Source organism: Brucella tritici, from assembly GCF_902825325.1.
Taxonomy (GTDB): Bacteria; Pseudomonadota; Alphaproteobacteria; order Rhizobiales; family Rhizobiaceae; genus Brucella.
In genome coordinates this window covers 113,706-343,100 of record NZ_CADEAR010000003.1, presented here as the reverse complement: position 1 = coordinate 343,100, position 229,395 = coordinate 113,706, and the positions used below count along the sequence as shown (strand labels likewise).

Sequence of the window (229,395 nt, the reverse complement as noted above, 5' to 3'; positions counted from 1 at the left end):
GGTTTCAAACAGCCTGACGGTTCGCGTGCGCGATCTGGCCAAGGTGGGCAACGTGCTTGATGAATCCGTCACGCTCGGCGTCAATCAGGGGGGCGATCTGAGCTTCGTCAACGACAATCCGGCAGCCACGATCAATGAAGCGCGCAAGCGCGCCGTTGCCGACGCTATCGCCAAGGCGAAGACGCTTGCCGATGCTGCCGGTGTAGGTATCGGTCGCGTTGTCGAGATCAACGAGCAGAGCCGCCCACCCATGCCAATGCCGATCGCTCGCGCGCAGTTCAAGACCATGGCTGCCGCAGCACCGGAAGATGCCGTGCCCGTTGCAGCAGGCGAAAACAGCTACAACGTTTCGGTCAATGTCGTTTTCGAAATCAAGGAATAACGGCAGCTCAATTGGCAAGAGCAAGGGGCGCACCAGCGCCCCTTTTTTTGCCTGCCATAAAAGAAAAGCCCCGGCCTGATTGCTCAGGCCGGGGCTTTTGAAACTCTACTATGCTGTTAGCGAATGATCGGGCAGCCGCGTACATTGGCGAATACAACACCGGCAGGACGGCCGTGACGGAAGCCGCGAACCTGGACCGACTTGCCACGATAGACGACACGCGCATTGCGGATGCCCATGCGATTGGCCTTCATCTTGGCACCTTCCACAGAGCAGGCAGGGCCGCGATAGGCTGGACGGCCATGGCGATAGCCTCTGTAATCAACATTCACGATGGCAGAGCTTGCCGACGTGCCGATGGCTGGAGCAACGACCGGCGATGCGGAGCTGGCCGAAGCTGCCGTCGTGAAGATGGCGGCAACACCAAGAGCGGCGGTTACGACGAACGACTTGAGCGAAATAGCAGACATCTTTGAACCTCTTTCAATTTGTTTTCAGGTCTTGCCTGAGACACCCGAGAAGTAGCGCCCGATAGATGAACAGAATGAAAAACTCACGTTCATGTGCCGTTCAGCTTCGTTTGAAGTAAAAGGAACAGCAACATACAGGCTTTATTAATTCAATAAATTCAATGTGTTATGGGAGAACAAAATCCGTGCTACAATATTCGAAGCACAGATTAAATTTACGCAATGTTTGAAAACCGCAAGCGCGCCATCAGCCTTGGCCCGGCATCACCATATGATCCAGATAATCATCGTCATCTTCCAGATCGTGATCGAAAGCCGTCACCTTGCCGCGAACGGAAACACCTGCCTCGTGCACCGTTTCGGGTGAACCCGAAACAAGCGGATGCCACCAATAGAGATCCGAACCTTCTGCAACCAGACGGTAGGCACAGGTGACAGGGAGCCAATCCACCTCGTCAACGATTTCCGGTGTCAGAAAAACGCAGTCCGGCACCGTCTTCTTCCGGTTCGGATAATCGCGGCACTGGCAGCTGTCGGGGTTGAGCAACGTGCAGGCAACGCTGGTCCAGTAAATCTCGTTGGTGTCGTCATCCTGCAATTTATGCAGGCAGCATTGGCCGCAACCGTCACACAGGCTCTCCCACTCGCTGCGGGTGAGTTGATTCAAGGTCTTGGTGCGCCAGAATGGTTTGTCGTTCATGATGCAGCGTATAATGGAATTGTGTCGGGAATGGCGTGGACAAATCGCCGCCATTTCAGAACACTTGATATCCGATCCTTATCGGGTTATTAGATCCACGTCATCATCATGACCGTAAGCGTCTTACGTTAGGCAACGCATCAATCTCGCCGGGAACGGCAATTCGCATTGATGTTTCGTTGCGCCTTCCCCGCATAATATTCAGGAATACACATGTCTCAGTTTGAATGCGGCCGCCGCAGAAAGCTGCCAGCACGCTATGCATCTATTGTGATGCCTTTCATCCTATCGATCATGATGACATTCATCGTCTCATTGATTGCGACCGCCAAGAGCCTTGGCGTTACCCATCCCAATCTTGCATCGAGCTGGATGACTGCATGGGCTCTCTCATGGGCGGTCGCCTTTCCGGTCCTCCTCGCCATTCTGCCCGTCGTGCGCAAAATGGTCGCCATGGTGTGCCACCCGCATTAATCTCTAAACAGAAAAAGCCGCGCATATATTATATGCGCGGCTTTTAATTTTTTCTGCAGGTGGTTCAGCGGAAAATAGCTTCGCCCTGTTCATCCACGATCTGCCGGCCCTTATTCAGCGAAATGCTGGCGGCATCTTCGATGCCGGGGCAACGGTCGGCCCGAACGAAGCGATATTCCTTCACTTCGCCATCAATCGTCTTGGAAATGACGCCGCAGACCTGATACTGCCCGCCCTCGCTATAGGGCGTGGCAATGATCAGAAAATCCTTGTGCTCAAGGCGACCAGCCTCTTTCGGCTCTGCCGGTGTCTCGGAGGCAGGGCCCCCACCGAAAAGACGCTTCAAAAAAGACATATCGCCTCCCTTCCCGTATGTTTTTGTTCAGTTCAGCTTAGCTATCCAGGCCCTAGCTATCCAGGAACGAACGCAGCTTACGCGAACGGCTCGGATGCTTCAGCTTGCGCAGCGCCTTGGCCTCGATCTGGCGGATACGTTCCCGGGTAACCGAGAACTGCTGACCGACTTCTTCCAGCGTGTGATCGGTGTTCATGCCGATGCCGAAGCGCATACGCAGAACGCGTTCTTCACGCGGCGTCAGCGAAGCCAGAACACGGGTCGTCGTATCGCGCAGGTTGGCCTGAATGGCTGCATCGATTGGCAGAAGCGCGTTCTTGTCCTCGATGAAATCGCCTAAGTGTGAATCTTCCTCGTCGCCAACCGGCGTTTCGAGCGAAATCGGCTCCTTGGCGATCTTCAGTACCTTGCGCACTTTTTCGAGCGGCATGGCGAGCTTTTCAGCCAGTTCTTCCGGCGTCGGTTCACGGCCGATTTCATGCAGCATCTGGCGCGAAGTGCGAACGATCTTGTTGATCGTTTCGATCATATGCACCGGAATACGAATGGTACGCGCCTGATCGGCAATCGAACGGGTGATCGCCTGACGAATCCACCATGTCGCATAGGTCGAGAACTTGTAACCGCGGCGATACTCGAACTTGTCGACAGCCTTCATCAGGCCGATATTGCCTTCCTGAATGAGATCGAGGAACTGCAGGCCACGGTTCGTGTACTTCTTGGCGATCGAGATGACGAGGCGAAGGTTGGCTTCGACCATTTCCTTCTTGGCGATGGTCGCTTCGCGCTCGCCCTTCTGCACCTGATTGACGATACGGCGGAATTCGCCGATGGAAATCGCGGTTTCGGTCGCCAGCATCTGGATTTCAGAACGCAGACGGTCGATGGCGCGCTCTTCCTTGGCTGCGAATTCCTTCCAGCCTCGGGCTGAAAGCGTGCTGACGCGCTCCACCCACTTCGGGTCCAGCTCGTGGCCCTGATATTCCTTCAGGAATTCCTCACGACGCACGCCGAAGGATTCTGCCAGACGCAGCAGCTTGCCTTCGTTCTGCACCAGACGCTTGTTGATGTCGTAAAGCTGTTCGACGAGCTGTTCGATACGGTTCTGATTCAGCGACAGTGACTTCACTGCCTTGATGAGCTGATCCTTCAGTTCCTTGTAGCGACGCTCCTGGCTCGACGACAGTTCGCCCGTCGCGGCCAGACGGCCCTCGACCTGCTGGTCCTGCAGCTTGCGCAGTTTCTTGTAGGTGTCGGCGATGAGGTCGAGCGTTTCCATGACCTGCGGACGCAGTTCGGCTTCCATGGCCGCCAGCGACAGGTTGGCTTCGTCTTCGTCCTCTTCCTCTTCTTCCGTAGGCATGTCGCCGCCGACATTGGTAATGTCGTCGTCATCACGCGAGCGGCGCTGAGGCTTGTCATCGCGCGGCTTTTCCTCTTCCACGCGCTCGATCACCGGAGCCTGCTTGGCTTCCGGACCGGCATAGGTGGTTTCGAGATCGATGATTTCGCGCAGCAGAATGTTGGAATCGTTCAACTGGTCGCGCCAGATGATGATCGCCTGGAAGGTCAGCGGGCTTTCGCAAAGCCCGGCGATCATCGTTTCACGACCGGCCTCGATGCGCTTTGCAATCGCAATTTCGCCTTCACGCGACAGAAGCTCGACGGAACCCATTTCGCGCAGATACATGCGCACCGGATCGTCGGTACGGTCGGTCGGCTCTTTCTTGGTCGTGGTGGTGGCGACAGCCGTACCGCCGGACTCAACCAGATCGCCGCCCTCTTCCGAGTCGTCGTCGTTGTTCTCTTCGCGGTCGTTGTCCTGCTCGTCATCTTCAACGACGTTGATGCCCATATCGGAAAGCATCGACATCGTGTCTTCGATCTGCTCGGATGTCACTTCCTCGGAAGGCAGCACGGCATTCAGCTCGTCCATGGTGACGTAGCCGCGCTTCTTCGCGAGTTTGATCATCTTCTTGACAGCATCGTCAGAAAGGTCGAGAAGCGGACCGTCGGCGGCACCTTCGCGCTCGACTTCGGCTTCTTCGTTTTCCTTAACCTTCGTTGCCATATGTTCTTCTCCAGGCGACCCCGGTCGCTTCTAAGATATATAGAGTTCTCGGACAGTTTTGCGAGGCCGCAATCCGTCAGTTGATTCTGCGAGTAGCCGATTTCCTGTTAATGGCGGATTAACCTTGCCATCGGTATCGGGCTTCTTCATCTCCGATTTCTTGTGGGCAGATCAGGCGGTCGACCAGACATTGCCTTTTACCAGGCCTTTTTCCCGGCCATTTTTCGGCCCGACCCCAGCTTGCCGCCCTGCAGCCTCGGATATCACCGGTTTCTGTTCTTTTCCTTGTTCGAACTGTCGTGATTCCGTCATTTACGCCATACGTCAAGAGCGACTCACCTGATTCGCGCTTAAAAAGCGAATCATTTTGTTGTCGCAGCCTCTTCGCTGGCCAGATAGAGCACGTTTTTCGGATCGCAACCCCGCATTTCCGGCTTTTCTCGCATCACTGATTCGGAAATCCGAATCAGAAACCGCCGGGCGGACGCCCTGAAGACAGGCCAAAACCGTCAATCAGAGCTTCAGTCGCATCAGCTTTCAAAATCTGATTTTGTATATCTCTGAGACGCGCAAACAATTCACCCGTCTCGTCTGTTTCAAGCGCAGCCTCAACAGCTCGCAGCTCCTTATGTAGTGTGCGCGCACGCTGATGCAAGTGAAGCGCTTGCCGAAGGGCTTCACGCGCGTCGTCTTCTGCGGCCAGAGCCGTCGCAGTCCAGAGTTTCGCGCCCTTTACCACGAGTTCGAGCATTTCAATCTGCTCGCCATGACCGGCATTAACGAGTGCGTGCCGCATGGCGTGGCCATCTTCCATGTGACCGGCAGCCAGCACATCCAGCATGGCCAGATGCAGCGACTTGAGGACTTCGTGTCCCAGATCGAGTGCAGCCAGCGTCTCGAAATCCTCTTCGATCAGACGCGGATGATTGAGAAGCGTCAGCACGATAGCCGTTTCACGCAACGGGGCATGTGATCCCGCGCCCGGCCTGCCGCCCTTTACCAGCGTCGAGCGGACAAGACTGTCGGAAAATGCAAGACGGCCATTGCCGCCAGCCGGCCCGCCGCGCCCACGTCCGCCATCATTTCTGCTATTGAAAGACGAATTGCGCTGACCACCGCCTTGATACCCCTGACGCCCCTGATGACGTCCTTGCCCAAAAAAGGCTTGTGCCCGGTCGCGCATATCCTGACTGTAGTGGCGCCGAATATCCTCATTCGCGATGCGGCTCGTTATTTCACGCAGGCGCGCTTCAAGTTCGGCCCGGCGTTCCGGCGTATCGAACACACCGCCCGTCGTCTCCCGCGTCCACACCATATCGACCAGCGGTCTGGCGTCATGCAGGACCGCGTGAAAAGCGGCAGGGCCTTCCGCCTTGACCAGATCGTCCGGATCCTGCCCTTCCGGTAATAGCGCAAAGCGCAGCGATTTGCCCGGCTGCAAGGCAGGCAATCCGAGATCGACGGCGCGATGAGCGGCACGAAGCCCCGCCCCGTCGCCATCGAAGCACAGAACGGGTTCAGGGCTGATGCGCCAGAGAAGTTCGAGCTGTTCTTCCGTCAGTGCCGTGCCAAGCGGAGCCACCACCTGATGGATGCCTGCCTGCGCCAGCGCAATCACATCCATATAGCCTTCGACGGCAATGATGGATTTGGCGGGTTCCCCCCCTTGCGGCTGACAGGCCTTGCGTGCCCGCAATCCGTTATAGAGGACCCGTCCCTTGTGAAAGAGTTCGGTTTCCGGCGAATTCAGATATTTGGCCGGAGCATCGGCAGAAAGCGCACGCCCGCCGAAAGCAATTATGCGCCCGCGCAAATCCTCGATCGGGAACATGACGCGATCGCGAAAACGGTCGTAGGAAACGGCAATGCCTTCGCCATGCACGACAAGGCCGCACGCCTCGATCTGCTCGCGCGACACGCCTTTGCCGGCCAGAAATTCCTTCAACGCATTGCGCGATTCCGGCGCATAGCCAATACGGAACGACTGCTGCGTTGCGCTCGAAAGTCCGCGGTCGCGCAGATAGGCGCGCGCCTTGGCCCCGACGGCGCTTTGCAACTGGTTTTCGAAGAACTGCGCAGCCAGCTCCATGACATCGTAAAGCGTGGCGCGCTGTGCCTCGCGCTTTTCCATCTCCGGATCGCGCGCAGGCATCGGAACGCCCGCCATATCGGCGACGCGCTCCACTGCTTCGGGGAAGCTCAAACCCTCAAGGTCAGTCAGAAACTTGAAGTGATCGCCAGTCACACCGCAGCCGAAACAATGATACCGTCCCTTGCGATCTTCACAGTGAAAGCTCGGCGTCTTCTCGCCATGGAACGGACAGCAGGCCCAGAAATCCCCCTTCGGAGGATTGCTTTTCTTGCGGTCGAACGAAGCGCGCGTTCCTATCAGCGTCGAGATCGGGACGCGGTCTCTGATCTCATCGAGAAAGGAGGGCGGAAAACGCATTACAGATTTCACTTTCAGTTCGGTCGGGCAGGTCATTCAGACAGCGGGTTTGTATTCCATAGAGTATATAGGCGCGCCCGTTCCGACAGTCCATCGTGCAGGCATGTCCCTCCCCGCTAATCACATGTCGCTGGCAAACAAGCGCTCTGTCACAAAACTGTCATATATTCGTCATGACACTGCAGGATTGGATTGCTTTTAGTTGCGAATAAGCCCATATCTCTTGAAGAATTGATTAGCCGGAACATATTTTTTCTTCATTTGTTGCGTTAGCTTAATCACAAATGTCCACCTCCAACCCGAAGGGATTTTGCCGTGAATGGTTCTTTGGTCCTTTTGCATCTGGCCGGTGCAGTTGCGCTTTTGCTTTGGGCGACACGCATGGTCCGGACCGGGGTGGAGCGTGCCTATGGCGACCGGTTGCGCAGACGCCTGCGCAACCAGATGCAGAACCCGCTGCTTTCCGTCGCCTTCGGCCTTGCCCTTGCTGTCGCCCTGCAAAGCTCGACAGCGGTTACGCTTCTCGTCGGTTCATTTGTCGGTTCAGGTTTTGTCAGCGGTGTCGCAGGCCTCATGGCCGTGCGCGGCGGTGAGCTGGGCTCCGCCCTCGTCGTCAAGATCTTAAGCTACGACCTCACGCTTCTGGTGCCGCTCTGCCTTGTCATTGGCACTGGCATCTTCATGACGACCGAGCGCCGCGACTGGCGCCAGATCGGCCGCATTCTGGTCGGTATCGGCCTGCTCATCATGTCGCTGGAAATGACGGGACAGGCCACCGAGCCTTTGCGGCAAAGCGAATTGCTGCCGGTCATCGTCGATTATCTGTCAGGCGATCCGATTACGGCCTATCTGCTTGCCGCCCTGATGACATGGCTGTTTCATTCCAGTGTTGCCGCCGTCATCCTGCTCACCACCTTTGCCTCGCGCGGGCTGATCCACCCAGAGCTTGCCGTCGTGATGGTCCTCGGCGTCAATCTGGGTTCGTCGATCATCGCTCCGATCCTGACCCGCCAGGCGCCGCCTGAAACCCGCGTCGTGCCGCTCGGCAACCTCCTGATGCGCGGTGCCGGATCGCTCATCATGCTCGTGCTTTACCAGACGTTCAAACCGTCGGTCGCCTTTCTCGGCACCGATCCGGTTTCGCAGGTGGTCAATGCGCATATCCTGTTTAATGTCATCGTGATGGTTGCTGGTATTCCGCTTTCCGGCCTCGTGCTGCGTGCAACTGAAGCTCTGGTCAATCTCAATGCAGGCAAGGATAGCCCTGTTTCGCAACAGCCGATCGAGATCGAGCAATATAGCGCGCTCGATACTGCCGTACTCGACCGGCCTTCGCAGGCGCTTGCCAATGCAACCCGCGAAGTGGTCGGCGTCTGCGACACGATCGAAGTCATGCTGCGGCGGATCATCGAGCTTTATGAAAAGCCCGATCAGATACGGATCGATGAACTTGAAGCCCTCGATGATCGCGTGGACAAGCGTCATGCCGCGATCAAGCTCTATCTGACCAAGCTCGCAACCCATGAGCTCAGCGATTTCGAGTCGCTGCGCATGCAGGAATTGCTGGGCGCATGCGTGAAGCTTGAGCAGGTCGGCGACATCATCGTGCGCAACATGCTCGCGCATGTTCAAAAGAAGATGGACCACAAACTGGAATTCACGGAGGAAGGCTGGAAGGAACTCAGCCATTTCCACGCCATGGTTCTGGCCAATGCGCATATGGCATTCAATGTGATCGTCTCACGCGATGGCCGCACGGCCCGTCAGCTAGTGCAGGAAAAAGACCAGCTGCGTGAACTGGAAAAGCAGACGAGCATGCGTCATTTCAGCCGCCTGCGCGAAGGTGCCACCCGCAGCATAGAGACCAGCAGCATCCATCTCGACACCATCCGCGATCTCAAGCAGATCAACTCGCTGCTCGCCTCGATGGCCTATCCCGTCCTCGAAGAACAGGGCCTCCTCAGCGATACGCGACTCAAGACCGTCAAGCAGAGCTGAAATCAGACCACGCGGCGGCGGATACACACCCGTTGCCGCATGACGTTGAATATCAAAAGGAAATATCCGCAGCAGGGCGGACCCGAACACGGGCATTTCCAGCCTTGAAGCCATTCAACGTTTCATTGTGATGCGCAACGATATCCGCAAATTGCAGGCTGGCGGTGTCGCCCGTGGTATGCGCGTCCCCGATCAGGGTGACGTCATAGCCGAGAGAAACGGCGCGCCGGACGGTCGTGTCGATGCAATATTGTGTCTGACAACCACCGATGACGAGATGCGAAATATCCAGCCTTTGCAAAAGAGCCTGAAGGTCCGTCTCATGGAAAGAGTCGCAGCTGCGCTTCTCAACGAGGGTATCTCCCGGTCTTAAAGCAAGTTCTTCGCGGATTTCCCAACCGACTATGCCTTTTTCAAGCTCGTCGCCCGGACCGCCATCATGCTGCACCATGATGACCGGAACGCCGGCCTGACGCGCTTTCTCCCGCAGATCGCGCAGTCTGATGACAATCTCATCGAGGGCATGGTCGATAGCAGGCTGCCGTTCCGGCGTGCCAGTCCCCGCCACAATGTCGTTTTGAACGTCTATGACAAGCAAGGCTGTTTTCATCGGTCCACATCCGGTCATCGATTAATCCTTGTCATGCATAGCATAAGAAAAAGCCCCCGCCAGAGCGGAGGCTGAAACATAAAGCAAAAGGCGCTTATGCCTGACGCTTTCACTGCAGAAGCGATTTCACGATGGCGCTGGCCTTGGTGAAATCCATCTTGCCTGCATAGCGCTCTTTAAGAACAGCCATGCACTTGCCCATGTCGCGCAGGCCCTGAGCGCCGATTTCCGCAATCACATCCGCACAGGCCTGCTTGACTTCATCCTCGGTCATCTGCTGTGGCAGAAACTCGGAAATGATCGTGATTTCCTCGCGCTCGGCTTCCGCGAGTTCAAGGCGGCTGCCTTCTTCATAGATACGGGCGGATTCTTCGCGCTGCTTGACCATCTTGCCGAGAATACCCAGCAATTCTTCGTCCCCGACCGGGTCCTTGCCGGCGGTACGGTTGGCGATATCTCGGTCCTTTACCGCAGCCAGGATCAAACGCAGCGTCGACATGCGACGCTTCTCCTGTGCTTTCAGCGCGGTCGTGAGGGCCTGGGAAATCTCCTGGCGAAGCATAACGTCTCTCCTGACGGTGTAAGTTCTGTGTTGTTCGTTTCCTGCATCTATACAACAGGCGAATAGAAACGCCGAGCTGTCCGAACCACCATCCCGAGAAATAATAATACGACGATTATCGTCATTATTTCAGGAAAGCATGGCTTCGGACGATTGACCCGGCCTTCAAGTTTCTCTATTGCTCAAGGCTTAGCAGGACATCGGCACGTGCTCGCGGCGGGAGGTTTCAAATCCCCGCTGCCTTTTGGCGCATATATGACCCTTGACGCTCCATCTTTCAAGCTATCCGCCTGTAACGGCAGTGTAGCTGGCTGAAACATGGATACGTGCCGCCTAAAGCATGCCGCCCAAAAGTGGGAACCGGTTTTGGGACAACGGCATGCACGAAAACAAACAGTTGGGGTGTCGATTTGATTCCATCAGTTCGACGCACTAACTGATAACGAAATAACAGCACACGCTGGCGCGCGGCTAACGAAACAGGAGTGCAGACCATGACAGAAACCACACCGAAAACAGCACCCTGGACTGTTGAAAAGCGAACCGCCGTCCTCGTACTCGCCGATGGAACCGTGATCGAAGGCAAGGGCCTCGGCGCAATCGGCGCGGTCGAAGCCGAAGTCGTGTTCAACACGGCGTTGACCGGTTACGAAGAAATCCTGACCGACCCATCCTACGCCGGTCAGATCGTGACGTTCACCTTCCCGCATATCGGCAATGTCGGTACCAATGCCGAAGACGTTGAAGACTTGACGCCAGCCAATCGCCACGGCGCGGTCGGCGCGATCTTCAAGGCGGACATCACGTCGCCGTCGAATTTCCGCGCAACGGAAGATCTGGACGCCTGGCTGAAGCATCGCGGCATCATTGCGCTTGCTGGTATCGACACGCGTGCGCTAACCGCACTTATCCGCGAGCGCGGCGCACAGAACGCTGTCATCGCGCATGATCCAAGCGGCAAGTTCGACCTCGACGCACTCAAGGCGCGCGCTGCCGCCTGGAGCGGTCTTGAAAATCTCGATCTTGCCAAGGACGTCACGGTTGGCCAGAGCCTCACATGGAAGGAAACGCCATGGACGCTTGCAGACGGCTATGGTGAACAGGACGCCCCGGAATATCACGTGGTGGCGCTCGACTTCGGCGTGAAGCGCAACATTCTGCGCCTCCTCACCGGCCTCGGCGCAAAGGTCACCGTGCTGCCTGCAACGGCTACGGCTGAAGACGTTCTAGCCCACAACCCGGATGGCGTCTTCCTGTCCAACGGCCCCGGCGATCCGGCAGCGACCGGCGAATATGCCGTTCCGACCATCAAGAAGCTTGTCGAAACCGATCTTCCGGTCTTCGGCATCTGCCTCGGCCACCAGATGCTGGCGCTCGCGCTCGGCGGACGCACCGAGAAGATGCATCAGGGCCATCACGGCGCCAACCATCCGGTGAAGGACTACACGACGGGCAAGGTCGAGATCGTATCGATGAACCACGGCTTCGCGGTCGATTCAGACTCGCTGCCAGAAAATGTCGAGGAAACGCATGTATCGCTCTTCGACGGCACTAATTGCGGCCTGCGCGTCGTTGGCAAGCCAGTATTCTCGGTGCAGCACCATCCGGAAGCATCGCCCGGCCCGCAGGATTCGCACTATCTGTTCCGCCGCTTCATCAACCTGATCCGCGAAAATAAGGGCGAAACGCCGCTTCCCGAGCGCGAACAGGCTGCATAAACCCGCCGCATGAGTTATCAAAGTAAAAGGTCGGAGAAAAAACTCCGGCCTTTTCGTTTTCCGTATCGATCAAACCTCTGACAGCTTCGCCGATGGCGTCGGGCGCACCCGCGCCACCACGATGACCAGCGCCAGAAAGACCAGCCCCGCACCAACGGCATAGGGCATGCCCGCAAAGACGAACGGCGCATTCATACCGGTGAACACGGCGAAAAGCTGCGTAAAGATAAGCGGGCCGATGATGGTCGTAATGCTCGACACACTCGTCAGCGCGCCCTGCAACTCGCCTTGCGCCGACGGAGGAACCTTGCCCGCCGCAATACTGCGCAGCGGCGGATCGGCCAGACCTTCCAGCGCCGTCAGAAAGATGACTGCATAAACCATCCAGCCTTCCCATGCGATGGCGTAGCCGATCATGCCCAGACAGGAGAACAGCACACCAGTGATCGCCGTGCGCCGCTCGCCGAGCACTGGCAGAACCCGTGGCAGAACCAGCGCCATCACGAACGCGGCCCCGATACCGAAGAGCCCGAGCGACAGACCGATCTGGGCTTCGCTCCAGTTATAGCGATAAGCACCGACGAAGGACCAGACGGACGGATAGACGGCGTGGGCCAACCAGAACAGGAAGAAGACCAGAACCACCCAGCCGATGCCGGGATAGTTTCGCATCTGCTTGAGCGCGCCAAGCGGATTGGCCCGGGCAATCTGGAACGTGCGTCGGTTTTCGCGCTTCAACGTCTCCGGCAGCAGGAAATAGGCGAGGATGAAGTTGATGAAAGACAGGAACGCCGCTCCATAGAACGGAACGCGCGGACCGAATTCACCCAGCAAGCCGCCCAGAACAGGGCCGAGTGCAAAGCCGACACCGAAGGCAATGCCGATCAGGCCGAAATTGCGCGCACGATTGCTGTCATCGCTGACATCGGCGATATAGGCTGATGCCGTTGCAAAGCTCGCTCCGCTGATACCTGCCAGCACACGGCCGACAAACAGCATCCAGTAGGAGACTGCGAGCGCGCAGATCAGATTGTCGAGCGCGAAGGTGAAGATCGAGGCGAGCAGCACCGGGCGGCGCCCGAAACGGTCGCTCAGATTGCCGATCATCGGGGCGAAGAGGAACTGCATCCCGGCATAGACCAGCAAAAGCCAGCCACCATCGACGGCCGCGGTGCTGATATCCGCGCCGGTCAGCTCTTCGAGAAAAGTCGGCAGAACCGGCATGATGATCGCAATGCCGATAATGTCGAGGAACAGTGTCATAAAGACGAGTAACAAGCCCCGCCGTACAAACTGGGGATCATGCATGGGACACCTGAAATATGCTCCACGACAGACCGAGTGGAACATTCATAAATCGTGTTGATTGGAGAACTCGCGCGCCATCGCCGCTCAAAACTGAGCGTCACGCTTGTAAATCGGAAAAAGGCCGCGCCGGTGCGGAAGCATTTATCTGGAAAATTATTTCGCGACAAGACGAATATTGCAGGCTTTCGACAAAAAGAATGGGTGTTTTTCCTGCATAAAGAAAAAGGCGGTCGAAACCGCCTTTTTCTACAGTAGCAGAACGATTTTAAACGTCGCCGCTAAACGTATCGCATGATTCCAGCTTGCCGCTATCGAAACCGCGCTGGAACCACTTGGCGCGCTGGGCGGAGGTGCCGTGGTTGAAGCTTTCCGGCACGACATAACCCTGACTCCGGCGCTGCAGCGTGTCATCACCAATCTGGTGCGCCGCGTTCAAGGCCTCTTCAAGATCGCCTGCTTCCAGAATACCCTTCTGCTCCGTGTAGTAACCCCACACACCGGCAAAGCAATCGGCCTGAAGTTCGACGCGAACCGACATCTGGTTGGCCTGAGCTTCGCTCATCTGCTGACGCATCTGGTTGAATTTCGGCAGAATGCCCAGAAGATTCTGGACATGGTGTCCGACTTCATGCGCCAGGACATAGGCTTGGGCGAAATCGCCGGAAGCGCCGAAACGGTTTGCCAGTTCCTTATAGAAACTCAGATCGATGTAGAGCTTGCGATCGCCGGGGCAATAAAACGGCCCGGACGCAGCGGAAGCAAAACCGCAGGCCGAACGAACCTGCCCGGAAAACAGCACCATCGTCGGCGGTGTATAGGTCTGGCCACGCGACTTGAAAATGCCGCTCCAGACGTCTTCCGTCTCAGCCAGAACCGTACGGGCGAACTGCGTTGTCTCGTCATTGGCAACAGCGCCACCCTCGGCAGCGGTCCGTCCGGATTGTCCGGCCTGCTGGGTTACGCTCGGCCCCATGCTGCCATCCCCGAACAGGATCGGCAGCGGATCGATACCAACCGCACGCAGCACGAAGAACATCACCACCAGAATGAGAATGCCGGAAATGCCGCCGCCGCGAACGATTCGAAAACCGGGCCCGCCAAGGCCACCACCGCGACCGAAGCCACCGCCTATGCCACCGTCCTGCGCTCCGCGCTGATCTTCCACATTGTCACTTTGCCTACGGCCTTGCCAGCGCATTGACCAACTCCCCTGCACCGTGCCGCCCTCAACGAAGCAGCACCAAACTATACCTGCGATTGTCGCATAAAGAGTTGGCACGGCAACATAAAAAGTAAATGGCAGCGTCAATCACAAACGAAGACTCTTTCGCAATAGTTTGGACACAGGAAAGCCTCTTCTGCTTCGACGGGCAAAAGCTACTGCAACAAGCGCCATCAGAAGACATGCCACGAGAAATGGTGACCTCAAGCCATGGGGAAAGGCGACTTCATTCATGATGCGCCCGGGCATAAAGGCGAAGAAACCTGCCCCGAGAATACCGCCCAGATAGACGCTTTTGATGATTCGACGATGCATCTCGATCTGCCCCCTCCGGGCCGCCGCGACAGCGCGCGCGCACCCCAACAGCACCAGTATCGAAAGGACATGTATGGGACTGAACCCGGCGACGAGATTGATCTGATGAATGAAGAAGCTGGAGATTGCGGTCACGATCATCAGCATCACCCAAAGCCGTCCGAGCACTTTGTGCGATCTGGTGCCTTTGCGACGCATGAAGATGACAAGGCCGATGATTGCAGCCGGCAAGACAGCCGCAACGTGAATTTGAATGGCGAGCGGCGCATGAAGAAGTGGTTCGAAGTTCATCGCAGGGCTCCTGTTGAATTTCCTTTCGCTTTCAACAAGACTGCGCTCGTCTCAATCGAAACGGCGTCAAATGCAGGAAAACTTCGTGAACGGCGGCCTGTTGCAATTCGCGCTTCGTGAATTGTCGACCATTCTTCGTGCGCCACGCCTCTGGGGCACCTTCATCATCGTCGTCCTGATCTTCACTATTACCGGCCCCTTCGGAACGGACCTGTCCATGCCGGTGGCGGTTCGCTTCTTTTACTGGCTCTCGGTCCAGTTTGCCGGATGGGCTACGGCAATTATCTTTTCCGTCCTGGCTGATGCTTTCCTTGAACCTGTCGCAAGACACGCCTTTGCCCGCATGATGACCGGAGCAGTTGTGGCCGCCCTGCCGATCGGGCTTTGGGTTGCATTCATCGACTGGGGATTTTCCGGCAGAGCGCCGACGACTGCAGCCATCCTTGCCAATGCCGTCATTGCGCTGCCACTCAGTGCCCTGTTCTGCATTCTGGCCTATATGACGCTGCGTCATGATCTGGAAGCCGTGCCGAGAAATATTTCTGAGTCGTCACCTCCATTGCTGGCCCGGCTGAAACCGGATAATCGGGGTGCGATCCTGCGTCTCACCGCAGAAGATCACTACACACGGGTGGTCACCAGTCGGGGGCAGGAACTCGTTCTTCTGCGCTTTTCCGATGCTGTGAAAGAGGTTGGCGCGACGAGCGGACTTCAGATACATCGCTCGCACTGGATTGCCGACCGGCATGTCGCGGGATTGCGCAAAGCCAATGGCGGTTTCAGCCTACTGACAAATGACGGCGACCTGCTGCCAGTCAGCCGCGCAAGCCAGAAATCGGCCCGTGAGCGCTTTGGTTCGGTTATAACATCCATAGAGAAAGCATAAGTGCTTTCGGCAACTACCTGTGCCTCACAATCTATACGCTAGCAATTGCGGAAATGCTCGGCATTCGTTACAGCGTGTACCGTCAATGGGGGCATAGGCGATGCAAAACCGAAAGCAGCTTTATTCGATCCAGATTTTGCGCGGTCTTGCGGCAACGGCCGTCCTGATCGCTCATACGATTGAGCATCCGCGCGCAGAAACGAACAATGCCATAACGATGCTGGGCGTTTTCGGCGTTCAACTGTTCTTCGTCATCAGCGGTTTCATCATTGCTTATGTCAATGCCGACGGTCCGTTCAGGCCCGGTGACTTTCTGCTACGCCGCGTTTTCCGCATCGTGCCGCTTTACTGGCTCTGCACGATCACGGTTTTCTTCTGCGCGCTCTATCTGCCTTCACTATTCAAGACGACGGTTCCGGATGTAGCCTATTTCATCAAATCGCTGTTTTTCATACCCGCCGCCACACCGGGCGACCCAAGCGATTGGCGCCCGCTCTTCAAACTCGGCTGGTCGCTGAACTACGAATTGTTTTTCTATCTCGTGTTCGCCTTGTTCTGGTGGTGCAAAAATGCCTTGCAGCGTACGATCTTGCTGACAGGCATATTCGGCGCATGTGTCATCGGAAGCTTCTTCGTCGAACCATCGGCGAGCATCGCAGCGTTCTATCTACACAAGAACCTGCTGACTTTCATGTGCGGCATGTGGCTGGCCGAAGCGGAAAAGCATCGCCTGTGGGAAAGAATGCCCCCGGTCGTACTGGCCGGAATCGGCATCCTCGCCATAGCAGCGCTCTACGGCACCTTTTCCACCCCACTGGTCGCGTTCAACAACTTCTCCACCTATCTGATCATGTGCAGCGCGGCTGTATTGCTGGTTGTCGGTGCATTGGGCATCGAACGTTGGCTCGGCGACCTGCGAGACAATTTCTTTGTCGATCTTGGTGCAACTTCCTATTCGCTCTACCTGACCCATATGTTCGTGGTCGGTTTCGGCTGGGCGGTGATGCGCAAGCTGAACCTCGGTCCCACGCTTGAAATCGCCGGCATGGCTGCCATCGTGATTGGCGCGATCATCGCAGCAAAGATTTCCTACCGACTGATCGAACTACCGTCGAACAGGCTCGGCCATATGCTCACAAAGCGCAAAAAGCCGTCTCTGAAGGTCGCTCAGGCAGAAGCCTGAACGGCCCGCGAAGGCTGCAGTTGGGTTATAACATCCTTAGAGAAAGCGTGAGGCGGGCAAGAATTATCGTGAATGCCCGCACTTTCTTTGAAATAAAACGATTTGTGGGGTTCCGCTTATCGAAATGATTGCCTATAAGGCCCGCTTAGCCCACAGAATTCATACGCTGCCAACCCGCCGGAAAACCGTGCGGGCTTTTCTGGCAGGCTAAGCAGCATGTCTCTCGAAAGTGGGAAGCGGTTTCGAGACCAAGACATGCTTAAAACAAGAGCATGATCCCGAAAAATGGGAACCGGTTTTCGGACAAGATCATGCGCGAGAAGAAGATAGGACGAGCGCCCATGCCGAAACGTACAGATATCAAATCGATCCTGATTATCGGCGCGGGCCCCATTGTCATCGGCCAGGCTTGTGAATTCGACTATTCGGGCACACAAGCCTGCAAGGCGTTGAAAGAGGAAGGCTACCGGATCATCCTCGTCAACTCCAACCCGGCCACGATCATGACCGATCCCGATCTGGCGGATGCGACCTATATCGAACCGATCACGCCTGAAGTGGTCGCCAAGATCATCGCCAAGGAACGCCCGGACGCGCTGCTGCCGACCATGGGCGGCCAGACCGCACTGAACACCGCATTGTCGCTGCGCCGCATGGGCGTGCTGGAGCGCTACAATGTCGAGATGATCGGCGCGAATGCAGAAGCCATCGACAAGGCGGAAGATCGCGCGCTCTTCCGTGAAGCCATGGAAAAGATCGGCCTCGATACGCCGGAATCCAGGCTCGCAAACGCCACCGAAATCAAGGACGAGGACCGCAAGCGTCACGAAGCAAAGCGCGCCGAAGTCAAGGCTCAGTTTTCGGGTGACGAGCTGGACAAGGCTCTCGACAAGCTTGAAACCGAGTGGCAGCTCGGCGAAGTCGAACGCAAGCAGCGTTACATGACGCACGCGCTTGCCAAGGCTGCGCAGGCGCTCGACGTGGTTGGCCTGCCTGCCATTATCCGCCCAAGCTTCACGCTCGGCGGTACGGGCGGCGGCATTGCCTATAACCGCCAGGAATTCTTCGAAATCATCGAGCGCGGTCTGGATGCATCGCCGACGACTGAAGTTCTGATCGAAGAGTCGGTTCTTGGCTGGAAAGAATATGAAATGGAAGTCGTCCGCGACAAGGCGGACAACTGCATCATCATCTGCTCGATTGAAAACCTCGATCCGATGGGCGTGCATACTGGCGACTCGATCACCGTTGCACCGGCGCTGACGCTGACCGACAAAGAATACCAGATCATGCGTAACGCCTCGATTGCGGTGCTGCGCGAGATCGGCGTCGAAACCGGTGGCTCTAACGTGCAGTTCGCGATCAACCCGGCCAATGGCCGTATGATCGTCATCGAAATGAACCCGCGCGTGTCGCGTTCCTCGGCTCTGGCTTCCAAGGCGACCGGGTTCCCGATTGCAAAGGTTGCGGCCAAGCTCGCCGTCGGTTACACGCTCGATGAGCTGGATAACGACATTACCGGCGGCGCGACGCCTGCCTCGTTCGAACCGTCGATCGACTATGTGGTCACCAAGATCCCGCGCTTCGCATTCGAAAAATTCCCTGGCTCCTCACCGATCCTGACCACCGCCATGAAATCGGTCGGTGAAGTGATGGCCATCGGCCGTACCTTCCAGGAAAGCTTGCAGAAGGCGCTTCGCGGGCTTGAAACCGGCCTGACGGGTCTTGACGAAATCGCCATTCCGAACATCGAGGAAGGCGACGAGAAGAATGCAATCCGCGCTGCCATCGGCACGCCGACGCCGGATCGTCTGCGCATGGTCGCGCAGGCAATGCGTCTCGGCCTGACCACCGAGCAGGTGCACGACGCATCGAAGATCGACCCTTGGTTCCTCGAGCAGATCGAAGCCATTGTGAAGACCGAAGAGCGCATCCGCGAACACGGCCTGCCGCAGGACGCTGAAAACCTGCGCATGTTGAAGTCCATGGGCTTCTCCGACGCACGCCTCGCAAGCCTGACGGGCAAGGACGCGGAAGACGTGGCCAAACTGCGTGGCGAGCTCGATGTGCATCCGGTCTACAAGCGCATCGACACCTGCGCTGCCGAATTCGCCTCGCCAACCGCCTATATGTACTCGACTTATGAAACGCCTTTCGTCGGCCAGCCGCGTTCGGAAGCTGAAGTCTCAGATCGCAAGAAGGTCGTCATCCTCGGCGGCGGTCCGAACCGTATCGGTCAGGGCATCGAGTTCGATTATTGCTGCTGCCATGCGGCTTTCGCGCTCAATGATGCCGATTACGAAGCCATCATGATCAACTGCAACCCGGAAACGGTTTCAACCGACTATGATACGTCGGATCGTCTCTATTTCGAACCGCTGACTGCAGAAGACGTGCTGGAAATCCTGCGCGTTGAACAGGAGAAGGGCACACTTCACGGCGTTATCGTGCAGTTTGGCGGCCAGACCCCGCTCAAGCTCGCCAATGCGCTTGAAAAGGCCGGCATCCCGATCCTCGGCACGTCGCCTGACGCCATCGACCTTGCGGAAGATCGCGACCGGTTCCAGAAGCTTCTCATCAAGCTCGATCTCAACCAGCCGAAGAACGGTATCGCCTATTCGGTCGAACAGGCCCGCCTCGTCGCCGCCGATCTGGGCTTCCCGCTTGTCGTGCGCCCGTCCTATGTTCTGGGCGGCCGCGCCATGCAGATCATCCATGATGAACGTTCCTTGCAGAACTATCTGCTCGACACCGTGCCGGAACTGGTCCCGGAAGACATCAAGGCCAAGTATCCGAACGACAAGACCGGCCAGATCAACACGCTGCTCGGCAAGAACCCGCTTCTGTTCGACACCTACCTGACCGAAGCCATCGAAGTGGACGTCGACTGCCTGTGTGACGGCAAGGACAGCTTTGTCGCCGGTATCATGGAACATATCGAGGAAGCCGGTATCCATTCGGGCGACTCGGCCTGCTCGCTGCCGGTGCATACACTTTCGCCTGAAACCGTTGCTGAACTGGAACGCCAGACGGCGGCGCTTGCCAAGGCGCTTCATGTCGGCGGCTTGATGAACGTCCAGTTCGCCATCAAGGACGGCGAAATCTTCATTCTCGAAGTCAACCCGCGTGCATCACGTACGGTTCCGTTCGTCGCCAAGACGGTCGGCACCCCGATCGCCAAGGTTGCAGCCCGCGTCATGGCCGGTGAAAGCCTGGAAGCCGCACTCGGCGCCTATGGCGGCAAGCCGAAGACACCTTCCCGCCCACATATCGCAGTCAAGGAAGCCGTGTTCCCGTTTGCCCGTTTCCCCGGCGTCGATACGCTGCTTGGACCGGAAATGCGCTCGACCGGCGAAGTCATGGGCCTCGATTACGACTATGCGCTGGCTTTTGCGAAGGCACAGCTTGGCGCAGGCGTGGAACTGCCGCGTGAAGGTACGGTCTTCGTTTCTGTTCGCGACGAAGACAAGGAACGCGTGCTCGGCCCGGTCCGCCTGCTGGCAAGCATCGGCTTCAAGGTCATGGCAACCGGCGGAACGCAGAAGTTCCTCGAAGCCAACGGCGTTGAATCGACCAAGATCAACAAGGTCATCGAAGGCCGTCCGCATGTGGAAGATGCGATTCGCAATCGCCAGATCCATCTCGTCTTCAACACCACGGACAGCGCCAGCGCAGTTTCCGATAGCAAGTCGATCCGCCGCGCAACGCTGATGCAGAAGCTGCCTTACTACACGACCATGGCCGGAGCGGAAGCCGCCGCCGAAGCCATCGCCGCCCTTAAGGCCGGATCGCTGGAAGTTCGCCCGCTGCAGGACTACTTCCGCTAATCACGTCGATATCGATGCAAAAAGCCGCCGGGTGACCGGCGGCTTTTTCATGCGGTTTTCAAGGCCGGCAATTCCAGAGGTTTTCCGGAAGGATCGTCTTCCAGATTGACTTGCTGCGTGAAAAGCCCGTCGTGCAGATGCGGCTTGCCGAGATGAATGACGGCAGCGTCTTTCAGTTCACTGTTCAGCATGTCGCGAATCCGGTCGTAGGCTTCGGCATCAAGGCCGTCTAGCGCGCCATCGATGACGATCCACTCGGGCTTCTGCAGGATCAGGCGGGCGAAAGCGATACATTGGCGCTCATCGTCGGTAAGAACACGATCCCAGCGCGCAACGCGATCAAGGCTCGTGGAAAGCCGTTCAAGCCCGGCCCGCCGCAGCACATTTTCCAGATCCTCTTCCGAAAACTTCTTGATATCAAGCGGATAGACAATCACACCCTTGAGGTTGCCGGGTGGAAAATAAGGTGCGCGCGGCATGAAGGCGACACCATCGCCGGCGGGCATACCGATCCGCCCCTCGCCCCACGGCCAAAGCCCGCCCAATGCGCGGAACAAGAGCGTTCTCTGCGTCTCGGTACCACCCGTAACTAGCACCCGCTCGCCGGGCTTTACCGAAAAGGCCTTGCGGGAAAGCTTCAGGCACAGATCGGGAGCGGCGATGGAAACGCCGTCCAGTGTCAGCCTGTCATTATCATTCGTCGCAAGATCAATCTGCCGGTCCAGATGGCCGAGTTCGTCCATACGCAGCACCGCCTGACGGAAGCTCGCGACGCGCAGCAGCGTCGCCCGCCAGTCCGCAATCGCCCCGAAATTATCGACAAACCAGCGCAGCGAATTGTGCACCTGCGTAAACGCGCCGACGGCCATCATCAGGCCACCGAAGGTCAGCCCACCGGAGAAATAGACCGGCGCCGCCACGAGGATCGGCGCAACGATTGTCAGCCAGCCGTAACCGGCGGTCACCCATGTAAGCCGCGTCGTGGCGGAAACGATCTTGCGAATCGCACCCAACACTGCATCGATATCCAGATCAAGGCGGCGTCTTTCATCCCCTTCGCCACGCGACAGGGTGACGGCATCCAGATGTTCGTTGACCCGCATCAGCGATGCGCGGAAATCCGCTTCTCGCGCATAGCGGTTAGCATTGATATTAACCAGACTGCGCCCGACGATCCATGTCAGCCACGAAGCGGAAGCCGCATAGATGATGACCGCCCAGACCATATAGCCCGGAATCGAAAAACTGTAGCCCGCGACATGAAACACAAAGCCACTCGACAGCGACCATAGAACACCGACAAAACTCACCAGAATGACGGTCGACTGAAGAAGATTTATGCCAAGATTGCACGAGGTTTCCGCGAGGTGACGTGCATCTTCATGCAGGCGCTGATCAGGATTAATACCAATTTCACCCGCATTGGCGAGGCGAAATGCCCGGCCCGGTACGAGCCATTGGCCCACCAGATCACGCGCCAATCCCTCACGCATCTTGAGCGCAAACATCTGATTGAGCCAGGTTTGCGATACGTTGAGCACAAGCAGGCTGCCCGCGATCCCGAAAAAAACCATCAGCTGGTGAAAGAAAGCCTGTAGATCCCGACGGGAGAGCGCATCGTAGAAAGGTTCGTTCCAGCGGTTGATGGCGACCTGCCCGACGGCGATCAGCACGACAAGAACGAAAATGCCGGTTCCGAGCGCAATCAGCGTATTGCGCACCGGCGAGATCATAAAAGCCCCGACCATCATCGAGACCTGGGAGAAAAGATCGGTCCCGTCACGCGACGGAGCACCGCCGATCAACTTCGCCGAACTCTTGCGCAAGCGCTCGGTAACGCTGCGCCTGGGCTTTCTGCGACGGCGCTCCTTTTTAGGCGCGCTCTGCTTCGTCTTGTCCTTATCTGGTTCAGACGTCATGTCCTGCCTCGCTGCCCATCCGCCCGCTCAATTTTGCAGATATGTTTGCAACATGCGCATTATGTACGTCATGCGGAAGTCAAAGATAGGAGATCAGCACGCTTTTCCGGCAAACCAGCTATAATGGCCCACAACAATATGCGGGTTTAGGAAAAAACCGTCCGCTGTAATCATGGCCTGCGCTCCAACCCTACCGGAAAATTCCATGGCCATTACAATCCAGCCCATCGACAAAGTGCTCATTTATGCAACCTGGAACGGCCGCCTTCTGGTTTTTGAAGAACCGGATTTTCCTGAAACGCCGCTTCAGGTGCCGGGTGGTACGGTCGATGCAGGAGAAGATATTCCCGCGGCCGCCTATCGCGAATTCGCCGAAGAAACAGGGCTTTTCTACGACGACGGCATGATCCATCTCGAAACTATCGATTATGATTATCCCGAACGGGGACAGACCGAGCTTCACCGCCGCCACTGCTTTCATTTGCAATTGAGACGGGCCACGCCTGAAACCTGGGACCATTATGAAATGACGCCATGCGATGGCAGCGCCCCGATTCTGTTGCGGCTGTTCTGGCTCGACCGTTTGAGTGCGCAAAACCGGCTCGGGCTGGGCATGGCAGAAAGCCTGAGTAAAATCAGTTTCTAGCTAGCATTCTAGCTGTCTTGTATTGGTCAAATTTGTCGCATATAGTTAGCGCATCGATTTTTCGGTCAAGTGACTTTGCGACCCGTGCGGCCCGCCGTGCTTCCTGACGATCTCCTGTCCATAAATTCGATTCACAGGGACGTGTGCGAAGCATACGGACTACTCTACTACTAATGTTACAAAGGAATTTCCCATGGCTACGGGAACAGTTAAGTGGTTCAACACGACCAAGGGCTTCGGCTTCATTCAGCCTGATCAGGGCGGCACGGACGTTTTCGTTCACATCTCCGCCGTTCAGCGCGCTGGTCTGGCCACGCTCGATGAAGGCCAGAAGGTTTCGTACGAAATCGTACAGGACCGTCGTTCGGGCCGTTCGTCTGCCGACAACCTGGTCGCAGCATAAGTTTTGCCGCAAGGCAGAGAGAAGGCGGGTCTTCGGGCCCGCCTTTTTTATTTGCCTGCCTTACTCAGCCTCTCGCCAGCGCGCTTGCACCCAGAATCAAGGCCGCGATCAGCGCCGCGACGGTGCGAACGTGATTCCATACGGTCCAGTCGCGTACATAAGCGAGCCAGACATCCGGCGAAGCGGCGGCATTGGCATCCATCACGGCAAGCTGGTTGTTCAGCGGCACATTCAAAGCCATCGTGACGCCAATAGTGCCGACGAGATAGACGGCAGCGCCGATCATCGCCCATTTCGACAAGCCTCCGAAGCCCATCAATCCCAGTACGATAATCGCCAGACACAACAATGCAGTGCCGAAGAAGACGGCAAAGAACGTGCCATTAATGACGGTGATATTGATCGACTGCATAGCCGTTATGCCCGCATTGGCCGGAATGCGCGCCAGCGCGGCCATCACGAAACTTGAAAACGCATAGAAAATGCCACCGGTAATCGCGCTTCCCCATGCTGTCAGCAGAACAAGCAATTGAAAACTCATTGTCATGATTATCCCTCCCATATGCCTTCAACGGCAGCCTTGCGCGCAAAATCTGCAAACCGGCGCGGCTTTCGTCCAAGGGCTTCCTCCACGCCATGCGCCACATTGGCGTTGCGGCCATCGAAAAGTTCGGTGAAAAGATAGCGCAAAAGCGTGATGACATCTTCCGGCAATGCCTGTTCACGCAATGCGGCTTCGTAATCGGCGAATGAGACCGGATGAAACGACAGCGCCCGACCTGTCGCTCCGGCGATTTCGCTCACAGCCTCGTTGAAGCTGAACAGTTCCGGCCCAGTCAGCTCATAGAGCCGGTTGCGATGCCCCGCCTCGGTCAGCGCGGCAACCGCCACATCCGCAATGTCGTCGGCATCGATGAAAGGTTCCTTCGTCGGTCCGACCGGCAAGGTCAGCGAGCCTGAAAGCAACTCGTCCCGCATGTAGTTTTCGCTGAAATTCTGCATGAACCAGCTGGCACGCAGCACGGTCCAGTCCAGCCCGGAAGCCTGCAGAACCCGTTCCGCAGCTTCCGCCTCCTCCTCGCCCCGTCCAGACAGAAGCACGACATGCTTGACACCTGCCGTCTTTGCCGCCGCGAGAAATGCGCGAATGACATCGACGGCGCCCGGCAAGGCAATATCCGGCTGGTATGTCACATAGGCGCTGTCGATACCGTCAAGCGCCGCAGCCCAGGTGGATTGGCTGTTCCAGTCAAAGGGAATCTCGGTGCTCCGCGATACGGCCCGAACTGAAAGCCCCTTCTGCCGCAGCTTTTCCGCAACGCGCCTGCCGGTTTTGCCGGTAGCACCAATCACCAGATAACGATCATCAAGATACGTATTCATCTTCCTTCTCCCAAAATATGAGTAACCCTCATATTTGCAATATGTGAGCAATCCTCATATTCTGTCAAGAGAGAAAAATTGTGAGTCGGTCATGAAGCAGAATTCCGCCAAGCAAGCAGAGACAACCAGCGCACCGATCCTACGCCGCACGCCCAGCCAGAGCCGCGCACAGGAAAAGATTCGACGCATCGCTGAATGCGCCACGGCGCTGATCGCCGCCAAGGGCAGCGACAGCCTCAAGATGAGTGAAATCGCCCAGCAGGCCGGTATCTCCATCGGCGCGCTCTATCAGTATTTTCCCGATAAAAGCGCCCTGATCCGCTACCTGTTTGAAAGCTGTAACGCGCAATCGCGCCAGTGCATCGCGGAAGGGCTTGCAGCAGCCAGTTCGGCTGACGAGTTGATCGTCGCCTTCAATGCACTGATCGATGAATATCTGACCCTGATGCGGCTGGAACCGGCGATGCGCGACATCTGGTCGGCGACCCAGACAGACAAATCCCTGTCAAAACTGGAAATTGCCGAAAGCAGGCAGAACGGCCAGCTGCTGGCCGATACGATCCGCCGGATCGCCCCCGGCAAGCTGCCGGCGCAACTCGACGAAACCGCCTTCCTGCTGATGCATTTTGGCGAATCCACCATGCGCATCGCGGTCGAGGTTTCGGAAAACGAATGCCATGCGCTGATAGACGCCTACAAGGTCATGGCCATGCGCAGCTTGCGCGACCTGATGGTGGAATAGGACTTCACGGCAGCCAGTCGATCGGCACATGCCCCTTGTCGCTGGCCACGCGCTGCAACCATTCACGCACAGCGGGATAGTGCCGCATATTGAAACCACCCAGATGCGCTTCATGCGTGTAGGCATAGAGCGCGATATCAGCCACCGTATAATTGTTACCCGCGATGAACGGCGTTTTCTTCAGCTGGGTTTCCATCACGGCCAGCGCCTTTTCGCCGCCGGCCAGCGTGGAAGCGAGGCGTTCCGGCGTCGCATCGCGAGACCGCTCTGGATAAACCATCAATGCCCGGCGTACTGCGATATAAGGTTCGTGGCTATATTGTTCAAAGAAAAGCCACTGATAGACCAGTGCGCGTTCATAAGCGTCTTTCGGCAAAAAGGGCGTCCCCTCGGCCAGATGCAGAAGAATGGCATTCGATTCAGCGAGAAAACGGCCGTCTTCCAGTTCCAGCAACGGAACCTTACCGTTCGGGTTCTTGACCAGATATTCAGGCGTGCGCGTCGATCCATCAAGCGAGGAGACCGCGACATGGCGAAAGGGCCTACCGATTTTTGCCAGAAGCAGGCGGGGTTTGTAGCAATTACCGGAATCGGCGTGCTCATAAAGCGTCAGCATGGTCATCTCCTGTTCTGCCGCAATATTTCTGCCCGTCCGCCTCCTGTCCAATCAGTTTCTTTGCGATAATATGTCAGCATTGCTGATGGATTTGTTCGTTTCGGCAACACATTTTCGCGAAATCAAGCAATTACCGATGAAATCACAATCCATCTGTTGCGCTTCCTGCGCCGATGGGACATAGAAAACCCGCAAAACCGGACCTGCCCGGTGCCGGTTAACAGAGCCTGCCATCTATGGAGATCTATCATGGCATTTCTCGCCGACGCCCTTTCTCGTGTAAAGCCATCTGCGACCATCGCGGTCAGCCAGAAAGCACGTGAACTGAAAGCCAAGGGCAAGGACGTGATTGGTCTCGGTGCGGGCGAGCCCGACTTCGACACACCCACGAATATCAAGCAGGCTGCCATCGACGCGATCAACCGCGGCGAAACGAAATACACGCCTGTTGCCGGTATCCCCGAACTGCGTCAGGCCATCGTCGCCAAGTTCAAGCGTGAAAACGGCCTCGATTACAAGCCGGAACAGGTCATCGTCGGCACTGGTGGCAAGCAGATTCTGTTCAACGCCTTCATGGCAACGCTGAACCCCGGCGATGAAGTCATCGTTCCTGCTCCTTACTGGGTCAGCTATCCGGAAATGGTGGCGATCAACGGCGGCAATCCGGTTTTCATCAACACGAAGATCGAAGACAATTTCAAGCTGACGGCCGCCGATCTGGAAAAGGCGATCACGCCGAAGACCAAGTGGCTGATCTTCAACTCGCCGTCGAACCCGACCGGCGCGGCTTACACGGAAGCAGAACTCAAGTCCCTGACCGACGTTCTGGTTCGTCATCCGCATGTCTGGATCCTGACCGACGACATGTATGAGCATCTGGTCTATGGCGACTTCGTCTTCACGACGCCTGCTCAGGTCGAGCCTTCGCTTTATGACCGCACGCTCACCATGAACGGCGTTTCCAAGGCCTATGCCATGACCGGCTGGCGTATCGGCTACGCAGCAGGACCACTGCAACTCATCAAGGCCATGGATATGGTGCAGGGTCAGCAGACCTCGGGCGCTTGCTCCATCGCACAATGGGCCGCAGTCGAAGCCCTCAACGGCACCCAGGATTTCATCCCGGAAAACAAGAAGATCTTCCAGGCCCGTCGCGATCTGGTCGTGTCAATGCTCAATCAGGCCAAGGGCATCAAGTGCCCGACGCCGGAAGGTGCTTTCTACGTCTATCCGTCCTGCGCTGACCTGATCGGCAAGAAGACGGAAGCTGGCAAGGTCATCGAGACAGACGAAGACTTCGTCACCGAACTGCTGGAAGCTGAAGGCGTCGCCGTTGTTCATGGTTCGGCTTTCGGACTTGGACCGAACTTCCGCATTTCCTATGCAACGTCGGATACGCTGCTTGAAGAAGCCTGCACCCGCATCCAGCGCTTCTGTGCAAGCCTGCGCTAAACACTTCAGGTACAGAATGACCAAGGGGCCGAAAGGCCCCTTTTTCATATCCAGACTTCGGGAAAACTTGCGCTCCGGCAAAAAGCCAAAAAAAAAGCCAGACAAATGTCTGGCTTTGAGTTTTGAAGGTGCCTTTGAGGCAAACCTCCAGAGGGGAACACTCAGCCTGCGCAAATGGGAGGAGGAAACGCAGCGCTGAGATGATCTTTATATGCCTGTTGCCCATTGTTTTTGCAATGCAACTTTAGCGCAATGCAGCTATGCGTTTTACGCATGTCTAGATCAGGGCATAAATCAATTCAAAAACAATAGGTTACGGAGATACAAATTACTTCGTAATATTATAATGTGCAGATTGATCGCCTAAAGCATGAGCAGTGGCGAAACAACGATGCCTCCAAATTTGGCAAATCACCCTTTTTGAGTCGCTCCAAGCAGATGTCATGCAACTGTCACTGCAGTGCAGCGGGCTTGTCATACAACGCGCCTAAAAGCCCCGGCAAGATGCCGCGCACAATGCGCTCGGCGGAGTGCAGCACAAGAAAAAGTGCTGCGACAAGAGACAGACCCGAGAAGGAGCGTACCCGTGCGGATCGTTCAGATTACAGACACCCACCTCAGCCCCATCAAGCCGCACTTCAACCGCAACTGGGAACCGCTCGTTGCCTGGATCGATCAGCAGAAACCGGATCTCATCATCCATACCGGCGACCTTACAGTCGACGGCGCCGATGTGGAGGCCGACCTTCTGTTCTGCCGTGCCTGCCTGAATGAGCTTCCGGCGCGTGTTCTCAGCCTTCCGGGTAATCACGATATCGGCCACCTTCCCGAAAGCCACCAGCCGGTCAATCCGCAGCGCCTGATGCGCTGGCGCCGTCATATCGGCCCGGACCGTTGGGCGGAAAACTTCGGCAACTGGCGTATCATCGGCCTCAACAGTCTCATCATCGGTTCCGACGAAGCCGAAGAAGCAGACCAGTTCCAGTGGCTCGAAGACGAATTGAAAAACAGCGATGGCAAGCCCGTCGCCGTCTTCGCGCACAAGCCGCTCTTTGTGGACGATCCAGATGAAGGAGATAGCGGCTACTGGGGTATCCGCCCTGCTCCGCGCCAGCGTCTTTATGATCTTTTCGCCCAGTATAATGTGCAGCTTCATGCCAGCGGTCACCTGCACCGCGCATGGTCGGGCGATGCGTTCGGCACGAATTATGTCTGGGCGCCTGCCGCCGCCTTCATCGTCGGGCCAATGGAACGCGACCTTCCCGGCGAGCGTATCCTCGGCGCTGCCATTCACGATCTCGATGAAGTTGCCACAAGCAGCATTGTCCGCATCAACGAGCTGACACCCTACGTCATTGATGACGTGGTGCATGAAGTTTATCCGCACCACTCCGGCGATGGCGAGAAAGTCACCGAGGAGGCAAGCCAGTGAGCACGCTCATCCTTCGCGACATCGGCAAATCCTACGGGGGCAACCGCATTCTCGATGGCATTTCCATTGAAGCTGCAGAAGGCGAATTCATCGCCCTCGTTGGCCCGTCAGGCTGCGGAAAGAGCACATTGCTGCGTATTCTCGCCGGTCTGGACCATGCGGATGAAGGAAGCGTGGAACTTGCAGGGCGCAACATAACCGGCGCTCACCCTGCCGATCGGAACATCGCCATGGTGTTTCAGTCCTACGCGCTCTACCCCCATCTGACGACGGCACAGAATATCGCGGTGCCGCTGGCAATGCGTGATCTGACCGCCGTGGAACGCCTGCCCATGATCGGCGCTTTCATTCCCGGCCAGCGCAGCAAGCGCGCCGCCATCCAGAAGCAGGTCAAGGCAACCGCAACGAGCCTCAAGATAGACCATCTGCTTGACCGCAAGCCGGGCCAGATGTCCGGGGGCCAGCGCCAGCGCGTCGCCCTTGCCCGCGCGCTCGTCCGCCAGCCCGGCGCATTCCTGATGGATGAGCCGCTATCGAACCTCGATGCCAATCTGCGCGTTCACACCCGTGCGGAAATCGTTGAACTGCATCGCCGCGCCGGTGTCCCCACAATCTACGTTACCCACGACCAGGCCGAAGCACTCAGCATGGCCGACCGTGTAGCGGTGATGATAGGCGGCAAACTGCTCCAGATCGACACGCCGACCGCGATCTATAACGATCCACGCCATATCGAGGTCGCGCAATTCATCGGCACGCCGCGCATCAATATTCTGGAAGCGTTGGTCAGCGATAATGGCATGGTGCATTTTGCAGGCCGTGCCATCCTGCAGGACGTCGCCGCCCATTCCGGCACCGCTATCCGCATTGGCATTCGTCCGGAACATTTCCAGCTCAAGCCGCACGACAAGACAGGCATAGCGGGCACAGTCTCACGGATCGAATTTCTCGGCTCGGAAGTTCTCGTCTATCTCAAAGCTCCCGGCGCTTCGCACGACCTCACTGTGAAGCTTTCCCCCGAGGAAGCCCGCGACATCGTCGTCGGCCTGCCCGTGGGCCTGCATTTCGATGCCAGCAACGCTTACCTCTTCGGAGAAGATGGCCTGCGCCTGCGCCAGCCCGCCGGAAACATTGTCAAGCTTGCAGCACCGGCAAAGGCTGCCGCTCATGTCTGATATGACGCTCTCCAGCTCTGCAGCCATTGGCGCACGCACGGCAGCTGAGGAAGCCCGTCGTCGCGAAGAACGGCTAGCCTGGAAACTGGCAGCTCCGGCCATCATTTTGACGGTGCTGCTGATCCTCCTGCCGACTGCCGCCGTCATTTTCTGGAGCCTGACCAATTTCGAGCTTGGCTATGACGGTTTCGAATTCATCGGACTGGATAACTATGCCGAACTGTTCAGCGACCGGACATTTCTGATCTCGCTGAAGAACACCGCCATCTATACCGCGATCGTAGCGCCTGCTTCCGTCTTTCTGGGTCTCGGCGTGGCCCTCCTTATCGAAGGCGAAGTTCGTGGCAAAGCCTTCTTCCGCACGGTCTATTTTCTGCCGGTCGCTTCGCTCCTCGTCGCCATGGCAACCGTCTGGCAATATCTGCTGCATCCGACACTTGGCCCCGTCAATGCCATGCTGGGCATGATCGGCAATGCTGGCCCCAACTGGCTTGGCTCCAGCGAGACGGTGCTGCTCAGCCTCGCATTGATCGGCATCTGGCAGAGCGTCGGCTTCAACATGGTGCTGTTTCTGGCCGGTCTCACGGCCATCCCGCGAGAACTCTATTCGGCTGCTGAAGTGGACGGCGTGAAAAACAGCTGGGAACGCTTCCGACTGGTCACATGGCCCCTGCTCGGCCCCACCACGCTTTTTGTCACGACGATCAGCATCATCAATGCCGTGAAGGTGTTCGAGACGGTCAAGACGCTGACCGAGGGCGGCCCGAACAAGGCTTCGGAAGTCCTGCTCTGGACGATCTATCAGGAAGGCTTCGTCTATCTGCGCGTCGGCTATGCTTCGGCGATGACGGTGATCTTTCTCGCGGTCCTCGTGATCCTGATGATGTTGCAGTTCCGCGTGCTGGACCGCCGCACCCACTATTGAGGAATCCGGTATGTCTTTCGCCCGTTCACTTCGCCTCGGCATCCTTTCACTGGGGGCCCTGCTTTTCCTCGCACCCTATATCTTCATGCTGTCGACGGCGGCAAAGTCGCAGCAGGATATTTTCTCGTCTTCCCTGTCGCTGATCCCGCACAACTGGGCACTCCTGGATAATCTTGCCAAGGCATTCAGCCGTGTGCCGATGGGGCTTTTGCTGTTCAACGGCGTCGTTGTCTGCGCGCTCATTCTGGTCATTCAGGTCGTGGTCGCCATTCCCTGCGCCTATGCCATGGCAAAGCTCAATTTCCGCGGCCAGCGCACTATGATGATGATGGTCATGCTCGGCCTGCTCGTGCCGATCCATGCCACCGCATTGCCCTTCTACGTAGGTTTCAACCAGCTCGGCGTGCTCAACAGCTATTTTGCTCTCAGCGCACCGTTCTTCATCTCGGTCTTCGGCATATTCCTGTTTCTGCAATTCTTCCGCGCCATGCCGGACGATCTGATCAGCGCCGCGCGTCTCGATGGCATGTCGGAAGCAGGCATCGTCATGCGGGTGATCGTGCCGAATGCCTGGCCTGCCATCACCGCCTTTTCGATCTTTTCGGTTGTCGCGCACTGGAACGATCTGTTCTGGCCGCTGATCGTCGTCAACGGCATGGAACGCGCCACGCCACCGCTCGGCCTCCTCTATTTCCGCGCTGCGGAAGCAGGCGACGATTACGGGGCGCTGATGGCCGCGACTCTCATCATCACCCTGCCGCTGCTGCTGGCATTTCTCGCCGCCCAGCGCCGCTTCATCGAAGGCATCACCCTCACCGGCCTCAAGGGCTGAATTCTTCCCTCCCATCCTCCACAGGAGTCCCAAACATGAAACGCCTCGCAAGCAATCTTGGCGCACTTGCCGCTCTGGCTATGACAACGGCCTTCGGCTCGCCCGCCTTTGCCGACACGACACTGAACGTGCACTATCCGATGCCGGGTTTCTTCAAGGATGTCATGGCCGACATCTCCAAAAAATTCATGGAGGACAATCCGAACATCAAGATCAACTTCGTCAGCCCGTCGGCGACCTACGAGGAAGGCATCCAGACGATCATGCGTCAGGCCGGAACGTCGGAAATGCCGGATATCACCTTCACCGGTTTGAACCGCCTGCGTGTGCTGGCGGAACGCAATATCGGCGTCGACATGAAGCCGCTGGTCGAAAAAGAAGCCGACATGGAAGCGCAGGGCTTCACCGATCACCTGCTGAGCCTCGCCCGCGTCGGTGACCGTCAGGTCGGTCTTGCTTTCGCAACCTCCAACCCGATCATGTATTACAATGCCGATCTTCTGAAGGCGGCAGGCGGCAATCCCGACACTCCGCCCACCACCTGGGATGAAGTGATTGAACTCGGCGGCAAGATCAAGGCCCTCGGCAACGGCAATGAGGGCATCGACTTCCGCTGGCAGGGCGACGACTGGATGTTCTCAGCCCTTCTGTTCGGCGCGGGCGGCACCATGCTGACCGAAGACGAGAAGAAGGTCGCTTTCAACGGACCGGAAGGTCTCGAAGCCTTCAAGCTGGTCGACCGCATGGTGAAGGAAGGCGGCATGCCGGTTCTGACCAAGGCTGCAGGCGAACAGGCTTTCGCAGCAGGCAAGGTCGGCTTCTCGTTCCAGACCACCGGTGCACTGCGCAACACGATCAAGAATGCCGGCGACAAGTTCGATCTTCGCACGGCAAAAATCCCGCTCATCAATGCTGAAAAGGGTCGCCTGCCAACTGGCGGCAACGCAGTTGTCATCCTGACCGAAGATCAGGCCAAGCAGGATGCAGCATGGAAATTCGCCAAGTTCGCTGCCGGTCCATACGGTGCTTCCGTTGTCGTTCCCGGCACCGGCTACGTGCCGAATAACGAACTGGCTGCAAAGTCCGATGAATATCTCGGCAAGTTCTATGAGGAAAATCCGCTCTTCAAGGCCGGTCTCAGCCAGATGTCGCTGATGATCCCGTGGTATGCCTTCCCTGGTTCGAACGGCGTGAAGGTAACGCAGACCATTGTGGACAATCTTTCGCGCGTCGTTGAGCAGTCCGCCACGCCGGAAGATGCCCTTGCCGATGCGTCCAAGGAAGTCCAGCGCCTGCTGCCGCGCAAGTAATCAGCCATCACCAAAAAAACAAAAGGCCGCGCTGATTGCCAGCGCGGCCTTTTTTTAAATCGCAAGCTGCAATCAATATGTCCAGTTGCGGGCCTTTGAGAACAGGAAGTCGCGGAAGGCGTGCAGTTTCGCGGAATTCTTCAAGGCTTCCGGGTAGCAGAAGAACGTATCGAAAGACGGTATTTCTTCCAGTTCCGGCAGAAGCTGTACCAGACCGGATTCCTTGTCGGCCATATAATCGGGCAGAACCGCGATACCGACCCCACGCTGAACAGCGCGACGAATCGACAGCAGATTGTTCACCTGCAACGCCGGAATACGTGTGCTGCCATCGGCACGTCCGGCAATCTCCAGCCAGTTCAGGCCCGTCAGATAGCTTGGCGCCGGTTCACCGAAAGTGACGACGCGATGCTGGTCGATCTCGTCTATCGAATTCAGCTTGCCATATTTCGAAACATACCCGGCGGACGCATAGACATGCATATGCACCGTGAACAGCCGACGCTGGATCAGATCCGGCTGCTGCGGCTGCCGCAACCGGATGGCACAATCCGCATGGCGCATCGTCAGGTCCAGTTCCTCATTGTCGAGGATCAGTTGCAGCTGGATATCGGGATAAAGCTCGACGAACTCCTGAATGCGCTCGACCAGCCAGCCGGAACCAAGACCAACAGTCGTCGTCACGCGGAGACGGCCTGTCGGCTTTTCCTTGCTCTCGGCAAGTTTCGAGCGAACATTTTCGAGCTTCATCAGAACGTCATGTGCCGTACGATAAAGCGTTTCGCCCTGCTCGGTCAGGATGAGACCGCGCGCATGACGATGAAACAGCGGGACGCCGACATCCTGCTCCAGCGCGCTTACCTGACGCGAGATAGCCGATTGCGACAGATGCAATGTCTGGGCTGCGTGGGTAAACGACCCAGCCTCAGCCGCAGCATGAAAAATGCGCAGTTTATCCCAGTCGAGCGGAGCGACCACGATTATCCCCTCTCATTGTTTTCACCGCATTCATCTTACGCAAAACCGCCTCACACTTTTGGCCAGGAAATGCTCTATTCTGCGGCTTCGTGCAGCGGTTCCTGTGCAGCAAGCCAGCGCTCGGCTTCAAGAGCAGCCATGCAACCCAAACCGGCGGCAGTCACAGCCTGACGATAGATATCGTCCGTGACGTCGCCCGCAGCGAAGATGCCCGGAACGTCGGTGGCGGTCGAATCAGGCGCCGTCCACAGATAACCGTTTGGCTTCTGCTTGAGTTTGCCCTCGAACAAAGAAACCGCAGGTGCGTGGCCGATGGCGACAAAAACGCCATGCGTGTCGAGTTCCTGCGTCTCGCCCGTCACCACGTTCTTGAGGCGCACGCCGGTCACGGTCGCGCCCATTGGCGGCTTTGCCTCGGTGCCGAGGATTTCGTCAATCACGCTGTTCCAGACAACCGAGACGTTCTGGCGCGAAAGCAGGCGATCCTGCATGATTTTTTCTGCACGGAAACCGTCGCGGCGATGCACGACCGTCACGCTCTTGGCGATATGCGAAAGATAAAGCGCTTCCTCGACAGCGGTATTGCCGCCGCCGACAACAACCACATCCTTGCCGCGATAGAAGAAACCGTCACAGGTTGCGCAAGCCGAAACGCCGCCGCCCATGAAGGTCTGTTCGCTGTCGAGGCCAAGCCACTTGGCCTGTGCACCCGTGGCGATAATCAGGGCATCGCAGGTATAGATCGTGCCGGAATCACCCTTCAGGCGGAAAGGACGCACCGTGGTTTCGACCTCGGTGATGATGTCATGGACGATTTCTGCGCCGACATTCTGCGCCTGCGTCGCCATCTGGTCCATCATCCATGGCCCCTGCACCGGCTCGGCATAGCCCGGATAGTTTTCCACATCCGTGGTAATCATGAGCTGTCCGCCCTGCTGCAACCCAGCAATGACGATTGGCTTCAGCATGGCGCGCGCGGCATAAATCGCGGCAGTATAACCAGCAGGACCTGAGCCGATGACAATGACTGGCGCATGACGCTGTGACATGAAGTTCTCTCCGGTCCCGGAGCGTTTGGACCTGATCAAGCCAGATCGGCGCTCCATATGTTGGTTTTCACACGTTTGCTTTTACGGCACCTTGTCCAAAAATGTTTCACACTTTCAGGGTGCACTCTAAAATCGATTTAAAGTGGCAGGCTCCAGCTCACCAGAATCGCTTTCGCGTCCCGTCTAGCCAATGCCCCGACCTTATGGCCAAGGTAGGTCTGCCCCTGATTGTTTGCAAGGTTCGACGGGGATTTGCTGTGCTTTAGCCACAGCTTGTGACCTTTAAGCAAACGCTTTGATAGCCACACGTTGCGGGTGGATCGATCTCACGCTAAACAAACATCACATAACGGACAATTCGCCTAACCTCGGAGCCGGCCGCCATCTATAAAACAGTCGCCAATATCTGCGCGCGCTTCGGCCTTGTCATGGCTGCTGCCATGCTCCTGCCTGCCGCAATCGACCTGCGCGACGGTAGCGACGACTGGCTGGTTTTCGTCCGCTCCGCGGCGGCGACTGGTGCATTGTCCGCCCTTTTCCTGCTGGCCACCCAAAACCAGACAATGCGCTTCACGCCGCGCCTCGGCTTTTTGCTGACGGCCTGTCTCTGGCTCACTGCAAGCTTTCTCGGCTCGATTCCGCTCTATTTTTCGCATCTGCCGATCAGCTATGCGACGGCGTTCTTCGAGGCCATGTCGGGCGTGACGTCGACCGGCGCGACCGCGCTGACCGGGCTCGACAACATGCAGCGCGGCATTCTCTTGTGGCGTTCGCTTCTCTGCTGGATCGGGGGCGTCGGCTTTATCGGCCTGGCACTCTTGATGCTCCCCTCGCTGCGGGCGGGCGGGCTTGCGCTCTTTCATATGGAGAATTCCGACAAATCGGAAAAAATCCTCCCGCGCATGAACCAGATAGCGCTGGGCATCGTGCTTGCTTACCTCAGCCTGACGGCTGCTTGCATCATCGCCTATTTTGCCGTTGGCATGAGCGTGTTCGACGCCATCAATCATGGCCTGACAACCGTTGCCACGGCAGGCTTCTCTACACACGACAGTTCAATCGGCTTCTATGAAGGGAACCGCCTGCTCCTGGTCGTGTCCACGATCTTCATGGCCCTGTCAGCGTTGCCCTTCGTGCTTTACATCAAGGCCTTCATGCCACGCCGCATGGAATCGCTCGCCGATCCGCAAGTGAAACTGTTCTTCTCAATCGTGATCGGGTTCAGCTTTGCGCTCGCCGTAGTTCTGCGGCTCGGCTCCGATGTACCTTTCGGTGACGCGCTGATCTCGGCCTCGTTTCATTTTGTGTCGGTCATGACGACGACAGGCTATGCCACCGAGGACTATTCGCTCTGGGGACCGCCGGCGATCGGAATTTTCTTTCTCGCATCGTTTCTGGGCGGCTGCGCCGGATCGACGTCGGGCGGCATCAAGATGAACCGCCTCATCATCCTGTGGAGCCTGACACAGGCCAATCTCGCCCGGCTCATCATGCCGCACGCCGTCATCAAGATCCGTTACGGCAGCTCGGAAATTTCCGGTGAAATCGCGCAGAATGTCCTCCTTTACCTGTTCCTCTACTGCGCTTCGCTCATTACAGGCGCAGTCCTGCTCGCCTCGCTCGGACTCGACTTCGTATCTGCCTTCACCGGCGCCCTGACCGCCCTTTCCAACGTCGGCCCCGGTTTGGGCGATACCATTGGTCCCGTTGGCAACTTCTCAACCATTCGGGACCAGGCCTTATGGGTCCTTTCCTTCCTCATGCTGGCCGGGCGTCTGGAGCTCGTTACCATATATATCCTGTTCACTCGTGCTTTTTGGGTGCGTTGACAGAACGTTAGGCAGTTTACATCCGCCTGCTTCATTTGATATGAGCAGGATTAGATTGCGCCACGATGGCGACGAATGTTCTATAATTACCCCGGAATGAAATTTCCTTGCGCGCGGAGTTACGCATGCCGATCAAGGCCGATCTGGATGAAATCGATTGGAAAATCCTTCGGGAGCTCCAGAACAACGGGCGCATCACCAATGTCGAGCTGGCGGAACGTGTCGGCATTTCAGCTCCGCCCTGTCTTCGCCGTGTGCGCAAGCTGGAAGAAAGCGGCGTCATCCGGGGCTATCGCGCCATTCTCAATGGCAATTCACTCGGGCAGGATCTGGTCGCCTTCTGTTCAGTCGGCCTCCATCGTCAGGCCGATGCGGATCTCAAGGCGTTTGCCGAGAAAACCAAGCAATGGCCGCTGGTACGCCGCGCCTGGATGGTTTCGGGCGAATCCGATTTCCTCCTCCATTGTGTCGCGCGCGATCTGAACACGTTCCAGACCTTCGTGATCGAAGAGCTGACCGCCGCTCCCAATGTGGATTCCGTGCGCACTGCTCTGACCATTCGTCCGGTCAAGGACGAACCACTGATGATCCTTTAAATATTAGAGCATTTCCAGCAAAAGTGCGAAGCGGTTTTGCGTAGGATAATGCGTATAAACAAAGAGATAGAGCGGCCTCACGATTCCGTTTTAACTGGAACCGCTCTAGATTTTGCGCCGGGGTACTTATCACTTCCCGGCGAATACGCGCTCGTAAACGCTGCTGATTGCGGCAGCTTCCTTTTCGAGCGGAAAGGTGGCGCGAACATGCCTGAGAGCATTTTCGCCGTCACGCTCGGCCAGAGCCGGATCGGCCAGATATGGCTCGATAGCCTTGCGCAAGGCTTCCCCGTCGCCAGCCGCAACCGATGTCCCGGTGCCGTCAACGATCATTTCCGCATAGGCGCCCGCATCGCTGGCAACGACCGCTGTTCGCGACGCCATGGCTTCGAGCGGCGTCAGCCCGAAGCCTTCATTGCGCGAAGGCGCAACATAGAGCGTCAGGCGACGATACCAGACGCGGATATCCGGCACTTCCCCCAGAATGAGGATACGGTCCTGCAGACCGGCAGCGGCGATCTTCGCCTTCAGATCGTCCAGGAAAGACTGGTGCTCAGCAGTCGTGCGCCCGGTGATGATGGCGGTCCATTCAGGATATTTCGGCAGTAACGCGATCATCGCATCGACGAAGAGGTCCGTCCCCTTGGAGGAACGCACGCGGCCGAAACAACCGACGGCATATTTTCCGGGCAGGCCCGATCCCGCAAATTTGTCGTCGTCACCAACAGGCGGGTGGAAGCGCTGCAGGTCCACGCCATGCATGATGACCTGATGCGGAACTTCGAGAAAGCTCCCTGACCGGCCACTCGTCGCAATTACCGCATTCATGCGACGGATGAGCCATTTGGTAAAAGGCTTGTGGTGGCGCTGCGCAGCCGAGGTAAACACCAGCCTCAGTTTCATGCGCAGCACATCGCGCATGAAAATACCGGCGAGCATTTCGATATTGCGCCGCGCATGCCAGATGCGGAACGGTTTCGTCCTCGGCTTCGACCAGAAGGACCAAAGCGCGCTCCATCCCAGATGCGGTAGCGTGTCCGGCAGGCCCGGTCCCATCGTTGCAATGTTCAGCCCCGTTGCGCGCTGCAAAGGGATCAACTGAACAATTGTCGATGTGACACCGGAGAGGCGGCGCTTGAAATTCGGCGCCACCACCTCGACATCCTGAACTCGAACCTGTCCGGAATCTGGCTTATGCGCGGACACGGAAATCAGACGAACTTCAAGCCGACGATTTCGTAGGAACGCGAACCGCCCGGAGCGTTGACTTCAATCGTGTCGCCTTCGCCTTTGCCGATCAGCGCACGTGCAATCGGTGATGAAATGGAGATACGGCCTTCCTTCACATCGGCTTCCTGATCGCCGACAATCTGGTAGATTTTCTCTTCTTCCGTATCTTCGTCTATCATGGTGACAGTGGCGCCGAACTTGATGCGGTCGCCTGACAGTTTCGAGACGTCGATAATCTCGGCACGCGCAACCAGATCTTCCAGTTCGTTGATACGACCTTCATTCAGGCTTTGGGCTTCTTTCGCAGCGTGATACTCGGCGTTTTCCGACAGATCGCCATGCGCACGCGCTTCAGCGATTGCCTCAATAATCCGAGGGCGCTCCGATTGCTGACGCCAACGCAGCTCTTCCTTGAGCTTTTCGAAACCGCCAGGGGTCATAGGGAACTTTTCCATACCCAGTCCTTTCCTTCGCCCGGTGCTCGCCTCTCCCCGAGGCCTGCACGCACCGGCATCTTGATTTGCCCGCCTCACCTCGCGCAATGCTTGGATAGTGCGAGGCGCTTTTCGGCGGCTGACCAGCCGCCGACACACAAAAAGAAAACGGTCACCGAAACACCCGTCTCGGAACCGTTCGAATAGCCGTTCATAGAACTATAGCATTTCCATCAATCATTTCACGCGGAAAAATATCGGCCTGTCAACTCTCTCCAAAAACGGCACCTATTTCGCGTTGATCGGCCAGCTCGCAGGCCATTTCTCCGGGCCTCCGGCATAATTGCCATCGCAGTCACCTTTCGACCGCTCCTGTAGCAGAACGAAACGCACCCGCCCCTCGCCGCTATCGGTGGCTTTCCAGACATCATAGATGCCGCAATCTCCAAGCCCTCTCCCCTTGAAGAAGGCTGTCAGCGTCAAGGCTTTCTGTGACCAGTCGATGTTCCACGCAGTGTCGGTCACCGTCGGACCATCGTCCGAAATGGTTGGCAGGGAGATCGGCACGGTCTTGTTTTCATAGCGGCTGTAGAACGAGTAAGGCTGATTATAGGCCCCCGGCGAACCGCAGGGCAGGCCGATAAGATCAAGACCATCGGCAATCTTCGTCTCGAAACCGCCCGCATTGCGGAACGTGCCGGGACTGGCTCCGCCGCAAACCGCCGCTTCGTCGGAAAAATCCTTGCGGATTTCTGCCGGTATCTCTTCGACCGTTTCAATCAGCTTGAGCTGCGGCGAAACCGGTGCCGGCTTGCTGCCCTTGACCTGCAACGCCTCGATAGTTCCGTCGCGCGATTGCTGTTCGTCCACATAAATCAGCCCGCCGACGAGGCCCGAAAGCGAATAGGTCGAGGTCTTTCCGGCAAATTTCAGTTGCAGTTTCTGGCCGTTCTTCATCGCATCAAGTATCTTGGCAAGATCGCCCGTATAATCGAGCTGATCGTCCTCAGCCTTCAAAGTCGAGACATCGACATCAAGCAGGGTTTGACCGTCGATGGCAATCTCCAGCCTGCCAGTTTTCTGTGATGGATCGACATAGGAAAGCCTGAGCACCGGCTTCGAACCGGACTGGCTACTGCGAAAGATGCCAAGCCCCATACCAGAATTCGATGCGCCTTCGCTCGCGACTGGTGAGAGTGTCACGGTGCAGTTTTGCGCAAAATCGCACAGAATCAGCGTGTCGCGAACCTTCTTGAAGGCAGCCTGCGATTCCCCACCCGCCAGAAACAGCATCGTCGTGGCAATCGTTGTCACCGCAACAGATCGACGATTCAAAGAAAGCATAAAACACCTCGTCAGTAAGAAATCGCTCTAAAATAGATCATGCATGAATGTCGCAGAATCGGAAGTTCTCTTGCCGCCTGCCCGTAATATTGCCTATAGCATAGCGACCGGAAAAGGCTGAAAAGCGTCCGGTTTCTCTTTCTATTGTGACATATGCTGAAAAGTTCGAAACGAGGCAATGATGACGCGCGTACAAGCCAACATGCTGCTGCTTCTGGCAGGCGTCATCTGGGGCATGGGTTTCGTCGCCCAATCAACGGCGATGGCCAGTATCGGTCCGTTTCTGTTCATCGGCATCCGCTCGGCAATCGCATCGCTCACGGTCCTGCCATGGGCCGTAGCGGAAGGGCGTCGGACGAAGGTCCGTCTGAGCCGGTCGAACTATATCTTCTTCATCATCATCGGACTAAGCCTGTTCACCGGGCTTGTCCTCCAGCAGATCGGGCTTATCACCACATCCGTCACCAATGCCGGCTTTCTGACCGGGCTTTATGTCGTGATGGTGCCCGTGCTCGGCGTCATTCTGTTTCGCACATGGCCGCATCCGGTCGTATGGCCAAGTGCGGCGGCATGTCTTGCTGGCATATTTCTGCTTTCAGGAGGCGCGCTGACCGCGCTCAAGCAAGGGGATTGGCTGGTCATTTGCGGTGCAATTTTCTGGGCCTTGCAGGTGGTCTTGATCAGCAGGGCAAACCGCGCAGGGCGACCGATAACGCTAAGCTGCATCCAGTTTGCGACCAGCGCCGTTGTCGGGCTTGTCATCGCATCTATGGTCGAAGACTTCAACTGGACTGCCATTACGCTCACCTGGAAGGAAATCCTGTTCACCGGCGTCTTCTCGTCCGGCGTCGCCTTCACCTTGCAGGCCATCGGGCAGCGCTATACGACGTCCGCACAGGCCGCGATCTTCCTGGCATCGGAAGCGCTTTTCGCGGCGCTGTTCGGCGCGCTCTTCCTTGGCGAGCGGGTGACCTTTATCGGCTTCATCGGCTGCGGACTGATCTTCGCCGCCATGATGGCGGTCGAACTCATCCCCATGTTCTGGAAACGCAAGTCTGATCTTGTCCCTGCCGAATGACCCCAATCACCCCTTGAAGATGAGAGCCGCCCCACCCGCTATGAACGCAAAGCCCAGCAGATGGTGCCATGTAAAGGCTTCCTTGAGGTAGAACACCGAGAACAGGCTGAAGATCACCAGCGTGATGACCTCCTGAATGGTCTTGAGCTGTGCCGCCGAATAGACCTCGTGCCCGATGCGATTGGCCGGAACCGCGAGGCAATATTCGATCAGCGCGATACCCCAGCTGATGAAAATGACGGTAACGAGTGGTGTATTGGTGAATTTCAGGTGCCCGTACCAGGCGAATGTCATGAAGATGTTCGAGCCGATGAGAAGCAGGATCGGCAAAACGCTTGGCGAAATCAGTGCTGACATGGAAGTGACTTCAGGGACCGGGAGGATGTTGTCTGCGGCGTGGCCCGAAGCCGCAGCACGGTGATAGAACAAAGGCAGGATTTTGCCAATCCTGCACCCTGCCCCGTTTACGCCACAGCCCTTAACGCGGACGCTGACTCTTCCTTTACGCTTGCGGGCTAATATTCGGGAAACGCCATCGGTCTGGTCTCCTGAAGAAAAGGTATGGACATGAGTTCTGCGTTGTCCGCCACCGCTCCAGTCAGCCGCCAGCGCACCCGGTTGCGGGGTCTGGCCCCGTCTTTATCCATCGCCCTGCTGGCCATCATCGCCGGCTGTTCCGGCGAGAGTGCCCCGCGCCCGCAGGCCAGTGTCGGCAATTCCGATATGATGGTTCCCGACGCGCCGGTCGCAAGTGCTGCCCCGGTTAATGCCCCAGTCGTGGAGGCACCTGCCGTAGAACCACCTGTCATGCAGGCGCCGCAGGAAGAACGCGTCGTCGGGCTTGCCGAAGAGGAAGAAAATCACGTCGCGCGATCCCAACAGCAGAGCCAGCCGCAATATTCCGGCGACTACGGCTTTACGGCGCCCATTCAAAATCCGGTGACAGCCGCTGAAAACATCTACACGATGTCCAATGCGGAAGCGGCCTGCCGCACGCGCCTGAAACGGCTTGGCGTCGTCTTCAAGGAAAAGCCGACAATCTATCGCAGCAGTTCCTGCCATATCGAAAACCCGATTGAAGTATCGGGTTTCAACAGCGGTTCCATCGCCTTCAAACCGGCGGCGACGCTGAACTGTCAGGTGACCGAAGCCTTTGCGCGCTGGATCAAGGGCGACCTGCAACCCGCCTCCCGGATGCGCTATCTGTCCGGCGTAAGCACGATCTATAATGCCGGGGGCTATTCCTGCCGCACCATGAACAACCGCCGCGGCGCGAAAATGTCGGAACATTCACGCGGCAACGCCATCGATGTCACCAAGATCGTGCTGAACAATGGCAAGAACATCATGGTGCGCAAGCCGGGATTCTTCGCCTTCCGCGAAAAGGGCCTGCTCAACAGCGTTCGCTCCGATGCGTGCGGCTATTTCTCGACGGTTCTCGGTCCCGGCTATAACCCGGAACATGCCGATCACTTCCATTTCGACCTGATGCAGCGCCGCAGCGGCTATCGCGCCTGCAAATAAGCCCGGCGCAATACCGGGCTTGACGTTGCTTTATTCTTCCTGCGGCACCGGTGTCGGCTTGCCGTCCGCATCCAGGGAAACCATGATGAATTCGGCATGCGTAACAAGGTCGCGTTTATCGCTGAGATAGCGCTTCGCCCACGCCTCGACCCGCAGTGTGATGGAAGTGCGGCCTACCCGCGTTATATCCGTGTATACGCAGAGCGTGTCACCGATCTTCACTGGCCGGGCGAATGACATTTCGCGTACCGCCGCTGTCACCGTACGCCCCTTGGCGCGCTCGGCGGAACGGATGCCAGCAGCCATATCCATCTGCGCCATCACCCAGCCGCCGAAAATATCATAGGCTGAATTGGCGTCCTTGGGCATGGCGGAAACGCGGATGGTCAGCGTGCCATTCGGCTCATTGTCAGTACTCATCAATGTCAGTCCTTAAGTGCTTGAGAGAGTCGGCCTCTAATATGAGACAAGCCCGGCGCGAAGAAAAGTACCGCGCAAAGCACTTAAACCGTTAGAATGCAGCCCGATTTCAGGATGTCGATATTCATTAATCATGAATTGAAATCGAAGAATCGTGATGCGCGTAAATAATAATCCCCATGCTATAAGTAACCAACAGAAGTATATTAGAGGAATGATATATGAAACTATCGGTAAAATCTTCCATAGTTACATTAGCGCTTCTTATTTCAACAAATGCTTATGCATCATCGGCAATCGTAACATCGACAATTAATCTGCGCGTCGGCCCCGGCACACAGTATGGAACCATCGGGTCAATCCCGAATGGCGTCGGTATTACGGTTGCCGGCTGCACCAGCGGCTATGGCTGGTGTCAGGTGACCTATGACGGCATGACCGGCTGGGCCGCATCGAGCTACATCGCCATTCAGACCGGCAATGGCGGTTATACGACGAACAATAATTTCGGATCGACCGCCGCAGCCGTCGGGATACCGCTCATCGCGGGCATAGCCATTGGTTCGGCCCTGTCCGCCAATAGCGGCCCTTATTGGGGACCCGGCTGGGGTCCTGGCCCTTATCGCGGCTGGAATGGCGGCGGCAATGTCTATAATGGCTGCATCGGACGCAATTGCCAGTCGAACTGGGGTCCGCCACGCCCACATTGGACGGACCGTCCAGGCTGGCGTGACCATCCGGGTTATCATCCCGGTTTTGGCCCCGGCTTTGGTCCGGGTCCCCGCATGCGTCCCGGCGGCAGACTGTAAAGCACTCCGAAAAAACCGCGCCTCCTGACAGCCTTCTGTCAGGAGCATCGCCGGATAGGAAATGGCTACGGAGGATTTCGCCTTCGCGCTCTTTTCATTTGGACGCTGAAATTCCATATTGGAAGCATGTCGCGGAAAAGTGGAAACCGGTTTTCCGCTTAAGACATGCGGTAACAATATAGGGTCATGGCTTCCTCAAAAGACAAACACTCCCAGGATTCGCACGACAAGGCTGGCGGCTTCGGTGAAGCTCCACAGGCCGAATTTTCCGGCGCACCCCTATCCGGTTCCATCGCCGGCCCCATTGCTGATTGGGCGAAGGAGATCGGCGACGAGGCTGCGAAGCCCCGCGCGAAAAACCCAAAACAACCCAAGAAGATTCCCGAGCGCAGCAAGGAAGCGTCGCGTAGCGGGCGCGGCACGTCCATGGGTGGCGCTGCTTCCGCCAAGGAACGTGCGGCGGCTGGCCTCAATCCCGTTGCCGGTCTCGATATCAGCCTGGAGGACGCAGCCGGACTAAATCCGTCCGGCGCAACGGCAACGGTTCAGGCCCTGTCGGACCTGATTGCCTCCGGCAATCCGCTGTTCAAGAATGGTGAGCTCTGGACGCCTCACCGCCCGGCCCGCCCGGAAAAATCCGAAGGCGGCATCGCCATCGAGATGGAAACCAGTTTCGAGCCGTCCGGTGACCAGCCGACAGCTATCCGCGATCTGCTGGAAGGGCTGGACAACGACGACCGCACGCAGGTCCTGCTCGGCGTCACCGGTTCGGGCAAGACCTTCACCATGGCGCAGGTCATCCAGCGGACCCAACGCCCAGCCCTGATCCTCGCGCCCAACAAGACCTTGGCCGCGCAGCTTTACGGCGAGTTCAAGAGCTTCTTCCCGAACAATGCCGTCGAATATTTCGTTTCCTACTACGATTACTACCAGCCGGAAGCCTATGTGCCGCGCTCGGACACTTATATCGAGAAGGAATCGTCCATCAACGAACAGATCGACCGGATGCGCCACTCGGCCACCCGCGCACTGCTTGAGCGCGACGATGTGATTATCGTCGCCTCCGTATCGTGCATCTACGGTATCGGATCGGTGGAAACCTATACGGCCATGACCTTCGAAATGAAGATCGGGGACCGGCTCGACCAGCGCCAGCTGCTCGCCGATCTCGTGGCCCAGCAATATAAGCGTCAGGACATCAATTTCGTGCGCGGCTCGTTCCGCGTGCGCGGCGACACGATCGAATTGTTCCCGGCCCACTTGGAAGATCGCGCCTGGCGCATTTCGCTTTTCGGCGATGAGATCGAGACCATAACCGAATTCGATCCGCTGACCGGCCAGAAGACCGGCGATCTGAAATCGGTGAAGATCTACGCAAACTCACACTATGTGACGCCGCGCCCGACCCTCAATCAGGCGATCAAGTCGATCAAGGAAGAGCTGAAGCATCGTCTTGTCGAACTGAACAATGCCGGTCGCCTTCTGGAAGCGCAGCGCCTCGACCAGCGCACGACCTTCGATCTGGAAATGCTGGAAGCAACCGGTTCCTGCGCGGGTATTGAAAACTATTCGCGCTATCTGACCGGCCGTAATCCCGGCGAGCCACCGCCGACGCTGTTCGAGTATATTCCCGACAATGCGCTGGTCTTCATCGACGAAAGCCACGTCACGGTTCCGCAGATCGGCGGCATGTATCGCGGCGACTTCCGCCGCAAGGCAACGCTTGCCGAATACGGTTTCCGCCTGCCATCCTGCATGGACAACCGCCCGCTCCGTTTCGAGGAATGGGACGCCATGCGCCCGCAGACCATTGCTGTTTCGGCAACACCGGGCGGCTGGGAAATGGAAGAAGCTGGCGGCGTGTTCGCAGAACAGGTCATCCGTCCGACCGGGCTGATCGATCCGCCGGTCGAAATTCGCCCTGCCAAGACGCAGGTTGACGACGTGCTCGGCGAAATTCGCGAAACGGCACAGAAGGGTTACCGTACACTGGTCACGGTGCTGACCAAGCGCATGGCCGAAGACCTGACGGAATATCTGCATGAACAGGGCGTGCGCGTTCGCTACATGCACTCCGACATCGACACGCTGGAGCGTATCGAGATCATTCGCGACCTTCGGCTTGGCGCCTTCGACGTGCTGGTTGGCATCAACCTCCTGCGTGAAGGTCTCGACATTCCGGAATGCGGCTTCGTCGCCATTCTGGATGCCGACAAGGAAGGCTTCCTGCGTTCGGAAACGTCACTGGTCCAGACGATTGGCCGTGCAGCGCGTAACGTCGACGGCAAGGTCATTCTCTACGCCGACAATATTACCGGCTCGATGCAGCGCGCGATGGACGAAACCAGCCGCCGCCGTGAGAAACAGGTTGCCTATAATGAAGAGCACGGCATCACGCCTGCTTCGGTGAAGAAGAATATCTCGGATATTCTCGGCTCGGTCTACGAGCGCGATCATGTCCGCGCGGATATTTCAGGCTTTGCGGAAGAAGGCGCGATGATGGGCAACAATCTTGCCGCCCATCTGGAGCATCTGGAAAAGCAGATGCGCGACGCCGCTGCCGATCTCGACTTCGAAAAGGCCGCGCGCCTGCGCGACGAGATCAAGCGGTTGCGCGAGACGGAGCTGGCTATTGCCGACGATCCGCTGGCACGCGAATTCGAAGCGGGCGATGCGGGTGCAGGCCGCAACAAGGGCAAGCCCACCGGCAATTCGCGTTTCCGCAAGCCGAAGCTGGATGAAATGGGTGCCGACACGACACGTCCGGCTGGCAAGCCGTCTCTGTTCCAGAAGCCGTCGCTCGACGATATGGGACCGGGCACCGACATGGCGAAACCGCTGTTCCGCAAGAACACGCTGGACGAGATGACGGTCAAGCGGACCGAAGTGCCAAGCGGTGGAAACGATGCCGCAATCCGCCGTGAGCGCGCTGGCATCGGGTCTTACGAAGACCCTGCCGAAACGGCGCGCAAGAAGCGCCGCCCCGGCAAGACGGGCCGTCCGGGGCGTTAAAGCGCATCCCGAAAGTGTGAAGCGGTTTTCGGAAAAGAAGCCCGTCGAGACAGATAGTTAGACACCACTGATTATGTGTTGGAGGGCTTACCAGCCTTCCAACACGATCTTGCCCTTCGCCTTGCCGCTTTCCAGCACGCCATGAGCGGCCTTGAGGTTAGCAGCATTGATCGGTGAAAGAACTTCCGTCAGCGTTGTCCTGATCTTGCCCTCATCGACCAGTTTCGCGACTTCATTCAGCAGGCAGCCCTGCTCTCCAATATCTGCGGTCCGATAGATCGGGCGAGTGAACATCAGTTCCCAGTGCACGGAAACTGACTTGCGCTTGAACGGCATGATGTCGAGCTTGTCGGGATCATCGATCAGACCAAACCGGCCCTGAGGTGCGATAAGCGCGACGATTTCGGAAAGATGATCGGGTGTCTGCGTTGTCGAAAAGACGAAGGCCGGTGCGCCAATCCCCAGAGCCTCAACCTGCCCGGCCAGCGGCTTGCTGTGGTCAATGACGTGATGCGCGCCGAGCTGCTTGATCCACTCTTGCGTTTCGGATCGCGAAGCCGTTGCGATGACCGTTAAATCCGTCAGCGCTCGTGCAAGCTGGATTGCAATCGAGCCGACACCACCGGCTCCGCCGATGATAAGAATGGCGTTAGCCGCTCCCGCCACGGGTTTACGCACATCAAGCCTGTCGAAAAGCATTTCCCACGCGGTAATCGACGTCAGCGGCAGGGCGGCGGCTTCGCTATTGGCAAGTGTTTCGGGCTTGTGCCCAACAATGCGTTCATCGACCAGATGAAACTCGCTATTGGCGCCCGGACGGATCAGGGAGCCTGCATACCAGACCTTATCGCCAGTTTTGAAATTCTGCACATACTCGCCGGTCTCGACGACGGTGCCAACCGCATCCCAGCCAAGCACTTTCCACTGGCCAGCCTCGGGCGAAACGCCGTTACGGATTTTGTAATCGACCGGATTTACAGAAACCGCCTCCACCTGAACCAGCAGATCGCGCCCGGCAGCAACCGGCTTGTCCAGTGTCACATCGACAAGCGAATCCGCTCGATCCAGTTTACCGGCGTTCTGATAGGCAACAGCTTTCATTGTCTTTGCTCCATTTGCTATGGACCAAATATTAGACTACTATGAGAATATGAAAATACGCACAAAAACTGCCAATAGTACTGATTTTTGTACTTAGTATAAAAAGGATACCTAAATGGCTAAGGCGAAACACTCCCGTTTTGATTGCAGTCCCGGTTGCGCGGTCGAGGCAGCCATCAGCCTTATTGACGGTAAATGGAAAAGCGTTGTGCTGTTTCATCTTCTGGATGGAACGCTACGTTTCAACGAATTGAGACGACAGATACCAGGCGTCACGCAGCGCATGCTGACAAACCAGCTTCGCGAACTGGAAGAAGACGGCCTGATCAAGCGCAAGATCTATGCACAGGTGCCGCCGAAGGTGGAATATAGTCTTTCCCCACTGGGTCGCAGCATCGAGCCTATTCTGCTTGCCCTCAAAGACTGGGGCGACACGAATATCGACCGCTTCAGCAAACCAAGCAAGACGCAGGCCGCCGCTTAAAAAGGGCGACCGAAGGCCGCCCTCTCTATACCTGGTTCAGTTAACGGCACTGTCCGCCATTCATGATGCGATAGCCTGCACGGTCGGCTTCGCAACGGTTGGAGAATGTGCGCCGTTCGTTACCGCGTTTTGCGCAAACAGGCATATATTCCCGCGTGCAGGCGCCCATGCCCGGCCTGCCTGGCCTGTTACCCTGATGTGGCGGATGCATTCCGCCTGCGCCGCCCCAACCCGGACCCGGTCTTGACGAGCACTGGCCGTTTGCGATGATGCGATAGCCCTGCGCTCTCGCCTGACATGAATTACCGAATGTCTTGCGCGAAGAACCCCGCGTTGCGCAGACGGGCGCATAATTCATCGGGCAGATTTGCGGCTGCGACGGTCCGGGACGCATCGGTGGACGATGATCCATTCCGCCGCCTTCAGCCACGCAACCGGCGAGAAGCAGAGCGCCCGCAAGCGCAGCCAATTGTCTCAATTGATGAAATTGCATTTTCCTCTCCCTTTGTCCCGAAGGTTAAGATGGCGCAACCTGCGATAAGGGCAAGTCTTTTTACAAAAGTGCAAAACCTTGCGGACCATATCGACAACCCGCCCATATAGGTTACCTTGGCCGAAGTTGAGGGGGCGGAACAGGCAGCATGAATCGTTACCGGCACAGCATAGCGATTATCCTGGCTTCGCAGCTTTTCAGCCTGCCTTTCGGCGTCGCTTCACCCTACGCAGCGAGCGAACCGAATCCACCGGTCTATGCGCCGCCCCTGCCACCAGAGAAGAAGACACCGACCGTCGGCCGCATCTGCCAGCTCATCGGTGCCAATGCCGACGCCCATGGCATTCCGCGTGATTTCTTCGCCCGGCTGATCTGGAAGGAAAGCCGTTTCGACCATAACGCAGTCAGTCCTGTCGGCGCCGAGGGCATTGCGCAATTCATGCCTTATACAGCGAAGGAACGCGGCCTCGCCGATCCCTTCGACATTGAGCAGGCCATCCCCGCATCCGCGAGTTTCCTGCGCGACCTGAAAGGTGCATTCGGCAATTGGGGCCTTGCAGCCGCCGCCTATAATGCAGGGGCCGGGCGCGTTTCAAGCTGGATGCGGTCCGGCGGTTTTCTGCCGCTCGAAACTGAAAACTACGTGCTGGATATAACCGGCGCGCCCGCCGACGACTTCGCGGCAGGCAAGGAGATCGTGAACCGTCCGCTCGACCCTAAGCTCGCATTCCATGATGCCTGCAAGCGTCTGCCGATCATTCGCAGTGCCACGATTCCGATGTCGCGCGTGAAGCCCAAGCCGTGGGGCATTCAGGTCGCCGGTAATTTCCGCCGCAGCGCAGCCGTCAATCAATGGGCGCGCCTGCGCAAGCAATTTAGCAGCGTGCTGGCGGGCCATGATCCCGTCATCAGTCGGATACGGACCCCCATGGGACGCCGCGGTATATATGCAGTACGCATAGGCGCTGACAGCCGTGGGGAAGCCGATAGCATTTGCGCAAAGCTTCGCGCTGCCGGTGGCGCATGCATAGTTTCGCGCAATCGATGAGATGGCAAAGACATATCCCGTTATATTCTTGATATATTAGGGATAGCCTGTTCTGTTTTGGAAATGAGCAGTGGATTTTCTTGAAACAATCGTAAAAAATTATGACGATACCGGTTCAAAGATAACCAATCATATGCTCCCCAAAGAATTTGCTTGCCAAATACCGCTTCATAGATCAGTCTCCACCTGTTCGGGCACTTAGCGAACAAATGGAAGACTGAAGAACGGCGTGCCGGGGCCGCTATAAGTTCCGGGTCGAAGGCTCCCCTTCGGCAATGATCGGTTCCTTCCCAATGTCGAGAACTGCCTGCATAACCCTCTGCCGGGTGTGTGGTGCGCTTGGCAGAATTTGTAATACCACTGTCTCCACAAGAGCGGTGGCGCCAAGGAAAAGGAACGGATCCCATGGCACAGACCGGACAGGTCAAATTCTTCAATACCGAAAAAGGCTTCGGTTTTATCAAGCCGGACGACGGTGGCGCTGACATCTTCGTACATATCTCTGCTGTACAGGCTTCTGGCCTCACTGGCCTCGCAGACAATCAGAAGGTTTCCTACGAGACGGAACCGGATCGTCGCGGCAAGGGCCCCAAGGCCGTGAACATCACCGTTACCGGCTGATTGTTCATAAAAGAACCTACCATTTGCCCCGGCTTTCGCCGGGGTTTTTTATTGCCTGTAGGCAACCCTGAACGGATCATCATCCGGGCGCGAAATATTACAGATGCTGCATGTAATTGACCGGAAACGAACAGCTTTTCATCGCCCTTCACCATTGTTCAGCCTCCATTCATGTCGAAAGAGTTAATCAGTTATTCATAAACGATACGTGCGTGCCTGTTCGGCGAGCGTATCGGAAAAATTACAGTCGAGCTTCTGAAGGAGCGAACAATGAACCGATTTGCGAAAACAGCCATCCTGGCAGCGGCATCCCTCGCGGCAGTTGCCGCACCGCTTGCAACAGCATCGGCAGATTCCTGGGGTCGTCATGGTTGGGATCGTGGCGGTTGGGATCGTCCTTACTACCGCGACCGGCATCGCGGCAATGGCGACGCCGTCGCCGCAGGCGTGATCGGCCTCGCGGCAGGCGCCCTCATCGGCAGCGCACTGAGCCAGCCGCAGCCGACCTATGTGCAGCCTGCCCCGGTCTACGCGCCGCCTCCCCCGCCTCCGGCCTATTACCCGGCAGCACCGGCTCGCCAGGTAACCTATTATCGCTCAAGTTATGAGCCATGGAGCCGCGGCTGGTATCAGTATTGCTCCGATCGCTATCGGTCGTTCAATCCGAATACCGGCACCTATCGCGGTTACGACGGGCGCGATCACTTCTGCTCCGCCAACTAAAGCCGGAATTTAATAGGAAAAGCCGCCTTTAAAGGCGGCTTTTTTATTTATGCATATCCGATGTCGTTCAAAAACGGATTGGAACGCCGCTCATCGCCGAACCGGCTGCCGGGACCGTGCCCGCAAATGAAGCCGATATCGTCGCCGAGTGGCAGCAGCTTTTCCTTGATGGAGCGAATCAGCGCCGCGTGATCACCGCCAGGCAGATCCGTACGCCCGACCGAGCCATTGAAAAGCACGTCACCAACAATGGCAAACCGGGCCTCCGGGCTGAAGAAAACGACATGTCCCGGTGCATGGCCCGGCGTATGGAAGACATCGAACTCGTGACCGGCGACGGAAACCTTGTCGCCCTCATCGAGCCAGCGATCCGGCGTGACATTGCGCACGCCTTCAGTGATGCCATATTTCAGGCCGGTCGTTTCCAGATTATCGAGCAGGAATTTATCGTCCTTGTGCGGGCCGATAATGTCCACGTTCAGGGCTTCCTTGAGATCAAGCGCAGCCGCAGCATGATCGATATGGCCATGCGTGATCCAGATGGCCTCGACATCGATCCCTTGAGATTCAATTGCCTCCCGGATGCGATCAAGATCGCCGCCCGGATCGATCACGACTCCCTTCTTGCTCTCGCTGTCAAACAGAATTGTGCAATTCTGCTGAAAAGGCGTGACGGGAACGATAATGGCCTGCAATTGCCCCATGCTCTTTACTCCACTCGATATGCGGTTTCCTGTTCACACATAATGGTCAGCCGTGGCCGCGTGAAGGCTTTGTAAAATAAAAACGGACGGCGAATAGCCGTCCGTTTTTCCCTCTCCGACAGTTCGTCTTGCCGATCGTCCCCACAATCAGGCAATCAGAGCGCTATTCGATCTGATTGAAGCAGATCGGTACGCTAACCTCTTTTTAAAGCATAATCTTATCGATCCTCGTTTCACTCAGATCGTATTATGCTCTAATCGAAGTATATTCCGAAAAGCGAGCCTGCTTTTCGGGCTGAAGGTTTCTCACCTCCGCATGAAGCGCCGCCACAAAAGGGGCCGCGCCCCAAATGCGTCAGGCCTTGGCGGCCATAGAGTTCTTGATCAGGCCGACAATAGCCGTCAGCACGATACCGCCAACACCGCCGCCCGCCAACTGGCCGACAACGCCATTGAGCACGGAATCGAGACCGCCGCCGGACAGCATCGGAAGGAGCTGACCGAGGATGACACCACCGATGCCACCAGCCACCGTGTTGCCCGTTGTGCCTAGACTGATATTTTTCACGGCACCTGCGATGTTGCCACCAACTGCGCCAGCGACAAGCTGGAGAATGATAGGTAGTAGAGATTCCATAATCGTCACCCCATCTGAGTTTTAAACCGGAATAGTGCGAGTCCGGTCGAAAAAATCTTGGACCGAAACTGCCCAATGTCAAACAATAAGCGACGACATAATTAAAAAGCGGTCCGAAGACCGCTCTTTTTCTGTTTACAACTCAGTTATTCCGCTGCCGCACGCTTTGGCTGAACTTCTGCGGAATAGTCATTCATTAGAACATTCGTGATCTCGGAAGGCTTGAACCGGTATTGACCGATCTCGGAAACCGGCGTCACTTCCGCTGCTGTTCCACACAGGAAGCATTCAGAGAAACCGGCAAGTTCTTCCGGCATGATTGCCCGCTCGATAACTTCAATACCGCGGCGCTTGGCAAGATCAATGATCGTGCGGCGTGTAATACCGTCAAGGAAACAGTCAGGCTTCGGCGTGTGCAGCGCTCCGTCCTTCACGAAGAAGACGTTTGCGCCGGTTGCTTCGGCAACCTGTCCGCGCCAGTCGAGCATCAATGCATCGGCATAGCCCTTGGCTTCGGCGGCATGTTTGGAAATCGTGCAGATCATATAAAGACCTGCAGCCTTTGAACGCGAAGGCGCGGTGCGCGGGTCCGGGCGGCAATATTCAGCAATATCGAGCCGGATACCCTTCATTTTTTCTTCAGGCGAGAAATAGCTCGGCCACTGCCAGATGGCGATTGCAAGATGAATGCGGTTGTTCTGCGCCGAAACGCCAAGCGATTCCGAACCGCGCCAGGCAATCGGACGCACATAGGCATCTTCAAAACCCTGCTTCTTGAGAAGTTCACGGCAAGCATCATTGATTTCTGCAACGCTGAAAGGAATCTCGAAACCGAGAATACGCGCAGATTCATGCAGACGTTCGGTGTGTTCATTGAGCTTGAAGATCTCGCCGCCATAGGCGCGCTCGCCTTCAAACACGGCGCTCGCATAATGCAGGCCATGGGTCAGCACATGAATCTTTGCATCTTTCCAGTCGACGAATTCTCCGTCCAGCCAGATAAATCCGTCCCGTTGATCGAATGGAATCGCAGCCATTTTCTTGCTCCTGAATATTTCGCGGCGCTGTCTCGAAACCGATTTCCGGTCGGGCAACCTTCTCCGCAACCTGTCTTCCCCAATTAAATCGATATAACTGGTGAGACGGCCACCTTTTTCTGCGTAATTGCTGGCCTTTTTGTTCGAAATGCTCTGAGGTCACGCAAACATATTGCGCGAATCCCAGGCGGAGCATGCATGGAAAGAAAATAAATCCTCCACCGGGATAGAATATTGCGGCAACCATCCTCATCGCCCATCTTTTGGACGGTGACGGAAAGCCAGTCAGCGCAATTATTCCTCCTCCTTGCATGCGTCAGCGCGAACATTATTCCAAAAAAGCCAGCCTACGCTTATCGAAAATTATCTGGGCGATTGAATTATGTCAATAATGCTGACATATTTAACGCGACAGAACGGAGCACCGATGTGAATTCGACGAACGATATGAATTATATAAGCAATCCGTTGACGGCTGAGGAGGCTGCCGATCTCAACGTCATTGAGCTTCTGTTTTTTTCTTATCGCGATTTCACTGCCGACCCTGATCTTATCCTGGAAAAGATCGGATTCGGGCGGGCGCATCACCGTGTCCTCTACTTCATCAACCGCAAGCCGGGCATGACAGTCGCGGAGCTTCTGGAAGTGTTGCGGATCACCAAGCAGAGCCTGTCGCGCGTGCTTAAACAGCTTATCGATACGGGCCATGTCGTTCAGGCCACCGGCCTGCACGACCGCCGCCACCGCAAGCTTTATCCGACCAAGAGCGGTCGCCAGCTCACGCTTGCGCTCGCCCTTCCACAGTCACGGCGTATCGCGCGCGCACTGGAAGGCTGCGCACCGCAAGACCGCGAAGTGATCGAACGTTTTCTTTATAATATGGTCAATCCCGAGCGGCGCGCCCAGATTGACGAGTTTTCTGCTGATGACAACTCAGCCAGACGCCTCTGAACCGACAATACTGAGTTTGAGTGTTACGTCTGGTTGCACTAAGTGCTTGTACAAGAAAGCTTCCATGCAGGCAGTGAATAGACGCGCCGCATTCCTGTCGGTAATATGCCGGACGGCGCATGTTGCGTCATAGAGCGCCGTGCGTCCATTCGGACGCACAAAGGTCGCTCTAACTTATTGAATCTACGCATCGTGCTTTCCAAAAAATCGATTCCGATTTTTGGGCCGATGCTGTAGTCGAATTGAAACGGAATGGGATCGAAAGACGCCATGGCTGTAGAAGAAGAAAAGACGCTCTCGGACGACGCGCCGCATCTCCTCGTTGTTGACGACGATACGCGTATCCGCAGCCTTCTCTCGCAATATCTGACCAACAGCGGATTCCGTGTCACCATGGCTGGAAGCGCTGCCGAAGCGCGCCGCAAGCTGGAAGGCATCGATTTCGATCTGCTGATCCTCGACGTGATGATGCCGGGCGAAACCGGCGTTTCGCTGACGAGATCGCTGCGCGAGCAGAAGAACGTTCCCATCCTGATGCTGACGGCATTGTCGGAAACCGACAGCCGCATCGATGGTCTGGCTGCCGGTGCAGACGACTATCTGCCCAAACCGTTCGATCCCCGCGAGCTGACGCTGCGCATCAACAATATCCTGCGGCGCGGCGCACCACCCGCACAGCCGAAGATCGAGCAGATCGTGTTCGGCCCCTATACTTTCTTCATCCCGCGTCGCGAGCTGAAGAAGGGTACGGAAACAATCAAGCTGACTGATCGCGAGCAGGACATCATGGCGATCTTCGCCGAGCGCGCCGGTGAAACGATCCCCCGCCATGAGCTGACCGGTCAGGACGGCGATGTCGGCGAGCGCACAATCGACGTCCAGATCAATCGTCTTCGCCGCAAGATCGAGCAGGACCCGGCCAATCCGGTCTGGCTCCAGACCGTGCGCGGCATCGGCTACAAGCTCAGCATCGAATAGCAACCATCGGCAATCGGGAATATCGCGATCAGAAAATGGTGTTTTCTCAAAACGCAGGGCGACGTGTACAAACGGTACAGCCGCAATGTTGTTCATGGAAAACGTCATTTGCAGACAGCGATATTTCCGGAAGCGCATTTTCGAGCCAAAGGTGCGACGCAGCTTTGCGACAAAATAAGTATTTTGGGCGCAACCACGGAGTACTGAGGGACGTTTTAACACGATGAAATCGCCCTTGAGAAAATTCTCCCGCTGGTTGGCGCGCATCATGCCGAAGGGGCTTTATGCGCGGTCGCTCATCATCATCATTGCCCCGATGGTTCTGCTGCAGTCCGTGATCGCCTATGTGTTCATGGAGCGTCACTGGCAGATGGTGACCGAACGACTGTCGACCGCTGTTGTGCGCGATATTGCGGGCATCATCGATATTCTCGAAACCTATCCGCAGGAACCGGGCTACGACAATCTCATCCGCATCGCGCAGCAGCGGCTGGCGCTGAACATTTCGATCCTGCCGCCCGATCCGCTGCCGCCTCCCGGACCGAAGCCTTTTTTCGCCATTCTCGATTACTTCCTCAGCGAAGAGATTACCCGCCAGATCAATCGCCCTTTCTGGGTGGACACGGTTGGCGATTCCGATCTCATCGAAATCCGCATCAAGCTTGAGGACAAGGTGTTGCGCGTCTTTGCGCGACGCAGCCAGGCCTATGCGTCCAATACGGGCATCTTCCTGACATGGATGGTCGGCACCGCACTCGTTCTGCTGATTATCGCCATCGCCTTCCTCCGCAACCAGATCAAGCCGATCCAGCAGCTTGCCGAAGCGGCGGAAAGTTTCGGCAAGGGGCGCCCCATGCCGGAAGGCTTCCATCCACGCGGGGCCGAGGAAGTACGCCGCGCAGGCATTGCCTTCATCCAGATGCGCTCGCGCATCGAGCGCCAGATCGAGCAGCGCACTGCCATGCTTTCTGGCGTCAGCCACGATCTGCGCACCATTCTGACCCGCTTCAAGCTGCAGCTTGCACTGGCTGGCCACTCCATCGACACCGAGCCTCTCAATCAGGATATTGCCGACATGCAGACGATGCTCGAAGGCTATCTCGCCTTTGCGCGCGGCGAAGGTTCAGAGGAAACGGCAAGCTACGACGTCACGAAGCTTTGCGAAAAACTGGAGCACGAAGCGCGCCTGCGCGAACGCGGCTTCAAATATCATATTGAAGGCGACAGCGAGGTCTATGTGCGTCCAAACGCCTTCTCGCGCCTCGTCAGCAATCTCGTATCGAATGCCTTCCGTCACGCGCAGAATGTCGAGCTTTCAATTTCGCATGAGGATGGCTGGCTGAAGGTCGTCGTGGATGATGACGGGCCAGGCATTCCGGAAGACCGTCGCGAGGACGTCTTCAAGCCTTTCGTCCGGCTGGATGAAGCACGTACGCAGGATTCCGGCGGCACCGGCGGGCTGGGGCTTGCCATTGCACGCGATATTGCACGCAGCCACGGTGGCGACATTACGCTGGAAGACGCCCCGACGGGCGGCTTGCGCGCCATCATCCACATTCCGGCGTGAAGCATGTCGTTTGAAAGCGGGAAGCCGTTGCGGACTTATCTGAAAACAAAGGGTTAGACAAAGCCTGGGATATCAGGGCGGTCGGAACGTCGTCTTGTCCGAGATGGTTTGACTTGTCCCGGCCTTCCCGCGGAGCAAACAACGCCTCCCCTCATTCTGAGGAGGTTTCTGAGCTTGCGAAGGAACCGTCTCGAAGGACGAGGGCAAGCGCCTAGTTTTCCCTCGTCCTTCGAGACGCCGTTTTCAACGGCTCCTCAGGATGAGGGAAAAGGATACCGCTGCTTGTTCACCTAAAAACCACGCTCTTAATAAAGCTTGCCGCCGTTCGGCACGGGCTTATCGATTGCTGCGAGAACCACTTCGCCGTCCTCGTCCGGCATACCGAGTGTCAGCACTTCCGACATGAAGGGGCCGATCTGTCGTGGCGGGAAATTCACCACGGCCATGATCTGTTTGCCGATGAGTTGCTCCGGCGTGTAGTGCCGGGTGATCTGGGCTGACGACTTCTTGATGCCGATCTTTTCGCCGAAATCGATCTTCAGCTTGAAGGCAGGCTTGCGGGCTTCGGGAAATGGCACAGCTTCCACGATGGTTCCGCTGCGGATATCGACCTTTTCGAAATCTGCCCAGGTAATGGTGGTTGCTTCGCTCATTCTTTCACTCCCCGGCCCTCATTCCCGGCCTCGCAGAAAACCCGGCGCGAACGCCGGGCCAAAACTCAGTTAATGGATAGTCAGGCGCGACCGACGGTCTCGAACACCACGCATTCCAGCGCTTCACGCGCCGTAACACCCGACCAGACCACAAACTGGAAAGCCTGGAAATAGGCTTCGCAAGCTTCCAGCGCTGCCGACAGCAATACTTCCACCTGACGGCTCGTCGGTTCCGCACCGCCTGCCAGCAGCAGCGACTGGCGGTACATGATCGCGCCTTCCTGCTGCCAGAGATCGAAATGCCCCATCAGAAGCTTTTCATTGATGAGCGACAGCAGGCGCATCACTTCGTTCACACGTGGCTCGGCCACCTTGATGTCGAATGCGCAGGCCAGATGCAGTGCCTCGAAATCCTCCATCCAGGAAAACGAGATGTGATAGTCAGTCCAGTTGCCCGCAACCGAAATTGCGATTTCGTCGTCGCCAGTCCGCTCGAACGTCCAGTCGTTTGAATGCGCGACCTGTTCGATCACATCCACCGGATGCGCCTCACGTGCGAATTCAAGCTCAAGAAGGCTCATGTCCGTTTCCTGTTCTGGGAACCATCTGCCCCCAGATGTTTCCTAATTCCCGGCGCGCAAGTCATTGCTCGCCCGTGCCAGCCACCGCGCAAGAACAAGCGCAGGAAAACAGGCACGAATTGATCGGTTGAGGAACCGGCATGCACGACGGCATGCAAGCGCCTCAATGGCACACGCACATACGCAACTGATACTGGAAAGCAGCCTGAAAGACGCGAAACCTGACACTCAGCCCCTCGCCGCCGCCTACATGACCGCGTTACGAATCATGTAGTGTTTTCAGTCTATTGATGCTGAATCTGAACGCCAGCCCCTTTTGAACAAAGAGCCGTGAAAGCATGTGGAAATATACGAGGGACCGACCGCGACCCTTGCCTTAACCGACTCTAAGACAAGGGTTTTTGCCACTTGCGGCCTGTTAATAAATATTCAGGGATTATTTTTGGATTTTGCCGAAGATGAAGCCGATTTTGCCGGTTTGGCATCAGAATCAACTTCGAATTTCGCAAGACGTGCTTCGAGAGCTTCGATTCTTGCCAACAACGCGCTGTTTTCCGCACGCGCCTTGATTGCCAATTCGCGAACGGCTTCGAAGTCTTCGCGCTGTACGACATCGAGCGTGTTGAGCACGCGCTCGCTCTGGGAACGCAACGCCGTTTCCACTTCACGGCGCACGCCCTGCGCAGCGCCTGCCGCATCCGTCACAAGCTTGGCGAGTTCATCAAGAACCCGGTTCTGTCCGCTGGTCATGGCAATCATTCCTTATTTCCAGGTGAGACCTGTTGAAAACATAAATTTGAAATAGGGCCGTCTCAGTTCCGATGCAAGCGCAGCTATAGAAAGTGATCGGCTTCAATGCAGCTGAATCAACAATTGCGGACCTCGCGAGAATAGCCGTCTGCGAGAACCCGAGGCGCCAGTGGAGAATGTACTTAAGGCTGCCTTAAGGGTAAATCAGCACCGGAAGCCCCGAAACCGCAATTTGCAACCGCTATTGCAAACGCGATTTGCAGCCGACGGGAACAGCTTGACCATATCGGGCCGGTCCAGCATGTTCCGTCACAAAACGGAGTGATTTCATGATTGAGACGTTGCTGCCCGCATCGGCGCTCGCCTTCCCCAATATCGATCCGGTGATCTTCCGGGTCGGGCCACTGGCAGTGCACTGGTACGGCCTCGGCTATGTCGTCGGCATCATGTTCGCCTGGTGGTACGGCAAGAAACTCTTGCGAAGCCATCGCCTGTGGGCCAATAACCAGCCGCCCATGGCACCGGAAGCGCTTGATGATTTCGTCATATGGGCAGCGCTCGGCGTCGTGCTTGGTGGCCGTATCGGCTACGTGCTCTTCTATAATTTCTCCTATTATATTTCCAATCCCCTCGCCATTCCGGCGGTGTGGGATGGCGGCATGTCGTTTCACGGCGGCATTCTGGGCACAACGCTTGCCATGTTCCTGTTTGCCCGTTCGCGCGGCATCAAGGTCTGGAGCATGTTCGACACGATTGCCGCCGGCGTTCCGGTCGGACTTGGCGTGGTGCGCGTCGCCAATTTCATCAATTCGGAACTCTGGGGCCGTGTCAGCGATGTGCCATGGGCAGTATACTTCCCCAATGGCGGCCCGCTGCCGCGCCATCCAAGCCAGCTTTATGAAGCGTTCCTTGAGGGTGTGGTCCTCTTCTTCGTGCTGTTCCTCCTCGTCTGGGTCGGACGCAAACTGAAGAAGCCCGGCTTCATTGCAGGCGCTTTCGTCACGGGCTACGGCCTCAGCCGCATCGTGGTCGAATTCTTCCGCGAGCCGGATGCACAGCTCGGCTATCTCTTCGGCGGATGGCTCACCATGGGCATGGTCCTCTCGGTGCCGATGGTACTGATCGGGCTTTGGGCCATGTGGCGCGCAAACCGGGCTGCTGCCAAGGATGCCTGATCTTCCGCTGAAAGACCGGCTGAAACGCCTGATCGCCACTTCGGGGCCGATCAGCGTTGCCGATTACATGGCAGCCTGCCTCGGCGACCGTGAGGCGGGCTATTACACCACGCGCGAACCTTTCGGACGAGACGGCGATTTCATCACCGCGCCGGAAGTGAGCCAGATGTTTGGTGAACTGATCGGCATCTGGTGCGTCAGCGAATGGGACGCGCTGGGACGCCCGGACAATATCGTGCTGTGCGAAATCGGCCCCGGTCGCGGCACGCTGATGAGCGACATGCTGCGCACCATCGGCAGGCTTGCCCCGCAAATGCTGGCCCATGCGCGGGTCGCCATGGTGGAAACCAGCCCGCGCCTTGTCGAAAGGCAAAGGGAAAAGCTGTCCGATACCGGAGCGAAGATCGACTGGTTCGAACGCTTTTCCGATATTTCCGCCGATACTGCCAACAGGCCGCTGATCCTCGTGACCAATGAGCTGTTCGATGCCATCCCGTTCCGGCAGTTCGTCAAGGTCGATGGCCGCTTTGTCGAACGCATGATCGCGCTCGACGAAAAGGATGAGTTCCATTTTGTCAGTGGTCTGGGCGGCATTGATCCGGCGCTTTTACCTGCAAGCCATGTGCAAGCACCCGAAGGCACGATCTTTGAAGCGGCTCCAGCGCGCACGGCCTTGATGCAGGAAATTGCCAGTCATATCGCGGCCACGCGCGGTGCAGCGCTCAATATCGACTACGGCCATCTGAAAGCCGGTTTCGGCGATACGCTGCAAGCCATGTTGAAACACAGCTTTGACGATGTCTTTGCCAATCCGGGCGTTGCGGACCTCACCAGCCATGTCGATTTCGATAGTCTGGAGAAGACCGCACGGGCCAGCGGCTGCAAGACCGGAATGATGACGCAGGGCGAATTTCTGCTTGCAATGGGCCTGCTCGATCGCGCCGGACGGCTTGGCGCCGGCAAGGATGCCGCGTTTCAGGAAAAAATCCGGCAGGACGTCGAAAGACTGGCCGCCTCCGATCAAATGGGAACCTTGTTCAAGGTGCTGGCCATCAGCGATTCCGACACAAAACTCATTCCGTTTGCAGTTCCATGACGGCGAAAGCTTCGATTGACAAGCTGTGCCTCCTCCCCCACCATCCCGCCGTTTACGAAAGCCAGCAAGATGACCGACATGCCGCAACCGCTCCGCTCGCCTCTCCTTGAAAAGCCCGTCGGACAGAACGGGAAGCGGATTGCGCATGGCTTTTTCACCCGCAAGGGCGGCGTTTCCGATGGCATCTATACGGGCCTGAATGTCGGAAGCGGTTCGAACGATGTACCGGAAAAAGTTGCGGAGAATCGCCGTCGCGTCGCCGAAAACCTTGGCGTTGCGCCCGATCATCTCATGACCGTGCATCAGGTTCATTCGCCCGATGTCCTGCACGTCACCGAACCGTTCGGCGCCCCACGCCCGAAGGCTGACGCAATGGTCACAAATGTGCCGGGCATCGCCATCGGTGCGCTTTCCGCCGATTGCGGGCCAGTGCTTTTTGCCGATCACGAAGCGGGAATCATCGGTTCCGCCCATGCCGGATGGCGTGGCGCTTTCGGCGGTGTTCTGGAGAACACCATCGAAGCCATGATCGGTCTTGGTGCAAAACGCGAGAATATCGTTGCCGTCCTCGGGCCGACCATTGGTCCGGAAAACTATGAAGTCGGTCCGGAATTCTACGCCGAATTCATCGGCAAGGATGCTGCCTACGCCACCTATTTCCGGCCTTCCGACAAGCCCGACCACAAGCTGTTCGATCTGTGGACATTCATCACCGACCGCCTGACGAAAGCTGGCGTGCAGGCAGAATCCCTTCGCCAGTGCACCTATGCCGATGAGGAACAGTTCTATTCCTACCGGCGCACCACCCATCGCAACGAACCCGATTACGGGCGTCAGATTGCAGCGATCGCCATCATAGAAGATTAGGAGAACCGCATGGCCCTTCACTTCGAGCCGGAAGAATTCGCCGCACGTCGCGACCGCCTGATCTTGAAGATGGAAGAGGAAAAGCTGGATGCGCTTCTGCTGTTCGCACAGGAGAGCATGTACTGGCTGACCGGCTATGACACATTCGGATTCTGCTTCTTCCAGTGTCTCGTCGTGAAGGCAGACGGGTCAATGGTGCTGATGACGCGCTCCGCCGATCTGCGGCAGGCGCGCCATACGTCGAATATCGAGAACATCGTCGTCTGGACCGACCGCGACAATGCCAATCCCGCCGCTGACCTGCGCAATATCCTGACGGAACTCGACCTTCTCGGCACGCGGATCGGGATCGAATATCAGACGCACGGCCTCACCGGCGCCAATGCCCGCAAGCTGGATGAACAGTTGCAGAGCTTTGCCAAGCTTTACGACGCATCCGGCATGGTGGACCGCCTGCGCCTTTTGAAAAGCCCTGCTGAAATCGCCTATGCCAAGCGCGCTGCCGAACTCAGCGACGATGCACTCGATGCTGCAATAAAGCTGACCAAGGCAAGCGCCAACGAGGCCGATATTCTGGCTGGGATGATGAGCGCCAATTTCGCGGGCGACGGCGATTTTCCCGCCAACGAATATATCATCGGCTCGGGCGACGATGCCCTGCTCTGCCGCTACAAATCCGGTCGGCGCAAGCTGAACAAGAACGACCAGCTCACGCTCGAATGGTCGGGCGTCTTCCGCCACTACCATGCGCCGATGATGCGCACGCTGATCGTCGGGAAGCCGACCACGCATCATCTGGAACTCTATGCCGCCGCACGCGAGGCACTGGAAGCCGTGGAAGCGGCGATGACACCCGCCTCGACATTCGGCGACGTTTTCGACGCCCATGCCCGCACTATGGAAGCTCATGGGCTCACCCGCCATCGCCTCAATGCCTGCGGCTATTCGGTGGGCGCCCGATTTGCGCCCTCATGGATGGACCCACAGATGTTCTATGCTGGAAATCCGGAAAGCATCCAGCCGGATATGACGCTTTTCGCGCATATGATTATCATGGATTCCGATACGCAGACCGCAATGACGCTGGGGCAGACATATCTCACAACAAATGGTGCAGCTCAGCCATTATCCCGCCATTCTCTTGATATGATTGTAAAATGAGGCGCAATCGGCGATAAAACTGCCACAAGCGCACGTCGGAAACTGGAAAGTGGTTTTCGGACAAGATGCACATCGACAAAAATCGATAGATTATTTCAAACTGGAAATGCCCTACCGCAGAAAATCTGCGCCTTCAGGAGCATGAAGCCGAAGATGAACAAGGCACGTCTTTCAACGATGTTGTTGCTGGCCGGAGTGCTTACAAGCCTGCTCGCCGCCTGCAACAGCACCGAATCCGCTCTGAACGTACAGGGCAGCAATCAGAGTTCTGGGCAAACCGTTGCACCTGCGACGACACCGGGCTCCCCGGCGACGGGTGCCGCTCCCGTGCAGCCTGCGGGAACAACCCCGCCTGCAACGACCACGCCAGTGGCACCGCAGCGCAGTGCGGCGCTCAAGCCGGGCAAACTGCATATTGCCCCGATTGTCGGTGCACCGGTCAATGTGGTGACGCCGCTGACCCATCGCATGAATGATGACGCCAAGACGAAGGGCATTGAGCTTGCGGGCAATAATGACCCAAGTGCTGCCTATGTCATGAAGGGTTATTTCTCCGTTCTTTCGGAAGATAACCAGACCACGGTGCTTTACGTCTGGGACGTGCTGGATGCTTCCGGCAATCGTCTTCACCGGATACAGGGGCAGGAGAAAGTTCCAGGTGCGGCCGCAGACTCATGGAGCGTCGTTCCAGCTTCCGCAATGCAGGCAATCGCCGACCGCACCATGCAGGAATATTCGACCTGGCTTGCGGCAAATCGCGCATAGAAACTTGCTTTGGCAGCAAAAGACTGAAATCTTTTGCTGAATCTGTTTTGCCTACTGTGGGAAAGCCGGAAAACCGGGCTTTTTACAGCAATTGTGTTCCGAGGGGCCTTGCAATGACGGTGACTCTTTGCAATAGGCCCCACATCCGAAAGAAAACCTTGCGAGCTGCAGTACTTGATCCCGTCAGAAAGTACGCAGCTTAAAGTTTTTAAGAGATTACGTCCGTTACGGCGGACTGTTGCGACAGAACCAAACTGCAAACCGCGACCGCATCGGCGTCAGAGGCAAAAGAATGAAACTTTTCGCAGGCAACTCCAACCGGGTTCTTGCCGAATCCGTTGCTCAATATCTCAACATTCCACTCGGTAAGGCCAGCGTCCGTCGCTTCGCCGATCAGGAAATCTTCGTAGAGATTCAGGAAAACGTGCGCGGCGAAGACGTATTCGTTCTGCAATCGACCTCCTATCCGGCAAACGATCACCTGATGGAACTGCTCATCATGATCGATGCCTTCCGCCGCTCCTCCGCACGTCGCATCACTGCCGTCCTGCCCTATTTCGGCTATGCCCGTCAGGACCGCAAGCCCGGTCCGCGCACGCCGATCTCGGCAAAGCTCGTAGCCAACCTCATTACCGAAGCCGGCGCCAACCGCGTTCTGACGCTTGACCTTCATGCCGGTCAGATTCAGGGCTTCTTCGATATCCCGACCGACAATCTCTACGCCGTTCCGGTCATCGCGCGCGACGTGAAGGCCAAATACGCAACCGGCAACTGCATGGTCGTTTCGCCTGACGTTGGCGGCGTGGTGCGTGCCCGTTCGCTGGCAAAGCGCATCGATGCGCAGCTCGCCATCGTTGACAAGCGCCGTGAGCGTCCAGGTGAATCGGAAGTCATGAATGTCATCGGCGATGTTTCCGGCAAGGACTGCCTGCTGTTCGACGATATCGTTGATTCCGGCGGCACGCTCTGCAACGCAGCCGAAGCCCTGCTCAACAAGGGTGCAAACAGCGTCACCGCCTATATCACGCATGGCGTTCTGTCCGGCGGCGCAGTTGCCCGTATTGCCGCGTCTAAGCTGAAGGAACTGGTCATCACCGATTCCATCCAGCCGACCACCGCCATCAACGATGCGCCGAATATCCGCGTGCTCTCGATTTCCGACCTGATTGGCGAAGCCATTGCCCGCACGGCAGCGGAAGAGTCCGTTTCGAGCCTGTTCGACTAATCAAAACATTAGGCGAATAGCAATTCCGAAACATGCCGCCAGCAACAGTACGAGCGGCATGTTCATTTTGAAGACGACAAGCAATAATGCCGCCGCGCCTGCGATCAGGACGGCGGCATTGTCTATTGTGCTCCAGACTGGAAGCGGCAATGTGACGGGGCCGACAGCCTTCTCTACCACCTGCGAAAACAGGGCGTGCAGCGAGAACCATAGCGCCAGATTGGCAATCACGCCGACAACCGCAGCCGTAATGCCGCCCAGCATGGCAGACAGCCAGCGTACCTGACGCAGCCGTTCCACGAACGGCGCCCCTGCCAGTATCCATAGAAAGCAGGGCACGAAGGTAAACCACAGCGCGATCAATCCGCCGAAAAAGCCGCCCAGAAGCGGCGGCAGGCCCGACAGGTTTGCGGCTCCCACAAAGCCGACAAAGACCAGCACGAGGATCAGCGGTCCCGGCGTGGTCTCGGCCAGTCCCAGCCCGGTCAGCATTTCGCCCGGCTTCATCCAGCCGAAATGCTCGACCGCCTGCTGCGCCGTATAGGAAAGAGCGGCATAAGCGCCCCCAAATGTCACCGCGGCAAGCTTCGAGAAGAAGGCCGCTTCCTGCACGAAAACATGCGCACCGCCAAAAGCGAAGAAGAGCCCGAGTAAAGGTAAAAGCCACAACCCGCCCCAGATGAGTGTCTGCTGCGTGAATTCACGCAGGGCACCGGGCGTCGCATCCCCCAGAACGGTCGCTGCACTCTTCCCCTGAACGACATGTCGTAGTCCGCCCACAAGAGCTGCCAGCAGGACGACAAGCGGAAACGGCAGTTTCAGAAAGGCTATCGCAATGAATGCCGCAATCGCCACTGTGTAGGAGAAGCTGGAGGCCAAGGTCCGTTTGGCCATGCGGTAGAGCGCTTCGAAAACCACGGCCAGAACCGCAGCCTTGAGGCCGAACAACAGTCCGGCCACGATCTCGACATGCCCGAAGGCAATATAAAGCCCCGACAGTGCAAGCATGACGACAGCGCCGGGCAGCACGAACAACAGCCCCGCCAGCAAACCGCCGCGCCAGCCTTTCACCGCCCAGCCGGAATAGGTCGCAAGCTGCATGGCTTCCGGCCCCGGCAGCAACATGCAGAAATTCAGCGCATGGATCAGCCGCTCCTGATCCATCCATTTTTTCTCATCCACGAGGATACGCTGCAGCATCGCAATCTGCGCCGCCGGTCCGCCGAAGGACAGAAGCCCCACTTTACCGAAGGTCGTGAAAAGTTCTTTGAAACCTGGCTGCTTTACTGGCTCTGTCACGCTGTCATCCCGAATGATCCCTGGCACTGCAGTTGCAAATTCGTCAGGCCGTAGCGAAAAGAGTGATTTTCGAGTACCGGAGCGGAGCGTACTTAAAGGTACGTGAGCACCGGAACGCAGACAAAGCGCTCTTTGCAGCCCGGCATCACGAAGAATGCAACTGTAGTGCAGCTGTCGGCGAGGATCATTACAGGTTCATGACAGTTTTCACAGGCAACAACTTATTCTATTCCGCCGCAGCGCCTTCTTCCGTAAGCTCATCCGGCGCATTCGGGTTGCCCGGAGCGGTCTCACAGGCGAGATCGGGGAAATTGACGATGCGCATTCCCTTGAAATCATTGCGAACAACCAGAAGCCCGCGCTCCTCGAAATAGGTTAGCAAACGCCGCGCGCGGCTGAACGAATGCGTGCCGTAAGCCCGCGCCAAAGCCGCATCGGAGGGGCAAGGCGCACCGGTGACGGCTGCCTGCGCCACGATCAGGAACACGCCCTGCACATCGTCGGTGAGGCTTTCCGACAAGGAAAGCGCCTGCTGCCATGTTTCGCCACTGGCCACATCACTTTCAATGCTGGCCTGCGCCACCGCCAGCCTGCGCCGGAAGGCAGGCAGAGCCAGCGGTTCGCCGGGAACGCGGTGAATGCGGCAGCGCACCAGAAAATCCTGATAGAGAACGGCAACCGAGCGGAACGACGCTTCCGGGTCGTCCACGATCTCGCGCATGACCTTTTCAAGAAGCTCATCGCGTTCGGCTTCCACGATGCCGGGAAACAACGGCTCTTGTGCCGGTTCGGCTTCGGGCTTGGGCTTTGCTACCTGGGCCAGAATTTCCGCCGTCGATGGCGGCGGTGGAGGCGGCGGCGCTCGGCGCACGGCGGTACGGATTTCCTGCGGCGCAGGCGTGAAGATCAGGTCGAGCGCATCTTCCGGCGCTTCGGGCAGCGGCATCAGTTTGGGCGACGACGAACGCGCCGATGTCTCCACCTTGCCGATCTTGATCGGCAATGGACGGCGCGACAATGCGGGACCAAGCGCCACAAAATGTCCGCGCTGCAAATCGCGGAACATTTCAGCCTGCTTGCGCTCCATGCCGAGAAGATCGGCAGCACGCGCCATGTCGATATCGAGGAAGGTGCGCCCCATGAGGAAGTTGGAGGCTTCGGCAGCAACGTTCTTGGCAAGCTTCGCCAGTCGCTGCGTGGCGATGACACCGGCCAGTCCGCGCTTGCGCCCACGACACATGAGATTGGTCATCGCGCCCAGCGACAACTTACGCGCTTCGTCCGACACTTCGCCTGCGGCGGCAGGCGCAAAAAGCTGCGCCTCATCCACCACGACAAGCATCGGGTACCAATAGTCGCGCTCCGCATCGAAGAGGCCACCGAGGAAAGCTGCGGCCGAGCGCATCTGCTGCTCGACGTCCAGCCCTTCCAGATTGAGCACGACCGAAACACGGTGCTGGCGGATGCGTCCGGCAATACGGGTCAGTTCAGCTTCGGTGCGAGCGGCATCGACAACGACATGGCCGTAAAGATCGGCCAGCGTGACGAAATCGCCTTCCGGGTCGACAATGCACTGCTGCACCCATTGCGCGCTCTGTTCCAGAAGGCGGCGCAAAAGATGCGACTTGCCGGAGCCGGAATTGCCCTGCACGAGCAGCCGCGTGGCGAGAAGCTCCTCAAGATCAAGCATGGCCTGCTTGCCACCGCCAAGCGCTGCTGCCGAGGCAGAACCGCTTCCGGCAACAGAACCCATGTCGATACCGACCTGCATCTCGCCTCCTTGTTTCACTATTGCAGGAACAGACGACTCGTCCGGTCAAGCCGCCAGTCGATCAGGCATTCGCTTAACATCTTTGACGCCGCCAATGCCACCGGTTATGAGAAATGCCCACAGATGCCGGGCACGGGAACTGCTCGCAGCCCAAAAAACTTGCGCCGCCGCACGCTATGGTCTATAGCCACCGCCATCCGCGTAGACACCCTTGGAGGCAACGCGGAATGGAGCGGTCCGGTCTTTCACCCTGTGACAGACGATACGGGCTGTTTCATGTCGTTTGTTGAAGCACGATCCCGAAATGTGGAAACCGGTTTTCGGACAAGATCATGCGCAGAAAACAAGCGACACTCCAGTAACTTTGAAAGGAAATGCCATGAGCGAGACTTACGTGCTCAAGGCCGATCTGCGTACCCGGGTTGGTAAGGGGTCCTCCCGCGAACTGCGTCGCAACGGCCAGATTCCTGCAGTCATCTATGGCGACAAGCAGGAACCCCTCGCAATCGCCGTCTCCTACAAGGAGATTTTCTACAAGATTCATGGCGGTGGCTTCAAGACCACTGTTGCCACGATCGAAGTAGACGGCAAGAAGATTCAGGTCCTCCCGAAGGACTACCAGCTGGATCCGGTCCGTGACTTCCCGCAGCATGTCGACTTCCTGCGCGTTTCCGCGAAGTCGGTCGTCCACGTGAATGTTCCGGTTCACTTCAAGAACGAAGAAGCCGCTCCGGGCATCAAGCGCGGCGGCGTTCTCAACATCGTTCGTCACGACGTTGAACTGATCGTTCCGGCCAATGCAATTCCGGAAGCACTCGAGTTCGACCTGACCGGCCTCGAAATCGGCGACTCCGTCCACATTTCGGCAATCAAGCTGCCGAAGGGCGTAACGCCTGCCATCCAGGATCGCGACTTCACCATCGCCACGATTGCTGCTCCTGCCGGCCTGAAGTCGGAAGAAGCTGCCTCGGAAGGCGCTGCAGAAGAAGAAGTCAAGGACGGCGAATAATCGCTGTCCGTATTTTGGGGGCTCTGAACCATGCTGCTCATCGCAGGTCTTGGCAATCCGGGCCCCAAATATGCGCATAACCGGCACAATATCGGTTTCATGGCGGCGGATGAAATATTCCGCCGCCATCGCTTTTCCAACTGGCAGAAGAAGTTTCAGGCCGAGATCGCCGATGGTGTGATCGATGGCGAAAAGGTGCTGCTGGTCAAACCGCAGACGTTCATGAACCTCTCGGGTCAGTCTATCGGCGAGGCCATGCGCTTCTACAAGCTGACACCTGCCGATCTCGTCGTTATTTATGACGAACTCGACCTCGTTCCGGGCAAGCTGCGCATCAAGACCGGCGGCGGCTCCGGCGGCCATAACGGCATCAAATCCATCGACGCACATGTGCAGTCCTTCCCTGGCGGCCAGAATTATCGCCGTATGCGACTTGGCATCGGTCATCCGGGCGCGAAGGAACTCGTGCATAATTATGTCCTCGGCGATTTTGCCAAGGCCGACAATGAATGGCTGGAAACGCTTTTGGGCGCCATCGCCGATAATGTGGCCCTGCTTGCCACCAAGGGCGAAGACAACAGCTTCATGAACCGCATTGCGCTTGCCATGGGCGACGGCAATCAGCGGCCAAGCGGTTTCAAGGCCGATCCCGCGCAATTGGAGAAGGCCCCCCTTGCAGCAAAGCCAAAGGCGCAGAGCCATATTCGCCAGGCGCGGCAAAACCAGAAGAAGCCGGATATTCCTGCAAGCGGCCCGATGGCTGAAATGCTGAAAAAGCTGCTGGGGAAGAAGGATTGATCCCCGGCGACGGCTGCGCCTCTTGACGCTTCACACCTCAATGTCGCATAGCGACGGTAATTCTATTCTAGTCTGACAGGTACGATCATGGGTTTCAAATGCGGCATCGTCGGTCTGCCAAATGTTGGCAAGTCGACGCTTTTCAACGCGCTGACCAAAACGGCCGCCGCACAGGCCGCAAACTATCCGTTCTGCACCATTGAGCCGAACACCGGCGAAGTGGCGGTTCCCGATCCGCGCCAGAACGAGATTGCCAAGATTGCAGGTTCGAAGGAAATCATCCCGACCCGCATCAACTTCGTGGACATTGCAGGTCTCGTGCGCGGCGCATCGAAGGGCGAAGGTCTCGGCAACCAGTTCCTCGCCAATATTCGAGAAGTCGATGCCATCGTACATGTGCTGCGCTGCTTCGAGGACGATGACATCACCCATGTCGAAGGCCGCATCGATCCGGTATCGGATGCCCAGACGGTTGAAACGGAACTGATGCTGTCGGACCTCGAAAGCATCGAACGCCGCATCGTTCAGATCCGCAAGCGCGCCACCGGCAAGGACAAGGAAGCCCTCACCATTCTGCCGGTGATGGAAACGGCACTCGAACTGCTCCAGAACGGCCAGCCGGTCCGCCTGATGCTGAAGGACATTGCTGCAGAAGACCTGCTGACGCTGAAGGGCCTGAACCTTCTGACCTCCAAGCCTGTTCTTTATGTCTGCAACGTCGCAGAAGGCGACGCCGCCAAGGGCAACGAATTTAGCGCTGCCGTCGACAAGATGGCCGACGAACAGGGCGCGCAGACGGTCATCATTTCGGCTGCAATCGAAGCGGAAGTTGCACAGCTTCCCGATGAGGAAGCCAAGGAATATCTGGAAAGCATGGACCTTGAGGAACCGGGTCTCGACCGCCTGATCCGCGCCGGTTACAAGCTTCTCGACCTCATCACCTATTTCACCGCAGGACCGAAGGAAACCCGCGCCTGGACCATCCGGCGCGGCACCAAGGCTCCGGGCGCTGCCGGTGTGATCCACACCGATTTCGAGCGCGGCTTCATCCGCGCCCAGACCATCGCCTATGAAGACTACGTCAAATACAACGGCGAAGTCGGAGCGAAGGAAGCTGGCAAGGCAAGGGACGAAGGCAAGGAATACATCGTCCATGACGGCGATGTGATGCTGTTCCGCTTCAATACCTGATACGTTCAGGCCGCCGAAAACCGGCGGCCTTTTCTTTATGCCTACAGGGAGGAGATCGAGGGTGAGCAAACCTCTGCCGAAATATGCTTATGAGGATATGGAACCGGGAATGGCCCTTCCCTTCGGTCCTCGTACGATCAACAAGGAAGAAATCATCGAATTCGCCAGCGAGTTCGATCCGCAGCCATTCCATCTCGATGAGGAAGCGGGCAAGGCCAGCGTCCTCGGTGGGCTGGCCGCATCAGGCTGGCAGACAGCCTCCCTCATCATGCGCATGGTCTGCGACGCCTATCTCACCAATTCCACCTCGCAAGGCGGTCCCGGCGTCGAGTTCACACGCTGGAAACGCCCCGTGCTTGCGGGCGATACGCTGAATGGCGTGACGACGATCAAGGACAAGCGCATTTCCAAATCACGCCCGGCAATCGGGCTGGTAACGTTCCATCATGAGCTGTTCAATCAGCGCGGCGAAAGCGTGTGCGAAATGCAGCACCCATGCATGATGCTTCGCCGCGATTACGATGCGACGACGGGAGGAGCAGCATGAGCTTTCTGGAAGAAAATCTCGGGCAGAACCTCGTTATCGGCAGCTATACGTTTACGCCTGAGGAAATCATCGATTTCGCCAAAAAATACGATCCGCAGCCGTTCCATCTGGATGCCGAAGCAGCAAAGAAGAGCGTCTTCGGCGGGCTTTGCGCCTCCGGCTGGCACACCACGGCGGTGTTCATGAAGCTCAATGTCGCTTCCATCGTCCAGGCCACCAAGGATGCGCTGAAACGCGGTGAGACGCCGCCGACATTTGGCCCCTCGCCCGGTTTCGAGAACCTGAAATGGCCGAAGCCCGTTTATGCCGGAGATACCATTACCTACAAGCGTGTAGTCCATGCCATCAGGCCGCTCGCTTCCCGACCCGGCTGGTCCATGCTGACCATGACGACAAGCGCCCATAACCAGAATGGTGAAGAGGTGCTGTCCTTCGACAATGCGGCGATGGTGAAGCTGCCGCCCAAGGCCGATGCCTGAAACAACAAAGCCCGGAGCGATCCGGGCTTTTTCTTATTCTCAGTCGCCTTCAAAGGCAACGAGTGTGCGAACCGGCACGCCGAGAGCTTCAAGCTTCTTGCGACCACCCAGATCGGGCAGATCGATAATGAAGCAGGCCGCGACGATATCCGCCCCCATTTGAAGCAGAAGCTTCGCAGCCGCTTCCGCCGTTCCGCCCGTGGCGATCAGATCGTCCACCAGAATAATCCGCTCGCCCTTTTCAATCGCATCGCGGTGCATTTCCATTTCATCAATGCCATATTCGAGGCTATAGGCGATGCGCACTGTATCGCGCGGCAGCTTGCCCTTCTTGCGAATCGGCACGAAACCAGCCGAAAGCTGATGCGCAATTGCGCCGCCAAGAATGAAGCCACGCGCTTCAATACCGGCGACCTTGTCGACCTTGTTGCCTGCATAGGGATAGACCAGTTCATCGACAGAGCGACGAAATGCCTGTGCATCGCCCATAAGCGTGGTCACGTCACGGAACTGGACGCCCGGCTTCGGATAGTCCGGAATGGTGCGGATCGCATCCTTCAGGCTGGCTCTAAATCCGGATTCCATTTTCCATCCTTTCAGGCGGCCTGCAGGCCGGTCAAGTTAATCAAGGCAAAGTTGGGGCCAAGCTCCTTTACACCCTCAAACGGGCAAATTGCAAAAGAAACCGCCCATTTCTGCCAAGAACATTACGGCGACGCGCTGTCTTTTTCATGGCTTATTTGTGGCGCAGCCGACCTTCCAGCTACAGCACAAAAAAATGGGCGCTCACGGCGCCCATTTTTCAACTCAGGTTGATCCATTGTCAGTGCTTGACATCCGACCAGATCGAACGCTTGGCAACATAAACCAGACCAGCAAAAAGGATCAGGAATATGATGACCCGGAAACCGGTCCGCTTGCGATCTTCCAGATGCGGCTCTGCAGCCCACATGAGGAACGCCGAGACGTCGCGTGCGTACTGATCGACCGTCTGCGGCGAACCATCGTCATAGGTGACCTGGTCGTCGCTCAGCGGCTTCGCCATAGCGAGCGCCTTTGCCGAAATGAAGTACGGATTGTAATGCGTACCTTCAGCGATCTGCATACCTGCCGGCGGCTGCTCATCGAAGCCGGTCAACAGAGAATGGATATAATCCGGGCCACCTTCGGCATATTGCGTGAATATATCGAAGATGAACTGCGGAAACCCACGCTCCACTGCACGCGCCTTGGCGATCAGCGAAAAGTCCGGCGGAGCCGCACCATTGTTTGCCGCCGCAGCCGCAGCCGCGTTCGGATATGGCGACGGGAAGTGATCGGTCGGAAGCGCCTTGCGGGTGAACATTTCGCCATCCGCGTTCGGGCCGTCCTGCACTTCATATTCAGCGGCAAGCGCCTTGACCTGTTCCGGCGAGTAACCGAGACCTTCCAGTGTACGGAAGGCCACCAGGTTCATCGAGTGACAAGCCGAGCAGACTTCCTTGTAGACCTTCAGGCCACGCTGAAGCTGGCCCTTGTCATAGGTTCCGAACGGGCCGGAAAAGCTCCACTTTTCCTGCTTGGGATGGTGGATCGGAAAATGTTCCGGCTCCGCAGCATTCCCGCCTTCCTCAGCCGAGGCACCACCCATCGAACTGGCGAAGGCGATACCAAGCGCAACCAGCGGAGCAATACCGAAGGCAGCGAAATTCTTGAGGATGTTTTTCATTGTTACGTCCTTCATCTCTCTCGCTGGTTCAGCCCTTGATTTCCACTGGGGTAATCTCGGCCTTGCCGCTCTTCTCCAGAACCGCCTCGGTGATCGAGTTCGGCAAACGCTTCGGCGTTTCGATCAGGCCGATGACCGGCATGATGATGATGAAGAATGCAAAGTAGTAGAGCGTACCCAGCTGCGCCATGAAGACGTAGGAACCTTCTGCAGGACGCGAACCCAGCCAGCCGAGGAAGATGGCGTTGATCACGAACAGCCAGAAGAACAGCTTGAACCATGGACGATAGACAGCCGAACGAACCTTCGATGTATCGAGCCAAGGCACGACGAAGAGGATCGCGATCGAACCGAACATGGTCAGAACGCCGCCGAGCTTCGAATCGATCGGGCCGATATTGAAGGTGATGGCGCGCAGCATCGCGTAGAACGGCAGGAAGTACCATTCAGGAACGATGTGAGCAGGCGTCTTCAGGGAATCTGCCGGGATATAGTTATCCGGATGACCGAGGAAGTTCGGCAGGTAGAAGACAAAATAGGCGAAGAACACGAAGAAGACGAGCGCACCGAAAGCGTCCTTGATGGTCGCATAAGGCGTGAACGGCAGCGTATCGGTCTTGGACTTGACTTCAATGCCGGTCGGATTGGTCTGACCCGTCACATGCAGCGCCCATACGTGCAGGATAACGACACCCGCAATCATGAACGGCAGCAGATAGTGCAGCGAGAAGAAGCGGTTGAGCGTTGGATTGTCGACCGCAAAACCACCGAGCAGCAATTGCTGGATCGGTTCGCCGATGATCGGGAAAGCCGTGAAGAAACCGGTGATAACCGTTGCACCCCAGAAGGACATCTGGCCCCATGGCAGCACGTAGCCCATGAAGGCGGTTGCCATCATAAGAAGGAAGATCACCACGCCCAGGATCCACAGAAGCTCGCGCGGTGCCTTGTAGGAACCGTAATAGAGACCGCGGGCAATATGGAGATAGACGGCGATGAAGAAGAAGGATGCACCGTTGGAGTGCATGTAGCGCAGCAGCCAACCGGAGTTGACGTCGCGCATGATCTTTTCAACGGAATTGAACGCAATGCCCGTATCCGCAGCATAATGCATGGCCAGCACAACGCCGGTCAGAATTTGCGAAATGAGCATGAAGCTCAGAATGCCACCGAAGGTGTACATGTAGTTCAGGTTACGCGGCGTCGGATAGGCCACGAAAGAATCATAGACGAGACGCGGCAAGGGAAGCCGTTCGTCCACCCATTTTTCGATGCCGGTCTTCGGCGTGTATGTGGAGTGTCCAGCACTCATGTCTTCTCTCCCCAAGACCTGTTAGCCGATCCTGATGACCGTATCGGAAGTGAACGCATATTGCGGGATGTGCATGTTTTCCGGCGCCGGACCGCTGCGGATACGACCGGCAGTGTCATAGGTCGAACCATGGCATGGGCAGAACCAGCCACCGAAAGAACCGGATTCACCGAGCGGCACGCAACCCAGATGGGTACATACGCCGATCATCACCAGCCAGTTTTCCTTGCCTTCGCCTGCCGAGCGGGCGAGATCGGTCGCCTGCGCGTCCGAAGCAAGATTGGCATTACGCGCGATCGGATCCTTGAGATCACCAAGAGCGGTTGTCTTGGCATCCTCGACTTCCTTGGCGGAGCGGTTACGGATGAAAACCGGCTTACCACGCCATTTAACAGTTAATGATGCTCCTTCCGTCAGGGACGAAACATCAACCTCGATGGACGCAGCCGCGAGTGTCGAAGCGTCCGGACGCATCTGGTCGATAAACGGCCAGGCCAGTCCGCCAACTCCGACGACACCGGCCATTCCCGTCGCAATATACAAAAAATCACGCCGTGTCGGCTCAGCCGTGTCGTGTGCGCTCACGTGCCAATTCCTTTTCAACCTGCATGTTCAATTGAACTCTCCCCTCGTCCTCTTTTGCACTTGCGCAAAAGTAGTCCCGCAAGTGCTCACAGGACGAAATTCCCTCCATTTCACTATCCGGTTTATGCGTGTAAAAATCGCTTGTCCAGACACCAAGCCCTTATGACGGCACGATGTCGCAGGCGGATTTGCTTGCTCAATTCAGCGAATGCACAGCAGATCGATAATGGACCACAGACAATGGAAAGCTTTCAACTTTCACCATTCCGCCCTATGAAACCGCCCGACTGACGGGCCCAAAGTCCCGCATAGATGCCGCCACGGGCGATAAGTTCGTCATGCGTCCCCTCCTCCACAATGCGGCCCTGATCCATCACCACGAGACGATCGAGCGCTGCAATGGTGGAAAGGCGATGTGCGATCGCAATCACGGTCTTTCCGTCCATGAGACGTTTCAGATTCTCCTGAATCGAGGCTTCCACTTCCGAATCGAGTGCGGAAGTCGCCTCATCGAGGATCAGGATCGGCGCGTCCTTCAATATGGCGCGTGCGATGGCGATACGCTGGCGCTGCCCGCCGGAAAGCTTGACGCCGCGTTCGCCCACAAAGGCGTCGAAGGAGCGCCGCCCCTGAAAATCCTCGAGATTGGCGATGAACCCGTCAGCCTCGGCCTGACGTGCCGCCTGCAGCAATTCCTCATCGGTCGCATCGTCGCGCGCCAGCATGATATTGTCGCGCAGCGACCTGTGCAGCAGTGCCGTTTCCTGACTGACGACTGCAACGGCCCGGCGCAGCGATGTTTGGGTGACATCGCGAATATCCTGTCCGTCGACAAGGATAGAGCCCTTCTCGACATCATAGAGGCGCAGGATGAGGTTCACGAGAGTGGACTTGCCTGCGCCGGAATGGCCGACGAGACCGACCCTTTCACCACCGCGCACAGTGAGGTTGATATTGTCGAGAACGCCTGCAGCCTTTCCATAATGGAACGTGACATTCTGGACATCGATACGCGCCTTTGTCACCTGCAACGGCTTCGCATTGGGCCGATCCTCAAGACCGAGCGGAGCCGAAACCAGCCGCATGGAGTTTTCGATCAGTCCGAGCTGACGCAGCATTCCGTTGAGCTGCATCATGAGACGGCCAAGCAGCATATTGAGGCGCAGCACGAGGCCAAGCGTGAATGACACTTGCCCGACTGTGATGGCATCGCGGGTCCAAAGATCGATAGCGATCGCCGCAACCGTCACGATCATCAAGCCGGAAAGTGCTGTAAGCGAAACGCGAACGCCGGTGAGCGAGCGCATGAACGGAAGAATAGCGCCAAGATACCGTTCGAAACCGTCGCGCAGATAGCGCTCATCGTCATCGGCAGTATTGAGCTTGATCGTCTGGATGTTGGAATAGCTGTCAACGATACGCCCGTTAATCATCGATCCCGCCTCGGCGGACGCCTCGGCATTCTTGCGGATGCGCGGCAGGTAGCGCCAGGCGATGAAGCCGAAGGCAATGATCCACAGGACCACCGCCGCTGCCAGCCGCCAGTCGAGCCGACCGACCAGAAACAGCGTTGTAATACTGTAGATCGCCATGAACCAGACGACCTGAATAAGGCTTTCGATGAGGTCGCCTGCCGCCTGCCCTGCCTGCCAGACCTTGGTGGCAATGCGCCCGGCAAAATCATTCTGGAAGAAGGCGTAGGACTGGCGGAGAACATAGGAATTCGCCTGCCAGCGGATCATGTTGTAGAAGCCCGGCGACAGGGTCTGGTCCTCGATCAGCGTATTGATCGCTGTCACGACAAGGCGGATCACCAGGACGGTTATACCCATGAACAGAAGTTCGGGCCCTGCCGCCTGCAAAAGCGCCGACCAGCTTCGCTCGACGCCACCTTTTCCCGCCTGATCGAGAATATCGACCAGCCTGCCCGTGAAATAGAATAGGCCCGCCTCGACCAGCGGCAGCAATCCGCCAACCACAAGGGAAGCGGCCAGCGGCCATTTCGCCTGTCTTGCATAATGCCACAGAAAGCCGAGTGTGGTGGAAGGCGGTCTCAGCCGGTCCGGTTCACGAAAGGGATCGACCCAACGTTCGAACAGACTGTAAACCGCTTTCATCAATGGCTTCTGTCCTTATTTTACCAGCGCATCCTCGGTATTTTCATCGAAGCCGAGGAAGCCGCCGGACTGGCGGGCCCATAGACTTGCATAAATGCCGCCGAGCGCCACAAGTTCCTCATGCGTGCCGTCTTCGACGATGCGCCCCTTGTCCATCACGACGAGACGATCAAGTGCCGCGATGGTTGAAAGGCGGTGCGCGATGGCGATCACGGTCTTGCCTTCCATCAAGGTATTGAGGCTGTCCTGAATGGCCGCCTCGACTTCCGAATCGAGCGCCGAGGTGGCCTCGTCCAGAATAAGGATCGGCGCATCTTTCAGCATCACGCGCGCAATGGCAATGCGCTGGCGCTGTCCGCCCGAAAGCTTGACGCCGCGTTCGCCGACATGCGCATCCAGCCCCTGCCGTCCCTTCGGGTCGGTCAACAGCGGAATGAACTGGTCGGCCTGCGCCAGACGGATCGCCTGCTGCAACATTTCTTCTGTCGCATCCGGTCGCCCATACATGATGTTTTCGCGAACCGAACGGTGCAGAAGCGACGTATCCTGTGTCACCATGCCGATATTGGCGCGAAGTGAATCCTGCGTGACTTTGGAAATGTCCTGCCCGTCGATCAGAATGCGGCCCTTCTCCAGATCGTAGAAGCGCAACAGCAGATTGACCAGCGTGGACTTGCCAGCACCAGACCGTCCAACCAAGCCCACTTTCTGGCCCGGCTGGATGGTAAGCGTGAGATTTTCGATAACCCCTTTGCCCTTGCCGTAATGGAAGCCGATCCTGTCGAAGTCGAGCTCGCCTCTGGTCACATGCAATGCCGGTGCATTGGGAATGTCCACGACCTCATGTGAACGCGCAATCGTCGTGATCCCGTCCTCCACCGTGCCTATGTTTTCAAACAGGGCCGACATTTCCCACATGATCCATTGCGACATGCCGTTGAGGCGCAGCACAAGGCCGATGCCGACGGCAACGGCGCCGACGGAAATCGCTTCATTCATCCAGAGCTGTATGCCGATTGCACCCACAGCAAACAGCAGAATACAGTTCGCCATATAGAGCGTGAAATGAAACAATGTGATGAGCCGCATCTGCCGATGCACGGTGCCGAGGAAGCCATCGAGGCTTTCCTTCACATATGATTCTTCCCGGCTTGAATGCGAGAAAAGCTTCACGGTTGCGATATTGGTATAGCTGTCGACGATGCGCCCTGTCATCGACGAACGCGCATCGGCCTGCTGTTCCGAAATCACGCGCAGACGGGGAATGAAGACACGCAGCAATATGATGTAGACGACGAGCCAGACGGCAAACGGGATCATCAGCACCAGATCCGCAGACGCTGCGATGAACAGCGTGCCCGCGAAATAGACGATAACATAGTTGAGCACGTCCAGAAGCTTCATCACCGTTTCGCGAACGGCAAGAGCAGTCTGCATCAGCTTGGTCGAGATACGTCCGGCAAACTCGTCCTGAAAGAACGCCATCGACTGGCGGATCAAGTAACGGTGCATCAGCCAGCGCACGCGCATCGGATAATTGCCGAGCAATGTCTGGTGGATCAGCAGCGAATGGATCAGCACCACACCTGGCAGGCCGATCAGGACGACCCCCGCAATCAGCGCAAGCCGCCAGCCTTCATTGCTCAGGAATGTCTCGCGCGACTGGTGTGACAGCCAATCGACAATATTACCCATGAAGGCAAAGAGCGACACTTCGATCACGGCGATGAGCGTCGTGAAGATCGCCATGCCGATGATCCATGGCCATGCGCCGCGGGTATAATAAAGGCAAAAGGCGACCAGTCCGCGCGGGGGTTCGCGCGGCGGCTCTTCTGGATAGGCTTCGAGTCGTTTTTCAAACCATCTAAACATGGTGCACCTTTTAGGTGGTCCCGGAAGAATTGCCAAGACGGAAGAGGAACAAAACGGGAATATTTCTACAGAGGTGTTCCATAGAAATCACAAGACCGGAGCTGTTGATGCTCTGGCTGTTGCCGCCTTCGGAGCTTGCGACAAACTACATTTCGCGTTACCCGCATCATATGGAACTGCGCGTCGCACTTTACCAGCCCGACATTCCGGGCAATACGGGAACCATCCTGCGTATGGCCGCTTGTCTCGGCTTTGCGGTCGACCTGATCGAACCCGCCGGATTCGACATTTCCGACCGGTCCCTGAAGCGCGCCGGCATGGACTATCTGGAGCAGGCAGCCCTCACCCGTCATCCGGATTGGCGTCACTTCGAAGACTGGCGGCTGCAGGCCGGACGCCGCATCGTATTGCTGTCCACCAAGGCAGCGATTCCCTATACGGATTACCAGTTTCAGGAAAATGACATTCTGCTCTTCGGGCGTGAATCGTCGGGCGTTCCCGACAATGTCCACGATTGTGCCGATACACGACTCCTGATCCCGATGATGCCCGGCGCGAGATCGCTAAATCTTGCGGTTTCGGTTGCGATGACGGCAGGCGAAGCTCTGCGCCAACGAAGGGAAATCGTCGATTCCCTCCGGCAGGAATGACAACATCAGAATCGCGCTTCGCGAAAGGACCGGCTTCGCAAGGCATCCCATCCCCCATCCGGTCTGAAAGGCTCGCTTCGTCCATGAACCTGTCTGTTCGCACACTCGCTCTCGCTGCTTGCACGATTTCTCTGCTGGCAAGCACCTCGGCCTTTGCCAAGGAGGCTTCGCCCATCGCACCGAAGGTGATGGTCATCACCATGTTCGGCGAAGAAGCCAAGCCATGGCTTGAAGGCGAAAAATTCACGCAGAAGCTCAAGCTTCCGGGCCTGAGCCCCGAATATCCGGAGATCGACTGCACCGCCGAAGGGCTTTGCCACATGACGACGGCCATGGGTTTTGCCAATGCCGCAAGCGCAACGGCGGCTATGGCGCTGAGCGACAAGCTCGACCTCAGCCACACCTATTTCCTGATCGCTGGCATTGCCGGTGTCGACCCCAAGCACGGCACGCTCGGATTGGCACATTGGGCAAAATATTCCATTGATGCCAATCTGAACCACCGCATCGACATTCGTGAAGCGCCGGAAGGCTGGCCCACGGATTTCTTCGGCCTCGGCGCTGCAAAGCCCGGCGAGAAGCCGAAATGGGCCGCAGGCACGGAAGTGTTCGAACTGAACGGCAAGCTGGCCGACTACGCACTGGCGACGACCAAGGGCGTCGCACTTCTGGATAGCGACGCAGCGAAGGAATATCGCAAGCACTATGCGCAGGAAGCGGCGACCGGCGCACCCAAGGTCACGATCTGCGATACGGCTTCGGGCGACACCTACTGGCATGGCGCGAAGCTTGGCGAAGCCATGACCGAATGGGTAAAGCTTCTGACCGACGGCAAGGCCGACTATTGCACATCACAGATGGAAGACAATGCTACACTGACCTCGCTGAAACGCGCTGCAGAAGCTGGCAAGCTCGATTTTGACCGCATCGCTTTGCTGCGTACCGCGTCGAACTTCGACCGTCAGGGCAAGGACCAGACGCCAGCTGAATCGCTTGCGGCAAATTCAGGCGGCTTCCCGCTCGCCACGACCAACGCCTATCGCGTCGGCAAGGCTTACGCCGACAGCATCATCCAGAACTGGAATGCGTGGGAAAAGGCACCACAGACTACGGCGCAGTAAGCCTGTAATGGAATAACAATTCAAACAGAGAAGGCGCCCACGAGGCGCCTTTTTGAATCCCTAATCTGAATCATATTTCAAGGCTTTGACCGTTGCGATTAAAGCGCAACTCAATCCGCAGTCGCCAGCCGGCGCATGGTGAATTCGATCACATCGTCCGGTCGCTCGCACCAGCTCTCGATTTCCGTCCAGTAGGCCGCTTTCGGGAATGTCTCGAACCATTCGCGTGCTTTTTCGCGGGCTGCCAGCCTCGGCAGGGTGAATGTCTCGCGAACGAAACCGTCGCGCGGCATCCGGCTCTGCTTCAGGCCTTTCTGGGCGCGACTCTTCTGAAGCTGCTTGCGCAAGCCTTCGAGCGGTGGACGGGGCGGTGCTGCTGTCATGCGTTTGCCTCCAAACCCTAGGTAGAGAAAGATAGGGGAGCAGGTTAACAAAGACGAGTCTTTTCTTGGGGAGAGGGTCTATACTGCCCTGCGATCGCGCGCTTCGCGCTTTGCGCCAGCAGCGGACTTTGATAAGCCAAGAAACAATAGTTCATCCATTTACCCTTGGCCGCCAGATACCGCCGAGCGATCCGGCAAACCGCGCCGGAAGGAAACAGACAATGCAACGCGACGAAATTCCAGCAATCATCCCCGCAGACATCGAAGAGAAGAAGCAGGCGGCACAGCGCTGGTTCGAGGAACTACGCGACCGCATCTGCGCAAGCTACGAACAACTTGAAGATGAATTGCAGGGCCCGCTTTCGGATCGTGAGCCCGGACGCTTCGTCCGCACGCCCTGGCAGAAGGATGAAGGCCGTGGCGGCGGCGGTGTCATGTCCATCATGCATGGCCGTGTCTTCGAAAAGGTCGGCGTGCATGTCTCGACGGTCTATGGCGAGTTCTCGCCGGAATTCCGCAAGCAGATTCCGGGTGCCGAGGAAGACCCGCGCTATTGGGCCAGCGGCATTTCGCTCATCGCCCATCCGCAGAACCCGAATGTACCTGCCGTCCATATGAATACGCGCATGGTCGTAACCACGCGCCAGTGGTTTGGCGGCGGCGCCGATCTGACGCCGGTTCTCGACAGCCGCCGCACCCAGGATGATCCCGATACACTCGCCTTCCACAAGGCTTTTCGTTTCATCTGCGAGAAGCACAAGGATATTGTCGACTACCAGCGCGTGAAGGACTGGTGCGACGAATATTTCTTCCTGCCGCATCGCAACGAGCCGCGCGGTACCGGCGGCATCTTCTATGACTGGCTGCATTCACCGGACGACAAGGGCGGCTGGGACGCGGATTTTGCCTATACGCGCGATGTGGGGCGTGGCTTCTCGGTCGTCTATCCGCATCTCGTTCGCCAGAACTTCAACAAGGATTGGACCGACGCGGATCGCAACGAGCAGCTCATCCGCCGTGGCCGCTATGTCGAGTTCAACCTGCTTTACGACCGGGGCACGATCTTCGGCCTCAAGACCGGTGGCAATGTGAATTCCATCCTGTCTTCCATGCCACCCGTGGTGAAGTGGCCGTAACAGGACTGATTGAAAAGGGCCGGTTTCCCGGCCCTTTTTTATATGTGGAATGCCACGTGATAGGTCACATCGCCTTCCGGTATATCCGACCCGAAGGCCAGACACTGGAAATATTCCGCTGGCACGCCCAGCAATTTCAGTCGCGCATCGGCCTTGAAGCCGAAACGACCGTAATAGCCGGGATCGCCCAGAAGGACACAGCCTTTGGCGCCTTCCTGCCGCAGAATGGCAAGACCCTCGCGGATCAGCATGCCGCCGATCCCCTCGCCTTGCCGGTCTGGACGAACCGAGACAGGACCAAGCCCGTACCACCCCATATCCTCGCCGTCGATCAGGACCGGCGAAAAGGCGACATGGCCAAAAATCTGTCCGTTCTCCTCCGCAACCAGCGACAGGGTGAGTGCGTTTGCAGCACGAAGTGCATCGACGATCTCCCCTTCCTTCTGATTGCTATAGGACACGGGGAGGAAAGCGGTCTCCGTCACCTGGCGGATTTCAGCCGCATCTTCGGGCGTTTCCGTGCGAATATGCATGATGCTCTCCTTCACCGGTTATTGAGCTGAGCGCGAACATTTTCGCGCCCTTTGAACGAGATGCGATAAGGACTGCCCATTCGGGATTCGATCAGCCGCTTGCGGCGTAATTGCTGGAAGACCGCCATCGTGCAATCGGAAAGCAGATAGCCTTCACGGGTAAAGCATTCGATTTCGCAGATACGTCCGTCTTCGCGCAGATGGCGGATGTAACCGCCCTGCGCCAGCACGTGCAAGACGCGCTGTTCCATACGTGAGATATTCATTGTTGTTTTTGCCTGGATGGAAACCATGACAAGCACCAGCGCGCGCGGACGGTGAACCATCCACGGCCAATGCCGTTTCCGCTCCTGAACACTGCCCGTCAGGCGTTTTCAGCGCCCGCCATCTTGCAGCTTGTTCGGAACGATCAAAGGCTTCCTACAATCTCCAGCATCAACAATTCCTCGTTCAGAGGTGGATAGTTAAAAGGGCCACACGGCCCTTTATCCGTATCTAAGAGCGCACGATCTGAAAGTCAAACCAGTGTCAGGCCAGCCTCAGAGCCTGACTCAAAAAGCGGCAGACCGTGGCGAAAATGGTGATTTTCGAGTACCGGAGCGCAGTATACGAACGTACATGAGCACCGGAACGCAGAAAAGCGCCATTTGCAGACCGGGATGGCGACTTTCGGAACAGCTCTCAGTTCTTCGGCTGGTTACGAAGCTTTTCTGCTTCCGCATAGAACTTCTTTTCCCACTCATTGTGGTTATCGAGCCCTTCCTTGATGAAGGGCGTGAAGATCGCAAGATTCATCAGGCACCAGTTGACGAAACGCGCCGGGAACTTGAGCGGCTTCACGAAATCGACGAAAAGGACCACGCGCGTCTTGTCGGTGTGGTTCCACGCCTCATGCTCATAGGCATCGTCGAAAATCAGCACCTTGCCTTCGTGCCAATGGCAGACTTGCTTGTCCACGCGAATGGCAAGCTGGTCGTTGGGTTCCGGCACGATAAGGCCAAGATGCAGGCGCAGCACGCCATTATAAGGCCCGCGATGCGGCGGCAGATGCTTGCCCGGTTCGAAGATGGAGAACATTGCCGTCGTCAGGCCGGGGATCTTGTTGACGATACGCCAGGTTTCCGGGCAGGCATTGATGTTCTGTTCCGACTTCACGCCGAAACCGAGCAGGAAGAATGTCTTCCAGCGATTGTCGGTCGAGATCGTCTTCACATCGGTCGAAATATCCTGAAAGGAAGGCAGCTCACTCTGACGCAGAAGAACCTTTTCGAGCTCCTTGCGGATGGCGGGCCATTCCTTCTCGATTTCGGCTGACCAGGGGAAAGTCGCATTGTCATAGACCGGCGGGTTGCCGAGCTTGGCATATTTCAGATTGAGACCTTCGGCCCAGGATACGATCCCCATGAAGAAACGGGTGATCGGGCTTGGCCGGTCCATGGCGGCGATGCCTTCAGTGCCAAATTTCTGCTTCGGATCGGTCGCTGCCTTGTCTTGTATCGATGTATCGGGATTAGACATCTCATATTCTTTCAAAACGCGCGCTGAAAAGTTTTCATTGCCTATATTGGGCCTGTATTGGGCCTGTTTTGCCCCAAAACCGGTTCCCACTTTTGGGAAACATGCTCCCGCTATAAAGCGATGAAACTACGGCTGAAATTTGCAAGCAAGCCGTCAGTTGTTCATTTTAAAAGCATTTCCAACAAAAGTGAGACACGGTTTTGTGTTCGGAAATGCTTGGGAAAAAACGGTTAGAGCGGAACCGCTCTAACCGCGATCAAGTTTGTCCAGAAGCGTGGCACGGTCAAGACTAAAACCGGAGTCAATCCAGAAAGTTTCAAGCGACCGCAATGCCTCTCCGAGCCCCGGCCCTTTTTCAATGCCCAGAGCCAGAAGATCACTGCCCGTGACGGGGAAAACAGGAGCATCATAATGTTCGGCGGCCTCCAGAAGACGCGCGAAACCGCCCGCGCGGATCATTGCATCGTCGCTGCCTGCAGCGTCGGTCCGCGCTGCCGCATAGGCCAGGCGAATACGATCAAGCACAGCCTGCTTGCTGCCGCGATAGATTGTCTTCTTCAGCGCTTGTTCTGAAAGCTCGGGCTTTACAGCGTCGGCCCGCGCCCAGGCTTCAAGCCGCGCCCTTTCTGCATTGGACATTTTCAGCCGCTTGCCCATCTCTTCCATCCGCACGCTATCGGGCGGAATGATACCCTCAAGCCGCAGCAGCGGATCAGGTTGCCAGCCAAGATCGGCCTCGGTTCGCACCAGCCCATGAATGGCGTCGATACCCCATTTCTCGCTTTCAGGCAGAATAAGATTCAGCACTCCCGCCTGCCGCATCCACAAAAGCGCGCGCGACGGATCGGGAGCGGACAGGAGTTTCTTCAGTTCCGACCAGACCCGTTCGGCAGAAAGCTGTGAAAGACCGTCCTTCAACCGCGCGCTGGCGCGCAAGCCGTCGGCCTCGGGCCGCCCTGAACCATACCAGGCGAAAAAACGGAAAAAACGCAGGATGCGCAGGTAATCCTCGCGAATGCGCTGTTCTGCATCGCCAATGAAGCGCAGCGTCCGGCTCTCGATATCGGCAAGGCCGCCGACCTCATCGATAATTGTGCCATCGGCGGTCACATAAAGCGCATTGATGGTAAAATCACGCCGTTCAGCATCGGCTTTCCAGTCGGTTCCGAAAGCGACTTTCGCGTGGCGACCATTGGTTTCGATATCCTGCCGCAGCGTTGTGACCTCGAATGGATGTCCCTGCACGACGACGGTGATTGTGCCATGCTCGATGCCGGTCGGCACCGGTTTGAAACCGGCTTCCGTCGCAAGCCGCATGGTTTCTTGCGGCAGATGCGTCGTCGCCAGATCGACATCGCTCACCTTGGTGCCAAGCAATGTGTTGCGCACGGCGCCACCCACGACACGCACTTCGCCGCCATCACGATTCAGCGCCTTGAACAGGGCTTGCAACGGCTTTGCCTTCAGCCAGTCCGCCTTGCCGGAAATATTCATATTCTCGCTCAAACGTAGAGCCTTTCGTAAAGTCCGCGAATGATACCTGCGGTTGCCCCCCAGATGAATCGCTCGTGATAGGGCATGGCGTAATAGAAGCGTTCCTTGCCGTTGAATAGCCGGCTTTCACGCCGATGGTTCTCCGGGTTCATCAGGAAGGAAAGCGGTACCTCGAAAATATCGGCGACTTCATCCGGGTTCGGATGCACGTCGAACGGTGTTTTCACCACCGCCAGAATGGGCGTGATCGAAAAACCGCTGCCGGTGAGATAACGCGGCAGATTGCCGATGATCTCGGCACGATCCGCTGCGAGCCCGATTTCCTCATTGGCCTCGCGAAGTGCTGCCCGCTCCGCCGTGCCATCCTCCGGGTCGATCGCGCCGCCCGGAAAGGCAATCTGGCCGGAATGCTTGCGCAATGTATCGGTGCGCTGTGTCAGAAGAAGCGTTGCCTCCGATCCGCGATCCACCACCGGCACCAGCACGGCGGCGTCGCGCATCTTGGCCATCTGCATTAATTGCGTAATATCGGGGTTAAGCGAGTGATCGCCGATCAGATCATCGTGATCGGGGCGCCATTGCCGAACCCGCTCGGCAAAATCACCCGCTGAAAAAGTAGGGAATTCACTCATTGCAGTGCAGCCTCCAGTGCATCGGACGCCATGATCGGAAAGACCGCGCCGCCCGAGCGAACGGCAAATGTCGGCACGCCGTCGATTTCGATTTCCTCGCCCAGCGCCACCAGATCATACATGACAGCTCGGGCAATCAGTGCCTCCAGCCGTCCACGAACCAGCACATAGGGTTTCAGTCCGCCGCTTGTCGGTTCCACCGCAAAACGCAAGGGATGGTCCGCGCCAGCTTCCACCACGTCCCCCACATTGGTGCGGAACGTCAGCGCCTGCGCCTCGCCTTCGCCGGAAACTTCCATTTCCACCGCAACGAAATGTGCGTCCTCGACACGGATGCCGACTTTTTCCACCGGCGTGACGAGATAGGTTTTCCCGTCCGCATCCTTACGCAATACGGTCGAAAACAACCGCACAAGCTGTTTGCGGCCAATCGGCGTGCCCATGTAGAACCAGGTGCCATCCGCCTTGATTTCCATATCGAGATCGCCGCAAAAATCCGGGTTCCAGCGCTCAACCGGCGGAATTCCGCGCTCGTTCGTCGCCGGACCGCTTTGCGCATCGGCATGGGCGCGCGCAATCAGGGCTTCCAGTCCGCTGGTCGTCTCAGTGCTCCGCCCAATATCGCACAGAGATTCTTGCGGCGCGTCTTTGCCTTCAGGGGTGCTTTTTATCATCCGACTCGGTTATTCCTGCGCAAATAGACTCAAAGCCATGAAATAGTCACCCTTTCGCGGCTTGTCAGTATTATATAGCGATTTATGAGGCAGTTCCGCCAGAGCGGTCATATTGCGAGGTTCCCATGAGTGTCGTCATCACGCCCGAAACCGCCAATCCCGAACAGATCGTCGCGGAGGCCGAACGGGCGCTCGCAGACCTTGCCCGCATCAAGGAAAGCGTCGGGACTGTGATCTTTGGTCAGGAAAACGTGATCGAGCGCACGCTCGTCGCCGTTCTGGCTGGCGGACACGCGCTTCTGGTCGGCGTACCGGGTCTCGCCAAGACCAAGCTGGTCGAAACGCTGGGCACCGTGCTTGGTCTCTCAGGCCAGCGCATCCAGTTCACGCCCGACCTGATGCCGTCCGACATCATCGGCTCGGAAGTCATGGAACAGGATGCCGACGGGCGCCGCTCGTTCCGCTATCTCAAGGGCCCGATCTTCGCGCAGCTCCTGATGGCCGACGAAATCAACCGTGCTTCGCCACGCACCCAGTCCGCGCTTTTGCAGGCAATGCAGGAATATCACGTCACGGTCGCGGGCCAGCGCTACGACTTGCCCGCACCGTTTCATGTGCTTGCGACGCAAAACCCGCTGGAACAGGAAGGAACCTATCCGCTGCCGGAAGCTCAGCTCGACCGCTTCCTGATGCAGATCGACATTCTCTATCCGGAACTGGATGCGGAACGCCGCATTCTTCTGGAAACAACCGGCGTTGCCGAAGCAAAGGCCTATGAGATCATCAACGCCGAACGGCTGATCGAAATGCAGACTTTGGTGCGACGTATGCCGGTGTCGGAAAGCGTCGTGGAAGCAATCCTCAAGCTGGTGCGCTCCGCCCGCCCGGATGCCGACAACGACCACGCGAAGAAACATATTGCCTGGGGGCCTGGCCCGCGCGCCAGCCAGGCTTTGATGCTGTGCGCCCGCGCCCGCGCGCTCTTTGAAAGCCGTCTCGCACCTTCGGTGGACGACGTGAAGGCACTGGCCGAGCCGGTTCTGCAACACCGCATGGCGCTCAATTTTGCTGCACGCGCCGATGGCATGCATATTCGTGACGTCATCGCCAATCTGGTAAAGGCTGCCGTCTGATGGTCATTGGCGCAGAAGTTTCCACCGCAGATCGCAAGGAGACACTTGCTCGCGCCCGTGCGCGGGCCGCAAGCCTCCCCGATCTGCTGGTCGAAGCTCAGCGCGTGGTCAACACCGTCATGAATGGCTGGCACGGACGGCGCAAACGCGGTCCCGGCGAAAATTTCTGGCAGTTCCGTCCCTATGTGGACGGCGAATCCCTTTCCCGCATCGACTGGCGGCGTTCCGCGCGCGACGATCATACCTATGTCCGCGACCGCGAATGGGAATCCGCTCATACGGTCTGGCTCTGGTGCGATTTCTCGCCCTCGATGCTCTACCGCTCGCAGCTCGCGCCAGTATCCAAGGAAGCTCGTTCGCTCGTGCTGACGCTCGCTCTTGCCGAACTTCTGTCCCGCTCTGGTGAACGCATTGCCTTTCCGGCGCTGATCCAGCCTTTTTCGGCTCGCAACGGCGCCGAACGTCTGGCGGCAGCGCTGATGCACGAAGCGCCGGTTGCGGCGCTGCCGGACATCGGGCAGATCCGCCGTTTTTCGGAAGTCGTCCTCGTATCGGATTTCCTGCATCCGTTCGATGAACTGACCGATCTTCTCAACCGTCTGGCGCAGCGCGGTGTCCGCGCGCATCTGGTGGAAGTTGCCGATCCGGCGGAAGAAACATTCCCCTATTCGGGCCGCACCGAGTTCCGCGATCCGGAAACCGGCGCCACGCTCGTCGCCGGTCGGGCGGAAACCTATGCGGACGACTATCGCCGCCTCTACATTGCGCGCCGTGAAACCCTGTCGGATTTCTGCAAGCGGCTCGGCTGGAGCTATACGGTTCATCGGACAGACAGGCCGACGGCGGAAGCACTGGCACGGCTTCACGATGCCCTGAGCGCAACAGGGAGCAGCGCCATGGGGGCTAGCACCAAGGGAAGCAGCACATGAATTTTCTGCCGCTCGCCTTCGGTTCGCCGCTCATTCTCGCCGGGCTGATCGCCCTGCCGGTCATCTGGTGGCTTCTGCGCATGACGCCGCCGCGTCCGCAGGAGGAGACTTTTCCGCCGCTCCGCATTCTGGCACAGGTCTTCAAGCGCGAGGAAGTCCCGTCGAAAAGCCCATGGTGGATGACCTTGCTGCGGCTGCTGATTGCCGCGCTCGTCATTCTGGCGCTGGCCTCGCCGATCTGGAATCCACGTCCGGTGGCACTGTCCGGCAATGAGCCGCTTGCCATCGTCATCGACAATGGCTGGGCTTCCGCCGAGGACTGGCAACAGCGGGTCAATGCCGCCGAAAAACTCATCTCCGATACGGGAGGCACCGATGCGCCGATCTACATCTTGGGTTCGGCAGGACCGGCCAATGCCGAAATCGGCCCCTATGACGGCAAGCGCGCTGCCGAGCGTCTTCAGGCACTGGAACCGCGCCCCATCCCGGTTGATCGCAAGTCGGCAATGGAAAGACTGGCTTCCGCCTTGCCCGCCGGTGCCAAGGTCCGCCTTGCCTTCATGAGCGACGGACTGGCATCGCCAGATGATGCGGAAACCTTCGCGGAACTGGACAAGTCAGGGCATCTGGCCTCCGTTCTCTGGTATGGCGCGAGCCTCAGTCGCACTTTCGCGCTGACCGGCATCGACAACAAGGCTGACAGTCTGGAAGCCGTCGCCATCCGCCCGGAAGGCGTATCTGCTCCGCGCACGCTCACTGCTGCTGCCTATGACGACAAGGGACGCCGCATTGCCGAAGCGCCGCTTTCCTTCGCGCTTGGGAGCGCAGAAGGCACGGCACGGTTCAACCTGCCGGTGGAACTTCGCAACGATTTCCGCCTGATCCGCGTTGATGGTATCGAACAGGCAGGCGCGACCCGGCTGATCGATGCGGGATCGGAACGGCGCACGGTCGGCCTTATCGCCAGCGGTGACGGTGATCTGGCACAGCCTTTGCTCTCGCCGCTGCATTATATTTCCAGGGCGCTTTCGCCCTATGTCAATCTGATCGAACCGCGCTCTGCCGATCTTCTGCAATCCGTGCCGGAAGTGCTGGATGCAAAGCCGTCGATTCTCATCATGGCCGATATCGGCACGCTGCCGCAGCCTGTCACCGAACAGCTTTCCAAATGGATACAAGACGGCGGTACACTGGTGCGGTTCGCAGGTCCGCGCCTTGCGGGTGCCAGCGACAATGATCCGCTTCTGCCGGTGAAATTGCGCAAGGGCGAACGCGCACTTGGCGGCACGCTGTCCTGGTCGGAGCCGCAGAAGCTGCGCATTTTCCCTGACAAGGGACCTTTTGCCGGCCTGACTGTCCCAGAGGATGTGACGGTCACCCGGCAGGTTCTTGCTGAACCTTCGTTCGATCTCAACGACAAGGCTTACGCCGTTCTGCAGGACGGAACACCGCTTGTGACCGGCGAACAGCGCGGGCGCGGCAATATCGTATTGTTCCACATCTCTCCCGATGCCAGCTGGTCGAGCCTGCCCATTTCGGGTTCCTTTGTGGAAATGCTGCGCCGCATCGTGTCACTGTCACAGAGAACCGGCGCGCAGGAAAATCAGGCTTCGGTCTCGCTGCCGCCTTACCAGCTGCTTTCGGCTTCCGGTGCGCTGACCCCACCAACATCCGAAGCCAAGCCGCTGATCGTCGAAAAGAACAAGCAGGCCAGCGTCAGCATCAACACACCGCCCGGTTTCTATGGCAATGAGGACGGCTTGAAAGCGCTCAACATCTTTGAAGGTGCAAACATCAAGCTGCAACCGATTGCCCAACCGACGCTATCCGTCGGAATAACGCCCGCCTCCTATACATCGGACCAGTCAATCTCGCTGGCGGGACCGTTCTTTGCGGTCGCTGCAATGCTTCTCGCACTCGATACGCTTTTGATGCTGTGGTTGCGGGGTGCCCTCCGACGCCGCATGAAAGTGCGTGCCAAGGCAGCGGGAATAGCCGTTTTGCTGGCCGGTTCATTGGCCTTCAACCTTCTTCCTTCCGGAATGGGCAAAGCACAAGCTCAGACTCAGGCACAATCCCAGTCTGAGGCTCAAGAGCAGGTGCATGATGACAGCAAGCCGGGAGACGAGGCGATCATCAACTCGGTCTCGCAGACGCATCTTGCCTATGTCATCACCGGCAGCGCCCAGACCGATGACATCAGCAAGGCAGGCATGCGTGGCTTGAGCTTCGCGCTGATGGACAAGACCGCGCTCGAACCGGGCGACCCTGTCGGCGTTGATCCCGCCAAGGATGAACTGGCCTTTTATCCGCTGATCTACTGGCCGATCGACCCGCAAGCGCCGATGCCAAGCCCGGAAGCGATTGCCAAGGTCGATGCCTATATGCAGCAAGGTGGCACAGTGCTTTTCGACACGCGCGACCAGTTGCAGGCCGGCGCAAGCCTTGATCCGTCAGCCTCACCCGCCAACCAGCGCCTGCGCGCCATTCTCGACGGGATGAACGTTCCGCCGCTGGAACCCGTGCCCGACGATCATGTGCTGACCAAATCCTTCTTCATCATGCCGGATTTCCCCGGCCGCTATGAAGGAAGCCCGCTGTGGGTCGAGGCCTCCACACCGAACGCCTCGCCCAGGGAGCGCCCCGTGCGCACCGGCGACGGCGTAACGCCGATCATGATTACAGCCAATGATTTTGCGGGCGCGTGGGCCGTGGATGAGCAAGGCAATCCGCTGCTTCCGACCGTGCCGAACGACCCGATGCAGCGCATCTATGCCATTCGCGGCGGCGTGAACATCGTGATGTATATGCTGACCGGCAACTACAAGTCCGATCAGGTCCACGCCAAGGACCTCATCGAGCGGTTGGGGAATTAGCATGATGTTTTGCAGCCCTATTACCACCCGATCCCGTTTGTCTTTCCCCCTCATCCTGAGGAGCCATCCCGCGCTTACGCGGGGATGGCGTCTCGAAGGGTTGGGGGGAAACGCACGGCGCGCCTGCCCTCACCCTCGATCCTTCGAGGCTTCGCTTCGCTCCGCACCTCAGGATGAGGGTAGAAGCGTAGTAGCTGACGCGGTAGAAACCTACGGCGATAGGAGGTGAGAATGAATATCGAATTCGAACCGTTCCTCTCCACGCCATGGCTTATTGCCATTCTCGTGCCGCTGGCGCTGTTGGTTCTGGCCACGATTGCGCTAAGAATGCGTGGCGGGCTGATCCGCCTTCTGGCTGCGGCGGCACTTGCACTCGCTCTTTTCAATCCCGTCATCATCAATGAAGAACGCGAACCGCTGAAAAGCGTGGTCTCGGTGGTCGTGGATCGCAGCCAGAGTCAGGAACTCGGCAGCCGCCGCGCCGACACGGATGCCGCCTTGAAGGCGGTTCAGGACCAGCTTGCAATCATGCCGCAGTTTGAAACTCGCGTTGTGGAAGCAGGCCAACCCGGTGAAAACGAAGACGGTTATGCAACCCGGCTTTTCGGGCCGCTGGCGCGTTCGCTTCTCGATGTGCCGCCATCGCGCGTGGCGGGCGCGATCATGATTACCGACGGTCAGGTGCATGATATTCCTGCCAACAAGAATGCGCTTGGCTTCGATGCGCCGCTGCACAGTCTTGTGACCGGCAAACCGGACGAATTCGACCGCCGCATCCGCTTCAACAAGGCACCGCGCTATGGCATCAGCGGCAAGCCGCTCGAAATGTCGTTTACGGTGATCGATGAAGGCAAGAATCTCGGTAGCCCTGCGCAAGTCGAAATCCGCGTCAATGGCGAAACCGTCAGCGAGGAAGAAGCGCAGGTCGGGCAGGAAACCCCCGTCACAATCACCCTGCCGCGCGCCGGCGTGAACATCGTCGAAATCGCCACGCCAGCACTTCCCGGTGAAGTAACGGATGCCAACAATCGCGCTGTCGCGACCGTAGATGGCGTTCGCGAGAACCTGCGCGTGCTGCTCGTCTCCGGTGAGCCGCACAATGGCGAACGCACATGGCGCAACCTGCTGAAATCCGACGCCGCCGTCGATCTGGTTCATTTCACCATTTTGCGCCCGCCGGAAAAGCAGGACGGCACGCCGATCAACGAATTGTCGCTGATTGCCTTCCCGACGCGTGAACTCTTCGTCGACAAGGTCAACGAATTCGACCTCATCATTCTCGACCGCTACCAGCACCGAGATGTGCTGCCGCTCCTCTATTACGATTACATCGCACAATATGTGGAGAATGGCGGTGCCTTGCTGGTCGCTGCCGGCCCGGAATATGCAGGCGAAATGTCAATTGCCCGCACCCCGCTTTATAGCGCCCTGCCCGCCATGCCGACTGGCGCGGTGACGGAAAAGGCGTTCTATCCGCGCCTCACGACGATCGGCAAACGCCACCCCGTCACACGCGGTCTCGACGGCAGCGATCAGGAACCGCCGCACTGGAGCCGCTGGTTCCGCACCATCGACATTACCGCGCCGCAGGGCGAAACGGTGATGAGCGGCGCAGACAACAAGCCATTGCTGGTTCTCAACCGCGTCGGAAAAGGCCGTGTCGGCATGTTCCTCTCCGATCAGGGCTGGCTCTGGGCACGCGGCTTTGAAGGCGGCGGCCCCTATGCTTCGCTCTATCGCCGTATCGCCCATTGGCTGATGCAGGAGCCGGAACTGGAGGAAGAGGCACTGACCGCCTCCGGCAATGGCCGCACACTTTCTATCCGTCGCCAGACCATGGGCGACAATCCCGGTGTTGCAACCGTCGCGACCCCATCCGGCAAGGAGTTGCAGGTCAATCTTGCGCAAAGCAAGCCGGGTCTGTTCGAAGGTTCATTGCAGACGGACGAAATCGGCATCTTCCGGGTGAAAAACGGCGATCTTGAAGCACTGGCCCATGTGGGGCCGATCGATGCACCGGAATTCGCCGACAGCATCTCCACGACGGATCGCCTGAAGCCGCTCGCTGACGCGACCGGCGGCTCGGTCCATCGCGTGCATGCAAGCGCCGACAGTTCGGTGCGTGTTCCCACGATTACCGCCGTCAGTCGTAATCGTAGTGCCAGCGGCAATGACTGGATCGGCCTGCGTGAAACTGCGGATACGCAGCTGAAAAGCGTTAACCGCCTGCCGTTGTTCTCCGGCTTCTTGGCGCTCAGCCTGCTGCTCTTCGTCTTCGGCAGCATGTGGTATCGCGAAGGGCGGTAAACCGCCCCTCGCTTTCCCCTCTTTTTAACTATATTGCCCGGTTTGCGTGGCGCACGATCCCGCTGGCATCATTCAGCGCGCCGGGCGCCAGTTCGCAAGCAAGCATCCGGCGCGGATCGACCGATGCTGGCATGACCATCGAACCCGGCTCCACCATCTTGAAGCCGAACGGGCCATAATAGGGTTCATCACCGACGAGAATGACCAGCTTGTGACCGGCTTTCGTCGCCGCTTCCAGCGACATGCGCATCAGCTTGCCGCCAATGCCCCGCTTCTTCCATTCAGGTCTGACCGCAAGCGGTCCAAGCAGAAGTGCGGGCGTCTTGCCGACGATAACCGGCGTCTGCCGCACTGACCCCACGACGATACCACCCATCAGCGCCACGAAGGAAAGTTCGAGATCGTGCGGGCCGCCTTCGCGGATGAAATGCGCGGCCCGGGTAAAGCGGCCCGGTCCGAAGGCTTCAGCATTGATAGCTTCGATTTCAATGTCGTGCGCCGGGCATTCCTGCGCGTAGGTCAGTTCAAGCTGCTGCATGGGCTTAGATCGCAATAGGAGAAGTCGGTGACCGTCAGGTCAATGGAATGCATTCCGCGCTTTGGCACGGTCCAAGTTTCATCGTCGGATGAAAAGCATTTCCATTACATCATTCTCCTTGGCGGTCGGCGTTTGGATGACCGCAATTTGGAAGTTGCATTACACCAAAATGGACAGAGGTAAAACTATTTTTTTCAAAATGGCGGCTTTGACTGACCTTTTTGGCATCGTTACGCACTGTTCACGGCTTGCAATGCTGCAAAATGGCGGTTCTCGGCCTATTCTCTTTCCAAAAGGAGAAATCACATGGGACTTCTGGTCGATGGCAAGTGGCACGATGTCTGGTACGACACCGAGAGCACGAAAGGCCGCTTTGAACGTTCAAAATCGCAATTCCGCAACTGGGTGACCGCAGACGGCAGCGCCGGCCCGAGCGGCGAAGGCGGCTTCAAGGCAGAGCCGGGGCGCTATCATCTCTATGTTTCCTATGCCTGTCCGTGGGCGCATCGCACGTTGATCTTTCGCGCGCTGAAGGGACTGGAAGACGTCATTTCGGTCTCGGTGGTGGACTATCTGATGGCGGAAGAAGGCTGGACCTTCACCGGCACGACCGGCAGCACCGGCGACGCGCTCTACGGTTCGAAGCGGCTGTATGAAATCTACACCCGCGCCGATCCGAACTATTCCGGTCGCGTCACCGTGCCAGTTCTGTGGGACAAAGAGCGCCAGACGATTGTTTCCAACGAATCGTCGGAAATCATTCGCATGCTCAACACTGCCTTCAACGATTTCGGCAATGCCTCGCTCGATTTCTATCCGGAAGCACTGCGCGGCGAGATCGATGCGCTCAACGATTTCATCTATCCCAATATCAACAATGGGGTTTATCGCGCCGGCTTCGCCACCACACAGGAAGCTTACGAAGAAGCGTTCGGGCAATTGTTCGCAGCGCTTGATTCGCTTGAGGATCGCCTTTCGCGGCAGCGCTATCTGACCGGCGACCGCCTGACAGAAGCCGACTGGCGGCTGTTCACGACACTGTTGCGCTTCGATCCGGTCTATGTCGGCCATTTCAAGTGCAATCTGCGCCGTATCGCCGATTACCCGAACCTTTGGAATTACACGCGTGAGCTCTATCAGACGCCGGGCGTGGCTGCGACTGTGAACATGGAGCACATCAAGGGCCATTACTATCGCAGCCACAAGACGATCAACCCGACCGGCGTTGTACCGCTTGGACCGGAAATCGACTTCTCTGCACCACATGACCGGGACCGGTTCCCGAAAGCCTGACCGGACCAACTGCGTTCTTCCTGCAACACTGTTGTTAGAACATCAGCACTCTCTCAAATCTCTTGCGCCCCTTTGATTTCGATCAATGGGGCGTTTCGTTGCGCGGTCCAGATTGCACGCATCACTACCCCCAAGGCGAACAAGACTGACCACGACTTAAGGAGAGAGAAGATGAACCGCTTCACGATGGGATTGCTGACTGCAACCGCGCTGAGCTTTGCCGCACCGGCAGCATTTGCTGCGGACGCCATCGTAGCCCAGCCTGCATCGGAAATTCAGGCCGTACCGGAAGCCCTGTCGCCATGGCAGATCCGTGTGCGCGCACTCGGCGTCATCCCCCAGAATTCCGGCTATGTGAACGGCGTTTCAGGTTCGGATCTCGACTATTCGAAGTCGATCACGCCTGAACTCGACATCACCTATTACTTCACCGACAATTTCGCAGCCGAACTCATTCTCGGCACGACCTATGCCAATATCAATGGCGCCGGTTCAATCGACGGATTGGGCAAGATCGGCAAGGCATGGATTCTGCCTCCGACCCTCACCCTGCAGTATCACTTCACCAATTTCGGCGCCTTCAAGCCTTATGTCGGTGCTGGCGTGAATTACACCATGTTCTACAACCAGGATGCGACCGGCGTTGAATATCTCAAGGTCAAGAACGCATTCGGCGGCGCGCTGCAGATCGGCTTCGACTACATGCTCAACGAGCATTGGGGCGTGAACTTCGACGTCAAGAAGCTGTTCCTGGAACCCAAGTTCGACGCCACTCTGGCTGGCGGCGTGGAAGTCAGCGGCAAGGCCAAGCTTAATCCATGGCTGATCGGTACGGGTATCACCTACCGCTTCTAAACCTCTATGTTCCGGTAAAGGCGCGGCATCCGCGCCTTTACCAAAGCGGAAGCGGTTCCAGATCGTGAAGCGCTTCCTGCAGACGCCGCTTGGTTGACGGCGTTGTCCCTTCCGGCAGATCGTCCAGCGGGAAGAAGCCGCATTCGGCGATTTCCCGATCCGGCAAACGCGGTGCCGTCTGTTCGAATTTCCTGCATATATAAAGCGCTACATGGTCGCGCGGCGATGCATGTGCATTCTTGTAGAGCGCAAAAAGCTGCGGCGGGCCTGTCAGAACGATATTGGCCTCCTCGCGCAACTCCTTTTCCAGCGCCTGCCCGAACGTCTCTCCACGTTCGACGCCACCGCCCGGCAATTGCCATCCGGGCACATAGGTATGCTTTACAAGGAAAACGGAATTTTTGTTTTCATCGAAGACAATAGCCCTGACGCCCAATGTCATCGGGCGTCGCATTAAAAAATAAGTATGAAATATGAAATGACGAAAGCGCATACCGTCTCTCCGCGAGGCACTATACCTACAGCATCAGCCCAAAAATCGGAATCGATTTTTGGAAAACACGATGCGTAGATTCAATAGTTTAGAGCGACCTTTGTGCATCCTTAAGAACACACGGCGCTCTATCCAAAACAGCAATGACATCAACAAAAAGTCGCTAAACAGGTTTCGATTCTAAGAATAATACAGTAAATGGGCCTTATGTTTCGTCTGGCCCATATCTCCGATATACATCTTTCGCCTCTGCCGCGCGTGCGATATCGCGAATTGGCATCGAAGCGTATCACCGGCTATATCAATTGGCTGCGTAATCGTAAAAATGCGATGCACGGAACTGTGCTGGACAGTCTCATCGGCGACATGCAGGCGCAATCGCCTGACCACATCGCAGTGACGGGTGATCTCGTCAATCTGGCGCTCAACCTCGAAATCGATATTGCCTATGACTGGCTGTCCAAATTGGGCAACCCGGATGATGTTTCGGTCGTTCCTGGCAATCATGATGCCTATGTTCCCGGTGCGCTCGACAAGTCCTGCCGGAAATGGGAACCGTGGATGCGCGGCGACGGCATCGACAATCACGGCAATCGCCCGCAATTTCCCTATATGCGCGTGCGTGGACCTGTTGCGCTGATCGGCGTATCGTCAGCGCGTGCGACGGCCCCCTTCATGGCGAGCGGTGATTTCCGGTCTGCGCAAGGCAAGCGTCTGGCCGCAATGCTGGATGAAGCCGGTGCGCGTGGCCTCTTCCGCATCGTGATGATCCATCATCCACCAATCTATGGCGCAACGCCTGCCCATAAACGTCTTTACGGCATTCGCCGTTTCCAGAAGATCATACGCAAGCACGGTGCGGAACTGATCATTCACGGCCATACGCATCTTATCACGCACTATGAAATCGACGGGCCGAACGGCAAGATCCCCGTTATCAGCGTGCCATCTGCAAGCCAGAATTTCGGCGGCCATAAACCCGCTGCTCGCTATAATATATTCAGCATCGATAAACGGCCTGACGGCGGCTGGTCCTGCCTGATGGAAGAGCACGGCGTTTCCGATGCAAGCGAGAAAATAACGAAGCTCAACGAACGCGTTCTTTATTGACTCCATAACAAAAACGGCGCCGAAGCGCCGTTTTCATTTCATTTATGTTCGCTCATTTGTTGATGACGCGGTTGGCCGCCGACACGATGGCTTCCAGTGAAGCACTGACGATATTGTCGTTGATGCCAGCGCCGAACAATTTGCCGCCCGGATGAGCCATTTCGACATAGGAGATGGCCGAAGCGTCCGAACCCTGCTGTAGCGAATGTTCGGAATAGTCGACGACCGACATCTTCACGCCGAGATATTTGGACAGCGCATCGACAAATCCGTCGATTGGGCCGGTGCCTTTGCCCTCGATATTCTTGGTCACGCCATTATCGGTAATCTCGGCGGTCAGGATACGACGGCCCTTCTGCTCGGGATCCGGCATGGTGTGATGATCGACGAACTTGATGCGGGCATCCGGCTGCGTCACATAGAGTTGCTGGAACTCCTCGTGAATGCGCTTCGACGGCAGTTCCTTGCCTTCTTCATCGGTGATGTTCTGGATGATCTCACGGAACTCGACCTGGAGGTTGCGCGGCAGGTTCAAACCGTAATCCGCCTGCAGGATATAGGCGATACCGCCCTTGCCGGACTGCGAATTGATGCGGATGATCGCTTCGTAGGAGCGGCCGACATCCTGCGGATCAATTGGGAGATAGGGCACTTCCCAGATCGGCGAATTGGCCGAACGGCGTGCCTTCATGCCCTTGTTGATCGCGTCCTGATGCGAGCCGGAGAAAGCCGTATAGACCAGTTCGCCAACATAAGGGTGGCGCTCGGCAATCTTCAACTGGTTCGAATATTCATAGACTTCCTTCATCCGGTTGATGTCGGTGCAGTCCAGTTCAGGGTCCACGCCCTGCGTGTACATGTTGAGCGCCAGCGTCACCACATCGACATTGCCGGTGCGTTCGCCATTGCCGAACAGCGTGCCTTCAACGCGGTCAGCGCCCGCCATCAGGCCCAGTTCGGTAGCGGCAATACCTGTACCGCGGTCGTTATGCGGATGCAGCGAGATAATCAGGTTCTCTCGATTGTCGAGATTGCGGCACATCCATTCGATCTGGTCGGCATAGATGTTCGGCGTGTTCATCTCGACCGTCGAGGGCAGATTGACGATCAGCTTGTTATCAGCGGTCGGCTTCACGATCTCGATCACCGCATTGCAGATTTCCAGCGCCACATCCATTTCGGTGCCGGTAAAGCTTTCCGGCGAATACTGAAAGCGATAGCCGCCGCCCGCCTTTGCCGCCATATCCATAATCATCTTGGCGGCGTCGGTTGCGATCTGCTTGATGCCGCCGACATCCTTGGCGAAAACCACGCGGCGCTGCAATTCACTGGTGGAATTGTAGAAATGGATGATCGGCGACTTCGCACCTTCCAGTGCTTCGAAAGTGCGCGTGATCAGTTCGGGGCGGCACTGGACCAAAACCTGCAGGTCCACTTCGTCGGGAACATCGCCCTGCTCGATAGCCCAACGGCAGAAGTCGAAATCCGTCTGAGAAGCGGATGGAAAACCGATCTCGATTTCCGGAAAACCCATATCGACCAGCAGGCGGAACATGCGTTCCTTGCGATCATGCCCCATGGGGTCGATCAGGGCCTGGTTGCCGTCACGCAGATCGACCGAACACCAGATCGGTGCCTTTTCGATACGCTTGGACGGCCAGGTACGGTCATCGAGCCGCGGGACCGGGAAAGGCGAATATTTGCTGCCTGCAATAGGCATGCCTTTGCGCTCGGAGGTGGATTTTGATTGCGGCGTGGCGACGGACTGATTCATTTTCGTTTCCTCCCGGCTTTCGACGGCATTATAGCCCGTCAAGCACGGATACTACTGATCGATTATAAGGGTTTTTTGAAAAGGAGCACAGGCCAGCGGGACCGTTTTCGACCGCCGGACGCTCCTTCAGCGAGCCCGGCGATCGCCGCTAAGGCCGAGGGTAAGAAGCGAGTTTAGAACGCAAACATCAACGCGCGCGCCGAAGGCGGCTGCGGAATGTTCCAGGGATGTTGCGTTTTTGATCGTCATGGCAAAAGCTTTTACACGCGAGATTTGTACTGCGCAAGACAGTATTTCATTCAGTGTCTAGTTCAAAAAGCGGCAGGCTGCGGCGAAAATGGTGATTTCGAGAACCGGAGCGGAGTGTACTTGAACGTACATGAGCACCGGAAGCGCAGAAATTGTCATTTGCAGCCCGGCATGGCGACTTTTGGATCAGGCACTCAGGCGAACGGTACTGCGCTCGTCCCCGGAGGCAACTTTGCCTCGTCTTCCGGCTCGACATGGATCACCACCCGCGCGCTGTCGATCTGCTTCTTCAAAGCGTCTTCGATACGGTCGCAGATCACATGGGCATCGCCGACGCTCATATCTGCGGCCACGACCAGATGAAACTCGATGAAGGTAACACGGCCCGCAATACGGGTCTTCAGATCATGAACCTCGATGGCGCCACCCGCATTGGCCGAAATGACATCGCGAATGCGCATTTCCTCGGTCGGCTCGACACCAATATCCATCAATCCCTGCACCGAGGAATTGATGACATGCCAGCCCTGCCAGAGAATGTTGATCGCCACCAGAATGGCGAGCAGCGGATCAAGTATGGCCCAGCCGGTCACGACAGCACCGACGAGACCGACCAGAACACCTACAGAGGTGAACACATCGGTCATGATATGTTTTCCGTCGGCTTCCAGCGCAGGTGAGCGAGACTTGCGCCCGGTGCGAATCAACAATGTCGCCCACACGCCGTTTATGACAGCGGCTGCCGTGTTGATACCGAGACCCAGCCAGGGTTCATCGAGCATTCGCGGTGTTTGGAGCGCAAACCACGCCTCGCGGAAGATCAAAAGTGCGGCGACCGTAATCAGAACGCCTTCCACGACAGCCGAAATATACTCGGCCTTATGATGTCCGAAGGGATGGTTGTCGTCGGCAGGCAGATAGCTGACCCGGATGGCCCACCACGCGCCGATTGCCGCGATCACATTGACGATCGATTCCAGCGCGTCCGAATAAAGGGCCACGGAGCCGGTCAGTGCATAGGCCAGATATTTCAGACCCATCACACCGAAAGCAATCGGAATAGACCAAGCGGCAAGCCGCCGAACCTTTGCACTCGCGTCCATGATGAACCTTTGAATATTTTTGATTTTGTCCCGAAACCGGGACGGGCCTACGCACAGCCCTTCATTCATTTGCTGGCTCGCAGAACGCATCCAAAACGCATCTGGCCTATGCAGCAGCAATTCACCGGCGTTCTATACCCCAGAAAAGCTAAACTTCGTACCCCTGTTTTTTCAGTTCCGGCATTTAATTTTCTCCTGCAAATGCAAGGCATTACAGTTGCAAATGAGTTGCCAAAGCAGGCAATGGGTAGGCAATAGAAAAGCACCGTCAGAGCATAAAAAAAACCAGCCGCAGCAATAGCTGCGGCCGGCTCAAAATCAGGACGAAAGGCGGTTCGATCAGTAGTTGGTACGGCGCGCCTTGTTCTTGCCCGCCAGATGCGTCACCACATTCTCGATCATGCGCATTCCGGCGTTGTGGCCCAGCGTCATGATGGATTCCGGGTGGAACTGTACGGCGGCAACTGGCTCCTTCTTGTGCTCGAAAGCCATGATGACACCATCTTCGGTCTCTGCTGTCACCAGGAAATCATCCGGCAAACGTTCCGGATCAGCGAAGATCGAATGATAACGCCCGACCGTCACTTCCTTTGGCAGGCCCGAGAATATCCGCTCCGGCTTCGACACGCGAATGCGCGACGGCTTGCCGTGCATCGGAATACGCAACTGGCGCAGCGTGCCGCCATAGGCTTCGGCCAGCGCCTGCAATCCAAGACAGACACCGAAGATCGGCAGTTCACGCTTGCGCGCCTTGTCGATGGTCGCCTTGCAATCGAAATCCTGCGGCGTGCCCGGTCCGGGTGACAGGACCACGAGATCAGGCTTGACCCTGTCGAACACATCATCGGCCACGGGAGAACGCACGGTCGAAACCGTAGCGCCGGTCTGGCGGAAATAATTGGCGAGCGTGTGCACGAAGGAATCTTCGTGATCAACGAGCAGGATCGAAATCCCCTCGCCCACCTTTGCCGCCACACGCTCTTCGGCGATATGATTGCTCTTCTGTGCTTCGCGCACAGCCGCAATCATTGCCGATGCCTTCAATTCGGTTTCGGCTTCTTCTTCATCCGGGTTGGAATCGAACAGCAACGTTGCACCGGCGCGGATTTCAGCCACGCCATCCTTCACGCGGATCGTGCGCAGCGTGAGGCCGGTATTCATGTCACCATTGAAGTGCATCATACCAATGGCGCCACCATACCATGCGCGCGGGCTGCGTTCATTTTCCTCAAGGAACCGCATCGCCCACAGCTTCGGCGCACCGGTTACCGTCACAGCCCATGCATGGCTGAGGAAACCGTCGAAAGCATCCATACCGTCACGCAGACGGCCTTCAATATGGTCGACCGTGTGGATCAGGCGCGAATACATCTCGATCTGGCGGCGACCGATGACGCGCACCGAACCCGGCTCGCAAACGCGGCTCTTGTCGTTGCGGTCGACATCCGAACACATGGTCAGCTCGGATTCGTCCTTCTTGGAATTGAGCAGTTTCAGAATCTGTTCCGAATCCGAAATCGCATCCTCACCGCGCTTGATCGTGCCGGAGATGGGGCAGGTTTCGATACGCCGCCCGTTGACCCGCACGAACATTTCCGGAGATGCGCCGACCAGATATTCGTTGTCACCCAGATTGATGAAGAACGAATAGGGCGACGGATTGATCGTCTTCAACCGGCGGAAAATCTCGGACGGCGGTGTGTGGCAGCGTTCATAGAAAGTCTGGCCCGGAACCACTTCGAAGAGGTCGCCGCGCTTGAAGCTTTCCTTGGCGCGCTCGACGAGCTTGGCATATTCGCCCGGATTGTGATCGCCACGCGCGAGCTTGGCTTCCGAAGGCTTGAATGCCTGTGCGGGCGTTGCCCGTGCAAGACCATGCGTGGAAGACCCGCCACAGGTAAATTCATAACGGTCCACCCAGGCACGTGCCGCATAATGGTCTGCCACGAAGATTTCATCGGGAATGAACAGCACCAGATCGCGCTGATCGTCGGGGCGCTTCAGCTTGTACTGAACCGGATCGAACTGGAACGCCAGATCGTAACCGAAGGCACCGTAAAGACCGAGATTGGCGTCTTCCTCGGAAAAGAACAGGCCGACAATGGCCCGCAGAACCGTGAAAACCGAAGGCATGCGCGAGCGCTCTTCCTCGGTAAAGGTTCCGCTGGGCTCGGCAATGGTCAACTCGATGCGATTTTCCTCGGCCTTGTCGACCGTTACTTCGGCAAGAGCCTTCACCGTATCCAGGATAGGCCGCAGAAGAATGATGCCACGAGCATTCAGTGCTTCGATGCGCACGCTGCGGGCGCGTGACGTGATCACCACTGGAGGATCAACGATAGCCGTGTCCCATCGCGTGTAGCGGCCCGGATATTCGTAATTTGACGAAAACACCGCACCGCGCCTTTCGTTGAGCGCATCGATATAGGTTTCGATCGCACCCTTATAGGCTGTGAGGTGGCGCACGCGCTCGACGACGATGCCGCCTGCCGTCTCGTGCTGGAATATCTCGCTATCCGCAATCTTCGCATTCATGATCGGCTATCCCAAATTTAACTGTTTCCGAATACTTCCAGAACCCGGTTTCCCCCGCCGGTCTTATTCAAACAGCCAAACAAAAAGGCCGCCCGGATAATCCCAGCGGCCTGTTTCCTAAACGCAAATGCACAAACGCCTGCGTGGCCGCTTTTAGCGGGCCCACCACCAACCGTTGATGACGATATTGCGCGAAATGTTCATGGACGTACTGTTAGCGTTCAATGTGTTCGCTTGCAACCGGAAAATTAAACCGCCGAAATGCGCGGTGCAGACCCTCTCAGGGAAGAGATTCGATCAATCTCGCAAAGAAAATCCGGACAGTTTGGGGCTGTCCGGATTTCCTCAGAACCGGGATGGACGAAACGGAAGGAATGGGACGATTCCTCCAGCTTCAGGCCCCCCCTTCACCCCATGCCAAAATTTACAGGTGTAATATAACTTTCAGTATGCACAGTATCCTTACCATAGGTTGCGCATATTTTGCAACCTATGATTGTTATTTGCATTTATGCTGATGTTTAAGCGGCATTCATCGAAACAGTTCGACAATTTGTAGGACCACCCAACAAGTTTCGTCTTGCGTCAGGGGCCGATTTCGGATTGATTTCCGTGGCAACTCAAACACATATGCAAAAATCAAGAACAGAGCCGTCACATATAAACGGCCATTGGGGACAACTGATGAAGAATCTCGATGCGATGGACAGGAGTATTTTGCGCGCCCTTCAGGAGAATGGACGCCTGACCAACACTGAACTGGCCGATCGCATAAATCTCTCGCAGACAGCGACCGCCGAACGCGTCAAGCGCCTAACCCGAGAAGGGTATATTCTCGGCTATTCGGCAAGGCTTTCACCCAAGATGCTCGACCGCGCCATGCTGGTCTTCATCGAGATCAAACTGGACCGCACCACGCCGGAAGTCTTCGAGACCTTCTCGACCTTCACCCGCAGCAATCCCGACATTCTGGAATGCCACATGGTTGCGGGCGGCTTCGATTATCTCGTCAAAGCCCGTGTATCCGATATGGATCACTATCGGCGCTTCCTTTCGGAGGCGCTTCTTTCTCTGCCCGGCGTGCGAGAATCGCACACCTATGCCGTGATGGAGGAAGTGAAAGAAACCGCCTATATCGCGGTATAGTCCCGGTCAACAGGGCACGAGCGTTACCTGAAAGCATCGTTGCTGTCAGCAGAATGGCAGCAACGAACTCCCTGTTTTTCACTTCGATCTTGCTATCGGTCATTTACGGGTATATACCCGCAATATGTCACATCCGTGTTTCTGTATCCTTCTGCGTCAGGCAGCCCGCAAGACATCGAGCGTCTATGACAACGCTCTGGCGCCGCTTGGCATCAACGTTGCCCAGTTCAGTACACTGCGAAAAATCCGCCGTGCAGGCTCCATTTCGCTGACGGAACTTGCACATCTGTCCGATTTGGATCGTTCGACCATGGGGCGCAATGTGAAGGTTCTGCAGCGCATGGGCCTGATCGAGCCTGCGACCAGCGACGACCACCGCGAGACCAGCGTAACGCTGACCGCCGAAGGTCGCGACCTCGTGGAGCGCGGCGGTCCGCTCTGGGATCAGGCGCAGGAGGAGATTGAAGCCAGACTGGGAGAGGACGGCGTAGAGCAATTGCAAAGCCTTCTTCGCAGTCTCGATTGATCGGGCCCGAACGCCCTTTGACTGAAAACAATGACCTGAAGCCACGCGCCCGTTATGGAGCGCACGGTTTCGCCATCAGCCCATGGCTGGCCAATAGCCAGCTTGAAACCAGCTTGAACCCGAAAGCGCCAAAGATGATTTCTGCCCGCCTTGCCAGCTTTCTCGCCCAGAGAAACATCCATTACGGATGGGTCGTCGCTGCCATCACCTTCCTGACCATGCTGGCCACGGCTGCCGCCATGGGATCGGCGGGTATTCTGATCGAACCGCTCCAGCGTGAATTCGGCTGGACGAATGCGAATATCTCCTTCGCAATGGCGCTCCGCCTTGTGCTTTTCGGCCTGATGGGCCCGTTTGCCGCTGCCTTCATGAACCAGTTCGGCCTGCGCCGCGTGGTTGCAGCCGCTCTCGTCATGATTTCACTGGGGCTTGTCGGTTCCATTTTCATGACCGAAGAATGGCAGATGGTTGCGCTCTGGGGCGTCGTGATCGGCCTTGGCACCGGCATGACGGCGCTCGTGCTCGGCGCAACCGTCGCAGCACGCTGGTTCGAAAAGCGGCGCGGCCTCGTCGTCGGCCTGATGACAGCCAGCAACGCTACCGGCCAGCTCGTCTTCATGCCGATCCTTGCCAGCGTCAGCCAGACGATTGGCTGGCGCACATCGCTCACCATCGTTGTTTGCTTCCTTGTTGCCGCGCTTGTGCTGGTTCTCGCTTTGATGCGCGATCATCCGGCGGATATCGGCTTGAAGCCTTATGGCCGCACTGCACCGCTTCCGACACCCGAGCCCCGGAAGAGCTTCGGCGCCATGCTGGCCTCACCGCTCGTCACCCTGCGCGAAGCATCTTCAACCGCCACTTTCTGGGTCCTGTTTCTGACCTTCTTCGTCTGCGGCTTTTCCACCAACGGCCTGATCCAGACGCATTGGATCACGCTCTGCGGCGATTTTGGCATCGCACCAGTCGGTGCGGCAGGCATCCTTGCCGTGATCGGCGCATTCGACCTGATCGGCACGATCATGTCCGGCTGGCTTTCCGACCGCTTCGACAATCGCTGGCTTCTGTTCTGGTTCTATGCGCTGCGCGGCCTGTCGTTGATCTACCTGACCTTCACTGACTTCACCGTCTACGAACTGGCATTGTTCGCCGTCTTTTACGGGCTGGACTGGGTGGCGACCGTGCCGCCAACCGTCAAGCTCGCCGCCGAGCGTTTCGGCCCGGAAAAAGCCGGTCTGGTCTTCGGTTGGGTCTTTACCGGCCATCAGATCGGTGCCGCGGCCGCAGCAGCCTTCGCCGGCTTCGTCCGCACGGATTATGACAGCTATACCCCTGCCCTGATCCTCGCCGGTGCCATGTGCTTTGCCGCTGCGGCCATGGTATTCATCATCAACCGCCCTGCTGCGAGGCCAGTGCTGCAGGCTTCATGATGCGACAGACTTCTTTCCCTTCCTGTTCAGTGCCAGCACACCGACGCTGATCAGGAAGGCGGCGAGCGTGTCGGTCCAGCCCGGCACCTCACCCAGCAGGACAAGCGCCAGAACCAGAGTGATGACAGGGATCAGTGCCGACAGCGCTGCCCCTGCCGCCGTTCCCAGCAGCACAACGGCACGGTTGAAGGCAAAGACGCCGAAGGCCGAAGTAAGTACGCCCTGATAGAAACCCTGCAGGGCAATATCGCCCCAGGATGTCGCGCCAAGCCCCTTGGGCAGGAAAATCATGTAGATCGGCAGATAGACGATTGCCGAGGTGACGGCTGCGATGGCGGTCGCGTGCAGTCCATCCATTCCCTTCCTGCGAAACACCATGACATAGATCGCCCACACCAGTGCTGCGACGAAAAAGAAAAGATGTCCGAGCATTTCCGGCCCGCCCAGTTGCGACAGACCGGCGATCAGCATGGCGCCGATCAGGATCAGCACGACCCCGGACCAGCGCGACGGCGTAAGATGTTCCTTGAGAAGCGCCATTCCCAGAACGGCAACCATTGCTGTCATCAGCCCCGGAATGAGCGCGGCTGCATGGGACGCCGGAGCATATTGCAGGCCGCAAGTGGTTAAAAGCGCATAGGGAACGCCTGCACCGGAAACCAGAAGCACAAAACCGAGCGGACCAAGCTTGCGAAAGCCAAATCCTTTCATCAGAACCACCGGCAACAGCACCAGCCCTGCCACGCCGAAGCGCAGGGCAATGATGTCGAAAGGCGTCAATGCGGTCTTGAACCCGAAACGGGTCAAGACAAACGACCCGGACCATACCAGAACCCCGGACAGCCCCCAGGCCAGACCGCGTATGGTGTCCGAAGTCGAGCTCGTCGGGGTGGTTTCGGTAATTGCCGTCATGGTCACTCACTACAGGATGAAGAAGGAGCGCAGACTATTGCACCCCTGGCATGCGCGAGCGCCACGGATAAGCAAGATATGAGATATTAGAATTTCTTATGCCGCCCGGCTTCTGGCATCCACTGCCATATCGCAGAACCGTTCGACCAGATGCCTGACCGGACTATCGGCCCGAAAAACAATATAGACGGTGCGGAACGTCGGCGGATCGAGGCGGCGCGCCCGCAACCCATGCAGATCGGCGCCCGGCAGGCTGATTTCTGACAGAAGCGTCGTGCCGATGCCATGCCGCACCATTTCCAGCACCGTGGCAACGTCGCGGGTGCGCACCTGCTCGCTGCGCGTCTCACCCTCACCATGAATAATCCGGTCGATAATCATTTCGCAGCCTGCAGCCGCGATCAACTGGCGATCCCGCAAGTCCCCGGCAGTGATTGTGTCATTGCGCATGAAAGGGTCATCACGCCGCCCCACCACGACAAGTTCTTCCCGGCCAACTTCCCGTGCCTCAAGCTCGGGCGTCGGTAACGATGTAATGCCGAGATCGGCAATACCGTCGCGCACCCACAGGCTGACATCATCGTGCCCGCCCTCGAAAGCGCTGAATTCAATACCGGGATAAAGCTGTTGAAATGTCTTTCGCAGACCCGGCAAAACATATTCAAGCTGGCTTGGAATTGCCGCGACGCGCAGCCGTTCGGGCACACCGGAAGCACTGCATCGTGCCTGCAATTCTATCCGGTCGACTGCGGCAAGGGCGGCCTTGGCATCCGCAAGGATCGATTGTCCGAACGCCGTCAGGGCGGCCCCATCGCGCTTTCGCGCCAGCACATCGACCCCGAGGATTTTTTCCAGTGTTGCAATCGCCTGACTGGCCCCCGATTGCGTGAGACGCAAGCGCCGTGCCGCAGCACCGACACTGCCGGTTTCCGCGACAGCTTCAAGCAGACGTAACTGGACCAGACTGATCTTCATCGTTTTGGTTCCGGGTTTCGGTTCCGGCTCACTCTTTCATCAAGGCATCACCCCAGTCGGCGCGACGCGCCCAACGGAACAGATCCCCGTCGCGCTTGGTCAGGAGGCGCTCTTCTGCCATGCCGTCATTCTTGCAGAGTTTAACCGAAACTTTGCCGCCGCCAACCCGCGTCGGCGCGATGACCCGCGCTTCCACATCACCGACCGTCTCGCGCACCGCAGCAAGATAGATAAACTTCTCGTCCTCCCACGGCACTTCGGCTTCCTTGGTCAGACGATGAATGCGCGAGCGCGCAACCCGGCGCGAAAAATGGCACCAGTCGGGCGCGACCAACGGGCAATCGAGCTGGTGTGGACAGGGTGCCGCAATGACTGCGCCTTCAGCAACAAGCGCCCTGCGTGCATCGAGAATACGCTGCCAGCCTGCTGGTGTGCCCGGTTCCACAATCACCAGCATGTGCCGTGCTGACGCCCACAGACGCTCGATCAGTCCCAACCGCTTTTCAGGAGCAAGCTCGTCGAGCACATAGGCAATGGTCACAAGATCGGCTTGCGGAAAATCAAGTTTTTCCCGAACCACATCCCCTGCCCGCCAGTCGAGGTCAGGCAGTCCGCTATTTTGCGAAAGATCGTTGCCCACAGCTCTGATCGCAGGGCTTGCCTCGATCATGGTAGCGGCTTGAAGTGTCGGCCAGCACTGCTTTGCCGCCCAAAGGGCGGTTCCCGGCCCGGCACCCACATCGAGCATGGATTGTGGCGCAAAATCGGGACAAACCTCGGCTGCACTGTCCATGCTGGCGCGAACCGCCGCATAGGTCGCAGGCAGGCGCGCCGCCAGATAGGCCTTTGCCGCAAGATCGTCGGAAATATGCATTCGTCCGTCCCGCGTCTCAGCGCGGTAGCGGCGTGAAAGCAGTTCAGAGACGCGCTTGAGGTCGGCCAATGCCACGCCCTCAAGCGCGGCATCCACCGCCTGTCGCAAGGAAGCTGGCAGTTCCATTGCCGGTCAGCGCTCCAGAACCTGTTTCACGTCCACCAGATTGGAACGGACACGCAGAATGTAGAAGCCCATCGTGGTCAGATGCGACGGCGTGAACCAGGCATCAGGACTACCATTGGAAACGATGAAAGGCTGCATGTCGAGCGCGGCACGCATCTGCTTTTCCATCTCGTCCCACACACCATCGAGGTGCTTTTCAGCCAGAACGCCGCGGAAATCCGAATGCGCCGCACGCAGCAGGCCGTAATAGGCATAGAGCTGACCATAGGCGAACCAGAAACGGTCATCCGCCCGTGTGTCGAACCAGCCAGCGTGGTAATTCTCAGCACGGTCCTTGAGGATCGCCGAAGTGGAACCGAGGTCGCTCGCGATACGGTCGACGAACTGGATCAGGTTGTCGGCGCGGGCATCGAAGGTCGCCTGACAATTTTCAAGCCGTCCGTTGAAGGAACGCAAATCCTTGATCGCCGAACGGTAATAGCTCGGCGTCGGCGTCTTTGGACCGAACGGGCTCAGGCCGAAATACCAGGAATCTTCGGCAAATTGCAGATTGCCACGCGCCTTTTGCAGATCGCCGTCGATCTGCGATGTGCCGCGCAGACGGCCGATATTGTCAACGAGTTCAATCGCAGTACGGCGTACCGCTGCATTGATGCCGCGCTGGAACGACGCCTTGTTGTCGAGGAATGGGGTGCGATCCCAGTCCATACCAAAAAGACCGAGCTTGTAGAGCAACATGGAGGAAATCCATGCATTCTGGTTGACATTGAAGTCGGTGAGATCGGCAGCGACTTCGGCAATGGCCGAGCGGGAACATTTGCGCGCCAAGGATGGCAATTGCGCGGCCTGAACCGGCTGATTCGTAGATGCTTCATTGCCGGTCTGGCTGGCTTCGGGTGTGGCAGCAGGCTGCTCCACTGGCGCTGCGGTGGAAGGTGCTTCAGCCGGTGCGACCTCCGCTTTCACCTCTTCACCGGGCGTGGTCGCATCCTGATAGCTGTACTTGGCCGGATAGTCGGGATCGAAATTCGTCCATACCTGAGTCTGCCAGATGAAATAGACGTAAAGACCGCCAAGACCGATCACGACGACCGCAACCGCGACTTTCCACAAAATTCCGAGCCGCAGGAAAAGCCGCCATAATCCGCCAAGCGGAATGGCTATCAGACGAGCAAGCGCGGCTAGGAAACGGCCCAGGAAGGAAAAAACGCCCTTTGCTGCATTCCACACTGTAACAAATCCTTCCTTTTGCCCGAAACTCCGGGCTTTCCACCGCTTCTGCGTCGTCCACGGAACTATGCATCGCATGTCCCGTTCGCAAGCAGCCAAGCCTGAAAAAGCTTCAGGTTCTCAAATAGAGTGTGCTCATCTTTTCGACAACCTAGAACGGTCATCCAACTGATTTTATCCGTCATTTTCCGCTGACAGGGTTGAATCCCGAGGGCCGATCCGTAACATGGCGCCAACCCGCTACGGCCAAATGCGTGGCAATCCTGCCCGTTTCCCCTTGGCCGTCGGTTCCGGAAAATGATGAGCGACAAGCAGCTTCATGTCAGGTGCGAAACGGTTTTCCGCCAGAAACTGCGACCAACGTCGCAATCGAGAACATTTTCGCCGCTATGGTACTTGAATGGCGCAATCTTTGGTGTTTGCTAAAGCTGGAACCGGAAAAACAATCAATCCGTCAAAACGGCCCGGTAAATGGAGAGAACAATGAAGTCCGTATCGACCTATATGCTTACGCTTGCCTTGGGTGGGCTTGCCACGGGAACGGCAATGCTAAGCGCGCCTGCAACCGGTTTCGCCGCCGAACCTGAAAGCTGTTCAACCGTCCGCTTCTCGGATGTCGGCTGGACCGACATCACCTCGACGACAGCGGTGGCGACAGAAATCCTGAAAGGTCTCGGCTACAAAACCGACATCAAGGTTCTCTCCGTACCGGTGACCTATGCGTCGCTGAGCAAAAAGGACATCGACGTCTTCCTCGGCTATTGGAACCCGTCCATGACCGCCGACCTCCAGCCTTATCTGGACAACAAGACCGTCGAGACGCTGCGCACCAATCTGACCGGCGCGAAATATACGCTCGCCGTGCCGAAATACGCCTATGACGAAGGCCTCAAGGACTTCAAGGATATCGCCACGTTCAAGGACAAGCTCGGCGGCAAGATCTACGGCATCGAGCCAGGCAATGACGGCAATCGTCTGATCCTCGACATGATCAACAAGGATGCCTTCGGCCTCAAGTCGTTCGAACTGGCGGAATCGTCCGAACAGGGAATGCTGGCGCAGGTTGCGCGCAGCATCAAGAGCAAGGAACCGGTCGTGTTCCTGGCATGGGAACCGCATCCCATGAACAAGCGTTTCGAAATCGCGTACCTCACCGGTGGTGACGATTTCTTCGGTCCCAATCTCGGCGGCGCCAAGGTCGAAACCAATGTCCGCACCGGCTACACGCAGGAATGCCCGAATGTCGGCAAGTTCCTCACCAATCTGGAATTCAAGCTCGATATCGAAAACGACATCATGGGCAAGATTCTCGATGATGGCGAAGAGCCGTCGAAGGCTGCAACCAACTGGTTGAAAGCCAATCCGGGCGTACTCGACCAGTGGCTCGCCGGTGTAACCACGGTTGATGGCAAGGAAGGCCTTCCAGCCGTCAAGGCGGCACTCGGCCTTTAATCCAGACATGCTGCCGGGCTGCGACGAACGCAGCCCGGCAGTTTCAAGGATGTCCACACCCTTTCTCTTTGTTTTACGCATTATCCCAAGCGAAGCCGCATCGCACCTTTGCTGGAAATGCTCTAGCACGCAGCAGGAGACTTGATCGTTGAACTGGCTGACGGACTATAAGATCCCTGTCGGACCGACCGCCAAATCCGTGGTGGACTGGCTGACAACCCATTTGGGGCTTTTCTTCGACACTTTAGCAGCGGTCATGCAGGGCCTGATTGACGGCTTGTTGTATCTCCTACAACTGCCTCATCCCCTGCTTTTGATCGCCATCTTCGCAGTCATTGCATGGCTGATCCAGCGTCGTATCTCGGTCGTCCTGCTCACCGTTCTTGGCTTCCTTTTCATCATCAATCAGGGATATTGGGAACCGACCCTGAAAACACTGACACTCGTTTTGTCATCGTGTTTTGTCTGCATGGCAGTCGGCGTACCGCTTGGCATTGCCGCAGCCCATCGCCCGGCGCTTTACGCCGCGATGCGCCCCGTGCTCGACCTGATGCAGACCCTGCCGACATTCGTTTACCTGATCCCCGCAATTGTTTTCTTCGGCATCGGCATGGTGCCGGGCCTGCTTGCCACCGTTATCTTCGTAATACCCGCTCCCATCCGCCTCACTCAGCTCGGTATTTCCTCGACACCATCCTCACTCATCGAAGCTGGCGAAGCTTTTGGCGCATCACGCTCGCAGCTTCTCTGGAAAGTGGAACTGCCCTACGCGATGCCACAAATCCTAGCCGGTCTGACCCAGACGATCATGCTTTCACTTTCGATGGTGGTCATCGCCGCCCTCGTCGGAGCTGATGGCCTCGGTGTACCAGTCGTTCGCGGACTTAACTCCGTCAACATTTCGCTCGGTTTCGAAGCAGGTTTTATCATCGTCGTGGTTGCAATCATACTTGATCGCATCTTCCGCGCTGGAAACGAGAAATAGCATGATCCCGAAAAGTGGAAACCGGTTTTCGGATAAGATCATGCTTAAACTGAGATCAGGAGCAAGCGGATGACCATCATCGCACTCGAAGACGTCTGCATCATTTTCGGCAGCAATGTCGATGACGCACTCGCTCTTGCAGACCGGGGGGCCACCCGTTCACAGATTCAGGCTGAAACCAATCTCGTGCTGGGCGTACATAATTGCACGCTCAACATCGAGGAAGGCGAAATCCTCGTTCTGATGGGATTGTCAGGCTCTGGAAAATCCACGCTTCTTCGCGCAATCAACCGGCTTAATCCGATTTCGCGCGGGCGCGTTCTCGTGCGGGAAGGCGAGCGTGCAATTGACGTCGGCAAGGCTGACCGCGGAACCCTTCGCCATCTTCGCACCGAACTTGTCTCCATGGTGTTCCAGCAGTTTGGCCTGTTGCCATGGCGCACGGTCGAGGAAAATGTCGCTTTCGGCTTGGAAATTTCCGGCATGGGCAAGGAAGAGCGCCTTGCCAAAGCACGCGAGCAGCTTGAACTTGTTGGCCTGCAGGACTGGGCCAAGCGCAAGGTCGGGGAACTTTCCGGCGGCATGCAGCAGCGCGTCGGGCTTGCCCGCGCTTTTGCAACCGGCGCGCCGATCCTGCTAATGGACGAACCATTCTCAGCCCTCGATCCATTGATCCGCACGCGTTTGCAGGACGAATTGCTGGCCTTCCAGTCGCGCCTGAAGAAAACCATCGTCTTCGTCAGTCATGATCTCGATGAAGCCATGAAGATCGGCAATCGCATCGCCATCATGGAAGGCGGGCGTATTGTTCAATGCGGCACGCCGCAGGAAATTCTCCTGCAGCCTGCCGACGAGTATGTTGCTGATTTCGTCGCCCACATGAACCCGCTTGGCGTGCTTCGAGCTGGCGACATCATGGTGCCTTTTGATCGCAATGCAGCGCCACGCCCTTTTGCAGCAACCGCCCGGCGGGAAACGCTGGTACGAGAACTGATGAATGCTGTAGCGGACAGCAGCGGTGATGTTGGCATCATTGAAAACGGCACCATCGTCGGCAAGATTGCGGCAGATGACATCGTGCGCGCCCTCGCCTGGCATCAACAGCGCGGCACATAAACACACCTATGAAACGTGAACGAGTATAAGGGCCAGGGTGCCGAACAGGGCCAGCAACGCTACGGAAAGAATGATCAGAAAAATACGCATAGAATACCTATGTTAGAGCCTGAATCAAAAAGCGGCAGGCCGTGGCGAAAATGGTGATTTTCGAGTACCGGAGCGCAATGCACTTAACGTGCATGAGCACCGGAACACAGAAAAGCGCCATTTGCAGACCGGCATGGCGACTTTTGGAACAGGCTCTTATATAAATGCAATAAGCATACTAACTTAGACGAGAGCTACAGAAGCAGAACTCGTCGCCCAAAAAATAGCGGATAATATTACCGATACGAAAGAAACAACAAAATAAAAATACATAACAATTCCAATTTAGATTTATAAAAATGTAGTCCCCTATACTTCAATAGCCCGTACATTACAACACTTTGGATGCAAACAAAAAGCCGCACATTTCCATGTGCGGCTTTTTCATTTTAGAGCGCGTTCCGATCAGATTGAACTGGATCGGAACTCTGACTGTTTATTTCCAGGTGCATCTTATCCGAAAGCCGGTTCTCGCTTTTGGGAGACGTGCCCTGGCCTGCGTATAAATATGCGTCAGCTATGGGCTGCCTGTCTCGCAGCGGCACGCGCTTCAACACGAGCCCGAATAGCATCGACATCTGCGCGCGGCGTCGCAGCAAAGAGCTTCTTCGTATAGTCATGCTGCGGGTTGTTGAACACGTCGTCACGCGAACCGTATTCGACCACCTCACCGAAATACATCACCATCACCTCGTCGGCGATATAGCGCACGACCGAAAGGTCATGGCTGATAAAGACATAGGTAAGACCGAACTCTTCCTGCAGATCGGACAACAGGTTGAGGACCTGTGCTTGCACCGAAAGATCGAGCGCGGAAACCGGCTCGTCGAGAATCAGCAGCTTCGGGTTGAGCATCAGCGCACGCGCAATGGCGATACGCTGGCGCTGACCGCCGGAGAACATATGCGGATAGCGGTTGAAGTGCTCGCGCCCGAGGCCGACCTTCAACAACATCTGCATGGCCTTGGCGCGCCGTTCTTCTGCCGACATATTGGTATTCAGCAGCAGGGGTTCGGCAAGAACATCACCGATTTTCTGGCGCGGATTGAGCGAACCGTACGGATTCTGGAACACGATCTGCACCTTCTGGCGCATTTCGGGCGTCAGGCCGTCGCGAGCAATGTCCACATCCTTACCGCCGATCTTCAGCTCTCCAGACGTCTGCGGATCGATCATGGTGAGAATGCGCGCCAGCGTGGACTTACCGCAACCCGATTCACCGACAATCGCCAGCGTCTTGCCCTTTTCGACCTTGAAGCTCACGCCCTTGACTGCATGAACTACCTTCGGCTTGCCGAACAAACCGCCGCCAACGTGATAATCGCGCTTGATATCGCGCGCCTCGAGAACAATCTCGCTCATCGCGCTTCTCCCGCACCATTATTTTCAAAGACGAAATCGGATACCGTCGGAAGACGATCACCGGTCGCATTTTCCGGCAGAGCCGACAGCAGCGCACGTGTGTAAGGATGCTTGGGCGCGGAGAAAAGCGACAGCACGTCGGCATCCTCCATCTTGTGCCCCTTATACTGCACGATCACACGGTCTGCGGTTTCGGCCACCACGCCCATATCATGAGTAATCATGATGAGGCCCATGCCGTGTTCCACCTGAAGCCGCATCAGAAGATCGAGGATCTGCTTCTGGATCGTCACGTCGAGAGCCGTCGTCGGCTCGTCGGCGATGAGAAGCTTGGGGTTACACGCAATCGCAATCGCGATCATGACGCGCTGGCACTGGCCGCCCGACATCTGATGCGGGAAGCTTTTCAAGCGTTCCGCTGCATCCCGAATGCCGACGAGCTCCAGTAGCTCGATGGCGCGTGCACGGCTCGCCGAGCCGTTCATGCCCATATGCTGCTTCAGCACTTCCTCAAGCTGATAACCCACCGTGAAGCAGGGATTGAGGCTGGCGACAGGTTCCTGGAAAATCATCGAAATGTCACGACCGATGATCTTGCGGCGTTCCTTGTCGGACATTCCCTGCAAGTCCTTGCCATCGAAGGTCATGGTGTCTGCGGTAACAGTTGCCGTCTTGGGCAGAAGACCCATGACCGCAAGCATGCCGACGGACTTTCCTGAACCGGACTCGCCGACAATCGCAAGCACTTCGCCTTTGTCGACTCTTATGTCGATCCCATCGACCGCCCGGAACGGGCCTGTCGAAGTGTCGAAAGAAACCGTGAGGTTCTTGATTTCAAGCAGAGCCATCGATCAGCTCCTCTTCAGTTTCGGGTCAAGCGCATCGCGCAGACCGTCGCCGATCAGATTGATGGCGAGAACAGTAATCAGGATAGCAAGGCCGGGGAAGGTAACGATCCACCAGGCGCTCAGGATGAACTCACGCGCTTCGGCAAGCATCGTGCCCCATTCCGGCGTTGGCGGTTGCGCGCCCATGCCGAGGAAGCCCAGAGCTGCTACGTCGAGGATGGCATTGGAGAACGACATCGTTGCCTGCACCACGAGCGGAGCAAGACAGTTCGGCAGAATGGTCTTGAACATCAGGCGGAGCTTGCTTGCACCGGCAAGCTTGGCAGCGGTCACGTATTCGCGTTCCTTTTCCGCCATGACGGCAGCGCGGGTAAGACGCGAGAAGTGCGGCAGCAGAACCAGCGTGATCGCCAGAACCGCATTGATCAGGCCAGGCCCGAGGATCGCCACCAGAACCAGAGCCAGCAGAAGCGACGGGAACGCCAGAATAACATCCATGATGCGCATGAACACGGTATCGACGCCGCCACCGAAATAGCCGGTGATGAGGCCGATGGTAATGCCAAGGCACATCGAAATGATGACGATGACAAAGCCCACGAGCAGCGAATATTGCGAACCATAGATCAGGCGGGACAGAATATCGCGTCCAACCGCATCGGTTCCAAGAAGGAACTGTGTCGAGCCACCGCTCTCCCAGAAGGGCGGAACCTTCACGAATTCACGGAACTGTTCCGTCGGATCGTGCGGCGCAATAATCGGAGCAAAGATCGCCACCAGAATGATTGCGAGAAATACGAAAAGACCGATCACAGCGCCACGGTTGACGCTGAAATAAAACCAGAAATCCTTCAGCGCGCGCATCTTGCCAATGTCGTTCGCGGCTTCCGGCTGAATAGCTGAGTGTGTCATGATACCCTCACTTGTGCCGGATACGCGGATTGATAAGGCCGTACAGCAGATCCACGACCAGATTCACCAGCATGATGATGAATGCGATCAGCAGTAGTCCGCTTTGCACGACCGGATAATCGCGACGGAAAATGGAATCGAGCATCCATTTGCCGATACCGGGCCATGAGAAGATCGTCTCGGTCAGGATCGCACCAGCCATCAAAACGCCGACCTGCAAGCCGATGGTCGTGATGACAGGAATCATCGCATTTCGAAGCGCATGCAGTCCGACAACGCGACGAACAGGCAGACCCTTCGCGCGAGCGGTGCGCACATAGTCCTCGCCCAGAACTTCCAGCATCGCCGAACGGGTCTGGCGCGCGATAACGGCGAGCGGAATGGTCGCAAGCACGATGGTCGGCAGGATGAGATGCGAGGCCGCCGAGATGAAAGCGCCCTTCTGGTCCGACAGCAGACTGTCGATCAGCATGAAACCGGTCACAGGCGGGAAGAAATAGAGCAGAGAGATACGGCCGGAAACCGGCGTCCACTGCAGCACGCCCGAGAAGAAGATGATGAGCAGAAGCGCCCACCAGAAAATCGGCATCGAGTAACCGACCAGCGAAATGCCCATCAGGCCCTGATCGAACCACGAGCCGCGCTTGACCGCAGCCATGACGCCCGCAGGGATACCCAACAGAATAGCAACGATGATCGCGCAGATGGACAACTCTACAGTTGCGGGAAACAGCGCGAAAAATTCTACGAGAACAGGCTTTTTGGTCACCAGAGACTGACCGAAATCGCCGTGCAGCAGGTTCCAGACATAGTCGAGATATTGCTGCCAGATCGGGCGATCGAAGCCGAGCTGTGCCATCAGTTCGGCATGGCGCTCAGGGCTTACGCCGCGTTCGCCGGCCATCAGCAGCACAGGATCGCCGGGCAAAACCCGGACGAAAGCAAAAGCCACGATTGTAATGCCTATGAAGGTCGGAACCAGATAGACGAGTTTGTTGAATATGAAACGGAACATACAAAAACTCCGACCGGGTGCCGGGATCACCCTACACCCGGCCCCTGGTTTGGCAAAACCGAAATTCGCATGCCCCTTGAACGAGGCGTGAGCGAATTTCGGTTTCAAACCAAACCAGCAACCAATTGAATCGAGTGTGGTTTACGGATTTGAGGCTCCTGAACGCGCATATCACGCAAAGAATAGGAACCTCAAATCCACCACACTCGTGTTGTCAGATTTTACTCAGCAATATCAACTTCTTCGAAGCGATAATCGCCGAGCGGGCTCTGCTTGAAGCCGGTAACCTTGGCGGACATCGGCACGAAGACCGTCGAGTGAGCAAGCGTATTCCAAGGAGCCTGCTCCTTGAAGATAACCTGTGCTTCTTCGTAAAGCTTGGTGCGTTCTTCCTGGCTGGTCGAAATCTTGGCCTTCTGGATCAGATCTTCGAACGGCTTGTAGCACCACTGGGCGCGGTTGTTGTTGCCAACGCCGGCGCAGCCGAGAAGCGTGCCCATGAAGTTGTCCGGATCGCCATTGTCGCCGGTCCAGCCGAGGATGACGGAACCGTCGCGGTCCTTGTCGGACGACTTCTTGAGGTATTCACCCCATTCCATCGAAACGATTTCGGCGCTGACGCCAACCTTGGCCAGATCGGACTGCATGAGTTCAGCAGTACGACGAGCGTTCGGCATGTACGGACGGCTGACAGGCATCGCCCACAGCTTCATCTTGAGATCCTTGACGCCAGCGGCTTCAAGAGCCTTCTTGGCAGCTTCCGGATCGTACTTGTCGTCCTCGACCTTGTCGTTATAGCCCCACATCGTTGGCGGGATCGGGTTCTTGGCAACCTGGCCCTGACCCTGGAACACGGCATCGACGATGGCCTGCTTGTTGATAGCCTGGTTGAGCGCCTTGCGGACTTCCGGCTTGTCGTAAGGTGCCTTCAGCGTGTTGTACGCGAAGTAAGCCACATTGAGGCCAGCCTGTTCGTCAACCTTGAGGTTGGAATCAGCCTGAAGACCCTTGATGTCAGCCGGAGCAGGATAGGACATCAGGTGGCATTCACCAGCCTTTAGCTTCTGCGCGCGAACAGCCGGATCGGTCGTGATTGCGAAGACGAGATCGTCGATCTTCGGCTTGCCACCCCAATAGTCCGGATTGGCCTTGAAGCGAACGACAGCGTCCTTCTGGTAGGCGACGAACTGGAACGGGCCAGTGCCGACCGGAACCTGATTGAGATCGTCCTTCTTGCCATCGGCAGCCAGCTTGTCGGTGTATTCCTTCGAAATGATCGAAGCGAAAGGCATCGAGATATTGGCGAGGAACGGCGCTTCCGGACGGTTCAGCACGAACTTGACGGTGTAATCGTCAACCTTGACGATGTCCTTGATCAGGGCACCCATTTCCATGCTGTCGAAATATTCGTAGGTGATGCCAGCGGTGTACTGGTGCCAAGGATTGTCCTTGTTGCGCATGCGATCGAAGGAGAAGATCACGTCGTCGGCGTTGAAATCGCGGGTCGGCGTGAAATAATCGTTCGAATGGAACTTGACGCCCTTGCGCAGATGGAAGGTGTATTCCAGACCGTCGTCGGTAACATCCCAGCTTTCTGCGAGACCTGGCACAACTTTCGTCGTTCCGTTTTCGAATTCGGCAAGGCGGTTGTAGACCGGATGAGCAGATGCGTCGAACGTATCGCCACCGGTATAGGCAGCCGGATCAAAGCCTTCAGGCGAAGCCGGCGAGCAATATACAAAGGTCTTTGCCGATGCAGCACCGCTCATCAGAGCCACCAGCGCGGTTGCTGCCAGGAGTTTTTGATAGAATTTCATTATTGTCCGCCTCCACGGAAAATCATGCCGCGCGCACCCCATTGCCCGCAGCTTGCGCTTATCGAAACGTGTGGACCGTCACTTTGCAAGCGCAATTTTTAGAACCAGTTCATATTCTCAACCGAATATATCCATATTCGTTAGATTTTTATTCTACTAACTGGCGTGATTTCGGAAAATTGCGCTAAAGCTCTCTGATTTATAATATTATTCGCAAAACCTGCATAGGGTTATGCAACCTTTGCATCATCGACTCAGGCGCGACACTGACACGTCTTCATCAATTGTAAATTGCTCGCAATATCGGCAGATCATCACATTTATCGCACCGAATTCGCTGGTTCTTTAGAAGCAGGGGTATTATTAAGTGGATTGTATCAGTCATATTTGAGTCCAGCAAACATGCCCGAAACCAATCCAATCCGCCCAACGACGCCAGAAGCCATTCAGCTTGCCAAAACATTGCTGAGAACATCACGTTACGGCGCTATTGCCGTCTTCGATGCATCCACCGGTCGGCCGCTTGCAAGTCGCGTTGCCGTTGCGACGGACACAGATGGCACGCCATTAATCCTCGTTTCGGGGTTGGCGGCGCACACACCGGGCCTGCTGGCAAATCCCGCCTGCTCGCTTCTGCTGGGTGAAGTCGGCAAGGGAGACCCTCTTGCTCACCCGCGCGTCACTTTGCACTGCAGAGCACAGAAGGTCGAAAAGGTGGCACCAGACTATCCACGCATTCGCCAGCGCTATCTCAATCACAATCCGAAAGGTTCGCTCTATGTGGATCTGGGAGATTTCGCATTCTTCCGGCTTGATCTGGAAAGCGCCAGCTTGAATGGCGGATTTGGCAAGGCATTCAACTTGACGCGGGACGACCTGCTTTGCAAAGCCTCCATCAGCGCGGATTTCGCTGAAAGCGAACAAAACGCACTCGACGAGCTGAACAACCACCACGCACCAGCCATCACACAACTTGCTCAACAGCTTTTGAAAGCAGGCGCTATTAAAGATCAACAGAAAGTGATAGGTCTGGACCCTGATGGTGCCGACATCGCCAATGGCGACCTCGTTCTGCGCTATGTGTTTCCGCTGCGCCCTGATTCCGTAAGGGAAGCTGTTACAGCACTGACCAAACGGTAAAATAAAGCCCCCTGAAACAAAAACGCATTCTTTTTGGGACGAAATTGCACGTCTTTATTCTGGATGGAATATAAGCAAGGGCTTTTCAAATTCGGCATATAGTATTATTTTCAATATGCATGCTTATGAAAATTCGCATGTATATTTCAACTTTGTCCAGTCTTACGGGGGTATGACGGCAAATGAGCAACGAAGATACTTTCTTTGATTTGATTGAAAACGTAGATCAAGCCGCTGATTTTCTATCGGCACTTGCTAACAATAAGCGATTACTAATTTTATGTAAGTTGCTTCACAATGAAATGTCGGTAGGTGCACTTGCCAAGGCGATTGATCTTAGCCAATCCGCTTTGTCTCAGCACCTGGCAAAATTGCGAGCTCTCGACCTCGTTTCAACCCGTCGTGACGCGCAGACCATCTACTATATGGTCTCTTCGCCGCATATCGAGTTGATGTTGTCGACGCTCTCGAGTCTCTATATGAGTCCAACGCCGCGCAGACACAATCTTGCGGCAGTCGCTCACGCATAACAACATGAGGTCACAGCCGTGCGATGAACGAAATTTCTCATTCGCACGGCTGCGTCTGGAAGATCGACGATCCGGACGACATCCGCCTTTCCCCCTATCGCAGCATTCGCGAAAAAGATCTTGTAGGGCGCCAGCAGCGGTTTATCGCTGAAGGCAAGGTGGTTCTGAACGTCCTGTTCTCATCTTCGGCGCGCTTCGAGACCGAATCGCTGCTTGTTCTGGAGAACCGGCTTGCGGGTCTCAGCGAACAACTCAGCCAATTGCCGCCAGACGTTCCTGTTTATTCTGCCCCGCAAGCTGTTATGGATGCTGTCGCAGGATTTCACGTTCATCGCGGTATTCTTGCAATAGGCCGTCGCAAGACACAGCCGAGCCTCGATGCGATGTTGGATGCCCTGCCCACGAAATCGCTCGTTGTCGTTTTGTGCGGCATTTCCAATCACGACAATGTCGGCTCTATCTTTCGCAACGCAGCCGCTTTTGAAGCCGATTGTGTGCTCATGGACGAAACCTGTTGCGACCCGCTCTATCGCAAGGCCATTCGCGTATCGGTCGGCGCAACGCTAAAGGTCCCTTACTTCCACGGCGGAAGCATCGATCAAATTATTGCCGTACTGGGCGATGCCGGGTTCAATTTGCTGGCGCTCAGTCCGTCATCCTCGCTCAGCATCTATGATGCCACCAAGCACAATCGCCACGCACTCCTGCTTGGCACAGAAGGTGAAGGATTGCCGCCTCGCCTTCTTCATAAACTGCAAACGGCCAAGATTCCGATGTCCACTATGTTCGACAGCCTGAATGTTGCAACTGCATCAGGCATCGCCTTGTCACGTTTCAGCAAGTTTCAGTAGACTTCTCGTTTCCCTGACAACGACAACGCGACCAACCGGCCGTCGATGGCTGCCAAACCTGCTGCGATCATTGCCATGCCGATGAAATGCTTGGTTTGCAACGTTTCGCCAAGAAAGAGCGCTCCAAGCAGGATCGCACTGACCGGAATGAGAAACGTCACCAGCATGAGATTGACTGCACCCGCCGTCGCCAGAATGCGGAAAAAGAGAACGTAAGCGAGTGCTGTCGAAAGCAGCGCGATACCGGCCAACGCTCCCCAGACTGCAGCGCTCGGAGCAGCCAGCGTCCAGGGATGATCCACCAGCAGGGCTACCGGGATGAGCATGATCGTTGTTGCCGTTACCTGACCGGTGGCCGTTATCAGGGGCGCTACTCCCATCGCTTTGAAGCGACGCCCAAAAATACCTGCCAACGAATAGGAGAATGCAGCACACAGAATCGCAAGCTGCGGCCACAGCTTGCCTCCGATTCCGCTGATGGCATCGGGTCCGATCATGATCGCCACCCCGCAAAAGCCGATCAAAACACCGGCAATCTTGTTCCCGGTGATCTTTTCGTCCGTCGTCAGAAAATGTGCGACAATAACGCCGAAAAGCGGTGTCGTGGCATTGAGGATGGAGGCCAATCCACTGGCGATCTGGGTCTGTCCCCAGACGATGAGACTGAACGGCAGCAGATTATTGAGAAAACCCATACCGAAAAACGCCCACCATATACGGCGATCTTTCGGTAACGATAAGCCCATCATCCGAATTAACACCACCAAAGCGAGCGCAGCCAGCCCGACTCGGAGCGTGACGATAGTAAAAGGCGGCAATTCCCGAACGGCGACACCGTTAAAGAAGAAAGAACCACCCCAAAGAACGGAAAGAATAATGAGCATCGCCCATTCCTTCCATCCCATCATTTTCTGCACCGCCATCTTCAAAACCTCTGAAGCCAAAGCTTAAGTTCCGCTCACTATGAGCTTAGATGCAGCCGGTGCAACTGACTTCCCGTTTATCGCTTTCAAATTCCAGAGCATATCTCTCGAAAGAAGGAACCGGCTACAGGAGTTAGCATTTAGCTGGAGCAGATAAAAAAAGCGGGCGCTCTCGCGCCCGCTTTTCATTCATCAGTCAGAAAAACGATCAGGCCGCAGAAGCATTTGCCGTGTTAGCAACAAGACGGCGCAGCATTTCTTCAGCTTGCGGTTCACGTTCCGAACGGCCAATAAAGCCGCCGCCAAAGACGCGGGCAGTGTTGCTTTCATCGGAATAGAGCACACAGGCCTGTCCCGGAGCGATACCACTTTCGCCGTCAATCAGCTCAACCCAGGTCTGGCCATCGGCATGGCGCAGTACGGCCGGGCGTGGCGGTCGGGTAGAGCGAACCTTGGCGAAAACTTCCATTCCACCTTCCGGCAGATCATCGATCGGCGCATCGCCCAGCCAGTTGATGTCACGCAGGAAGACCTTATGCGTTTCCAGCGCTTCACGCGGACCGACGATAACCCGCGCATTGGCGGCATCGAGATGGACGACATACAGCGGCTCACCCGTGGCGACGCCGATACCGCGACGCTGGCCGACCGTGTAATGCACGATACCGTCGTGGCGGCCGAGCGTGCGGCCATCGATATGGACAATATCGCCCGGATTGGCCGCTTCCGGCTTCAGCTTGGAGATAATGTCGGAATATTTGCCCTGCGGTACAAAGCAAATGTCCTGGCTGTCTTGTTTCTTGGCAACAGTCAGGCCCATTTCCTCTGCGATTTCACGCACCTGAGCCTTCGGCAAGTGGCCAAGCGGGAAGCGCAGATAGTCGATCTGCTCCTGCGTGGTTGCAAACAGGAAGTAGCTCTGGTCACGATCCGTATCGACCGGACGATAAAGCGCGCGGTGCGCACCATTGGCGCGGCTACGGATATAATGTCCCGTTGCCAGCGCATCGGCACCAAGATCACGCGCGGTCTGCAGAAGATCAGCAAACTTTACCGTCTGATTGCAAGAAACGCATGGAATCGGCGTTTCGCCGCTAACGTAGGAATTCGCGAACGGGTCGATCACGGCTTCACGGAAGCGTGCTTCGTAGTCGAGAACATAATGCGGAATGCCGAGGCTTTCCGAAACGCGGCGGGCATCTTCGATGTCCTGTCCCGCGCAGCAGGAACCAGCGCGATGAACAGCTGCGCCATGATCGTAAAGCTGCAGCGTCACGCCAACGACATCGTAACCTTCACGTTTGAGAATCCCGGCCACAACAGATGAATCGACGCCGCCCGACATGGCGACGACAACGCGCGTGTCTTCCGGCTTTCCCGGCAGATCGAGGCTGTTCAGGCTCATGATTGATTCCAGCTTCCGGGCATGCGCCCTGCTTCTCAGAATTTAGGTTTCTGCGCCTTATATAGGCTAAAGTGCGGCAATTTGCCAAGGGTCCGAGAGCAATCATTGTCCAGATTGCGACAAGCGACACACACTTCCCCGTGAAGTTTTCGGTTTATACGCCGTAAAAATGCCCGCAATAGGGCGAAAACGGATATTTTTCCAAGTGTTACCAGAGCGTTACCAGCTGCTTAGGTAATTTTTAAAGCTGTCACGCTAGTCTCACACTCGATTAGGTCCTTGAGTGTTGTGTAGAGAGTACAATGACCGATCTGGTAAGACCGCGTATAAAGTATGTTATCGGTCCTGATGGCAGCCCGCTGACCATCGCGGACCTCCCCCCCGCCAATACAAGGCGCTGGGTCATCCGCCGCAAGGCTGAAGTCGTCGCTGCTGTTCGCGGCGGGCTTCTAAGCCTTGAGGAGGCATGCCAGCGTTATACATTGACGGTGGAGGAATTCCTTGGCTGGCAATCCTCGATCGACGAGCATGGTCTCGCCGGCCTCAGGACCACCAGAATTCAACAGTATCGTCACTAAAGCCTGTCTTTCCAAAAGCGAAGACAAGCTTTGGAAGAACGGTACCATGACCAGGCGGAGCAATAACTTCCGCGATGGATCTGACAAATCGAAAACCGGCCCACGTGGCCGGTTTTTATTTGCACATTCCGTTCCTATGTTGTGAACTTGGCGTGTTAATCCAGGCACACAATGTTCAGGAGGATGGCATGAGCGGGAATATCGAGATTCGCAAGGAAGACAGCTCTGACGGTGGACGTTATGTGGCTGTTCTCGACGGCAGCGAAGCCGAAATGACTTATACGAAGCTCGGCCCTTCCCTGGTATCCATCGACCATACTTTCGTACCGGATGCGATGCGCGGCAAAGGGATCGCTCAGGCGCTTGCCAAGAACGCTGTTCTGGACGCACGCCGGAGCGGCTGGAAGATTATCCCGCGCTGCAGCTTCATGCACGCACAAGCCATGCGCCATCCCGACTGGGCCGATGTTTTAGGCAAGGAATAGCGGCTGATGCATGTCTCCAAAAGTGGGACCTGTTTGGAATAAAGACATGCATGAAAACAAAAGCTTAAAGCGTGTTGCGCGAATACAATAAAACGCGACGCGCTTTAGATAGAAGATTTATTGCAAATCGCGTATGCGGCGTGCCAGGCTTTTGGAACTGGTCTTCTTGCCTTTTCCTGTGCCGGATTTTTCTGCCCCCTCAAGAATTGAATGGATCGGGGATTCTGGTCCTTCTTTTTCGGCGGTCACGGCCACCATGCGAGCGGCAAGCTCAGCCATTTCTTCACGAAGCGCAGCATTCTCGCGTTCGATTTCAGCGAAATCCGCGCTGTCATTCACGCCAGCATTCTTGCGGCTATAGCGCTCGATTTTTTCCTGCGCGTCAGAAAGCTCGGATATCAGTTTCTCAAGCTTTTGCTGCAGTTCACCGTTGCGTCGCTTTTCGCTTTTCAACTCCGTCTGCGCCGAGGTCAACTGGGTCGAAACCTCGTTGTAACGTGCCGCGGCTTCCTTGCGATCTCGACGCATCTCGGTCATCTCGTTTGTCAGACGGCTGTATTCCGTCTCGCTTCCACTTATTTCGATACGCAAGGTATCGGCCAATCCCTCGAGCGCGCTGTAGTGGCTCTGCATCCGTTCCAGTTCCGCCTGGAGGATTTCTGCCTTTTCAAGTGCTGTATCGCGCGCTGTATTGGCTTCCTTCGTCACCCGCTCATGCTCTGCAAGTTGCTTCTCGATACCGGCCTGGCTTTCCTCGAGCAGCGGGATGCGTTTCAGCTCTTCATATTGCCGGGCGAGCGTCACCTTCTGTTCCGCATTCTTGTGACGTTCGAGCTTCAGCAGTTGTTCCTGCCGGCTGACCGCAACGGCGTGTTCGGCACGCAGCCCGTCCCGGTCAGCGCGAATCTCGGCCAAGGTTATAGGCAGTTCGGCCTGAACCTGCCTGCGCGCCAGAAAGAACGCGCGTCGCCAGACGGACGGGCCGAGTAGAATCACGACGAAAACCGCCACAAGAACGCCGAATATGAAAAAGAGAGCGGACTGGATCACGGTTTCAAACGGGCCCGAGCGGTTTCAGACAAGCATTGACTATTCATAGTGCGCAGTCGACCGTCTTTCCAGCCAGCAAAAACAATCACCGGCTGAAAAGACACCTATTCGCAACTAATCCTTAGAACGGATTCCACGTCGGCGCGGCGGAAAGCTTCAGATAACCGATATTCACGCCGAGCCTTGCGCCCACACCAGTGCGAATCGGCACCAGCATGATGTTCTCGCGTTTCAGGACATTGAAGCCGACGCCCGCAATGACATAGGCGGAACCTGCAACACCGGCATAACGGCCGTAAAGGTTCTGGATGTCGTCGAGATTATAGACGAGCATCATCACGCGAGAACCCTGCCCGCCGAAATCCCAGCCAAGCGAGGGGCCTTGCCAGTAAGTCTTATGGTCGCCTGCATTCTTGGTATAGAGCGTACCTTCTCCATAGGTCAGGCCGCCGATGAAAGCGCCGGAACCTTCTTCACCAAGAATATAGCCGTTGGGCAGACCAAAACTCTGGAACGCCTTCTCGACCGCACTTGCGATACCGCCCGAAGTCGACCCGAAGAACCTGTGACCAGATTCAACGATTTCCTCGGCAGTGTATGTGTTCTGTGCTCTGGCCTGATTTGGCAGAGCGATGAAAGAAACAAACAGCGCCGCAAAAAACGCAACGAAGCACGCCGCATTGCGGAACCTGATTTGCGACAGGGATTGTATGGCCATGTAAAATTCCTTTTGGCTCTCCGCTCCTCTGTCTGACGGCCCTGTTAAAAGCCAGACCACGTCTCTTCCGGACATTTTGGTCGAATCGCGCCTATTCTAGACCCGAATTTATTGTCCAAACCTTTAAGCATCGAAATTGGCTTTACGAAGGCATGCAATTTCCGGTCTTTTTCACACTGATGTGAGGGAATGCCGGGGCTAGTGGATTGAATTTGACGTTTGAATCCCGGCTAAATGCAGATGCCGTTTCAAACGTCAAATTCGAAAAATCCACTAGATAGATATAGTTGCTAGTGATCTTTTTGATTCCAACATTTGTCTGATGCTTGTAGCCGAGGAATGCAAATGTCGGCATCAGACCACTAGTCGGATCGAAAAGAGAGCTTTGTTGCGGCGGTCCGATGGCCCGTGTATCCAGTTAAATCGATATTCCGGGCGATTCGCCCACCCTCATGCAGCGCGCAAACTCTGGCTTTGCGGGCTGTTTCGTTAACCGATAACGGTCTGCTCATCCAACACGCTGGGACGAGCAGAATCGATCCGCGTTCCGGAGAAAACGCCATGCCAATGCCCGTTACCCTTTCCGCGCTCGACCTCGGTGCGCTTCTGTGCAGCAGGATCTGTCATGACATCATTTCGCCGGTTGGCGCGATCAATAACGGCCTGGAACTGCTGGAAGAAGGCGGAGCAGACGAGGACGCGATGGCGCTCATCAAGTCGAGCGCACGTAACGCCTCCGCTCGCCTTCAGTTCGCCCGCATCGCTTTCGGCGCCGCAGGCTCGGCCGGCGTGCAGATCGACACAGGCGACGCGCAGAACGTCGCTACTGAATATTTCAAGAACGAAAAGCCGGAATTCACCTGGGAAGGCACTCGCGTCCTTCTGCCGAAGAACAAGGTCAAGCTGCTCCTGAACATGCTCCTGATCGCCAATGCTGCCATACCGCGTGGCGGCTCGCTGGCCGTGCGCCTTGAAGGCGGAGATACCGAACCGCGCTTCGTCATCACTGTGAAGGGTCGCATGCTGCGTGTTCCGCCAAAGTTCCTTGAGCTTCATTCAGGCGCTACCCCGGAAGAGCCGATCGACGCCCATTCCGTCCAGCCTTATTACACCCTGCTTCTGGCCGAAGAAGCAGGCATGAAGATTTCCATCCACGCTACTGCAGAAGATATCGTATTTTCTGCTGAATAAGCGCCCCGGAGCGCGGGGCTGACCCGCGCTCATACTGGCAAACCGCAATAAAACTCTCTATCAGTCAGGCGATGCATTTCTCGTCAGGATATGCGTCAGAAGATATTCGTCGAAGGCGTGGCAGCCGGCGCGCATTTGTGGAGGGGGACTGCATGGCGAATGAATCAATGACAGGTTATTGCCTGCTGGTTGACGACTCCTCCGTCATTCGCAAAGTCGCGCGCCGTATTCTTTCCGAAACTATTGCAGAATTTGCTGAGGCCTCAACTGGTCGGGAAGCGCTTGAAGCCTGTTTTTCGCACATGCCAGACGTCATCCTGCTCGACTATGACCTTCCGGATATGACAGCGCTGGAGGTCGTAACCGAACTGCGCGCCATGCCGGATGGCGACCGCCCCCACATCATCCTGTGTCTTTATGAACTCGATGTGACCCGCATCATGCGGGCGAAGCGTGCAGGCGCCAATGGCTATATTCTGAAGCCATTTGACCGCGCCTATCTCACCGAACAGTTTGCAGGCGTCCTGTCAGCTTAGTTCCAGAAATAGCCACTTCAAAAAGCAAAAGCTCCACCGAAGCGGAGCTTTTTACATTTCGAAGCCTGTTGCCGATCAGGCGCTTTCACGCATTTCTGCATCCGGCTCACGCAGCACATAGCCGCGACCCCAGACCGTCTCGATATAGCTCTGGCTACCGGAAACAGCATCAAGCTTCTTGCGCAGCTTGCAGATGAAGACGTCGATAATCTTCAGTTCCGGCTCGTCCATGCCACCATAGAGATGGTTGAGGAACATTTCCTTGGTGAGCGTCGTACCCTTGCGGAGCGAAAGAAGCTCCAGCATCTGGTATTCCTTGCCTGTCAGGTGAACGCGCTGGCCGGAAACTTCGACCGTCTTCGCATCCAGATTGACCACCAGGTCGCCCGTCGTGATGACCGACTGAGCATGTCCCTTCGAACGGCGCACAATCGCATGAATACGTGCGATCAGCTCGTCCTTGTGGAACGGCTTGGTCATGTAGTCATCGGCACCGAAGCCCAGACCGCGAACCTTGTCCTCGATACCGGCCATGCCGGAAAGGATAAGGATCGGCGTCTTCACCTTGGACAGACGCAAGGTGCGAAGAACTTCGTAACCAGACATATCCGGCAGGTTCAAGTCCAGCAGGATGATGTCGTAATCATATAGCTTGCCGAGATCGATGCCTTCTTCGCCCAGATCGGTCGTGTAGACATTGAAACTCTCGGACTTAAGCATCAACTCGATGCTCTGTGCGATAGCACTGTCGTCTTCAATCAAAAGGACGCGCATCTCTTATCCCCTTTCCGCAGCCGACCCGATGTCCCTCACGGCAGCACACGGAACTATCGTTGCCTTTGCATGAAGGTGCCAGCAAATGGTTAACAAAATATGATTCTGCTTGGCAAGCATATTTCTGCCCTGTTTAGAAAATTCTCTTACGCGCCTGAATCATAAAGACATTCTCTTCCTCATGACTCTAAAGCATCACATTAAGAATCTTCGCTAAGCGATTCATCTGACTCTAGCTTTCGCCTGTTGCCGAAAAACCACACGAGGTTTACCGAGCCTTAAGTCCTAACGCGTATGATTAACTTCGCCGGTAAAGGAATGGTTACCAAACGAGCGAATTCTTAACTTTTTGTTTCGCTTGTTGAGCCATTTCGGAAGAACGGCTGCGATGATTTCCCCTTTAGGGGCCTGAATTCGCAAGGAGATTCGGGGGTGAGCCGGGTGTGTTTTACCTGTTTACACCTGTTAATAAAGTCGGGGGGAACGCCCCAACACATGAAAGCTGGTTGGTGTTCAAGGAGTATTGCGTATGAAGCCACGTGAAAGCCTAGTCAGGCTGAAACTGTTCCAGGTGAAGGAAAAACGCCGTCAACTGGGACAGCTCGACCTGATGATCGGCGAGTTCGAACGGATGGCCGGAGAACTCGACGCCCAGATTCTGTCGGAAGAGAAAAAAGCTGGCATCACTGACATCAATCATTTCGCCTATCCGACCTTCGCCAAGGCGGCCCGCCAGCGACGCGACAATCTTTTCGTATCGATTCGCGACTTGATGTCTCAGAAGGAAGCGGCCGAAGCCGAATTATCGGCTGCGGAAACCGAACTGACGAAAGCCGAAGCGCTCGAAGAACGTGATGGCGGCAAGGCCCCGCGGGAAGTGATCGAGCGCCCTGTCAACCAGCGCCGCGCCATGATCGGCTGATCGAAGTGACCACGTGATAATGCAATACGCTGCTTTTCTCGAAAAAGCAGCGTATTGCCGTTTGCTGCAAACACCTCATCTTCCTCAGTATATTGATGTTTAGAAATCAATGTTTCTTGATTAAAATCGGGTTTGCATAGCTCTCTCGCCAGATGTAGTGAGGAAGAGCAATGCAGAAGACCTCCCCTTCAGGGCCGAATTCGACCCCAAGCAAATTTAGCTTCAAGGACAGAGCCAGACCGATCCAGTGGGTCTTTCTGGTCGTATTTTCTGCCATTCTGATTTTTGCAGGGGAAGAGCTGCAGCTGCCTGCAGCCATGCTTCTGGGTGCGATGGTCGGCGCAATCCTGATGGCCGCAGGCGAAACCAACTTGCGGGTTCACCGATGGCTATCCCTGGGAGCGCAGGGCGTCGTCGGGTGCCTCATAGCCCGTTCAATCACGGCTGAGTTTTTCACCAGTATGGGACAACACCTGCCCGTCATCCTGTTATCCGTCGGCTATGTACTGTTTACCAGCACATTTATTGGCTACCTGCTCGCGCGGTTTCACATTTTGCCGGGAACAACTGCCGTGTGGGGCTCTTCTCCAGGTGCCGCCACCGCGATGACGCTGATGGCTGAAGCCCATGGAGCGGATGCTCGTCTCGTCGCCTTCATGCAATATCTGCGCGTGGTGCTGGTCGCCACAGCCGCTTCGCTTGTCCTGCGCCTCAGCGCAGGCGTGGAAACCGTTGCGCCTGTCGAGATCGTCTGGTTTCCGCCCATCGACTGGTCCACCCTTGGACCGACGTTGCTTCTGATCGTCGGCGGCTCATTCCTTGGTGAAATCCTACGCATCCCGACCGGTGCCATGCTCGTCCCGCTGATATTGGGGGCACTGCTTCAGGACACCGGTTTCATCACCATCGACCTGCCACCATGGCTGCTCGCGGTCAGCTACTTGCTTATAGGCTGGCGCATCGGCCTCGGCTTCTCACGCGCCATCATCGCTCATGCCGCGCGGGCCTTTCCGGCAGTTCTGACATCCACGCTGCTCCTCATTGCCGTTTGTGGACTGTTCGGCATGGCGCTCGGTCACGTGCTGGGCCTCGATCCGCTTACCGCCTATCTTGCCACCAGTCCCGGTGGCGCCGATACAGTTGCGATCATCGCAGCATCCAGCAATGTCGATCTGCCCTTCATCATCGCGATGCAGACCAGCCGCTTCTTCATCGTGCTACTGGCAGGCCCTGCCATCGCCCGCTTTGTCGCCGCGCGCATCGATAAGCGGATTACGAAGAAGAACATTTAACAGCCAGATTGCCGAAACTGGCGGGGCCGTGTTAGGCTTTCGGCATGACACAGGTTTGCACCCATCTCATGTTTCAGGGCAGTGCAGGCGCAGCTCTGGAAACATATCGTTCGATCTTTCCCGACTTCCTGATCGAGTCGATCAAAACCTATGACGAAGCGAGCGGCAGTCCCGGCAAGGTGCAGATAGCGCGCGTGACTTTTGCCGAACACCGGCTGATCGTGATCGACAGCCCCATCCCGCACCAGTTCGATTTCAATCCATCCATATCGCTGTTCATCGATTTCCACGATGAAGAAAGCCTGACCAGCGTTTTTGAGAAGCTTTCAGAAGGCGGCGAGACGCTGATGCCGCTCGACAATTATGGGTTCAGCAAGCTTTTCGCCTGGATCAAGGACAAGTACGGGGTTTCCTGGCAATTGAATTTGCAGGCCTGATAAATAAAAAACCCGGCTTTCGCCGGGTTTTTCGTCAATCAGATTGGAAACTGATCAGGCCTTCTTGCCGTGGAAACCACGGATAGCGCCGATGATCTTGTCATGATCGGCTTCCGACAAATAGGGGTGCATCGGCAGGCTCAGAATACGGTTCGGCAGGCTTTCCGAAACCGGAAGACCGCCCGGCGCCACCGGATAATGCTTGTATGCAGTCTGCTGGTGCAGCGGCTTCACATAATAGATAACCGAAGGAATGCCTTCCGCCTGAAGATGCGCCTTCAGACCATCACGGTTTTCGCTTTCGATCGAGTACTGAGCCCATGCCGAACGGTTTCCAGCCGGAAGTGCCGGAACCTTGACGACATCCTTCAGCGCTTCGTTGTAGCGCTTGGCAATACGGTCACGTGCTTCCATTTCGTCTTCCAGAATTGCAAGCTTTTCAAGAAGAACAGCAGCCTGGATCGTGTCGAGACGCGAGTTGATGCCAATACGGACATTGTCGTACTGGGTTTCACCCTTGCCGTGGAACAGGACCGAACGCAGCGTATCGGCGAGTTCGGCGTCGTTGGTGAACATGGCACCACCGTCGCCATAGCAGCCGAGCGGCTTGGCCGGATAGAAGCTCGTCGCGCCGACATGGCCGAAAGCACCGCACATGACATTGTCACGCTTGCCGCCGATCGACTGCGCAGCGTCTTCAATGACGAACAGGCCTTCGCGGTCGGCGATAGCGCTGATGCGGTTATAATCGGCAGCCAGACCGAACAGATCGACCGGAATGATCGCCTTCGGCTGCAGGCGGCCTTCCTTCCGGATAGCGGCGATGGCAGCTTCAAGCTGCTCGACATTCAGATTGTAGGTTTCCGCATCTACGTCGATGAACACCGGCTCTGCGCCGACCAGCGCAACAACTTCCGCCGTGGCAGCAAAGGTGAAGGACGGAACGAAGACAGCGTCACCTGGGCCGATGCCGCGTGCCATCAGGGGCATCTGCAAGGCGTCGGTGCCGTTGGCACAGGCGATGACATGTTCCACGCCCAGATATTCGCCGAGCTTCTTTTCGAACTCCGCCACTTCCGGTCCAAGAATATAACGGCCTTCCGCAACAACCTTGGAAATGGCGGCATTGAGACGGTCTTCGATACGCGCGCGCTGCGCTCCAAGATCAATAAACTGCATGTTGGCTCCAATATATCTGGCCCGCACAATTCGATATGCGAATCCTCGGCAACCTATTTATTCACTTGCGCCCTGCCCCGCTACGGCCAGAGCGTTCAAAGTTTTGCGATTCCTGTAACACCGCTTGACGCAGATTACTCGGACCGCACGGCTCCCTTTTAACGCGGGTGCCGGACAGTACCTTCCGTGAGAATGCGCAGCACGCTGATCGCTTCCTTGCCATCGGTCCGCGGCTTCTCGCGTGTCTCGATGCAATGCATGAAATGCTGCAATTCACGTGTCAGCGGCATGCCTTCCTCGACCGGGATATAGACCGGCTCGACGGATTTGAAAGACCACTGGTCGTTTTCCCGCCAGACTTCATGGCTGTAAAGCGCAAGCTTGCGATCCCATGGCTCGCCGTCGTCGAATACGGCCATGCCCTTTGTGCCGGTGACTGTCAGGCGGCGCTCACGATAGGCATTGAGGCGTGACGCAAACAGATGGCCACGGATGCCATTTGGAAAATCGAGATGAAGATGGGCGATGTCGGTAAGATGATCGAGCGTCGCAACACCCTCTCCGCGAACCGCGCTCGGTTCTTCTCCGGTGATGGCCAGGATCATCGAAAGATCGTGCGGCGCAAGATCCCACAGGGCATCGAACTCGTTGTGGAACTTGCCAAACCCGACGCGATGCGAATGCACATAGCGAATATCGCCGAGTTCGCCGCTTTTCACCATGTCGAGAAGCTTTTCGAAGGCCGGATGGAAACGCAGCACATGGCCAACCATGAACACGCGACCATTTTCGCGGGCAGCTTCCACTTCGGCTTCTGCAGCCGGAATGTCGAGCGCGATTGGCTTCTCGACCAGAACGTCCTTGCCGTTCTTCACTGCCTGAATGGCATATTGTGAATGAAACTGCGCTGGCAGTGCCAACACGATGCCGTCAATGTCCGGACGCGTGAATAATTCTTCGACAGGAACACTGGGAACATTGAACTCGGTCGCGAAGCGTTCCGCCTGTTCTGCCCTTGAATCCGAGATTGCCTGAAGGGCACCGAGGCTCTTCAGGGTACGAATGTGATTGCCGCCCCAATAGCCGCAACCCAAAACCGCAATACGAGGTGCCATAAAACTATGCCTTTGCTGATGCAAAGTTCCTTATCGGTGCAAATGATAGAAAACAAGACGAAAGCTATGCGAAGAGTGCTTGACAGCTTTTCATTCCGCACATATACCGCCGCCATTCCTTACAGGAACAACGATTTGTCCCACCGGAAACGGCGATCATGAAGTTGTCTCTGTAAAGCGACGCGTGGCGGAGTAGCTCAGTAGGTTAGAGCAGAGGAATCATAATCCTTGTGTCGGGGGTTCGAATCCCTCCTCCGCTACCATCGCTCTCCCTCTCCAGACATTTGTACCATATTCACATAGCTTGACCGGCTATTGGTGCGCTTTATGTTGTTCGCGTCATTGTTTAACGTCGGCACGTTCATGCAAATTATCGCTCTCGATCATGTTCAACTGGCAATGCCTGAAGGTCAGGAGCAGAAAGCCCGCGATTTTTATGGCTCGATCCTCGGCTTCGTGGACGTTCCAAAGCCTGAGAATCTCGCGGCGCGTGGCGGTTGCTGGTTTGAGAAGGGAGCAATCAGGCTTCATCTGGGCGTCGAGCGCCCTTTCTCGCCCGCACGCAAGGCGCATCCTGCATTTCTGGTCGATGACCTGCACGAAATGATTGCACATCTGACGCAAGTAGGCATCGAAACTATCGTGAACGAGCCGCTGCAAGATTATGATCGTTGCTACATCCACGACCCATTCGGCAATCGTATCGAATTGATGCAGAAGATAGCCTGACGGCAATAGCCATCAGGCTATAAGTTTTAATTCGCTGCGGCAGCGATGATACGGCAAAGTCCTTCGCGTACCACCGACTTGCTAGTCGCCTGCCCCGCCTGAATACTGAAGATCGCGTCGACACGAGTGCCCTTACCCTGCGCTCGTGCCGTGACGCGCAAGGTCTGGATACGGCCCGATCCAGTCGTTTCCTGAAAAGCGTCTATGGAAGCGAGCTGCTTGTTGATCTTGATACCCGAAAACCCTTCAGCTGCGACGGCTTGTGCCAGACGCTGCAAGGCTGTCGATGATTTCACACCGGCAAAGCTTTGTGTCGAGCGATAGCTAATCGCAGTTACGAGCGGAACACCCTCGGACTTGAAATTCTGTTCGCACGAAGCGGCAAAGCCTGCCCCGGTTGTCGCAAGGGTCAACAGACCCGCAAGCAGAAACACCCGCATTCATCTCTCCCTCAACTATATTAGACAGTTGGACTATTAAATCGTGGCGGCGGTTTCGCCAACGGGAAGTTGATGGCCATGCGGCAACACTTCACTGGATTGTAGCCGGTGCAGCGACTATATCCGCCTCAGAGTCCGCTTTCCGGCGCAACGACATCAAACAGCGATCATGACCCTTTTCATCAATCAGCCTCATCCGTCCATTGATCCAGCCTCCATTGAAAAGCTGGTGGCCACTTTCTACGGACGCGCACGCGAGGATGAAGTCATCGGGCCGATCTTTGCCGCTGCAGTTCATGACTGGGATCATCACATCGCGCAGATCGCTGCATTCTGGTCGTCGGTTATTCTCAAGACCGGCAATTATGAAGGGCGTCCCATGGCGCCGCACCTCAAGCTGGCGCTGAAGAACGAACATTTCGACCGCTGGCTTGATCTTTTCGAGAAAACTGCGCGCGAAATATTCCCTCCGGAAGCCGCAATCATTTTCATTGATCGGGCTCGACGCATTGCCGACAGTTTTGAAATGGCAATCGCCACCAACACGGGCCAGATTTCCGCGCCACGGCATTCACGCCGTCCGCTTTAACCAAAATCGCACGCAACCCCTGCGCGCAATGCAACATATCTTGTCATCGAATATTTAACTATATAAGCACGTCCACAGAATAGGCGGACTGCAGTTCAGTCACGTCAACAGAAAATAAAGGCTTGTGGGAGCACAAAAGGCCAAACGCACGCTGGTGTGTTTGCGATGTCACTAATATTCGCAACATATCACTTGCATAAAGGGGCAGAATTTCGAACAGTTGCCGCAGCTTTTTTGAAAGCTCGATAGGTCGTGTATCGCGTCAACCCAGACGCGAAGTTTCGACTTGAGCGGATATGCAGGGAGTTAAACTATGAATGAATCCATTCGCGAACTTTTGGCCAAGGTCGGCGGACTACCGGGCCCGGTGATGGACATTGCCGACGATGCTGATCTTTACAGCGCAGGCCTGTCGTCTTTTGCCTCGGTACAGCTCATGCTCGGTCTGGAAGACAAGTTCGACATCGAATTTCCGGACCAGTATCTCAATCGCAAGTCTTTCGCGAGCATCAAAGCCATCGAACAGACGATTGCCCAGATTCTCAAGGACAAAGAGGCCGCATAATGAATGCCGGGGCGGGGAACAGTCTTTCAGAGCGCGTGGGCCGCGTTGCGGCCATAGCGGGTAAATTTTCCGATAGCGTCGATAAGGAAGGCCGCTTCCCGCGTGAAGCAATCGATGCGATGAAGGTCGAAGGCCTGCTTGGCATTCAGGTGCCGAGCGAATTGGGTGGCGAGAGTGCGGAAATCGACCAGATTGCGGAATTGTGCTGCGTTCTCGGCCAGTCCTGTGCGTCGAGCGCAATGATTTTCGCCATGCATCACATCAAGCTTTCGAGCCTGGTGGAGCACGGCCAGACGGTCGAATGGCACCGGGATTTCATGCGCAAAGTCGCAAAAGACCAGCTACTGCTTGCTTCGGCTACGACCGAAGGCGGCATTGGCGGCGATCTGCGCAACTCGATCTGCGCTATCGAGGTCGAAGGCGACATCTGCCGTCTGGAAAAAAATGCCACCGTCATCTCCTATGGCACCTATGCCGATGCCATTCTGATCACGTCGCGATCGCATGAAGGTGCCGCATCGTCGGATCAGGTGATGACCGTGTTCCTGAAAGACCAATACACGCTCGAAAAGACCCATGACTGGGACACGCTCGGCATGCGTGGCACCTGCTCGGAAGGCTTTGTGTTCCGTGGCGAAGCAGACAAGGTGCAGATCCTGCCGCATCCCTTCGCTGAAATCGCAGCGCAATCCATGCTGGCACAGTCGCATACGCTGTGGAGCTCGCTCTGGTATGGCATCGCCGTCGATGCGGTCAACCGGGCGCAGGCATTCGTGCGCGCCGCCGCGAAGCGCAATCCGGGCGCGCCGCAGCCGGGCGCCTTGCGCGTTGCCGAAGCATCCAACATGCTTCAGATGCTGAAGTCCGAAATCGTCGCCTGCCTCAAGACCTATCGCGAAGCAAAGCACGACCCTGACAAGCTGGCCTCCATGGGCTTTGCGATTGCGATGAACAATCTCAAGATTGCCGCATCGCAGACGATCCTTCAGATCATCAATCACGCCATGCTGGTCTGCGGCATCATGGGCTACAAGAACGGTACGCCTTTCAGCCTCGGACGCCATCTGCGCGACGCGCATTCCGCGCAGCTGATGATTTCAAACGAGCGCATCCTCGGCAATACAGCCACCATGCTGCTCATTCACAAACAGAACACCAGCCTTTTGGGATAATTGCCATGGATGCTCAGAGATCATTTCTAGACCGGCTTTTCGATTCCGGTCTCCTGATCGACACCGGCGTGGAAGGTCTATATGGACGCTCCGGCCAGTTCGAAGATGTCATCCAGGCATTTGAACGCCTGATCGACCGTACCGGAGGCAATGACGGCGCCGAAGCGATCCGCTTCCCCCCCGGCATGAACCGCGCTTTTTTCGAAAAAAGCGGCTACATGAAAAGCTTCCCACAGCTCGCTGGCACCGTGCACAGCTTCTGCGGCTGCGAGCTTGACCACGTCAATCTCATCAAATGCATGGATGAAGGCACGGACTGGACGCTGGAGCAGAAAGCGACGGATATCGTGCTGACGCCTGCCGCCTGTTATCCGCTCTATCCGACAGTCGCCAAGCGCGGACCGCTGCCGCAGAGCGGCGGGCTCTACGACCTGCAATCCTATTGCTTCCGCTATGAACCGTCGGTCGACCCTGCCCGCCAGCAGCTTTTCCGCATGCGTGAATATGTGCGCATGGGCACGGAAGCCGATGTGATGTCGTTCCGCCAGCTCTGGATCGACCGTGGCACGGAAATGATGAAGAAGGTCGAACTGCCCGTCGAAATCGACGTGGCCAACGACCCGTTCTTCGGACGTGCTGGCAAGTTGCTGGTCAACAACCAGCGCGACCAGAACCTGAAATTCGAACTGCTGATCCCGATCACCAGCGTCGAAAAGCCGACTGCCTGCATGAGCTTCAACTATCATCAGGACCAGTTCGGCGTGAAGTGGGGGCTCTCGCTTGATGACGGTGCCGTGGCACACACGGCTTGCGTCGGGTTCGGGCTGGAACGTATCGCGCTGGCGCTCTTCCATCATCACGGTCTGGATGTTGAAATATGGCCGGAAAACGTACGCAAGGAATTGTGGGGCTGATCGCGACCATGCAGGCAGTTTTTCCGAACATTGCGCCCGACCGTTACACGCCGCACGCTTTGCACGCCCAGACGCGCATCTGGCCGGAAACCAACTGCTATGTCGATCTTTGGATCGAAGTGCTGGCAACATTGGGTGCCGAACCGGAGGCCATGCTCGGCTTCACGCTGACACAGGAATTCGAGGGCGACCAGTTCACCTTCTTCAAGGTGCCGCTGGAAGACCTCGAAGCCCTTTATGGCATTCGGGCGACGGAGCTTGCGATTTTTGATCGTGTGGAAAGCCATGTCGCCGAGCAGATCGCGCGCGGACGTCTGTGCATGATCGAAATGGACAGCTACTTCATGCCGGATACACATGGCGTCAGCTACCGCACAGAACATGGCAAGACGACCATCGCGATCAACCGTATGGACGTCGAAAACCGCTCGCTCGATTATTTTCACAATGGCGGTTTCTATCACCTCGAAGGTGAGGATTTCGACGGCGTTTTCCAGCGTCATCTGACGGAAACCGACCTGCCCTTCCTGCCCTACACGGAATTTGCCAAGTTTCCAATGCATGTGCCGGATGAGGCGCATCAGCGACGCATCGCCGAAATCCTTCTGACGCGCCATTTTGCGCGCAGGCCAAAGGAAAACCCGATCCGCGCTTTTGCCAGCATGTTCCCCGCTCAGGTCGAAGCAATCGCGGAACGCCCGTTCGGCTTCTTCCATAAATATGCGTTCAACACGCTGCGCCAGCTCGGCGCGAATTTCGAACTCGCGGCAAGTCATCTCGACTGGCTCGGGCAAGGCAGGCTCTTTGCAACAGCCTCGGCAGATGCCTTGCAGATTGCAGAAATAGCAAAGGCTGTTCAGTTCCAGCTCGCCCGTGCCGTCATGCGCAAGAAATTCGACGTATTGTCCGGAACGCTACAACCGGCGGCAGATGCCTGGGATCGGATGATGGCAGCGCTTGCAGCGGAACTTGGTCGCGATGCGGCTTGAACTAAACTCGACCAGCCAACCGCTCTCGACCGGATGGCGGCTTGTCATCACCGGCCCGGATGCGGCGCAAACGCCACTTGACGCGAAGTCCGGTGAGGCGGTCAATGACGCGCCGGTGCCCGGCACAGTGGCGGAAGCTCTGGAAAAATCGGGACGTTTCGACCGAAACAATCCCGTAGCGCTCGACAATCAGGATGCTTGGTATTTCCTTGATATCAAGGAGACGCCCGGCCCCGCGACACTCCATTTTTCCGGGCTTGCTACGATTTGCGATGTCTTTTTCAATGGCAAGTTGCTGCTGCAAACCGACAGCATGTTTCTCGGCCATGATCTGCCCGTTACACTGACCGGCAAGGACGAGCTTGCCCTGTGTTTTCGCGCGCTCGCACCTCACCTCAGCCAGAAAGGCCCACGTGCCCGCTGGCGCACGCAGCTGATGAACACACAGGGCCTGCGCCTTATCCGCACGACAGCACTCGGCTATATGCCGGGCTGGTGCCCGGAAGTGCATGCCGTAGGTCCATGGCGTCCGATTTCAATCAGCCGTTCCGATGCTGAAGCCATATCCCACATCGCCATTCAGGCAAGGCTGCCCGAAACCGGTGATGGCGAACTTCAAGTCAGTTTTACCTACAGCGGCAAGGCCGAGGCACCCATTCTCCATTGCGCAGGGCAACAAATCGCCTGCGAACGCCAGACCGGCGATCAATGGGCGGCAAGGCTGATGCTTCCCAGCGTCGAACCGTGGTGGCCGCACACGCACGGCGATCCAACGCTTCACAATGTCGAACTTTCACTCGACGGCGAACTACGCCCGCTCGGGCGCACCGGCTTCCGCCGCATCGAGGTCGATCGCGGGCCGGACGGCAAGGGCTTTGCACTCAGGATCAATGGCGAGACGATTTTCTGCCGCGGCGCGGTATGGAGTTCTGCCGATGTCGTCCGCCTTCCCGGCGGACGCGACGATTACGAACCATGGCTGAAGCTCGCGCAGGAAGCGGGCATGAACATGCTGCGACTGAGCGGCATCACCGCCTATGAGACACCGGACTTTTATGCGCTTTGCGACGAGCTGGGCATCATGGTGTGGCAGGACTTCATGTTCGCCAATTTCGACTATCCGGTGAAGGACGAAGCATTTGTCACAAAAGTGCAGGCAGAAGCGTCTCAGCTTCTGGCCGCTGTCGAGCATGCGCCATCGCTGACGGTCCTTTGCGGCGGCAGCGAAATTTACCAGCAGGGCGCAATGATGGGCCTGCCGGAAGCGACCTGGAAAGGCCTGCTTACCGAGGAAATCCTGCCCGCTATTGTCGGCAAGCTTTGCCCCGATATTCCCTATGTGCCGAATTCGCCCTGTGATGGTGCCCTCCCCTTCATCAGCAACGAAGGCGTCAGCCATTATTATGGCGTCAGTGCCTATTGCCGTCCGTTGGAAGATGCGCGGCGTGCGGAAGTACGTTTTGCGACCGAATGTCTGGCCTTCTCCAACGTGCCCGAAGCACGCACGCTGAAAACCCATCTCGATGTGCCGCCGGTTCACGATCCGCGCTGGAAAGCACGTGTGCCCCGCGACCGTGGCGTATCCTGGGATTTCGAGGATGTGCGGGACGCCTATCTGGAGATGTTGTACGGTTACGATCCAGCACGACTGCGACGCGAAGATGTGGAACAATATCTCCACCTCTCCCGTGCAGTCACAGCGGAAGTGATGGAAGCGACCTTCGCCGAATGGAGACGACCGGGAAGCACCTGTTTCGGTGGCCTTCTCTGGATGTTTCAAGACCTGTTGCCCGGCGCGGGCTGGGGCATGATCGATGCGACCGGTGAACCCAAAGCGTCATGGCATGGCCTGAAACGCGCCTTCCGTCCACAGCAGGTCGCCTTGACCGACGAAGGCGTTAACGGCCTCGCGATCCATGTTTTAAACGAACGGGCCGAAACCGCTGATCTTTCGCTTGAATTAGCATGTCTGCGTGCCGGTTCGCAGCCGGTGGTTTCCGGTCGCCGCGATCTTTCGATTGCCGGTCGTTCAGCGATCACCATTGCCGCAACGGATCTGTTCGGTGCGTTCTTCGATGTCACTTACGCCTATCGTTTCGGCCCTCCGGCCCATGACGTGACCATTGCACGACTGAAGCGCAATGGCATTACGATTGCTGAGGCATTTCACTTTCCGCTCGGACGAACAAAGGCATTTCACGACGCCGCTATCGAAGTAGCTCCCGTCGAAGAGAATGGAAACTGGTTCCTCGATCTGAAAACGCCGGTTCTAGCCCAATCTGTCAGCATCGATGCAGGTGACTGGCGGACTGCCGAGAACTGGTTTCACCTTGCTCCCAACGAGGCGAAACGCATCGCCCTTATTCCGCGTAAGGCGACACCCGACAAGCCGTCTGGAGAAATCCGCATCGCCGGTTCATCACGGATCGTCTGGTTCTAATCACGTAAGGTCATTGCGCGGATCGTGTCGATATAGATTTCGCGCGAATGTTCCGGTGTGAGATTATGATCGGCATTTGGAATGATGGTGACTGACGCATTGTCGAAGCCCTTCAGGCCGGTGCCCATCTGATCGAAATAGAAATTGAAATGCTCGCGCCCGACATCCTTCTCAGCGTAAACGAGCGCCAGTGGCACCTCACGCTGCTTCAATTCGTCAAAGGCCGAATAGACTGCCCGTCCTTCCACTGTGCGGCTGCGCAGAAGCTTGCGTGCCAGCCCGCGGATACGCCCTGCAACCCCGCGCGTAAGGTTGCGCAGGATGGCACGGATATCCAGCTCACCGCGAAACAGGCGCTGGAATGTTTCGGCGCGGAGCGCGCGACTGCCGTAGTCCTCCAGCGTGCGCTTGCCTTCTCGAACTGCATCTTCGACCGAACGTCCCGGCGCCCAGTAGAATGTCTCCGGATTGACGAGGACCGCACCTGAAACGCGCTCATCTTTCAAGGCGCTGTGGAACCCCAGAAATGCACCGCTGCACCGCCCGGCGATCACTGGACGGCCCCAGTCAATGGCGTCGAGATAGTCGAGGGTTTCGGCAACATCGGCCTCTGCCCCGTTGGTGTAAAGTACCTGTTCCGGCATCCCCGGATTGGGCGGGCTGTCGCCTGCATTCGCAATATCGAAACGCAGTGACGCTATCCCTTCCCGCGCGAGCTTGCGCGCCATATCGACCGTCGTACGGCCCCATCCTACACGTCGATCATAGGCTGCGGAGAGAAACAGGACCGCCTTGCCCCGCCGCTCGCCCAAGGGGGCGCAGAGAACACCAGAAAGGCGGTTGTCGGAACCGAACGAGACAGGCGTTTCGACAAAACCGTCGCCCGTCAAAGTGCCGCCTAGTGCACTTTCATCCAGCTTGTTCCGTGCGGGCACGGAACCTGCAATACCTGCCGCCCAGTCCACAAGCCGGTCAGCGACTTCCACCGGCAGGCGCGAGATGACCGGGTTAGAAATCAGCTTGTCATAGTCGGTAAAGGCTTCAACCGTCACATCAGCGCCAAGCTTTTCCATATGCGTTGCCAGTTCGGCATCGTTCGGACGGTCCGTCCGCGCTAACAAAAGACATTGAGGCGCAGGCTTCGTCTCCAGCGACAGAAGATTGATCTTCTTCACATCGGCAGCCACTTCCGGCTGCATTGTCAGCGATGCGATGGAAACGCTGTTCTTGATCCTTTGCTCGTCTGTCAGTCCCAGATCGGCATCGACCATGCTCGACCAGACGGCCAGTTCACGCGTGTAGAACCGTCCGGAAATGACCGGCGCCAGAAGCGCCAATGCCGCGACGCCTTCGATCCGGGCCGCCGTTTGGGCAGCAATCGCTGCACCAAGGCTCTGCCCAATGATGATGACGCGGCTTGCCCCAGACAGGTCACGCGCCTTCCGGGCAGCTTCAGCAAGCGTATTGTGCCAGAGTTCCAGCCCGTTGGAAAAATCGATGTCGTCGCGTCCGTCACCTGTGCCGGGCCAATCGAAGCGGAAGGAACCTATCCCGCGCACCGCAAGTCCATCGGCGACGATGCGCCAGAATTTGCGTGTCGTGCAGAGTTCTTCCAGCCCCCAGGGGCTTGCAAAGACCACAACCGTATCGAGAGATTTGCCAACGGGCGCCTGATAAAGGCCCAGCGTGTCGCAGAAGACGACCGGACTGGCGGCAGACCGCACAGTATTTCCCGATTGTCTGAAGGATGTTTCGTTTTCCACCCTGTCGCCCATGCCCAATGCACCCCATCACAGAAATCACATCCTGCAATAATGGAAATCGCGCACGGCACCAAGGATTTATCGCATTGATTGCGACAGTTCGACCCCGCCGAGCATCAAGCGCGGCAGGGTTGCAACAGGTAGAGCCCATCTTCCAAAAGTGGAAGCTGGTCAAAAGATCGGATCAGGCCGCTGGCTTGGTCTTTTCGCCTTCCAGCAGCTTTTCGTGACGCAGCAGCATGCCGTAGAGATCCCGCGGCTCATCTGGATCGGCAAGAAGATCCAGCTTTTCGTAGAAGCCGGTGTCCTTCAGCTTGTCACGCACATAGCGTAGAGCCGAAAAATCCTCTGTCGCAAAGCCGACCGAATCGAACAGCGTAATCTGGCGGGCATCGTTGCGTCCGGCGATCTTGCCGGTGATGACTTCCCAAAGCTCCTTGACCGGATAATCTTCTGGCAGCTGCTGGATTTCGCCTTCGATGCGGGTCTGCGGCGGATATTCGACGAAGATGTCGGAACGACGCAGAATATCGCCGTGCAGTTCCGTCTTGCCGGGGCAATCGCCGCCAACCGCATTGATGTGCACACCAGCGCCAACCATGTTGTCGGTCAGGATCGTCGCATTGGCCTTGTCAGCGGTCACGGTCGTGATGATGTCCGCACCCTCGACAGCCTCTTCGACTGTCTTGCAGGCAACGATGTTGAAACCGGCGCCCTGCAGGTTGCGCATGCACTTGGCAGTCGCTTCCGGATCAAGGTCGTAGAGACGCAGCTTGTCGACGCCGAGCAGCGCCTTGAAAGCCAGCGCCTGGAATTCACTCTGCGCGCCATTGCCGATGATGGCCATCGTGCTGGAATTCTTCGGGGCCAGATGCTTTGCAGCAACTGCCGAAGTCGCGGCAGTGCGCAGTGCGGTGAGGATGGTCATTTCGGTCAGCAGCATCGGATAGCCGCTGCCCACATCGGCAAGAACGCCGAATGCCGTAACGGTCTGGAGACCTTCACGCGTGTTCTTCGGGTGGCCATTCACATATTTGAAGCCGTAGAGCGTACCGTCGCTCGTCGGCATCAGCTCAATCACGCCTTCCTTCGAGTGCGAAGCCACACGCGGCGTCTTATCGAAGTTTTCCCAGCGGCGGAAATCTTCTTCGACATAGTCGGCGAGTTCCTTGAGGAAGGTTTCCACGCCAACGGACAGCACCAGCTTCATCATATGATCGACGCTGACGAAGGGGACGATATTGAGGTTTGGTTGGGTCATTATTGCTCCTTGAGCGCATCCCGAAAAGTGCGAAGCGGTTTTCGGAACAAGATGCGCGTAATACAAATAGCTTGAGCATTCTACCACCGGATGAACCCATCCGGCGCTTTACGAATGCGGCCTCCTGATTTCAGTAATTGATGGTTGGGCGATCCATGACGCTGCGGCCCAGCAAGCTCGCCATCAGGTCGACCATCACAGTAGCGGTACGTCCGCGTTCATCGAGAAACGGGTTCAGCTCGACGAGATCAAGGCTCGTCACCAGATCGCTGTCATGCAGCATTTCCATGATGAGATGCGCTTCACGGAAGGTCGCACCGCCCGGAACCGTGGTGCCGACAGCGGGCGCAATCGACGGCTCAAGGAAATCGACATCGAGGCTGACGTGCAGAAGGCCGTTTTCGTCCTTCACGCGCTGCAGGAAGCGGCGCAACAGGGCTGCCACACCATGCTCATCGATGAGGCGCATGTCATAGACGGCAACTTCGGTCTGCTTGATCGCAGTACGTTCTGCCAGATCAACACTGCGAATACCCATCATGCAAACATTGGCGGGATCAATCGGTGCTGCCAGAGCCGGGAAATAACCCTCAAAGCCCTTTTGTCCCGTGTAATAGGCAACAGGCGTGCCATGCAGATTGCCGCTGCCCGTCGTTTCCAGAGTATGGAAATCCGTATGCGCATCCAGCCACAGCACAAATTGCTTGCGACCCTTTTCAGCGGCACGACGTGCGATGCCCGGAACGGTACCTGCTGCGAGCAGATGATCCCCGCCGAGGAAGATCGGAAAACCCTCTTCGCTTTCACGATAAGCGGCTTCACTAATTGCTTCAATCCAGGCAACAGCCTGCGGCAAAGCCTTGATTACAGGATTGGGATGAGTCAGCGGGCGCAGTTCAGCCGGGGCCAAATTGCCGAGATCGGTAAACTCGTGGCCGAGCTCGCGAATTGCATCCGCAATACCAGCGGCACGATAACCGTCGGGGCCCATATTGCAGCCCAGACGACCTGTGCCTTCTTGAACCGGCAATCCCAAAATCTTGCAATGCATAAAGTGCTACTCCAGAGAAATTATTGTCATAGATTGACCATTTACGCTTGGCGATGTGAAGCAACCGGATTGGCAATTTTAACGGTTTGGTTTATCAGAATGTCGGATTGGCTTTTCAAAATGGAGAAAACATGGACGATCTGGATGAAAAGCTGATTACGCTTTTGCGCCACAATGGACGACGCAGCATTTCGGATATTGCAATCGATCTCGGCGTTTCGCGAGCCACCGTGCGAGCGCGCATGGAGCGCCTGGAAAATTCCGGTGACATCATCGGCTATACAGTGATCCTGCGGTCCGATGCGGTCGATCTGCCGGTACGCGGTATCATGATGATCGAAATCGAAGGCAATGTCGCCGACCGTGTCGTGAAGGCGCTTGGCGGTTTTTCGGAAGTTTCAGCCGTCCACACCACCAATGGCCGTTTCGACCTTGTGGTGGAACTGGGCGCTGCCACGCTCACCGATTTTGATGCCGTGTTGCGTCGCATCAGGCTGGTGCCGGGCATCAAGGCCAGCGAAACCAATCTTCTGCTGGCAACGCCGCGATCAACGCGCGCGCGTCTTTAATAAAAAAAGCCCGGCAATTCGCCGAGCTTTTTTATTTTATGATTAAGTGTCTGAATCAAAAAGCGGCAGGTCGTGGCGAAAATGGTGATTTTCGAGTACCGAAGCGGAGTGTACTTTTGGGTACATGAGCATCGGAACGCAGACAAATTGCCAATTGCAGACCGGCATGGCGGCTTTAGGAACAGACCCTAAGCAAGGATCGGATAATCCGTGTAACCCTTGGCGCCACCGCCATACATATGCTGCTGATCCAGCTCGTTGAGTGGTGAATTGTCCTTCAAACGACGGACAAGATCAGGATTTGAGATGAACGGTTTGCCAAAGGCAACCACATCAGCGCGGCCGCTTTCGATTTCCTGTTCAGCCAGTTCGCGATCATAGCCATTATTAACCATCCAGGCAGCTTCGCCACCGGCATCGCGATAAACCTGCTTGAGACGCGCATAATCGAATGGCTGCGGACCCTGCTGGAAATCGCGTGGGCCGCCGGTCGCACCTTCGATGATGTGAACATATGCAAGACCGTATGAGGCAAGCTTTTCGAGCACATAGTCAAACAGCGGCTGCGGATCGGAATCCGATGCATCGTTGGCAGGCGTCACTGGCGAAAGACGGATACCAACCTTTCCAGCACCGACCGCCTTCGTCACAGCGTCAACGACTTCGAACAGGAAGCGAGCACGGTTTTCAATCGAGCCACCATATTCATCGGTGCGGTGATTGCTGCCCGAACGCAGGAACTGGTCGATCAGATAGCCGTTTGCAGCGTGAATTTCGACGCCGTCAAAACCAGCCACTTCAACAGCATCCTTCGCAGCCTTGGCATAGGTGGCGACGATTTCCGGAAGCTCGCTCTTGTCCAGTGCACGTGGTTCGGACGTCGGCGCAAATTCGCCGGTGCCGTCCGGATGCACGAGATAGGTCTTCGACTTGGCCGTGATGGCCGAAGGCGCTACTGGCTTGCCGCCATTTGGCTGCAGGCTGTCGTGCGAAATACGGCCCACATGCCACATCTGCACGACGATCTTGCCGCCTGCGCTATGAACAGCGTCGGTTACACGCTTCCAGCCAGCAAGCTGCTCATCGGAGTAAAGACCCGGCACATCGGCATAGCCCTGCCCCTGATGGCTGATCGGCGTTGCCTCGGTGATGATGAGACCAGCACTTGCGCGCTGTTCATAATAGGTGACGTTGAGGTCGTTTGGCACAGCGCGGGGCGAGCGATTGCGCGTCAGGGGGGCCATGACGATGCGATTAGCAAGCTTTAAATCACCGATGGTGACTGGATCGAACAATGTGGCCATGGATGCATTTCCTTCAAGTGGGAAAGATCGTTTCAGGATGGATTAAAGATCGGACAGTGATTTGAGCAAGGCGGCTATCGCCTCCTCATCGCGTTTGTAGAAGGTCCATTGGCCGACGCGATGGGGCGTAATCAGACCCGCTTTCGTCAGCACAGACAAATGGGCAGAAACGGACGACTGGGAGAGGCCGCACCGTTCGAACTGGCCCGCGCACACGCCCATCTCCAGAGGCATGTGCTGACCAGAGAAATGGTTCTCCGGTTCCTTGAGCCAGCTCAAAATGTCAAGACGCACAGGATTAGCGAGCGCCTTGAGTATCTCGTCCAATGGTATAGGCTGAACATCCGACATCGCAGTCACCTCGCTGATCTTCTGATACGTATCGTCATTTCCCGATATAAGTATTGATTGAATCCGATTTAAAAAGAGGCCGCTCGTTCACATCGCCGTGAACGGGAAAACCGAAGCCTTTCCTGTGGAACGTCGTTACTGCCTTGATTGCGCCGAACCGACATCCGACTATGTTCGGCGTGACAGTTGAGAATTGGAAATTACATGGCGGACATTACCAAGCGCATTGCCGGGATCATCGCGGCGGAAATCAACACAAAGCCGGATCAGGCACTGGCAGCAATCGGCTTGCTGGACGAAGGCGCGACAGTACCTTTCGTCGCCCGTTACCGCAAGGAAGTCACCGGCGGGCTTGATGACACGCAATTGCGTCAGCTTTCCGAACGCCTCGCCTATCTGCGCGAACTTGAAACACGCCGCACCTCGATCATGGAATCGATCGGCGGCCAGGGAAAGCTCACGCCTGAGCTTGAACTTAAGATCGCAGGCGTTCAGACCAAGGCCGAGCTTGAAGATCTTTATCTTCCCTACAAGCCCAAGCGCCGCACCAAAGCGGAGATCGCCCGCGAACGCGGTCTTGGACCGCTTGCCGAAGCCATTCTCACCGACCGCAGGCTGGTCCCCGCAGAGATTGCTGCGCAATATGTCACCGGTGAAGTTGCAGATGTGAAAGCAGCCCTTGAAGGCGCGCGCGACATCATCGCCGAAGGCTTTGCTGAAAACGCCGAACTGATCGGCAATCTGCGCAACTATCTCAAAGATCGCGCCGTACTGCGCTCGCGCGTTGTCGATGGCAAACAGGAGGCAGGCGCAAAGTTCTCAGATTATTTCGACCATTCCGAGCGCTGGGCAAATGTTGCAGGCCACCGCGCTCTGGCCATGCTGCGCGGTCGCAACGAGGATTTTCTGTCGCTCGACATTGAAATCGACACCGACGACACCTCACCTGTAAAGCCGGTCGAACGTAAAATTGCAGCCGCCTATAATATCGGCGCAACCCTGCCCGGCGACCGCTGGCTGATGGAAGTTGCAGGCTGGGCGTGGCGCGTCAAACTTTCGCTCTCGTTGTCACTTGATCTCATGCGCGACCTGCGTGAACGCGCCGAGGAAGAAGCCATCAACGTCTTCGCCCGCAACCTCAAGGACCTGCTGTTAGCCGCCCCTGCAGGCTCCCGCGCCACCATGGGCCTCGATCCAGGCATCCGCACCGGCGTGAAAGTCGCAATCGTCGATGGCACTGGCAAACTGCTCGACACCACCACGGTCTATCCATTCCCGCCAAAGAACGATGTGCGCGGCACCCAGGCCGAGCTTGCAAGCCTGATCCGCAAACACAAGATCGAGCTGATTGCCATCGGCAACGGCACAGGCAGCCGCGAAACCGAACGGCTCGTCGTGGATATGCTCAACGACCTTCCAGCGCCAAAACCACTGAAAGTCATCGTGTCGGAAGCAGGTGCATCAGTCTATTCGGCGTCAGAAGCCGCAGCGAACGAATTTCCGCAGCTCGACGTATCGCTGCGCGGTGCCGTTTCCATCGCCCGCCGCCTGCAGGACCCTTTGGCGGAACTCGTGAAGATCGAACCGAAATCCATCGGCGTTGGTCAGTATCAGCATGATGTCGATCAATCGCGTCTGGCGCGTTCGCTCGATGCGGTGGTCGAAGATGCCGTGAACGCGGTCGGCGTTGATCTCAACACGGCTTCTGCTTCGCTGCTGGCGCGTGTGTCGGGTCTGGGAAAGTCTCTCGCCGAAGCAATTGTTGCACATCGCGATGACGCCGGTGCTTTCAAGAACCGCAAGGAACTTTTGAAAGTCGCGCGCCTCGGCAACCGCGCGTTTGAACAATGCGCAGGCTTCCTGCGTATTGCGAACGGCACAGAGCCGCTCGATGCGTCTTCCGTTCACCCGGAAGCCTATGGCGTTGCCAAGAAAATCGTTGCTGCCTGCGGTCGCGATGTGCGCAGCCTCATGGGCGATAGCGTAGCGCTCAAGGCGCTTGATCCACGCGTCTTTGTCGATGAGCGTTTTGGTCTGCCAACCGTGCGCGACATCATTGCCGAACTTGACAAGCCGGGCCGCGATCCACGTCCTGAATTCAAGACCGCGACCTTTGCCGACGGCATCGATGACATCAAGGACCTGAAACCCGGCATGATGCTCGAAGGCACAGTGACCAATGTCGCGGCCTTTGGTGCATTCGTCGATATCGGCGTGCATCAGGACGGACTTGTCCATGTCTCGCAACTCGCCGACCGCTTCGTCAAAGACCCGCATGAAGTGGTCAAGGCTGGCGATGTGGTGAAAGTGCGTGTGACGGAAGTGGATGTGCCACGCAAGCGCATCGGCCTGACAATGCGCAAAGATGGTGGCGAAGCCCCAGCACCGCGTAACAACGCGCAGCGCGACACGAAACCTGCACAGAAGCAAAACTTCGCTCCGCGCAAACAGGAACAGCCGTCAACCGGCGGCTTCGGTGCAGCCCTTCTGGAAGCGATGAAGAAGAAATAAGCTGCCGCTTATCCAAAACGCCCGTTTTTCCTCATCCTGAGGAGCCGTTGAAAACGGCGTCTCGAAGGGCGAGGGAAAACACGTCAGCAAACGCAAACCGCCCCTCGTCCTTCGAGACGGCTCCTTTCGCAAAGCTCAAGGAGCCCCTCAGGATGAGGGTCTCTTCAAGCTGTTATCATTCTGCCTGGCGCTTCAGATCTTATTCCCGATTGGAAAGCCGGTTGAGACTTTTCTCACCGGCATTTCATCGGTGGGAATGATCCAGCCACTGCGAATGGCGATGCGAACCTCGTCGCCTTCTTCCAGTCTTACCGGATCGCGCACTTCAAAGTGCAGGTGAATAGCCGGTTTTGTCAGCGGTGATGCCTCGATGCGCGAACCGCCACCGCGATAGACCGAACGCTTGACCCGCACAGGGATTCCGCCGGTTTCGGTCAATGCCAGATCTTCTGCGCGAACGCAGAGCTGCGCGTTGGCGCGCGGCATTTCAATGCCAGAACAACGCACCTGCGCGCGGCTTCCCAGCACCAGCGCCTCGCAATGTCCCGCTTGCGCAAAAGACACTACCTCCGCAGGCAGAACCATGCCATGCGCGATGAAGGACGCAACCATTTCGCTGGCCGGTTCCTCGTAAAGCTTGCGCGGCGTATCGAACTGCTGAAGCTTGCCATGATCGAGAACCGCAATCCGGTCAGCAAGCGCCATGGCCTCGGCCTGATCATGCGTGATGTAGATAATCGTCGTACCGGTGCGCTTGTGAAAAGCCGCAAACTCGTCTTCCATCGAAGCACGCAAATGCACATCGAGATTGGCAAGCGGTTCGTCAAACAATACCAGCGAAGGGGCTGCCACCAGACATCGGGCCAAAGCCACACGCTGCCGCTGACCACCCGAAAGATTGGCCGGACGGCGATCACCGAAACCGTCAAGATCTACCAGCGCCAGCGCTTGCTTCACACGGGCCTCGCGCTCAGCTTTGGCAACTTTTGCCACTCGCAGACTATAGCCAACATTCTCGGCGACCGTCATATGCGGCCAGAGCGCATAATTCTGGAAGACGATCCCGACCTGCCGCTTCTCAGGTGGCACGCTACAGTCAACATGGGAAACACGGCTGTCACCAATATGGATTTCGCCACCGTCAACATCTTCAAAACCTGCAATCATCCGCAAAAGCGTGGTCTTGCCGCAGCCGGATGGTCCGAGAATGGCAACAAACTCGCCGTCCTTCACATCAAGCGACACTTCAGACAGGGCCTGAAACTCGTTGAAGGCCTTGGAAACAGAAGCGATTTTCAGTCGCGCCATGGCAGCACCCCGTTTGGAAGACGCCGCGCAAACAGATTTGTTGCAAGCATCAGCATGAATGTCACCGCAACGGCCAGAATGGATATGGCAGCCGCATAGGCGGAATCGCCCGCCTGTTCGAAAGAAAACATCACCACGCCCAGCGTTTCCGATCCCGACGCCCATAGTAGCGCTGAAACCGTCAGCTCACAGAATGCGGTCATGAAAATGAGCACGCCGCCTGCAAGCGTCGCTGGCGCGACAAGAGGAAATATAATAGTCCGCAGTCGGTAGAAAAGCCCCGCTCCCGCCACTCGCGCGGCTTCTTCCAACGCACGGTCGATCTGGTGGAGGCCAGCCACCGTTGGCCGCAGCGCCAGCACGAAGAAGCGCGCAAGATAGGCAAACAGGATGATCCAGAGCGTATTATAGAGGCTGACACCGACCACCGGCAGTGGCTTTAAGAACATCAGCAGACAGGCGATTGCCAGCACAACGCCCGGCAGCGCGTAAGGCATCTCGGCTGCAAAGTTGAGGATCGGAGTCCAGCGCCGCTTGCGCCATGCCAGCATATAGGCAAGCGGAACCGCAATCAGCACAGCAAAACCCGCCGTAACCACCGACAGCAGAATACTGTTGCCAAAAGCGCGGGCTGATCCGCTGTGTTCAAGCATGACAAAGCGGAAATTTTCAAGTGTTGCTGTCGCAAATGTAAGCGGCACGCCATAGGCCGGAACCAGCGCGGAAAGCGATAATCCGATCAGCGGCAGAAGCAGCACGATCACGATCGACAACCATGCAGCCAGCTCCGCCCACACACGCCATGCGCCAAGCGCAAAAGGCGCGGCTGGAAGCGAGGTTGAAACAATGCGGAAATCGCGACGACGTGAGGCATGGTCCTGCGCGGCGATCCCTGCCATAGCGATCAGACCGATCAGTACCGAAAGCACGGCGACGCTGGACAGGACGGCTGGTCCACCGCCCGCAAGACGCTGATAAATCAGCGTTGGCAGAACAAGATAATTCGATGGAATCCCCAAGAAGGCAGGGATGCCAAAATTGCCGACGCACGACACGAAAGCCAAGGCGGCAGCACCGATGATCGATGGCGTCATCAGCGGCAGGATGATGGTGCGCAGAACGGTCCATTTGCTGGCACCGGCACTCAGACCCGCTTCGACCAACTCGCGTGGGAGTTTGCGCAGGCCCGCCCGTACAATCAGAAAGACCAGCGGTCCATATTGCACGCCAAGCAGAAAGATAATGCCCCAGACGGAATAAAGCGGATTGCGGCTTCCCAACGGCGGCGCCATACCAATGATCTTGAGGAACTGGCTGGAAGGCCCGAAAAGCTGGAGCCAGGCCAGCGCTGTTACCTGCGGGGCGATCAGCAGCGGGGTCACATAGAAAAGCACGAAGACGTTGCGCCCGCGCATATCTGTGAGGCCGACGAGCAACGCCGCAACAATGCCAAACGCCAGCGCCAGCAGCGTGCCGCCAATACCGATCTGCAAAGAATGCCATGTGGCAACCCATGTCGAGCGGCTGCTCAATGTTTCGGAAAGAACGGATGTCGAAAGCTGTCCCTGCGGCGCAACAAGCTCAACAAGCAGACGCGCCATCGGTAGAAGCGACAGCACCGCAACAATCAGCGTTACGCCAACAATCAGGGCCGTATCACGGCCCTGAATATCTCGAAACATTCGCATTTTCGCTTTTTATCCGCCAAACAGCTCGGAGAACTGCTTCTTGTCGGCATCAGTCTGATCGAGAACCTTCTGGGTGTCGATAGACATGATGTTGATCTTGGTGCCTTCTGGCAGCCATGCAGGGCGACCGACGCCGTCCTTGGCAGGCAGATAGCCCTGCTCAAGTGCCAGCTTCTGGCCATCATCCGACAAGATGAAATCAACGAACTTCTTGGCACCGTCGACATTCTTGGCGGTGGCCATGATCGCAACTGGTTCGGTTACGGCAGGCACACCTTCCGACGGGAAGACGAACTCGATCGGCGAACCCTTGGCTTTGGCATTGAGCGCCATGAAGTCAACAAGAATGCCATATGGCTTTTCGCCACTCGCAACCGACTTCAGCACTGCGCCATTGCCCTTGACGCTTGCCAGTTCATTGGCCTTGAGGTTCTTGAAATAATCCCAGCCGAGATCCTTGTTGAGCGCGAAACCGCTCAGGAGATAGGCAGCAGCGCCCGAATAAAGCGGGCTTGGCATGACAACCTGGCCTTTATAGTCGGCCTTGGCGAGATCGGCCCAATGTTCAGGCTTCTGGCTCGCACCCGTATTATAGGCGATGCCGGTGGTGATGAGCTTGGAGCCGAAATAAGTCTTGTCGGCGTCATAGCTATCTGCAGCAAAACCATCGACCTTGGCTTCCGGATAGGCGAGCAGGCGCTTGTCCTTCTTGAGGCCTTCCATCGTCACCGCATCAGCGATCAGAAGCACGTCAGGCTGCGGCGCGCCAGCCGAAAACTCGGCTGCAAGCTTGGTGAGGAGTTCGCTCGTACCGGAACGGAAAATCTGCACATCCGTATCTGGATTGACCTTGCGGAAAGCTTCGACTGTCTTGGTCGCATCCGCTTCCGGTTGCGACGTATAAAGCGTCAGCGTATCGGCCTGTGCCACGGCGATGGAAAGAGCAAGAAGCGCAGGTACGACAGCAGCCCGCTTCAGCATCTTGTTCATGGGATTCGCTCCTCGAATTTCTGTATAATGTTCGCCAGCATGACCAGCGATGCCGGTGCAATCCTGACGCGTGCGAAATGATAGCGCGCAGATACTGCCATGGCGATAGGCACGATCATTTCCATTCATGGTGCACCTGTCAAACATCCTGCAACGTGAACCCGGAAAACAAAAGCCTCCCGGCGGAATCATATCCATCGGAAGGCTTGTAAGACATTGAATGTTTTGCCGAACAGCCATCCGTACCTCCAAGCATGGAGAGATGCGGATGGCATTAGAGGAATTGCAATGCGGTTTTATGACAACCGTAAACGCATCCCCGCTGAAAAGATCAACAGATCAGATAACGATCTCGGCAACATGCGCAACCTGAGCGCCGGCCTCGTAATAGGCTTCACGCAGACTGCGGAAATTCTGCTCTTTCGGATCGCTGACCGGCAGCGGCAGATCATCTTCTTTGATCTCGCCTGAAACGAGCTGCGAAAGCAGTTTCCCGAAGACTGTTCCCGGCGCGATACCGCGACCGTTGTAACCGGAGAACCCAACCACATTGCGGGCGAGGCGATGGAATTTCGGCAGGCTGTCATCGGTCATGCCGATCTTGCCATACCATTCGGCTTCAAATTCGACTTCGCCGATCTGCGGGAACAGACGCTTCAACGATTTCTTCGCCCATGCTTTGTGCACGGCAGCACCCGTGTTGCGCAACGCACCGACGCTGCCGAAAACGAGGCGGCCCTGCTGGTCGAAACGGAAGGATGAAAGGACTTCCTTCGTGTCCCACACCCCCTGACGTTCCGGCAATATGGAGCGCTTGATATTATCTGACAGCGGTTTCGTGGCCATGTTGAAATATGGCAGGTGAACCAGCTCGGCGCGCACTTTCGGCCATGGTGCATTGGTGTAGGCATTTGTCGCCACAACGACCCAGTTTGCCGTCACGGAACCCTTGGCGGTCTTGACCACCCATTTGCCGTTCTTTTCCTCGGCCCCGATCACCGGGCTTCCGGTAAACACGGTCGCGCCAGCGGCAATGGCCGCATGGGCAAGCCCGCGCACATAAGCGAGCGGCTGGATCGTACCGGCGCGCAGATCGAGCAGCGATCCGGCATAAGCCTTGGTTCCAACCTTGGCTGCAGTTTCCTTGGCGTCGAGCAGCTTCACATCGGCGCCACGGCGCGCCCACTGCTCATAGCGGTCTTCAAGTTCCTTCAGGCCCTTCTTGCCGACGGCGCAGTGAAGCGTGCCCTGCTTTTCGACTTCACAGGCAATCTTGTGCTTCTCAACGATTTCGAAGACAAGCTTCGGCGCATTGCCGAGGACATCAAGCAACCGGTCACCATATTTCTGGCCAAGCACGCCGGGCAGATCATCCGGCATGACCCACATGCCTGCATTGACCAGACCGACATTGCGGCCCGAACCGCCATAGCCGATCTCGATACCTTCGAGGACGATGGCTCGCGTGCCTTTCTCGGCCAGATGCAGAGCTGTCGAGAGACCGGTAAAACCGCCCCCAACGATCACCACATCCGCAGTCAGATCACCTTGCAGCGTGGCCGTCTTGGGAGCAGCAGGGGCGGTCTTTTCCCAAAGACCATGGGAGCGCGGATCGTTCAGCATTGAGAGCAACCATTTTAAATAGTGAAATACGGGCACCCTGCCCGACTGTTTCTATTTCACGCTGCGAAAGCCGGTTGGACAGCGTTATTTGCGCAACAATTCATTCCGGTTTGGAATGAACCAGCATCGAATAATCCGTATTGCCTACCTGCCCGGCAATCCACTGACAGAACACCTGCGTTAACGGATTCTCCAGTTTTCCTTCCGGTACAACCAGATAATATTCGTTCTCGGTGCGCATCGGCTTCTCAAAAAGCATGACCAGTTCGCCGCTGAGCAACTCCTGCTCAATCAGATAAAGTGGCAGAAGCGCAAAACCCAGACCGGCCAGTGCCGCACCAATGACCATCGAGAACTGATCGAACCGATGTCCCCGATAGGCCGAGCGTCCCTCAACACCGCAGCTTTCAAACCATTGCGCCCACATTTTGGGCCGCGTCGCAAGATGCAGCAAAGGCTCGTTTTCAAGCTCTTCCGGTGCCGATGGATGACGCGCTTTCAACAGGCTCGGGCTGGCGACCGGCACGATGACTTCACTGCACAGAAAGGTACAGGTGGCATGTGCCCAGACCGGCTGTCCATAATGGATGGCCAGATCGAATGGCTGCTCCTCGAAATCGAAGACGCCAGAGCGCGACGCGACATTGATGGCAATGCCTGGATGCTTTTCGATAAAATCGGAAATGCGCGGCATCAGCCAGCGCGTGCCGAATGTCGGCAGGGTAGCCACACTGAAAGAAGACGTTGATTGCGCCGAAGCCATGGCGCGCAACATCGTATCTTCCGTCTGGTTCAGTAGACGCCGCACTTCCGGTAGAAATTTTCTGCCTGCATCGGAAAGCAGAATGCGCTGGCGGATGCGCTCGAACAGCAGGACGCCAAGCTGGCTTTCAAGATCCTTGATCTGACGGCTGACCGCGCTCTGGGTGAGATTGAGCTCGTGCGCAGCCTGCGTGAAACTGCCATGACGGGCGGCACACTCAAATGCCTGCAGCGTGGCGATATCAGGGATCAGTCGTCTGCTCAGCTTCATTCCATTCTCGCATTAACATAGTTGCTTTCGTCGCAAGCATAACCGCAAAACGGTCTATATGATACATTTTCATCATAATCCATGCATGTTCCTCCCAAGCACGACATGCATAACCCGAAGATGCCCCACTCGACGGAAATTTTCGCCATGAAAGACCAGAAATTCGTTTCGCCGGACGCTATTCGTTCTGCCTTCTCGGCGGCAATGTCCGCAATGTACAAGCAGGAAGTGCCTGCTTATGGCACATTGATGGAACTCGTCGCCGATGTGAATGCCAAAGTGCTGACTGATGACAGCCACTTGCATGAACGTCTGACGGAAACAGATTCGCTTGAGCGCATTTCGGAAGAACGCCACGGCGCAATCCGTCTCGGCACGGCTGCCGAGCTGTCGATGATGCGCCGCGTCTTTGCGGTCATGGGTATGTTCCCGGTCGGTTATTACGATCTTAGCGCCGCTGGTGTCCCGGTTCACTCGACTGCCTTCCGCCCGGTCGACGATGCTGCCCTGAAGCATAATCCGTTCCGCGTCTTTACCTCGCTCCTGCGTCTCGATCTTATCGCCGATGAAAAGCTGCGCGCTGAATCGGAAGAAGTCCTGTCGAAGCGCAACATCTTCACCGGTGGTGCCATTGCACTCGTCGAAAAGGCTGAAGCCGAAGGCGGCCTCAACGACGACGACGCAAAGGCTTTTGTCGCTGAAGTGCTGGAAACATTCCGCTGGCACGATCACGCCAATGTCAGCGCCGAACTTTATCATCGCCTGCATGACGCGCACCGCCTGATCGCCGACGTCGTCTCTTTCAAGGGTCCGCATATCAATCACCTGACGCCGCGCACGCTCGACATCGACGCCGTGCAGGTTCAGATGCCGGATCGCGGCATCAACCCGAAGGCCGTTGTCGAAGGCCCGCCAACCCGCAAGTGCCCGATCCTTCTGCGTCAGACCTCATTCAAGGCGCTGGAAGAAGAAGTGTCCTTTGTGAGTGCTGATGGCACCTGGACGCCGGGCTCGCACACTGCCCGTTTCGGCGAGATCGAACAGCGCGGCGTAGCACTTACGCCGAAGGGCCGTGCTCTTTACGACAAGCTGCTCAACGATACCCGCGCCGTTGCGCGCCCTGCTCCGGATGGCTCGAATGCGGCTGAATATGTGAAAGCGCTGAGCGACACTTTTGCAGCCTTCCCAGACACATGGGCTGGCGTGCGTGAAGAAGGCCTCGGCTACTTCGCCTATTCGGTCAGGGACGCTGCAAAGCTTGAAGCCTACAAGCCGGGCACCGATATTGAGGTTCTGATTGAAGCTGGTGCGGTTCAGTTCGACCCGATCATCTATGAGGACTTCCTGCCGGTGAGCGCTGCCGGTATATTCCAGTCCAATCTGGGCGACGACGACACACAGGAATTTGTTGAAAGCCCCAACCAGAAGCGTTTCGAGGATGATCTGGGTGCGAAAGTGCTTAATGAATTCGAGCACTATGCCCGCATCGAACGCGAATCCATCGAAGCCGTTAAGGCAGGTTTGAAGGGCCTCGAAGCGGCAGAATAAAAGCATAACCCCGAAAAGTTGCAGACTTTTCGGACAGGATTATGCGCAAACAACTCATACAGAGAGGAAAGCCATGAACACCGCTGTTAGAAAAATCGACGTGAAGAAGGAAGCCGCCGATCTGCTTTCCAAACTCGGCGTAGATGCATCCGCCTATACCGGCGGCGACCTTGCCGGTTTCAGCCCCGTTTCGGGCGAACAGATTGCTGCGGTCAAGACCCACAGCAAGGAAGACGCAGTCAAGATCATCGACAAGGCTGACGAAGCTTTCCGCGCCTGGCGCAACGTTCCGGCACCGAAGCGCGGCGAACTGATCCGTCTGCTTGGTGAAGAGCTGCGCGCTTCCAAGGAAGACCTTGGCCGTCTCGTTTCGCTCGAAGCTGGCAAGATCCCTTCGGAAGGCCTCGGCGAAGTACAGGAAATGATCGACATCTGCGATTTCGCAGTCGGTCTGTCGCGCCAGCTTTACGGCCTCACCATTGCAACCGAACGTGCTGGCCATCGCATGATGGAAACCTGGCATCCACTCGGCGTTGTCGGCGTTATCTCTGCCTTCAACTTCCCCGTGGCGGTCTGGTCATGGAATGCCGCTCTGGCAATCGTGTGCGGCAACTCGGTCGTCTGGAAGCCATCTGAAAAGACCCTTCTGACCGCTCTTGCCTGCGATGCGATCTTCAAGCGCGCACTGAAGCGTTTCGGCGATGCACCGGAGGGTATTTCGCTACTTCTGCTTGGTGACCGTGAAATCGGTGAAGTCCTCGTTGACAGCCCGAAGGTTCCAGTCGTTTCGGCAACCGGTTCGACCCGCATGGGCCGCGAAGTCGGTCCGCGCCTTGCCAAGCGTTTTGCTCGTGCGATTCTCGAGCTCGGCGGCAACAATGCCGGTATCGTCTGCCCCTCAGCCGATCTCGACATGGCGCTGCGCGCAATCGCCTTCGGCGCAATGGGCACCGCCGGTCAGCGCTGCACCACCTTGCGTCGCCTCTTCGTGCATGAAAGCGTTTACGACGCTCTCGTTCCGCGTCTGCAGAAGGCATATGCCAGCGTCACCGTTGGTTCGCCGCTCGAAACCAGCGCTCTGGTCGGTCCGCTGATCGACAAGGTTGCTTTCGACAACATGCAGAAGGCGCTTAAGGAAGCTGCTGCTCACGGCGGCAAGGTACAGGGCGGCGAACGCGTCGATGCTGGCCATGAAAACGCTTACTATGTGCGTCCGGCTATCGTCGAAATGCCGAAGCAGGAAGGTCCGGTTCTCGAAGAAACCTTCGCGCCGATCCTGTATGTCATGAAGTATTCGGACTTCGACGACGTGCTGGCAAGCCACAACGAAGTCGGCGCAGGCCTGTCCTCTTCGATCTTTACGCTCAACCTGCAGGAAGCAGAACGTTTCCTCTCGGCTGAAGGTTCGGATTGCGGCATTGCAAACGTCAATATCGGTACTTCGGGTGCTGAAATCGGCGGCGCATTCGGCGGTGAAAAGGAAACCGGCGGCGGTCGTGAATCGGGTTCGGATGCATGGAAGGGCTACATGCGCCGCGCAACCAACACCATCAACTACTCGAAGGCTCTGCCGCTCGCACAGGGCGTTTCCTTCGACATCGACTAATCGATCTTATTACAGATCAAAAGAAAACCCCGCTTTGGCGGGGTTTTTTATTGACGCAACATCAGTGATTAGCGGAGATTGTGGTTATGGCCTGCCGAAAATCATGGCTTTTGAGAACCGGCGCGCAGCGTACTTGAGTACGTGAGCACCGGAAGCGCAAAAAGACGCGATTTGCAGGCCGCCAGAGCCGCAATATCACCCCATGCGTTCGGAGGCGAACGACCCGGGGCTAGCCGGGAATACGACTGTGCGATTGCCGTTGAGAAACGAACGGTGATGAATATGCGCGTGAACAGCGCGTGCCAGAACCTGCGCTTCGACATCACGGCCAATCGACACGTAATCAGCAGCGCTCTGCGCATGGGTAATGCGCGCAACGTCCTGCTCAATGATCGGACCTTCATCGAGATCTGCGGTCACATAATGCGCCGTGGCGCCAATCAACTTCACGCCGCGCTCATAAGCCTGCTTGTAAGGATTCGCGCCCTTGAAGGACGGCAGGAAGGAATGATGAATGTTGATGATCTTGCCCGACATCTTCTGGCAGAGCTGATCGGACAGAACCTGCATGTAACGGGCAAGAACCACCAGCTCCGTGCCTGTATCATCGACAATATCCAGAAGGCGCTGTTCTGCCTCCGGCTTGTTGGCCTTGGTGACGGCGATATGGTGGAACGGAATGTCGTGATTGACGACAACCTTCTGATAATCGAAATGGTTCGACACCACGCCGACAATATCAATCGGCAACGCACCGATCTTCCAGCGATAAAGCAGATCGTTCAGGCAATGGCCGAAACGCGAAACCATCAGAAGCGTTTTAGTCCGTTGCGCATTGTCGTGGAATTCAAATTCCATCTCGAACGGAGCTGCCACGGGCGCAAAACCTTCACGCAGAACATCGAGAACGACGCCTTCTTCGGAGATAAAGCTGACGCGCATGAAAAAACGACCGGTGTCCAGATCGTCAAACTGGGCGCTATCGATGATGTTGCAACCCTTGCCCGCAAGATAACCCGAAATCGCGGCAACGATACCGCGAGTGGACTTGCAGGTGACGGTCAAGACAAAATTATGCATCGGACTTCCTCAAATTTTCGAAGGCGCAAGCCAGGGCGCGCGCCTTGAAACTAGTTCACGATGCGGCCCCCGCCATGCCAGAATGCGTAATGCACTGACCGGATTGCGCTATCAAGCAACTTTGGAAGAAAGATTGCTCTATTTTGATCGTGTCTGAATCAAAAAGCGGCTGACCGTGACGAAAATGGTGATTTCGAGAACTGGAGCGCAGCGTACTTAAAGGTACCTGAGCACCGGAAGCGCGGAAATCGCCATTTGCAAACCGGCGTGGCGACTTTTGGATCAGACACTTAAAGATGCGGATTGCGATTACGGTAGCGGGCAACTAGCGAACGGTTCACGTCGCCGGAGCCCGGCATGTTGGCGCTCAGATAAATTGGTGCATCGCCCTCACCCACCAGCCTTGCCGCGACATCGGCAAAAATGGCATTGAGGATCGTAACACCAAGGGCAGTCGAAACCGGGCCGACCTTCAAAGCACTGCCTTCGACTTCCAGCACCGCATCGCCAGCAGGCGCATCATTATCCAGTACGACATCGGCCAGAGAAAGCAGTTGTGTGCGGCCTTTGGCGATGGCGTTGGAATAGGTGACAGAGGTAACCGCAATGACGGCGGCCCCCTGCTCGCGTGCAAAGCGCGCCGCTTCAATGGGAGCAGCATTGACGCCGGAATTCGATACGACGATCAACACGTCGCCTTCGCGAATGCCGTAGCGCTCGAGAATCGGAAGTACGGCCCCTTCAATCCGCTCAAAATGCGAGCTTGCCACCGCGCCGTCCTGCAGCATGATCGCGCCGCAAAGGATCGGCACGGTAATCGCCAGCCCGCCAGCGCGATAATGCAATTCTTCCGCCATCATATGCGAATGGCCGGTACCAAACACATAGACCCGACGATCTGCCGTGGCCGCAGTGGCAATGAGCTCAGCGGCTTTGGCCATCGGCTCGGCAAGGCGATCACGCAGACCGGAAAGCCGGGCTATCAGATCATTGAAATAACGATCGGTGATTTCCGTCATCAGCCTTACCCTGCTATCTGCTTTTCACCCGAAAGCCATGTGGCTTTCGCAAACAGCCCGTCGTCAAGATGGACTGCATCCATCCGCATGCCAGGACGGAACGTGCCGCGATCATTGAGACGCAAATAGCGCGCCGGATATTGACTCGCCATGCGCAGTGCCTCGGCCAGCGTCAGCTCCAGCTCGGCCACGCCGAAACGCACTGCCGACGCCATATCAAGATCGGAACCGGCAATGGTGCCATCCGCCAGCACAAGCTTGGAGCAGATGCCGCCCGGCACACGACGGACAGCACGTCCGTTGATTTCGAAGCTTTCAGAGTCCGAACCAACCAGAGCCATAGCATCCGTTACGAAGAAAAGGTGGGCATCTCCCCGCTTCGCCCGCAAGGCAAGCCGCAGCGCCATCGGATCGACATGGTGGCCATCGGCAACGATGCCGCACCAGATATCGGGATGGTCAAGCGCTGCCCCTGCCAGACCCGGCGCACGATGGCCGATCTGGCTCATGGCGTTGAAAAGATGGGTCACGCTTCGCGCACCGGCATCGAAACGCTTGAACGCCTCTTCGGCGGTAGTGTCACTGTGGCCGATGCTGACGACGACACCGCCTTCGCTCAGGCGGCGCACCTGCTCAGGTGTGACCTGTTCTGCGGCAAGCGTGACCAGTAATGTCCCGACCTGCCTTGCCGTATGGATATAGAGCGCAATATCGGCATCATTGACGGGACGCATCAGTTCCGCCAGATGAGCGCCCTTCCTTGCCGGGGCCAGATGCGGCCCTTCGAGATGGAGACCGGCAACGCCCTTGTCGGCCTTGACCGCTTCTATTGCCGCTTCAATGGCGTGGTCGCGTACCGGCGTTGTATCGGTGATCAACGTCGGCAAAAGGCTCGTCGTTCCATATTTGCGATGCCCCTTGGCAATCACGAACATGGTCTCGGACGTGGGCTGATCGTTGAGCATGCGCCCGCCACCGCCATTAACCTGCGCATCGATGAAGCCGGGCGCCAAAACACCACCGTTCAGGCGCTCGACATCATGGGCTTCGCCAAGTGAGGCTTCCGGCACCATGGCCTCGATCTTGCCATCACTGAACACCAGCGCACTTTGGTCATGAAAGCGCTCGCCATCAAAAATGCGCGCGCCTGCTATTGCCGATTTCCTGGTCATACCGTCACCGTAACCTTGTTGAGATTGCGCGGCTTATCAGGGTCAAAACCCTTGCGGCGCGTGACCGCTTCAATGACGCGGTAATAATTGATGAGGGAAACCAGCGGATCGAGATGCGCATTGCCCGTGCTTGCCGACGGCAGCCGGAAGCCCGGCGTTTCCGCATCGGATAGCGACACAATGCTCGCCCCGAACGAATGCAGTCGCTTCAGGGCCTGCATATTGGTGTCGAAAGCTTCATCACGCGGCAGGAAGGAAATGATCGGAAACCCCTCTTCCACAAGACGCATCGGCCCGTGCATCAGCTCCGCCAGCGAGAAAGCCTCCGCATGGATGTTGGCGGTTTCCTTTGCCTTCAGCGCCGCTTCGAGCGCAATCGCAAAGGCCGTGCCGCGACCGCCCGTATAAAGCGAGCGGGCATTGAAAAGGAGATTTTCAACTGCTTCGCGACCATCGGGCCGTGTTGCAGAAAGCGCCTCCGGCAGGCGTTGCAGCCCGGCCTGCAGGCTTGCATCGCCGCTGGCCGACGCCACCACCCCCGAAAGCGCTGCAACTGCAGCAATGAACGACTTGGTTGCGGCAACACTCTTTTCTTCACCGGCGTTCAACGCCAGCACGACATCGGCGGCATTGCCAAGCGGGCTATCGACAACGTTCACGACCGCAATTGTGGTTGCACCACCCTTTTTGGCAGCTTCCTGCGCCGCGACAATGTCGGGGCTGGCGCCGGACTGCGACACGGTGAAATGCAGTCCGTTCTTGAGCTTCAGCTTGGAACCATAGACCGATGCCACCGAAGGCCCGATGGATGCTACCGGAATACCCATCGTGATTTCCATCAGATATTTGAAGAATGTCGCCGCATGATCGGACGAACCGCGCGCGGCGGTCGTGATGACGGCAGGTTCGCTCTTCTGGAAAATGCGTGCTATCTCCGCAAAGGTGCCCGCCTCCTTCTCAAGCAGACCGACGACGACGGCAGGCGACTGTTCTGTTTCCTGCAGCATCAGGGAGGAAGGGCTATTCATGGTCATTCTCCAATTTTCAGTTCCGCGACGAAGTCATAGGCATCGGCGCGATAATGCGAACGGGTATATTCGACGATCCGGTCGTCCTCGAGATGCGAGACACGCTCGATCAAAAGCGCGGGCGCTCCCCGATGCACACCAAGCAGGCGTGCCGTACCGGGGTCGAGTGTAACTGCTGTCAGACGCTGCAAGGCGCGCACCGGCTTGTGGCCACGCCGCGCCAATGCGCCATAAAGCGAGGCTTCTTCGACACGATCCTTATCCAGATAATGGCGCGGAACCACCGCCCGCTCGAAGGCCATCGGAACGCCATCGGCAAGACGCAGACGATCCAGCCGCACCACCGTCGTATCGACACCGATCCCCAGCCGGAAAGCCTCGTCGGGCGACGGCCTGTCGACCTTGTTGGTGACAACGCGCGCGCCCGGCTCCTTGCCGCGTGACAGCATGTCCTCGGAAAACGAAGTCAGCCGCCAGAGATGCTGGCTGATACGGGCAGGCCGCTCGGCAACGAAGGTGCCGCTGCCACGTCGCGCCTCCACCGCGCCCTGTGTCAGCAATTCCTTATAGGCATTGCGAACGGTGATGCGGCCGATGCCAAGCTGTTCCGCCAAATCGCGCTCCGGCGGCAGGCCCACCGCGGGCGCAAGCTGCCCTTCCTCGATCAGTTCACCGAGAATGCGCGCAAGGTTCCGGTAAAGCGGCCCCGTCAGCTGCGGGTCGTGCAAGCCACGCTCTTCGATAGCCGTGATCAATGTGGTTCTATTCATACTTTACATAATAGAACCTATATAGAACCAATGACAAGTGACAATCTCATGAAAAAAGCCCGGTCGTGACCGGGCTTTTTGTTTAATGCGGTTGCTGCGCAGGATGCGCCTCAACTGGCGGCTCATCCGGCTTATGCTCCGGCTCCTTGATCCGGAACCACGCGACATAAAGCGCTGGCAGGAACAGCAGTGTGATTGCCGTGCCAGCTATGATACCGCCCATCATGGCATAGGCCATCGGCCCCCAGAACACTTCACGCGCAATCGGTATCAGCGCCAGACTTGCAGCGGCCGCAGTCAGAGCGATCGGTCGCATTCGATGCTGGCTCGCTTGCGTCACCGCATCCCAGGGATGCATGCCCTCCGTGATATGCTCCTCAACCTGCACGATCAGGATGACCGAGTTTCGGATAAGAATGCCAACCAGTGCCAGCACGCCGAGGATCGCCACAAAGCCGAGTGGTTTGCCACTCGGCAATAACGCAGCTACGACACCGATCAGCCCAAGCGGCGCCACAGCAACGACAAGGAACAACCGCTGAAAGCTCTGCAACTGAATCATCAGGATCGTAGCCATGACGAACAACATCAAAGGCACCACGGCAGCAATCGGCCCCTGGCTTTTGCCGCTTTCCTCCACCGTCCCCGCCGTCTGAATATAGTATCCTGATGGCAGCTTGTCTGCGAATGTCTTGATGGCTGGCGCCAGATCCTTGACGATTGTATCTGGCATTGTCTTGTCGATGATACCAGCGGCTACCGTGATCGTCGGAATACGTGAACGGCGATAGACGACCGGCTGTTCCAGTTCATACCGGAAATTGGCAATCGCCGCCAATGGCACCGACGTCCCGTTGCCGGTTGCAATCTGAAGGCTCTGCAGCGTATCGATCGAGTCACGCTCGTGTTTCTGCGCTCGCGCAATGACGTCGATCAGATATATCGAATCCCGAACCTGGGTGATCGTGATACCGCCGACAATACCGTTGAGGGTTGTTGCTATATCCTTGGAGGAGATACCGAGTTTTCTCGCCTTGTCCTGCATGACGTCGACGCGGATAACGCGACCCGGTTCGTTCCAGTTGTAGCTCACCACCCCAAGTCGCTTGTCGGAACTGAGGATACCAGCAAAATCCTGCGCGACGCCGCGCAGCTTCTGGATATCTGGCCCCGAGATACGATACTGAACCGGACGACCAACTGGCGGTCCGAGCTCCAGATACTTCACATAGACGTCCGTTCCGACGTAATCCTTCCGCAGAACCTCGTTGAATTTCTGCTTGAGCCTGTCGCGCGCTTCAAGATCTTTCGCAACGATGACCATCTGCCCGAAATATGGGTTGGCAGGTTGGACATCGAAGGAAAGAATGAAGCGGATAGCGCCCTGCCCGATATAGGTGCTCCAATGATCCACATCGGGATTATCCTTGAGCATCGTTGCTTCGAATTTCTCCATCTGGGCTTTGGTATCCGAGATCGAACTGTTCTGGGGCAGCGTCCAGTCGAGTACCAGTTCCGGACGATCCGATTCCGGAAAGAATTGCCGCTCGATAAATCCCATGCCAAAAACCGAGACGAGGAAAAGTGCAATCGTCGTAATGATCGTGATCCATTTGTGCCGCATAGAGGCGAGCAGGACCTGAGAGAACATGTTGAAGAAACGGCTATGCTTCTCCTCATGCGCCTTCATCTTCCTCGGCAGGAACGTAACACCGAGCAAAGGTGCGAAGAGAACGGCGACGATCCATGAAACAAGCAATGAAACCGCAATCACGACAAACAGCGTATAGGTATATTCGCCAGCCTGACTGTTGTTCAGCCCGATGGGGATAAAGCCTGCAATAGTGACGAGCGTACCCGTCAGCATCGGAAAGGCCGTGTGCGAATATACATAGGTCGCAGCCTTATTGATGGGGTCACCGACCTCCAGTCGCGCTACCATCATTTCAACTGCAATCATCGCATCATCGACAAGCAGACCCAGTGCGATGATAAGCGCACCGAGAGACACGCGCTGCAACGAAATATCCATCAGCGACATCGCCAGGAAAGTGATCGCCAACACCAACGGAATTGACAGCGAAACGACAAAGCCTGCTCTTACGCCCAGACTCACGAAGCTCACCGCCAGAACGATGACGACGGCCTCGAACAGCGCTTTGGTAAAGCCAGAAACAGCTTCCGTGACGACCTGAGGCTGATCGGCGACCTTGAATAGCTTAACTCCGACAGGCAGTTCCGCCGTCACCTGGCTCATCATCTTGTCGAGTGCAGCGCCGAATTCGAGCAGATTGCCGTTCGGCTTCATGCCAATGCCAAGACCGATAGCATCTTGTCCGTTCACCCGGAAAATGGATGTTGGCGGATCGACATAGCCCCGTGTGATCGTCGCCACGTCGGAAAGGCGGAAGAAGCGATCATTGACACGCAGATTTACTGCACGCAAATCGGCCTCGGAGTTAAATTGCCCGCTGACACGCACACTAATGCGCTCTGGCCCGGCTTCCACCACACCAGAAGGCGTGATCGCATTCTGATCCTGCAGGGCTTGGAGGATTGCCTGTTGGTCCAGTCCGAGCGCGGCAATCTGACGGGTCGAAAACTCCAGATAGATTGCCTCATCCTGCGCGCCGATCAGTTCGACCTTGCCCGCATTGGGCAATGTCAGAATTTTTGTCCGCGTGCTTTCGGCATAGTCCCGCAACTGCCGCATGGAAAGACCATCCGACGTAAACGCGTAGACGTTTCCGTAAACGTCACCGAATTGATCATTAAAATACGGTCCGAGAACGCCCTGCGGCAGCGTATTCTGAATATCATTCAGAAGATGGCGTACTTCGGTCCATGACTTTTTGACCTGCTCCGCCCTGGTCGTATCTTTAAGAAATACAAACACGACCGATTTGCCCGCTGTGGTTATGCTGCGGGTATAATCCAGCGTATCCAGTTCTTCGAGCTTCTTTTCCAGCCGGTCCGTAACCTGATTGAGCGTTTCCTCGACAGAAGCGCCGGGCCAGTTGGCCTGTACAACCATCGTTTTGACGGTGAACTCCGGATCTTCCTCACGACCGAGATCGATATAGGAAATGAGACCGGCCACCAGAAAGACAAGCATGAAGTACCAGACCAGAGACCGGTGATTCAGAGCCCAGTCAGACAGATTGAATCCCTTCTTCACAGGCCTGTTCCTTTCTCGTTCAGGCGGACCTTCTGTCCTTCCTTCAACTCATGCACACCGGCAATCGCCACATAGCTTCCGACATCCACGCCACCGGCAACGAAACTGTTGCCATCCCGTTGGATAACCTGCACATCATGAAGAGAAACCGTCTGTTTATGCGGATCAATAATCCAGATGCTCGTCTTGCCATTTTCATCGAGCAAGGCCTGGATCGGCATCGTCACAAGATTCCGTTCAGGCGCAGCCATAACGGCCCGGATCGTCGCACCGAGGCGAAAGCCCTCCGGCGGATTTTCAAGCGCAATACGCACACGCCGCGTACGAGTCTGAGCATCTGCCTGTGGGGCAACTTCACGCACGGTTCCCTGCCCGGTGACACCAGGATCAGCCTGCAACTGCACATTGAACGGCGTGCCCTGTTCAAAATATTGCGTCATGCTATCGGGAATATCGAGCACCGCTTCGCGAATATCGGGACGTGCGACTGTCATCACGGTCTGTCCAGCCGCAACCACCTGACCGACTTCCGCATTCGTTGCGGAGATGACACCGTCGAAATCTGGACGCAACACTGCATAGCTGCGCTGATTCTGCGCCATCTTCAGACTGGCCTGAGCCTTTTCAAGACCCGCTTCGGCACTGTCGCGCCCCTGTTTGGCTGCATCATAGTCGGCTTGCGAGACATTATTGCCTTTCAGCAAGATATGCTGGCGTTCTTCGCTTGCCGAAGCGTTTGCATATTGCGCCTGAGCGCTGGCAAGATCGGCGCGTGCGGACTGCACCGCCAGATCAAGCGTGGACGGATCGACCATCGCAACCATTTCGTTCTTCTGAACGAGATCACCAACCTGAACGGGCCGGTTGATGATGCGCCCAAGTACCCGGAAAGCGAGATCGGTCGAGTAACGCGGTTCAATCGTACCGGCAAAACCCGTCTGGGTAACCGGCTTCGGCTCAACGACCATATAGAGCACCGGTCGCACAACGTCCGTGTTCGCTTGCTTCTCTTCTTCCTTGCCACAGGCGCTGAGCAGAACCGCCGCACCAAGCACGACGATACACCCCATCGATCGCATCATGGGAAACTGGATTATCTGCTTCATTGCGAGACGGTTCCTTCTGGCCCCTGCACAATTTCAGTCGGCTCGCCGGAGCGCAGCATCTGCGCACCCGCAGTCACGATCAGCTCGCCTTCCTGCAAGCCGCCTTCCACGATCAGCCGTTCCTTCTCATAGGCAAGGACCTTGATTGGAACGAGTGTTGCGACTTTGGAATCTTTTGCAATTCGCCAAACGGCTGTGCGCCCCGCATCCGACGTCATCGCACTCCACGGCAGAGCGATCACCCGCAGAACATCCATATGAACCGTGCCTGTTACGGTGGCGCCCAGCGCCATCTGCGGCGGTGTCCGTGCTATCCCCACCTTCACCCGGACTGTGCCGGTTTGTGAATCGACCACCGGCGAAATTTCACGGATCTTGCCTTCAGCGGTTACGGACACATCGGAGAGCAAGGAAATCGTGACCCCCATGCCGATCTTGGCATGATTGACTAATGTTTCCTGCACATCGAAGACAGCATCGCGCGGACCGTCCTCAGCAATGGAAAAGGCTGTCTGCGCCGCTTGAACGACCTGACCAGTCTCGATATTGCGCGCAGTTATCATACCGGTAACAGGCGCCAGCAATTCCGTGTAGGACAGCTGATCGCGCGCATCATTAAACTCGCTTTCAGCGCTGGAAAGAGCGCTCTGAGCCGTCTGCAGGTTTTGGTTTGCCTGATCATAGGTGCTGCGCGTCGTAAACCCTTGGGCGAGCAAGGCCTTCTGACGTGTGAAATTGGCCTGCGCCTGCACGAGTTGCGCCTGTGCGGCGTCTTTCGTAGCCTGTGCAACACGCAGATTGGCTTGCTGCTCGACATTGTCGATACGCGCCAGGGATTGACCCTTCTCCACGTGCTGGCCGATTTCTGCCATACGTTCGACTACCTGACCATTCAGGCGGAAAGAGACGTTGACGAGTGAGCGAGCCGCTATCGCGCCTGACAATGTCAGTTTCGGCTGATAGTCACTCGCCTCGGCCTTTAAGACCGCTACTGGAACGACATCAAACGACTCCGCATAAGCAAAAGACCCCGTCGCCAGCAGAAGAGCCAAGCCCGCTAGCATGCCACGACTTTTCCGGTAGGGGCCTGGTCGCAAAATCTGCTTCCACCCATTCCATAAGCCGTAAGTGAATGATTTTACCGCCATTTGCACGATTCTCACTGGTTCGGTTTCATTGAGAATGCACTAAAACTATGCAAAAAACAGCGCCATGGTAAAAGATAATGAATCATAGTTATCACTAATAAAGACACGGAAAATACAAATTTCGAAGCAACTGACGTACTCAGTCACGTATCAAGATATTTATAAGTAGAGACGTATTTCTTTGATAAATTCTGGGAGTTTTTCCCGAATAGAATGACAGCCCATCATCGTGAGCGTCGTACTACCTTTCTATCCTCTCGATAATTCTTTGCCCTGCGGCGCTTAATTCGTAGCGCGTACGTTGTGTCCGCGGATCGCGATGCCTGATCCTTATATAGCCGTGATCCTCGCCGAGCACCGAAATTTCCCGGAGCACCAGCGCGTGCGCAACACCCAATAACCGCGCAAAAGTTCGACTGTCCGATGCAATATCCAGTGCCAGCGCGGCGACAATCCCCGCACCAAGACCGGTAAGGCTGCTGGCCGCACTCATGAGAGCCTCGACGAACGCCATATATTCCGCCTCGCCCTCATCCATCATGCGGCAGCCGGTTTAAGAGGACGGAACGAAACAATCACAGATTTCGAGGTCGGCGTGTAACTTTCATCACCGGAACTGGCGAGCGGCACCAGCACATTCATTTCCGGATAGTAGCCTGCGATACAGCCGCGCGGGATATCGTAGGGCACAAAGCGGAAATTCTGCGCAATACGCTCCACACCATCGTCGAATTCGCCGACAATATCAGCCCGATCACCGGCCTCGACACCGATATCCGCCATATCATCCGCATTCATGAAGACCACTTGCCGCTCGCCGTAAACGCCGCGATAGCGATCATCCATGCCATAAATAGTCGTGTTGTACTGATCATGGCTGCGGAATGTCTGCAGCACATAACGCCCCGGCATACCACGCGCCTGCTGATGTTCGACAGTTTCCGGCAGAGCGCCGGTCCAGAATGTGGCCTTGCCCTTTGCCGTGTTCCATTCCAGCTCGCGGGCAGAGTTGCGCAAGTGGAAGCCGCGCGGGACCCGCACGCGCTCATTGAAATCATAGAAGTCCGGCAGCACACGAGCGATATGATTGCGGATAAGATCATAGTCGTCAGCAAGCTCCAGCCAATCGACCAGGTTAGCGCCGAGTGTCGCCTGCGCCATGCCCGCAATGATCGCCACTTCCGAACGCAGATGTGCAGATGCAGGTGCGTTGATGCCGCCTGAGCCATGCACCATGCTCATGGAATCCTCAACCGTCACGATCTGCGCCACACCTCTGGAATTGAGGTCGATTTCTGTGCGGCCAAGGCATGGCAGAATGAAAGATTCCCGCCCCGGCACCAGATGCGAATGGTTGAGCTTGGTCGCGATATGGACCGTCAGGTGCTGACCGGAAAGCGCTTTCGAAATAAGCGGGCTATCCGGAGTAGCGCGTGCGAAATTGCCGCCAAGGCCGATGAAGGCCTGAGCAGACCCGTCGAGCATGGCACCAATGGCACCCAGAACATTGTGACCCGGCTCACGCGGAACATCAAAGCCGAATTCCTTTTCAAGAGCATCGAGAAATGCGACCGGAGGCCGTTCATTGATGCCGACGGTACGATCGCCCTGCACGTTTGAATGGCCGCGCACCGGACAGAGCCCGGCGCCCGGCCTGCCAATATTGCCGCGCAACAGCATGAAATTGGTAATTTCGCGGATCGTGATCACCGAATGGCGGTGCTGGGTGATGCCCATCGCCCAGGTACAGATAACCCGTTCCGATTCCATATAGACTTGCGCCGCGCGCTCCAGTGACTGCCGGAGAAGCCCCGACTGGTCCTCAATTTCTTCCCATGAGGTCGCGTCAACAGCCGCCCGATAGGCTTCCAGTTCAGCCGTATGTGTACAGAGAAACTCCCGATCGAGGATCGAGGGCTTGCCTGCGGCGAGTGCCGCATCGTCCGCCGCGAAAATCGCCTTGGCCATACCACGGAAAGCGGCAAGATCGCCGCCAAGGCGCGGCTGGAAATAGTCGCTCGCTATGGCTTCGCTGCCGCCATGCAGCATTTCAAGCTTGTTCTGCGGATCGGCGAACCGCTCCAGCCCGCGTTCGCGGATCGGATTGAAAACGACAATGCGCGCGCCGCGCTCGGCAGCACGGCGCAAATCACCCAGCATGCGCGGATGATTGGTGCCCGGATTCTGGCCAACGACGAAAATGGCATCGGCCATTTCGAAATCTTCCAGCAGCACTGTCCCCTTGCCGACGCCAACCGACTGTTTCAGTGCAACGCCGCTTGCCTCGTGGCACATATTGGAGCAGTCAGGGAAATTGTTGGTCCCATAGGCGCGCACAAACAACTGATAGAGAAACGCAGCCTCGTTCGAGGCGCGACCCGACGTATAGAACTCAACCCGGTTCGGACTGTCGAAACTCTTGAGAATGTCGCCGATAGTCTTGAACGCCTCATCCCATTCGACGACTTCATACTGATCGGTCGAAGCGTTGTACCGCATCGGATGGGTCAAACGACCGGTATTTTCCAGATCGTAATCCGTCCAGCTGCGCAATTGCGAAACCGTATGTTCGCGGAAGAAGGCAGGCGTTGTACGCCGGTCGGTTGCCTCCCAGGCGACAGCCTTCACGCCGTTCTCGCAAAATTCGAAGGAAGAGCCATGCTCCGGATCACCCCAGGCACAACCGGGGCAATCAAACCCGTCAGGCTGGTTTGCCTTGAGAAGCGTGCGCGCGCCGGAGAGCGGAGCGCCGCTTGCAAGCAGTTGCTTGCCGCAGCTTTTCAATGCACCCCATCCGCCTGCTGCAGCGGATCGCTTGCCGATGAAACCGGTTTTGGTGGCCTTGCTCATCCGTTACCCTCTAACCAATTGCGGGACCGCCTTCTCACTAGCAAAAAGATGCCTTGGGCGGGTGCCAATATCATAAGTGGAATTACCTGTTCCTTCAATTAACCGCGAGGCAATTGTTATTCGATACTTGTTCGTACTTGATTTCAGCCGCGCGATCCGTCATGCGATTGGTCAAGAAAAATTACCACAAGGGGTGGGATAGATGCCCAACATCGTTGAAATCGCCGATTTGAAGCGGCTTGCCCAGCGCCGCGTCCCCAAGATGTTCTTTGATTACGCGGATTCTGGTGCCTGGACCGAGTCGACATATCGCGCAAACGAAGACGACTTCAAGAAGATCAAGCTGCGCCAGCGCGTCCTCGTCGACATGACGAACCGTTCGCTGGAAACGACGATGATCGGCGAAAAAGTGTCCATGCCGGTAGCGCTCGCCCCGACAGGCCTGACAGGCATGCAGCACGCCGACGGTGAAATGCTGGCAGCGCAAGCAGCTGAAGCCTTCGGCGTTTCCTTCACCCTTTCGACCATGAGCATCTGCTCCATTGAAGATGTCGCTTCGGTCACCAAGAAGCCGTTCTGGTTCCAGCTCTACGTGATGAAGGACCGCGACTTCGTGAAGAATCTGATCGGTCGCGCCAAGGCTGCCGGTTGCTCGGCATTGGTGCTGACACTCGACCTTCAGATTCTCGGCCAGCGCCACAAGGATATCCGCAACGGCCTTTCAGCTCCGCCGAAATTCACCCCAAAGCATATCTGGCAGATGGCGACCCGCCCCGGCTGGTGCCTTGGCATGATGGGCACGCAGCGCCGCACATTCCGCAACATCGCCGGTCACGCCAAGAACGTCACCGACCTTTCCTCGCTTTCCTCCTGGACGGCGGAACAGTTCGATCCGCAGCTCAACTGGAACGACGTGGCCTGGATCAAGGAACAATGGGGTGGCAAGCTCATCCTCAAGGGCATTCTCGATGCCGAAGACGCCAGGATGGCGGCAAAGTCAGGTGCAGACGCAATCATCGTGTCGAACCACGGTGGACGTCAGCTTGATGGCGCACCGTCTTCTATCTCCATGCTGCAGCCGATCGTTGACGCTGTCGGCGACAAGATCGAAGTGCATGTCGATGGCGGTATCCGCTCCGGTCAGGATGTGCTTAAAGCCCGCGCGCTCGGTGCGCAGGGTGTGTTCATCGGCCGTCCGTTCCTCTATGGCCTCGGCGCGATGGGCAAGGATGGCGTAACGCTGGCGCTGGAAATCATCCGCAAGGAACTGGATGTCACGATGGCGCTTTGCGGCAAGCGCGATATCAACGATATCGACAAGTCGATCATCCATTCCATAGATTTTTGACAGCTAACGGAGCCGGCTTCGCGTCGGCTCCGATATTTTAGCAATTACTTTTATAATATCGCGCCACACGCGAGTACCGGCGAATGATGCACCGCAAAGTTACTTAAAAATAACCAAGTGTTAAACATATCTCTTTACCATATTCGGCAGTACGGCTCGTGGCCGTTTTTCTGTTCGGATTTGGAGTGGGAACCGATGAAGTGCACTTCCGCCATTGCCATCGTGGCTATCAGTCTGATGGCGGGATCAGGAGCGGCGTTTGCCGCCGATATAATTGCAGACCCTGTCATCGAGCCCATGCCGGAACCGGTTAATTCCTCCGGCTGGTATATTCGTGGCGACCTCGGTTACAATTTCAAATCGAGCACGGATGGCGACTGGAGCTTCTGGAACCAGTTCGATCCGCCCTATCGCGGCATTGACGATACGCTGCGCTATGACGATTTCAACCTCAAGGCAGGCGCGACTTATGGAGTGGGTGTCGGTTACCGCTTCACCGACATGTTCCGTGCCGATGCCACGCTCGACTTCTTCCGCGCGGGCATCAACGGGCGCACCGCCTGCCCAAGCTATGTGAAATCCAGCAAGGGCTTCAACCCGGTTGAGGATAATTGCAATTACGAGGATTCTTCGACGGCCAATATCTGGACGGCCATGGCTAACGCCTATGTCGACCTGCCGCGCGTAGGACCAGTCACACCTTATTTAGGCGCCGGTCTGGGCGCTGCCTATGTACAATATGACGACTGGAAGACCCATGAAGTTTGTGCTGGCTGCACCTATTCAAGCGAAAAGGACGGGCTGGACAGCTGGCGCTTTGCAATGGCTCTAATGGCCGGTGTCAGCTACGATCTGACCGAGCAACTCAAGCTGGATGTCGGCTACCGCTATATGCGCATCAATGGCGGCAAAGCCTACGGTTTCGACGCCGCCGACCGCAGCACCAATCCTTACGGCAATGCTGAAGGACCGGGCGCAACCGGAACGCAGGCCAAGGACAATGGCTTCAACATGCACACGATCCGTGCCGGTCTTCGCTACGAATTCCGTTAAAAAGGATACGTTTGAATAGAAAAGCCCGGTCAGTGCCGGGCTTTTTTCATTTCAGCCGCGTGAAGTCGGCGCTTTCGACAGGAGCACCGTTCGGATGGCGAAACTGGAATGGATGCGCGCGACGCCGGGCAGTCGCGACAGGATTTCCTTGTGAATGATCTCATAAGCCGCAGCATTTTCGGCTTCGACACGCAGAATATAATCCGCGTCCCCCGTCATGAGATAGCATTCCTGTACTTCCGGGTGCCGCCGCACGGCCTCCTCGAAACGGTTCAGGAATTCCTCCGTCTGCCGGTCGAGCGTGATACGCACGATGGCGACCAGCCGCTCATCACCATCGGATGAGCCGACGATGGCCGTATAGCCACGGATAACGCCGCTTTCCTCCAATATTTGCACCCTCCGCAGGCAGGCGGACTGCGAAAGCCCCACTTCGCTGGCAAGATGGCTGTTGGTCATGCGCCCATCCCGGCGCAGGCAGCGGATGATATTGCGGTCAATACTGTCGAGCGTCGGCATGAATAATCTTCAACCTGAAAGCTAAAATATGCGCAAGATGTGCCGAAATTCGCATAATATGCGACAAATAGCAAAAACATTCGAATAGTCTTCGACTAATATGCGGGCAAGCTTTGGGAGTGAGGAGTCACAAGGTTTCTCAACCAAGGCTTATATGCTTTGGGCGGCAGACGATCCATATCGACAATGACGCTCCAAGCGTTCTCGTAGAGTAGTGAGCAGTTTGGAAAGAACCGTGTAAATGGTTGATATGTCGATGCAATTTTCACAGGATGAGCGCGATCTTGCTGCCGGTGGCGTATTGACCATCGACCTTTCGGCGCTGCGCCACAATTATTCGGCCATTGCCCGTCATATAGCACCCACCCGCGCGGCCGCCGTCGTCAAGGCAGATGCCTACGGGCTCGGCGCCAGCCGTGTCGCGCCAGCTTTTTACGATGCCGGTTGCCGTGATTTCTTCGTTGCGCATCTTGGCGAAGCCATTGCACTGAAGCCATTTCTCCAGCCCGATGCGACCCTTTACGTCCTGAATGGTCTTCAGCCGGGAACGGAAGAAGCATGCGCCCGCGAAGGCATTTTGCCGGTACTCAACTCGCTGGAACAGATTGAAAACTGGGCCGCACTCGCCGCCAGACAGGGCAAGAAGCTGCCCGCCCTGCTCCAGCTCGATACCGGCATGTCACGTCTCGGCCTGTCGCCGAAGGAATTTGAACGCCTTCAGGAGAGTTCAGCTCTTTTGGACAACATCGACATCAAGTTTGTCATCAGCCATCTGGCAAGCGGCGACGAGCCGGAAAATGCGGCAAATGCCCGTCAGCTTGCCAATATGACCGCCCTGCTTGCGCGTCTGCCAAAACTGCCGGTTGCTTTTGCCAATTCCGGCGGAACCTTTCTCGACAAGACCTATCATTTCGACCTCGCCCGCCCCGGTGTCGCGCTTTATGGCGTTGGACCTAAAAGCGAGATCGTTCCTGTCCTCACCCTTTCGGCACGTGTCATCCAGGTGCGCGACATCGACAAGGGCGCGGCTGTTGGCTATGGCGGCACCTATATAGCCGAAGGCCCAATGCGGGTGGCCACAATTGCCGTCGGCTATGCCGATGGCTGGTTCCGTTCTCTCAGCAACAAGGGCGCGGCCTTCTTCGGTGATACGCGCCTGCCAGTCATCGGCCGAGTATCGATGGACTCGATCACGCTCGACGTCAGCGCATTGCCGGAAGGCACGCTGAAACTCGGCAGCCTTGTGGAACTGATTGGTCCGCACCAGCGTCTCGAAGACGTGGCGCGCGACTGCGACACCATTCCCTATGAAATTCTGACTGCGCTCGGCAACCGTTATGCACGTGTCTACGTGGAGAGCGGCGCGAGCGGCATAAAAGCATAAGACAAGAGGCGAACATGCAGATCACCATCCTCGGCAGCGGCGTTATCGGCGTCACAACAGCCTACTACCTCGCCAAACTCGGTCACGAGGTAACCGTTGTCGACCGCGAAGAAGGCCCGGCACTGGAAACAAGCTTCGCCAATGCGGGTCAGGTTTCACCCGGTTACGCGTCGCCATGGGCCGCACCCGGCATTCCGTTCAAGGCTGCGAAATGGCTGTTCCAGAAGCACGCGCCGCTCATCCTGCGCCCGACCTGCGACCCGGCTCAATATAGCTGGCTGATGCAGATGCTCGCGAACTGCACCGACAACCGCTACAAGGTCAACAAGACCCGCATGGTGCGCGTTGCCGAATATGCGCGCGACTGCCTTGTCGATCTGCGCAAGGAAACCGGCATCGAATATGACCAGCGCATGCAGGGCACGCTCCAGCTTTTCCGCGAGCAGTACCAGCTCGATGGCATCGGCAAGGACATTGAAGTGCTGCGTCAGGACGGCGTACCGTTCGAAGTCCTCGACCGCGACGGATGCGCCAAAGTGGAACCGGCGCTTGCCCGCGTGAAGGATAAGTTCGTCGGTGGCTTGCGTCTGCCGCATGACGAAACCGGCGACTGCTTCAAATTCACCAATGCGCTGGCAAAGATTGCCGAAGGGCTTGGCGTGAAATTCCGCTTTGGCGTCAACATCAAGTCGTTGCTGATGTCCGGCGGCAAGGTTTCCGGTGTCGAGACCTCCGAGGGCGTTCTGACCGCCGACCGTTATGTCGTCGCGCTCGGCAGCTATACGCCAGCGCTCGTCAAATCGCTGGGCCTCAACGCCCCGATCTATCCGGTGAAAGGCTATTCCATCACCGCGCCAATCGTCGATGAGGATCGCGCGCCGGTTTCGACGGTTTTGGACGAAAGCTACAAGATTGCCATCACCCGCCTTGGCGACCGCATTCGCGTCGGCGGCATGGCGGAAGTGTCAGGTTTCACCAAGGATCTTCCCGCCGCGCGCCGCGCGACGCTCGATCTGTCGGTCACCGACCTGTTCCCCGGCGGCGATCTGAAAGCAGCAACCTTCTGGTCCGGCCTGCGCCCGATGACGCCAGATTCCACGCCGATCATCGGCGCAACGCGCTACGACAACGTGTTCATCAACGCCGGTCATGGAACGCTCGGCTGGACCATGTCGTGTGGTTCCGGCAAATTGCTCGCCGACCTCATTTCCGGCAACAAGCCGGATATCCGGGCCGACGATCTCGGTATCTCCCGCTACGAATAAGAATACGTGCACGAAATTGAATCGCCTTTCCGAGGCGATTCAAAAACTCGGTGGCGTGCAGGCGCTGACGATTTCGCATGGCACCGGTCCGACGCAACGGAACCGGTGCGGCAGCTTGCTGGAAAAATAATAAGCATCACCCGGCCCCAGAATGCGGCGTTCACTGCCGACAGTCACTTCGATGCGACCCGAAATGACGATGCCGCCTTCCTCACCCTCGTGCATCAAAAGCACTTTTCCCGTGTCGGAAACCGGCTCATATCGCTCCTTCAGTATCTGTAAAGAGCGCGAAAACAGATGGTCGCCCACCTGACGATAAGAAATCGGCCCCTTGCCGATTTCCACCAACTCCTCGGCCTGATAGAATACCTTGTGAGGCGCATCCGGTTCGAGTGCGAAAAACTCGGCCATGCCGATGGGAATGCCGTCGAGAATGCGCTTCAATGCACCGACGGACGGATTGGACTGATTGGCTTCGATGAGGGAGACCGTGGAGTTCGTCACACCTGCCCTCTTGGCAAGTTCACGCTGCGACAGATTCTGCCGCATGCGCACATAGCGAAGCCGCCCGCCAATATCGATGCTCATCGAACCTTCCCCTCATGTTTATGATGTTCGATATAGCACAAACCTGATAATTACTCTACATAAAAACAATGGCTTAATATCCTCAAGAAAAGGACTTGTTGCACCTCGCAAAGCGTGGCCTGCTGCTTACAAATAGGAGGTAACTATGCTCACCAAAACCAACACGCCAAGCCTTGAGAACTTCTGGATGCCGTTCACCGCGAACCGGCAGTTCAAGGCAGCGCCTCGCCTGCTCGCAAGTGCCTCGGGCATGTATTACACCGACACCGACGGCAATCAGGTTCTGGATGGCACGGCTGGTCTATGGTGCTGCAATGCCGGCCATGGTCGCAAGCGCATTACCGAAGCCGTCGAGCGCCAGATTTCGACCATGGATTTCGCTCCCACCTTCCAGATGGGCCATAATGTAGCTTTTGACTTTGCTGAAAAGCTCGCAGCCATCGCGCCGGGTGGACCGGATGCAAAACTCGACCGCGTATTCTTCACCAATTCCGGTTCGGAATCGGTCGACACCGCACTGAAAATCGCCATCGCTTATCAGCGCGCCATCGGCCAAGGCACCCGCACCATGGTTCTGGGTCGTGAGAAGGGTTATCACGGTGTTGGTTTCGGCGGCATTTCCGTCGGCGGCCTTGTCAATAACCGCCGTGTATTCCCCCAGATTCCTGCCGACCATCTGCGCCATACGCTCGATATCGAGAAGAACGCCTTCTCCAAGGGCCTGCCTGCAAACGGCATCGAACTTGCCGAAGATCTGGAACGTCTCGTCCAGCTGCATGGTGCTGAAAAGATCGCTGCGGTTATCGTTGAACCGATGTCCGGTTCGGCTGGCGTCATCCTGCCGCCAAAGGGCTATCTGGAACGCCTCCGTGCCACAGCAGACAAGCATGGCATCCTCCTGATCTTCGACGAAGTCATCACCGGTTTTGGCCGCCTCGGCACGCCGTTTGCCGTTGATTATTTCGGCGTCGTGCCTGATCTTGTGACGACGGCCAAGGGCCTGACCAACGGTGCCATCCCGATGGGCGCAGTCTTCGCCGCCCGCAAGGTCTATGACGGCCTGATGACCGGCCCGGAAAACGCCATCGAGCTGTTCCATGGCTACACCTATTCCGGCCATCCGGTTGCTGCTGCTGCCGGTCTTGCAACACTGGAAGTCTATGCCGAAGAAGGCCTGCTGACACGCGGTGCAGAGCTTGCCAATCATTGGCAAGAAGCGCTTCATTCGCTCAAGGGCGTTTCGAACGTCATCGACATTCGCAACCTCGGTCTGGTTGGCGCAATCGAACTCTCGTCGCGCAAGGATGCACCGGGCGCACGCGCCTACGATATTTTTGTGGATTGCTTCCAGAAGGGCCTGCTCATCCGCGTGACCGGCGATGTGATCGCGCTTTCGCCGCCGCTTATCGTGGAAAAGGAGCAGATCGACACCATCGTGTCCATCCTCGGCGACGCCATCAAACGCGCAGCCTGATCTTCACCCAAGTCATGCTGCCTTTTAGCCGCCGCTGTTCCCCTGCGGCGGCTTTTTTGTCTGCTGCCAGAAATTGGCGAACGGTAGTATCATTTGGAACGTTTCGTAAAACGGACACTATATATCTTCGGGAACCTTTTGACCTCGCATACATCCAATAAACTCCACAGGAGTTTGACCCATGCGTGCAAAAACAGCCATACCGGCCATCTCACCGACATTTCAGGGTGATCTTGCGCTTGCTCAATGCGCACAAATGCACGATCTGGATGCGCTGCGCAAAATCATGCAGACCAACAACCAGCGGCTCTATCGTTTGGCCCGCAGCATCCTGCGCAACGATGCCGAAGCGGAAGACGTGGTTCAGGAGACCTATTTTCTGGCCTTCAGGAGCCTTGATCGCTTTCGCGGTCAGTCCAGCCTGACCACGTGGTTGTCCCGCATCGCAATTCACGAAGCACTCGGTCGCCTGCGCAAGACCCGGAAGGCCGAGAAACTTCTCGACACATTGCCCGACACATCAGCGGACAATATCATCCCGTTCCCCTCTGCCATAAGCACGGACGATCCCGAACGCGGTTTTGCGCAGCGCCAGATTTTGCAGCTGGTCGAACAGGCAACGGACAATCTGCCGGAAATTTTCCGCCTTGTATTCGTCGCACGGGTCATCGAGGGCTTGAGCGTGGACGAAACCGCCGAATTACTGAATCTGCGTCCGCAGACCGTGAAGACCCGTCTTCATCGCGCCCGATATTTGCTGCGCAAACAGCTGGACGAAAAAATCGGCCCCGTGCTGCTCGATGCATTCCCCTTTGCAGGCAAACGCTGCGAACGGATCATAACCGCCGTTCTGGCGCGGCTGGAAAAGCAGACCTGATATCAGGAACCTTTTGAATTCTCCTGCATCCAATAGCTGTCGCTAAAAAAACAGACCGGAATATTGCCGGGAAAGGGAGAGTTCCATGTCTATTCGTTCAGTTGTATCCGTTGCTGCAATTTGCATTTGCGGCAGCCTGTCTCTGGCAATCGCCCATGACGGAAAATTACACGATCCGGCGATAGCCCATATTGCTTACACGGCAGGCGCTATCGACGTCGCAGCCGCCAAGCAAGCACTTGAAAAATCCAAAAACAAAATGGTGCTCGAGTTTGCACAGACCATGGTGCGCGATCATGAAGCGGTCAATCAGCAAGCGCTCGCTCTGGTCAAGAAACTCAAGGTCACACCAGAGGATAACGACACAAGCAAAGCCTTGTCCAAAGCGGCTGCAGACGAACTGGCAAAATTGAGCAAGCTTGATGGCGCAGCCTTCGACAAATCCTATGTCGACAACGAAGTTGCCTATCACAAGGAAGTCAACAAGGCTCTGAAAACCACGCTCATCCCATCCGCCAGCAATGCCGAGCTGAAAAGCCTGCTCGAAACCGGTCTCAAATTGTTCCAGAGCCACGAGAAACATGCCGAACACATCGCCATGTCTTTGAAATAGGAACAGTCATATGAGATATGCTCAAGCCGCCACGATACTTGCCGGGTTTCTGATTATCAGCGCCCCGGCAAAGGCGAAAATGATAGAGGTTACGGTCGAGAAGCTCGCGTTCTCCCCGCCGAATATTGAAGCGAATGTTGGCGATGTGATCGAATGGAATAATAAAGATCCCATGCAGCATACCGCGACCGTAAAGGGAGGATGGGATATTCTGCTTCCACCCAAAAAAATTACGAAACAGGTTCTCAATTCGCCCGAAACGGTGAATTATTACTGCCGGTTTCACCCGGACATGGTCGGAAAATTGACGGTTAAACCATAAAGAAAAGCCTGCCGATTCGTCTGCTGCCTTTTCATCCTCCCTGCGACGGCGTGAAATTCGCCACCAGCGCATGGCTGTCGCCGGGATAGGTGAAACGCACATGCGTTACCGGCTGGTCGGCATTCCAGGTCTGCCGTTCGATCACCAGACAGGGCGAGCCCAGCGGAATGCCAAGCTTGCCCGCATTCTCCGGCGTGGCGGCAATCGCGCGTATAGAGTGCTTTGCGCTGCTCCATGGCACACACGAAACCAGCCATGGCCCCGGAGAGTTTTCGGCAAAATCAGTCTGCGCTGCTGTTGGAACAGCATGCAGACTGATAATGCGCTCTTCCAGCGCAAAGACGCGCTTGCCCGCATAATGACGGCAGACGAGTTCAACCAGCGGCGTGTGGCGCGGCATGTCGATATGCCGTGCATCCGCAGGCCCGCTCAATCGCTCGCGCCTGCTCGTCAGCTCGAACCGATAGGCGGCACCAAGCGCTGCCACCTCATCGCGGATATCGTGGATTTCCAGGATCGCCGCCTGCGATTGCGGAAAGGAAACGAAGCTGCCGGAGCGCCGCTTGCGCTCGATCAGGCCCGCTTTGGCAAGCTGGGTCAGCGCCTTGTTCACCGTCATGCGCGAACAGCCATACTGCTCTGTCAGCTCGTGCTCGAAAGGGATGCGATGGCCGGGCAGCCATTCTCCCGACAGGATGCGCGATTCTATATCGTCCAGAATACGCTGGTGCAGCGAAAGAACTGGTACATCCTTTGCGATCAAATCTTCGCCAGCCATGCCGTCTCCTGTCAGGCAAGTAATTCGCCAAGGGTTTTCTGGAAAGCACGCTCCGCCTGATCACGCAAGCGGTGACGCCCGCCTTCCACCTGTTTAACGCCGCGCACCCACACGTCGGACGGTCGTGCGCGACCGCCGAACAGCCATCCATCCAGCACAGTATCGCCCTTGGCGTGCGGCAGACGCCCGGTATCCAGCGCCACAAAATCCGCCGAAGCCCCTTGTTTCAAGCCTTCACCTGCGCACCCCATCGCGATGTTGCCGCCCGTTACCGCGCCATCGAACAGCGCGCGGCCCGTTGATCCTTCATTTTCAGCAAGCACGTTGCGGGCGCGATGTTGGAGACGCTGCGAATATTCCAGCTGGCGCAATTCGTCGCCAATGCCGATTAGCACATTGGAATCCGAGCCGATGCCGAACTTGCCGTCAGCAGCAGTAAACACCGTCGCGTTGAACGTTCCGTCACCGAGATTGGCTTCGGTCACGGGGCAGAGACCGGCAATCGCCCCGGCCTTGGCCATGCGCTGCGTTTCATCATCGGTCATATGGGTCGCATGAATGAGGCACCAGCGCGAAGATAAATCCTGATGGTCAAGAAGCCATTCGACCGGGCGCTTACCCGACCATGCAACACAGTCCTCGACTTCCTTCACTTGTTCGGCCACATGGATATGCACCGGCGCGTCGGGCAGGAGCTTCGTCACGACGCCCAGTTCATCCTGCGTCACAGCGCGCAGGCTGTGAGGTGCCACACCCAGAACCGCACCGTCGAAACCCGCCAGCGCTTGCTTGCAGCCTTCGATCAGCCGCGCGAAACGTTCAGGATTGTTGATGAACCGCCGCTGTCCTTCGTTCGGAACAGCACCGCCAAAACCCGAATGCGCATAAAAGACGGGCAGAAGCGTCAGACCGATGCCTGCCGCCTTGGCTGCGGAAACAATGCGGTCGGCCATTTCCGAGATATTGCCGTAAGGCGTGCCGTCGCGATCGTGATGCAGGTAATGAAACTCGCCGACGCGGGTGAAACCGGCTTCAAGCATATCGACATAGAGCCGCAATGCCACGGCTTCGGCCTGTTCCGGCGACATGGTGAGCGCAAATTTGTACATAATCTCGCGCCAGCTCCAGAAGCTGTCGGCAGACGAACCGCGCCGCTCAGCCAATCCAGCCATGCCGTATTGGAACGCATGGCTGTGCAGGTTTGGCATGCCGGAAATGATTACTGCGTGATGCTCATCTCCCGACTGCGCGCTGATACCAGTTTCCACTGATGCGATTTTTCCATCCGCCATGCCAAGCCGCACATCATTCGCCCAACCGGTTTGCAGAAGCGCCTGTCCGGCATGGATAAATTGCATTTCGGTGGCTGCAGCAGACATTCGAACAGGCTCCTCATTTCGCCAGATTTTCACGCTGATCTTTCAACAGATCGCAAATGGATGCATTTTTTCTCTTGGCGGTTCCGCTAATATGTATATACATTATTGAAAAACAGGGGAAGCGAGAAAACGCTCATGTCAGATAAAACAGGCTACATTTTCAGCAACGCCCGTATCGCCACGCTGGGTGAAAACTCCGAAGGCCTGGGCCTCATCGACAATGCAGCGCTTGCCGTTAAAAACGGCAAGATCGCTTATGTCGGTCCGGAAAATACCCTGCCCGCTGAATATGCATCCTTCGAGAAAATAGATTGCGGCAACCGGCTCATCACGCCGGGATTGATTGATTGCCACACCCATCTCGTCCATGCAGGCAATCGCGCGCATGAATTCGAACTCCGTCTCAGCGGCGCATCCTATGAGGAAGTCGCGCGTGCTGGTGGCGGCATTGTTTCCTCGGTCAAAAACCTGCGCGCAGCCAGCGAAGACGATCTGGTGCGCGAAACCCTGCCCCGTCTCGATGCGCTGATTGCCGAAGGTGTCACCACTGTCGAAGTCAAATCCGGTTACGGTCTCGACCGCGACAGCGAAATCAAGTCACTGAAGGCCGCCCGTCGCCTTGCTGAAGAGCGCGACGTTGCGATCCGCACCACCTTCCTCGGCGCGCACGCCCTGCCTCCGGAAATGAACGGCGACAAGGCCGCCTATATCGACCGCGTCATCAACGACATGCTTCCGGCTATCGCCGATCAAGGATTGGCTGATGCGGTTGATGGTTTTTGCGAAGGGATAGCCTTCCTGCCCGACGAAATCGCCCGCGTCTTCGATGCGGCCAAGGCCCATAATATACCGGTCAAGCTTCATGCCGACCAGTTGTCCAATCTGCATGGTGCGGCGCTTGCCGCCTCCTATGGAGCGCTTTCTGCGGACCATCTCGAATATACCGATGCGGAAAGTGCCGCCGCAATGGCCAAGGCCGGAACAGTGGCCGTGCTGCTTCCCGGCGCTTATTACTTCATCCGCGAAACGCAAAAGCCGCCAGTTGAAGCCTTCCGCGCCGCTGGCACCAAGATGGCGCTCGCCACCGACAACAATCCGGGCACATCGCCGCTGACCTCGCTTCTGCTCACCATGAATATGGGTGCAACTCTGTTCCGCATGACCGTCGATGAATGCATCGCAGGCGTCACTCGCGAAGCAGCACGCGCCCTCGGCCTTCTCGACCAGACCGGCACGCTCGAAATCGGCAAGGACGCCGATCTCGCCATATGGAACGTCGAGCGTCCGGCTGAACTCGTTTACCGCATAGGCTTCAATCCGCTCTGGAAGCGGGTATTCAAGGGCCAGCTTTAATTGTTGTTTCGAACCGCGCATCTTTTTCGAAAACCGCTTCACACTTTTCGGGATGCGCTCTTATGGAGCCTTCTATGACCATCATCCTCAAGCCCGGTTCTGTCCCGCTGGAAACGCTGGAAAAAATCTATCGCGATGGCCTCCCCGTTCGCATCGATCCTGCCTTCCATGCTGGCGTTGAAAAGGCGGCAGCGCGCATTGCGGAAATCGCAGCGGGGGATGAACCGGTTTACGGCATCAATACCGGCTTCGGTAAACTCGCCTCGATCCGCATTGCAGCAGGCGATGTCGCCACGCTCCAGCGCAATTTGATCCTGTCGCATTGCTGCGGCGTCGGCGAGCCACTTGCGGAAAACATCGTGCGCCTCATCATGGCACTGAAGCTGATCTCGCTCGGTCGCGGCGCATCCGGCGTGCGACTTGAAGTGATCGCTCTCATCGAAGACATGCTGGAAAAAGGCGTGATCCCGATGATCCCGGAAAAGGGATCCGTCGGCGCGTCCGGCGACCTTGCGCCGCTGGCCCATATGACTGCCGCCATGATCGGCGAAGGTGAAGCCTTCTATCAGGGCGAGCGTTTACCGAGTGCGAAGGCACTGGAAAAAGCCGGACTGAAACCTGTCGTTCTGGCTGCCAAGGAAGGTCTCGCACTCATCAACGGCACGCAGACCTCGACTGCCCTCGCACTGGCAGGTCTCTTCCGCGCGCATCGCGCCGCGCAGACCGCACTCATCACCGGCGCATTGTCCACTGATGCCGCCATGGGATCGGATGCGCCGTTCCATGAGGAAATCCACACGCTGCGCGGCCATAAGGGTCAGATCGACGCTGGCCGTGCACTACGCGCCCTGCTCGAAGGTTCTGTCATTCGCCAGAGCCATCTCGAAGGCGACCAGCGCGTGCAGGACCCTTATTGCATTCGCTGCCAGCCGCAGGTTGATGGCGCCTGCCTCGACATTCTGCGACAAGCCGCGCGCACGCTGGAAATCGAAGCCAATGCGGTTACCGACAATCCGCTCGTTCTCTCGGACGGGCGCGCAGTATCGGGCGGTAACTTCCACGCCGAGCCTGTTGCCTTCGCGGCCGACCAGATTGCGCTTGCGGTCTGTGAAATTGGCGCGATTTCGCAGCGCCGCATTGCGCTTCTGGTCGATCCGGCGCTTTCCTTCGGGCTTCCAGCCTTTCTTGCCCGCAAGCCGGGGCTCAATTCCGGCCTCATGATCGCAGAAGTCACCTCTGCCGCGCTGATGAGCGAAAACAAGCAGATGGCGCATCCAGCTTCCGTCGATTCCACCCCAACCTCGGCCAATCAGGAAGACCATGTGTCCATGGCCTGCCACGGCGCGCGCCGCCTGTTGCAGATGACCGCCAACCTCAATGCCATTATCGGCATCGAAGCGCTGACCGGCGGACTGGGCGTGGAACTGCGCGAACCGCTGACCACCAGCCCTGAGCTTGCCAAGGTGATCGCGGCATTGCGCGGCCGCGTGCCGACGTTGGAAGACGACCGCTACATGGCTGACGACCTGAAGAATGCCGCCGATCTGGTCGCTGACGGCGTGCTTTCCGGTGCGGTTTCGAGCGGCATCCTGCCAGCGCTGGAGGCGTGAGCATGAGCCCGTTCGAAGTTCGTCAGGGAACGTCGCCGGTCATTCTTGGCCTGCCGCACACCGGAACCGACGTGCCGCAGGATATCTGGGCGCGTCTCAACGACAATGGCAAAATTCTTGCCGATACCGACTGGCGCATTCACACGCTCTATGACGGTCTCATCGAAGGCGCGACTACGGTGCGCGCCACCTTCCACCGCTATTGCATCGATGCCAATCGCGATCCGGCGGGTGTGAGCCTCTATCCGGGACAGAACACCACGACGCTGATCCCGGAAACCGACTTTGACGGCATTGCCATCTGGAAAGACGGAGAAGCACCGACGGAAGCCGATATTGCCGACCGCATTGCGCGCTTCCACAAGCCCTATCACGAGGCGCTTGCCGCCGAGATCGAACGGGTAAAGGCAATCCATGGGGTCGCCATCCTTTATGACTGCCATTCGATCCGCTCGCATATCCCGTTCCTGTTCGAAGGCAAATTGCCCGATTTCAACATCGGCACGGATATGGGCAAGACCTGCGATCCCAAGGTCGAGGCAGCGGCTGTTGAAGTGACCGCTGGGGCCGATGGCTATACGTCGATCCTCAATGGCCGCTTCAAGGGCGGCTGGACGACCCGCCATTATGGCAAGCCGGAAACCGGCGTGCACGCGATCCAGATGGAGCTTGCCCAATCAACCCATCTTGCGACCGAAGCCGTGCCTTTTGCCTATGACGAAGCCAAGGCGGGCAAACTTCGCGTCCATCTCAAAAACCTTTTGCAGCGGCTGGAAACGATTGCCGCCGACCTGAAATCCTGAGGAGGAAACCATGTCCAACCCACGCCATAATGAGCGCGAAGTGCGAGCGCCGCGCGGAGACCAACTGAACGCCAAGAGCTGGCTCACCGAAGCGCCCTTGCGCATGTTGATGAACAATCTCGACCCCGATGTGGCCGAGCGTCCGCATGAGCTGGTTGTCTATGGCGGCATTGGTCGCGCAGCCCGTACATGGGACGATTTCGACCGCATCGTCGCCACCCTCAAGACACTCAATGAAGACGAAACCCTGCTGGTGCAGTCTGGCAAGCCGGTTGGCGTATTCCGCACCCATAAGGATGCACCGCGCGTTCTGATCGCCAATTCCAACCTCGTGCCGCATTGGGCAACCTGGGATCATTTCAACGAACTGGATAAGAAAGGTCTCGCCATGTATGGCCAGATGACTGCCGGTTCGTGGATCTATATCGGCGCGCAGGGCATCGTTCAGGGCACCTATGAAACCTTCGTGGAAGCTGGTCGCCAGCACTATGACGGCAACCTCAAGGGCAAATGGATTTTGACTGGCGGTCTCGGCGGCATGGGCGGCGCGCAACCTCTCGCAGCCGTCATGGCCGGTGCCTGCTGCCTTGCAGTCGAATGTGACGAAACCCGCGCCGATTTCCGCCTGCGTACCCGTTATGTCGATGAGAAAACCCACAGCCTCGATGAAGCACTGGCCAAGATCGACGCCTGGACCAGGGCAGGCGAGGCAAAGTCCATTGCGCTTATCGGCAATGCGGCTGAAATCTTCCCGGAACTCGTCAAGCGTGGCGTAAAGCCGGACATCGTCACCGACCAGACCTCCGCACATGATCCGGTGCATGGCTATCTGCCGCTTGGCTGGACCGTCGCCGAATGGCGCGCCAAGCAGGAGAGTGATCCAAAGGCTGTCGAGAAGGCTGCCCGTGCTTCGATGAAGGTGCAGGTTCAGGCTATGCTCGACTTCTGGAATGCTGGCATTCCAACGGTGGATTACGGCAACAATATCCGCCAGATGGCGCTGGAAGAGGGTCTGGAAAACGCTTTCGATTTTCCGGGCTTCGTACCTGCCTATATCCGCCCGCTGTTCTGCCGCGGCATCGGCCCGTTCCGTTGGGCTGCCCTTTCCGGCGATCCCGAAGATATTGCAAAGACCGACGCCAAGGTGAAGGAGCTGCTGCCCGACAACAAGCACCTGCACAACTGGCTCGACATGGCGAAGGAACGCATCGCGTTTCAGGGCCTGCCAGCGCGCATCTGCTGGGTCGGCCTCGGTGACCGTCACCGCCTTGGCCTCGCCTTCAACGAAATGGTCCGCAATGGCGAATTGAAAGCGCCGATCGTGATTGGTCGCGATCACCTCGATAGCGGCTCGGTGGCTTCGCCAAACCGAGAAACCGAATCCATGAAGGATGGCTCGGATGCCGTGTCCGACTGGCCACTGCTCAATGCGCTGCTCAACACGGCTTCAGGCGCAACATGGGTCTCGCTCCATCATGGCGGCGGCGTCGGCATGGGCTTCTCGCAACACGCAGGTATGGTCATCTGCTGCGACGGCACTGAAGATGCGGGTCGTCGCATTGAGCGCGTGTTGTGGAACGACCCGGCAACCGGCGTCATACGCCATGCCGATGCGGGCTATGAAGAAGCGCTCGACTGGGCAAAGCAACAGGGCCTGCGCCTCCCAGCGATCCTTGGAAATTGAGGTCGAATGGCTTTCTCTATCCGCAAGGCAGAAAGTCATCGCCGCATGCCGTGGAAAAACGGTGGCGGCGTGACGGTTGAAATTGCAGTCTATCCGGAAGGCACGTCAGTCGATAATTTCGACTGGCGCATTTCCATGGCAACGGTCGCCAGCGACGGTCCGTTCTCCATCTTCCCCGGCATCGATCGCACCTTGTCCGTATTGGAGGGCGACGGCATCGTGCTCGACGTCGAGGAACAGACGAATATCCTCACTCGTGAAAGCGCGCCGTTGTCCTTTGCCGCCGATGCGCACTCCAGCGCACGGCTGATCGGATCCGCCATTACCGATCTCAACGTCATGACCCGACGCGGGCGCTTTATCCATATGGTCCGGCGCCTGCCTGTCGGTGGCACCACGCTCACCCAGGCCGACGGGAATCCGTTACTTCTCTTCTGCGCCGAAGGTCAGGTCGATCTGACATTTGCAGGTAAAACCACAAAACTTGAGCAGCATGATTGCGCAGTCTTCACGAACTGCGACGCCTTGCCTCTTGAACTAAAGGGGAAGGGAACGACTTACCTGATCGCAATTAATCCAGCATGACCAGTAGCTTATGACTGTTCGCACGAGATGGGAGGGCTCAAATATCCGCGACGAACTCTCTGGACAGACGACACGGTCCTGTTAATTTGGCAGGAATGAAGGGACAAAAAAGTCTCACTATAAAAGGGGTACTACACATGAAGAAATCATTGCTCGCCGGGGCAGCACTAGCAGCATTCGCGTTCACATCGGCTGCGCATGCGGAAACCGCCGTTTCCATCGGCCTGTCCGGCTGGACCGGCTTTGCTCCGCTGACACTTGCGAAAGAAGCCGGTATTTTCAAGAAAAATGGTCTCGACGTGACGCTGACCAAAATCCCGCAGGCAAGCCGTCATCTGGCACTGGCTTCCGGTGATATCCAGTGCGCGGCCACCACCGTTGAAACATGGATCGTCTGGAACGCCGCTGGCGTGAAGACCAAGCAGATTTTCCAGATGGATAAATCTTACGGTGCTGATGGTATCGCGGTCCGCGCCGACGTGAACTCCTTCGCCGATCTGAAAGGCAAGACGGTTGCCGCTTCTGCACCGGGCACATCGCCTTACTTCCTTCTCGCCTTCATGCTCGCCAAAAACGGCATGACCACGAAGGACGTCAAGGTCGTCAATATGGAGCCGGGACCGGCTGCTCAGGCTTTTGTGGCAGGCCAGAACGATGCCGCTATGACCTACGAGCCTTATCTGTCCACCGTGCGCGGAGCACCCGACAAGGGCAAGATTCTCGCCACCACGCTCGATTATCCGGCGGTCATGGATACGGTCGGCTGCACGCCCGATTTCCTGGAAAAGAACCCCGAAGCTGCCAAAGCACTCGCCGACAGTTATTTTGAAGCGCTGCAGCTGATCGCTTCCGACAAGGCCAAATCCTATGAAATCATGGGCAAGGACGTGAAGCAGTCGGGCGAGGATTTCGGCAAATCGGCCGATTATCTTCGCTGGCAGGACAAGGTGGCAAACCAGAAATTCTTCGAGAAGGAATTCAAGGAATTCTCGACCGAAGCCGCCGACCTTCTGCTGCAGGCAGGCGTGATCAAGTCGAAGCCCAATCTCGACGATATCGTGGACACGAGCTTCATCAAGTAACATCGTTTCATGCGCCAGCCCGGACCAAGCGTCCGGGCTTCCTCATTTTCCGCCTGTCGAGTGCGGCAGATACACGATCAAACGGAAAAATATATGCAGCCCTTGCAGCCGATAGGCAGTCAGCCCCGGATATTACTGGGTATTCTATTCTTCATTCTCTTCTTTGTGTTCTGGGGTATCGCCACTCTGGGCGGCTTCGTTTCCCCGACTTTTCTTGCCGATCCCATCACCATGGTGAAGGACGGCTGGGACCTCATTGCCAATCAGGGTTTCCTCAATGATATCGGCATGACGGTCTGGCGTGTGCTGGGCGGCTTCGTGCTGGCAAGCGTCGTTGCCATTCCGCTCGGGATCGCCATGGGCGCCTACAAGCCCATCGAAGCCCTGCTGGAACCCTTCGTATCCTTCGCCCGCTATCTCCCGGCTTCAGCCTTCGTGCCACTGCTGATCCTGTGGGCAGGCATTGGCGAAACCCAGAAACTGCTGGTTATCTTCATCGGTGCAGTGTTCCAGATCATCCTCATGATCGCCGTGACAGTCTCCAATACACGACGCGATCTTGTCGAAGCCGCCTATACGCTCGGCGCATCGAACAGCGGCATCATTCGCCGTGTCCTCATGCCTGCCAGTGCTCCGGATATAGCCGAAACGCTGCGCCTCGTGCTCGGATGGGCCTGGACCTACGTGATCGTGGCCGAACTCATCGGCGCCTCGTCCGGCATCGGTTACATGATTATCAACAGCCAGGCGCTAATGGCCACCGGCCAGATCATTTTCGGTATCATCGTCATCGGCGTCATTGGCCTGATCTCCGACCTTGCCTTCAAATATTTCAACCGCTGGCTCTTCGCATGGAGGTTCGCATAATGGTTACGAAAGGCGACCAGGAACTTGTCATCAAGGGCGTGAGCCGCACCTTTCCGGGCGTGCATGGCGGCAAGCCGACACTGGCATTGCAGCCGACCGACCTCGTCATCCCGAAAAATGATTTCGTGACCGTCCTCGGCCCCTCGGGCTGCGGTAAGTCCACGCTCCTTCGCATCATCGCCGGTCTCGACAAACCGACCACCGGCACAGTGACGCTGGAAGGTAAACCCGTAACCGGCCCCGGCGCCGATCGCGGTATGGTCTTCCAGTCCTACACGCTGTTTCCGTGGCTCACGATCCGTCAGAATGTCGGCTTCGGGCTTCGCGAAAAAGGCGTGCCGGAAAAACAGGCGCGCGAAATCGTGGACAGCTATATCGACAAGGTCGGGCTGCGTGGCTTTGAAGATCACTGGCCAAAGCAGCTTTCGGGCGGCATGCAACAGCGCACGGCGATTGCCCGCGCACTTGCCAACGATCCAAAAATCCTGCTTCTCGACGAGCCGTTCGGCGCACTCGACAACCAGACCCGCGGACTGATGCAGGAACTTCTGCTCGGCATTTGGGAGCGGGAGCACAAGACAGTGATCTTCGTCACCCACGACATCGAGGAAGCCATCTTCATGGCGACCCGCGTGGTTACGATGACCGCTCGTCCGGGCAAGATCAAATCGATCACCCCGGTCGATATCGCCCATCCGCGCACCTACCACGTCAAGGCAAGCCCGGAATTCTCGGAGTTGCGCCTCAAGCTCACGGAGGAAATCCGCAGCGAAGCCATCGCCGCTGCAAAGCAGGCCGCCTGAAAATAGCTGTTTCCCATTGCAGCCGAGTGACCTATGAAAAGACTGCGACTTGATCGCAGTCTTTTCGTTTCAGGACACATTCCATCATGGCCGTTTCAGCAGAAGAACTCGAAAACCGCATCGTCTATGTCAACGGCGAATATGTCACCGCCCGCGACGCGCGCATTTCCATCTTTGACCGTGGCTTCCTGTTCGGCGACGGCATCTACGAAGTGACAGCCGTGCTGGAAGGCAAGCTCATCGACAGCGAGCCGCATATGCGACGCCTGCGCCGCTCGACCGGCGAGATCGGCATTCCGATGCCAATGAATGAAGATGAGATCGTGGCTATCGAACGCGAACTGGTGCGCCGCAACAACCTGACCGAAGGTCTGGTCTATCTACAGGTAACGCGCGGCGACGGACGCGACCGCGATTTCGTACCTGCAAAGGGTATGAAGCCATCAGTCGTCCTGTTCACACAGGAAGCCAATCTGCTCGACAAGCCTGCACTGAAAACCGGTGCACGCGTGCTTTCGCTGGAAGACCTGCGCTGGAAACGCCGTGACATCAAGACGGTCTGTCTGTTGCCGCAAGCGCTCGCCAAGGAAATCGCCAAGAACGCGGGGTGCGATGAAGCGTGGATGATCGAAGACGGTTATGTGACCGAAGGCGCATCGTCCACTGCCTATATCGTGACCAATGATGATGTCGTCGTCACACGGCCTAACAGCAATTCCATCCTGCCCGGCTGCACGCGGCTTTCGCTTCTGCAACTGATCGCCGAGACCGGCATGAAGCTGGAAGAGCGGCTCTTCACCATCGATGAAGCCTATGTCGCAAAGGAAGCCTTCCTCACCAGCGCGGGCACTTTCGTCACGCCGATCACCGCCATAGACGAGAAGACCATCGGCACGGGCAAGCCCGGCCCCATCGCCCAACGCCTGCGCGAGATTTATCTCGATCACGCGCGCCGCACAGCGATCTGAATAACAAAGACGTCAGAACCCGGTGCCGCCATTCCGCCGCACCGGGTTCCTTGTTTTCGCGCTCAATCCGATCCGGGAACTGGCTGAGCCTAAAATCAATAAGTTAGGGCCACACGTCCATTTGGACGCATGGCAGCCTCATGATTAGTGCCCACGATTAGTGGTTATCTCGCGGCAGGCCGCGAGTATGGGCGATGTCCTGATACTTGACCGCATTTTCAAGAACCGCGCCGGTTTCCATCTGACCGACAACCGCGCGCTGGATTTCCTGCCACGGCGTCTGACTTTCCGGATACTTGTAGCCGCCAGTAGCTTCCAGCGCCTTGCGACGTTCAGCCAGTTCCTCATCCGAAATCAGGATATCTGCCGTGCCGCGACCGAGATCGATGCGGACGCGGTCACCCGTCTTCAGAATGGCCAGCCCGCCGCCTGCGGCAGCTTCCGGGGAGGCATTGAGGATCGACGGTGAACCCGACGTGCCCGACTGGCGACCGTCGCCGATGCATGGCAGCGAAGTAATGCCCTTCTTCAAAAGATAATCCGGTGCGCGCATATTGACGACTTCCGCCGCACCCGGATAGCCGATCGGGCCCGCACCACGCATGAACAGCACCGTATTTTCGTCGATTTCCAGCGCCGGATCGTCGATGCGGTGATGATAATCTTCCGGCCCGTCGAACACGACCGCCTTGCCTTCGAAAGCATTCGGGTCCTTGTCATCGGACAGGTAGCGGTTGCGGAACTCGTCCGAAATGACGCTCAGTTTCATGATCGCCGACGAGAACAGATTGCCGCGCAGCACGCGGAAACCGGCATGTTTCTTCAGCGGCTGGTCATAGGTCTTGATGACATTGCTGTCTTCAATGGTGGCGTTCTTGCAGTTTTCGCCGATGGTCTTGCCGTTGACGGTCAGCGCATCCTCATTGATGAGGCCCTGCCCCATCAGCTGGTTGACGACGGCCGGTACACCACCCGCGTGATAATAGTCCTCACCGAGATATTCACCGGCAGGCTGCAGGTTGACCAGAAGCGGAATTTCCTCGCCATATTTCTGCCAGTCATCGACCGTCAGTTCCACGCCGACATGGCGAGCGAGCGCGTTCAGATGGATTGGCGCATTGGTCGAGCCGCCAATGGCGGAGTTGACGCGAATGGCATTGACGAAGGCATCCTTGGTCAGAATGTCCGACGGCTTCAAATCCTCATGCACCATCTCAACGATGCGGCGTCCGGTGAGATATGCCACTTCCTGACGGTCACGGTAGGGTGCCGGAATGGCGGCGGAACCGGGAAGCTGCATGCCGAGCGCTTCGGCGAGCGAATTCATCGTCGTGGCCGTGCCCATCGTGTTGCAATAGCCAGTGGACGGTGCCGAGGAAGCAACGAGCTTAACGAAGCCCTGATAGTCGATTTCGCCCTTGGCAAGCAGCTCGCGCGCCTTCCAGACGATGGTGCCCGAACCGGTGCGTTCGCCACGGAACCAGCCATTGAGCATCGGACCGACCGAGAGCGCAATCGCCGGAATATTGACCGTCGCGGCAGCCATCAGGCAGGCAGGCGTTGTCTTGTCGCAGCCAATAGTCAGCACGACGCCATCGAGTGGGTAGCCGTAAAGCACTTCCACGAGGCCGAGATAGGCAAGGTTGCGGTCCAGACCTGCGGTCGGGCGCTTGCCGGTTTCCTGAATAGGATGAACCGGAAATTCGATAACAATACCGCCTGCCTCACGAACGCCCTCGCGGACGCGCTTGGCCAGTTCCAGATGATGACGGTTGCAGGGTGAGAGGTCGGAACCCGTTTGCGCAATGCCGATGATCGGACGACCGGACTGCAGCTCTTCCTGGCTCAGGCCATAGTTCATGTAGCGCTCCAGATAGAGCGCCGTCATATCGACATTATCAGGATTGTCGAACCAGGCGCGCGAGCGGAGCTTTGGCGTTTTCGGAGAGACGGGCTTGTTCATTTCATTGTCCTGCGTGGGTAAGAGACCAGACAACGGTCTCGATTCCTTCGACGCCGATCCTTAAAATCAAATCGACATTCCAAATGTTTGGTTCATCGCGCATCTTGTCCGAAAACCGTTTCACACTTTTCGGGATGCGCTTTAATCTTCAAATGCTTCGACGACATGCCGCTTTCCGAGCAGAAACGCATCGGCCACATGGGTCAGCGGAGCGAGATCGACATCCGAACGCCCCGTGCCGATCAATTGCACGAAACGCTTGTAAAGTCGTTGATATTCGCGGTCCGGCTCGGCCATTTTCTCGGTCCCGGCAATGGTCAGGCGACTGCCGCCATGGCTGAGCAGAACCGTGCCCTTGTCGGTCTCCACACGAATGTCCCAGGTCTGCGGTCCGGTTTGACGCCAATCCAGTTCGAACGAAACCGGAATGCCGCTTTCGGTCTGAAACTGGAGGTCGGCTGCAATGGGTGCCGCACGGTTTTCAGGAAAGTACAGATCGGACTGCGTCAGGAAGAAGCGTTGCGGCAGGATATGCGTGACAATGGAAAGCGCATTGATGCCAGGATCGAACACACCGAGCCCGCCCGGTTCCCAGATCCATTGCTGTCCGGGATGCCAGTGGCGGACATCCTCTTTCCACGTGACCGAAACTGAGTGGATTTCCGCATCTTTCAGGAATTCACGTGCCGGTTCGACCGCTGCCGCCTCGCGTGAATGCCACGTGGCGTAAAGCGTCACTTCTTCCGCTTGCGCAAGGCGCTCTAGTGCCTGTACTTCCGAAATAGTCGCGCCAGGCGGCTTTTCCAGCATCACATGCTTGCGTGCTTTCAACGCGGCATAGGCCTGCGTAAAGCGCCCCTGCGGCGGGGTGCACAGCGATACGGCGTCGATGGCCACACCGGATGCCAACAGCTGGTCGATATCCGTAAAAGACGGCACACCATCCAGACCGGCATTGCGGCTGGCGACAGCGGCCAGCGCGATACCGTCCACCGCCTCGATGGACGGTAGATGCTGGTCGCGCGCGATCTTGCCAAGACCGACAATTGCTAATGCGATGTTGGACGAAGCTGGCATCTTGCTACTCACAATGCACTGACGGCGACTTTCTCTGCCGCAGCCTGTGCCTTTGTCGCCTCAGCGAGCGTGTTGACCAGCGGATAGCGGAATGGCTTGGCGGAAATCTCGAACCGGTCGCCAGCTTCCGTCTTCACACCCTCCGAAAACGACAAGGTTGCCGTGCCAAAGAAGTGGACATGAATATCGCCCGGACGGCGGAACAGCTCATATTTGAAATGATGATATTCCAGATTGGCGATTGTGTGCGACATGTTCGCTTCGCCCGACAAGAACGGCTTTTCAAAGATTATCTCATCGCCGCGACGAATACGCGAAACGCCTTCCACATGGTCCGGTAACGCGCCGACATAGAGTTCCGGCCCCAACGCGGCCTGGCGCAACTTGGAATGGGCGAGCCAGAGATAGTTCTGCTTTTCGGTCACGTGGTCGGAGAACTCATTGGCAAGGCAGAAACCAAGCCGGAACGGCGTACCGTCCGGGCCAATCAGGTAAATGCCGGCCAGTTCCGGCTCTTCACCGCCATCTTCGGCAAAGGAAGGCGAAACCAGTTCACCGCCGGTTGCCACAAGCGCCGAACCGTCACCCTTGTAGAACCATTCCGGCTGCACACCGGTCTGGCCCGGCTTCGGCTTGCCGCCCTCGACGCCCATCAGGAACATGCGCATGGAATCGGTCGGCTTTTCGGCGGCTTGCGCGGCCTTGTGCATCTTGTCGCGACCGTCAGCTGAACCCAGATGCGTCAAGCCTGTACCGGCAACAATCAAATGCGCCGGATCGGCATGGGTAATCGGCAGGCCGACGCGGCCCGCAGCCAGAGCGGCTTCAATATCTACAGCATCGCCATTACCGCTGCGTACTACCTGTTCTTCAAGGCTGATACCCGCTGCAATTGCCGCCGAGGCCAGCTCATAGGTCGTTGCCACGCCCTTGACGACATGCGCCGCTCCCTCGTCATTGCAGGCAGCCACACGCATTTCTCCGCTTTCATCGCGGAACTGGACCAGACGTAACATCAAACCTCCCATTTTCCGCATACCCACTGCGGAATTCACCCCGACCGATTGAAAAACGCCATAAGGCGCCATTTTACGGTTCGGGTTATTAATATGACTATTTTGCCGCAACCCGCTTTGTCAAGCGAGCTGCCGCCCCCATTGGGGCAGTTCGCAAAGACCACAGAGACAAAGCGAATACAAGCCTTTGTTTTACATTTATAAATGTGACTATTGCGCGTTTGTCGCACCGACATTTCATCAGGAAGCACCGAAAGACGCTTGCCATAAAGTAATATTATATGCTTCATAAATGCGAAGGCCGGGAGGGCCTTACTGGGAGGAACTATCATGAAACGCAGTTTGACGGCCCTGACGGCCGCATTTTCATTTGCCCTGATTTCGAGCGCATCTGCCGCATCGCTGACAGTCGGCTTTTCGCAGATCGGTTCGGAGTCAGGCTGGCGCGCCGCAGAAACCGCCCTGACCAAGCAGGAAGCCGAAAAGCGCGGCTATACGCTGAAATTTGCCGATGCCCAGCAGAAGCAGGAAAACCAGATCAAGGCCGTGCGTGGCTTCATCGCGCAGGGCGTCGATGCAATCCTGATCGCCCCAGTGGTATCCACCGGCTGGGACGCTGTTTTGAAGGAAGCCAAGGAAGCGGAAATTCCGGTCGTTCTGCTCGACCGCCAGATCGATTCGCCAGAAGACCTTTATCTGACCGCCGTTACCTCCGATCAGGTCCATGAGGGCAAGGTCGCGGGCGACTGGCTGGTGAAGGATGTGGGCGACAAGCCGTGCAATGTCGTCGAGCTGCAGGGCACCACCGGCTCCTCGCCAGCGATCAACCGCAAGAAGGGCTTCGAGGAAGCGATCAAGGGACACGACAACATCAAGATTTCCCGCTCGCAGACCGGTGACTTCACCCGCACCAAGGGCAAGGAAGTCATGGAAAGCTTCATCAAGGCCGAAGGTGGCGGCAAGAATATCTGCGCCGTCTATGCCCACAATGACGACATGGCCGTCGGCGCCATTCAGGCCATCAAGGAAGCTGGTTTGAAGCCGGGCACCGAGATCAAGATCGTATCGATCGACTCCGTGCCGGATATCTTCCAGGCCATGGCCAATGGCGAAGCCAACGCGACCGTCGAGTTGACGCCGAACATGGCAGGCCCGGCATTCGACGCGATTGAAGCCTTCAAGGACAAAGGCACTGTTCCGCCGAAGTGGATCCAGACGGAATCGAAGCTCTACACGCAGGCTGACGATCCGAAGGCCGTCTATGAAGCCAAGAAGGGTCTCGGCTACTGATCCTCTCGTCCTCGGGCCGCGGCTATCGCGGCCCGGAATGACCTTTGCAAAATGCAATGGAAGACTGCCATGGCTGCAAAAGACGCTCCATCGGCGGCCGCAATGCCGCTTCTTGAAGCCCGCTCGATCACCAAATCCTTCCTGGGCGTGACCGCGCTCGACCATGTCGATTTCACGCTCAACCGGGGTGAAATCCATGCACTGCTCGGCGAAAACGGTGCGGGCAAATCCACGCTCATCAAGATATTGACCGGTGCCTATCACGGCTTCGACGGGGCGATCCTGCTTGAGGGCCAGCCGATTGCGCCCGCCTCTGTGGCGGAAGCGCAGACGCTCGGCATCGGCACAGTCTATCAGGAGGTCAACCTTCTCGAAAATCTGACGGTCGCCGAAAACCTGTTTCTGGGGCGCCAGCCGAAACGTTTCGGGCTGGTTGACCGGGGCCGGATGGAAAAAGATGCGGCGAAACTCCTTTCCCGCTACGGCCTTACCATCGATGTCGGCGCGCCTCTGTCCGCCTATTCGGTCGCCATCCGCCAGATCATCGCGATTGCGCGCGCCGTCGATCTTTCCGGCAAGGTGCTGGTTCTCGATGAACCAACCGCCAGCCTCGATGCCCGCGAAGTCGAGATGCTGTTCGGCGTGCTACGCCAGCTGAAGGCCGAAGGCCTCGGCATCGTCGTCATCACCCATTTTCTGGATCAGGTCTACGCCATCGCTGATTGTGCCACCGTGCTGCGCAACGGACGGTTGGTCGGCAGCCGCAACCTGTCGGAACTGCCGCGCACCGATCTGATTTCCATGATGCTCGGCCACCAGTTGCAGGAAACCGTGCGCCGCCAGCTCACCGAGGAAGTAAGTCGCGATACAGTGGCCCCGATCCGCTTTGCAGGCTTCGGCAAGAAGGGTAGCGTGGCGCCATTCGATCTCTCGATCAAGCCGGGAGAAGCCGTCGGCATTGCCGGGCTGCTCGGTTCCGGCCGCACCGAAACTGCTCTTTTGATGTTCGGCGTCGATCAGACCGATAGCGGCACCTTGACCGTCGACGGAAAGGAAACCAGGCTTCCCTCGCCCGTCGCCGCCATTTCGGAGCGCTTCGCTTTCTGCCCGGAAGAGCGCAAGACCGACGGCATCATCGGTGATTTCTCGATGGCAGAAAACATTGCGCTCGCCGTTCAGGCGAAGCGCGGCTGGTCCAGACCCATTTCCTCGCGCGAAAAGACGGCGCTTGCCCAACGCTACATCAAGGCGCTGGATATTCGTCCGCCCGATCCTGACAAGCCGATCAAATTCCTGTCCGGCGGCAACCAGCAGAAGGCCATTCTGGCCCGCTGGCTCGCCACCGATCCTCGCCTGCTGATCCTCGACGAGCCGACGCGCGGTATCGACATCGGCGCTCATGCTGAAATCCTCAAGCTCATCGGAGAACTTTGCGCCGATGGCATGTCGCTGGTCATCATCTCTTCGGAATTCGAGGAGCTTGCTGCCGTTGCCAATCGCGTCATCGTCCTATCCGATCGTCGCCATGTGGCGGAACTGAAGGGCGAGGAAATCACTGCCGACAATATCGTGCGTGCAATCGCTGAGACCGGAAGTGAAAAGGAAGCTGCAGCATGATTGCCCGCATGACCAGAAAACTCAAAAGACTTAGCCCCCAACTGGCTGCCCTTGTGCTCATTCTGGTGGCAAACACTATCATCGCGCCGGGCTTTCTCGACATCTCGTTCCAAAACGGACGGCTCTATGGCAGCCTGATCGATATTCTGGTGCGCGCCGCACCCGTCGCTATTCTGGCCGTTGGCATGACGCTGGTAATCGCAACGCGCGGCATCGATTTGTCGGTCGGTGCGGTCATGGCAATCAGCGGCGCTTTTGCCGCGTCACTCATCGTTGCAGGCTATCCGCTTGCAATTGTGATTCCGGCAGCGCTTGGCGTTGGCCTTCTGTGTGGCTTGTGGAACGGCTTTCTGGTTGCAGTCTTCGATATTCAGCCGATCATCGCGACGCTTATCCTGATGGTGGCAGGTCGCGGCATCGCACAGCTTATCACCGAAGGCGCGATCCTGACTTTCAACAATGATTCCTTTGCAGCGCTTGGCTCCGGCGCATTTCTCGGCATACCCATCCCCGTGCTGATCTGGATTTTCGCCGGGCTGGTAGTCGGTATCGCGGTGCGTTCCAGCGCTCTCGGCTTTCTGATTGAAGCAACCGGCATCAATCGGCGCGCCGCCATGCTGGCGGGCGTCAAGGCGAGGTTCCTGCTGTTCAGCGTCTATGCGGTTTCTGGCGTCGGCGCTGCCCTTGCGGGGCTGATTGCGGCGGCGGATATTCGCGGCGCGGATGCCAACAATGCCGGGCTGTGGCTTGAACTCGACGCCATTCTGGCCGTCGTCATCGGCGGCACCTCACTTAATGGCGGGCGCTTCTCGATCATGGCCTCGCTTCTCGGTGCGCTCATCATCCAGTCGATCAACACAGGCATCCTTATGGCGGGCTTTCCGCCGGAATTCAACCTCATCATCAAGGCCGTCATCATCGTGATCGTGCTCACCTTCCAGTCACCGGCCATTGTGCAGCTCATTACCTTCCTGCGCTCGGAGCGCAAGGGCAATGGAGCCAATCCGGTTCACCAGAGCCAGCAGGGAGCACGGCAATGAAAGCACTGCGCAATCTGCCTTTTCTGACCACGGTTGCAATCTTTTTGCTCGCCTATGCGATCTGCATCATCCAGTTTCCGAATATGCTGTCGACGCGGGTGATCGGCAATCTTCTGACCGACAATGCCTTTCTCGGCATTGCCGCCGTCGGCATGACATTCGTGATCCTCTCCGGCGGCATCGACCTGTCGGTCGGCTCGGTCATCGCCTTCACCAGCGTCTTCGTTGCCGTGCTCGTCGGGCAGTTCGGCGTCCATCCGCTTGTGGCTTTCGCGCTCATTCTGGTGATCGCGGCATTGTTCGGGGCGTGGATGGGCATGATGATCCATTTCTTGCGGATTCCACCTTTCGTGGCAACGCTTGCGGGCATGTTTCTGGCACGCGGCGCGGCCTTCCTTATCTCGACGCAATCCGTGCCCATCGCGCATCCGTTTCTCGACACCTTGCAAGGGCTCTATTTCCGCCTGCCGGGCGGCGGCAGGCTGACATTCATCGCCATGGTCATGCTTGCAGTCTTCATCGTCGGCGGCATCATCGCCCATCGCACGCGCTTCGGTGCCAATATCTATGCGCTGGGCGGCAACCAGCAGTCGGCTGAACTGATGGGCGTTCCGATTGCCCGCACCACAATCGGCATCTATACGATGTCGGGTATCCTTTCCGGCCTCGCCGGGATCGTCTATACGCTTTATACCTCGTCCGGCTATTCGCTGGCGACGGTGGGGGTTGAACTGGACGCCATCGCATCGGTGGTGATCGGCGGGACCTTGCTGACAGGCGGTGCCGGCCTTGTGGCCGGAACATTTGTCGGCATTCTGATACAGGGGCTGATCCAGACCTACATTGTTTTCGACGGCACGCTGTCTTCCTGGTGGACCAAAATAGCAATCGGTATATTGCTGTTCCTGTTCATTGCTCTGCAACGAGGACTTGTATGGTTCTCCGATCTAAGACTGGCGCGGCAACGCATGAAGGAGGCCTGAATTGGGATTGCTGGAAACGGCCATAACCGGACGCAAGCGCCATAACAGCCACGCAGTCGTAGTGGGCGAGTTGGGCCGTGGCATCGTCGCGGGCACCATTCCCGAAGGGTCCATTCTTCCCGGCGATCATGAATTGTCGCTGCGCTTCGGCGTATCCCGCACGGTTCTGCGCGAGGCAATGAAAACCCTTGCCGCCAAGCGCCTCATCGAACCCAAGGCCAAGGTCGGCACGCGCGTTCTGGGCCATGCCAGCTGGAACTTCTTCGATCCCGACGTGCTGACATGGCGGTTCGAGGCGGGCTTCGATGAAGTCTTCGTGGACCATCTGGCCGAAATGCGCATGGCGCTGGAACCGGCAGCCGCAGCCGCAGCCGCAGAGCGCGCTTCCAGCGACGAAATTGTCGAGCTTTACGCGCTCGCCGCCAAGTTCGACGATTCGAACCACACGCCGGAATCCATTGCCAAGGTCGATCTGGAATTCCATCTTGCCGTTGCCCGCATGTCCGGCAACCCGTTCATGCGTTCGGTGAGCGGCTTGATCGAAGCCGCGCTCGCAGTCTCGTTTCAGTTGTCTTCACCGGCGACTTCGCGGGAGGGCATTACCGAATGCGCGGCCAATCACCTGCGTATCGCACATGCCATTGCATCGCGTGATCCCACAAAGGCGCGTCTGGCCATGGAAAACGTCATCAAAGTCGGCGTCGAACGCATCCGGGATGTGATCTGAAGGTTACGATACCTTCAGATCAAACTGCGGCTCGCCGCGCAGCGTATTACTGACGGTGCAGATTTCCTCCGCCATTTCGGCAAGGCGATGTTTTTCATCGTCCGTCAGGTCGCCGTCGAAATGAAAGGTGATGTCAAACCGTTCGATACGCGACGGCCCTTCATGCGCCTTGTCGCCCTTCACTTCCACCCGCACATTGGTCAGCTTTTCCTTCAGTTCGAGCTTGGTCGCGGCAATGCGCGCACTCAACGCCATACAGGCCGCAACTGACGAATAGATAAGGTCGAGTGGGTTGAAGCCTGCCTGACTGACACTGGTGACGATTTCAACCACGCCGCCGGTCGGCGTGGTGATGACGGGGAGCTTTCCGTGTGGCATTTCGGCGACGGCGCCCGTCTCGCGGGTTCTGACTTTCAGTTCGCTCATTCCTGAATTCTCCTGTAGTCCACATGCCGTGCCAGCCAGCAGCCGACGGTCATCCCTGTTATCTCGCCTTTGGCATCCCGATGGAAGACAAGTTTCCATTCGCCCGGTGACGGCGCATCCATCGAGCGCTGCACCGGCAGCAGCCAGGCATCCGGTCCCGTCTCATAGAGCGAATACATATCGCTCTTGCCGAGAAATCCTTCAAAAGCTCCGTAGAAAGCACCGCCCTCATTGGCGATCAAAAGATCGGCATCAAGTTCGTCGCTGCGATAACGCCCCGCAATATCCTGCTTCGCCGCACCTTTCAGGCGCTGCATCGTCAGGCTCAGATTTTCATCTTCACGCGCCAGATGGATCGTATCACCATCGCGACGGATTGTGGTCATTGACGAATGCGCTTCGTTCTCGCACACCACGTCCATGATTTCCGGACCGGTGCCGAAACGCGCTTTCATGCATCCACGTCCCGCATCTTCGAGGCTCAGCACAAGACCGGTTTCACGATCAAGCCATGAACCGAACCATGCGGCATCGGCTTCGACCCTGACCGTTTCCGATGTGGAAACGCCAAGCGCAATATTCATCAGCTTGAAGGCAACGTCGGACGCGCCGCCTTCAAAATTGAACATAACGATTGTCGACAGGCGCTCGTTCGCGCAATGCCAGCGCTGGCAGCGCCAGCCGCGCAGAGCGCCGCCGTGGCCGGTCAGCCGTTTGCCGCCCGTTTCCTCGAATTTGAGGCCAAGACCGTAAGGCGCTGATGCACCATCGCGGAAAGTCTGCGGTCCGCTCAGGCGACGATAGATTCCATTTTCGTCGTCGCGGGTCGCATCGATGAACTGCTCCCAGGCAATCATGTCGTCCAGCGACGCGCAGATGCCGGCATCTCCCATCCAGTGGAGGCGATTGACGGCAGGCAGGAAGCCGCGCACCGTGTCACCCTCATAGCCGGTGCATTCGCTGAACAGAGCCGTATCGGGAATAAGTTCTGCGGTCTTCATACCAGCAGGCTGGAAAATGCGCTCCGACAGGAGTTCGACCAGCGACCGGCCCGTATGCTGCTCGATCAGATCAGCCAGAATGCGGAAATTGCCGTTGCAATAGGAATAATGCGTTCCCGGTGCAAAATGCGTGGTCTTCAGGCGGCGCAGCAGGCTTTGCGCCTGTTCGGGCAGAAAAACGCCTTCCGGATCGGCCCCGCACAGAACCGTCAGCGCCCAGTAGTCACGCAAGCCCGACTGGTTGTTGCATAGATCGCGCACGCTGGGGCGCTTTTCCGCAAATTTGTCGAGATAGGCGGCAAGGGCATCGTCAAGTACTTCCGGCTCGCCGACACTGTCGAGCAGAACGGCGCAGGTGAACTGCTTGCTGACCGAACAGATCGGCATGCGCGTTTCGGGCGTCATTGCCTTGCGCGCAGCAAGATCGGCAAAGCCCCATGCATGGCGCAGCACAACCTTGCCATCCTTCAGCACCGCGACCGCACCGCCCGGTCCCTTGTAATTCTGCGGAATGGTATGAACGAAGGCTTCAAGCGCGGAAAGATCGAATTTTGACATGATGCTCAGGCGACTCAGATGAAAATCAACAGCCGCCACGAGGCATCATTTTGTCCGTTCGATCAAGGCCATGGCCGCATGCGGATTATGCGCCTTATAGCCGCTGATGACATAGAGATAGACATCGCGGGCAATATGATCGGCAACAGGCGGAGTGACGGTCTTCAATCCTTCAGGAATTTCTCCAACGGCTATCGCCTGCGCGCGCGCCGCCCACTGGTCGAGATCGCTTTCGCTATAGCCAAGCGGTTCGCTTTCCTTCGTTCCCATGATGCGAAGATAGGCGAAAGGCGCTGTCATATCGGCAAATTGCGGAAAGTCGCTGTCGCCCGCGATCACCACGGCTACCCCATATTCACGCAGCAAGGCAATGAATTCCGGTGAATTGAAACTGTCGTGGCGCACCTCCACCGCATGGCGCACATCGCGCCCGTCCACACGCTTCGGCAGCAGCTTCAAGAACGCCTCGAAATCCACGGGATCGAACTTCTTCGTCCCCATGAACTGCCAGTTGACCACACCGAGCTTGTCCTTCAGTTCCATCATGCCGCCGGTCATGAACCGTTCAATGCTCTCGCCCGCCTCCGCCAGCACGCGGCGATTGGTGGAAAAACGCGGCGCCTTCAGTGAAAACACAAAGCCTTCCGGCGTTTCATCGTGCCATTTGGCGAAGGTCGTGGGCTTCTGGGGTCCGTAATAAGTGCTGTTGATTTCGATCGATGTCAGCTTGCTCGAGGCATATTCAAGCTGGCGCTTCTTCGACAGCTTTTCAGGATAGAAGCTCTTGTCCCACGGTTCATAGGCCCATCCGCCAATACCGATGCGGATCTTGCCCGTGTTTTCCTTGGCCATCGCTGTTCCTCCATACCGGTGCATCATGAGTTCATACAGTTTAGTCATGATGTTTAATCTGTATTCGCACCGCTGGCTATGTTCATATCAACGTGTTTGACTGGGAGGAGAAGCAGGCGGCTGAACCTGAAAACTTTGCCGCAAAACGAAACAGGCCTGGTGCACCTGTCGGCCATTTGGGTGCGTCTGACCATGAATTCCCGTTCCCCTAAACACATAGGTTGTCGGAAATTTACGGCAATCTTTTTTGAAAAGAGGCGGAGAAACCGTCCTTGCAAGGCGAGCCGAATGGCAAGCCAGACATGGTGAGATTGAGGAAATGCATCACATGACGAGCAAACCCAATGCCCGTACCGGAGGCCAGATTTTGGTGGATGCGCTACGCATCCATGGCGCTGACCGGGTCTTCTGCGTCCCAGGCGAGAGCTATCTCGCCGCGCTTGACGCCTTTCATGATTCCAGCGACGCGATTGACCTGATCGTCTGCCGGCAGGAAGGCGGCGCGGCCTACATGGCGGAAGCCTATGGCAAGTTGACCGGCAAGCCGGGCATCTGCTTCGTCACGCGCGGGCCGGGCGCAACCAATGCCTCGGTCGGCGTCCACACAGCCTTTCAGGACTCGACGCCGATGCTGCTCTTCATCGGTCAGGTCGCCAGCGATCAGGTCGAGCGCGAGGCGTTTCAGGAAATCGATTATCGCCGTATGTTCGGCCAGATGGCCAAGTGGGTCGTGCAGATCGACGACGCCGCACGCATACCGGAACTTGTGAGCCAAGCCTTTCACCGCGCCGTCAACGGACGCCCCGGCCCGGTCGTGATCGCCCTGCCGGAAGACATGCTGACCTCCTATGCCGCCGTCAGCGATGCACCGGCCTATAAGCAGGTCCAGATGCATCCAGGCGCTGACCAGTTGCAGGACATGCAGGCGCTGCTCGCGAAGGCCGAGCGGCCTCTGGTCATCGTCGGCGGTGGCGGCTGGGATGCTAGCGCCGTCAGCGATCTGCAGAAATTTGCCGAGAACATGCATCTGCCGGTCGCCGCATCCTTCCGTTGCCAGGATATGTTCGACAACACCCATCCGCTTTATGCCGGTGAAATGGGAACCTCGATCAGCCCCAAGCTGGCGCAGCGCGTTCGCGATGCCGATCTTCTGATCGTGATCGGCGCCCGCCTTGGTGAAATGACGACGCAGGGCTACGAGCTGGTATCCATTCCGGTGCCGCAGCAAAAGCTCGTCCATATCCATCCGGGCGCAGAGGAACTGGGCCGCGTCTATCATGCAGACGTTCCGGTCAATGCTTCCATGCCTGCCTTCTGTGCGGCGGTAGCGAAGCTTGCGCCAGTTGCCGATCCGCGCTGGAAGGCATGGACCGACAGCGCCAATGCCGATTACCGCGACAACATCAAATCACCCACCATCCCCGGCGATGTGCAGATGGGCGAAGTGATGGAATGGCTGCGCGCGCATCTGCCAGCCGACGCCATCATCACCAATGGCGCGGGCAACTATTCCGCCTGGCCGCATCGCTTCTACCAATACCGCACCTATCGCAGCCAGCTGGCGCCGACCAATGGCTCCATGGGCTATGGCGTACCGGCTGCGGTCGCGGCCAAGCTCACCGCGCCGGAACGCACAGTGGTGGCTTTTGCAGGCGACGGCTGCTTCCTCATGAACGGGCAGGAGCTGGCGACAGCCGCGCAATATGGGGCCAATGCCATCTTCGTCGTCGTGAACAACGGCATGTATGGCACGATCCGCATGCATCAGGAGCGTACCTATCCGGGCCGCGTTTCAGGCACCGGCCTTGCCAATCCTGACTTTGCGGCGCTCGCCCGCGCCTATGGCCTGCATGGCGAAGTGGTGGAAAAGACGGCTGATTTTGCTCCTGCCTTCGAGGCTTGCGAAAAGTCCCGCAAGCCGGGCCTTATCGAAATCCGTATCGATCCGGAAGCACTTTCACCGAAAATGAGCCTCAGCCAGATGCGTGAGCAGGGCCTCGCCAAACAACGATAAGCTGGTCCCAATAAAAACACGCTTCCCTCTCGGCCAAGAGGGAAGCGTGCTAGCAAGACATTCCGTTCACAGTTGCCCCCGGCTTACCCATGACGTGGCGCGAGCGGATGGAGCGCACCAATGAATGTCTTTCGCATTCCCGAACATCTGCCCGGGTTTCTTGCAATCAAGCCTGCGCTTCTCCGCAAACCTGCCGATTATCAAGTGCTTCAACCATCAGCTCCACAGCTGACGAGATCGGCGCGACGATCGGAACATCGAAGCTTCCCTGCAATTGTTCCGCAGCCTCACCTAGCGGTCCGCCGCCGATGATAACTGCCTCTGCACCATCCGTGATGCAAAGCTGCACTGCCGCTTCCAGCTCCATGCGCAAACGCTCACCATCACCTGCCAGTTTTTCCGGATCGCCCGGCGTGCAACGAATACCCGTATAAAGATGCGACAGGCCGAGGCTTTCCGCGCGTGCCGCTATCGCATCGGCAAGATCCGGCGTTACTGTCGCAATGCCGAAACGTCGTCCGTTCCGCGTTGCCTCGACCATCGAGGCCTCGCATATGCCGAGAACCGGCACTGCCAGGCTCTCCTGCAGATGCACAACACCGGGATCGCCATAAGCGCTGACGATGACCCCGATGCAGTTCGAATCCTGCCCCCTGCCGATTTCGATGACCTGTGCCGCAGAAGCGTGAAGCTGCTCGTCATTGACGATCATCGAGGGGCTGCGCGTGGCGGTGGCTGCTTCAATCCGAAGCCGTCCATCCGCCCTGCGTCTGGCAATATCGAGCATCATCCCGCTCGTTGCCTCCGAGCTGTTTGGATTGATCAGCAGGACATAAGGGGATGATGCAGTCATGTTCAGGCCTGTTCTTTAGCAGTTTTAGTGAAATCGACCGTTGGCTCCTCGGCTTCCGCCGGCTGCGTCAGGTCTTCCATGGACCGGCCATAGGTTTCTGGCCCAAGCTGGATGCAGAATGCGAAGATGGCATACATCGATGCTGCAAGGCCGAAGACACCGAGCATTCCATATGTGTCGAACAAGGCGCCAGCAATCGTCGGAACGAAGGAGCCAGCCGCCGAGCCGCTCGCAAGGATGAGCGCCACACCGAAGCCGCGGATACGGGTCGGGTAGAGTTCCGGCGCGTAAATCCAGATCGACGTGTTCAGCAACAGCACGAAGAACTGGAACAGCGCTCCGAAGAACAGCACCAGATAGATGTTCGTGCCGAGATAAATGATCGAAAGCGCAGCGGCACAGGCGCAGACCGCACCGAGACTGAGAACCTTCTTGCGCGGGAAATAATAGCCGAAGGCCGATGCCGCGATAGCGCCAAGCACGCTGCCGCTCTGGATAATCATGCTGTAAAGAAGGCTGCCCGAAAGCGTATAGCCCATCGAAACGAAGATCATAGGCATCAGTGTCAGCACGGAAAGCTGTGCGCCGTAGCTCATCAGGATCGCGATCGCCACGGGGACCGTACGGCCAAGATAAGGGGCCTGAAACAGTTCCTTCCAGTTGCCTTTGACAGGCTTGGTGTCACCATCTTCCATCTTCGACAGATATTCGGTGACTTTCAGGTTCTTGGGCCGGAGTGTTCCGGACGCCAAAATGGAAAGCACCTTGTTTGCTTCGTCGATCTTGCCTTGTGAGGCCAGAAAGCGCGGTGTTTCCGGTACGTAACGGCGGAAGAAAACGACAAGGAAAGCCGGGATCGCCAATACGGCGAAGAGCCAGCGCCAGTTGTCGTCGCCCGGAAAGAGCGTAAAGACCAGCAGGCCGAAAGCCGGTGCGAGGAAATTGCCGAAGCCACCTGCGCCAACATTGACGAGACCGGCGGCGGTTCCGCGGAACTTCGGCGAACAGAATTCGGCAAGCATCGTCACCGCGGTCGAGATTTCGCCGCCGACACCAAAACCGACAATGGCACGGGCGAAGCAGAGCCAGCTGAAGCTCGGAGCGAGTGCACAAAGTGCGGAACCGACGGTGAAGAGAAGAAGATTGATTGTCAGCATGACACGGCGACCGTACCGGTCACCAAGAATGCCGGACAGGAGACGGCCTGCCGCCGCACTTGCGAAGGTGATGGTGTTGAGGAAACCGATATCGGCACCCGACAAACCCCATTGTTCGCGAAGGATCGGCCCCACAAGGCCAATCGTATTCTGCTCAAAACTGTCAAAGAGACAGCCGATCAGGATCAGCGCGAGAATCTGCTTGTGCGCAGTCGTCACACCGATGTTTCCCAAAGCATTTTCCATCTGCTTGATGGCCGGTGATGTCGCACCGGATTGTATCATTTGTTCCCCTGCCATAACGGTCCAACTCCCATGATATTAGCCGCATGAAATTATTTTTTCATAATCAAACATCAGAAAATCGATTTTTACAAGAACTTTTTTATCGTTTATTTTCAGATAGATAATCTGCACAATCCTTGAGCGAAAAAGATGCAAAAATAATCAAAAGCTGCTAATAGTTAGGCATTCTGAAAATCTGATTTCATCAGGCAGGCCATGAAACCCACCGAAAAGTCCTTTCTGACCCGTGTAAGAGACGTCATGGACGAACTGCCGCCAGCTGAAAAAAGGCTCGGTGAATTCGTCTGTGATTTTCCGGGGGAACTGGCGAGTTATTCGGCGTCGGAACTGGCAGCACTCGCCCATGTTTCCAACGCGACTGTGACGCGCTTCGTGCAGCGTCTCGGCTACGACACTTATGAAGAATCCCGACGTCACGCTCGCGAAGAAAAACAGACCGGATCACGCCTGTTTCTGTCGAGCGCCACCGACACGGAGAGCGGGCAGTCCCTGTCTTCGCATGTCGGTCAGGGCATTGCCAATCTGGAAAAGACTTTTCTTTCCATACGCGAAACGCAGATTGATGCCGTTGTGGATGCGATGCTTGCTGCGCGCAAGACATGGGTGTTCGGTTTTCGCAGCAGTCAGCCTTTTGCGGCCTACCTGCAATGGCAGATGATACAGGTGGTGGACAATATCGTTGCGGTTCCCGGACCGGGCCAGACACTGGGCGAATATATTGCGAGCATCAGCCCTGACGATATGGTCATCGTCTTCGCACTTCGCCGCCGTATCGCGAAGATGGACGACATTCTTGCCGCCATCGAAAAGCGTGGCGCGAAACTTCTCTATATCACAGATGAAGGCGCACCGTTCCGGGCTTCCGCGCAATGGCATTTTCATTGCCAGACACTGGCGCCCGGCCCGCTGTTCAACCACGTCGCGGTCATGGCGCTCTGCCATTTATTGACCACGCGGGCGATTGAAAAAGCAGGCGCTTCCGGACGAAAGCGCCTGCGCGATATTGAAGTCTTCGGCGATCTGCTCGAAGAGCTGTAAACCTAGAGCATGCCTCCCGAAAGTGGGAACCGGTTTCGGGATAAAGACATGCGTAAAAACAAATAGATAGAGCATTTCCAAAAATTGAACCAAAACAGGAAATGCTCTATGTCCATTGAGTAAAACTCGTTGGACTTTGGTTAAGCCCGAATGGCGATTGAACTTTTTCAAGGCGTGATGTGTTAGCATCTCAGCGCCTTGGTATAAGTCCTGTTATTTTACGGGCGGCGCGTACATCAGCCCGCCCTTGTTCCACAACGCGTTGATGCCACGGTCGATCTTGAGCAGGCTGCCCTTGCCGATGGTGCGTTCGAACATTTCACCATAATTGCCGATCTTTGAGACGACATTGTAGGCCCATTTCGGCTCAAGGCCGAGCTGCTGGCCGCTGTCGCCTTCGGTTCCAAGGAACCGGCGCACATCCGGCTTCTTGGAATTGAGGTCCGCTTCCGCCGAGGCCTGCGTAATGCCCAGTTCCTCTGCCTCAAGCATTGCAAACAGGGTCCAGCGAACGATGTTGAACCATTTGTCGTCGCCCTGGCGAACGGCAGGTCCAAGCGGCTCCTTGGAAATCACTTCCGGCAGAACGGTAAAAGCATCGGGTTCGGCAAGCTTGAGACGCTGCGCATAAAGTGCGGATGCATCGGTCGTGTAAACATCGCAGCGACCGGTTTCGAACGCCTTCAGAATACCGTCGGCAGAATCGATGACCACCGGCTCGTATTTGATGTTGTTGGCGCTGAAATAATCGGCAACGTTCTGTTCGGTGGTCGTGCCCTGTTCGGTACAGACCGACGCGCCATCAAGCTTCAACGCGCTATCGACGCCAAGATCCTTGCGGATCATGAAGCCCTGCCCGTCATAATAGGCAGTGCCGACAAAATGGACGCCCATGCCCGCATCGCGCGAGAGCGTCCAGGTGGTCTGGCGCGAAAGCAGATCGACAGTGCCGGATTGCAACGCCGTGAAGCGTTCCTTGGTCGAAAGCGGAATGAAGCTCACCTTGTCAGGATCGCCGAAGACTGCCGCCGATACGGCGCGGCAGAAATCAATGTCGAAGCCGGTCCATTTGCCTTGATCGTCAGGCGACGAAAAGCCTGCAACGCCCTGACTGACACCGCAATTGATCTTGCCGCGTTCCTTTACGGTCGAAAGCGTATCCGCCTGCGCCCCGCTTTGAGCGGACAGGGCAAAGCCCACCGCCAACAACGAACCCAAAACTATCTTTTTCATTGTTCCTCCTCCCAGAGTTTCGGCCCAGAATTTCGACAAAGCCGATCCATTGCCCGGCGACATGCCGCCGGACTTGTTGTTTGTTCAGTTATCCGACTACGAACTACTTCAGCGCAGCCGCGAAGCTATCCTCCAGAACGCTTAAGAGATGATCGGCATTGGCGCGCGTGAAGATCATCGGCGGGCGCATTTTCAGCACATTGTCGAACGGACCTTCGGTCCCCATCAGGATGCCGCGTTCGCGCGCGCCATCATTGATCTTCTTGGCCAGCGCCGTTGCCGGTTCCTTGGTCTTGCGATCCGTGACCAGCTCGATACCGAGGAACAGCCCCTGCCCGCGCACATCACCGATGACATCGAAGCGCTTCTGCATCGAGCGGAATCCGTCGATGAGATAATTGCCGATGTCGAGCGCGTTGCGGCGCAGATCATTGCGCTCAATGACATCTAGTACTGCCAGACCCGCCGCGCAGGACACCGGATTGCCGCCGAATGTGTTGAAATATTCCATGCCATTGTTGAAGCTGTTGGCTATTTCGCGGGTCGTTACCACAGCCGACATCGGATGGCCGTTGCCGATGGGCTTGCCCATGGTGACGATATCCGGCACCACATCCTGCATTTCGAATGCCCACCAGTGGCTGCCGACACGGCCGAAGCCGACCTGCACCTCATCCGCGATGCAGACACCGCCAGCCGCCCGCACCATCGCGTAGACTTCCTGCAGATAGAATTCCGGCAGGAAGACCTGACCGGCGACGCTCGGGATCGACTCGGCAATGAAGTAAGCCGGGCCGCGTCCAAGGCTTTTGATGGCCTCGATCTGTTCGGCAATGCTTTCGGCAAAGCGCTTGCCATGTTCCGCCAGCGGCCAGTTTTCCGGCGCGCGGTAGCTGTCGGGGATGGTGGCCTCGAACACATGGTCCGGACGTCCCTTGCCACCCTTGCGCTTATATTTATAGGGGCTGAGATCTATCAGCTCCTGCGTCGTGCCGTGATAGGCCCAGTCGAGCACCAGCGCGTCGCGCTGGCCCGAATGCGCCCGCGCCATACGAAGCGCCAGACTGTTCGCCTCGCTGCCCGAGCAGGCAAAGGAGGCCACTGTCAGCCCTTCCGGCAAAGTCGCTGTCAGGCGCTCCGCATAGGAAACGATGTTGTCATGCAGATAGCGCGTATTGGTGTTGAGGGTTGCAGCCTGCCTGGCGATCGCTTCCACCACTTCCGGGTGCGCATGACCGAGATGGCAGACATTGTTGAAGCAATCGAGATAGGCACGGCCCCGATTGTCGATCAGCCATGCCCCTTCGCCGCGCACGAACTTGATCGGCTCGGAATAGGAGATGGAGAGGTTCGGCAGCAAAATGTCCTTGCGGGCGCTGACGATTTCGGCGCGCGTGCGTCCCTTCTGGTGGAAGGCTTCCGCCGGAATATCGGCAAGGACTGCGGCATCCGGGAAAATATCGGCCCAGACATCGAGATAGGCATTCTCGCCGACACCCAGAATTTCCGCTGCCGTGAGGCCGGTATCGGTCGAAATCTGGAAATGGAGATGCGGCGTCCAGCCGCCATTCTCGTGCATGTCACCCATAGCGCCGACAAGATCACCGGAGGCGAGCTTTTGCCCCGGCTTGAGGCGGGACACAGCCTCATGCGCCATATGGCCCCAAAGCGTGATGAAAGGCGGACAGCCTTCCGGCTGATGCTCCAGCGCGATCAGCCCGCCATAGCCAAGCGGCGCGGTCTCGATCTCGACGCTTTTCACAGTGGCTGCAAGCGGCGTGTAGACGGGCGTGCCTGCAGGCATGAACAGGTCGAGGCCCAGATGATGGACACGCCGCTCGCCTTCGACAAAGCGGGAACGGAACGCCTCATCGGTATAGACGGTGCGCTTTTCTCCCCACGGGCCGATACCCAGTTCCACACGATTGCGGGCACAGAAATCGTCCCACCAGGCGGTGGCTTCCTTCGGGCGCTGCCCGGCAGAATCGACCGTCATCACATGAGCCGGGTCGCCATAGGGCACCAGCGCCTTGGTCATGGTTGCCGGATGCGGGCGAACGATAGGGGCGAAGTTCTTTCGGTTGGCGCTGATCCAGTCACGCACCGCACCCGCACCGTCGACAGCATCGAAACCACAGGCCTTGCGCAAAATGGCGGTGGCAAAGCGCGGGTTCATGGCATCGAGCTTGTGCAGAAGCCGCCACGCAGGCGCTTCGCTGATCGCAAGATAAGGATTATCGTCGGTCTTCTCGCGACGTGAGGCCGACAGCGTGACGCTTGTGACGAGGCGCATCGCAATCAGATCGAATATGAGATCGATTTCCTGCGGCAGAAGCGGATATTTCGCATGGAACCCGGCAGCAAGGGCAGCGGCGGCACCAATCGGGTCGTCCATATCCAGAATGGAATAGGCAGCGGCAATCGCCACTTCGGCAACCAGAACGGTGTGAACCGCATCGCCGAAATCGATCAGCCCGGCGATGCGTTCATTGTCCTGTGGGTCGACCAGCACATTCCAGTCATTGGCGTCGCTGTGGATCACCTGCGCGCGTTGGAGCGGCAGCTTTGGCGCCACATCGCGCTCGAAACGGACAAGGAAACGCTCGACGACAGCGCGGTCTTCCGGCTTGTCGATGAAATGCAGACGGTCACGGGCCCGGCCCGCATGGCGCACGTCCCAGTCGAAATCACGCAAGGCGCCCGGATGAATGAAGCCCTGCAAGGCGCGGTCCAGTTGCCCCAGCGCGCCGCCCAGATTGTGCATCAGCCTGTTCGTGCGCCTGACCTCGGCCAGCGGCGTGCCGGGAAGCCAGCTTGCCACCCGCAACGCATGCGGCTTGCCCTGTTCCTTTTCGGCAGAGGCCAGCACCTCGCCCGACAGGCTCGCCTTCAGGCGTGGCACGGCAAGCGCCGGATCGGCCATGGCCAAATGCTGCAGAAGCGCGGTCTGGAACTCGCTTTCGACACGCGGCTCGCTGGCATTCACGACCTTCAGAATCCAGTCCCCTGATCCATTACCCGTCTTCAGCCGGAAATTGCGGTCGCGCTCGCTGTCGAGCGGCGAGGCACTTGCCGTCACACCGAAATGAAGCTGGGCCAGCACTTCAGCCTCTTGCGCAGAAAAATCGGGGGCGGGATGCGAGATATCGGTCATGGGAGGCGCTTCACGGGTTGAATATAAATGGGAGATCACAGGATCAGCTTGGCATGTCCGCGATTTTCAGGCATCAGACAAGGCGTCGGTCAGACCGGCACATTGCCGGAATGGACCGGCACATTTACGGCAACACGAAAGAACCGACCATGCGGGAACTGGATGCGAAGGATCGCGAGATACTGGCCATTCTATCCAAGGAAGCGCGTATTCCGCTGAAAACACTGGCGGGCCGCATCGGTCTTTCGCGCAGCGCAACCGGAGAGCGCGTCGCCAATCTTGAGAAGAATGGTGTCATTCGCGGCTACAGGGCGGATATCGGCCAGATCGACAAGAATGTCATTCGCGCCATGATCCTGGTCAGCCTCAAGCGCACGCCGGCACTCGGCCTCCTCGATGAACTGGCGCGTCATGCCGAAGTGCGCCGGGTCTCCTCGGTGAGCGGTCAGCTCGATTTGATTGTCGAGGTTGAAGTTCCCTCCATAGACCGGCTCAACAGCTTGCGCGATCTCATCGCCACCCATGAAACTGTAGAGGATCTCACTACAGCAATCGTGCTTCGCCGTGATATCGAGCGCGAAACCGTCTGAAATCAGGCTCCACAACTTTAGTCTGGATGAATGCAATTTAGAGTAGACATTCTACCGCAAGTCGAACATAACGCCTCTGGGTTGAAAGGGAGGGGACATGAAAACGCTTAATCTATTCATTATCGGGTTCGGCTTTACCGCGCTCGTCATCACATGCATTTTCGCCATTGGCGGCGGTACGATCTAGAGCGGTTTCAGTTAAGACGGAATCGTAGAGCCGCTCTATCTCTTTGTTTTACGCATTATCCTACGCATCGAAGCGGGATCAGAAATCAGTCCAGTGAACTGATTTCCCCGCGTAGACGCTTCGCACTTTTGCTGGAAATGCTTTGACCGGCAACGAACGACCATCTCACTATCATTCATGCCCGCAGCAAGGATTCCCCAAGGAAAATTGCTGAAGATTCGCGCACAGAACGGATCATGAAATCGCTCAGCACCCGGATTCGCGGTGCAGCCACCACATCAATGTGGCAGCTCATCCAGTATTCACGCACCAGATGCATCTCACGCGGCAGAACCGGAACCAGTTCCGGATGCCGGCTGGCGATGAAGTAAGGCAGCACACACAGCCCATAGCCGATCTGCGTGGCGATAAGCTGCGCATGGATGCTGGAGCTTTGATAGGTGCAGCGCTGCCCCGGCAGGATTTCGCGCATGTAATCAAGGCCCGGCGTGAAAACCATATCGTCGATGTAACCGACGAACGGATGCCGGGCCATGTCCTCGCGCGTCCTGATCGGCGGATGCCGTTCGAGATAATCGCGATGACCATAGATGAAGAGACGATAAGGCGTCAGTTTCTCGCTGTGATAGGGGCCGGTGCGCGGCATATGCAGTGTAATCGACAGTTCCGCCTCGCGGCGCGATAGCGACATGATCTGCTGGATCGTCACCACCTCCACAAACAGGCTCGGATAGGATTGCGCCAGCACCGGGAGGCGATCGGCAAGAAAGAAATTGCCGAAACCTTCCAGCGTCGAAAGGCGCACGACGCCCGACAGTGCCGCCAGATTACCGGTGGCTTCGGTGTGGAATTTCATCGCCTCACGTTCCATGACTTCGGCAGACGTTACCAGCCGTTCGCCGATCGGCGTCAGCAGATAGCCGCGCGGATTGCGCTCGAAAAGCTTGGTCGCAAGCGCCTGTTCCAACCGGTCGATCCGACGCAGAACAGTGACGTGGCTGGTGCGCAATTGCCGTGCCGCCGTGGAGAGCTGGCCGGTGCGGGCAACCGCCAGAAAATATTGCAGATCGTCCCATGTGAACTGCCGCATGCACCCCTCCCAAACAATTGCAGCAGCTTATGCTGCTCTATCTGTACATTTTTGAACAGACACTGTTCAAAAATTGTTATTCGTGTACGCATTTGTCAATGCTACCGTTCTAATTCAACGCCCGAGCGGAGGAACAAATCGGGCGGAAGCAGAGGGTGGCTTGTCGTGAGGAAGACGGCCCCGCCCCATCTGAAAAAACTGCTTCATAAGGAGGATACCGTACGGCTTTCCGTTGCGGTTTATGGTGTTATTGGGAGGAGCACTTCATGAAATGTCTCGCACTTGCAACGGCAGCGCTTTTCGCCGCCACGGCTATCTCGTCGGCGGCAGAAATTTCCGACGGCAAGGTCAAGATCGGCATTCTGAACGATCAATCCGGCGTCTATGCCGACTTCGGCGGCAAATGGTCGTTCGAAGCTGCCAAGATGGCAGCTGAGGATTTCGGCGGCAAAGTGCTCGATGCGCCGATTGAAATCATTACGGCAGACCACCAGAACAAGCCGGACGTCGCCTCGAACATTGCGCGCCAATGGTACGACACCGAACAGGTCGATTCCATCATGGAACTGACGACCTCGTCAGTCGGCCTCGCCGTGCAGGCCCTGTCGAAAGACAAGAAAAAGATCACCATCAACACTGGTGCCGCCACGTCGGAACTGACCGGCAAGCAGTGCACGCCTTATGGCTTCCACTGGGCCTATGACACTCATGCGCTTGCAGTCGGCACCGGCGGCTCGCTCGTGCAGCAGGGCGGCGATACCTGGTTCTTCCTGACCGCCGATTACGCCTTCGGCTATTCGCTGGAAGAGCAGACGACCAAATTCGTCGAATCCAAGGGCGGCAAGGTGCTTGGTTCCGTGCGCCACCCGCTGGCAACCACCGATTACTCGTCCTTCCTGCTGCAGGCACAGGCCTCCGGCGCGAAAGTGGTCGGCCTCGCCAATGCGGGTCTCGACACATCGAATGCTATCAAGCAGGCGGCTGAATTCGGTATCGTTGCCGGTGGCCAGCGGCTCGCGGCCCTGCTCTTTACCCTGTCGGAAGTGCATGGTCTCGGCCTCGAAGCCGCTCAGGGCCTGACGCTGACGGAAGGCTTCTACTGGGATCGCGACGATGAATCGCGTGAATTCGGCAAGCGTTTCTTTGAGCGCACAGGCCGCATGCCGAACATGATCCAGGCAGGCACCTATTCCGCCGTCACCCAATATTTGAAGGCGATCAAGGAAGCAGGTACGGACGAAACCGAAGCCGTCGCCAAGAAGCTTCATGAAATGCCGGTCGAAGATGTCTTTGCTCGTCACGGCAAGGTCGGCCCCAACGGACGCATGATCTACGACATGTATCTGATGGAAGTGAAGAAGCCTGATGAAAGCAAGGCGCCTTGGGATTACTATAAGGTGTTGGATACCATTCCCGGCGATCAGGCCTACATGAAGCCGGAAGAAAGCGGCTGCCCGCTGGTAACGCAGTAAGAGGCTGGTTGAATGAACGCAGCAACTGGCAATATGGCGGCCCTGCATGAAGCAGGGCCGGACGGTGGCGGCTCATCCGGCAGGACCGTTCTGTCGGCGCGCGGACTGGGCAAGTCTTTTGGCGGCTTTCACGCGGTCAAGAATGTCGATCTCGACGTGGAACATGCTCGCGTTCACGCGCTGATCGGCCCGAATGGCGCAGGCAAAACCACGGTGTTCAATCTCCTGACCAAGTTCTTGCAGCCTTCGAGCGGCGAGATCACGCTTCTGGGCGAAACCATCACCAGGACCGATCCGGCCAAGGTGGCCCGCATGGGGCTGGTGCGCTCGTTCCAGATTTCGGCCACGTTTCCGCATCTGACCGTTCTGGAGAATGTGAAGGTTGCGCTGCAACGCCCCAATGGGCTTGCCACGCAGTTCTGGCGTTCGCTCTCGGCGCTCGACCGGCTCGATGCACAGGCGACCGAGCTTCTGGAACGCGTCGGCCTGGCCGATGCCCGTTATGCACAGGCCGCCGATCTGTCCTACGGCCGCAAACGCGCGCTCGAGATTGCCACCACGCTGGCGCTTGACCCCAAAGTGCTGCTGCTCGACGAGCCGATGGCGGGCATGGGCCATGAAGACGTTCACACCATTGCCGCCCTCATTGCCGACGTGGCGAAGGATCGCGCGGTGCTGATGGTCGAGCACAATCTCAAGGTGGTGGCCGATATCGCTCACCATGTCACGGTGTTGCAACGCGGCGAGATTCTCGCCTCCGGCAGCTATGCCGACGTCTCGAAGGACGAGCGCGTGCGCACCGCCTATATGGGAACCGAACATGAATAAAGGCCAACCGCTCCTGTCCGTGCGCGGGCTGAATGCCTGGTATGGCGAAAGCCACGCCCTGCATGGCGTCGACCTCGATATCTGGCCCGGCGAAACAATCACGCTTCTGGGCCGCAACGGCGTCGGCAAGACGACAACGCTACGCGCCATCATGGGCATCATCCGCAAGCGCACTGGCTCCATCACCCTCGACGGCAAGGACATCATGCGCGTGCCGCTGCACCGCATTGCCTATGCTGGTCTCGGTTTCGTGCCGGAAGAGCGCGGTATCTTCGCCACCTTGAGCGTGCACGAAAACCTGCTTTTGCCGCCGGTCGTCGCCAAGGGCGGTCAAGGGGGCAGCCAGAGCATCATGTCTCTGGATGAGATCTACGAACTCTTTCCCAATCTGCATGAGCGCCGCAACAGCCCCGGCACCAAGCTTTCGGGCGGCGAACAGCAGATGCTGGCGATTGCCCGCATCCTGCGCACCGGGGTCAAGGTGCTGCTGCTCGACGAGCCGACCGAAGGTCTTGCGCCCGTCATCGTACAACGCATCGGCGATGTGCTGGTGGAACTGAAAAAACGCGGCATGACCGTGCTTCTGGTCGAGCAGAACTTCCGCTTTGCCGCCAAGGTCGCTGATCGCTTCTATCTCATGGACCATGGCGTGGTGACGGAGAACTTCCCGACCGCCGAACTGCCCGCCCGCATGGCGGCGCTCACGCACGCGCTGGGAGTCTGAAACAATGACCATGATCTTCGGAATACCTCTGCAGGCACTTCTCGGGCAGTTACTGGTCGGCCTCATCAACGGCTCGTTCTATGCCATGCTGAGCCTTGGCCTTGCCATCATCTTCGGGCTCCTTCGCATCATCAACTTCGCCCATGGCGCACAATATATGTTGGGTGCTTTCGTCGGCTATTTGTTGTTGAGCTGGCTCGGCATCGGCTACTGGCCAGCGCTTATCCTGGCCCCGCTCATCGTCGGGCTGGGTGGCGCGATCGTCGAGCGCGTGGCCCTGTCGCGGCTTTACAACCTCGATCCGCTTTATGGCCTGCTCTTCACCTTCGGCCTTGCGCTGGTGATCGAAGGCACGTTCCGCTATTATTATGGCGCTGCCGGTCAGCCCTATGCGGTGCCGCCGTCACTGGCAGGCGGGCATAATCTCGGCTTCATGTTCCTGCCGAACTATCGCGCCTGGGTGGTTGTTGCCTCGCTTTTCGTCTGCCTCGGCACCTGGCTCCTGATCGAAAAGACCAAGCTCGGCGCCTATCTGCGTGCCGCGACTGAAAACCCCACACTGGTCAAGGCCTTCGGCATCAATGTGCCGCTGCTCCTCACCTTCACCTATGCGCTGGGTGCTGCCCTTGCCGGTGTTGCAGGCATCATGGCCGCGCCGATCTATCAGGTCAGCCCGCTGATGGGCTCAAACATCATCATCGTGGTCTTTGCCGTGGTGGTTGTCGGCGGCATGGGGTCAATCCTCGGCGCCATCATCACCGGCTATGTGCTGGGGCTGGCGGAAGGTCTGACCAAGGTCTTCTATCCGGAAGCCTCCAGCATCGTCATCTTCGTCATCATGGCTATCGTCCTTCTGGTTCGACCCGCCGGACTGTTCGGGAAGGAGGCCTGATATGGCTGATACCGCTCTCAAGGCTACTCCCAAGGCAACTGCGGCTCCGCGCGACAGCAAGGCACCTGTCGTCAACAGCCTCTCGATCATCGTCCTCGGCATCGCGCTGGTCGGACTGCTGGCTGCACCCTTCATGGTCTACCCCATCTTCCTGATGAAGATGCTGTGCTTTGCGCTGTTCGCCTCCGCCTTCAACCTTCTGTTGGGCTATACAGGCATTCTCTCCTTCGGCCATGCGGCCTTCTTCGGCGGTGCTGCCTATATCACAGCCCATACGGTGAAGGTCTGGGGCGTCACGCCGGAACTCGGCCTCGTGCTCGGCGTTCTCGCCGCAGCAGCGCTTGGCCTCGTCATCGGTTATCTCGCCATTCGCCGTCAGGGCATCTATTCGACGATGATTACGCTGGCGCTGGCGCAGATGTTCTTCTTCTTTTGCCTGCAGGCTTCCTTCACTCATGGCGAAGACGGATTGCAGGGTGTGCCGCGCGGGTTTCTCTTCGGCATCATCGACCTCAACCAGCCAATGAACATGTATTATTTCGTGCTGGCCGTGTTCGTGCTGGGCGTCTTTATCATCTGGCGCATCATCAATTCGCCCTTTGGCATGATCCTGAAGTCGGTGCGCGAGAATGAAAACCGCGCGATCTCGCTCGGTTACTCCGTCAACCGCTACAAGCTTGCAGCCTTCGTCATGTCGGCAGGACTTGCAGGTCTCGCAGGCGGGCTGAAAGCGCTTGTCTTCCAGTTCGCAACGCTGACCGATGTCGGCTGGCAGATGTCGGGCGAAGTGATCCTGATGACGCTTCTCGGCGGCATCGGAACCCTCATCGGCCCCATCGTCGGCGCAGCCTTCGTCGTCGCACTGCAGAACTATCTCGCAACATCCGACTTCCCGGTCACGATCGTGACGGGCGTCATCTTCATGGCATGCGTCCTCCTCTTCCGTAAGGGAATCGTGGGCGAGTTCTATGCATCGCGGATCGGAAAAAAACTCTTCGGCTAACCAAAATTTCGGGAGCAGCTCGCTCGTTCGATAGCGGCTCCGCTTTTTACTGGATATGAGATCATGACCGACACCTACGATTACATCGTGGTTGGCGCGGGCACGGCAGGTTGCGCGCTTGCGAACCGACTTTCCGCAGACCAGAACCGCTCCGTACTGCTGCTGGAGGCAGGCGGAAAAGACAATTACGCCTGGATTCACATCCCGGTTGGCTATCTCTACTGCATCGGCAATCCGCGCACCGACTGGTGCTTCACCACGGAAGCCGAACCGGGGCTGAACGGTCGTTCGCTCGGCTATCCGCGCGGCAAGGTGCTGGGCGGCTGCTCCTCCATCAATGGCATGATCTATATGCGCGGTCAGGCCCGCGACTACGACCTGTGGCGTCAGGCCGGTTGCGAAGGCTGGGGCTGGAACGATGTCCTGCCGCTGTTCAAGAAATCGGAAGACTATTTTGCGGGTGCCAGCGATGTGCATGGCGCGGGCGGTGAATGGCGCGTCGAAAACGCCCGCCTGCACTGGGATATTCTGGATGCCTTTCGTGATGCAGCGGTCTCTGCGGGCATCCCCGCCACCGACGATTTCAATGGCGGCGACAATGAAGGCGTGTCCTAT

211 protein-coding genes, 1 tRNA gene and 3 pseudogenes (2 of these 215 running past the window's edge) are annotated in these 229,395 nt (G+C 57.1%); 112 read left to right on the top strand and 103 right to left on the bottom strand.

Annotated features, from left to right (window positions below; genetic code table 11):
- On the top strand, positions 1-382 hold the 3' portion of the coding sequence (locus tag HWX93_RS06105; RefSeq protein WP_109989532.1) for an SIMPL domain-containing protein. The gene continues 374 nt to the left of window position 1, outside the view; the window shows 382 of its 756 coding nt (coding positions 375-756); its start codon lies off the left edge, out of view; the stop codon is at positions 380-382.
- 116 nt (positions 383-498) lie between these two features.
- On the opposite strand, the gene HWX93_RS06100 is transcribed toward HWX93_RS06105, so the two are convergent.
- Entirely contained in the window at positions 499-852 is a 354-nt protein-coding gene (locus tag HWX93_RS06100; RefSeq protein WP_176036842.1) for an antifreeze protein, read from the bottom strand.
- A gap of 247 nt (positions 853-1,099) precedes the next feature.
- The gene (locus HWX93_RS06095; RefSeq protein WP_176036841.1) at positions 1,100-1,552 is read right to left on the bottom strand and encodes a YcgN family cysteine cluster protein; all 453 of its coding nucleotides are present in this window, start codon (positions 1,550-1,552) and stop codon (positions 1,100-1,102) included.
- Positions 1,553-1,765: 213 nt separating this feature from the next.
- Between HWX93_RS06095 and HWX93_RS06090 the strand changes: the two genes are divergently transcribed.
- Complete coding sequence (locus tag HWX93_RS06090) at positions 1,766-2,026, top strand: DUF2798 domain-containing protein (protein WP_109987180.1); 261 nt, start codon at positions 1,766-1,768, stop codon at positions 2,024-2,026.
- A 64-nt stretch (positions 2,027-2,090) separates the two neighbouring features.
- Here the strand turns inward: HWX93_RS06090 and HWX93_RS06085 are convergent, their stop codons facing one another.
- The 3 genes from HWX93_RS06085 to dnaG all read right to left on the bottom strand — a co-directional run bounded on the left by HWX93_RS06085 (position 2,091) and on the right by dnaG (position 6,901).
- Positions 2,091-2,381, bottom strand: coding sequence for an HlyU family transcriptional regulator (locus HWX93_RS06085; protein ID WP_109987181.1), 291 nt, complete (start codon positions 2,379-2,381; stop codon positions 2,091-2,093).
- 52 nt (positions 2,382-2,433) lie between these two features.
- Positions 2,434-4,452: an RNA polymerase sigma factor RpoD gene (gene rpoD, locus HWX93_RS06080; protein ID WP_109987182.1), complete on the bottom strand. Its 2,019-nt coding sequence runs from the start codon at positions 4,450-4,452 to the stop codon at positions 2,434-2,436.
- 466 nt (positions 4,453-4,918) lie between these two features.
- The gene (gene dnaG, locus HWX93_RS06075) at positions 4,919-6,901 is read right to left on the bottom strand and encodes a DNA primase (RefSeq protein ID WP_176036840.1); all 1,983 of its coding nucleotides are present in this window, start codon (positions 6,899-6,901) and stop codon (positions 4,919-4,921) included.
- A 315-nt stretch (positions 6,902-7,216) separates the two neighbouring features.
- Here dnaG and HWX93_RS06070 point away from each other — a divergent pair, with 315 nt between their 5' ends.
- Entirely contained in the window at positions 7,217-8,899 is a 1,683-nt protein-coding gene (locus HWX93_RS06070) for a Na/Pi cotransporter family protein (RefSeq protein ID WP_109987184.1), read from the top strand.
- A 52-nt stretch (positions 8,900-8,951) separates the two neighbouring features.
- Here HWX93_RS06070 and HWX93_RS06065 read toward each other — a convergent pair whose 3' ends face one another.
- On the bottom strand, positions 8,952-9,509 hold the full coding sequence (locus tag HWX93_RS06065; protein WP_109987185.1) for a cysteine hydrolase family protein: 558 nt from the start codon (positions 9,507-9,509) through the stop codon (positions 8,952-8,954).
- Positions 9,510-9,618: 109 nt separating this feature from the next.
- Entirely contained in the window at positions 9,619-10,071 is a 453-nt protein-coding gene (locus HWX93_RS06060; RefSeq protein WP_012091702.1) for a GatB/YqeY domain-containing protein, read from the bottom strand.
- 494 nt (positions 10,072-10,565) lie between these two features.
- On the opposite strand from HWX93_RS06060, the gene carA reads away from it, so the two are divergent.
- Complete coding sequence (gene carA, locus HWX93_RS06055; RefSeq protein ID WP_176036839.1) at positions 10,566-11,789, top strand: glutamine-hydrolyzing carbamoyl-phosphate synthase small subunit; 1,224 nt, start codon at positions 10,566-10,568, stop codon at positions 11,787-11,789.
- A gap of 69 nt (positions 11,790-11,858) precedes the next feature.
- On the opposite strand, the gene HWX93_RS06050 is transcribed toward carA, so the two are convergent.
- Positions 11,859-13,097 carry a TCR/Tet family MFS transporter gene (locus HWX93_RS06050; RefSeq protein WP_109987187.1) on the bottom strand — a complete coding sequence of 413 codons (1,239 nt, stop codon included), beginning with the start codon at positions 13,095-13,097 and terminating at the stop codon, positions 11,859-11,861.
- Positions 13,098-13,148: 51 nt separating this feature from the next.
- Between HWX93_RS06050 and HWX93_RS06045 the strand changes: the two genes are divergently transcribed.
- The gene (locus HWX93_RS06045) at positions 13,149-13,352 is read left to right on the top strand and encodes a hypothetical protein (RefSeq protein WP_176036838.1); all 204 of its coding nucleotides are present in this window, start codon (positions 13,149-13,151) and stop codon (positions 13,350-13,352) included.
- A gap of 10 nt (positions 13,353-13,362) precedes the next feature.
- On the opposite strand, the gene HWX93_RS06040 is transcribed toward HWX93_RS06045, so the two are convergent.
- Positions 13,363-14,295, bottom strand: a complete 933-nt coding sequence (locus tag HWX93_RS06040; protein WP_176036837.1) for a neutral zinc metallopeptidase — start codon at positions 14,293-14,295, stop codon at positions 13,363-13,365.
- 111 nt (positions 14,296-14,406) lie between these two features.
- Positions 14,407-14,925, bottom strand: coding sequence for a DUF2306 domain-containing protein (locus HWX93_RS06035; RefSeq protein ID WP_176036836.1), 519 nt, complete (start codon positions 14,923-14,925; stop codon positions 14,407-14,409).
- A gap of 85 nt (positions 14,926-15,010) precedes the next feature.
- Here HWX93_RS06035 and HWX93_RS06030 point away from each other — a divergent pair, with 85 nt between their 5' ends.
- From HWX93_RS06030 to carB, 3 genes are all read left to right on the top strand, one after another.
- Positions 15,011-15,811: a LytTR family DNA-binding domain-containing protein gene (locus HWX93_RS06030; protein WP_235969071.1), complete on the top strand. Its 801-nt coding sequence runs from the start codon at positions 15,011-15,013 to the stop codon at positions 15,809-15,811.
- Between the two features lie 100 nt (positions 15,812-15,911).
- Positions 15,912-16,994, top strand: a complete 1,083-nt coding sequence (locus tag HWX93_RS06025) for an acyltransferase family protein (protein ID WP_176036834.1) — start codon at positions 15,912-15,914, stop codon at positions 16,992-16,994.
- Positions 16,995-17,335: 341 nt separating this feature from the next.
- Positions 17,336-20,821 carry a carbamoyl-phosphate synthase large subunit gene (gene carB, locus HWX93_RS06020; RefSeq protein ID WP_176036833.1) on the top strand — a complete coding sequence of 1,162 codons (3,486 nt, stop codon included), beginning with the start codon at positions 17,336-17,338 and terminating at the stop codon, positions 20,819-20,821.
- Positions 20,822-20,868: 47 nt separating this feature from the next.
- Here the strand turns inward: carB and HWX93_RS06015 are convergent, their stop codons facing one another.
- On the bottom strand, positions 20,869-22,740 hold the full coding sequence (locus HWX93_RS06015) for an ABC transporter ATP-binding protein/permease (RefSeq protein ID WP_109987192.1): 1,872 nt from the start codon (positions 22,738-22,740) through the stop codon (positions 20,869-20,871).
- 205 nt (positions 22,741-22,945) lie between these two features.
- Here HWX93_RS06015 and HWX93_RS06010 point away from each other — a divergent pair, with 205 nt between their 5' ends.
- Both HWX93_RS06010 and HWX93_RS06005 read left to right on the top strand, forming a co-directional pair.
- Positions 22,946-23,386 carry an NUDIX hydrolase gene (locus tag HWX93_RS06010; RefSeq protein WP_176036832.1) on the top strand — a complete coding sequence of 147 codons (441 nt, stop codon included), beginning with the start codon at positions 22,946-22,948 and terminating at the stop codon, positions 23,384-23,386.
- Between the two features lie 193 nt (positions 23,387-23,579).
- A complete protein-coding gene (locus tag HWX93_RS06005) occupies positions 23,580-23,789 on the top strand; it encodes a cold-shock protein (protein ID WP_006471898.1) in 210 nt (69 codons plus the stop codon).
- A 64-nt stretch (positions 23,790-23,853) separates the two neighbouring features.
- On the opposite strand, the gene HWX93_RS06000 is transcribed toward HWX93_RS06005, so the two are convergent.
- Together HWX93_RS06000 and HWX93_RS05995 are read right to left on the bottom strand one after the other, a co-directional pair.
- The gene (locus HWX93_RS06000) at positions 23,854-24,336 is read right to left on the bottom strand and encodes a DUF1772 domain-containing protein (protein ID WP_176036831.1); all 483 of its coding nucleotides are present in this window, start codon (positions 24,334-24,336) and stop codon (positions 23,854-23,856) included.
- 2 nt (positions 24,337-24,338) lie between these two features.
- The gene (locus HWX93_RS05995; protein ID WP_176036830.1) at positions 24,339-25,172 is read right to left on the bottom strand and encodes an NAD(P)H-binding protein; all 834 of its coding nucleotides are present in this window, start codon (positions 25,170-25,172) and stop codon (positions 24,339-24,341) included.
- 91 nt (positions 25,173-25,263) lie between these two features.
- On the opposite strand from HWX93_RS05995, the gene HWX93_RS05990 reads away from it, so the two are divergent.
- Entirely contained in the window at positions 25,264-25,914 is a 651-nt protein-coding gene (locus tag HWX93_RS05990) for a TetR/AcrR family transcriptional regulator (protein ID WP_176036829.1), read from the top strand.
- Positions 25,915-25,918: 4 nt separating this feature from the next.
- Here the strand turns inward: HWX93_RS05990 and HWX93_RS05985 are convergent, their stop codons facing one another.
- Positions 25,919-26,530 carry a glutathione S-transferase family protein gene (locus tag HWX93_RS05985; RefSeq protein ID WP_176036828.1) on the bottom strand — a complete coding sequence of 204 codons (612 nt, stop codon included), beginning with the start codon at positions 26,528-26,530 and terminating at the stop codon, positions 25,919-25,921.
- Positions 26,531-26,779: 249 nt separating this feature from the next.
- On the opposite strand from HWX93_RS05985, the gene HWX93_RS05980 reads away from it, so the two are divergent.
- From HWX93_RS05980 to HWX93_RS05950, 7 genes and pseudogenes are all read left to right on the top strand, one after another.
- Positions 26,780-27,982, top strand: coding sequence for a pyridoxal phosphate-dependent aminotransferase (locus tag HWX93_RS05980; RefSeq protein WP_109987198.1), 1,203 nt, complete (start codon positions 26,780-26,782; stop codon positions 27,980-27,982).
- A gap of 16 nt (positions 27,983-27,998) precedes the next feature.
- Positions 27,999-28,186: pseudogene (locus tag HWX93_RS05975) on the top strand (hypothetical protein).
- A 382-nt stretch (positions 28,187-28,568) separates the two neighbouring features.
- The gene (locus tag HWX93_RS05970; protein ID WP_176036827.1) at positions 28,569-29,414 is read left to right on the top strand and encodes a metallophosphoesterase family protein; all 846 of its coding nucleotides are present in this window, start codon (positions 28,569-28,571) and stop codon (positions 29,412-29,414) included.
- Complete coding sequence (locus HWX93_RS05965; protein ID WP_176036826.1) at positions 29,411-30,589, top strand: ABC transporter ATP-binding protein; 1,179 nt, start codon at positions 29,411-29,413, stop codon at positions 30,587-30,589. The genes HWX93_RS05970 and HWX93_RS05965 overlap by 4 nt, the downstream gene beginning before the upstream one ends.
- On the top strand, positions 30,582-31,514 hold the full coding sequence (locus tag HWX93_RS05960; protein WP_176036825.1) for a carbohydrate ABC transporter permease: 933 nt from the start codon (positions 30,582-30,584) through the stop codon (positions 31,512-31,514). The genes HWX93_RS05965 and HWX93_RS05960 overlap by 8 nt, the downstream gene beginning before the upstream one ends.
- A 10-nt stretch (positions 31,515-31,524) precedes the next feature.
- Positions 31,525-32,346 (top strand): carbohydrate ABC transporter permease, encoded by an 822-nt coding sequence (locus HWX93_RS05955; RefSeq protein ID WP_176036824.1) that lies wholly within the window; start codon positions 31,525-31,527, stop codon positions 32,344-32,346.
- Positions 32,347-32,381: 35 nt separating this feature from the next.
- Positions 32,382-33,656, top strand: coding sequence for an ABC transporter substrate-binding protein (locus HWX93_RS05950; RefSeq protein ID WP_176036823.1), 1,275 nt, complete (start codon positions 32,382-32,384; stop codon positions 33,654-33,656).
- 72 nt (positions 33,657-33,728) lie between these two features.
- Here the strand turns inward: HWX93_RS05950 and HWX93_RS05945 are convergent, their stop codons facing one another.
- Both HWX93_RS05945 and trxB read right to left on the bottom strand, forming a co-directional pair.
- Entirely contained in the window at positions 33,729-34,634 is a 906-nt protein-coding gene (locus HWX93_RS05945) for a LysR family transcriptional regulator (RefSeq protein WP_061345943.1), read from the bottom strand.
- Between the two features lie 74 nt (positions 34,635-34,708).
- On the bottom strand, positions 34,709-35,683 hold the full coding sequence (trxB, locus tag HWX93_RS05940; RefSeq protein WP_176036822.1) for a thioredoxin-disulfide reductase: 975 nt from the start codon (positions 35,681-35,683) through the stop codon (positions 34,709-34,711).
- A 428-nt stretch (positions 35,684-36,111) separates the two neighbouring features.
- Between trxB and HWX93_RS05935 the strand changes: the two genes are divergently transcribed.
- Together HWX93_RS05935 and HWX93_RS05930 are read left to right on the top strand one after the other, a co-directional pair.
- Positions 36,112-37,512, top strand: a complete 1,401-nt coding sequence (locus HWX93_RS05935; protein ID WP_176036821.1) for a TrkH family potassium uptake protein — start codon at positions 36,112-36,114, stop codon at positions 37,510-37,512.
- Positions 37,513-37,637: 125 nt separating this feature from the next.
- The gene (locus HWX93_RS05930; protein ID WP_006471903.1) at positions 37,638-38,108 is read left to right on the top strand and encodes an Lrp/AsnC family transcriptional regulator; all 471 of its coding nucleotides are present in this window, start codon (positions 37,638-37,640) and stop codon (positions 38,106-38,108) included.
- 129 nt (positions 38,109-38,237) lie between these two features.
- On the opposite strand, the gene HWX93_RS05925 is transcribed toward HWX93_RS05930, so the two are convergent.
- From HWX93_RS05925 to HWX93_RS05915, 3 genes are all read right to left on the bottom strand, one after another.
- Complete coding sequence (locus tag HWX93_RS05925; protein ID WP_176036820.1) at positions 38,238-39,314, bottom strand: glycosyltransferase family 4 protein; 1,077 nt, start codon at positions 39,312-39,314, stop codon at positions 38,238-38,240.
- A 5-nt stretch (positions 39,315-39,319) separates the two neighbouring features.
- Positions 39,320-39,793: a transcription elongation factor GreA gene (greA, locus tag HWX93_RS05920; RefSeq protein ID WP_104756013.1), complete on the bottom strand. Its 474-nt coding sequence runs from the start codon at positions 39,791-39,793 to the stop codon at positions 39,320-39,322.
- 267 nt (positions 39,794-40,060) lie between these two features.
- On the bottom strand, positions 40,061-41,116 hold the full coding sequence (locus HWX93_RS05915) for a DUF1176 domain-containing protein (protein WP_176036819.1): 1,056 nt from the start codon (positions 41,114-41,116) through the stop codon (positions 40,061-40,063).
- Positions 41,117-41,297: 181 nt separating this feature from the next.
- Here HWX93_RS05915 and HWX93_RS05910 point away from each other — a divergent pair, with 181 nt between their 5' ends.
- Positions 41,298-42,194 carry a DMT family transporter gene (locus HWX93_RS05910; RefSeq protein ID WP_176036818.1) on the top strand — a complete coding sequence of 299 codons (897 nt, stop codon included), beginning with the start codon at positions 41,298-41,300 and terminating at the stop codon, positions 42,192-42,194.
- A 6-nt stretch (positions 42,195-42,200) separates the two neighbouring features.
- On the opposite strand, the gene HWX93_RS05905 is transcribed toward HWX93_RS05910, so the two are convergent.
- Positions 42,201-42,551: a DMT family protein gene (locus tag HWX93_RS05905; protein WP_109987361.1), complete on the bottom strand. Its 351-nt coding sequence runs from the start codon at positions 42,549-42,551 to the stop codon at positions 42,201-42,203.
- Between the two features lie 210 nt (positions 42,552-42,761).
- Between HWX93_RS05905 and HWX93_RS05900 the strand changes: the two genes are divergently transcribed.
- Positions 42,762-43,718 carry an extensin family protein gene (locus HWX93_RS05900; RefSeq protein WP_176036817.1) on the top strand — a complete coding sequence of 319 codons (957 nt, stop codon included), beginning with the start codon at positions 42,762-42,764 and terminating at the stop codon, positions 43,716-43,718.
- A 30-nt stretch (positions 43,719-43,748) separates the two neighbouring features.
- Here HWX93_RS05900 and HWX93_RS05895 read toward each other — a convergent pair whose 3' ends face one another.
- Positions 43,749-44,138 (bottom strand): acyl-CoA thioesterase, encoded by a 390-nt coding sequence (locus HWX93_RS05895; protein WP_176036816.1) that lies wholly within the window; start codon positions 44,136-44,138, stop codon positions 43,749-43,751.
- Between the two features lie 221 nt (positions 44,139-44,359).
- On the opposite strand from HWX93_RS05895, the gene HWX93_RS05890 reads away from it, so the two are divergent.
- The gene (locus HWX93_RS05890; protein WP_176036815.1) at positions 44,360-44,947 is read left to right on the top strand and encodes an SH3 domain-containing protein; all 588 of its coding nucleotides are present in this window, start codon (positions 44,360-44,362) and stop codon (positions 44,945-44,947) included.
- Positions 44,948-45,133: 186 nt separating this feature from the next.
- Positions 45,134-47,959, top strand: coding sequence for an excinuclease ABC subunit UvrB (gene uvrB, locus HWX93_RS05885; RefSeq protein WP_176036814.1), 2,826 nt, complete (start codon positions 45,134-45,136; stop codon positions 47,957-47,959).
- A gap of 87 nt (positions 47,960-48,046) precedes the next feature.
- Here uvrB and HWX93_RS05880 read toward each other — a convergent pair whose 3' ends face one another.
- A complete protein-coding gene (locus HWX93_RS05880) occupies positions 48,047-49,060 on the bottom strand; it encodes a zinc-binding alcohol dehydrogenase family protein (RefSeq protein WP_176036813.1) in 1,014 nt (337 codons plus the stop codon).
- 115 nt (positions 49,061-49,175) lie between these two features.
- Between HWX93_RS05880 and HWX93_RS05875 the strand changes: the two genes are divergently transcribed.
- Positions 49,176-49,544, top strand: coding sequence for a winged helix-turn-helix transcriptional regulator (locus HWX93_RS05875; RefSeq protein WP_176036812.1), 369 nt, complete (start codon positions 49,176-49,178; stop codon positions 49,542-49,544).
- Between the two features lie 40 nt (positions 49,545-49,584).
- On the opposite strand, the gene HWX93_RS05870 is transcribed toward HWX93_RS05875, so the two are convergent.
- Positions 49,585-50,037 carry a Kazal-type serine protease inhibitor domain-containing protein gene (locus tag HWX93_RS05870; protein ID WP_176036811.1) on the bottom strand — a complete coding sequence of 151 codons (453 nt, stop codon included), beginning with the start codon at positions 50,035-50,037 and terminating at the stop codon, positions 49,585-49,587.
- 148 nt (positions 50,038-50,185) lie between these two features.
- Between HWX93_RS05870 and HWX93_RS05865 the strand changes: the two genes are divergently transcribed.
- The 3 genes from HWX93_RS05865 to HWX93_RS05855 all read left to right on the top strand — a co-directional run bounded on the left by HWX93_RS05865 (position 50,186) and on the right by HWX93_RS05855 (position 52,429).
- On the top strand, positions 50,186-51,085 hold the full coding sequence (locus HWX93_RS05865) for an SPOR domain-containing protein (RefSeq protein ID WP_176036810.1): 900 nt from the start codon (positions 50,186-50,188) through the stop codon (positions 51,083-51,085).
- Between the two features lie 405 nt (positions 51,086-51,490).
- On the top strand, positions 51,491-51,706 hold the full coding sequence (locus HWX93_RS05860; RefSeq protein ID WP_006471910.1) for a cold-shock protein: 216 nt from the start codon (positions 51,491-51,493) through the stop codon (positions 51,704-51,706).
- Between the two features lie 270 nt (positions 51,707-51,976).
- Positions 51,977-52,429, top strand: a complete 453-nt coding sequence (locus HWX93_RS05855) for a BA14K family protein (protein ID WP_109987214.1) — start codon at positions 51,977-51,979, stop codon at positions 52,427-52,429.
- 47 nt (positions 52,430-52,476) lie between these two features.
- Here HWX93_RS05855 and HWX93_RS05850 read toward each other — a convergent pair whose 3' ends face one another.
- The 3 genes from HWX93_RS05850 to HWX93_RS05840 form a co-directional block, all read right to left on the bottom strand.
- Positions 52,477-53,133, bottom strand: a complete 657-nt coding sequence (locus tag HWX93_RS05850; RefSeq protein ID WP_109987215.1) for an MBL fold metallo-hydrolase — start codon at positions 53,131-53,133, stop codon at positions 52,477-52,479.
- Positions 53,134-53,488: 355 nt separating this feature from the next.
- Complete coding sequence (locus HWX93_RS05845) at positions 53,489-53,770, bottom strand: hypothetical protein (protein WP_109987217.1); 282 nt, start codon at positions 53,768-53,770, stop codon at positions 53,489-53,491.
- Positions 53,771-53,916: 146 nt separating this feature from the next.
- Positions 53,917-54,807, bottom strand: a complete 891-nt coding sequence (locus HWX93_RS05840) for a branched-chain amino acid aminotransferase (protein WP_029929129.1) — start codon at positions 54,805-54,807, stop codon at positions 53,917-53,919.
- Between the two features lie 429 nt (positions 54,808-55,236).
- Between HWX93_RS05840 and HWX93_RS05835 the strand changes: the two genes are divergently transcribed.
- From HWX93_RS05835 to HWX93_RS05825, 3 genes are all read left to right on the top strand, one after another.
- Positions 55,237-55,758, top strand: coding sequence for a MarR family winged helix-turn-helix transcriptional regulator (locus tag HWX93_RS05835; RefSeq protein ID WP_109987219.1), 522 nt, complete (start codon positions 55,237-55,239; stop codon positions 55,756-55,758).
- A 270-nt stretch (positions 55,759-56,028) separates the two neighbouring features.
- On the top strand, positions 56,029-56,736 hold the full coding sequence (locus HWX93_RS05830; protein WP_012091674.1) for a response regulator: 708 nt from the start codon (positions 56,029-56,031) through the stop codon (positions 56,734-56,736).
- Between the two features lie 223 nt (positions 56,737-56,959).
- The gene (locus HWX93_RS05825) at positions 56,960-58,303 is read left to right on the top strand and encodes a sensor histidine kinase (protein WP_176036809.1); all 1,344 of its coding nucleotides are present in this window, start codon (positions 56,960-56,962) and stop codon (positions 58,301-58,303) included.
- A gap of 305 nt (positions 58,304-58,608) precedes the next feature.
- Here HWX93_RS05825 and HWX93_RS05820 read toward each other — a convergent pair whose 3' ends face one another.
- From HWX93_RS05820 to HWX93_RS05810, 3 genes are all read right to left on the bottom strand, one after another.
- A complete protein-coding gene (locus HWX93_RS05820; RefSeq protein WP_012091672.1) occupies positions 58,609-58,956 on the bottom strand; it encodes a tRNA-binding protein in 348 nt (115 codons plus the stop codon).
- Between the two features lie 80 nt (positions 58,957-59,036).
- Entirely contained in the window at positions 59,037-59,537 is a 501-nt protein-coding gene (locus tag HWX93_RS05815; protein WP_010659627.1) for a YbjN domain-containing protein, read from the bottom strand.
- Between the two features lie 429 nt (positions 59,538-59,966).
- Positions 59,967-60,287: an accessory factor UbiK family protein gene (locus tag HWX93_RS05810; protein WP_109987363.1), complete on the bottom strand. Its 321-nt coding sequence runs from the start codon at positions 60,285-60,287 to the stop codon at positions 59,967-59,969.
- Positions 60,288-60,616: 329 nt separating this feature from the next.
- Here HWX93_RS05810 and lgt point away from each other — a divergent pair, with 329 nt between their 5' ends.
- The 6 genes from lgt (at position 60,617) to HWX93_RS05780 (ending at position 66,576) form a co-directional block, all read left to right on the top strand.
- Entirely contained in the window at positions 60,617-61,462 is an 846-nt protein-coding gene (gene lgt / locus HWX93_RS05805; protein ID WP_109987222.1) for a prolipoprotein diacylglyceryl transferase, read from the top strand.
- Complete coding sequence (locus tag HWX93_RS05800; RefSeq protein ID WP_176036808.1) at positions 61,455-62,558, top strand: class I SAM-dependent methyltransferase; 1,104 nt, start codon at positions 61,455-61,457, stop codon at positions 62,556-62,558. The genes lgt and HWX93_RS05800 overlap by 8 nt, the downstream gene beginning before the upstream one ends.
- A gap of 69 nt (positions 62,559-62,627) precedes the next feature.
- Positions 62,628-63,425, top strand: a complete 798-nt coding sequence (pgeF, locus tag HWX93_RS05795) for a peptidoglycan editing factor PgeF (RefSeq protein WP_109987224.1) — start codon at positions 62,628-62,630, stop codon at positions 63,423-63,425.
- Between the two features lie 9 nt (positions 63,426-63,434).
- Positions 63,435-64,586: a M24 family metallopeptidase gene (locus HWX93_RS05790; protein WP_176036807.1), complete on the top strand. Its 1,152-nt coding sequence runs from the start codon at positions 63,435-63,437 to the stop codon at positions 64,584-64,586.
- A gap of 141 nt (positions 64,587-64,727) precedes the next feature.
- Complete coding sequence (locus HWX93_RS05785; protein ID WP_176036806.1) at positions 64,728-65,351, top strand: hypothetical protein; 624 nt, start codon at positions 64,728-64,730, stop codon at positions 65,349-65,351.
- 292 nt (positions 65,352-65,643) lie between these two features.
- On the top strand, positions 65,644-66,576 hold the full coding sequence (locus HWX93_RS05780; protein ID WP_176036805.1) for a ribose-phosphate pyrophosphokinase: 933 nt from the start codon (positions 65,644-65,646) through the stop codon (positions 66,574-66,576).
- Here HWX93_RS05780 and chrA read toward each other — a convergent pair whose 3' ends face one another.
- Positions 66,577-67,875 (bottom strand): chromate efflux transporter, encoded by a 1,299-nt coding sequence (gene chrA / locus HWX93_RS05775; RefSeq protein ID WP_176036804.1) that lies wholly within the window; start codon positions 67,873-67,875, stop codon positions 66,577-66,579.
- 226 nt (positions 67,876-68,101) lie between these two features.
- Positions 68,102-69,646 carry an ATP-binding protein gene (locus HWX93_RS05770; protein WP_176036803.1) on the bottom strand — a complete coding sequence of 515 codons (1,545 nt, stop codon included), beginning with the start codon at positions 69,644-69,646 and terminating at the stop codon, positions 68,102-68,104.
- 379 nt (positions 69,647-70,025) lie between these two features.
- Between HWX93_RS05770 and HWX93_RS05765 the strand changes: the two genes are divergently transcribed.
- The 5 genes from HWX93_RS05765 (at position 70,026) to HWX93_RS05745 (ending at position 73,670) form a co-directional block, all read left to right on the top strand.
- Positions 70,026-70,655, top strand: coding sequence for a 50S ribosomal protein L25/general stress protein Ctc (locus HWX93_RS05765; protein ID WP_109987230.1), 630 nt, complete (start codon positions 70,026-70,028; stop codon positions 70,653-70,655).
- 30 nt (positions 70,656-70,685) lie between these two features.
- Positions 70,686-71,453 (top strand): aminoacyl-tRNA hydrolase, encoded by a 768-nt coding sequence (gene pth / locus HWX93_RS05760; RefSeq protein ID WP_176036802.1) that lies wholly within the window; start codon positions 70,686-70,688, stop codon positions 71,451-71,453.
- 87 nt (positions 71,454-71,540) lie between these two features.
- Entirely contained in the window at positions 71,541-72,644 is a 1,104-nt protein-coding gene (ychF, locus tag HWX93_RS05755) for a redox-regulated ATPase YchF (protein ID WP_109987232.1), read from the top strand.
- Positions 72,645-72,705: 61 nt separating this feature from the next.
- Positions 72,706-73,191 (top strand): MaoC family dehydratase, encoded by a 486-nt coding sequence (locus tag HWX93_RS05750; RefSeq protein ID WP_109987233.1) that lies wholly within the window; start codon positions 72,706-72,708, stop codon positions 73,189-73,191.
- Complete coding sequence (locus HWX93_RS05745) at positions 73,188-73,670, top strand: MaoC family dehydratase (RefSeq protein ID WP_176036801.1); 483 nt, start codon at positions 73,188-73,190, stop codon at positions 73,668-73,670. Before HWX93_RS05750 ends, HWX93_RS05745 begins: the two co-directional genes overlap by 4 nt.
- Positions 73,671-73,709: 39 nt before the next feature.
- Here the strand turns inward: HWX93_RS05745 and HWX93_RS05740 are convergent, their stop codons facing one another.
- The 6 genes from HWX93_RS05740 to HWX93_RS05715 all read right to left on the bottom strand — a co-directional run bounded on the left by HWX93_RS05740 (position 73,710) and on the right by HWX93_RS05715 (position 81,264).
- Positions 73,710-74,255 carry an adenine phosphoribosyltransferase gene (locus HWX93_RS05740; RefSeq protein ID WP_109987235.1) on the bottom strand — a complete coding sequence of 182 codons (546 nt, stop codon included), beginning with the start codon at positions 74,253-74,255 and terminating at the stop codon, positions 73,710-73,712.
- 238 nt (positions 74,256-74,493) lie between these two features.
- Positions 74,494-75,378, bottom strand: coding sequence for a cytochrome c1 (locus tag HWX93_RS05735; protein WP_176036800.1), 885 nt, complete (start codon positions 75,376-75,378; stop codon positions 74,494-74,496).
- 28 nt (positions 75,379-75,406) lie between these two features.
- Positions 75,407-76,690 (bottom strand): cytochrome b, encoded by a 1,284-nt coding sequence (locus HWX93_RS05730; RefSeq protein WP_109987237.1) that lies wholly within the window; start codon positions 76,688-76,690, stop codon positions 75,407-75,409.
- A gap of 21 nt (positions 76,691-76,711) precedes the next feature.
- Entirely contained in the window at positions 76,712-77,275 is a 564-nt protein-coding gene (petA, locus tag HWX93_RS05725; RefSeq protein WP_061345909.1) for a ubiquinol-cytochrome c reductase iron-sulfur subunit, read from the bottom strand.
- A 251-nt stretch (positions 77,276-77,526) separates the two neighbouring features.
- Positions 77,527-79,392, bottom strand: a complete 1,866-nt coding sequence (locus tag HWX93_RS05720) for an ABC transporter ATP-binding protein (protein WP_176036799.1) — start codon at positions 79,390-79,392, stop codon at positions 77,527-77,529.
- A 15-nt stretch (positions 79,393-79,407) separates the two neighbouring features.
- Positions 79,408-81,264, bottom strand: coding sequence for an ABC transporter ATP-binding protein (locus HWX93_RS05715; RefSeq protein WP_176036798.1), 1,857 nt, complete (start codon positions 81,262-81,264; stop codon positions 79,408-79,410).
- Positions 81,265-81,434: 170 nt separating this feature from the next.
- On the opposite strand from HWX93_RS05715, the gene HWX93_RS05710 reads away from it, so the two are divergent.
- Together HWX93_RS05710 and HWX93_RS05705 are read left to right on the top strand one after the other, a co-directional pair.
- Positions 81,435-81,914 (top strand): tRNA (cytidine(34)-2'-O)-methyltransferase, encoded by a 480-nt coding sequence (locus tag HWX93_RS05710; protein WP_176036927.1) that lies wholly within the window; start codon positions 81,435-81,437, stop codon positions 81,912-81,914.
- A gap of 83 nt (positions 81,915-81,997) precedes the next feature.
- Positions 81,998-83,035 carry a purine-nucleoside phosphorylase gene (locus HWX93_RS05705; protein ID WP_176036797.1) on the top strand — a complete coding sequence of 346 codons (1,038 nt, stop codon included), beginning with the start codon at positions 81,998-82,000 and terminating at the stop codon, positions 83,033-83,035.
- A gap of 110 nt (positions 83,036-83,145) precedes the next feature.
- Here the strand turns inward: HWX93_RS05705 and HWX93_RS05700 are convergent, their stop codons facing one another.
- Positions 83,146-83,418 carry a hypothetical protein gene (locus HWX93_RS05700; RefSeq protein WP_010659602.1) on the bottom strand — a complete coding sequence of 91 codons (273 nt, stop codon included), beginning with the start codon at positions 83,416-83,418 and terminating at the stop codon, positions 83,146-83,148.
- Positions 83,419-83,639: 221 nt separating this feature from the next.
- Between HWX93_RS05700 and hemF the strand changes: the two genes are divergently transcribed.
- Positions 83,640-84,554, top strand: coding sequence for an oxygen-dependent coproporphyrinogen oxidase (hemF, locus tag HWX93_RS05695; protein WP_176036796.1), 915 nt, complete (start codon positions 83,640-83,642; stop codon positions 84,552-84,554).
- A 38-nt stretch (positions 84,555-84,592) separates the two neighbouring features.
- Here hemF and HWX93_RS05690 read toward each other — a convergent pair whose 3' ends face one another.
- The 7 genes and pseudogenes from HWX93_RS05690 to HWX93_RS05660 form a co-directional block, all read right to left on the bottom strand.
- Positions 84,593-85,087, bottom strand: a complete 495-nt coding sequence (locus HWX93_RS05690) for a GNAT family N-acetyltransferase (protein ID WP_176036795.1) — start codon at positions 85,085-85,087, stop codon at positions 84,593-84,595.
- Positions 85,088-85,098: 11 nt separating this feature from the next.
- Positions 85,099-85,353, bottom strand: coding sequence for a YjhX family toxin (locus HWX93_RS05685; protein WP_061346453.1), 255 nt, complete (start codon positions 85,351-85,353; stop codon positions 85,099-85,101).
- A gap of 271 nt (positions 85,354-85,624) precedes the next feature.
- Positions 85,625-85,734, bottom strand: a pseudogene (locus HWX93_RS05680) (flagellar basal body P-ring protein FlgI); the annotation flags it as partial.
- A gap of 34 nt (positions 85,735-85,768) precedes the next feature.
- Positions 85,769-86,605 carry an aspartyl/asparaginyl beta-hydroxylase domain-containing protein gene (locus tag HWX93_RS05675; RefSeq protein ID WP_176036794.1) on the bottom strand — a complete coding sequence of 279 codons (837 nt, stop codon included), beginning with the start codon at positions 86,603-86,605 and terminating at the stop codon, positions 85,769-85,771.
- 246 nt (positions 86,606-86,851) lie between these two features.
- Positions 86,852-88,111, bottom strand: coding sequence for a CCA tRNA nucleotidyltransferase (locus HWX93_RS05670; protein ID WP_176036793.1), 1,260 nt, complete (start codon positions 88,109-88,111; stop codon positions 86,852-86,854).
- Positions 88,108-88,731: a CoA pyrophosphatase gene (locus tag HWX93_RS05665; RefSeq protein WP_109987244.1), complete on the bottom strand. Its 624-nt coding sequence runs from the start codon at positions 88,729-88,731 to the stop codon at positions 88,108-88,110. The genes HWX93_RS05670 and HWX93_RS05665 overlap by 4 nt, the downstream gene beginning before the upstream one ends.
- Positions 88,728-89,405, bottom strand: a complete 678-nt coding sequence (locus HWX93_RS05660) for a DUF1285 domain-containing protein (RefSeq protein WP_176036792.1) — start codon at positions 89,403-89,405, stop codon at positions 88,728-88,730. Before HWX93_RS05660 ends, HWX93_RS05665 begins: the two co-directional genes overlap by 4 nt.
- Positions 89,406-89,530: 125 nt before the next feature.
- Between HWX93_RS05660 and HWX93_RS05655 the strand changes: the two genes are divergently transcribed.
- The 4 genes from HWX93_RS05655 (at position 89,531) to HWX93_RS05640 (ending at position 96,650) form a co-directional block, all read left to right on the top strand.
- Complete coding sequence (locus HWX93_RS05655) at positions 89,531-90,538, top strand: AAA family ATPase (RefSeq protein WP_176036791.1); 1,008 nt, start codon at positions 89,531-89,533, stop codon at positions 90,536-90,538.
- Positions 90,538-91,467: a DUF58 domain-containing protein gene (locus HWX93_RS05650; protein ID WP_176036790.1), complete on the top strand. Its 930-nt coding sequence runs from the start codon at positions 90,538-90,540 to the stop codon at positions 91,465-91,467. The genes HWX93_RS05655 and HWX93_RS05650 overlap by 1 nt, the downstream gene beginning before the upstream one ends.
- Positions 91,464-94,343 (top strand): DUF4159 domain-containing protein, encoded by a 2,880-nt coding sequence (locus HWX93_RS05645; RefSeq protein WP_176036789.1) that lies wholly within the window; start codon positions 91,464-91,466, stop codon positions 94,341-94,343. Before HWX93_RS05650 ends, HWX93_RS05645 begins: the two co-directional genes overlap by 4 nt.
- Positions 94,344-94,574: 231 nt before the next feature.
- Positions 94,575-96,650 (top strand): glutamine amidotransferase, encoded by a 2,076-nt coding sequence (locus tag HWX93_RS05640; RefSeq protein ID WP_176036788.1) that lies wholly within the window; start codon positions 94,575-94,577, stop codon positions 96,648-96,650.
- A 28-nt stretch (positions 96,651-96,678) separates the two neighbouring features.
- On the opposite strand, the gene HWX93_RS05635 is transcribed toward HWX93_RS05640, so the two are convergent.
- Positions 96,679-97,188: a GNAT family N-acetyltransferase gene (locus HWX93_RS05635; protein WP_176036787.1), complete on the bottom strand. Its 510-nt coding sequence runs from the start codon at positions 97,186-97,188 to the stop codon at positions 96,679-96,681.
- A gap of 306 nt (positions 97,189-97,494) precedes the next feature.
- Here HWX93_RS05635 and HWX93_RS05630 point away from each other — a divergent pair, with 306 nt between their 5' ends.
- Both HWX93_RS05630 and HWX93_RS05625 read left to right on the top strand, forming a co-directional pair.
- Positions 97,495-98,481: a glutathione S-transferase family protein gene (locus tag HWX93_RS05630; protein ID WP_176036786.1), complete on the top strand. Its 987-nt coding sequence runs from the start codon at positions 97,495-97,497 to the stop codon at positions 98,479-98,481.
- A gap of 171 nt (positions 98,482-98,652) precedes the next feature.
- Positions 98,653-99,336: an OmpW/AlkL family protein gene (locus HWX93_RS05625; protein WP_176036785.1), complete on the top strand. Its 684-nt coding sequence runs from the start codon at positions 98,653-98,655 to the stop codon at positions 99,334-99,336.
- Positions 99,337-99,373: 37 nt separating this feature from the next.
- Here the strand turns inward: HWX93_RS05625 and HWX93_RS05620 are convergent, their stop codons facing one another.
- Positions 99,374-99,829, bottom strand: coding sequence for an NUDIX domain-containing protein (locus HWX93_RS05620; protein WP_176036784.1), 456 nt, complete (start codon positions 99,827-99,829; stop codon positions 99,374-99,376).
- A gap of 207 nt (positions 99,830-100,036) precedes the next feature.
- Here HWX93_RS05620 and HWX93_RS05615 point away from each other — a divergent pair, with 207 nt between their 5' ends.
- A complete protein-coding gene (locus HWX93_RS05615; RefSeq protein WP_176036926.1) occupies positions 100,037-100,939 on the top strand; it encodes a metallophosphoesterase family protein in 903 nt (300 codons plus the stop codon).
- Positions 100,940-100,991: 52 nt separating this feature from the next.
- On the opposite strand, the gene leuA is transcribed toward HWX93_RS05615, so the two are convergent.
- Positions 100,992-102,713, bottom strand: coding sequence for a 2-isopropylmalate synthase (gene leuA / locus HWX93_RS05610; RefSeq protein WP_176036783.1), 1,722 nt, complete (start codon positions 102,711-102,713; stop codon positions 100,992-100,994).
- A 443-nt stretch (positions 102,714-103,156) separates the two neighbouring features.
- Entirely contained in the window at positions 103,157-104,065 is a 909-nt protein-coding gene (locus HWX93_RS05605) for a cation diffusion facilitator family transporter (protein WP_109987367.1), read from the bottom strand.
- Between the two features lie 9 nt (positions 104,066-104,074).
- Here HWX93_RS05605 and HWX93_RS05600 point away from each other — a divergent pair, with 9 nt between their 5' ends.
- A complete protein-coding gene (locus tag HWX93_RS05600; RefSeq protein ID WP_176036782.1) occupies positions 104,075-104,323 on the top strand; it encodes a hypothetical protein in 249 nt (82 codons plus the stop codon).
- Between the two features lie 81 nt (positions 104,324-104,404).
- Here HWX93_RS05600 and HWX93_RS05595 read toward each other — a convergent pair whose 3' ends face one another.
- The gene (locus HWX93_RS05595) at positions 104,405-106,600 is read right to left on the bottom strand and encodes an anthranilate synthase component I (RefSeq protein ID WP_176036781.1); all 2,196 of its coding nucleotides are present in this window, start codon (positions 106,598-106,600) and stop codon (positions 104,405-104,407) included.
- A gap of 684 nt (positions 106,601-107,284) precedes the next feature.
- Here HWX93_RS05595 and HWX93_RS05590 point away from each other — a divergent pair.
- The 3 genes from HWX93_RS05590 (at position 107,285) to HWX93_RS05580 (ending at position 109,699) form a co-directional block, all read left to right on the top strand.
- A complete protein-coding gene (locus tag HWX93_RS05590) occupies positions 107,285-107,746 on the top strand; it encodes an Lrp/AsnC ligand binding domain-containing protein (protein WP_061345885.1) in 462 nt (153 codons plus the stop codon).
- 124 nt (positions 107,747-107,870) lie between these two features.
- Positions 107,871-108,272, top strand: coding sequence for a MarR family winged helix-turn-helix transcriptional regulator (locus HWX93_RS05585; RefSeq protein ID WP_176036780.1), 402 nt, complete (start codon positions 107,871-107,873; stop codon positions 108,270-108,272).
- A 134-nt stretch (positions 108,273-108,406) separates the two neighbouring features.
- Positions 108,407-109,699, top strand: a complete 1,293-nt coding sequence (locus HWX93_RS05580) for an MFS transporter (protein WP_109987368.1) — start codon at positions 108,407-108,409, stop codon at positions 109,697-109,699.
- Here HWX93_RS05580 and HWX93_RS05575 read toward each other — a convergent pair.
- From HWX93_RS05575 to HWX93_RS05560, 4 genes are all read right to left on the bottom strand, one after another.
- The gene (locus HWX93_RS05575) at positions 109,694-110,611 is read right to left on the bottom strand and encodes a DMT family transporter (RefSeq protein ID WP_176036779.1); all 918 of its coding nucleotides are present in this window, start codon (positions 110,609-110,611) and stop codon (positions 109,694-109,696) included. The genes HWX93_RS05580 and HWX93_RS05575 overlap by 6 nt on opposite strands.
- Before the next feature lie 96 nt (positions 110,612-110,707).
- The gene (locus HWX93_RS05570) at positions 110,708-111,586 is read right to left on the bottom strand and encodes a LysR family transcriptional regulator (RefSeq protein ID WP_176036778.1); all 879 of its coding nucleotides are present in this window, start codon (positions 111,584-111,586) and stop codon (positions 110,708-110,710) included.
- Between the two features lie 28 nt (positions 111,587-111,614).
- Positions 111,615-112,586, bottom strand: a complete 972-nt coding sequence (locus HWX93_RS05565; RefSeq protein WP_176036777.1) for a small ribosomal subunit Rsm22 family protein — start codon at positions 112,584-112,586, stop codon at positions 111,615-111,617.
- A gap of 6 nt (positions 112,587-112,592) precedes the next feature.
- A complete protein-coding gene (locus HWX93_RS05560; RefSeq protein ID WP_176036776.1) occupies positions 112,593-113,816 on the bottom strand; it encodes a DUF2333 family protein in 1,224 nt (407 codons plus the stop codon).
- 483 nt (positions 113,817-114,299) lie between these two features.
- On the opposite strand from HWX93_RS05560, the gene HWX93_RS05555 reads away from it, so the two are divergent.
- The 3 genes from HWX93_RS05555 (at position 114,300) to choV (ending at position 117,369) form a co-directional block, all read left to right on the top strand.
- Entirely contained in the window at positions 114,300-115,268 is a 969-nt protein-coding gene (locus tag HWX93_RS05555) for a choline ABC transporter substrate-binding protein (protein ID WP_176036775.1), read from the top strand.
- A gap of 148 nt (positions 115,269-115,416) precedes the next feature.
- The gene (gene choW / locus HWX93_RS05550; protein ID WP_109987264.1) at positions 115,417-116,253 is read left to right on the top strand and encodes a choline ABC transporter permease subunit; all 837 of its coding nucleotides are present in this window, start codon (positions 115,417-115,419) and stop codon (positions 116,251-116,253) included.
- Positions 116,254-116,322: 69 nt separating this feature from the next.
- Positions 116,323-117,369 (top strand): choline ABC transporter ATP-binding protein, encoded by a 1,047-nt coding sequence (gene choV, locus HWX93_RS05545; protein WP_109987265.1) that lies wholly within the window; start codon positions 116,323-116,325, stop codon positions 117,367-117,369.
- Positions 117,370-117,472: 103 nt separating this feature from the next.
- Here choV and HWX93_RS05540 read toward each other — a convergent pair.
- The 6 genes and pseudogenes from HWX93_RS05540 to HWX93_RS05515 all read right to left on the bottom strand — a co-directional run.
- Positions 117,473-117,580, bottom strand: a pseudogene (locus HWX93_RS05540) (flagellar basal body P-ring protein FlgI); the annotation flags it as partial.
- 392 nt (positions 117,581-117,972) lie between these two features.
- Positions 117,973-118,821 (bottom strand): dipeptide ABC transporter ATP-binding protein, encoded by an 849-nt coding sequence (locus HWX93_RS05535; RefSeq protein WP_109987266.1) that lies wholly within the window; start codon positions 118,819-118,821, stop codon positions 117,973-117,975.
- Positions 118,818-119,669 (bottom strand): ABC transporter ATP-binding protein, encoded by an 852-nt coding sequence (locus HWX93_RS05530; RefSeq protein WP_109987267.1) that lies wholly within the window; start codon positions 119,667-119,669, stop codon positions 118,818-118,820. Before HWX93_RS05530 ends, HWX93_RS05535 begins: the two co-directional genes overlap by 4 nt.
- Positions 119,670-119,672: 3 nt before the next feature.
- Complete coding sequence (locus HWX93_RS05525; protein WP_176036774.1) at positions 119,673-120,581, bottom strand: ABC transporter permease subunit; 909 nt, start codon at positions 120,579-120,581, stop codon at positions 119,673-119,675.
- 7 nt (positions 120,582-120,588) lie between these two features.
- A complete protein-coding gene (locus HWX93_RS05520) occupies positions 120,589-121,596 on the bottom strand; it encodes an ABC transporter permease subunit (RefSeq protein ID WP_176036773.1) in 1,008 nt (335 codons plus the stop codon).
- A gap of 221 nt (positions 121,597-121,817) precedes the next feature.
- Complete coding sequence (locus tag HWX93_RS05515; protein ID WP_176036772.1) at positions 121,818-123,413, bottom strand: ABC transporter substrate-binding protein; 1,596 nt, start codon at positions 123,411-123,413, stop codon at positions 121,818-121,820.
- A 402-nt stretch (positions 123,414-123,815) separates the two neighbouring features.
- Between HWX93_RS05515 and HWX93_RS05510 the strand changes: the two genes are divergently transcribed.
- The 3 genes from HWX93_RS05510 to HWX93_RS05500 all read left to right on the top strand — a co-directional run bounded on the left by HWX93_RS05510 (position 123,816) and on the right by HWX93_RS05500 (position 125,934).
- A complete protein-coding gene (locus HWX93_RS05510) occupies positions 123,816-124,553 on the top strand; it encodes a HugZ family protein (protein WP_176036771.1) in 738 nt (245 codons plus the stop codon).
- Between the two features lie 182 nt (positions 124,554-124,735).
- Complete coding sequence (locus HWX93_RS05505; protein WP_109987271.1) at positions 124,736-125,083, top strand: ArsR/SmtB family transcription factor; 348 nt, start codon at positions 124,736-124,738, stop codon at positions 125,081-125,083.
- Positions 125,084-125,106: 23 nt separating this feature from the next.
- Positions 125,107-125,934, top strand: a complete 828-nt coding sequence (locus HWX93_RS05500; protein WP_176036770.1) for a TrmH family RNA methyltransferase — start codon at positions 125,107-125,109, stop codon at positions 125,932-125,934.
- Here the strand turns inward: HWX93_RS05500 and HWX93_RS05495 are convergent.
- Positions 125,928-126,857, bottom strand: coding sequence for a DMT family transporter (locus HWX93_RS05495; RefSeq protein WP_176036769.1), 930 nt, complete (start codon positions 126,855-126,857; stop codon positions 125,928-125,930). The two genes, HWX93_RS05500 and HWX93_RS05495, sit on opposite strands and share 7 nt — an antisense overlap.
- Positions 126,858-127,065: 208 nt before the next feature.
- Entirely contained in the window at positions 127,066-128,262 is a 1,197-nt protein-coding gene (gene mnmA, locus HWX93_RS05490) for a tRNA 2-thiouridine(34) synthase MnmA (RefSeq protein ID WP_176036768.1), read from the bottom strand.
- 302 nt (positions 128,263-128,564) lie between these two features.
- Here mnmA and HWX93_RS05485 point away from each other — a divergent pair, with 302 nt between their 5' ends.
- Both HWX93_RS05485 and HWX93_RS05480 read left to right on the top strand, forming a co-directional pair.
- Positions 128,565-128,840, top strand: a complete 276-nt coding sequence (locus HWX93_RS05485) for a DUF1153 domain-containing protein (protein WP_010659559.1) — start codon at positions 128,565-128,567, stop codon at positions 128,838-128,840.
- 188 nt (positions 128,841-129,028) lie between these two features.
- Positions 129,029-129,325, top strand: a complete 297-nt coding sequence (locus HWX93_RS05480) for a GNAT family N-acetyltransferase (RefSeq protein WP_109987273.1) — start codon at positions 129,029-129,031, stop codon at positions 129,323-129,325.
- 117 nt (positions 129,326-129,442) lie between these two features.
- On the opposite strand, the gene HWX93_RS05475 is transcribed toward HWX93_RS05480, so the two are convergent.
- Complete coding sequence (locus tag HWX93_RS05475) at positions 129,443-130,351, bottom strand: hypothetical protein (RefSeq protein WP_176036925.1); 909 nt, start codon at positions 130,349-130,351, stop codon at positions 129,443-129,445.
- 145 nt (positions 130,352-130,496) lie between these two features.
- Complete coding sequence (locus HWX93_RS05470) at positions 130,497-131,093, bottom strand: DUF1134 domain-containing protein (protein ID WP_010659556.1); 597 nt, start codon at positions 131,091-131,093, stop codon at positions 130,497-130,499.
- Positions 131,094-131,654: 561 nt separating this feature from the next.
- On the opposite strand from HWX93_RS05470, the gene chpT reads away from it, so the two are divergent.
- Positions 131,655-132,284: a histidine phosphotransferase ChpT gene (gene chpT / locus HWX93_RS05465; RefSeq protein WP_109987275.1), complete on the top strand. Its 630-nt coding sequence runs from the start codon at positions 131,655-131,657 to the stop codon at positions 132,282-132,284.
- Positions 132,285-132,436: 152 nt separating this feature from the next.
- Entirely contained in the window at positions 132,437-132,820 is a 384-nt protein-coding gene (locus HWX93_RS05460) for a response regulator (protein WP_176036767.1), read from the top strand.
- 75 nt (positions 132,821-132,895) lie between these two features.
- Here the strand turns inward: HWX93_RS05460 and ctrA are convergent, their stop codons facing one another.
- Entirely contained in the window at positions 132,896-133,594 is a 699-nt protein-coding gene (ctrA, locus tag HWX93_RS05455; protein WP_010659553.1) for a response regulator transcription factor CtrA, read from the bottom strand.
- 529 nt (positions 133,595-134,123) lie between these two features.
- Here ctrA and HWX93_RS05450 point away from each other — a divergent pair.
- The 3 genes from HWX93_RS05450 to HWX93_RS05440 all read left to right on the top strand — a co-directional run bounded on the left by HWX93_RS05450 (position 134,124) and on the right by HWX93_RS05440 (position 136,245).
- Entirely contained in the window at positions 134,124-134,516 is a 393-nt protein-coding gene (locus HWX93_RS05450; RefSeq protein WP_006472627.1) for a hypothetical protein, read from the top strand.
- 170 nt (positions 134,517-134,686) lie between these two features.
- Positions 134,687-135,808 (top strand): AbrB family transcriptional regulator, encoded by a 1,122-nt coding sequence (locus HWX93_RS05445; RefSeq protein ID WP_176036766.1) that lies wholly within the window; start codon positions 134,687-134,689, stop codon positions 135,806-135,808.
- Positions 135,809-135,852: 44 nt separating this feature from the next.
- Positions 135,853-136,245: a VOC family protein gene (locus HWX93_RS05440; protein WP_109987278.1), complete on the top strand. Its 393-nt coding sequence runs from the start codon at positions 135,853-135,855 to the stop codon at positions 136,243-136,245.
- Between the two features lie 54 nt (positions 136,246-136,299).
- Here HWX93_RS05440 and HWX93_RS05435 read toward each other — a convergent pair whose 3' ends face one another.
- On the bottom strand, positions 136,300-137,424 hold the full coding sequence (locus HWX93_RS05435; RefSeq protein ID WP_151555944.1) for a DegT/DnrJ/EryC1/StrS family aminotransferase: 1,125 nt from the start codon (positions 137,422-137,424) through the stop codon (positions 136,300-136,302).
- Positions 137,425-137,582: 158 nt separating this feature from the next.
- Entirely contained in the window at positions 137,583-138,539 is a 957-nt protein-coding gene (locus HWX93_RS05430) for a Gfo/Idh/MocA family protein (protein ID WP_176036765.1), read from the bottom strand.
- Positions 138,540-138,725: 186 nt separating this feature from the next.
- Between HWX93_RS05430 and HWX93_RS05425 the strand changes: the two genes are divergently transcribed.
- Positions 138,726-138,802, top strand: a tRNA-Met gene (locus HWX93_RS05425).
- Between the two features lie 100 nt (positions 138,803-138,902).
- Complete coding sequence (locus HWX93_RS05420; protein ID WP_176036764.1) at positions 138,903-139,268, top strand: VOC family protein; 366 nt, start codon at positions 138,903-138,905, stop codon at positions 139,266-139,268.
- A 26-nt stretch (positions 139,269-139,294) separates the two neighbouring features.
- On the opposite strand, the gene HWX93_RS05415 is transcribed toward HWX93_RS05420, so the two are convergent.
- Positions 139,295-139,708 carry a hypothetical protein gene (locus HWX93_RS05415; RefSeq protein ID WP_176036763.1) on the bottom strand — a complete coding sequence of 138 codons (414 nt, stop codon included), beginning with the start codon at positions 139,706-139,708 and terminating at the stop codon, positions 139,295-139,297.
- 169 nt (positions 139,709-139,877) lie between these two features.
- Between HWX93_RS05415 and HWX93_RS05410 the strand changes: the two genes are divergently transcribed.
- The 6 genes from HWX93_RS05410 (at position 139,878) to HWX93_RS05385 (ending at position 146,377) form a co-directional block, all read left to right on the top strand.
- Positions 139,878-140,297, top strand: coding sequence for a group III truncated hemoglobin (locus HWX93_RS05410; protein WP_176036762.1), 420 nt, complete (start codon positions 139,878-139,880; stop codon positions 140,295-140,297).
- Positions 140,298-140,610: 313 nt separating this feature from the next.
- Positions 140,611-140,862 carry an acyl carrier protein gene (locus HWX93_RS05405; RefSeq protein ID WP_109987284.1) on the top strand — a complete coding sequence of 84 codons (252 nt, stop codon included), beginning with the start codon at positions 140,611-140,613 and terminating at the stop codon, positions 140,860-140,862.
- A complete protein-coding gene (locus HWX93_RS05400) occupies positions 140,862-142,034 on the top strand; it encodes an acyl-CoA dehydrogenase family protein (protein WP_176036761.1) in 1,173 nt (390 codons plus the stop codon). The genes HWX93_RS05405 and HWX93_RS05400 overlap by 1 nt, the downstream gene beginning before the upstream one ends.
- Positions 142,035-142,039: 5 nt before the next feature.
- Positions 142,040-142,948, top strand: coding sequence for an amino acid--[acyl-carrier-protein] ligase (locus tag HWX93_RS05395; protein WP_176036760.1), 909 nt, complete (start codon positions 142,040-142,042; stop codon positions 142,946-142,948).
- An 8-nt stretch (positions 142,949-142,956) separates the two neighbouring features.
- The gene (locus HWX93_RS05390) at positions 142,957-143,937 is read left to right on the top strand and encodes a DUF1839 family protein (RefSeq protein WP_176036924.1); all 981 of its coding nucleotides are present in this window, start codon (positions 142,957-142,959) and stop codon (positions 143,935-143,937) included.
- Positions 143,927-146,377, top strand: a complete 2,451-nt coding sequence (locus HWX93_RS05385) for a glycoside hydrolase family 2 protein (protein WP_176036759.1) — start codon at positions 143,927-143,929, stop codon at positions 146,375-146,377. Before HWX93_RS05390 ends, HWX93_RS05385 begins: the two co-directional genes overlap by 11 nt.
- Here HWX93_RS05385 and HWX93_RS05380 read toward each other — a convergent pair.
- The 3 genes from HWX93_RS05380 to rocF form a co-directional block, all read right to left on the bottom strand.
- Positions 146,374-148,101, bottom strand: a complete 1,728-nt coding sequence (locus tag HWX93_RS05380; RefSeq protein WP_235969070.1) for an alpha/beta fold hydrolase — start codon at positions 148,099-148,101, stop codon at positions 146,374-146,376. The two genes, HWX93_RS05385 and HWX93_RS05380, sit on opposite strands and share 4 nt — an antisense overlap.
- A gap of 223 nt (positions 148,102-148,324) precedes the next feature.
- The gene (locus tag HWX93_RS05375; protein WP_109987289.1) at positions 148,325-149,401 is read right to left on the bottom strand and encodes an ornithine cyclodeaminase; all 1,077 of its coding nucleotides are present in this window, start codon (positions 149,399-149,401) and stop codon (positions 148,325-148,327) included.
- Between the two features lie 130 nt (positions 149,402-149,531).
- Positions 149,532-150,452: an arginase gene (gene rocF, locus HWX93_RS05370; RefSeq protein WP_176036757.1), complete on the bottom strand. Its 921-nt coding sequence runs from the start codon at positions 150,450-150,452 to the stop codon at positions 149,532-149,534.
- Positions 150,453-150,583: 131 nt separating this feature from the next.
- Between rocF and HWX93_RS05365 the strand changes: the two genes are divergently transcribed.
- The gene (locus HWX93_RS05365; protein ID WP_061345848.1) at positions 150,584-151,021 is read left to right on the top strand and encodes an Lrp/AsnC family transcriptional regulator; all 438 of its coding nucleotides are present in this window, start codon (positions 150,584-150,586) and stop codon (positions 151,019-151,021) included.
- Between the two features lie 188 nt (positions 151,022-151,209).
- Here HWX93_RS05365 and HWX93_RS05360 read toward each other — a convergent pair whose 3' ends face one another.
- Entirely contained in the window at positions 151,210-152,325 is a 1,116-nt protein-coding gene (locus HWX93_RS05360; protein WP_176036756.1) for an alkene reductase, read from the bottom strand.
- A 42-nt stretch (positions 152,326-152,367) separates the two neighbouring features.
- The gene (locus HWX93_RS05355) at positions 152,368-152,676 is read right to left on the bottom strand and encodes an ArsR/SmtB family transcription factor (protein ID WP_176036755.1); all 309 of its coding nucleotides are present in this window, start codon (positions 152,674-152,676) and stop codon (positions 152,368-152,370) included.
- Positions 152,677-152,880: 204 nt separating this feature from the next.
- Between HWX93_RS05355 and HWX93_RS05350 the strand changes: the two genes are divergently transcribed.
- Entirely contained in the window at positions 152,881-155,187 is a 2,307-nt protein-coding gene (locus HWX93_RS05350; RefSeq protein WP_176036754.1) for a Tex family protein, read from the top strand.
- A gap of 192 nt (positions 155,188-155,379) precedes the next feature.
- Here HWX93_RS05350 and HWX93_RS05345 read toward each other — a convergent pair whose 3' ends face one another.
- From HWX93_RS05345 to HWX93_RS05325, 5 genes are all read right to left on the bottom strand, one after another.
- Positions 155,380-156,495 carry an ABC transporter ATP-binding protein gene (locus tag HWX93_RS05345; RefSeq protein ID WP_176036753.1) on the bottom strand — a complete coding sequence of 372 codons (1,116 nt, stop codon included), beginning with the start codon at positions 156,493-156,495 and terminating at the stop codon, positions 155,380-155,382.
- Entirely contained in the window at positions 156,483-158,183 is a 1,701-nt protein-coding gene (locus HWX93_RS05340) for an ABC transporter permease (protein WP_176036752.1), read from the bottom strand. Before HWX93_RS05340 ends, HWX93_RS05345 begins: the two co-directional genes overlap by 13 nt.
- A 9-nt stretch (positions 158,184-158,192) precedes the next feature.
- Complete coding sequence (locus HWX93_RS05335; protein WP_176036751.1) at positions 158,193-159,173, bottom strand: ABC transporter substrate-binding protein; 981 nt, start codon at positions 159,171-159,173, stop codon at positions 158,193-158,195.
- Between the two features lie 339 nt (positions 159,174-159,512).
- The gene (locus tag HWX93_RS05330) at positions 159,513-160,796 is read right to left on the bottom strand and encodes an NAD(P)/FAD-dependent oxidoreductase (RefSeq protein ID WP_176036750.1); all 1,284 of its coding nucleotides are present in this window, start codon (positions 160,794-160,796) and stop codon (positions 159,513-159,515) included.
- A 100-nt stretch (positions 160,797-160,896) separates the two neighbouring features.
- A complete protein-coding gene (locus HWX93_RS05325) occupies positions 160,897-161,829 on the bottom strand; it encodes a LysR family transcriptional regulator (RefSeq protein WP_061345843.1) in 933 nt (310 codons plus the stop codon).
- A 147-nt stretch (positions 161,830-161,976) separates the two neighbouring features.
- On the opposite strand from HWX93_RS05325, the gene HWX93_RS05320 reads away from it, so the two are divergent.
- Both HWX93_RS05320 and HWX93_RS05315 read left to right on the top strand, forming a co-directional pair.
- Positions 161,977-163,377: a VOC family protein gene (locus tag HWX93_RS05320; RefSeq protein ID WP_176036749.1), complete on the top strand. Its 1,401-nt coding sequence runs from the start codon at positions 161,977-161,979 to the stop codon at positions 163,375-163,377.
- A 73-nt stretch (positions 163,378-163,450) separates the two neighbouring features.
- On the top strand, positions 163,451-164,983 hold the full coding sequence (locus tag HWX93_RS05315; protein WP_176036748.1) for an aldehyde dehydrogenase family protein: 1,533 nt from the start codon (positions 163,451-163,453) through the stop codon (positions 164,981-164,983).
- 195 nt (positions 164,984-165,178) lie between these two features.
- Here HWX93_RS05315 and purU read toward each other — a convergent pair whose 3' ends face one another.
- The 10 genes from purU to HWX93_RS05265 all read right to left on the bottom strand — a co-directional run bounded on the left by purU (position 165,179) and on the right by HWX93_RS05265 (position 178,334).
- On the bottom strand, positions 165,179-166,063 hold the full coding sequence (purU, locus tag HWX93_RS05310; protein ID WP_176036747.1) for a formyltetrahydrofolate deformylase: 885 nt from the start codon (positions 166,061-166,063) through the stop codon (positions 165,179-165,181).
- A 290-nt stretch (positions 166,064-166,353) separates the two neighbouring features.
- The gene (locus HWX93_RS05305) at positions 166,354-167,082 is read right to left on the bottom strand and encodes an SIS domain-containing protein (protein WP_109987299.1); all 729 of its coding nucleotides are present in this window, start codon (positions 167,080-167,082) and stop codon (positions 166,354-166,356) included.
- Between the two features lie 5 nt (positions 167,083-167,087).
- Positions 167,088-168,254, bottom strand: a complete 1,167-nt coding sequence (nagA, locus tag HWX93_RS05300) for an N-acetylglucosamine-6-phosphate deacetylase (protein ID WP_176036746.1) — start codon at positions 168,252-168,254, stop codon at positions 167,088-167,090.
- Positions 168,251-169,282: an SIS domain-containing protein gene (locus HWX93_RS05295; RefSeq protein WP_176036745.1), complete on the bottom strand. Its 1,032-nt coding sequence runs from the start codon at positions 169,280-169,282 to the stop codon at positions 168,251-168,253. Before HWX93_RS05295 ends, nagA begins: the two co-directional genes overlap by 4 nt.
- Positions 169,283-169,284: 2 nt before the next feature.
- Positions 169,285-170,052 carry a GntR family transcriptional regulator gene (locus HWX93_RS05290; RefSeq protein ID WP_176036744.1) on the bottom strand — a complete coding sequence of 256 codons (768 nt, stop codon included), beginning with the start codon at positions 170,050-170,052 and terminating at the stop codon, positions 169,285-169,287.
- Positions 170,053-170,134: 82 nt separating this feature from the next.
- Positions 170,135-173,230 carry an efflux RND transporter permease subunit gene (locus HWX93_RS05285; RefSeq protein ID WP_109987303.1) on the bottom strand — a complete coding sequence of 1,032 codons (3,096 nt, stop codon included), beginning with the start codon at positions 173,228-173,230 and terminating at the stop codon, positions 170,135-170,137.
- On the bottom strand, positions 173,227-174,336 hold the full coding sequence (locus HWX93_RS05280) for an efflux RND transporter periplasmic adaptor subunit (RefSeq protein ID WP_176036743.1): 1,110 nt from the start codon (positions 174,334-174,336) through the stop codon (positions 173,227-173,229). Before HWX93_RS05280 ends, HWX93_RS05285 begins: the two co-directional genes overlap by 4 nt.
- Entirely contained in the window at positions 174,333-175,484 is a 1,152-nt protein-coding gene (locus HWX93_RS05275; RefSeq protein WP_109987305.1) for an efflux RND transporter periplasmic adaptor subunit, read from the bottom strand. Before HWX93_RS05275 ends, HWX93_RS05280 begins: the two co-directional genes overlap by 4 nt.
- A 241-nt stretch (positions 175,485-175,725) precedes the next feature.
- The gene (locus tag HWX93_RS05270; protein WP_109987306.1) at positions 175,726-176,025 is read right to left on the bottom strand and encodes a hypothetical protein; all 300 of its coding nucleotides are present in this window, start codon (positions 176,023-176,025) and stop codon (positions 175,726-175,728) included.
- Positions 176,022-178,334, bottom strand: coding sequence for an FdhF/YdeP family oxidoreductase (locus tag HWX93_RS05265; protein WP_176036742.1), 2,313 nt, complete (start codon positions 178,332-178,334; stop codon positions 176,022-176,024). The genes HWX93_RS05270 and HWX93_RS05265 overlap by 4 nt, the downstream gene beginning before the upstream one ends.
- Positions 178,335-178,536: 202 nt before the next feature.
- Here HWX93_RS05265 and HWX93_RS05260 point away from each other — a divergent pair, with 202 nt between their 5' ends.
- Positions 178,537-179,682 carry an alpha-hydroxy acid oxidase gene (locus HWX93_RS05260; protein WP_176036741.1) on the top strand — a complete coding sequence of 382 codons (1,146 nt, stop codon included), beginning with the start codon at positions 178,537-178,539 and terminating at the stop codon, positions 179,680-179,682.
- A gap of 195 nt (positions 179,683-179,877) precedes the next feature.
- On the top strand, positions 179,878-180,735 hold the full coding sequence (locus tag HWX93_RS05255) for an outer membrane protein (protein WP_109987309.1): 858 nt from the start codon (positions 179,878-179,880) through the stop codon (positions 180,733-180,735).
- Positions 180,736-180,786: 51 nt separating this feature from the next.
- Here the strand turns inward: HWX93_RS05255 and HWX93_RS05250 are convergent, their stop codons facing one another.
- Positions 180,787-181,254, bottom strand: coding sequence for an Lrp/AsnC family transcriptional regulator (locus HWX93_RS05250; RefSeq protein WP_010659515.1), 468 nt, complete (start codon positions 181,252-181,254; stop codon positions 180,787-180,789).
- A 241-nt stretch (positions 181,255-181,495) separates the two neighbouring features.
- Between HWX93_RS05250 and alr the strand changes: the two genes are divergently transcribed.
- A complete protein-coding gene (alr, locus tag HWX93_RS05245) occupies positions 181,496-182,638 on the top strand; it encodes an alanine racemase (protein WP_176036740.1) in 1,143 nt (380 codons plus the stop codon).
- A gap of 14 nt (positions 182,639-182,652) precedes the next feature.
- Positions 182,653-183,903 (top strand): D-amino acid dehydrogenase, encoded by a 1,251-nt coding sequence (locus HWX93_RS05240; protein WP_176036739.1) that lies wholly within the window; start codon positions 182,653-182,655, stop codon positions 183,901-183,903.
- Positions 183,904-183,942: 39 nt separating this feature from the next.
- Here HWX93_RS05240 and HWX93_RS05235 read toward each other — a convergent pair whose 3' ends face one another.
- Positions 183,943-184,491: a cupin domain-containing protein gene (locus HWX93_RS05235; protein WP_176036738.1), complete on the bottom strand. Its 549-nt coding sequence runs from the start codon at positions 184,489-184,491 to the stop codon at positions 183,943-183,945.
- Positions 184,492-184,636: 145 nt separating this feature from the next.
- Here HWX93_RS05235 and HWX93_RS05230 point away from each other — a divergent pair, with 145 nt between their 5' ends.
- From HWX93_RS05230 to HWX93_RS05215, 4 genes are all read left to right on the top strand, one after another.
- On the top strand, positions 184,637-185,965 hold the full coding sequence (locus tag HWX93_RS05230) for an aspartate aminotransferase family protein (protein WP_176036737.1): 1,329 nt from the start codon (positions 184,637-184,639) through the stop codon (positions 185,963-185,965).
- 181 nt (positions 185,966-186,146) lie between these two features.
- The gene (locus HWX93_RS05225) at positions 186,147-186,842 is read left to right on the top strand and encodes an RNA polymerase sigma factor (protein WP_176036736.1); all 696 of its coding nucleotides are present in this window, start codon (positions 186,147-186,149) and stop codon (positions 186,840-186,842) included.
- A gap of 85 nt (positions 186,843-186,927) precedes the next feature.
- On the top strand, positions 186,928-187,455 hold the full coding sequence (locus HWX93_RS05220) for a DUF4142 domain-containing protein (protein ID WP_109987315.1): 528 nt from the start codon (positions 186,928-186,930) through the stop codon (positions 187,453-187,455).
- A gap of 10 nt (positions 187,456-187,465) precedes the next feature.
- Positions 187,466-187,777, top strand: coding sequence for a cupredoxin domain-containing protein (locus HWX93_RS05215; RefSeq protein ID WP_109987316.1), 312 nt, complete (start codon positions 187,466-187,468; stop codon positions 187,775-187,777).
- A gap of 31 nt (positions 187,778-187,808) precedes the next feature.
- Here the strand turns inward: HWX93_RS05215 and hutC are convergent, their stop codons facing one another.
- Positions 187,809-188,555 carry a histidine utilization repressor gene (hutC, locus tag HWX93_RS05210; protein ID WP_176036735.1) on the bottom strand — a complete coding sequence of 249 codons (747 nt, stop codon included), beginning with the start codon at positions 188,553-188,555 and terminating at the stop codon, positions 187,809-187,811.
- Between the two features lie 11 nt (positions 188,556-188,566).
- Positions 188,567-189,934 (bottom strand): formimidoylglutamate deiminase, encoded by a 1,368-nt coding sequence (locus HWX93_RS05205; protein WP_176036734.1) that lies wholly within the window; start codon positions 189,932-189,934, stop codon positions 188,567-188,569.
- A 135-nt stretch (positions 189,935-190,069) separates the two neighbouring features.
- Here HWX93_RS05205 and hutI point away from each other — a divergent pair, with 135 nt between their 5' ends.
- From hutI to HWX93_RS05160, 9 genes are all read left to right on the top strand, one after another.
- A complete protein-coding gene (gene hutI, locus HWX93_RS05200) occupies positions 190,070-191,287 on the top strand; it encodes an imidazolonepropionase (RefSeq protein WP_176036733.1) in 1,218 nt (405 codons plus the stop codon).
- A 74-nt stretch (positions 191,288-191,361) separates the two neighbouring features.
- Positions 191,362-192,897: a histidine ammonia-lyase gene (gene hutH / locus HWX93_RS05195; protein WP_176036732.1), complete on the top strand. Its 1,536-nt coding sequence runs from the start codon at positions 191,362-191,364 to the stop codon at positions 192,895-192,897.
- A 2-nt stretch (positions 192,898-192,899) separates the two neighbouring features.
- On the top strand, positions 192,900-193,700 hold the full coding sequence (gene hutG / locus HWX93_RS05190; protein WP_176036731.1) for an N-formylglutamate deformylase: 801 nt from the start codon (positions 192,900-192,902) through the stop codon (positions 193,698-193,700).
- A gap of 10 nt (positions 193,701-193,710) precedes the next feature.
- Positions 193,711-195,384 carry a urocanate hydratase gene (gene hutU / locus HWX93_RS05185; protein ID WP_176036730.1) on the top strand — a complete coding sequence of 558 codons (1,674 nt, stop codon included), beginning with the start codon at positions 193,711-193,713 and terminating at the stop codon, positions 195,382-195,384.
- Positions 195,385-195,390: 6 nt separating this feature from the next.
- Positions 195,391-195,969 carry a HutD family protein gene (locus HWX93_RS05180; RefSeq protein WP_109987323.1) on the top strand — a complete coding sequence of 193 codons (579 nt, stop codon included), beginning with the start codon at positions 195,391-195,393 and terminating at the stop codon, positions 195,967-195,969.
- A 137-nt stretch (positions 195,970-196,106) separates the two neighbouring features.
- Positions 196,107-197,051 (top strand): ABC transporter substrate-binding protein, encoded by a 945-nt coding sequence (locus HWX93_RS05175; protein WP_176036729.1) that lies wholly within the window; start codon positions 196,107-196,109, stop codon positions 197,049-197,051.
- A 93-nt stretch (positions 197,052-197,144) separates the two neighbouring features.
- The gene (locus HWX93_RS05170) at positions 197,145-197,918 is read left to right on the top strand and encodes an ABC transporter permease (RefSeq protein ID WP_061345816.1); all 774 of its coding nucleotides are present in this window, start codon (positions 197,145-197,147) and stop codon (positions 197,916-197,918) included.
- Positions 197,918-198,721: an ABC transporter ATP-binding protein gene (locus HWX93_RS05165; protein WP_176036728.1), complete on the top strand. Its 804-nt coding sequence runs from the start codon at positions 197,918-197,920 to the stop codon at positions 198,719-198,721. Before HWX93_RS05170 ends, HWX93_RS05165 begins: the two co-directional genes overlap by 1 nt.
- Positions 198,722-198,807: 86 nt before the next feature.
- Positions 198,808-199,689, top strand: a complete 882-nt coding sequence (locus HWX93_RS05160; RefSeq protein WP_176036727.1) for a D-amino-acid transaminase — start codon at positions 198,808-198,810, stop codon at positions 199,687-199,689.
- 157 nt (positions 199,690-199,846) lie between these two features.
- Here the strand turns inward: HWX93_RS05160 and HWX93_RS05155 are convergent, their stop codons facing one another.
- From HWX93_RS05155 to araD1, 3 genes are all read right to left on the bottom strand, one after another.
- Complete coding sequence (locus tag HWX93_RS05155) at positions 199,847-201,652, bottom strand: IlvD/Edd family dehydratase (protein ID WP_176036726.1); 1,806 nt, start codon at positions 201,650-201,652, stop codon at positions 199,847-199,849.
- Positions 201,653-201,793: 141 nt separating this feature from the next.
- Positions 201,794-202,729: a Gfo/Idh/MocA family protein gene (locus HWX93_RS05150; protein WP_176036725.1), complete on the bottom strand. Its 936-nt coding sequence runs from the start codon at positions 202,727-202,729 to the stop codon at positions 201,794-201,796.
- Positions 202,730-202,737: 8 nt separating this feature from the next.
- Positions 202,738-203,745 (bottom strand): AraD1 family protein, encoded by a 1,008-nt coding sequence (gene araD1 / locus HWX93_RS05145; RefSeq protein ID WP_109987330.1) that lies wholly within the window; start codon positions 203,743-203,745, stop codon positions 202,738-202,740.
- A 330-nt stretch (positions 203,746-204,075) separates the two neighbouring features.
- On the opposite strand from araD1, the gene ytfQ reads away from it, so the two are divergent.
- From ytfQ to HWX93_RS05120, 5 genes are all read left to right on the top strand, one after another.
- Complete coding sequence (gene ytfQ / locus HWX93_RS05140) at positions 204,076-205,035, top strand: galactofuranose ABC transporter, galactofuranose-binding protein YtfQ (RefSeq protein WP_210267199.1); 960 nt, start codon at positions 204,076-204,078, stop codon at positions 205,033-205,035.
- Between the two features lie 69 nt (positions 205,036-205,104).
- Complete coding sequence (locus tag HWX93_RS05135; RefSeq protein ID WP_176036724.1) at positions 205,105-206,652, top strand: sugar ABC transporter ATP-binding protein; 1,548 nt, start codon at positions 205,105-205,107, stop codon at positions 206,650-206,652.
- On the top strand, positions 206,649-207,692 hold the full coding sequence (locus HWX93_RS05130) for an ABC transporter permease (RefSeq protein ID WP_109987333.1): 1,044 nt from the start codon (positions 206,649-206,651) through the stop codon (positions 207,690-207,692). Before HWX93_RS05135 ends, HWX93_RS05130 begins: the two co-directional genes overlap by 4 nt.
- Positions 207,689-208,675 carry a galactofuranose ABC transporter, permease protein YjfF gene (gene yjfF, locus HWX93_RS05125; protein ID WP_176036723.1) on the top strand — a complete coding sequence of 329 codons (987 nt, stop codon included), beginning with the start codon at positions 207,689-207,691 and terminating at the stop codon, positions 208,673-208,675. Before HWX93_RS05130 ends, yjfF begins: the two co-directional genes overlap by 4 nt.
- Before the next feature lies 1 nt (position 208,676).
- A complete protein-coding gene (locus HWX93_RS05120; protein WP_176036722.1) occupies positions 208,677-209,402 on the top strand; it encodes a FadR/GntR family transcriptional regulator in 726 nt (241 codons plus the stop codon).
- Positions 209,403-209,405: 3 nt separating this feature from the next.
- Here HWX93_RS05120 and HWX93_RS05115 read toward each other — a convergent pair whose 3' ends face one another.
- From HWX93_RS05115 to HWX93_RS05105, 3 genes are read right to left on the bottom strand one after another with little or no spacing between them, the layout of a single operon-like run.
- On the bottom strand, positions 209,406-209,828 hold the full coding sequence (locus tag HWX93_RS05115; RefSeq protein WP_176036721.1) for an OsmC family protein: 423 nt from the start codon (positions 209,826-209,828) through the stop codon (positions 209,406-209,408).
- Positions 209,825-211,387, bottom strand: a complete 1,563-nt coding sequence (locus HWX93_RS05110; protein ID WP_176036720.1) for a D-aminopeptidase — start codon at positions 211,385-211,387, stop codon at positions 209,825-209,827. Before HWX93_RS05110 ends, HWX93_RS05115 begins: the two co-directional genes overlap by 4 nt.
- 45 nt (positions 211,388-211,432) lie before the next feature.
- Positions 211,433-212,239, bottom strand: coding sequence for a DUF72 domain-containing protein (locus HWX93_RS05105; protein ID WP_176036719.1), 807 nt, complete (start codon positions 212,237-212,239; stop codon positions 211,433-211,435).
- A 328-nt stretch (positions 212,240-212,567) separates the two neighbouring features.
- Between HWX93_RS05105 and HWX93_RS05100 the strand changes: the two genes are divergently transcribed.
- Positions 212,568-214,253, top strand: coding sequence for a thiamine pyrophosphate-binding protein (locus HWX93_RS05100; RefSeq protein WP_176036718.1), 1,686 nt, complete (start codon positions 212,568-212,570; stop codon positions 214,251-214,253).
- Between the two features lie 166 nt (positions 214,254-214,419).
- Here the strand turns inward: HWX93_RS05100 and HWX93_RS05095 are convergent, their stop codons facing one another.
- Both HWX93_RS05095 and HWX93_RS05090 read right to left on the bottom strand, forming a co-directional pair.
- Positions 214,420-215,106 carry an aspartate/glutamate racemase family protein gene (locus HWX93_RS05095; RefSeq protein WP_176036717.1) on the bottom strand — a complete coding sequence of 229 codons (687 nt, stop codon included), beginning with the start codon at positions 215,104-215,106 and terminating at the stop codon, positions 214,420-214,422.
- A gap of 2 nt (positions 215,107-215,108) precedes the next feature.
- Complete coding sequence (locus tag HWX93_RS05090) at positions 215,109-216,563, bottom strand: MFS transporter (RefSeq protein ID WP_176036716.1); 1,455 nt, start codon at positions 216,561-216,563, stop codon at positions 215,109-215,111.
- 201 nt (positions 216,564-216,764) lie between these two features.
- On the opposite strand from HWX93_RS05090, the gene HWX93_RS05085 reads away from it, so the two are divergent.
- Positions 216,765-217,607 (top strand): MurR/RpiR family transcriptional regulator, encoded by an 843-nt coding sequence (locus HWX93_RS05085; protein WP_176036715.1) that lies wholly within the window; start codon positions 216,765-216,767, stop codon positions 217,605-217,607.
- 213 nt (positions 217,608-217,820) lie between these two features.
- Here the strand turns inward: HWX93_RS05085 and HWX93_RS05080 are convergent, their stop codons facing one another.
- Together HWX93_RS05080 and HWX93_RS05075 are read right to left on the bottom strand one after the other, a co-directional pair.
- Complete coding sequence (locus HWX93_RS05080) at positions 217,821-218,840, bottom strand: amino acid ABC transporter substrate-binding protein (RefSeq protein WP_109987341.1); 1,020 nt, start codon at positions 218,838-218,840, stop codon at positions 217,821-217,823.
- A gap of 103 nt (positions 218,841-218,943) precedes the next feature.
- On the bottom strand, positions 218,944-221,994 hold the full coding sequence (locus HWX93_RS05075; RefSeq protein WP_176036714.1) for an aminotransferase class III-fold pyridoxal phosphate-dependent enzyme: 3,051 nt from the start codon (positions 221,992-221,994) through the stop codon (positions 218,944-218,946).
- A gap of 149 nt (positions 221,995-222,143) precedes the next feature.
- Between HWX93_RS05075 and HWX93_RS05070 the strand changes: the two genes are divergently transcribed.
- The gene (locus HWX93_RS05070) at positions 222,144-222,584 is read left to right on the top strand and encodes an Lrp/AsnC family transcriptional regulator (protein WP_109987376.1); all 441 of its coding nucleotides are present in this window, start codon (positions 222,144-222,146) and stop codon (positions 222,582-222,584) included.
- Between the two features lie 362 nt (positions 222,585-222,946).
- Here HWX93_RS05070 and HWX93_RS05065 read toward each other — a convergent pair whose 3' ends face one another.
- Positions 222,947-223,861 carry a LysR family transcriptional regulator gene (locus HWX93_RS05065; protein WP_109987343.1) on the bottom strand — a complete coding sequence of 305 codons (915 nt, stop codon included), beginning with the start codon at positions 223,859-223,861 and terminating at the stop codon, positions 222,947-222,949.
- 266 nt (positions 223,862-224,127) lie between these two features.
- Between HWX93_RS05065 and HWX93_RS05060 the strand changes: the two genes are divergently transcribed.
- The 6 genes from HWX93_RS05060 to HWX93_RS05035 form a co-directional block, all read left to right on the top strand.
- Positions 224,128-225,333, top strand: coding sequence for an ABC transporter substrate-binding protein (locus tag HWX93_RS05060; protein ID WP_109987344.1), 1,206 nt, complete (start codon positions 224,128-224,130; stop codon positions 225,331-225,333).
- Positions 225,334-225,345: 12 nt separating this feature from the next.
- Positions 225,346-226,161, top strand: coding sequence for an ABC transporter ATP-binding protein (locus tag HWX93_RS05055; RefSeq protein ID WP_176036713.1), 816 nt, complete (start codon positions 225,346-225,348; stop codon positions 226,159-226,161).
- The gene (locus HWX93_RS05050; RefSeq protein ID WP_176036712.1) at positions 226,154-226,885 is read left to right on the top strand and encodes an ABC transporter ATP-binding protein; all 732 of its coding nucleotides are present in this window, start codon (positions 226,154-226,156) and stop codon (positions 226,883-226,885) included. The genes HWX93_RS05055 and HWX93_RS05050 overlap by 8 nt, the downstream gene beginning before the upstream one ends.
- 4 nt (positions 226,886-226,889) lie before the next feature.
- Positions 226,890-227,777: a branched-chain amino acid ABC transporter permease gene (locus HWX93_RS05045; RefSeq protein WP_151677147.1), complete on the top strand. Its 888-nt coding sequence runs from the start codon at positions 226,890-226,892 to the stop codon at positions 227,775-227,777.
- Between the two features lies 1 nt (position 227,778).
- The gene (locus HWX93_RS05040; protein WP_176036711.1) at positions 227,779-228,780 is read left to right on the top strand and encodes a branched-chain amino acid ABC transporter permease; all 1,002 of its coding nucleotides are present in this window, start codon (positions 227,779-227,781) and stop codon (positions 228,778-228,780) included.
- 63 nt (positions 228,781-228,843) lie between these two features.
- Positions 228,844-229,395: the 5' portion of a GMC family oxidoreductase gene (locus HWX93_RS05035; protein ID WP_176036710.1), read on the top strand. Its footprint extends 1,047 nt past the window's final position; the window shows 552 of its 1,599 coding nt (coding positions 1-552); it begins with the start codon at positions 228,844-228,846; its stop codon lies off the right edge, out of view.

What these genes read in the sequence shown, in the direction of transcription:
- HWX93_RS06100 (WP_176036842.1), bottom strand. Translation starts at nt 852, where the DNA reads ATGTCTGCTATTTCGCTCAAGTCGTTCGTCGTAACCGCCGCTCTTGGT.
- HWX93_RS06095 (WP_176036841.1), bottom strand. Translation starts at nt 1,552, where the DNA reads ATGAACGACAAACCATTCTGGCGCACCAAGACCTTGAATCAACTCACC.
- HWX93_RS06090 (WP_109987180.1), top strand. Translation starts at nt 1,766, where the DNA reads ATGTCTCAGTTTGAATGCGGCCGCCGCAGAAAGCTGCCAGCACGCTAT.
- HWX93_RS06085 (WP_109987181.1), bottom strand. Translation starts at nt 2,381, where the DNA reads ATGTCTTTTTTGAAGCGTCTTTTCGGTGGGGGCCCTGCCTCCGAGACA.
- rpoD (WP_109987182.1), bottom strand. Translation starts at nt 4,452, where the DNA reads ATGGCAACGAAGGTTAAGGAAAACGAAGAAGCCGAAGTCGAGCGCGAA.
- dnaG (WP_176036840.1), bottom strand. Translation starts at nt 6,901, where the DNA reads ATGCGTTTTCCGCCCTCCTTTCTCGATGAGATCAGAGACCGCGTCCCG.
- HWX93_RS06065 (WP_109987185.1), bottom strand. Translation starts at nt 9,509, where the DNA reads ATGAAAACAGCCTTGCTTGTCATAGACGTTCAAAACGACATTGTGGCG.
- HWX93_RS06060 (WP_012091702.1), bottom strand. Translation starts at nt 10,071, where the DNA reads ATGCTTCGCCAGGAGATTTCCCAGGCCCTCACGACCGCGCTGAAAGCA.
- carA (WP_176036839.1), top strand. Translation starts at nt 10,566, where the DNA reads ATGACAGAAACCACACCGAAAACAGCACCCTGGACTGTTGAAAAGCGA.
- HWX93_RS06050 (WP_109987187.1), bottom strand. Translation starts at nt 13,097, where the DNA reads ATGCATGATCCCCAGTTTGTACGGCGGGGCTTGTTACTCGTCTTTATG.
- HWX93_RS06040 (WP_176036837.1), bottom strand. Translation starts at nt 14,295, where the DNA reads ATGCGCTGGCAAGGCCGTAGGCAAAGTGACAATGTGGAAGATCAGCGC.
- HWX93_RS06035 (WP_176036836.1), bottom strand. Translation starts at nt 14,925, where the DNA reads ATGAACTTCGAACCACTTCTTCATGCGCCGCTCGCCATTCAAATTCAC.
- HWX93_RS06025 (WP_176036834.1), top strand. Translation starts at nt 15,912, where the DNA reads ATGCAAAACCGAAAGCAGCTTTATTCGATCCAGATTTTGCGCGGTCTT.
- carB (WP_176036833.1), top strand. Translation starts at nt 17,336, where the DNA reads ATGCCGAAACGTACAGATATCAAATCGATCCTGATTATCGGCGCGGGC.
- HWX93_RS06015 (WP_109987192.1), bottom strand. Translation starts at nt 22,740, where the DNA reads ATGACGTCTGAACCAGATAAGGACAAGACGAAGCAGAGCGCGCCTAAA.
- HWX93_RS06010 (WP_176036832.1), top strand. Translation starts at nt 22,946, where the DNA reads ATGGCCATTACAATCCAGCCCATCGACAAAGTGCTCATTTATGCAACC.
- HWX93_RS06005 (WP_006471898.1), top strand. Translation starts at nt 23,580, where the DNA reads ATGGCTACGGGAACAGTTAAGTGGTTCAACACGACCAAGGGCTTCGGC.
- HWX93_RS06000 (WP_176036831.1), bottom strand. Translation starts at nt 24,336, where the DNA reads ATGACAATGAGTTTTCAATTGCTTGTTCTGCTGACAGCATGGGGAAGC.
- HWX93_RS05995 (WP_176036830.1), bottom strand. Translation starts at nt 25,172, where the DNA reads ATGAATACGTATCTTGATGATCGTTATCTGGTGATTGGTGCTACCGGC.
- HWX93_RS05990 (WP_176036829.1), top strand. Translation starts at nt 25,264, where the DNA reads ATGAAGCAGAATTCCGCCAAGCAAGCAGAGACAACCAGCGCACCGATC.
- HWX93_RS05985 (WP_176036828.1), bottom strand. Translation starts at nt 26,530, where the DNA reads ATGCTGACGCTTTATGAGCACGCCGATTCCGGTAATTGCTACAAACCC.
- HWX93_RS05980 (WP_109987198.1), top strand. Translation starts at nt 26,780, where the DNA reads ATGGCATTTCTCGCCGACGCCCTTTCTCGTGTAAAGCCATCTGCGACC.
- HWX93_RS05960 (WP_176036825.1), top strand. Translation starts at nt 30,582, where the DNA reads ATGTCTGATATGACGCTCTCCAGCTCTGCAGCCATTGGCGCACGCACG.
- HWX93_RS05955 (WP_176036824.1), top strand. Translation starts at nt 31,525, where the DNA reads ATGTCTTTCGCCCGTTCACTTCGCCTCGGCATCCTTTCACTGGGGGCC.
- HWX93_RS05950 (WP_176036823.1), top strand. Translation starts at nt 32,382, where the DNA reads ATGAAACGCCTCGCAAGCAATCTTGGCGCACTTGCCGCTCTGGCTATG.
- trxB (WP_176036822.1), bottom strand. Translation starts at nt 35,683, where the DNA reads ATGTCACAGCGTCATGCGCCAGTCATTGTCATCGGCTCAGGTCCTGCT.
- HWX93_RS05935 (WP_176036821.1), top strand. Translation starts at nt 36,112, where the DNA reads ATGGCTGCTGCCATGCTCCTGCCTGCCGCAATCGACCTGCGCGACGGT.
- HWX93_RS05930 (WP_006471903.1), top strand. Translation starts at nt 37,638, where the DNA reads ATGCCGATCAAGGCCGATCTGGATGAAATCGATTGGAAAATCCTTCGG.
- greA (WP_104756013.1), bottom strand. Translation starts at nt 39,793, where the DNA reads ATGGAAAAGTTCCCTATGACCCCTGGCGGTTTCGAAAAGCTCAAGGAA.
- HWX93_RS05915 (WP_176036819.1), bottom strand. Translation starts at nt 41,116, where the DNA reads ATGCTTTCTTTGAATCGTCGATCTGTTGCGGTGACAACGATTGCCACG.
- HWX93_RS05910 (WP_176036818.1), top strand. Translation starts at nt 41,298, where the DNA reads ATGACGCGCGTACAAGCCAACATGCTGCTGCTTCTGGCAGGCGTCATC.
- HWX93_RS05905 (WP_109987361.1), bottom strand. Translation starts at nt 42,551, where the DNA reads ATGTCAGCACTGATTTCGCCAAGCGTTTTGCCGATCCTGCTTCTCATC.
- HWX93_RS05900 (WP_176036817.1), top strand. Translation starts at nt 42,762, where the DNA reads ATGAGTTCTGCGTTGTCCGCCACCGCTCCAGTCAGCCGCCAGCGCACC.
- HWX93_RS05895 (WP_176036816.1), bottom strand. Translation starts at nt 44,138, where the DNA reads ATGAGTACTGACAATGAGCCGAATGGCACGCTGACCATCCGCGTTTCC.
- HWX93_RS05890 (WP_176036815.1), top strand. Translation starts at nt 44,360, where the DNA reads ATGAAACTATCGGTAAAATCTTCCATAGTTACATTAGCGCTTCTTATT.
- uvrB (WP_176036814.1), top strand. Translation starts at nt 45,134, where the DNA reads ATGGCTTCCTCAAAAGACAAACACTCCCAGGATTCGCACGACAAGGCT.
- HWX93_RS05880 (WP_176036813.1), bottom strand. Translation starts at nt 49,060, where the DNA reads ATGAAAGCTGTTGCCTATCAGAACGCCGGTAAACTGGATCGAGCGGAT.
- HWX93_RS05875 (WP_176036812.1), top strand. Translation starts at nt 49,176, where the DNA reads ATGGCTAAGGCGAAACACTCCCGTTTTGATTGCAGTCCCGGTTGCGCG.
- HWX93_RS05870 (WP_176036811.1), bottom strand. Translation starts at nt 50,037, where the DNA reads ATGCAATTTCATCAATTGAGACAATTGGCTGCGCTTGCGGGCGCTCTG.
- HWX93_RS05865 (WP_176036810.1), top strand. Translation starts at nt 50,186, where the DNA reads ATGAATCGTTACCGGCACAGCATAGCGATTATCCTGGCTTCGCAGCTT.
- HWX93_RS05860 (WP_006471910.1), top strand. Translation starts at nt 51,491, where the DNA reads ATGGCACAGACCGGACAGGTCAAATTCTTCAATACCGAAAAAGGCTTC.
- HWX93_RS05855 (WP_109987214.1), top strand. Translation starts at nt 51,977, where the DNA reads ATGAACCGATTTGCGAAAACAGCCATCCTGGCAGCGGCATCCCTCGCG.
- HWX93_RS05850 (WP_109987215.1), bottom strand. Translation starts at nt 53,133, where the DNA reads ATGGGGCAATTGCAGGCCATTATCGTTCCCGTCACGCCTTTTCAGCAG.
- HWX93_RS05845 (WP_109987217.1), bottom strand. Translation starts at nt 53,770, where the DNA reads ATGGAATCTCTACTACCTATCATTCTCCAGCTTGTCGCTGGCGCAGTT.
- HWX93_RS05840 (WP_029929129.1), bottom strand. Translation starts at nt 54,807, where the DNA reads ATGGCTGCGATTCCATTCGATCAACGGGACGGATTTATCTGGCTGGAC.
- HWX93_RS05830 (WP_012091674.1), top strand. Translation starts at nt 56,029, where the DNA reads ATGGCTGTAGAAGAAGAAAAGACGCTCTCGGACGACGCGCCGCATCTC.
- HWX93_RS05825 (WP_176036809.1), top strand. Translation starts at nt 56,960, where the DNA reads ATGAAATCGCCCTTGAGAAAATTCTCCCGCTGGTTGGCGCGCATCATG.
- HWX93_RS05820 (WP_012091672.1), bottom strand. Translation starts at nt 58,956, where the DNA reads ATGAGCGAAGCAACCACCATTACCTGGGCAGATTTCGAAAAGGTCGAT.
- HWX93_RS05815 (WP_010659627.1), bottom strand. Translation starts at nt 59,537, where the DNA reads ATGAGCCTTCTTGAGCTTGAATTCGCACGTGAGGCGCATCCGGTGGAT.
- HWX93_RS05810 (WP_109987363.1), bottom strand. Translation starts at nt 60,287, where the DNA reads ATGACCAGCGGACAGAACCGGGTTCTTGATGAACTCGCCAAGCTTGTG.
- lgt (WP_109987222.1), top strand. Translation starts at nt 60,617, where the DNA reads ATGATTGAGACGTTGCTGCCCGCATCGGCGCTCGCCTTCCCCAATATC.
- HWX93_RS05800 (WP_176036808.1), top strand. Translation starts at nt 61,455, where the DNA reads ATGCCTGATCTTCCGCTGAAAGACCGGCTGAAACGCCTGATCGCCACT.
- pgeF (WP_109987224.1), top strand. Translation starts at nt 62,628, where the DNA reads ATGACCGACATGCCGCAACCGCTCCGCTCGCCTCTCCTTGAAAAGCCC.
- HWX93_RS05790 (WP_176036807.1), top strand. Translation starts at nt 63,435, where the DNA reads ATGGCCCTTCACTTCGAGCCGGAAGAATTCGCCGCACGTCGCGACCGC.
- HWX93_RS05785 (WP_176036806.1), top strand. Translation starts at nt 64,728, where the DNA reads ATGAAGCCGAAGATGAACAAGGCACGTCTTTCAACGATGTTGTTGCTG.
- HWX93_RS05780 (WP_176036805.1), top strand. Translation starts at nt 65,644, where the DNA reads ATGAAACTTTTCGCAGGCAACTCCAACCGGGTTCTTGCCGAATCCGTT.
- HWX93_RS05770 (WP_176036803.1), bottom strand. Translation starts at nt 69,646, where the DNA reads ATGCAGGTCGGTATCGACATGGGTTCTGTTGCCGGAAGCGGTTCTGCC.
- HWX93_RS05765 (WP_109987230.1), top strand. Translation starts at nt 70,026, where the DNA reads ATGAGCGAGACTTACGTGCTCAAGGCCGATCTGCGTACCCGGGTTGGT.
- pth (WP_176036802.1), top strand. Translation starts at nt 70,686, where the DNA reads ATGCTGCTCATCGCAGGTCTTGGCAATCCGGGCCCCAAATATGCGCAT.
- ychF (WP_109987232.1), top strand. Translation starts at nt 71,541, where the DNA reads ATGGGTTTCAAATGCGGCATCGTCGGTCTGCCAAATGTTGGCAAGTCG.
- HWX93_RS05745 (WP_176036801.1), top strand. Translation starts at nt 73,188, where the DNA reads ATGAGCTTTCTGGAAGAAAATCTCGGGCAGAACCTCGTTATCGGCAGC.
- HWX93_RS05740 (WP_109987235.1), bottom strand. Translation starts at nt 74,255, where the DNA reads ATGGAATCCGGATTTAGAGCCAGCCTGAAGGATGCGATCCGCACCATT.
- HWX93_RS05735 (WP_176036800.1), bottom strand. Translation starts at nt 75,378, where the DNA reads ATGAAAAACATCCTCAAGAATTTCGCTGCCTTCGGTATTGCTCCGCTG.
- HWX93_RS05730 (WP_109987237.1), bottom strand. Translation starts at nt 76,690, where the DNA reads ATGAGTGCTGGACACTCCACATACACGCCGAAGACCGGCATCGAAAAA.
- HWX93_RS05720 (WP_176036799.1), bottom strand. Translation starts at nt 79,392, where the DNA reads ATGAAAGCGGTTTACAGTCTGTTCGAACGTTGGGTCGATCCCTTTCGT.
- HWX93_RS05715 (WP_176036798.1), bottom strand. Translation starts at nt 81,264, where the DNA reads ATGTTTAGATGGTTTGAAAAACGACTCGAAGCCTATCCAGAAGAGCCG.
- HWX93_RS05710 (WP_176036927.1), top strand. Translation starts at nt 81,435, where the DNA reads ATGGAACTGCGCGTCGCACTTTACCAGCCCGACATTCCGGGCAATACG.
- HWX93_RS05705 (WP_176036797.1), top strand. Translation starts at nt 81,998, where the DNA reads ATGAACCTGTCTGTTCGCACACTCGCTCTCGCTGCTTGCACGATTTCT.
- HWX93_RS05700 (WP_010659602.1), bottom strand. Translation starts at nt 83,418, where the DNA reads ATGACAGCAGCACCGCCCCGTCCACCGCTCGAAGGCTTGCGCAAGCAG.
- hemF (WP_176036796.1), top strand. Translation starts at nt 83,640, where the DNA reads ATGCAACGCGACGAAATTCCAGCAATCATCCCCGCAGACATCGAAGAG.
- HWX93_RS05690 (WP_176036795.1), bottom strand. Translation starts at nt 85,087, where the DNA reads ATGCATATTCGCACGGAAACGCCCGAAGATGCGGCTGAAATCCGCCAG.
- HWX93_RS05685 (WP_061346453.1), bottom strand. Translation starts at nt 85,353, where the DNA reads ATGAATATCTCACGTATGGAACAGCGCGTCTTGCACGTGCTGGCGCAG.
- HWX93_RS05675 (WP_176036794.1), bottom strand. Translation starts at nt 86,605, where the DNA reads ATGTCTAATCCCGATACATCGATACAAGACAAGGCAGCGACCGATCCG.
- HWX93_RS05665 (WP_109987244.1), bottom strand. Translation starts at nt 88,731, where the DNA reads ATGAGTGAATTCCCTACTTTTTCAGCGGGTGATTTTGCCGAGCGGGTT.
- HWX93_RS05660 (WP_176036792.1), bottom strand. Translation starts at nt 89,405, where the DNA reads ATGATAAAAAGCACCCCTGAAGGCAAAGACGCGCCGCAAGAATCTCTG.
- HWX93_RS05655 (WP_176036791.1), top strand. Translation starts at nt 89,531, where the DNA reads ATGAGTGTCGTCATCACGCCCGAAACCGCCAATCCCGAACAGATCGTC.
- HWX93_RS05650 (WP_176036790.1), top strand. Translation starts at nt 90,538, where the DNA reads ATGGTCATTGGCGCAGAAGTTTCCACCGCAGATCGCAAGGAGACACTT.
- HWX93_RS05645 (WP_176036789.1), top strand. Translation starts at nt 91,464, where the DNA reads ATGAATTTTCTGCCGCTCGCCTTCGGTTCGCCGCTCATTCTCGCCGGG.
- HWX93_RS05640 (WP_176036788.1), top strand. Translation starts at nt 94,575, where the DNA reads ATGAATATCGAATTCGAACCGTTCCTCTCCACGCCATGGCTTATTGCC.
- HWX93_RS05635 (WP_176036787.1), bottom strand. Translation starts at nt 97,188, where the DNA reads ATGCAGCAGCTTGAACTGACCTACGCGCAGGAATGCCCGGCGCACGAC.
- HWX93_RS05630 (WP_176036786.1), top strand. Translation starts at nt 97,495, where the DNA reads ATGGGACTTCTGGTCGATGGCAAGTGGCACGATGTCTGGTACGACACC.
- HWX93_RS05625 (WP_176036785.1), top strand. Translation starts at nt 98,653, where the DNA reads ATGAACCGCTTCACGATGGGATTGCTGACTGCAACCGCGCTGAGCTTT.
- HWX93_RS05620 (WP_176036784.1), bottom strand. Translation starts at nt 99,829, where the DNA reads ATGCGCTTTCGTCATTTCATATTTCATACTTATTTTTTAATGCGACGC.
- HWX93_RS05615 (WP_176036926.1), top strand. Translation starts at nt 100,037, where the DNA reads ATGTTTCGTCTGGCCCATATCTCCGATATACATCTTTCGCCTCTGCCG.
- leuA (WP_176036783.1), bottom strand. Translation starts at nt 102,713, where the DNA reads ATGAATCAGTCCGTCGCCACGCCGCAATCAAAATCCACCTCCGAGCGC.
- HWX93_RS05605 (WP_109987367.1), bottom strand. Translation starts at nt 104,065, where the DNA reads ATGGACGCGAGTGCAAAGGTTCGGCGGCTTGCCGCTTGGTCTATTCCG.
- HWX93_RS05595 (WP_176036781.1), bottom strand. Translation starts at nt 106,600, where the DNA reads ATGAATGCGAAGATTGCGGATAGCGAGATATTCCAGCACGAGACGGCA.
- HWX93_RS05590 (WP_061345885.1), top strand. Translation starts at nt 107,285, where the DNA reads ATGAAGAATCTCGATGCGATGGACAGGAGTATTTTGCGCGCCCTTCAG.
- HWX93_RS05585 (WP_176036780.1), top strand. Translation starts at nt 107,871, where the DNA reads ATGTCACATCCGTGTTTCTGTATCCTTCTGCGTCAGGCAGCCCGCAAG.
- HWX93_RS05580 (WP_109987368.1), top strand. Translation starts at nt 108,407, where the DNA reads ATGATTTCTGCCCGCCTTGCCAGCTTTCTCGCCCAGAGAAACATCCAT.
- HWX93_RS05575 (WP_176036779.1), bottom strand. Translation starts at nt 110,611, where the DNA reads ATGACGGCAATTACCGAAACCACCCCGACGAGCTCGACTTCGGACACC.
- HWX93_RS05570 (WP_176036778.1), bottom strand. Translation starts at nt 111,586, where the DNA reads ATGAAGATCAGTCTGGTCCAGTTACGTCTGCTTGAAGCTGTCGCGGAA.
- HWX93_RS05565 (WP_176036777.1), bottom strand. Translation starts at nt 112,586, where the DNA reads ATGGAACTGCCAGCTTCCTTGCGACAGGCGGTGGATGCCGCGCTTGAG.
- HWX93_RS05555 (WP_176036775.1), top strand. Translation starts at nt 114,300, where the DNA reads ATGAAGTCCGTATCGACCTATATGCTTACGCTTGCCTTGGGTGGGCTT.
- choV (WP_109987265.1), top strand. Translation starts at nt 116,323, where the DNA reads ATGACCATCATCGCACTCGAAGACGTCTGCATCATTTTCGGCAGCAAT.
- HWX93_RS05535 (WP_109987266.1), bottom strand. Translation starts at nt 118,821, where the DNA reads ATGAGCGAGATTGTTCTCGAGGCGCGCGATATCAAGCGCGATTATCAC.
- HWX93_RS05530 (WP_109987267.1), bottom strand. Translation starts at nt 119,669, where the DNA reads ATGGCTCTGCTTGAAATCAAGAACCTCACGGTTTCTTTCGACACTTCG.
- HWX93_RS05525 (WP_176036774.1), bottom strand. Translation starts at nt 120,581, where the DNA reads ATGACACACTCAGCTATTCAGCCGGAAGCCGCGAACGACATTGGCAAG.
- HWX93_RS05520 (WP_176036773.1), bottom strand. Translation starts at nt 121,596, where the DNA reads ATGTTCCGTTTCATATTCAACAAACTCGTCTATCTGGTTCCGACCTTC.
- HWX93_RS05515 (WP_176036772.1), bottom strand. Translation starts at nt 123,413, where the DNA reads ATGAAATTCTATCAAAAACTCCTGGCAGCAACCGCGCTGGTGGCTCTG.
- HWX93_RS05510 (WP_176036771.1), top strand. Translation starts at nt 123,816, where the DNA reads ATGCCCGAAACCAATCCAATCCGCCCAACGACGCCAGAAGCCATTCAG.
- HWX93_RS05505 (WP_109987271.1), top strand. Translation starts at nt 124,736, where the DNA reads ATGAGCAACGAAGATACTTTCTTTGATTTGATTGAAAACGTAGATCAA.
- HWX93_RS05500 (WP_176036770.1), top strand. Translation starts at nt 125,107, where the DNA reads ATGAACGAAATTTCTCATTCGCACGGCTGCGTCTGGAAGATCGACGAT.
- HWX93_RS05495 (WP_176036769.1), bottom strand. Translation starts at nt 126,857, where the DNA reads ATGGCGGTGCAGAAAATGATGGGATGGAAGGAATGGGCGATGCTCATT.
- mnmA (WP_176036768.1), bottom strand. Translation starts at nt 128,262, where the DNA reads ATGAGCCTGAACAGCCTCGATCTGCCGGGAAAGCCGGAAGACACGCGC.
- HWX93_RS05485 (WP_010659559.1), top strand. Translation starts at nt 128,565, where the DNA reads ATGACCGATCTGGTAAGACCGCGTATAAAGTATGTTATCGGTCCTGAT.
- HWX93_RS05480 (WP_109987273.1), top strand. Translation starts at nt 129,029, where the DNA reads ATGAGCGGGAATATCGAGATTCGCAAGGAAGACAGCTCTGACGGTGGA.
- HWX93_RS05470 (WP_010659556.1), bottom strand. Translation starts at nt 131,093, where the DNA reads ATGGCCATACAATCCCTGTCGCAAATCAGGTTCCGCAATGCGGCGTGC.
- chpT (WP_109987275.1), top strand. Translation starts at nt 131,655, where the DNA reads ATGCCAATGCCCGTTACCCTTTCCGCGCTCGACCTCGGTGCGCTTCTG.
- HWX93_RS05460 (WP_176036767.1), top strand. Translation starts at nt 132,437, where the DNA reads ATGGCGAATGAATCAATGACAGGTTATTGCCTGCTGGTTGACGACTCC.
- ctrA (WP_010659553.1), bottom strand. Translation starts at nt 133,594, where the DNA reads ATGCGCGTCCTTTTGATTGAAGACGACAGTGCTATCGCACAGAGCATC.
- HWX93_RS05450 (WP_006472627.1), top strand. Translation starts at nt 134,124, where the DNA reads ATGAAGCCACGTGAAAGCCTAGTCAGGCTGAAACTGTTCCAGGTGAAG.
- HWX93_RS05445 (WP_176036766.1), top strand. Translation starts at nt 134,687, where the DNA reads ATGCAGAAGACCTCCCCTTCAGGGCCGAATTCGACCCCAAGCAAATTT.
- HWX93_RS05440 (WP_109987278.1), top strand. Translation starts at nt 135,853, where the DNA reads ATGACACAGGTTTGCACCCATCTCATGTTTCAGGGCAGTGCAGGCGCA.
- HWX93_RS05435 (WP_151555944.1), bottom strand. Translation starts at nt 137,424, where the DNA reads ATGCAGTTTATTGATCTTGGAGCGCAGCGCGCGCGTATCGAAGACCGT.
- HWX93_RS05430 (WP_176036765.1), bottom strand. Translation starts at nt 138,539, where the DNA reads ATGGCACCTCGTATTGCGGTTTTGGGTTGCGGCTATTGGGGCGGCAAT.
- HWX93_RS05420 (WP_176036764.1), top strand. Translation starts at nt 138,903, where the DNA reads ATGCAAATTATCGCTCTCGATCATGTTCAACTGGCAATGCCTGAAGGT.
- HWX93_RS05415 (WP_176036763.1), bottom strand. Translation starts at nt 139,708, where the DNA reads ATGCGGGTGTTTCTGCTTGCGGGTCTGTTGACCCTTGCGACAACCGGG.
- HWX93_RS05410 (WP_176036762.1), top strand. Translation starts at nt 139,878, where the DNA reads ATGACCCTTTTCATCAATCAGCCTCATCCGTCCATTGATCCAGCCTCC.
- HWX93_RS05405 (WP_109987284.1), top strand. Translation starts at nt 140,611, where the DNA reads ATGAATGAATCCATTCGCGAACTTTTGGCCAAGGTCGGCGGACTACCG.
- HWX93_RS05400 (WP_176036761.1), top strand. Translation starts at nt 140,862, where the DNA reads ATGAATGCCGGGGCGGGGAACAGTCTTTCAGAGCGCGTGGGCCGCGTT.
- HWX93_RS05395 (WP_176036760.1), top strand. Translation starts at nt 142,040, where the DNA reads ATGGATGCTCAGAGATCATTTCTAGACCGGCTTTTCGATTCCGGTCTC.
- HWX93_RS05390 (WP_176036924.1), top strand. Translation starts at nt 142,957, where the DNA reads ATGCAGGCAGTTTTTCCGAACATTGCGCCCGACCGTTACACGCCGCAC.
- HWX93_RS05385 (WP_176036759.1), top strand. Translation starts at nt 143,927, where the DNA reads ATGCGGCTTGAACTAAACTCGACCAGCCAACCGCTCTCGACCGGATGG.
- HWX93_RS05375 (WP_109987289.1), bottom strand. Translation starts at nt 149,401, where the DNA reads ATGACCCAACCAAACCTCAATATCGTCCCCTTCGTCAGCGTCGATCAT.
- rocF (WP_176036757.1), bottom strand. Translation starts at nt 150,452, where the DNA reads ATGCATTGCAAGATTTTGGGATTGCCGGTTCAAGAAGGCACAGGTCGT.
- HWX93_RS05365 (WP_061345848.1), top strand. Translation starts at nt 150,584, where the DNA reads ATGGACGATCTGGATGAAAAGCTGATTACGCTTTTGCGCCACAATGGA.
- HWX93_RS05360 (WP_176036756.1), bottom strand. Translation starts at nt 152,325, where the DNA reads ATGGCCACATTGTTCGATCCAGTCACCATCGGTGATTTAAAGCTTGCT.
- HWX93_RS05355 (WP_176036755.1), bottom strand. Translation starts at nt 152,676, where the DNA reads ATGTCGGATGTTCAGCCTATACCATTGGACGAGATACTCAAGGCGCTC.
- HWX93_RS05350 (WP_176036754.1), top strand. Translation starts at nt 152,881, where the DNA reads ATGGCGGACATTACCAAGCGCATTGCCGGGATCATCGCGGCGGAAATC.
- HWX93_RS05345 (WP_176036753.1), bottom strand. Translation starts at nt 156,495, where the DNA reads ATGGCGCGACTGAAAATCGCTTCTGTTTCCAAGGCCTTCAACGAGTTT.
- HWX93_RS05340 (WP_176036752.1), bottom strand. Translation starts at nt 158,183, where the DNA reads ATGCGAATGTTTCGAGATATTCAGGGCCGTGATACGGCCCTGATTGTT.
- HWX93_RS05335 (WP_176036751.1), bottom strand. Translation starts at nt 159,173, where the DNA reads ATGAACAAGATGCTGAAGCGGGCTGCTGTCGTACCTGCGCTTCTTGCT.
- HWX93_RS05330 (WP_176036750.1), bottom strand. Translation starts at nt 160,796, where the DNA reads ATGCTGAACGATCCGCGCTCCCATGGTCTTTGGGAAAAGACCGCCCCT.
- HWX93_RS05325 (WP_061345843.1), bottom strand. Translation starts at nt 161,829, where the DNA reads ATGAAGCTGAGCAGACGACTGATCCCTGATATCGCCACGCTGCAGGCA.
- HWX93_RS05320 (WP_176036749.1), top strand. Translation starts at nt 161,977, where the DNA reads ATGAAAGACCAGAAATTCGTTTCGCCGGACGCTATTCGTTCTGCCTTC.
- HWX93_RS05315 (WP_176036748.1), top strand. Translation starts at nt 163,451, where the DNA reads ATGAACACCGCTGTTAGAAAAATCGACGTGAAGAAGGAAGCCGCCGAT.
- purU (WP_176036747.1), bottom strand. Translation starts at nt 166,063, where the DNA reads ATGCATAATTTTGTCTTGACCGTCACCTGCAAGTCCACTCGCGGTATC.
- HWX93_RS05305 (WP_109987299.1), bottom strand. Translation starts at nt 167,082, where the DNA reads ATGACGGAAATCACCGATCGTTATTTCAATGATCTGATAGCCCGGCTT.
- nagA (WP_176036746.1), bottom strand. Translation starts at nt 168,254, where the DNA reads ATGACCAGGAAATCGGCAATAGCAGGCGCGCGCATTTTTGATGGCGAG.
- HWX93_RS05295 (WP_176036745.1), bottom strand. Translation starts at nt 169,282, where the DNA reads ATGAATAGCCCTTCCTCCCTGATGCTGCAGGAAACAGAACAGTCGCCT.
- HWX93_RS05290 (WP_176036744.1), bottom strand. Translation starts at nt 170,052, where the DNA reads ATGAATAGAACCACATTGATCACGGCTATCGAAGAGCGTGGCTTGCAC.
- HWX93_RS05280 (WP_176036743.1), bottom strand. Translation starts at nt 174,336, where the DNA reads ATGAAGCAGATAATCCAGTTTCCCATGATGCGATCGATGGGGTGTATC.
- HWX93_RS05275 (WP_109987305.1), bottom strand. Translation starts at nt 175,484, where the DNA reads ATGGCGGTAAAATCATTCACTTACGGCTTATGGAATGGGTGGAAGCAG.
- HWX93_RS05270 (WP_109987306.1), bottom strand. Translation starts at nt 176,025, where the DNA reads ATGATGGATGAGGGCGAGGCGGAATATATGGCGTTCGTCGAGGCTCTC.
- HWX93_RS05265 (WP_176036742.1), bottom strand. Translation starts at nt 178,334, where the DNA reads ATGAGCAAGGCCACCAAAACCGGTTTCATCGGCAAGCGATCCGCTGCA.
- HWX93_RS05260 (WP_176036741.1), top strand. Translation starts at nt 178,537, where the DNA reads ATGCCCAACATCGTTGAAATCGCCGATTTGAAGCGGCTTGCCCAGCGC.
- HWX93_RS05255 (WP_109987309.1), top strand. Translation starts at nt 179,878, where the DNA reads ATGAAGTGCACTTCCGCCATTGCCATCGTGGCTATCAGTCTGATGGCG.
- HWX93_RS05250 (WP_010659515.1), bottom strand. Translation starts at nt 181,254, where the DNA reads ATGCCGACGCTCGACAGTATTGACCGCAATATCATCCGCTGCCTGCGC.
- alr (WP_176036740.1), top strand. Translation starts at nt 181,496, where the DNA reads ATGGTTGATATGTCGATGCAATTTTCACAGGATGAGCGCGATCTTGCT.
- HWX93_RS05240 (WP_176036739.1), top strand. Translation starts at nt 182,653, where the DNA reads ATGCAGATCACCATCCTCGGCAGCGGCGTTATCGGCGTCACAACAGCC.
- HWX93_RS05235 (WP_176036738.1), bottom strand. Translation starts at nt 184,491, where the DNA reads ATGAGCATCGATATTGGCGGGCGGCTTCGCTATGTGCGCATGCGGCAG.
- HWX93_RS05230 (WP_176036737.1), top strand. Translation starts at nt 184,637, where the DNA reads ATGCTCACCAAAACCAACACGCCAAGCCTTGAGAACTTCTGGATGCCG.
- HWX93_RS05225 (WP_176036736.1), top strand. Translation starts at nt 186,147, where the DNA reads ATGCGTGCAAAAACAGCCATACCGGCCATCTCACCGACATTTCAGGGT.
- HWX93_RS05220 (WP_109987315.1), top strand. Translation starts at nt 186,928, where the DNA reads ATGTCTATTCGTTCAGTTGTATCCGTTGCTGCAATTTGCATTTGCGGC.
- HWX93_RS05215 (WP_109987316.1), top strand. Translation starts at nt 187,466, where the DNA reads ATGAGATATGCTCAAGCCGCCACGATACTTGCCGGGTTTCTGATTATC.
- hutC (WP_176036735.1), bottom strand. Translation starts at nt 188,555, where the DNA reads ATGGCTGGCGAAGATTTGATCGCAAAGGATGTACCAGTTCTTTCGCTG.
- HWX93_RS05205 (WP_176036734.1), bottom strand. Translation starts at nt 189,934, where the DNA reads ATGTCTGCTGCAGCCACCGAAATGCAATTTATCCATGCCGGACAGGCG.
- hutI (WP_176036733.1), top strand. Translation starts at nt 190,070, where the DNA reads ATGTCAGATAAAACAGGCTACATTTTCAGCAACGCCCGTATCGCCACG.
- hutH (WP_176036732.1), top strand. Translation starts at nt 191,362, where the DNA reads ATGACCATCATCCTCAAGCCCGGTTCTGTCCCGCTGGAAACGCTGGAA.
- hutG (WP_176036731.1), top strand. Translation starts at nt 192,900, where the DNA reads ATGAGCCCGTTCGAAGTTCGTCAGGGAACGTCGCCGGTCATTCTTGGC.
- hutU (WP_176036730.1), top strand. Translation starts at nt 193,711, where the DNA reads ATGTCCAACCCACGCCATAATGAGCGCGAAGTGCGAGCGCCGCGCGGA.
- HWX93_RS05180 (WP_109987323.1), top strand. Translation starts at nt 195,391, where the DNA reads ATGGCTTTCTCTATCCGCAAGGCAGAAAGTCATCGCCGCATGCCGTGG.
- HWX93_RS05175 (WP_176036729.1), top strand. Translation starts at nt 196,107, where the DNA reads ATGAAGAAATCATTGCTCGCCGGGGCAGCACTAGCAGCATTCGCGTTC.
- HWX93_RS05170 (WP_061345816.1), top strand. Translation starts at nt 197,145, where the DNA reads ATGCAGCCCTTGCAGCCGATAGGCAGTCAGCCCCGGATATTACTGGGT.
- HWX93_RS05165 (WP_176036728.1), top strand. Translation starts at nt 197,918, where the DNA reads ATGGTTACGAAAGGCGACCAGGAACTTGTCATCAAGGGCGTGAGCCGC.
- HWX93_RS05160 (WP_176036727.1), top strand. Translation starts at nt 198,808, where the DNA reads ATGGCCGTTTCAGCAGAAGAACTCGAAAACCGCATCGTCTATGTCAAC.
- HWX93_RS05155 (WP_176036726.1), bottom strand. Translation starts at nt 201,652, where the DNA reads ATGAACAAGCCCGTCTCTCCGAAAACGCCAAAGCTCCGCTCGCGCGCC.
- HWX93_RS05150 (WP_176036725.1), bottom strand. Translation starts at nt 202,729, where the DNA reads ATGCCAGCTTCGTCCAACATCGCATTAGCAATTGTCGGTCTTGGCAAG.
- araD1 (WP_109987330.1), bottom strand. Translation starts at nt 203,745, where the DNA reads ATGTTACGTCTGGTCCAGTTCCGCGATGAAAGCGGAGAAATGCGTGTG.
- ytfQ (WP_210267199.1), top strand. Translation starts at nt 204,076, where the DNA reads ATGAAACGCAGTTTGACGGCCCTGACGGCCGCATTTTCATTTGCCCTG.
- HWX93_RS05135 (WP_176036724.1), top strand. Translation starts at nt 205,105, where the DNA reads ATGGCTGCAAAAGACGCTCCATCGGCGGCCGCAATGCCGCTTCTTGAA.
- HWX93_RS05130 (WP_109987333.1), top strand. Translation starts at nt 206,649, where the DNA reads ATGATTGCCCGCATGACCAGAAAACTCAAAAGACTTAGCCCCCAACTG.
- yjfF (WP_176036723.1), top strand. Translation starts at nt 207,689, where the DNA reads ATGAAAGCACTGCGCAATCTGCCTTTTCTGACCACGGTTGCAATCTTT.
- HWX93_RS05115 (WP_176036721.1), bottom strand. Translation starts at nt 209,828, where the DNA reads ATGAGCGAACTGAAAGTCAGAACCCGCGAGACGGGCGCCGTCGCCGAA.
- HWX93_RS05110 (WP_176036720.1), bottom strand. Translation starts at nt 211,387, where the DNA reads ATGTCAAAATTCGATCTTTCCGCGCTTGAAGCCTTCGTTCATACCATT.
- HWX93_RS05105 (WP_176036719.1), bottom strand. Translation starts at nt 212,239, where the DNA reads ATGGCCAAGGAAAACACGGGCAAGATCCGCATCGGTATTGGCGGATGG.
- HWX93_RS05100 (WP_176036718.1), top strand. Translation starts at nt 212,568, where the DNA reads ATGACGAGCAAACCCAATGCCCGTACCGGAGGCCAGATTTTGGTGGAT.
- HWX93_RS05095 (WP_176036717.1), bottom strand. Translation starts at nt 215,106, where the DNA reads ATGACTGCATCATCCCCTTATGTCCTGCTGATCAATCCAAACAGCTCG.
- HWX93_RS05090 (WP_176036716.1), bottom strand. Translation starts at nt 216,563, where the DNA reads ATGGCAGGGGAACAAATGATACAATCCGGTGCGACATCACCGGCCATC.
- HWX93_RS05085 (WP_176036715.1), top strand. Translation starts at nt 216,765, where the DNA reads ATGAAACCCACCGAAAAGTCCTTTCTGACCCGTGTAAGAGACGTCATG.
- HWX93_RS05080 (WP_109987341.1), bottom strand. Translation starts at nt 218,840, where the DNA reads ATGAAAAAGATAGTTTTGGGTTCGTTGTTGGCGGTGGGCTTTGCCCTG.
- HWX93_RS05075 (WP_176036714.1), bottom strand. Translation starts at nt 221,994, where the DNA reads ATGACCGATATCTCGCATCCCGCCCCCGATTTTTCTGCGCAAGAGGCT.
- HWX93_RS05070 (WP_109987376.1), top strand. Translation starts at nt 222,144, where the DNA reads ATGCGGGAACTGGATGCGAAGGATCGCGAGATACTGGCCATTCTATCC.
- HWX93_RS05065 (WP_109987343.1), bottom strand. Translation starts at nt 223,861, where the DNA reads ATGCGGCAGTTCACATGGGACGATCTGCAATATTTTCTGGCGGTTGCC.
- HWX93_RS05060 (WP_109987344.1), top strand. Translation starts at nt 224,128, where the DNA reads ATGAAATGTCTCGCACTTGCAACGGCAGCGCTTTTCGCCGCCACGGCT.
- HWX93_RS05055 (WP_176036713.1), top strand. Translation starts at nt 225,346, where the DNA reads ATGAACGCAGCAACTGGCAATATGGCGGCCCTGCATGAAGCAGGGCCG.
- HWX93_RS05050 (WP_176036712.1), top strand. Translation starts at nt 226,154, where the DNA reads ATGAATAAAGGCCAACCGCTCCTGTCCGTGCGCGGGCTGAATGCCTGG.
- HWX93_RS05045 (WP_151677147.1), top strand. Translation starts at nt 226,890, where the DNA reads ATGACCATGATCTTCGGAATACCTCTGCAGGCACTTCTCGGGCAGTTA.
- HWX93_RS05040 (WP_176036711.1), top strand. Translation starts at nt 227,779, where the DNA reads ATGGCTGATACCGCTCTCAAGGCTACTCCCAAGGCAACTGCGGCTCCG.